Raw genomic sequence first — 230,686 nt, 5'->3', positions numbered from 1 at the left:
AGAGAACGCCCGGACCAGGTAGGTGGCGTTGACGTGCAGGGCACGCGACGCCTCGTGCAGGCTGACCCCCTCGACGACCCGCTCGTCGAGCAGGGTCCGGAGGCGGCGCGCGACCCGGGGGTCGTGCGGGGTGGCGGGTGCCGGTGATGTCCGCCGCTCCAGGTGCATCCGCAGCCGCTCCGCCACGAGGGCGAGGTGGGTCTCGGCCGCCAGGTCGTCGCCGGGCTCCGCGAGCAGGTCGTGCAGCAGGTCGATCCGCCGCCACAGGACCGGGTCGACCAGCCGGGGACGCGACACGGCCGGACCGACCAACCGGTCGTCGAGGTACGAGGAGTCGAGGTAGAGCACCCGCTTGCGGAACCCCTCCGGGGTCACCGGAGCGCCGTTGTGCGGCACGTGTGGCGGAAGCAGGGTCACGACCTGCCGGAAGGCGTCGTGTTCCCGGCCGTCGAGGTCGTATCGGACGGCCCCGTCGTCGACGACGAGCAACGCCCACGTGTCGTGCAGGTGCATCGGGTAGGCGTGACGGGTGAAGCGGGCGTGCAGCACCTCCGTGATCCCACCGATGGAGGGCGACCACACGTGCACATCCGGACGCTCGGGCACTCAGCCGACTGTAATCGGCGACGGCACTCCCCCGTCGAGCGGGACGAAGCGGGGCGGGCACCAACACGCAGGGTGTCCGCCCCACCCCGACGGGCTATGCCGCCTCGACGGGCTCCACCGCCGGAGGGGGCATCTCCCGTAGCCGGCCGACCGGAGACAGCAGAATCGGCACCAGCATGACGATGGCAGCGGCCGACATCGCGAACAGCGCCTCCCGTACCCCGATCGCGCCGCCGAGCACACCGCCGACCGGAGCGCCGATCGCGCCGAAGCCGACCATGAGCATCCGCATGGCGGCGTTCATCCGGCCGAGCAGCGCGCGGGGCGTGATCGTCTGCCGGAGGCTGAGCACCACGATGTTGCCGGTCGTGACGCCGCCGAACATGAGGAAGTACAGCGCGGTGTAGAGCGCCACCCGGACCGGCGGCGTCCCGCCGACCACGGGGATCAGGGCGCAGGCGGCGAAGGCGACCGCCAGCGAGCCCACGTAGACCCGGCCGAGCCGGAACCGGCCCAGCAGCCGGCTCGTGACGAGCGCACCGACGATGCCGCCCACCGCGCCGACCGAGAAGACGAGTCCCAGCAGCGCAGGGTCCAGGCCCTGGTCACTGACCACGTAGATGAGGAAGAGCGACTGCACGCCGGCGGTGACGAAGTTGCAGGCGGCCCCGACCAGGGCGATGGCCCGCAGGTACCCGTCGCCGACCACCCAGCGCAGCCCCTCGCCGAGTTCGGCCGACAGTCTGCGCCGGCGGGCCGGTGCCGTGGGGACGGGCTCCCGGGTCCGGATCAGCGCCAGCGCGATCATCGAGACGAGGTAGGAGAGTGCGTCGAGGGCCAGGGTGACCGGGGCGGTCAGCGCCCCGACCAGCGCACCGCCCAGGGAGGGTCCGGCCGCGTCGGCGGCCGACGACGTCGCGCCCAGCTTGCCGTTGGCCATGACCAGCTGCTCCGGGTCACGCACCAGGACCGGTACGTAGGACATCCAGCACACGTCGAACAGGACGGTGGCGACGCCGACGCCGAAGGTGACCGCGAAGAGCACCCAGAGGTGCAGTTGGTCGACGGCGGCGAGCAACGGGACGGCCCCGATCAGGACCAGCCGGGCGAGGTTCGACCCGATCAGGACCGGCCGGCGGCGACTGCGGTCCACCCACACCCCGAAGGGCAGGGCGAAGACCAGGAACGGGACCAGTTGCAGGAACCGGAGCACGCCGAGTTCCTCCGGCCCCGCGCCGAGGGTGAGGACCGCGGTCAGGGGCAGCGCCAGCGCGGTGACCTGACTGCCGAAGAGCGAGACCCCCTCGCCGAACCAGAACCTGCGGAAGTCGGCGTTGTGCCGTAACCGCCGGGCCGCCGAGCCGGCAGCGTCCGGAGCCGGTTCGGACGGCCCGGGGACGGCCGTCGACACCGGACCGGTCCGGGCGGCGACGGTCGGCGCGGGAGCCGGATCGGCGCGTGGAGCGGCAACTGCCGGCCCGGGCGGGGGCGCGTCGGTGGTGGACACGGCGGTACCTCCAGGTTCAGCGAGACGACGGCGTGGGGCCGCCGGTCCGAGGTGACCGGCGGCCCCAGCCGAGGGATCGGTCCGACGTGACCGACGGCCCGCCCGCAGCGGCGGCCCGGGGCCGGCGGCCCGGTTGACGCGTCACACCGCGGCCGGCTCCGGCCCGTCGGGGCCGACCGCGTCGGCCTTGGCGAGGACCTCGGCGACGGTCGCGGCCAGCCGGGTGAGCGACTCGCCGGCCCAGATCGACATGTGGTCCCCGGGCAGGACGTGCGTGGTGACCTCCTCGGCCCAGTCGGTCCACCGCATGCGGTCCGCCGGTGACCGGTCCGCCCGGACGAGCTGCACCGCCCCGGGGTACCGCCCGGTGAGCCGGTGGCCGATCAGCGCCTCGGTGTTGGCCCGGAACACGGCGTAGCGGGACCGCAGCACGGCCAGTTCCAGGGCGTCGTCGTCATCCCCGGCCGGGGCCGGGGCGGCCAGGGTCCGGCTCAGCTCGGTGACCTGCTCGTCGGAGACCGCGTCACCCCCGGTGGTCTCCATCAGGAAACGCCGGAGGATGTCCGCCTCCGGTGGGCGCTGGAACGCCCTCGGCACCGGACTGTCCACCATGATCAGTGCGTTGACCCGGGCACCGGCGGCACGGAGGCGGTGGGCCAGCTCGAAGGCGACCACTCCCCCCAGCGACCAGCCCAGCAGGTTCACCGGCGTGGCTGCGGCGGTGGGGGGCAACGCGGCGAGGTGCGCCTCGACCAGTTCGGCGACGGAGCCCACCGGCGGACGGTCCCCCTCCAGGCCCGGTGCCTCCAGGCCGAAGACCGGCTGCCGGGACCCCACCAGGCCGGCCAGCCCCGAGTAGCAGTACACGGATCCGCTCGCCGGGTGCACGCAGTACAGCGGCGGCCGGTCGCCGGACGGTTGCAGGGGAACCAGGGTGGTCTGCTCAGTGGGCACCGGCGGTGCCTCCCTCCGGGTGGGTGGTCCCGGCGGCGGCGTCCCGCGCGGCGACCATGTCGTCGATGGCGGCGGCGATGGTGCGTACGGTCGCCGAGCCGTACAGCATCCGGACCCGGACGGTCACGCCGAACTCACGGTTGAGTCGGCTGACCACCCGGGTGGCCTGGAGCGAACTGCCGCCGAGCTGGAACAGGTTCGCGTCCGCGCCGACCCGGGGCAGCGAGAGCACCCCGGCGAGGATCGCGGCGACCCGGGCCTCGGTGGGCGTGGCCGGTTCCTCGAACGTCGGTCCGTCGTCGGGGTCCGTCAGCGGCGGCTGGGGCAGCGCGTCCCGGTCGACCTTCCCGCTGGTCGTGGTGGGCAGCGTGTCGAGCACCATGACGGTCGCCGGCACCATGTACGCGGGTAGGTGCTCGCCGGCGTACCGGCGCAGCTCGGCGGTGGACGGTGCGGACGGATCGGCGGGCACCACGTAGCCGACGATCTGGTTCTCGCCCCGGGCGTCGGGGCGCAGGGCGGTGACCGCCATGCCGACCGAGGGGTGGCTCGCCAGCACCGCCTCGATCTCACCGAGTTCGATCCGCAGGCCGCGCAGCTTGACCTGGTGGTCGAGTCGACCGATGAACTCCAGCAGCCCGTCGGCCGTCCAGCGGACCAGGTCGCCGCTGCGGTAGACCCGGGCTCCGGGGTGGAACGGGTCCGGCCGGAAGCGCGCGGCGTCGAGGTCGGGCAGGTTCACGTAGCCCCGGCTGAGTCCCTCGCCGCCGATGAGCAGCTCGCCCGGGACGCCGACCGGGGCCAGGTCGCCGGTGGCGTCGACCACGTACACCCGCCGGTCCAGCATCGGCGCGCCGATCGGCGGGCTGGACCGCCAGGTCCGGTGCGCGCACTCGTAGCTGGTGCAGCCGACGGTGGCCTCGGTCGGCCCGTACACGTTGAGCATCCGCCGGCCGGGCAGGTTCCACCGGTTGACCAGGTCACCCGGGGCCGCCTCACCGCCCACCATGATCTTGCGGAGGGCCGGGTAGGGCGCGGACTCCATCAGCGCCATCATGGCCGGCGGGATGCAGACGTAGCTGACCCGTTCGGCGCGCATCAGCTCGGCGACCTGCTCGGGGCTGCCGACCACGTCCGGCGGCACCAGCACCAGCGTCGCGCCCACCGTGAGGCCGGTGAAGGTCTCCCCCTGGCACATGTCGAACGCCAGGGCGTTGAACTGGAGCATCCGGTCGTCCGGCGTCAGATCGAAGATCCGCTGGTAGCCGGTGGCGAACGCGTTGAGTGCCCGGTGCTCGATCTGCACCCCCTTCGGCCGGCCGGTCGAGCCGGAGGTGTAGAGCACGTAGGCCAGGCTGTCCGGTCCGGCCCGCTCGGGCAACGGGCCCTCGGCGGCCTCGATCGCCGGCCACTCGGTGTCCACCGCGACGGCCGTCCAGCCGTCGGCGGTCGGCAGGCGGTCGAGGAGGTCCGACCGGGTGAGCACCAGCCGCGCGCCGGTGTCCCGGATGACGTAGTCGAGTCGACCGGTCGGGTGGTCGGGGTCCAGCACGGCGAAGGCGGCACCGGCCTTGAGCACACCGAGCAGGGTGACCAGGGTGTCCAGGTCACGACGGATCACCAGGGGCACGATCTCCTGGTGGGTGACGCCCCGCGCGCGCAGGTAGCGGGCGAGCTGGTCGGCCCGGCGGTCCAGTTCGGCGTAGGTCAGGCTCCGGCCTTCGAAGACCACCGCCGGGTGGTCCGGCATCGCGGCGGCGGTCCGGGCGATCCGCACGTGGACCGGATCGAGGTACGGCTCGGTACGCTCCGCCGTGCCCCAGGCCAGCAGCCGGGCGCGTTCGGCGGCGCCGACCACCGGCACCCGGGAGAGCGGCCCGGACGGGTCCCGCAGCACCGCGGTGAGAACCGTCTCGAGGTGCCCGGCGAGCGCCTCCACCCGCCAGCGGTCGAAGAGGTCGGTGGCGTACTCGATCGTGGTCCGTACCCCGTCGGCGGACTCGACGAAGGTGACCGCCAGGTCGAAGCGGGCGCGGCCGGTCGACTGGGCGACCGGTTCGACCTCCAGCCCGGCCAGTTCCAGGTTCGCGCCGGAGTTGGCGTCGCCGAGCATCTGCACGGAGATCTGGAACAGCGGGTTACGGCCGGGGTCCCGGGTGGGGCGGACCCGTTCGACGACGCGTTCGAAGGGCACGGCGGCGTGGTCGAGGGCGTCGAGCGCCCGGTCGGTCAGCCGGTCGAGCAGCTCGGCGAAGGACGGGTCGCCGGAGAGGTCGGCACGGAGCACGACCATGTTGGCGAAGAGCCCGACGAGCCGTTCCACCTCAGGGGTGTCCCGCCCCGTCATGGTCATGCCGAGCGGGATGTCCGGCTGGCCGGTGTAGCGGTTGACCACGATGGTCAGGGCGGCGGTCAGCACGGTGAACAGGGTGGTCCCGCGCTCGTACGCCACCGCGCGGGCCTGCCGGACGAGCGGCTCGGGAAGGCGGACGTCGACCAGGTCGCCGTGGAAGGTCTGCGTCGCCGGTCGGGCGCGGTCGGCCGGCAGGTCGACCACGGGCAGCCCGGCGAGATGCTCCTGCCAGTACCGCAGGCTGTCCTCGGCCCCCTGTTCGGTGAGGTCCTTGCGCTGCCGGACGATGTGGTCGACGTACGTCTCGTCGCCGCCGTCGAGCTGGTCCGCCGGGTCGGCGGGCGGAAGGACGTCGGCGGGCTCCCGACCGGCCCGGTAGGCGGCGTACGCGGCGGACAGTTCCCGGTTGACCAGTCCGGTCGACCAGCCGTCGGTGACGATGTGGTGGATCGTGATGCAGAGCAGGTGCTCACGGTCGTCGAAGCGGACGAGCCGGAAGCGGTGGAGCGGACCGGTGGTCAGGTCGAACGGGGTGCTCGCCTCCTCCCGGGCGATCCGGGCCACCTGTCGGTCACGGTCGTCGGCGTCGGTGGTGGTGACGTCGTCGAGGGTGATGGCGACCTCGGGTCCGGGCGGGGCGATCCGCTGGTAGGGCACGCCGTCGACCGGGGCGACGGTGGCCCGCAGGGCGTCGTGCCGGGCCACCACCCAGGCCAGCGCCCGGCGCAGGGCGGCGGTGTCGAGGTCGCCGCGCAGCCGGTAGGTCAGCGGGACGTTGTAGATCGGCTCGCCGGGTGACATCTGCTCGACGAACCAGAGCTGTTCCTGTGCGACGGCGAGGGGCAGGCGGTCGCGTCCCTCGCCCAGGGCGGACCGGACCGAGACGGTGTCCTCCATATCGGGCGACTCCTTGGATTGCGGAAAGAAATGGTGCGGAACGACAGGGATCGGCCACCTCGGATCCAGGATCCGCGTCGACGGCCGGACCAGCGTGCGCACACGGGTCCCACCACACGTCGACACGATCAGGAATTCCGACCTGGTTGGTCGAAACGGTCGGCGGTCGTGGGTTACGGTTCCGCTGCCGCCGGCCGGTTGCGAGCCACTGTAGAGATAAGGGACCGCAACGGGCAAGTCATGATCGGGTCGCTGTACCGACAGTTGTCCCGGACATCCCCGAATTGCCGGCGGGCAGGTGAGCGGCCATCCGGCACGACGGAGCGACAGACCGACAATATCTCTGGATTGATCAATGCGTTGTGTCGGAATACCGCCGAACGTATTCTGCTGCCAGCACCGTGGGATACCGTCCGACGACGTCAGGGGTAGACATGACGGCAACACCGCTGGCCGCCCGGCTCCGCGCCTTCTCCGGCCCGACCATCTTCACCGAGATGACCCTGCTGGCCCAGCGCACCGGCGCGGCCAACCTCGGCCAGGGGTTCCCGGACGGCGACGGACCACCGGCCATGCTGGCGGCCGCCCGGGCCGCGATCGACGGCGGGATGAACCAGTACCCGCCGGCGAACGGGTTGGCGGTGCTGCGGGCGGCGATCGCCGGGCGGCGCCGCGCCGACCACGGGATCGACTACGACCCCGACCGGGAGATGGTGGTCACCGCGGGCGCCACGGAGGCCATCGCGGCGGCGCTGATCGGGCTCTGCGAGCCGGGTGACGAGGTGATCGTCTTCGACCCGCTCTACGACTCGTACGCCGCCTGCCTGGCGATGGCCGGTGCCACCGCCGTTCCGGTGCCACTGGAGTTCGACGGAACCCGGTTCACGTTCGACCCGGACCGGCTGCGCGCGGCGGTCCGGCCCCGCACCCGGCTGGTGCTGCTCAACACCCCGCACAACCCGACCGGCACGGTGTTCGACCGGGCCGAGCTGGCGCACGTCGCCGAGGTCTGCCGGGAACACGACCTGATCGCGGTCACCGACGAGGTGTACGAGTACCTGACGTACGACGGGGTGGCGCACGTGCCGCTGGCCGGCCTGCCCGGCATGTGGGAGCGGACCCTGACCATCTCCTCGGCCGGCAAGACGTTCAGCGCGACCGGGTGGAAGGTGGGCTGGGCCTGCGGCCCGGCACCGCTGGTCGAGGCGGTACGGACGGTCAAGCAGTTCCTGACCTTCGGCACCGGAACGCCGTTGCAGGCGGGGGTCGCCCACGCGCTGACGCACTGCATGGACTGGGTCGGCGAGCTGCGCGAGAGTCTCCAGCGGCGGCGGGACCTGCTGGTCAAGGGGCTGAACGCGGCCGGCGCCCGGACCTATCCCGCGCAGGGGACGTACTTCGTGCAGCTGGACGCGCGGTCGTTCGGCTTCACCGACGGGGCACGGTTCTGCCGCACGCTGCCGCACGATGCCGGCGTGGTGGCGATCCCGAGCATGGCCCTCTACGCCGACAAGGAGGCGGGGCGGCACCTCGTCCGGCTCGCCTTCTGCAAGAGCGAGGAGCTGCTGACCACCGCCGTGGAACGGTTGGGCCGGTACGCCGCCACCCGCGCGTCGGCCGGGTGACCGGGACGCCGCGGCAAGATTCTTCAAGACCGCCGGTCCGGGGACTGTCAGAATTCCGCCAGGGACGGTCGCATTCGCAGCTGCGCGGATTCGGGCCGGACGAGCAACACGAGGGGAATTCAGGGTTGGACGAGAAGGACGAGCGCTCACCCGTCGTCTGGGACACCAAGATCGCAGTCGTCCTGCGGGACGATCTCGAGGGATGGCAGCGGCTCAACATCACCGCCTTCACGGTCAGCGGTATCGCCGCGACCGTCGACAATGTCGTCGGGGAACCGTACGTGGACGGTTCGGACAACACCTATCTGCCGATGTTCCGGCAGCCGGTGCTGGTGTTCGCCGCGAATGCCGAGAAACTGCGGCAGATCCACGAGCGGGGGCTGCGACGAGAGGTCCCCATGGCGGTTTACACGGAGGAACTCTTCGTCACGAACAACGACGAGGACAATCGCGCCGCGGTACGCGCCGTGGCCGCGGACAAACTGCGTCTGGTCGGACTCGCGCTGCGGGCCGACCGCAAGACCGTGGACAAGATCGTCAAGGGGGCCTCGCTGCACCCCTGACCCCCAGGACAGCACCGCCACCGCCACGGCCCTCGTCGGCCGTGGCGGTGGCACCCCACGCCGCGCACCGGCGCGCGACGCGGACCGGCACGTACGGGACACCCGAACGACACGTTGACACGGCACCACAGTCACACCTGATCTGACGCACAGCCCACCCCCGCCGCCGCCCCGGCGGTGTGCCGGGGCGTCTACCGGAGGACTGGATGTCAAAGCTGGACTGCATCATCGTCGGTTTCAACGAGATCGACTTCGCCGACTTCGCGCGTGCCCAACAGGTCTTCGCCGACACCTCCGGTGCGTACCGGGAGCTGCTGACCAACTCGGTCCTGCTCGGCGACCGACGGATGACCTACATGGACCTGCTCAACGTCGTCCGGGAGCGGCAGACCGGACAGCCCTCGCGGCTGAGTGCGTTCGAGATGCCCAGCCTCGGGGTGGCCTACCTGGCCAGCTTCCTGTTCCGCCGGGGCTTCGACATCGGGGTCATCAACTTCTTCAACAAGGGCCGCGACGAGTTCGCCGCCATGCTCGCCGAGGGCCCCCGCGCGGTGGCCATCACCACCACCTACTACGTCGACGACGAGCCGATCCGGCAGATCGTACGGTTCATCCGCGAGCACGACGAGACCGTGCCGATCATCGTCGGCGGTCCCCGGGTCTACAACCTCTGCGCCGGTCAGCAGCCGGTCGTGCAGGACGTGCTGCTCGGCGCGGTCGGAGCGGACATCTACATCAACGACCCGCAGGGCGAGAGCACCCTGGCCGGGGTGCTGGCCACCCTGCGCGACGGCGGCGAGCTCTCCACCGTCCCGAACCTGATCTACCGGTCCGGCGAGAGCCGGTCGGGAATGGCCCGCACGGCCCGCGTGCCGGAGTCGAACAACCTGGACGAGAACGCCGTCGACTGGTCCTACTTCGACCCGAGCTACTACACGCCGACCACCTACATGCGGACCTCGCGGAGCTGTTCGTTCGGCTGCGCCTTCTGCAACTACCCGTCGATGGCCGGCCCCCTGACGCTCAGCGGGCTGTCCACCACCGAGCACGAGCTGACCCACCTGCGGGACAACGGCGTGCAAAACATGATCTTCGTGGACGACACGTTCAACGTGCCGCTCCCCCGGTTCAAGAAGATCCTGCGGATGATGATCGACCGGAAGCTCGACCTGCGCTGGGTCTCCTTCTTCCGCTGCTCGAACGCCGACGACGAGGCGTTCGACCTGATGGCCGAGGCCGGCTGTCTCGGGGTCTTCCTCGGCATCGAGTCCGGCGACCAGCAGATCCTGAAGAACATGACCAAGTTCGCCAAGACCGACCGGTACGAGTACGGCATCGAGCAGCTCACCAAGCGGGGCATGGTCACCCTCGCGTCGATCGTGCTGGGCTTCCCCGGTGAGACCGAGAAGACCGTGCGGAACACCCTCGACTTCGTCAACCGGACCCAGCCGACGTTCTTCAACGTCCAGCTCTACTACCACGACGTGCTGGCCCCGATCGAGAAGCAGCGCGAGCTGTACGGCATCGAGGGCAGCGGCTACTCCTGGAAGCACTACACGATGAGCTGGCAGGAGGCCGCCGGCTGGAAGGACGACTTCGTCCGCAACGCCACCGGGTCGTCCCTGATGCCGCTGTACGGGCTGAGCATCTGGGCCATCCCGTACCTCCTCTCCAACGGGCTGACCATGGACCAGATCGTCCGGTTCACCCGGGCCGCGACGGACCTGGTGGTGCAGGGGCTGGACACCGACCACGTCGACCCGGACCCGGCCGTGGCCCACGTGTCGCGGGCACTGACCGGCGTCACGGCCGGCTGAGCCCCGATGCTCCTGCAACGCTGGCTGCCCCGCCCCTCGGCCCGGCTGCGGCTGCTCTGCCTCCCCCCGGCGGGCGGGTCGGCGTCCCTCTACCGGTCCTGGGCCACCCGGCTCCCCGCCGACGTGGAGCTGTACGCCGTCGAGCCCCCCGGGCACGGCAGCCGGTACGGCGAGCCGCACGCCACCTCCATGGCGGAGCTGGCCGGCCAGGTCGCCACGGCAGCGGCCCCGCTGGCCCGGCGTCCGCTGGCGCTGTTCGGGCACAGCATGGGTGCCCTGCTGGCGTTGGAGGTGGGCCGCCTGCTGCGGGACGCCACCGGGCAGCCGCCGTCCGCGCTGCTGGTCGCGTCGATCGACGCGCCGGAGCCGTCCGACGCCGACCCGCCCGACCTGACCAGCCTGCCGGACAGCCACTGGCGGCCCCGCATGATCGAGCTGGGCGCGCTCGATCCCCGCACCACCGACGACCCGGCGCTGATGGAGATGGCGATGGCCATGTTCCGCGCCGACCTGGTGGTGATGAGCGGGTACCGCCCCACCCGGGCGGAGCCGCTGCGCTGCCCGGTGCGGGTCTACGCCGGCACCACCGACCCCACCGTCAGCGAACGGGGGCTGGCCCGGTGGCGCCGCGAGTGCCCCACCGACTTCCAGCTCAGCCGGCTGCCCGGTGGGCACATGTTCTTCCGGGACGACCCGACCCTTCTCCTGGCCCGGCTCGGGTCCGACCTGGACGCCGGACGGCTCCCGGTGGAACTCGGCGCGGGCCGGCCGGTGCCGTACTGACCGGGTGCCCGCCCCACGGGGCGGCGCGCGGCAACCAACCGAACGGGAGCGAACAATGACGAGCCAGCTCTTCGGTCAGTCCGCACCGGTGTCGCGGGCCGCGACGGACGGACCGGACGGGGCCGCCGACCCGGCCGTCCCGCTGGACCTCGCCGGGCAGCGGATCTGGCGGGCCGAGCAGCTGCGCCCCGGGACGGCCGCGAACCTCGTGGCGCTGGCGGCCAGCGTCCCCGCCCGGGTGGACGCCGTCGCGCTGCGGGCCGCGCTGAGCGCGGCCATCGCCCCGGACGACCCGCTGCGCGCCGTCCACGCCGACCACGCGGGCCGGGCGGTCCGCCGTCGGCCGGACGGGGACGCGACGGCCCGCGTGGTCGTCACCGATCTGACCGCCCTGCCCGACGACGAGCGCGACGCCGCCCTCGGTGAGGTCCTCACCGAGGAGGCGCTGACCGGGTTCGCCCTCGCCGACGAGACCCCGCTGCGCTGCCGGGTGCTCCTGCTTCCCGGGCGGACGGTGCTGGTGTTCGTGGCGCACCGGGTCGCGGCCGACGAACGTACCCTCGGCGCGCTGCTGCACCGGACCGCGCGGTGCTACGCCGTGGCGACCGGCGCCGCCGGGCCGGGTGTGTCCGCCGGGGCACCGCCGGAGCCGCCGGCCGGCCCGGAGCCGGGCACGGACGGCCAGCTGGACCTCTGGCGTGGGCTGCTGGCCGATCCACCGTCGGCGGCACTCCCCACCGACTGGCCACGCCCGGCGGTGTTGGACGGCACAGGTGGCACCGCCGAGCTGGCCGTCCCGGCCGACACCCGCCAACGGCTACGGAACCGGTTCCCCAACGTCGACGAGGCGACGATCCTGGTCGCGGGCCTGCACGCCCTGCTGGTCCGGCACGGGGCCGGCACCGACGTCGCGGTCACCGCCACCGCCCCGGGCACCGGCGACACCGAACTCGTGGTCCGCACCGACCTGGCCGGCGACCCCGACTTCGACACCGTGGTGGCCCGCACCCGAACGGCGGTGACCGCCGCCACCCGGGCCGCGGTGCCCTTCGCGTGGCTCGCCGAGGAGCTGGGCGGGACGACGGCGGGCGTCCGCCACGACCCGTTCGCCCGGGTGGCGCTGGCCGTCCGGGACAGACCCCTGCTGCCACCGGCCCTGGGTGACCTGCCCCTGACCCCGCTGCCGCTGCCCCGACTCGGCGTCCGGTACGAGCTGCGCCTGGTGCTCGAACCGACCCCGGACGGCGACCTGACCGGCCGGTTGGAGTACGCCCGGGACCTGTTCGACCCGCCGACGGCCGAGCGGATCGCCGCCCGGTTCCCGCTGCTGCTCGCGGCGGCGGCGACCGACCCGGACACGCCGGTCTCCCGACTCGGGCTGGTCACCCCGGCCGAGCGCACGCTGGTCCTCGACACGTGGAACGACGTCCGCGCGCCGACGCCCCGGGACCGCTGCCTGCACGATCTGATCCTCGAACGGGCCCGGGCGTTCCCCGAGCAGCCGGCGGTGGTCTGCGCCGGCCGGACGCTGACGTACCGGGAGCTGGACGAGCGGTCCGGCCGGCTCGCCGGCGTGCTGCGCGGCCACGGCGTCCGCGACCGGTTGGTCGCACTCTGCGTGGACAAGTCCGTCGAGATGGTCGTGGGGGTGCTGGCGATCCTGCGCGCCGGGGCGGCCTGGGTGCCGATGGACCCGGCGTACCCGGTGGCCCGGCTCGGGTTCATGCTGGAGGATTCGCAGGCACCGGTGGTCCTGGCCGACCCCGCCTCCGCCGAGAGGCTGCCCCGCCACGACGCCACGGTGGTCCTGCTCGGTGGCGAGCCGGACGGACCGGTACCGGCCAACGGCACCCGGCCCGGTCCGGACCGGGAGCCGACCGGCGATCCGGGGAGCCTCTGCTACGTGATCTACACCTCGGGCTCCACCGGCACGCCGAAGGGCGCGGCGAACACCCACCGGGGCGTGCTGAACACGATGACCGCCCTGGTCAGCCGGGGTCGGCTGGACAGCCGCACCCGCCTGTTGCAGTGCTCGTCGCTGAGCTTCGACATGTCGGCGTTCGACATCCTGAGCACCCTGCTCGCCGGGGGCGCCCTGGTGGTGCCGACCCGGTCCGACCTCACCGACCCGCAACGGCTGCTCGACCTGGCCCACGAATCCCGGATCACCGTGTGGAGTTCCACCCCGGCGCTGTTCCGGGGGGTGGTCGACGTGGCCCTGGACACCGGGGTCGGCCTGCCCGAGGGGCTCCGGACCGTGGTGCTCGGCGGGGACCGCTTCCCCGGTGGGGTGATCGGCCCGCTGCGGTCGCTGGCACCCCGGGCCCGGGCCCTGAACGTCGCCGGCATGACCGAGGTCTCGTTCACCACCACCGGCCACCCGGTCGCCGCGACCGACGCGCGGCGGGCCAGCGTCCCCTGGGGACGGCCCCTGCCCAACCAGCGGATGTACGTCCTGGACGAACAGGGCGACCCGGTGCCGGCGGGGGTTCCCGGCGAGCTGTACATCGGCGGTGCCGGGGTCGGGCCGGGTTACTGGCGACGACCCGAGCTGACCGCGCAGCGGTTCCTGCCGGATCCGTTCGTCGCCGACCCGGACGCCCGGATGTACCGCACGGGTGATCTGGTCCGCCACCTCAGCGACGGGCAGATCGAGTTCCTCGGCCGGCTGGACCATCAGATCAAGGTCCGGGGGTACCGGATCGAGCTGGGCGAGGTCGAGACGGCGCTGGGCGGGCACCCCCGGGTCCGGGACTGCGTGGTGGATCTGCGGGTCGGCGCGGACGAGCAGTCCCGACTCACCGCCTACCTGGTGCCGGCCGACCCGGAGCAGCCACCGTCGGTGGAGAGCCTCCGGGAGTTCCTCGGCGCGCGGCTGCCCGAGCACATGGTCCCGGCGGTGTTCGTCGCGGTACCCCGGATCCCCGTCACCCCGGGCGGGAAGATCGACCGGGCGGCGCTGGCGAACCTGCCGCTGCCCACCGGCCGCCCGGATCTGGGCAGTGCCTACAGCCCGCCCCGGGACGGGCTCGAACGGACCGTCGTCGCCGAGTGGGAGCGGGTGCTCGGGGTGTCCGGGATCGGGGTGGACGACGAGTTCGTCGCCCTGGGCGGCCATTCGCTGCTGGCCACCGCCGCGATGACGCTGATCTCCGACGTGCTGAGAGTGCCGGTGTCGGCGCGGGACCTCTACGAGGCGTCCACCCCGGCCCGGCTGGCCCGCCGGATTCGTCGCCTCGCGCCGGACCGGGTCTGGGACTGACACCCGGGCCGGGTGGGCGACCACGGGCCGGGCGACGGCGTCGGGTGCCGGGCGGGCCGGCACCCGACGCCCCGCACTACCGCTCCGGGGGTGCCTCGGGCTGCCGGGCGACGAAGAGCGACTGGGCGGAGCGGGCGACCGGCCCGTGCCGGTCGGAGAGCGTGCCGGTGGTCAGTCCGGTCCACCCCGGGGCCACCTCGGTGACCGCGTCCAGGTGCAGCCACTGGCCCACCGGCGGCCGGAGGATGTGGACGGACAACTCGGGCGGGATGAACATCCACTTCTCGATGTCCAGCACCGCGCTCATGCCGTTGGCCGAGTCGACGGTCAGCACCGTCCGCTGCACCGGTGACAGCGGCTCGTCCGGCAGAAGCGGATGCCGGGCCCGGACCCAGGCCGTGCCCGGACCGGGGCGGTCGTAGCCACCGTCGACGAAGCGCCACTCGGTGGCGGCGAGAAAGCCGCAGTCCCACGGCGTGCCGGGGGGCGGCACCATCGGCCGACCCGTCTCCGGACCGGGCGCCGGCCCGGATGCCGTGGCCGGCCCGACCGGCAGCGCCTCCGGGGCCGGACGCACCGCCCACGCGGAGGCGGCCATCAGCAGCCGGCCCTCGTGGCGCAGCTCGGCCCGGACGAGTTGGACCCGCCGTCCGGGCCGCTCGACACGGGCCCGGACCTGGACGGGCTGACACGGCACCGGCCCGAGGATCTCCACGGTGATCCGGGCGACCACCAGGTCGGTGCCGGTGAGGCACTCCTCGACCGCCCGGGCCAGGAGCGCCCCGGGCGGCCCGCCGTGCTGGTAGCGGGGGTCCCAGGGCCCCTCGGTGTGTGCGGTGGGCAGGTAGGTGTCCGCGCCGTCGGGCCGGTAGAACGCCTCGGATCCGCTCATGCGGGCAGCCTACGGCCGCCCACCGGTCCGGGCGGCGACCGCCGGCAGCGGCACGACCGTGCCGCCCGGGTCCAGGGCGAACAGCCGCTCGTGCGGGGCGAAGGGCGGCCGGGGCGCCGGGGTCGACGTCGGACCGGGCGTGCCGACGTAGAGCCAGCCCAGCAGCAGCTCGTCCGGGGTCAGCCCGAGCAGGTGGCGGACGGTCGGGGCGCTGGTGACACTGCCGGTACGCCAGATCGTGCCGTAGCCCGCGTCGTACAGCAGCAGCCCCAGGTTGCTCACCATCGCCGAGGTCGCCGCGAGCTGCTCCCACTCCGGGACCTTGGGGTTGTCCCGGCGGGCGAGCACGATCGAGAGCAGCAGCGGTGCCCGCAGCGGCTTGCCCGCCGCCCGTCGGCGCCCCACCTCGTCGTCGACCGGGCACCCGGCGGCCAGCGCCGCACCCAGGGCGTCCCGGGCGGCGTCCCGAACGACGATCAGCCGCCAGGGGCGCAGCAGGCCGTGGTCCGGCGCGGACGCGGCGTCGGTGACCAGGGCGACGATCTCCTCGTCGGACGGGGCCGGGTCGACCAGTCGGCCGACGCTGCGGCGGCTGCGGACCGCGTCCACCAGCGACATCATCACGCCTCTCCCTTCACCGGGCCGGCTGGCCCGCCGGCACGGCGGGGAACACGGCGTCCGGGTCCATCGGCCACAGGCCGGCGGTGGCCGGTCCGCGCGGCAGGCTGTCGATCTCCCGGGTGAGCGGACCGGGTGCGTCCGCGACCAGCAGGTGGTCGCTGACCTCGGCGAATCCGGCGCGGAAGTGGTTGACCGACTTCACGGCCAGCACGTCGTACCGGTCGGGCACCACGCCGTGCAGCAGCAGGATCTCCGGGTCGAGGACCTGCCGGCGTTGGCTGGCCACGATGACGTCGACGTCGCCGAGGGCCAGCCGCACGCTGGTGCCGAAGTCCAGGGTCTTGCCGGCCCGCATGCTGCGTTGCACGACCCGGCCGTCGGTGATCGCGCGGACCGTGCCGGCGGCCCGGACCGGGGGGCCGCTCGCCCAGCCGTGCCGGCCGCCGAGCGTCACCTCCACCCGGGCGCCGACGCCGGCGGTGACGCAGGCCCGCACCGTGTCGGGGTCGTGGATGGTGGCCAGACAGGCACGCAGGCCGCTGTCGAGCAGCGCGGTCAGCAGGTAGGTGCTGTCCCCGGCCGCCCCGCAGCCGGGGTTGTCGGTGCCGTCGCCGATCACCACGGGCCGACGGGCGGCGGCCCGCGCGGTCGCCACCGCCCGCCCCGGCGGGACCGGGTCGATCCGGAAGCGGTCCCGGTTCTCCCAGAGCGCCCGGGCCACCGTACGGTTGGCCGCCTCGACGGCGGCGGGGCTGCCGACGGTCACCACGGCGGCGCGGGCCTGCGGGGTGTCGGCGTACGGATAGCCGTGCAGCACCGTGCAGGCCCGCACGTCCGGCTCCGACTCGACGTCGCGGACCAGGTCACGCAGCCACGCGCCGGGGCCGGACCAGGTCGTCGACGGGGGCAGCAGCATCGGCAGGGTCTGCATCCGCAGCACCGGTCGGTGCGCGCCGGTGAGCTGCCCGACGGCCAGCGAGGCGGCCAGTTCGGCGCGGACCGCCATGTCCGTGTGCGGGTACTCCTGGAAGCCGACCAGCACGTCGACGAGGGTCACCAGTTCCGCGGGGAGGTTCGCGTGCAGGTCGACCGTGACGGCGACCGGCACCCGGGGGCCCACCACCGCACGGACCGCGCGCACCACCGTCAGGTCGAGGCTCTCCCCCGTCTCCAGCGCACCTGCGCCGTGCAGGTCGAGCAGGACCAGGTCGACCGGGGCGGCCGTCCGCAACGTCTCGACCAGCCGGTCCCGCAGCCGTGCGGCGGCGTCCGGCGCGACCGCCGCGCCCGGCTCCGCCCGGGCGTGCAGGCCGGGCACCGGGTCGACGCCGAGTCGCCGGCAGGCGGTCAGGTAGCCCCCCACGATGGTGTTGGTGCCGACGAACTCGTCGACCAGGTCCGTTCCGGAGTGGACGTCGAAGTCGGACAGCCCGGTCGGACCGCTGACCTCCACCATGTACGTGCTGGACTCGTGTACCAGGCCGCCGACGAAGGCCCGGGGTCGGGTCACGACCGGTCCGCCGACGGCACCGGGACGGCGACCCCGTCACGGGGTGCCAGGTTGTAGCCGTGCCGGCGGCGGCTGTCGCGCAGCGGTACGCCCGCGGCGACGTCGGCCCGGATCGCCGCCTCGATCGTGACGATCCGGCGGACCTGGGTGCCGACCTCGGACGCGAGGGCGGCCGGTACGACCACCGCGCCGCTGTCGTCGGCGCAGACCAGGTCCCCCGGTTCGACGACCGTCCCGCACATCTCCACGGGCTGTCCCACGGCGGCCAGCCGTACCCGGTTCTTGCCGGACTTCATGTAGCCCGCCCGGCTCCACACCGAGTAGCCGACGGCGCGGGTCTCGGCCACGTCCCGGCAGCAGCCGTCGATCACCGTCCCGGCGACCCCGGTACGGATGGCCACCTCGCTGAGGATGTCGCCCCAGACCGTGCAGTAGAGCCGCCCACCGTTGGCGATCACCACGACCGCGCCGGGCGGCACGTCGTCGATGAACTCGCCGGCCGGCGCGGGGACTCCGGCGGCCACCGGCTCGAACCGGAGGGTGTAGGCGGGGCCCACCACCGTGCCGGTGCCGGACCGACGGCTGAGCCCGGAGAGTCCGCCGTTTCGCCCGAGCAGGTCGAGCGCGTCGCTGACCGCGCCGGTGCCGTGCTCCCGGAACAACTCGACCAGGTCATCGGTCGTCATACCAGCACTCCCTTCGTGATTTCCTGGATCCGGGTGACCTCGACGGTGTCGGTGAGGTCGGCGCCGAGGCCCGGCCGGTCCGTCGGTTCCGCCCAGCCGGGTTCGACCACGTCGAGCTTGGGCTCGACGCCGTCGTCGAGGTAGTAGTTCCGGCTCGGTCCGACGTCACTGGGCAGGGTCATCCCGGGCAGGGTCGCCAGCGCCAGCGCGCACCAGCGGTCGAGCCCCTGTTCCCACTTGCCGCCGACGAAGAGGTCGATGCCCTCGGCTCGGCAGAAGTCGTGGATCCGGACGGCTTCCGTCAGACCACCCACCCGACCGATCTTGATGTTGGCCTGGCGGCCCGCCTTGAGCCGATGGGCCTGGACCATCTCCCGCAGGGAGTGCACCTGTTCGTCGAGGCAGATCGGGGTGACCAGGCGGGACTGGAGGGCGGCGCTGGTCTCCAGCAGGTGACGCGCGAACGGCTGTTCCAGGGCCATCAGCTCGAACTGGTCGATGCCGGAGAGCGCGTCGAGGTGCTCCTCGTCGTACGCGGCGTTGGCGTCGGCCACCACCGGGAAACCGGGGAACGCGGCCTGGATCGCGCGCAGCGGTTCCACGTCCCAGCCGGGGCGGATCTTGATCCGTACCCGCTGGAAGCCGCTGTCCCGGATCCGGCCGATGTTGGCCAGCAGTTCGTCGATGGTCGGCTCGATGCCGGCGGTGGCGCCGACCGGCACCCGCCGGACCTCGCCGCCGAGCTCCACGCAGAGCGGACGGCCGGCGAGTCGGGCCCGCAGGTCCCACAGGGCGGCCTCGACCCCGCCCTTGGCCTCCTCGTGGCCGTTGACGTCGGCCCAGGCTCGCTGCGCCTGCTCCGGATCGGTGGTACCCGCCCGCAGCAGGGCGGGCACCAGGTAACGCTCGGAGACGTACCACGCCGTCTCGATGGTCTCGTAGTTGTAGAACGGGGTCTCCATCGCCGCGCACTCGGCGAACCCGGACACGCCCCCGGCGTCGACCTCGACCACCAGCTTGGTCCAGGTGTGGTACCGCTGCCAGCGGTTCTCGAAGGGACGGGTCAGGGTGCACCGCACCAGGCGGAGGACGACCCGGTCGATCGTCACCACGTGAACTCCTCACTCGCGGAAGCTGGCCACGCCGTCCGGCGCGGCCGTCGCGGGGGCCCGGCGGTCCTTCGCCGGTCCCGCCCCGGTGGCGCGGTCGGTGACGTGGACGGCGAGCTTCTGCCCGCCTTGGAAGACGTTGAGCCGGGGATTCAGGCTGGCCTTGGAACCGAAGCCGTGCACCCGGCCGCCGAGGACGAAGCTGTCGAAGCTGACCGGCATCGTCACCACCGGTGGTTCCCGGTCGGGTCGCAGCACCGGGTAGCCGGTCGGCGCGACGTACCGCTGGGCCACCAGCCCGTGGACCATCGCCCGGTCCACCGCCTCCCGCCAGGCCGTCCGGCCCGTCGCCCGACCCACCGTGACGCCGTCGCCCCGGATGTCGTACGGCTCCTTCAGGACGTACCGGTTGGGGTGTTCGACCAGGTCGGCGTCGAGCGGGGTCACCCCGTCGGGTGCGGTGGCCCCCGGTCCGAGCCGCCGCGCCCACGGCAGCAGCTCGGCGACGAGAGCCCGTTCGGCGGCGGTGAACAGGTCGGCGAAGCGGAGGTCCCACGGCAACGCGAGGGTGAACTTGCTTTCGGCGACGTAGCGGGCCCCGAACGGGTTCACGTGGACGAAGTCCGCGGTGGCCAGGGCCCGGGTCCAGCGGCCGACCAGGTCGGCGTCGGCCTCCACCAGGGTCCGCCAGGCCACCGTGTTGACCTTGTTCCAGCACACGTCGACCGGGTGCGGCCCGAACCAGACGACCCGGCCGGCCTGTCGCAGCTCGCGCGGGTCGGCCAGGACCGCCGCGACCCCGCACCGGCGGAAGGCGGCCACCATCTCGACGCTCTCCAGGTTGGACCGGCCGGCGGGTTGCAGCACCGCGACCCGGGGCGCGCCGGTGTCCAGTCCGCGCCGGCGCAGCGCGTCGACGAGCACGTCGAGCAGGGCGTGTTCGGAGGAGAGCGTGTACGTGCCGTCGACGGTCGCCGCCGCGCCAGCCCGGTCGAGGACCGTGCTCACCAGTCGGTTGATCCGGGCGCTGAACAGGGTGCCGGCGGGCGCGTCGGCGTTGTTCTCCAGTAGGCGGAGGCGTTCGGTGCCCTGTTCGAGGTATCCGTCGAGGCGGCAGACCGTCACCTCGTCGGGCGCCTGCCGGTCCGCGTCGATCAGCGCCTCGGCGGCGGGACCGAGCGCGTACCAGCGCCGCAGCGCGGGCACCTCCCGGTAGAGCGTGGTGATCCGGCCGAGCAGCGCGACGTACCGTTCGACGGCCGGCACCGTCGCGGTGACCGTGCGCTGCCGGACCACCAGTGGCAGCGGGGACAGCGGGTAGTCGGTGTTGCGGAACGGTGGTGCGGCCCCGACCACCTCGTCGAGCAGGGGCCGCAGGGGTCCCGGCCGGTCCTGCAACGCCGCGAGCAGGGTGCCCGCCGCCGGCCAGTCGATCATCCCGGGCCGGTCGGCCGTCCCGTCTCCCGCCCCGGTCACGGCCGGACCTCGTCGACCAGCGCCGACAGGTCGGCCGGCCCGTCGTGGGCGCTGCCCCGGGCGTGCAGGAAGTACCGCATGATCAGCCGCCGGGTGATCGGTGCCTGCGGCCAGTGCCGCAGCCGGTGACCGTCGAAGGCGCGCACCGGGGCGATCTCGATGCCCGTTCCGCAGAGGAACGCCTCGTCGGCCCGGTAGGCGTCCTCGCGGGTCAGGGTGGTCTCCCGCGCCGGGACGCCGGCCTCGCGCAGCAACCAGGCCCGGGTGATGCTGGGCAGCACGTCCTCGTCGAGCGCCGGGGTCAGCAGTTCCCCGTCCCGGACGAGGAACAGCGCGGCGGTGGGCGCCTCGCTCAGCCGGCCCGCCCGGTTGGTCAGCACACACCCGTCGAAGCCCGCGTCCCGGGCGGCCAGCCAGGCCAGGCGCGGTCCGGCGTAGCTGGAGATGTTCTTGGCCGCCGGCGGGAACGAGGCGGGCCCGGCCCGCTCCCAGTCGCTGACCGTCAGCGCCATGCCGACTCCCTTGGCCAGCCAACGCTTGCGGCCCATCGGGGCCGCCGTCACCGCCAGGACGGGTTCGGCGTCGTCGGAGAGGTCCCCGGGGTTGGTCGGGGTGACCGACACCCGGACGTAGGTGTCGGTGTCGATCCGGTTGCGGGCGATCAGCTCGTCGACGATGTCGGGCAGCCGGTCGATGCCCGGATCGGGCAGCCGCATCAGCCGCAGGGACGCGGCGAGCCGGGCGACGTGCTCGTCGAGCAGCAGCGGCCGGGGCGGCAGCGCGGGATCGAGCGCGGTGTAGAGCCGGATGCCCTCGAAGACGGATACCGCGTAGCGCATGGCCAGGCTGCCGACCGGGACCACCGCGTCGGCTCGGCTGCCCCAACGACCGGCGAAGTAGACGTGTGGGTAGACGGACACGGTGGCCCCCTGTCGGCAGTGGTGGGTCAGACGGAGTCGCCGCGGTAGCGGAAGACCGGCTCGCTCGGGTCGTACGCCCGCTCGAGGATGGCGTCGAAGTGGGCGTGCCGCAGCTCGATCGCCCGCTCCAGGGAGGCGCGGGCCCGGTCCTGGAGTTCCGGCGTGTCGCAGTAGCGGGTGAGGATCGCCCGCAGCGGCTCGGTGTGCTCGTCCTCGAGTTCGCTGACGCCGTCCTGGTCGCCGTCGTTGGAGGCGTGGTGCTTGAAGAACTCGTAGCCCCACTCCGGCAGGCCGTAGGCGTCCCGCATCACCGCCATCATGCTGTTGCCGGACTTGTCGGTGATCGGCGGCTGGCCCTCCATCAGCAGCAGCACCGACGTGGTGCCCTCGGTGAAGTGCACGTTGGTGTTGTTGCAGGCGTTCTTGTTGTGCTCGATCACGGCGATCGTCTCCGGGAACAGCTCCAGGGTCGGCAGGCTCGCCGGGTCGACCCCGACGGCCCGTCCGAAGTCCTCGAAGGTCTCGACGTGCCGCTTGGAGTTCGACAGCGCGCCGAACTCCTCCTCGTACGCGTTCTCGATCAGCGAACGCCGGATGTCCAGGTCGTCCATCCGGCAGGCGATGCCGGTCAGGTTCCGGGTCCACCAGCTCTTGATCGGCCACCGCTGCTCGACGAAGGTCCGCAGCAGCCGCTCGGTGGCCTTGCCGGCGAGGATGGTCTGGTAGAGCGGGCTGGTGGTCTTCCTCCGGGCGTGGATGCGCTCCTCGAGTTCGGCGACGAACTGCTCGGACATGTGTTGCTCCTTCTCAGGCGGATCCGGTGCGGGACCGGACGGGTTGCCGGCTGTCGGCGGTGCCGAGCCGGTGGACGGGTGGGGCGGGGAACGGGTGGGGCGGTGGACGGGTGGCGGGACGCGAGCCGGTCCACGTCGACCGGGGGCATCCCGCGCGGCGGTGGGTGACGACGGGCCGGCCGGCGGCGCGGGTCACCCGCCGCCGTGGCCCGGAGATCACCCGCTGATCGCGTCGACCAGGGTGAACAGCTCCCGCTGGTCCTGGTCGTGGCGGTCCCTGATGGTGTCGGTGTTCAGGTCAAGCAGCCCGCCGGCGATCGACTCGCACCGGGCCAGCACCCCGTCGCGCCAGGGCTTGAGCACCTCGGCGGCGGTGTGCGCGAGCGGGGTCATCGCGTGCGGTGCCTGGGAGCGGGCCCGCAGGTAGCCGGCGATCAGCTCGAGCGCGAGGTTGCCGCCGCCCTTGCCCATGCCGCCGAGGGAGGCGTCCAGATAGCGACAGCCGGCCTCGACGGCGGAGAGCGAGTTGATGAAGGCGAGACTGAGGCCGTCGTGCGCGTGGAAGCCCAGCGGCACGGAGGTCTCCACGCCGGCCACCCCGACGAGCCGGTCGACCTGTTCCGGGAAGAGGCTGCCGTTGGAGTCGGCCAGGTAGAAGGCGTTCACCTGCCACTGCTCGGCGAGGCGGGCCGCCGCGGCGACCTCCCGGGCGGACAGCTCGCTGACCCGGATGAGGTTGACCGCGACCATCAGGCCGGCCGCGCGGGCCGCCTCCACGTGCGGGGTCAGGTCCGCCAGGATGGCGTGCAGCGCCGGCAGCCGCACCATTCCGACGCCGAGGTCGGCCAGACGCCGGTAGTCGGTCGGATGGACGTCGCGGGCGTGCGCCATGACGGTGACGGTCACCGTGGGATTCGCCGCGCAGAGCGTACGCAGGTGGTCGTCGGGGCAGCAGGACGTCGGACGGTCCGCTCCGTCGGCGGCATGGCGACGGGGTCGGTAGTACCCCACCTCGCAGAACGGAATGTGGGCGGTCGCGCAGGCGGAGACCACGGTGGAGGCCTGTTGGCGCGACCAGGTGTGGCCATTGACGTATCCACCGTCGCGCAACGTCACGTCAAGAAGGGCGACATTTCTCATCAGTGCGTCCCCTAGACATTCCTCGGACTCACTCGACCGTCCACGCACAACGCTGGGGGGACAACGAGCGATGGCAAACGGGTGCCGGAAAGTGGTGACCGGAGCGGTGGTGCCGTGATCGGTGATCGACGCACGATGGATCTTTCACGGGCGGCATCCGCATCGCAATACCCGGCTGCGGAGATTTCGTATTGAGCAAGAACGTTCAACGGACGAACGAAGCTGATCCGATCTTCGAATAGCCGTTCGAGCTGCTGGGGAAGCTTGCAATCAGGACTCCGGAGCCCACCACGGCGACATAGACGAACCGATTGGCACCCGAGACGGAGAGAATTGATCTCATTCCGTGTTGTATCGTCCCAGCTCGATATGGCGGACATCTTCGAGGATCACGTCACCGCCCACCTCGGCCTGCCCGAGGCCGGCCGGTCGCGCCCGGACCAGGGAGCCCCGGCCGTGCCGGACGACGATCGGGCGACCCAGCCGGGCGGCGAGCAGCATCGTCGCCGAGCCGCACGCCTCGTCCTCCACCACCCCGAAGGCGGAGGCGAACACCCTTGCCCTGACCAGCCCGGCGGGCTCGTCGAGCCACGCCCACACCTGGTGCTTCGGCCACCGGTCGCCCTGCGGCGCCGCGCGGTCGACCGCCGCCGCGTCCGGAAGCCGCACGTGCCCCCAGTCCGGGGCGTCGGCGAGCGCACCCCGCACCCACGTCCGCCCCTCCTCCACGAAGGCCGACACCGGGTCGGCGACCCGGACCGGCCGTAACACGCGGGGGGTGACACCGGCCCGCCGACCAAGCAACCATGCCGTTCCGACCAGTGCGTGTCCGGCGAACGGAAGCTCGGCCCGAGAGGTGAACAACTGCACCCGCGCCTCGTTCTCATGGTCGACGAAGACCGTCTCACTGAAGTTGAGGACAGTGGCGACCCGCTGCCGTTCCCGCATCGTGAGCCCGGTCGCGTCGAGCACCACCCCCAACGGGTTCCCGGCGTTTCCGTGCTCGTCGACAAAGACCCTCAGGACGTGAACGGCAATCACTCGCGTCTCCCTCCGGAGCGAATCGACCAGTCATCGGTGATCGTATTGCCCACCGATCCTCTCGGCTTCGAAGAACGATGCCTAAACACGGTCGTCAACCGCAGCGAACCCCGGCGACGAACTGGGCAGGAGTGACACCGGTGTACTTTTTGAACATTCTTATCAGGTGTGGCTGGTCGCAGAAGCCGACCAGGGTCGCCACATTCGCCGCCGGGATGCCGAGGGCGAGCAGGCGACGCGCGCGCCGGATCCGTACCTGGTTCTGGTAGGCGTGCGGCGGCATGCCCACCGTGCCGCTGAAGATGCGCACCAGCCGGTACGCACTGACCCCGGTCAGGGTGGCGAGGTCCTGCAGGAGCACCTTGTCCGTGGCGTGTGCCTCCAGGTAGTCGCGTACCAGGGCGACCGCCCGGTGGTGGTGGTCCACCTCCCGCCCGACGTCGTCGACGGCAACGCGGCCGGCGCGGGCCCGGCCCCGGAAACGCTCCCGCAGCGCGTGGCAGACCTCCAGGAGCGCCTGCTGCTGCCGCAGTGGCTCCGTCCCGGTCGCGGTGAGCACCCGGTGGGCCCGGTCGAGCAGACCCGCCACCCGGCCGTCCCGGACGATCGTCTCGTCGAAGGCGAGGGGGCCGTCCAGGCCGGGCTCACCGGCCAGCAACGGCGTGAGGGCCGCCTGGTCCAGGTAGAGGACCCGGTAGCGGTAGCCCTGGTCGGTGAGGGCGCGGCCGGTGTGCACCGCACCCGCGTTGATGACGAAGGTGCTGCCGGCCGGCGCGACGACGTGTTCGCCCCGGTAGACGAAGGAGGCGGCGCCGCTGTCCACGAGGGCCACCGTCGTCGACTCGTGGGCGTGCCGCGTGTACTCGTGCACCCGGAAGTGTGCGTGGAGGACCTCCACACCCTCCACCGCGGGCCGCCACAGAGCGGCGGTGTCCCGGATCCGGCCTCTTGACACGCGGTCGAGTCTACGTGCGACAGCAGGGCGTCCGGGTGCTGACGGGGTACACACCGGACGTCGGCGGCGGTGGCGGCGACGGCCCCGCCGCGGCGCGCGCCGGTCGCCGACCGGCCCGGTCAGGACGTCCGGTGGTCGAACGGGCGGCCCCGGCCGAGCGCGTCGGCGAAACCCCAGCGGCCCCGGACGTCCAGCAGCTCGATCTGGCCGAGGTCCTCGGGCACGGCGGCGTCGACGGCGAGGTGGTGCTCGTAGGGTTCCAGGCCGAGCAGCACCCGCAGCAGCAGCAGCGTCGCCCCGGCCGAGGGGGCGTACGGGCTGTCGACGAACCGGTGCGGCACCGGGACCCGGGTGCGGGCGCGGTCGTAACCGGCGAAGAGCGCGGGCAGCCGGCCGTCGAAGTACCGGGCCGCCTCCAGCAGGTCGCGGGCGATACGGGCGGCCTCCTGCTTGAAACCGTAGCGGCGCAGGCCCCAGGCGATCAACGAGTTGTCCGCCGGCCACACCGAGCCGGTGTGGTAGCCGAGGGGGTTGAACTCCGTCTCGGTGGTGGCCAGGGTGCGCACCCCCCAACCCGAGTAGAGCGCGGGACCGAGCAGGTGCCGTACCACCTGTCCGGCCCGCTCCGGCGGGACGATGCCGCTGAACAGCAGGTGCCCGATGTTCGACGCGAGCGCGTCGACCTGCGTGCCGTCGGCCTGGAGAGCGAGCGCGTAGTACCCACGGTCGGGGATCCAGAAGTCCCGGTCGAACCGTTCCCGCAGCTCGGCGGCTTCCCGGTCCAGCCGGTCGGCCCAGTGCGGGTCGCCCCAGACCTCGCGGGCCAGCCGGGCCGCCCGCCGCTTGGCGTCGTAGGCGTACCCCTGGAACTCGCAGATCGCCTGGGGGAAGGTGGCGGGCCGGCCGTCCCGGAAGCAGATGCCCTGGACGGAGCTGCGCCAGCTCTCGTTGGCCTCCCCGACCCGGGTCCGCCGGAGCGCGGACCAGACGTAGCCCCCGCCGGCCGGGTCGGCGTGCCGGTCCAGCCAGGAGATGGCCGCGCGGGCCTGGAACTCGTACCTGCGGACCAGCTCCACGTCGCCGGTCCAGCGTTCGTACTCGTCGAGCAGGATCACGAAGAGCGGGGTGGTGTCGGCGGCGGTGAAGGCCGCGGCGTCGGGGGCGTCGTTGAAGGCGGCGGACTCCCCGTACCGGCTCTCCTGGAGGATCTTGCCGGGCTGCTCGCCGCGGAAGGGGTCGTGCCGCACTCCCTGGCTCAGCGCCAGGATGCGCAGGGTGGTGATCGCCCGGTGCGGCAGGAAGGGCAGCACCTGGAAGGCGCTGATCAGGCTCTCCCGGCCCAGCAGGGCCATCGACCAGGGCAGGCCGGTCGCGGGCAGCCGGTCCCGGAAGTTGAGCCCCTGGTAGTACAGGGCGGCGAGGTCACGGACGCTCCGCCGGTAGGCCTCGACGAGGGGCTGGTGGTTGGCGCGCAGCCGGGGCGCGGCGGCGATGACCTCGTCGAGGTCACGGGCCTCCTCGGCCCGCGAGTGGCCGGTCGCGCTCGTCAGCCGCTCCCGCAGGTCACGGCGGTGCAGGTCCCTCACGAGCGTCAGGACGCGCAGTCGGGTGGACCAGGTGCCGTGCGGCGCGACGGTGATCGTGAAGGTCAGGCCGTGCTCGTCCAGGACAGCCGGCTGGCTGGCGCAGATCACCGTCTCCCGGTGCAGCATCTGCCGCACGTAGTGCAGCCGTAGCGAGTCCCGGTCGATGGTGACGGACACCGGACGGTCCCGGCGGAGGCTGTCCCGGATCTCCTGCACCTCGGCGAAGTCCGCGCCGACGTCGAGCCGGACGGTGTACCGCAACGGCTCCGGCGCGTAGTTGATGAGGGTGATCTCCTCCTCGAAGTCCTGGCCGACCCAGCGGTGCCGCAGGATCGACGTGGTCGCGTTGACGTAGTGCGTCGGCTCGCCGGGCACCAGCGCGAACTTCGTCTCGAACGAGTTGATCTCGTCGAGGGAGAGCGCGGAGAGTCGTTCCCCGTCGACCGTCAACCGCCAGGTCGACAGGAACCGGGTGTCGAAGAAGAAGAGGCCGAGCGGGGTGCCGGGGCTCGGGTCCACGTCCCCGTACCGGTCACTGATCATGAACAGGCTGCCGTAGAAGACGCTGGTGGACTCGGGCAGCCCACCACCGGCCACGGTGGTGCCGTCCGGTGTCCCCCGCTGCGGCTCGGCGTTGCCGCTGTCGGCCTGGCGGAACGGCAGGAGCCGCCGGAAGACCAGGAACAGCGACAGGTCGCCCTCGACCGACAGGACACCGCGCAGCAGCATGGCCACCCCGTGGTCCGTGCCGTTGAGCAGGCGGACGAACATCTCGGGCCGCATCTCCACCACGCAGTCCGCGTGGTCGCCGGTACGGACGACCCTTACCCGCCCCACCCCCAGGTGCACGAACCAGGTCGTGGCCGCACCGTCTTCACCGACGAAGTCGAACCGGATGACCCCGGCGGGCGGAGCGGGCAGCCGCCCCGGGGCGGACTCCGGCAGACCGGCGAAGAACCGGTCGATCCGGTCGATCGCCGGGGATCCTGTCGACACGCGCCACTCCCCTTCCGCTATACATCGCAAAAAGGGAGTATCGGCACATCAGCGAGCGTAATCTACGGTGCGCCGGAGCGAGCGCGCTTCAGTGGAACGAGGACGCCGGCCGCCGCGCCCGGCCCGGTGGACGCGTCGGGCGCTGGCGACGACCCGGGGAGGGCCCATGTCGGACCGGCACACCGCCGCGGGAATGCGCTACCGGACCTACGGGCACGGCCGCGGCGACACCTTCCTGCTCGTCCACGGCTGGTGCGGCAACCACGAGTTCATGGAGCCGGTCGCCCGGTACCTCGCCGGCCGGCGCGCGCGGGTGATCGCCGTCGACATGCCGGGACACGGCGAGAGCCCGCCGCCCCCCGACGGGTACGGCGTGGAGCAGCTGGCCGCACGACTCCGGGCCTTCGCCGCCGACCTCGACCTGCGCGACGTCGTGGTGGTCGGACACAGCCTCGGTGGGGTCTGGTCGCTGACCGCCGCCGCCGGGGACCGGGACCGCTTCACCGGCCTGGTCCTGCTCGACTCGGCCGTGGCCGGCCCGCCCGGCGCCGTCGACGGGGTCGAGCAGGTCGCCCGCACACTGCGCCACGACACCTCCGGGGAGGTCCGGGAGTCGATCGTCCGGTCGTACTTCCTGCCCCGGTCGGATCCCCGGCTGGTCGAACGGGTGGTCGCCGGGATGGCCCGGCCCGACACCGAGGTCGCCTACGAACCCATCGCCGGACTGGCCGCGTACCTGCGGGCGGAGGGCGACGTCGCGGCGCTGACCCGCTGGGACCGGCCGCTGCTCCTCGTCGGCAGCAACGCCCCGTTCGCCGACTACGCCCGACTGGCCGACCTGGCCCCCCGGGCCGACATCGGGCAGACCGTCGGCTCCGGGCACTTCGTGCAGCTCGAGGTGCCGGTGCAGACCAACGCCATGATCAGCCGACACCTCCGACTCACCCGCTGACCCCTCCCCCGGCCCGGCCGTCCGTCGCGCCACCCCCGGGCGGGTCCTCCCGGACCACCGCCACCTCACCGGCCGGCACCACCAGCTCACCGGCGCAGCGGGTCCCGCCGAGCAGCTCGGTGCCGGTGACGGGAAGCCGGGCCTCGAGGTCGGTGTGGTTGACGACGAACAGCCAGCTCCGGGTGGCGGCACGCCGCCGGACCACCTCCACCCCGGTCGGGGCCGGTACCGGCGGCCGGACGTCCGCGTCGGCGAGCAGGCGGGCCACCAGGCGGTCGGTGGCCATGTCGTCCAGGCGGGTACCGACGTACCAGGCGGCACCGGTGCCGACGGTGTGCCGGGTCAGCGCGGGCACCCCGGGCAGCGGACCGTCCACGTACGCCGCGACCACCTGCGCCCCGGTCGGATGCACCCACTCGGTCCACACGTCGGCGGTGGCGCCGTCGTCGAGGCGTACCCGCTCCCCCGCCCGCAGTGGGAAGAACTCCTCGGTACGGATGCCCAGCAGCTCCCGGAACGCGCCGGGGTAGCCACCGAGCCGCACGTGGTCGTGCTCGTCGACGATGCCACTGAAGTAGGTGACCAGCACGGTGCCGCCGCCCGCCGCGTACCGGTGCAGGGCCTCGGCGTCGGCGTCCCGGACCAGGTAGAGGGTGGGCACCAGAACCAGTCGGTACCGGGACAGGTCGGCCGACGGGTGCACCACGTCGGCGGTGACCCCGGCCCGCCAGAGGGCGGCGTACAGGGCGGTGACCCGGTCGAGGTAGGTGACGTCGACGCTGGGGTGGGCGTCCAGCTCCGTACCCCACCACGCCTCCCAGTCGAACAGCACCGCCACCCCGGCGTCGACCCGGCTGCCCCGCACCTCGGCGATCGCCCGCAGGTCGGCGCCGAGCCGGCACGCCTCGCGGAACACCTTGGTCTCCGGGCCGGCGTGCGGGACCAGGGCGGAGTGGTACTTCTCCGCACCGGACCGCGAGGCCCGCCACTGGAAGAAGAGCACCCCGTCCGCGCCCCGGGCGACGTGGGCGAGGCTGTTGCGGCGGAGCTGACCGGGCAGCTTGGCCACGTTGCGCGGCTGCCAGTTCACCGCGCTGGTCGAGTGCTCCATCAACAGCCACGGCTGGCCGCCGGCGACGCCCCGGGTGTGGTCGGCGGCGAACGCCAGGCCGACGTGCGCCTGCGGGTCGGCGGCGGTGAGGTAGTGGTCGTTGGCCACCACGTCCACGTCGGCGGCCCAGGAGTGGTAGTCGAGGGCCTTCACCTCGCCACCGATCATGAAGTTGGTGGTGACGGGCTGGTCGACCAGCCGCCGCAACACGTCCCGCTCGGCGCGCAGCTGGGCGCGCTGCTCGTCGGAGGAGAACCGCAGGAAGTCCAGCTGCTGGGTGGGGTTGGTGAAGGTGGGGGCGGTCCGGGGCGGGTTGACCTCGGCCCAGTCGTGGTAGCGCTGGCTCCAGAAGGCGGTACCCCATGCCTCGTTGAGCGCGCTCAGGTCGCCGTACCGCCGGCGCAGCCAGCAGCGGAACGCCTCGGCGCTGACGTCGCAGTGGCAGTGCGCGTTGTGGCAGCCCAGTTCGTTGGAGACGTGCCACATGACCACCGCCGGGTGGTGGGCGTACCGGGTGGCGACCGCCTCCACCAGGGCGAGGGACCGCTGGCGGAACACCGGCGAGCTGGGGCAGTACGCCTGCCGGCCGCCCGGCCAGAGGAGCGTCCCGTCGGCGCGGCGGGGCAGGGTCTCCGGGTGCTGGCGGGCCAGCCAGGGCGGTGGACTGGCCGTGGCGGTGGCCAGGTCGACGCGGATCCCCCCGTCGTGCAGCACGTCGAGGGCCCGGTCGAGCCAGCCGAACTCGTACCGGCCGGGGGACGGCTCCAGCAACGCCCAGGAGAAGATGCCGACCGAGACCAGGTTGACCCCGGCCCGGCGCATCAGCTCGACGTCCTCGGCCCAGGTGTGTTCCGGCCACTGTTCGGGGTTGTAGTCCGCCCCGTACCAGATGCCGTCGCCCTGCCAGCTACGCATGGAAGCAGAGCGTGCCGGCCGGCCGCGCCGGAGTCAACCGACGGCGCGGCGCACCCCGACCGCCCGGATCACCGGATCGGCGACGAACGGGAGCCGCCCGGGGTCACCGGGCTTCCGCCGTCCCCTCGGCCGGTCCGAAGACCACGAGGACGGTGAGGTCCTCGGTGACCTCCTCGAACCGGTGCTCCTCCCCCGCCGGGACGAACACCACGCTGCCGGGGCCGACGTCGACCGCCTCGTCCGGTGTACGGAGCCGGCCGCGTCCCCGCACCACGACGTAGATCTCGTCCTCGGTGTGCGGGCGCTGCGGGTCCGCCGCGCCGGCGGGGATCGCGTACGTGCCGAGACTGAGGTGGGGCACCCGCAGGTGCTCCACGTACGTGGCACCGGCGTCGACGTGGTGCCGACCGGCCTCGGCGATCACCCTCATCCTGTCCCGCCCTCCCTGGATCGTTTCCCCTGCCTCCGTCACCGGTCTCTCCTCCCGGTCACCGGAGTTCCGGCGCAGCCGGGCGGAGGACGGTGAACACCGCGCCGCCCGGGTCGGCGAGCGTGGCGACCCGCCCGGTCGGGACGTCGCGGGGTGGCACCAGGAGTCGCCCGCCGAGTCGGGGCGCCCGTTCGGCGACGGCGTCCGGATCGGACACCGCGAAGTAGACCATCCAGCCGGTGGGCAGCACGGTGGCCAGCGGCGCGGGCAACGCCAGCCGACCGGCGACCGGACGGCCGTCGCCGGTGAGCAGCACGTACGAGTCGTCGGGCGCGCCGGGCGGTACGGTGGCGCGCAGCCCCAGACCGTCGGCGTGGAACCGGTCGGCGTCGCCGGGGGCGACCGTCATGTACTCGTACCAGCAGGGTCGGCCCGGCCCGGGGGCCACGGCGGTCGCACCGGAGCCCAGCCGGAAGCAGCCACCGAGGGGGTCGTGCACGTCGTCGCCGTGCAGGCGGGCTCCGGCGCTGGTCGCCGCAGCCCGGACCGTTGCGGGGTCGTCGGCGGCGAAGACGGTCCACCAGCGCGCCGGCGCGGGGCCGGCGCGCAGTTCGGCGGCGGGTAGGCCGTCGGCGAGCGCGGTGGCTCCGCCGGTGGCGTCGGCGTACGTCCAACCGAGCAGGTCGGTGTAGAAGGGACGGACGGCGTCGACGTCGGTGGTGACGAGTTCGACACGGTCCGGTACCGCCGGGGTGGTGGATGTGCTCACCTGGGACTCCCGATCAGACGGTGTGGTCAGTGGTCGGGATGTCGTACCACGACGTCCACGGTCGTGGGGGTATGCCGCTCGTCACGGACCCGGTCGAGCAGGAGGTCCAGCGGGACCGGACGGCCCAGGTGGAAGCCCTGCCCGGAGTCGACCCCGAGCTGGCGCAGCGCGGGCACCAGTCCGGCGTGCTCCACCGACTCGGCCACCGTCCGCATGCCCAGCCCGTGCGCGGCCCGCACCACGGCGTCGATGAGCACCGGGTCGGCACCGCCCCGGTCGGCGTGGCGGACGAAGTCACCGGCGATCTTCACGGTGCTGAACGGCAGGTGCTTGAGGTACGCGAAGGAACCGAACCCGGCCCCGAAGTCGTCCAGGCTCAGCCGGCAGCCGGCGTCGCGCAGGGTGCCGGCGAGGTTGCGGACCGCTGCCACGTTGGTGATCGCGGCGGTCTCGGTCACCTCCAGGCCCAGGCGGTCGGCGTCGACACCGACCGCGCGCAGCCGCTCCACCACCCAGTCGCCGAACCCGGGCGACTCCATCGACCGGGCGGAGATGTTCACGTCGAAGCGCATGCCGGCGGCCGAGACGGCGGGGTCGGCCAACGCCGAGGTGGCCGTGGTGACCACCCACCGGTCGAGGTCACCGATGAGGTCGTCGCGTTCCACGGTGGGCAGGAAGTCGCCGGGGGTCAGCGGTGGCTGCCGTCCGTCGCGGAGCCGGATGAGCAGTTCGTGGCTGACCACCTCGCCGGTGAGCAGGTCGATGATCGGCTGGGCGTCGAGCTGCATCCGCTGCTGGTCGAGGGCGCTGCGCACCCGCGTCACCACGTTGACCCGCTGCACCGCGTGCCGGTAGTGCTCGGGCAGGTAGAGCCGGGCCCGGTTGCGCCCGGCGTTCTTCGCCTCGTACAGCGCGAGGTCGGCGTGGGCGAGCGCCGCGTCCCGGGTGTCACCGGGCTCCAGCGAGGCGGCCCCGACGCTGAGGGTGACCCGCAGCCCCGCCCCGGCCAGCGGTACGGGCGTCCGCGCGGCGACGTCGCAGAGGGTCTCGGCGACGGTGAGGGCGTCACCGGCCGCCGTGTCGGGCAGGACGACGGCGAACTCGTCGCCGCCCAGGCGGCCCAGCACCGTGCCGGCGGGCAGGTGCCGCACGAGCAGCCGGGCGAGCACCCGCAGCACGTCGTCGCCGACACCGTGCCCGTGGACGTCGTTGATGTCCTTGAAGTTGTCGATGTCGATCAGCAGCAGGGCGCCCGGCGGGCCGCCGCCCTGGGCGAGCAGATTGTCGAGGCGGGCCAGCAGCGCCCGCCGGTTGGGCAGGTCGGTCAACGGGTCGCGCTCGGCCAGGCGGGTCAGCTCGTCCTGGACCCGTCGCATGTCGGTGATGTCGTGGGCGGTGCCGAGGACGCGGAGCGGGGCCCCGGAGGCGTCGGGGAAGACCTCGCCGTAGCACTCGAAGACGCGCAGGGTGGTGTGGTCGGCGAGGTACATGCGGTGGGTGTAGGAGAAGGGTCCGCCGTCGCGCAGCGCCGTCGCCAGGGTCTGCTCGATCAGACCGACGTCCTCGGGGTGCAGCAACTGCCGGTACGACGGGTAGTCCAGTTCGGTGCCGGGCGGGTAGCCGAACATCTGCAGCAGCACGTCGGACCAGACGACCGAGTCGGAGGCGATGTCCCACTCCCAGGTGCCCACCTTGGCGAGCTGCTCGATGTGGGCCAGGCGCCACCGGTAGTTGCGGCCCACCTCGCGCTCCCGGCGTTCGGCGCTGACGTCGCGCAACTCGTAGAGGCTCACGGGCTGTCCGTCGTGGTCGACGCGGTGGCAGCGCACCTCCAGCCAGCGGGTGGCCCCGTCCGGCTGCGGCCAGGGCACCTCGACCGGTGGGCCGTCCGCCCCGACCTCGGCCAGCGGCAGGTCGTGGACCCGTACCCCCAGACGGCGGGCGGCCGGGTTGGACCAGAGGCAGCGGCCGTCAGCGGTGAGCATCGTCATGGCGGTGGAGGCGACGTCGGCCGCGACCGCCGGCAGATTGCTCACCTGGTGGCCACCCCATTCCCTCGCCGGCACGGCATGCCCCGTGACACCGACGCACCGTCGTCCTGTCGCGACGCGGAGTCTACCCACGGGCGCGGCGGTCGTGTGTCACGATGCCCGCCGTCCGGGACGACGCCGCGATGGCCGGCGACCGGTTCCCGCCGGAGAGCTGGTCCGCGTCGTCCCACTCCCCGCAGCGGTGGCCGCCACTGATGTGGCGGCCACCGCTGCGGGGGGGGAATGTCGATCAGATGATCTCGACGCCGTAGACGCTGAGCGCCTCGGTGACCGGCTGGAAGTAGGTGGTGCCGCCGGAGGAGCAGTTCCCGCTGCCACCCGAGGTCAGGCCGAGCGCCGTGGAGCCGCTGACCAGCGCGCCGCCGCTGTCCCCCGGCTCGGCGCAGACGGTGGTGCGGATCAGGCCGGAGACCGAGCCCTCGGCGTAGTTCACCGTGGCGTTGACCGCCTCGACCGTTCCGTTGTGCAGGCCGGTGGTGCTGCCGGAACGCTCCACGGACTGCCCGACGTAGGCGTCCGCAGCGCCGGTGACGTCCCGGGTGCTGCCGTCGTAGAGGTAGACGCTGCCGTCGGCGGCGGACGCGTCGCTGTGCCGCACGATGCCGTAGTCGTCGCCGGGGAAGCTGCCGGTCCCACCGGTACCGAGCAGGGCGCTCTGCCCGGAGTCGGCGTACCAGGTGCCGGTGATGTCGGTGCAGTGCCCGGCGGTGAGGAAGTAGTGGGTGTCACCACTGCGGACATTGAAGCCGAGCGAGCAGCGTCCGCCGCCCTCGGCGTAGATGGCCTCACCACCGGCGGCCCGGGTGCTCAACACCCCGGACTCGCGCTCGACGCGGACCGTGCCACCGAGCCGTTCGGCGACCGCCTCGACGCGCTTGAGCTTCGCGCCGGTGACCGTGCTGTCGACGGAGACGACCACCTGGTTGGTCGCCGGGTCGGTCCACCACGCGGTGCCGGGGATCCGCGCCGAGCGGTCCAGTTCGGTGGTGGCCCGCTTCAGTTCGTCGGCGCCCCGGGTGACCAGCTTGGGGGTCGCGCCGGCCGCGCGGACCTTCCGGGCGGCGGCGTCGTCGGTCACGGTGACGACCATCGCGCCGCCGGCGTCGGCGTACACCCCGGCCGACCGGTCGCCGAGTGCGGCGGCGAGCGCGGTGGCCTGGTCGGGGGAGGCGGCTGTCGCGGGTGCGGCCTGGGCGGGTGCGCTGGTCAGGGAGCCGATGACCAGCACGCCAGCCACCGCGGTGGCGGTGACGTGGCGCATCGGGGACCCGGAGACTCGCATGTAGTTACCTCCATGAACGAGGGTGGGCCACCCGAACAGGCAGCCCCGGACGACCTTTCGGCTGGTGGAGCTCAGCCGATCGGGGTGCGTCGAAGTATTCACACGTCTGACATCCGTCGCAAGAGTGGCGGTTGTCCGGACTAGCGGCTGTTCGTGGCTTCGGCGTCGACAGTGGCCTGTCAGATGTTTAGTGGCGATTGAGGACATCTGCGCAGGTCAACACGGTTGCAGCGGAACCCGTCGGTAACATCGGCGGGCCGCCTGTCGGAGCGCTCCCAAAGAAGTCGAACTTTCTTCCGCGCCCCACCCTCGGCGGGGCGCGTCGTCACCGCCCGAGCCGGGCCAGGTAGTCGTCGAAGGACCGGCGGGGCCGGTACCCCCGGGCGCGGGCCCGCCCGATGTCGAGGACCACGCCCCGGGCCAGCTGGTCGACGGCGTACCGGGTCAGTACCGGCGGGCGACGGGTCAACCGGGCCACGCCGGTCGCCACGGACGCGGTGGCGGTCGCCACGGACGCCGGCAGGTGCGCCAACCGCGCCGGGCTGCCGATCGCGGCGAGCACCCCGCGCAGGACCGCGTCGCGCGAGTACGGCCGGTCGTCGGCGACGTTGTACGCCCCCGCCGGCCAGGCGGACGCGGCCAGGCAGGCGTCCGCGAGGTTCTCCACGGCGGTGAGACTCAGCAACACGTCCGGGCCGGGCACCGGCAGCCACCGCCCGCGACGGGCGGCGAGGAGCCGGGGCAGCAGGTGCGGGTCGCCCGGCCCGTAGACCGCCCGGGGACGCAGCACCACCGCCCCGGCCGCCAGGGCGAGCCGTTCCCCGGCGGCCTTGGTGCGCCCGTACGCGGTGAGCTGCCCGTCGACCGGATGGTCCTCGCGGACCGGCCCCGCTGGACCGGGCCGGTACACGCTGGCGCTGCTCACCCAGACCAGCGGGCGGTCACCGGCGGCGTCGATCAGCCGGGCGGTGCCGTCCACGTTGACCGCCCGGTATCCGCGCTCGGCCGCCCGGCCCGGCACCGGATCGCCCACCGCCGCGGCGAGGTGCACCACCAGGTCGACCCCGGCCAGGTCGGGGGTCTCGTGGGCGGCGTCCCACGGCACGTGCCGGCCCACCGGCCCCGGACGCCGGCCGAGGCACCGCACCCGGGCTCCGGCCGCCTCGGCGGCCCGGGCCACCGCGGAGCCGCAGAATCCACTCGCCCCGGTGACCGCCACCCGCATGCCGGAGAGGCTCACCGGCCTGCCCTGACCACCAGACGGGCCCAGCCGGGCAACGCCGCCCGCCCGTCGGCGCGGGCCTCCACCACCACCGGCCGGTACGGCGCCAGGGCGGCGAGCACGTCGGCGAGCTGTGCCCGGGCCAGCCGGGCACCGGGGCAGGAGTGCGCCCCCGCACCGAAGACCAGCCGCGCGGTCCGCGTCGGCGCGGGCGCGGCAGCGTCCGGCCCGGACCGGTGTGCCCCGGCTGCGTGCCGGGCGACCAGCAGCAGCCGGTCGCCGGGTCGGACCGGACACCCGGCCACCGTGCCGGCACCGGCGGCCACCCGGGGCAGCAGCGGACTCGGCGCGGTGACCCGCAACAGCTCGTCGACGAGGGTGTCGCGGGTGGCGGCGTCCCCGGCGGCGTCCCACAGCCGGTCGTCGGCGCACCAGGCCACCGCCCGGGGGATGCCGGCCACGGTGGTGTTGACCGCCGCGACGGCCAGCATGCCGGCCAGCGCGGCCCGCTGCGGGGGCAGGCCGAGCAGGTCGGCCAGGTCGGTGACGGCGCGGTGGGCGACGCGGGCGCGTCCGGGCCGGCGTGGGCCGGGTAGCTGCTCGGCGGCGGCCGTGGCGGCGGCGTGCCGGGCGGCGTCGGCCAGGGCGACCGGATCGGCGTCCACCCCGAGCAGCGCCGCCGTGGTCGCCCCGGCCAGCTCGGCCACCACCGGCACCAGGTCCACCGCCGCGCCGTCGCGCAGCGGGGCCAGGCGCTGCCGCAGCACCGCCGTCCAGACCGGACGCAGCTCGGCGACACCGGCCGGACCGAGCCGGTCGGCGAGCGAGCGGCGGGTCTGCCGGTGCCCGAGGCCCTCCTGGTCGAAGAGGAGACCGTCGGTGCCGAGCCGGCGGGCGGTCCCGCCGACGGTGCCGGTGGCGAGCCGGTCCAGCGGAACCCGGGTCAACGCCTCGACGTAGCCGTCCGGGTCGTGCACCAGCACGGTCCGCCCGAGCCGCGACGCCGGCCAGCGGCGGGTCGCGGCGAGCAGGGTGAACAGCACCGGGTAGCGGCGCAGGTAGACGCGGCGGTCCCGGCGACGTCCCCGGCCCGGCGTGCGGTGGCGCCGGTCAGCCACGACGGTACCGTCCGGTCGGGACGGGTCCGGCCAGACGCGCGGCGGCCAACGCGGCGGCGGCGACCCGGTCCGGTTTGCGGGACCGGCCGGAGGTCGGCACCGGCGCGACGACCAGGGTGTCGGGGCGGGCCGCGCCCATCCGGGCCAGCACCGGGTCGAGCAGGCGGCGCAGCCGGTCCGGGTCGACGCCCGGCTCCGGTTCGACCACGGCCACCAGTCGTTCGTCACCGTCCCCGGCCGGTACGCCGACCAGCACCGCCAGGTCGACCCCGGGCACGTGCAGCGCCGGCTCGTACAGCCCGGGGTAGATGTTGACCGCGCGGCGCAGGATCATGTCCTTGCTCCGGCCGGCCAGGACGATCCGCTCCCCGTCCAGCCGGGCGACGTCGCCGGTGTCCACCCAGTCGGCCGGCGGCTCGCCGAGGTACCGGTGTGCCTGCCCCGGACCGGCGAGCAGCAGCCGTCCGTCCGTTCCGATCCGGGTCCGTACGCCCGGCAGCGGTGCCCCGACGAGGTCGCCGGCACCGGTGAAGGCGGCCTTCTCGCCCGCCTCGACCGCGGCGGCCGGGAAGAGCTCGGTCAGCGCGTACACCCCCCAGGCCTGGTCCGCGCCGGCCCGCCGGACCCGGTCGAGCAGGGTGGCGCTCACCGGCGCGGAGCCGCTGTAGAACCGGCCGGTGAGCCGGGGTCCCTGGGCCAGCAGGGCCCGCAACTGCGGCGGGGTGAGGTAGCTGGCCTGCGGACGCAGCCGGGCCAACTGGCGGGCGAGCCGCCGGGGTGACCGGGCCGGCAGGGCGACCGGAGCGCCGCCGGCCAGGGCGGGCACCAGGACGAAGAAGGTGCCGCCGAGCACCGGCTGCTCCGGCCGGGGCGCGACCAGGTCGGCGACGGCACGCATGCCGGCGTCCAGACCGGAACGGCGGTGCACCACAGCCCGGGGACGGCTGGTCGTGCCGGAGGTGAAGATGACCACCGCGTCACCGTCGTCGCCCCCGCGCTCGGGAGCCGGCCCCGGGCGGGGGCGCAGCGACGGGGCGCAGCCGGGCAGCCGCCGACCGACCGTGCGGACCGGGCCGAAGTCGGTCAGCCGGGGCAGTGCCAGCCGGGCGCGGTCGGCCAGCGGTCGGGCCCAGCCGGCGACCGCCTGGGCGGCGGCGTCGGCGACCACCAGGGCGGGACGGGCCAGGGCCAGCCGCGCGGTGAGCACCTCCGGCCCGGCGGTGGGATCGAGCACCGCCACCCGCAGTCCGAGCCGGTGCGCGGCGAGCAGGACCGCCAGCGACCGGGGGCCGGGGCGGACCGCCACCCCGAGGGTGTCCCCGACGGTCAACCCGTGGTGGTGCAGCGCGGCGGCGTACCCGTCGGCGAGGTCGGCCAGGTCGCCCCGGGTGACGTGGACGCGGGGCCGGCCGGACGCCCCGGCGGTGAGCACCGCCGGCCGGTCCGGGTGGTGGCGGAGCGCGGCGGCCAGTTCGTCGAGCACGGGTTCTCCCGGTGGGCAGGGGTGACGGGGGTCAGCGGGGGTCCGGGGAGAGCCGGCCGCTGCCCCGGTCCAGATACCAGGCCGCGCTCCGGAGCAGCCCGTACGCACGCAGCCGCCGGGTGGAGTTCTCCACCACCATCGTCCGGTCGTGGACGATGGCGTCGGTGACCCGGCGCACCCGGTTGAGGAACTCCCGGTCGGTCGGGGACGGCCGGCGGGGCATCCCGCCGGCGGCGAGGTAGGTCGTCGCCGTGATGGCCATGTTGTTGCCGGCGTGCATCCGGTACGGGGCCCGGTAGGCGGAGCCCCGGTGGGCGGGCCGCAACCGTCCGAAGGTGGCGGCGACGGCGACCACGCAACGGAACCCGGCCCGGCCGAGCGGGCCGTGCTCGTCGCGGCGGGCCTCGATCCGACCGCAGACCATGTCCGCGCCGCCGGTCAGGGTCCGCCGGGCGGCGGCCACCCAGCCCGGGTGCGGAAGGCAGTCGGCGTCGGTCCGGGCGAGCAGGGTGGCCCCGTGGGCGATGGCGTGCCGGAAGCCGGTGTCCACGGCCGCGCCGACACCCTTCTGCCGCTCCTCGACGAGCAGAGTCGACACCGGGGACCGGGCCGCGAACCGGCGGACCACGTCGGCGGTGCCGTCGGTGGAGGCGTTGTCCACCACGAGCAGGGTGAAGTCCCGGTCGGTCTGCCCGGCCAGCGCGTCCAGGGTGGCACCGATCCGGGTGACCTCGTCGTAGGCGGGCACCACCACCCAGAGCGCGGTCACGACTTCTCCCACACCATGGTCATCAGGCTGACCCCGCCGCCGAGGCCGATGAACAGCACCCGCTCCCCCGGGCGCAGTCCGGCCTCGACCCGGGCCAGTTGGACACCGAGCGTGGCGCTGGCCAGGTTGCCCAGCTCGGCGACGGTGACCTCCAGCTTGTCCTTCGGCACGCCGGTCACCTCGACGAACCGGTCGAGGTAGGGCAGGGTCACCTGGTGGACCAGCACCCGGGCGTAGTCGGCCCAGTCGAGGCCGGTGCGGTGCCGGACCCGGTGCAGGATGTCCGGGCCGATCTTCTCGAAGACGTCCCGCAGGGTCCGCCCGTCGCCGGTGAAGTAGGTGTGCTCGTCACCACGCGGGTGCCGGGAGCCGCCGCCGGGGATGCCGCCCACCGTCCAGTGCTCGGACCAGGTCTCGGTGTCGACGTCGAGGATCCCGCCCCGGTCCACCGGCTCCACCAGCACGGCGGCGCCCGCGTCGCCGAAGGTGTAGCCGGCGAAGGCGCGGCGGGCCTCGTCGAGGTCGGTGATCCGGGTCCGCATCGCCCGGGTCGGCGTCTCCCCGGTCACCACCAGGGCCCGGCGGGCACGGCCGGCGAGGATGCTGGAGCGCGCCAGGTCGATGCCGTTGAGGAAGCTGTTGCAGGCGTTGGTGACGTCCAGGGCGTGGGCGTGGCCGCCCAGTTCGGCCTGCACGATGTGGGCGGTGGCCGGTTCGACCATGTCCCGGCTGGCGGAGGCGAACAGCAGCAGGTCCACCTCCTCCGGCTCCCGGCCGGCGGCGGCGAGTGCCTGCCGGGCGGCGCGGACGGCGAGCGTGGAGGCGTACTCGTCGTCGGCGGCGATCCGGCGGGATCCGATCCCGGTCATCCGGGACAGCAGCCCGGCCGGCAGGGGCAGGCCGCTCGCCCCGGCGATCCGGCGCTGGAGTTCGGCGGTGGGCACGACCTGGTCCGGCAGGCTGGCACCGACCGCGGTGATGCCCACCCGCCCCCGGGGCCGGTCGAGGGGTGACGTGGGGTCGGTCATGCGTCGAGCTTGCCGAACGCCGCTGACGGGCGGATGAGTAGGGGTGCTCATGTCCGCCCGCCAGCGGACGCCGGATCACCTCAAACCGGGCGGCCGGGCAGGAGTCACCGCCGTCCCGGGCCGCCGGTGGTCACGCGGGGCCGGTCGGTGACGCCGCGTGACCACCCGACATGCCCGCCGGTGGCGTCAGCACCAGCCGTTGATCGGGCCGTTCAGGCCGCTCCACACGAAGGCGTCGCTGACCCAGGTGCCGTCGCTGAGCCGGTTCCACAGCGCGGAGGTGCCCCAGCGGCCGGTGTGCGACGTGCCGTTGGCCGAGCAGGAGACGGTCACCGTCGCCCCGTCGCCGACGGAACCGGCGACCGCGTAACCGGTGCCGGGGCCGGTGCGCTTGTTCACCGCGCCGCCGCCGTTGGCGTCGACGATGGCCTGGTTGAAGCCGAGCACGCCGTAGTTGTACAGCCCGCCACCGACGTTGACCCGCGCCGAGCCGTGCAGGGCGTACCCCTGGTAGGTGGAGCTGCCGCGCATGAGCACCCACTTGCCGAGGGCGTGGTCGTGGATCGGCACGTACGCGCTGTTCTGCCGCAGACCGAAGTGCACGTGCCGGCCGGAGGCCGAGCCGCCGCAGGTGACGTCGGTGCCGGTGTCACCCAGGTAGGCACCCTCGCCGACGCCCGCGCCGTTGACGTTGATGCTGTTCCAGAGGTGGTAGTAGTCGGTGGAGTAGCCCCGGTCGTGGATGACCCGGATCCAGCCCCGGCACATCGTGTAGGCGGTGCCGCCGCGCGCGGCGAGCACCCGCTGGTCGCCGCCGGCCAGGTCGATGGAGCTCCACGGCGACTCGCTGCCACCCCAGCCGTGCGGCCCGCCGGTGTACGACCAGGTCTGGCCGACGCCGTACGGCAGGCGCATGCCGGTGCGCATGTCGCCACCGGCGTACATCGGTGCCGGTGCCGGCGCGGCGAACACCTCCTTCTCCCGGGCCGACACGACGGTGGCCGGGGCGTCCTCGGCGAGTTCGGCGAAGGCGGCCTCGCCGTCGAAGGCGACCTGCCAGCCGGAGCGGTCCCGGTGGGCGACGAAGACCGAGCCCTTCGGGTAGGCGTCCTCCACCTGCGGGGCGACGACGACGGCGGTGCCGAAGGCCCAGTTCCGGCCGTCACGCCGGGTGACGGTGACCCGGGTGTCGTCCGCTCCGGCGGTGCGCAGGAACGGGTCGGCGGTGACGGCCGACTGGCCGAGGAGCCGGGCGGTCACCGCGGCGGTGACGTCGCCGGACGCGGGGGTGGCCGCTGGCGGGGCCGCTGCGGCGGCCGGGGCGGCGGTGAGGAGGACGACGGCGGACAGTATGGCCGCCCGGACCGGACCTCTGGTGTTTCTCCAGGACACAGGAACCCCCATCAGTTCGACGGTGACAAACTCGATCAGGATGAGGGGACGGTACCGATCGCATTGAGGGTTGTCCATATTGAGGGGTGGGGTCGGTTGCACGGCCCCGACCGGCAACGCCCGGGCCGGCAGGCCGCGCTCCTCGGTCGCCGCCCCGCGTGTCGCCGCCACCAGGGCGGCACCGTTGGCCGCCCCCTCGCCGCGGACCCGTCGAGCCGCGCCCGCCGGGAGCATGGCCGCGGGAGCCGCTCCGCGGCGAGGAAGTCGGTGGCGCGGCGGGGCCGGGTGTGTCACCGTCCACGCCATGCTCGACTACCGCAGCGTCAACCGGGCCAACTGGGACGAGCGCGCCGCCGCCCACGCCGCCTCTCCGGACTACGCGCTCGACCGGTTCGCCGCCGACCCGGACTTCCTCAGTTCGGTGGTCCGGTTCGACCTGCCCCGCCTCGGCGACGTCACCGGGCTGCGGGGCGTGCACCTCCAGTGCCACATCGGCACCGACACCGTCTCGCTGGCCCGGCGCGGGGCGACCATGACCGGGCTCGACTTCTCCGGTCCCGCGCTCGCCGAGGCCCGCCGGCTCGCCCACCGCGCGGGCGCCGACGTCGACTTCGTCGAGGCCGACGTCTACGACGCGGCGGACGTGCTCGACGCGAACGGCTACGACCTGGTCTTCACCGGGGTCGGCGCGTTGTGCTGGCTGCCCAGCGTCACCCGCTGGGCCGAGGTGGTCGCCCGGCTGCTCAAGCCGGGCGGGCGGCTCTTCATCCGGGAGGGACACCCGATGCTGTGGGCCGTCGACGACCGGCGCACGGACGGGGTGCTCGCCCTGGAGTACCCGTACTTCGAGACGGTCGAGCCGATCGTCTGGGACGAGGGTGGCACCTACGTGGCCACCGACGCCGTCTTCACCCAGAACCTGAGCCACGAGTGGAACCACGGCATCGGCGAGCTGGTCAGCGCGGTGATCGCCGCCGGCCTTCAGGTCACCATGTTCACCGAACACGACAGCGCGCCCTGGGAGGCCCTGCCGGGACGGATGACGCTCGGCGACGACGGCGAGTGGCGGCTCACCGAACGGCCGGAGCGCCTGCCCCTCACGTACACCCTCCAGGCCGTCAAGACCGGCTGAGCGACCCGGCCGCAGGTCCCGCCCGGCGAACCCGGGCGGGACCTGCGACGCGGACGCACCCCGACCGGGGGCGACACCGAACACCATAGACCGACCTCGATCACCGGGTGTACGGTGTTGCCCCGATGGCCAGCTACGGGATTCTCGGACCGCTCGAGGCCACGGCGGCCGGACGGCGGGTCACCCCGCGCAGCCCGAAGCAGCGCGCCGTCCTCGCGGCGCTGCTCGTCCACGCCAACCGGGTCACCCCGATCGACCTGCTGCTCGCCGCCCTCTGGCACGACGACCCGCCCGACACGGCGGTCGGGCAGGTGCAGACCCTCGTCTGGCGGCTGCGCGGGGTGCTGGGCGAGGCGATCACCACCCGGCCCGGCGGCTACCAGCTCTCCGTCAACCCCGGGGAACTGGACGCGGACGTCTTCGCCACCACCGCCGCCGAGAGCGCCGAACTGGCCCGCGCGGGCCGGTTGGTCGAGGCGTCCGACCGCTACGACGACGCGCTGGCCCTGTGGCGCGGACCGGTCCTGGCCGACGTCCGGTTCCCCGGCGACCCGGGTGCGGTGGGCTTCCACGCCGCCGTGGCCGAGCTGACCGAACAGCGGCTCGCCGTGGAACGGGACCGGGTCGACGTCGCGCTCGCCCTCGGCCGGCACGTGGGGTCCATCCCGAGGCTGCACCGGATGGTGCGCGACGAGCCGCTGCGCGAGGAGCTACGGGAACGGCTGATGCTCGCACTGCACCGGGCCGGACGACGCGCCGAGGCGCTCGCGGTCTACCGGCAGGGACGCCAGACGATGGTCGGTGAACTCGGCCTCGAGCCGGGCGAGAACCTCCGGCGGCTGCACCGGCGGATCCTGGACGACGATCCGGGCCTGCACGTCCCCGGTCCGGCACCGGCCCGACCGGTGGCCGCCCCGGTGGCGCAGCTGCCGATGGACGTCGCCGACTTCGTCGGCCGGGACGACCTCGCCGCCGCGCTCGCCCGACGACTCGCCACGACGGGCACCCCGCCGTCCGACCCGGACGCCCGGGTGGCGCGACCGCCGGCCGCACCGCCCATCGTCGTCGTCTCCGGGGTCGCCGGCAGCGGCAAGACCACCCTGGCCGTACGCGTCGGGCACCTGGCCCGGACCCACTTCCCGGACGGGCAGCTCTTCCTGGACCTGCGCGGTGGTGGGGGCGAACCCCTGGACCCGGCCGCCGCCCTGGGCCGGGTCCTCGCGTCACTCGGCGAGGAGCCCCGGGCGGTGCCGGTCGGCCTGGACGACCGGGCGGCGCTGTTCCGGGCGCGAACCGCCGGTCGCCGACTGCTGATCGTGCTCGACAACGCCGCCGGTGAGACCCAGCTCCGGCCGTTGCTGCCCGCCGAGCCCGGCTGCGCGGTGCTGGTCACCGCCCGGCGGCGACTCACCGCCCTGCCCGGGGCGTACCACGTCGACGTCGGGGTGTTCAGCGGAGAGCAGGCGCTCGACCTGCTCCGGCACGCCATCGGCGACCAGCGGGTGGCCGCGGAGCACGTCGACTGCGTACGGGTCGCCGAACGCTGCGGCCACCTGCCCCTGGCGATCCGGATCGCCGGCGCGCGCCTGGCCGCCCGCCCGCACTGGCCGGCGGGCCGCCTCGCCGACCAGCTCGCCGACGAGCGTGCCCGGCTCGACGTGCTGCGCACCGGTGACCTCGCGGTCCGTTCCAGCCTCGCGCTGAGCCACCAGGAGCTGGATCCGGTCGAGCGGCGGCTGCTGCGGCTGCTGGGCGCGCTCGACCTGCCCCGGGTGCCCGAGTGGACCGCGGCGGCGCTGCTGGATCTGCCCCTGCCGCAGGCGCAGGAACTGATGGAACGGCTGGCCGAGGCGCGCCTGGTCGACGCCGAGCCGAACGCGTACCGACTGCACGACCTGATTCGGGCGTACGCCCGGGAGCTGAGCGCCGGTGACCCGGCCGACGAGGTCGACGCCGCGCTGGGACGGTTCGTCGGCGGCTGGCTCACCCTGGCCGACGAGGCGTACCGGCGTACCGGTGGCGGTTTCCGGCGCGGCACACCCGGCACCGGGCCGCGCTGGTCACGGTGGACCACCGCCGGGCGGGACGCGCTGCTCGCCGACCCGGTGGCCTGGTTCGAGTCCTGCCGGGGGATGCTGGCCGGCACGGTCCGCCGGGCCGCGGCGGCCGGGCTGCACGAGCCGGCGTGGAACCTGGCGAACACCCTGGGCCGTCTCTTCGAGCTCCGCGAGCACCTCGACGACTGGCGTGGCACGACCGACGCCGCGCTGGCCGCCTGCGTCGCCGCCGGGAACGACACCGGCCTCGCCTGGCTGCGGCGGTCGTTGGGTGAGCTGCATCTGAACCTGGACCGTCTCGACGACGCGCTGGCCTGCTTCGACGCCGCGCTGGCCGGGTTCGACCGGCTCGGTGAGCGGCGGGGGCAGGCGCTGGTGCTGCGGGCCGCCGGCACCGCCCACCGGTTGGGGCACCGCGACGCCGAGGCGATGACGGCGCTCGGCCGGGCCGAGGCCATCACCATCGAGCTGGGTGACCGCCGGGGCCGCGCCCAGGTGCTGTTCGGTCTCGGTGCGGCGCACCGGACGGCCGGGCGGCCCGGTCCGGCGGAGGCGGCGTTCCGGCAGGCGCTGGGGATCTTCCGGCAGCTCGACGACCGCTTCGGCGAGGCGTACGCCTCGACCAGCCTGGCCCTGGTCCTGGCCGGGCACGGGGCGGACGCCGACGCGCTGCGGCTGCTGCGCCGGGCCCTGGCGCTCTGCCGGGAACTCGGCTACCGGCGCGGCGCGGCCATCTGCCGGGGCCATCTCGGCGACCTGTACCTGCGCCGGGGCGAGTACGAGCGCGCGGTGGTCGAGCTGACCCGCGCGGTGGACGGCAGCCGGCGGGTCGGTGACCGCATCGGCGAGCTGATCGCCCTGCGCCGGCTGGGTGAGGCGTACCTGGCCCTGGGCCGGTGGGAGGCCGCCCGGTCCGCGCTGGTGTCCTGTCTGGCGTTGGGATCCGAGCATGGCGACGGCCGGGAGTGGAAGCGGGCGTTGAGCCTGCTGGGCGAGGCCCGCGCCGGCAGCGCTGCCGGTCGGTCCGGGCCGGCGGGAGCCGACGACGCCGTTGCGGCGGCGGTGACCGTGAGCGAGATGAGAGCCGGCTGAGAGGTGTTCGGGCCGGGCGACCGCGATGGTGGTGGCCCGAGTCCGACGTCTTCCGGGAGGCCCACCATGTCCGATCGCCCCGTCACCCCGTCCGCACCGGAGCAGCCCGAACTGTCCCGGCGGCGGTTCCTCGGCGGGGTCGGCGCGTCCGCCGCCGCGCTGACCGTCGGTTCCGTGCTCGGCGGTGCCGGGCCGGCCTCCGCCGCCTACCCGATGAAGTGGGGGGCGGTCGTCTCGCCCGGCACCCCCACCAACAACATCGACTTCAGCCGCAAGGTCGACCTGCTCCGTCGGATCCGTCCGCAGACCGCCCGGATCTCGATGTTCTGGGGGGATCCGTGGAACCGGCGGTTCACCGACACCCAGTTGGAACAGCTGCGCGGCACCGGACTCACCGAGATGATCATCCAGTCGTCGGAGGACCCGGACCCGAACCTGGCCCGCCACCAGCTCAACCTGATGCTGCCCTACATCGACGCGCACCCGAACACGCTCTTCGTCTGGGAGGTGGGCAACGAGCCGGACTGGCACCAGCCGAACAACCCCTGGCTGGCCCGGTGGAACCGGCTGGCGACGATCCGGGACAACAAGCCCGCCCAGGACCGGGGCAACCTGCTCTGGGCGGTGAACATGCCGGCCGGCCGGTGGAACGGCGACGGCTCGGGCTTCACCTTCGGCACCTCCGGCCAGTACTTCGACGCCTTCGTCCGGGACACCGGTGACGGGCTCGGCGGCATGCTGGGCGGGCCGTACCAGCCGGACGTCGTGACGGTCCACTGCTACAGCTCCAGCTACCTGGTGCGGGGCGCGGACGGCGGCGGCGAGCGCAACCCCTACAAGATGATCGACTACGTCCGGGGCTGGAACCGGTCGATCAGCATGAAGATCACCGAGGCCGGAATCGACGGCTACAAGTCCGACCGGGGCTACCGCTACGTCAACTTCGGCACGTCGGTGGCCGGGGAGACCAGCGGTCAGGTCGACAGTGTCTGCTTCTACGGCCTGCCCCCGGCCGAGCGGGAGTACGGCATCTGGGAGGGGGAGGCGAACCAGATGGGCACCCACCCGTGACGCTCCACCCCACGCCCACGGCGACCGGCTGAGCCGTCCCGCGCCCCTGGACGTGCTCGTCAGGTGCCCGCCGGCTCGGGCCGCGTGCCCTCCGGCGCGCGGACCAGCCGCAGGAAGGCGTCGTTCTCGGCCGGCGTCCCGACGCTGACCCGCACCCCCGCCCCCGGGAAGGCGCGGACCAGCACCCCGTGCCGCCGGCAGTGCGCGGCCAGCGCCTCGGCCCGGTCGCCGACCGGCAGCCACAGGAAGTTGGCCTGGCTCGGCGGGACGGCGAACCCGGCCCGGCGCAGTTCCGTCCGCATGCGGTCCCGTTCCCGCCCGATCCGTCCACACCGGTCACGCAACTCGGCCCCGGCGTCGAGCGAGGCGACGGCGGCGGTCTGGGCGAGCGCGTTCACCGCGTACGGCAGCGCGAGCCGGCGGACCGCGTCGGCGACGAGCACCGGGAACACCCCGTAGCCCACCCGGAGCCCGGCCAGGCCGTAGCCCTTGGAGAACGTGCGCAGGACCGCGACGTTGTCCCGCGAGCGGGCCGTGACGACACCGTCGGGCACCCGGGGGTCGTCGACGAAGTCGCGGTACGCCTCGTCGAGCACCACGAGGACTCGGCCGGGCACCCGGTCGAGGAAGCGGTCCAGGCGGGCCCGGTCGACGGCGGTGCCGGTCGGGTTGTTCGGATTGCACAGGAAGAGCACCTGGGTGGCCGGGGTGACGGCGGCGGCCATCGCGTCGAGGTCGAGGGCGTGCTCCCGGGTCACCGCGACCGGCCTCGGCACGGCACCGACAGCCCGGCTCAGCACCGGGTACAGCTCGAACGACGGCGCGCCGACCACGACCTCGTCGCCCGGTCCGCAGAGCGCCTGGAGGACCTGCTGGCAGACGCTTACCGATCCGTCGCCGACGACGACCCGCTCGGGGTCGACCGCGAGGTGCTCGGCGATCCGGTCGGCCAGCCCGGCGGCGGCCGGGTCCGGGTAGCGGTTGACGCCCGTGGCCGCCGCCGCGAGGGCGCGTACCGCGCTGGGCAACGGCCCGTCGGGCACCTCGTTGTTGGCCAGTTGGACCAGCCCCGGCTCGACGAGGGTGGGCCGGTAGCCCGCTTCCGTGCTGACGGAGGCCCGGGACGGAACGGTCATCGTGGCTCCTCGTCGTCGCGGGTGGTTCGGCCCCCGACGGACCGGGCCGCCGGGAACGGGAACGGGATCGGGAGTGGACGGTCAGGCCTCCCCCGGGTCCTTCCCGACGTGCTCGTGGACGGCGGTCTGACTGCCCAGGCCGGACCGGAACGTCACGGCGACCACCGCCACCAGGGCCGCACCGGCGGCCAGCATCGGCCGGATGCCGATCAGGGTGGCGGTCACCCCCGCCGCCAGCGCGCCGAGCGGGTTGGCGCCGAACCCGATCATCCGGTAGGTGCTGGTGACCCGACCGAGCAGGGCGTCGGGGACCAGTTCCTGGCGGACGGTCACGGTGACCACCATCCAGGTCATCGCCGCGGCACCGAAGAGCAGCAGGGACAGTCCGGCGACGACCGGCACGGGCAGCACGGCCAGCGAGGTGAGGGTGAGGATCACCACCAGGACCGCGGCGGTCAGCGCGGACCGGTCACCCCACCGGGCGCGGAGCCGGGGCACCAGCGGAGCGACGGCCACGTTGCCGAGGGCGAAGCACGCCATCAGCAGGCCGTACCCGAGGCTGCCCAGACCGAGGTGGTCGTTGACGTAGAGGACGAAGATGCCGAGCAGCGCTCCGCTGACCAGGGCCATCGCCGCGAAGATGACCGACTGGTCGCGCAGCACCCGGTGCCGGTTGAGCCACCGCAGGCCCTCGATCACGTCCCGGCCGACCCCGGTGCCGTCGGCCCCGGGCTCGCGGCGGGGCACCCGGATGGAGAGCACGAGCACCGCGGCGAGCACGAAGGTGAACGCGTCCACGGCGAACAGCCACGCGACGCTGAAGGCGAACACCACCCCGGCGATCGGCGGGCCGATGAACTGGGAGGTGAGCACCTGCGCGGACATCAGGCGGCCGTTGGCCACGCCGAGTTGCGCCGGGCCGACGACGGCGGGCAGGAACGCCCCGGCGGCGGTGTCGAAGACCACCTGCGCGCTGCCCACGGCGAAGGCGAAGGCGACGATGAGCGGGATGGACGGCTCACCGACGGCGAGCAGCACCGCGAAGGCCGCCACCAGGACGCCGCGCACCAGGTCGGTGGTCCACATCAGGGTGCGTCGGTCGACCCGGTCGGCCAGCACCCCCACCAGCAGGCCGAAGAGCAGCCAGGGCAGCATGCCCGCGACGGTCACCGCCGCGACGTCGCCGGGGGCCCGCGACACGCTCGCGGCCAGCAGCGGCAGGGCGGTGTAGCGCAGGCCGTCCCCCAGGCCGCTGACGACGGCCGCGGTCCACAGGCGATGGAACGCCGCCGGCAGGCGGGTGGGGGTGCGGTCGCCGCCCGGAACGGTCGGATCCGGCGGTACGGCACCAGCGGCGGGACGTTCCTGGACCGTGCCTGCGGATCCCCCGTCGGTCGCGGAATCGCCGGGGGTCGTCGAATGCTCCACGCGCAGAACCCTTCGCGTCTGGGGAGGTCAACCGGCCCGCGTCGGGCGGGCCACCGAGTCGCCGGACAATCCACCGGACCGACTCGTACGTTTACCGATCACGACCGACCGTAGTCGACATTGCCGGAGACGGTCAACCTCGGTCATACGCCGAGAGCGAAATCTTATTCGAGTCGACCCAGGGACGGATAATTTATCGAAGACTGTCTACGGATTATTGTTGTTCTTCAGCAGTTGTCGCCGATGCCGGCTGGCCGGATCCGGCGGTTCCAGTCCGCAACACCCACCCCGGCGGCGGTCCTCCGGTCCGGAGCGCAACGCCCACGTGTCACCCCTTCTCCGGACCGCGACCGCCGGCGACCCGCTGCCCACCCATCAGGTGCGCCAGCACCTGGGTCCGGTTCTTGAGGTTCAGCTTTCCGAGAATGTTCGACACGTGGAACTTGACGGTCTTCTCGCTGAGCGACAACTCGGCGGCGATCTCCGCGTTGGACACTCCGGTGAGCATCAGGTCGAGGATCTCCGCCTGCCGGAGGGTGAGCGGGTCGCCCCGGCCCACCTGCCGTCCGGCCGGCCCGCCGGTGCCCCCCGGGCGGACCAGGGGCCGCACGATCACCCCGGCCAGGCGGGGCGTGAGGTGGACACCGCCCGCGGCCACCGACCGCACCGCGAAACCCAGCTCGTCGGCGTCGCCGTCGCGGAAGAGCAGTCCCCGGGCCCCGGCCCGCAGGTGCTCCCGCCAGGAGTCCCCGGCGTCGAGGCCGAGCAGCACGACCGCCCGCGCGGACCGCTGCCCGGTGAGCTGCGCGACGAAGGCCAGCACCGCCGGGGACCCCAGGCTGTCCTCGTCGTAGACGACGACGTCCGCCGCCCGCTGCCGGGCCGTGTCGGCCACCGCTGCGGCCTCGGCCACCTCGCCCACGATCGTGAACGCCGGGGACAGTTCCCCGAGCATGAGCCCGAGGCCGGAGCGGAATATCGGATGGTTGCCGCCGATCAGGATGCGAATCTGGTCCGACGCGCCACCGACCGGCGCCACGGATTCTGCGAGACCAGTGCCCACCAGACCCTCCGTTCCGGCAAACTGCGGCGTATCTGTGGACACCGATGAGCCTACACAGCTCCCGGGAATCCATCCAACGGCGGAAATTAAGACTTGCCACCGTCCGGCATCAGCTTTTCTGAATTCCTGCACCGACCCCGCACCACCGGGACGACCCCGACCATGGTCCGGTCACCGGTGGTCGGGCCGGACCGGGGACCGGGGCGGAAACCGGACCTGGGCCGGAAGACAGGACTCCACCGGAGCGCGCAGACTACGGGGACCGGCGTCGATCACCTGATCGCTTCCCGGCCTCCCGGCGCCCTTCCCTTTCCGGCGCCCCGCGATCGCGATTCCGCCATTTCCCGTCCGGTCCCCCCTGCAAGGAGCACCCGATGAACCGATCCATGCCGAGCGCCGACCTGGTGCTCGACGGCCGTTCGCTGACCATCGAGGAGGTGGTGTCCGTCGCCCGGCCGGCCGAGCAGGTCGCCCTGCGCCTGAGCGACGGGGCGGCCGACGCCATGAAGTCCTCCCTCGACCTCAAGCACGAACTGCTGGCACAGCGGATTCCGATCTACGGGGTCACCACCGGGTTCGGGGACAGCTGCGTACGGCAGATCGCGCCGGAGAAGGCCTGGGACCTGCAACGCAACCTGGTCCTGTACCACCTGAACGGGGTGGGGCCGACGGCCGCGCCGGAGGTCGCCCGGGCCTCGATGCTGATCCGGGCGAACTCCCTGGCCCGCGGGGTTTCGGCGATCCGCCCCGGCACCGTGGAGCTGCTGCTGCGCCTGGTCGAGCGCGACGTCCTGCCGTTGATCCCGGAACGCGGCTCGCTCGGCGCCAGCGGGGACCTGGTCCCGCTCTGCTACGTCGCCGCCGCACTGCTCGGCGAGGGGGACGTCGCGCACCGGGGCACCGTCCGCCCGGTCGCCGACGCGCTCGCCGAGGAGGGGCTGGAACCGGTACGGCTGGAACCGAAGGAGGGCCTGTCCCTGATCAACGGCACCTCGTTCACCGCGGCGTTCGCCGCCCTCGCCACCGCCGACGCCGAGGAGCTGGCCTTCGTGGCCGACCTGGCGACCGCGATGTCGTGCGAGGCGCTGCTCGGCAACGCGTCGCACTTCCACCCCTTCGTCCACGACAGCAAGCCGCACCCCGGGCAGGGCACCAGCGCCGGCCTGATCCGGGCGTTGCTCGCCGGTTCCGCGCTGACCACCTCGTACGAGGAGATCCTGCTGCGCCGAGAACCGCTGCGGGAACGCGGCTACGTCCGGCTCGAACACCGGATCCAGGACAAGTACTCGATCCGGTGCGCGCCGCACGTCACCGGCGTGCTGCGGGACACGCTGTCCTGGGTCCGTCCCTGGGTGACCACCGAGATCAACTCCGCGACCGACAACCCGCTCTTCGACGGCGAACTCGGCGAGCTGCACCACGGCGGGAACTTCTACGCCGGGCATCTCGGGCAGGCCATGGACAGCCTGAAGGTGGCCGTGGCCAACATCGCCGACCTGCTGGACCGGCAGTTGGAGCTGATCGTCGACGAGAAGTTCAACAACGGGCTGACCCCGAACCTGGTCAGCCCGACCGCGCCGGACGACGCCCGGGCCGGTCTGAACCACGGGTTCAAGGGCATGCAGATCGCCTGCTCGGCCGTCACCGCCGAGGCGTTGAAGATGGCCGCCCCGGCGACCGTCTTCTCCCGCTCGACGGAGGCGCACAACCAGGACAAGGTCAGCATGGGCACCATCGCCGCCCGGGACGCGCGCACGGTGGTCGAGCTGACCCGCAGCGTCGCCGCCATCCACCTGATCGCGCTGGCCCAGGCGATCGACCTGCGGGGCGTGGCGAACGCCTCCCCCGCCGTCCGCCGGGTGCACGCGGCGATCCGCGAGGTGTCCCCGTTCGTCGACGGGGACCGGCGGTTGGACCTCGACGTCGAGGCGGTCGCCGGGCTGATCCGTACCGGGGCGCTGCGCCGGGCCGCCGGGGTGAGGGCGCCGGCCGACCCGGACCCGGTCGCGTGAGCGCGCCGACGCCGCCCCGGCGCGCGCTGACCGGGGCGGAGTACGTGGAGAGCCTGCGCGACGGCCGGGAGGTCTGGCTCGACGGGGAACGGGTTCGCGACGTCACCACCCACCCGGCCTTCCGCAACCCGGTGCGGATGACCGCCCGCCTCTACGACGCGCTGCACGACCCGGACACCGCCGACCGGCTCACCGTGCCCACGGACACCGGCAGCGGCGGCCGGACGCACTCCTTCTTCCGGGCCCCGCGCAGCGCCGACGACCTGCTGGCCGACCGGGCCGCGATCACCGAGTGGGCCCGGATGACGTACGGCTGGATGGGGCGCAGCCCGGACTACAAGGCCAGCTTCCTGGGCACCCTGGGCGCCAACGCCGACTTCTACCAGCCGTTCCGGGACAACGCGCTGCGCTGGTACCGGGAGTCGCAGGAACGGGTCCTCTACTGGAACCACGCGATCATCCACCCCCCGGTCGACCGCGACCTGCCGCCGGACGAGGTCGCGGACACGTTCGTCCACGTCGAACGGGAGACCGACGCCGGAGTGGTGGTGAGCGGGGCGAAGGTGGTGGCGACCGGCTCGGCGATCACCCACTACAACTTCGTGGCGCACCACGGCCTGCCGATCCGGCGCAAGGAGTTCGCGCTGGTGTGCACCATCCCGGTGGGCACGCCCGGCGTGAAGCTGATCTGCCGGCCGTCGTACACCGCCGCCGCGGCGGCGCGGAGCCCGTTCGACTACCCGCTCTCCAGCCGGCTGGACGAGAACGACACCATCTTCGTGCTGGACAAGGTGCTGGTGCCCTGGGAGAACGTCTTCGTCTACCACGACGTCGAACGGGCGAACGCCTTCTTCCCGGGTTCCGGCTTCGTACCCCGGTTCACCTTCCACGGCTGCATCCGACTGACCGTGAAGCTGGAGTTCCTGGCCGGGCTGCTGACCAAGGCGTTGGAGATCACCGGCACGGCCGACTACCGGGGCGTGCGCAGCCGGTTCGGCGAGGTGCTGGCCTGGCGCAACCTGTTCGCCGGCATCAGCGACGCGATGGCCCGTAACCCGCTGCCCTGGGAAGGGGGCTCGGTCCTGCCGAACCCCGAGTACGGGATGGCGTACCGGTGGTTCATGACCGTCGGCTACCCGAGGGTCAAGGAGATCATCGAGCAGGACGTCGGCAGTGGCCTGATCTACGTCAACTCCAGCACCCGGGACTTCGCCAACCCCGAGGTCCGCCCCTACCTGGACCGCTATCTCAGGGGCAGCAACGGCTATGAGGCGCAGGACCGGGTCAAGGTGATGAAGCTGCTCTGGGACTGCGTGGGCACCGAGTTCGCCGGCCGGCACGAACTCTACGAACGCAACTACGCCGGCAACCACGAGGGCGTCCGGCTGGACCTGGTCCGTCAGGCGGAGACCAGCGGCCGGCTCGACGAGTTCCGCGCCCTGGTCGACCGTTGTCTCGACGAGTACGACCTCGACGGCTGGACCGCGCCCGACCTGATCGCCTGAGCCGGCTCCGCCACCGGCCCCCACCTTCGAGGAGGACACGATGCCCGTGGACCGGGTCGCCGCCTTCGCCGGCGAACTCGTCGCGCACGTCCGGAAGTCCCTGGTCCGACACGAGATCAGCTACGCGGACTACCAGACGATCAAGCGCTTCCTGATCGATGTCGGCGAGGCGGACGAATGGCCGCTGCTGCTGGACATCCTCTTCGAGCAGACGGTCGAGACCTTCAACGCGGTCGACGGGGCCGGTGTCGGCGCCGTCGAAGGGCCGTTCCACGTCCCGGACGCGCCGGTCCGGCACTCGCCCTGCGCGCTACCGCAGCGTCCCGACGAGCCCGGCCAGGCGCTCCGGCTGACCGGCGCGGTCCGCGCGCCGGACGGCACACCGCTGCCCGGCGCGGTACTGGACACCTGGCAGGCCGACGCGACCGGCGGCTACTCGCACTTCGCGCCGGAACTGCCGGCGTACCTGCTGCGGGCCCGGGTGGTGACCGACACGGCCGGGCGGTACGACATCCGGACCGTCCTGCCCGGCGCGTACCAGGTCCCGGCGGCCGGCCCGTCCGGCCGGTTGTTCGCCCTGCTCGGCAAGCACCCGTGGCGGCCGGCGCACGTGCACTTCACGATCTCCGCGCCCGGCCACCGGCCACTGACCACCCAGCTCTACTTCGCCGACGACCCCTGGCTGGACAGCGACGTGGCCGAGGCGGTCAAGGACGAACTGGTCCTCAAGCCCCGTCCGGAGGACCGGGACCTGGTGGCCGAGTACGACTTCGTACTGGCCACCGAGGAGCCCGGCTGACCGTGGGAGGTGTCCACATGGCCGTCGCGCCCCGTGACCTCAGACGGATGCTCGGGTCGTTCGCCAGCGGCGTCACCGTCGTCACCTATCCCCTGCCCGACGGTGGGGCCGGCGGCATCACGGTGAACGCCTTCACCTCGGTGTCCCTGGACCCGCCCCTGGTGCTGGTCTCGGTGCACCGGGCCAGCCGGGCGAACCGCCACCTGGGGTCGGTGCCGTTCACCGTGAACATCCTCGCCGCCGGGCAGCGCGACCTGGCCCTGCACTTCTCCGGTCAGCTCCGCCGTCCGTTGGTCGACTGGTGCCGGGAACGTCCCTCCCCCCGGCTGGCCGACTGCCTCGGCTATGTCGACTGCCTGCCCTGGGCCCGCAGCGACGGCGGTGACCACGTCCTGCACCTCGGTCGGGTGGTCGACGTCGGGCCGGGCAGTGGCGAACCGCTGGTGTTCTACCGGGGCGGTTTCACCGGCCTCGCCCCGTCGACGGACCGGCCGGCCGTCCGTACCCCGCAGGGGGTGCCCGCCCGCGACGGCCCGTCGCGGCGGTACCCCGGACCGAACGGAGGTGTCCCGTGACCGAACTCCCCGACCTGCGCGACCATCTGGCCGCGCTGGACCGGCTCGGTGAGCTGCGCACCGTGACCGAGGAGGTCGACCCGGATCTGGAGGTCGCCGCGTTCGCCCGGCACAGCTACGAGACCCGGTCACCCGCCCTGCTGTTCACCCGGCCCCGGGGCGGGCACGGCATCCGGCTGCTCGCCGGTCAGGCCGCCCTCAGCGGCGACCGGGACCGGCCGCTGGCCCGGGTGGCCCTCTCGCTCGGCATGCCGCCGGACAGTTCGGCGGCCGACCTGGTGCGGCGGCTGGCCCAGGTCCGCGAGCGGCCACCGGTGCCCCCTCGGCTGGTGGCGGCCGGGCCGTGCCAGGAGGTGGTACGCCTCGGCGCCGACGCGGGCCTGGACCGGCTGCCGGTGCCGACGCTGCACCTGGGCGACGGCGGCCCGTACGTCAACACCTGGGGCACGATCGTGGCCCGCACGCCGGACGGATCGTGGACCAACTGGTCGATCTCCCGGGTGCAGCAGCTCGACGACCGGCGGATGACCGGCCTGTTCGTGCCGGGGCAGCACCTGACCATGATCTGGCAGATGTGGGCCGAGCGGGGTGAGCCGATGCCGTTCGCGTTGTTCCAGGGCGGCGCCCCGGCCATCCCGTTCGTGTCCAGCATGCCGTTGCCCGATCACGTCGACGAGGTCGGCTACCTCGGAGCCCACTACGGCCGGCCGCTGGACCTCGTCCGGTGTGTCAGCGTCGACCTGGCGGTGCCCGCCGACGCGGAACTGGTGATCGAGGGGACCGTCTCGACGGACCGGGACGCCGACGAGGGCCCGTTCGGCGAGTACCCCGGCTACCTGGTCACCGGGACCAGCCGGCAGCCGGTCTACACGGTCGGCGCGGTGACCCACCGGCACGACGCGGTGTGGCCGCTGGTCGCCGAGGGCCGCCCGGTGGACGAATACCACACCGCCGCCGGGCTCTGCTTCTCGGCCGAGGCGTTGGGGTTGCTGCACGCGGCGGGCCTGCCGGTGACCACCGTCTGGTCGCCGCTCGAGACCGCCAACCACTGGCTGGTGGTGACGGTGGCAGCCGACTGGCGCGAGCGGCTGCCGCACACCGGCACCGCCGAACTGTGCGACCGGATCGGCGAGGTCGTCTGGGCGAGCAAGTTCGGCTTCACCGTGCCGAAGCTGTTCGTGCTCGACGACGACGTGGACCCGGCCGACACCGGGGAGTTGCTCTGGGCGCTGGGCACCCGGCAGCACCCGGTGGACCGGGCCACGGTGAGCGTCGGCGAGATCCTGCCGATCCTGGCCTGCTACTCCGAGGCTGAACGGGAGGCGCGCACCGGCCCCCGGGTGGTGCACGACTGCCTGCTACCGGCGGTCGACGCGGGTCGCCTCGCGCAGAGTTCCCTACGCGAGGCCTATCCCGCCGCCGTCCAGGAACGGGTGCGACGTCACCCGGCGACGATGGGGAACGGCACGGTTGCCGTCGCCGACGGCTGAGGTGGTTGCAGGGGACCCCTCCTACCGCTTTTTGGCGAGCAGGGGACCCCTGCAACCACCCACCCCAACACCCAACCACCCACCCCAACCAACCACCCCAACCACCCACCCCAACCATCCAGCCAACCCGGGGTGAGCCCGGGAGCGACGGGAAGGGAGAGCGGTCAGGGGTGGGCGGGCAGCGGCACCCGGGGCGGGACGTCCGGGCGGATCACCGAACGGGCCGCCTCGACCAGCAGTTCCCGCATGATGTTCGCCGAGCGCAGCCGGGTCAGTCCCAGCGGCTGGGCGATGTGGATCCGCCCGGTCAGGCCGGGCTCCGCGACCGGGCGGGCCACCAGGTCCGCGCGGAGCACCGGCACCGCCAGCGAGGAGACCAGACCGACTCCGACGCCGGCCGCGACCAGTCCCTGCACCGACATCTGGTCGTCGGTGCGCAGGACGACGCGCGGCAGGAAGCCGGCCTGCGCGCAGACCTCGGGCAGGATCTCGTCGGCGGGGTTCTGTCGGGTGCCGTGGATCCAGTTCTCCTCGGCCAGGTCGGCCAGGGAGATCGGGCCGGCCCCGGCCAGCCGGTGGCCCACCGGGAGGATGACGTGCAGCGGGTCGTCGAGCAGATGGCCCAGTTCCAGGCCGGTGAGCTTCTTGTGGTCCCGTCCGTCGAAGACGTACACGAGGGAGATGTCGAGTTCACCGGTGACCAGTCGGTGGGCGGCCTCCTCCAGGTCCACCCGGTGCAGGGTGAGGTCGACCGCGGGGAAGCTGCGGCGGAACCGGGCCACCGCACGGGCGACCAGGGTCGCGTCGGCGGTGGGGAAGGAACCCAGCCGGAGCCGCCCGCCGCTGGCCGCGGCGATCGCCTCCAGGGTGCCCTTGGCGGCGTGGTACTCGTCCAGGATCCGCTCGACGTGGTCGAGCAGCGCCCGGCCGGGTTCGGTGAGGCGGACGCCCCGGGGCAACCGTTCCAGCAGCACCGCCCCCAGTTCCCGTTCCAGGGCGGAGATGTGCTGGGACACCGCCGATGTGGTGTAGGTCAGGTGCTTGGCCGCCCGGGTGAGCGAGCCCTGCCGTACGACCTCCTTGAACACAGTGAGCCGCACGAAGTTCATTGCTTGGTCTCCGATCGCCGGGGCAGAGGGACGGGGTGGTCAGGACCGGTCGGTGGACGTACCGACCGGTGCTCCCGGTCCGGTGGTGGTGATCTCCAGCAGGGCGCTGGTCCAGCTGAAGCCGAGCCCGACGCCCACCAGCAACACCCGGTCCCCGGCCGACAGCTGACCGGTCCGGCGCAGGTGGGCGAGGTTGGCGAACTGGTCACCCGCGCCGAGATGACCGATCCGCCGGGCGTTGTCCCAGGACGTCCGCTCGACGGGGATGTCGAGCGGCTCGAGGAACTCCCACTGCATGAGGTCACGGCCCAGGTTCGGCAGGACGAAACGGTCCACCGAGGACAGGTCGCTGCCGGCGGCGGTGAGGGTCGCGGTCACGTTCTCCCGCAGACCGGTGGTCAGCCGGCGGGACAGCTCCGCGAAGCCGACCCGTTTCAGGTACCGACGCTTGAACGCGCGCAGGTCCAGCGGACGCCCTCCGGGGACCGGCGCGTCGTGGAAGCGCTCCACGTCCCGGCCCAGCTCCTCCAGCTCGGGGTCGGTGTGCGACGTGACGGCGCGGAGCCGGGCGAATCCGCCCCGGGCGGAGAGCACCGCGGCGGCGGCGCCGTCGGAGTAGACCACCCCGGCGTCGGTGGCCCACCGGTCGAATCCGGGCAGGGCGAACCGGTCGGCGACGGTGATCAGGGCCGCCGCCCGGGCCGGGTCGGCCCGCAGGTAGGCCGCGGCCAGCTCCAGGGCGGCCATGGCGCTGTTGGAGGCGGCCCGCACCTCGTACGCCGGCACCCGGCTGCCGACCAGTTCCCGCAGGATGTAGGTGGCCGGGGTCCAGAAGTCCTGGCCCTGGTAGTAGCTGGCGCCGTGCAGCAGCAGGGCGATCTCGTCGGGGCGGCCGGCGTCGGCCAGCGCCTGACGTCCGGCGTGGACCGCCATCTCGGCCGGCGAGGCCGAGGTCTCGACCAGGACGAGGTCCAGCTCGTCGTCGTCGTGGTCGGCGGCGGCGTAGCGGCCCTCCCGGACCGCGTCCGCCGCCCGCACCGGGGCCGGCAGATAGCTGCCGACCCCGCTGATGTACAGCTCGCTGTTCCACACCTCGGTGTCTCCCCCCGTGTGCTCCGACCGGGCCGGACCTGCTCCGTCCGCCCGCGACTCAGCGGGCCGATTTCGGGCGGATGTCGGTCCACACCCGGTCGATGTGGTCGAGGCACTCCTGTTCGGTGCCCCGGTGGCCGGTGGGCTGCCAGCCGGCCGGCGGCTCGGCGTCGGCCGCCCAGATCGAGTACTGCTCCTCGTCGTTGACCACGACCAGAAACTCCTGCATGGCCTCGTTCTCCCCTCGCTGGTGGTGGGTGGACGGATCGTGGCGGCGGTCACCGACGCGACCGCGCCGGTGACCGCCGTCAGGTGCGGTGGTCACCCCGGGCGGCTGCCCGCGGCGGCCCGGTAGGTGTGGAAGCCCCGGCCGGACTTGCGTCCGTGGTGGCCGGCGTAGACGAGCTGCGCCAGCAGCGGGCAGGGCCGGAACTTCGGATCGCGGTAGTGCTCGTAGAGCACGTCGAGGGAGTCCAGGATGACGTCGAGACCGATCAGGTCGGCGGTCTCCAGCGGTCCCATCGGGTGACCGAAGCAGCGGCGGAAGACCTCGTCGACCTCGCGGGCCGGCGCGGTGCGCTCGTGCACCAGGAACGCGGCCTCGTTGACGGTGAGCATCAGCACCCGGTTGGAGACGAACCCGGCGGCGTCGGCGACCAGTACGGCGTGCTTGCCCATGGCGGCCAGCAGCTCCCGGGCCGCGGCGATGGTCTCGTCGCTGGTGTGCAGGGCCCGGATCACCTCGACGGTGTCCTTCAGGGGTGCCGGGTTCATGAAGTGCATGCCGAGCACCCGTTCCGGATGCCGGATCCAGCCGGCGATGCGGGTGATCGGGATGGCCGAGGTGTTCGAGGCGATCACCGTGGTGGCCGCGCAGGTCGCGTCGAGCATGGTCAGGATGTCCCGCTTCACCCCGACCCGCTCCGGGCCGCACTCGATCACGAACTCCGCCTCGGCCAGCGGCTCGGGCGTCGCGGTCCAGCACATCCGCTCGGCGACCTGCGCCGGCTCGGTGCGCGGACCGGGTCGCAGCAGCGCGCGGGTACGCAGCCCGGCCGCCAGCCGCGAGCGGCCGTCGTCGAGGGCTCCGGGCACCGGGTCGTACACCACCACCCGGTAACCCGCCTCGACGAGACACTGGGCGACGCCGGTTCCCATGGTGCCGGCGCCCACGATCCCGGCGGTCCTCCGCACGGTTGTCGGTGGGGTCACGACCGTTCCTGCCTTCCGGTGTCGGGGCCGGACAAGCGTCCGGCCAGCGCGGCGGCCACCGCCTCCGGGTGGCCGGTGAGCACGGTGTGGTGGTCGCCGGGCACGTCGGCGACGCTGGTCCGGCCGTCCACCAGGGCGGTCAGCGCCGCCACGCCGGTCCGGTCCAGCCGTCCCTGCCGGGCCCGCAGCAGCAGCACGTCGCCGCGGACCGGTTGTGGCCGCCACCGCCGGACGGCTTCGGCGTTGACCCGCAGGAGGCGCAGGAACCGGCTCAACTCCGCCGGTCCCATCCCGGCCGGCAGCAGGCCCACCCGGGCGGCGATCCGCAGGGACTCGGCGACGGGCGGGCGGACCGGGTCGGCGAGGGCGGCCAGTTCGTCCTCCGTGGCGAACGGGCGCACCCCGAGGAAGAGCAGCTCGGCGTCGTCGTCCGGGGCGGCCGGGGCCTCCTCGGTGAGGTCGACGTCGATGAGTGCCAGCAGCTCGACCCGTTCCCCCTGCCGGGTGAGCTGCGCCGCCATCTCGAAGGCGACCAGTCCTCCGAACGACCACCCGCCGATCCGGTACGGGCCGTGCGGCACCAGGGCGCGCAGCTGCGCCAGGTACCGGGCGGCCATCTCGGGGACGGTCCGGTCCGGCTCGTGCCCCGGCCCGAGTCCGTGGGACTGGAACCCGTACAGCGGTTGGTCGGCGTCGAGGTGCCGGGTCAGCGGCTGGTAGCAGAGCACGTTGCCGCCGGAGGGGTGCACCAGGAACAGCGGGGGCCGGCCGCCGTCGGGCCGGATCGGCACCAGGCTGCGGTGCACGTACCGGTCGACGTGGCGCAGCGCGTCGGCGAGTCCCGCCGGCGTGGCCCGCTCGAAGAGCACCGCCAGGGGCAGCCGGCTGCCGGTGACCGCCTCCAGCCGGCTGGCCAGGTGCGCGGCGAGCAGCGAGTGGCCGCCCCGGTCGAAGAAGTTGTCGTCGACACCGACGTCGGCGAGGCCGAGCACCTCCGCGAAGAGGTCGACCACCGTCGCCGTCAGGTCGTCGTGGTCGGCGACGGGAGCGGCCGGGCGGGGCGGGGCCGGCAGCGCCCGCCGGTCGACCTTGCCGCTGGCCAGCAGGGGCAACCGGGGAATCGGCACGGCGGTGGCCGGCACCAGGTGGCCGGGGAGCCGCTCGGCCAGCCAGGCCCGGATCTCCGACCAGTCCGCACCGGGGTCGACCAGGTAGGCGACGAGTCGTCCGCCGGTGTCGTCGTGGTGCAGGGCGACGGCGGCCTCCGGCACGGCGGGGTGTTCCCGCAGGGCCGCCTCGATCTCCCCCAGCTCGATCCGGTATCCCCGGTGCTTGACCTGGTCGTCGGTGCGGCCGAGGAAGTCCAGCCGGCCGTCGGGCAGCAGCCGGACCCGGTCGCCGGTGCGGTACATCCGGTCACCGTGGCCGGTCGGGTCGACGACGAACCGCTGCGCGGTCAGCGCGGCCCGGCCGAGGTAGCCGTGGGCCACGTTCGCCCCGCAGACGTACAGCTCGCCGGGAACGCCCGGGGGCACCGGCCGGCCGGCCTCGTCGAGCACCCGCAGCCGGGTCCCGGGCAGCGGCCGGCCGATGGTGGGCCGGCGACCGTCGGCGACGCACTCGGCGAGGGTGACCGACACCGAGCCCTCGGTGGGGCCGTACGCGTTGACCATGCGTCGTCCCGGTGCGAACCGGGCCACCAGGTCGGCGCTGAGCGGCTCGGCTCCCGCGACGAGCAGCCGCAGGTCGGGCAGCGGGCTGTCGGGCAGGGACGCCAGCACGGACGGCGGCAGCAGGGCGGCGCCGATCCGGTGGGTGACCAGGAAGTCGGCCAGGTCCCGGCCGACCAGCAGGCGGCCGGGCGGGGCGAGCACGACCGTCCCGCCGGCGGCCAGGGTGGTGAACAGTTCGTAGACGGCGGCGTCGAAGGTGCTGGAGGCGAACTGGAGCATCCGGGTGTCCCGGCCCAGGTCGAGCGCCTCGACGGCGCCCCGGACGAAGGTCACCGCGCCCGTGTGCGCCACCAGGACGGCCTTGGGGCGACCGGTCGAGCCCGAGGTGTAGATCGCATACGCGGCGTCGGCCGGACCGACGGAGCGGTCGTCGTCGTGCCCGTCTGGTCCGTCTGGTCCGTCGGGTCCCGCCGGCACGGGGGGCTGTCCGCCCGCGACCGCTGGCACGGTCGCGTGGCCGTCCGCGACCGCCGGTGCGGCGAGGTCCTCCGGGGCTACCCGGATCCCCCGCCAGGCCGGCGGTACCGGCACCGGGTCGGCGGCGACCAGGGCGGCGGCACCGGAGTCGGTGAGCTGGAAGGCGAGCCGGTCGGTGGGGTGGTCCGGGTCCAGGGGCAGGAACACCGCACCGGCGGCCAGCACCCCGAGCATCGTGGTGACCAGGGCAGCCGAGCGGGGCAGCGCGACGGCGACCAGGTCACCGCGCCGCACGCCGCGTCGGCGCAGCTCGGCGGCGGTCGCGGTGAACCGCTCGTGCAGCTCCCGGTAGGTCAGCGTGCCCTCGGCCGACTCCAGGGCGGGGTCGTCCGGTGCCGTCCGGGTCCGTCGGGCGACCAGCCCGTGCAGGGTCGGCGCCGGGTCGGTGACCTCGGGCAGGGCGGGTCCGCGCAGGTCGTCGGCGCCGAGCCGGTCGACCAGCGCCGCCCGGACCGGCGCCTGCGGGTCGCGGGTCAGCTCGTCGAGGATCCGCAGCAGGTGCCGGGCCATCTGCTCGACGCTGGCCCGGTCGAACAGTTCGGCGCTGAACTCGATGCCGGCGGGCAGGTCGGTGAAGCCCTCCCGGTCCCAGACGAAGAAGGTCAGGTCGAACTTGGCCATCCCCGGGGCGAGACCGTTGGTGGCGGTGGTGCCGGGCACGTCGTCGTACATCCGCATCCGCAGGTCGGGCAGGCGGGTGCCGAGGGCGGGCAGGGTCTGGTGGACGTACATCACGTCGAACAGCGGGTTGCGCCCGCCGTCGCGGGCCGGCGCGAGGGCCTCCACGACCTTCTCGAACGGCACGTCGTCGTGTTCGAGGGCCTCCACCACCACCTGCCGGTTGCGGTGCAGCAGCTCGACGAAGGTCGGGTCACCGGAGAGATCGCCGCGCAGCGCCACCGAGTTGTTGAAGAACCCGACGATGCCCCGGGTCTCCGGCCGGGACCGGCCCGCGGTGGGCGTGCCGACGACGATGTCCCGCTGACCGCTGTACCGGGCGAGCAGCGCCTGGATCGCGCTGAGCACCACGGTGAAGGTGGTGGTGGAGGTGCGCTGGCCCACCGCGCGCAGCCGGTCGGCCAGGTCGGCGGGGATGGTGAACCGGATCAGGTCGCCGGTGAAGCTCCGGTTGGCCGGCCGGGGCCGGTCGGTGGGCAGGTCCAGCACCGGCGGGTCGGCCAGCCGCCGTCGCCAGTGGTCGAGTTCGGCGGCCAGCACCGCCCCGGTCATCCGGCGGCGCTGCCAGGCCGCGTAGTCGCGGTAGCGGATCGGCAGCGGCTCCAGCCGGGCGGCCCGGCCCTGCCGGCGGGCGGTGTACATGGCGGAGAGTTCGGTGTCGAGAATGGCCGGGCTCCACCCGTCGTCCACCGCGTGGTGCACGTTCAGGAAGAGCAGGTGCTCCTCGGGGGCGACGCGGACCAGCAGGGCGCGGAACAGCGGCCCGGCCGCCAGGTCGAACGGCACCAGGGCCTCGTCGGCCACCAGCGCCGCCGCGGCGGCGTGCGGGTCCGGACGGTCGGTGAGGTCGACCTCGCGGAGCAGGTCGGGGATCCGCTCGTCGACGACCAGGTACGGCCGGCCGTCCCGGGTGGGGATCCGGGACCGCAGGGTCTCGTGCCGGTCGGCGAAGTCGTCCAGGGCGGCGCGGAGCGCGGGTACGTCGAGCGGGCCGAGCAGTTCGAAGGTGGTCGGGATGTTGTAGAGCGGGCTGTCCGGGGCGAGCTGGTGGTGGAACCAGAGCCGCTCCTGCCCGTACGACAGCACCAGCTCCCCGGTCCGGGTGATCACCTCGCCGGACTCCACCGCCGGCCGCGACCGCCGGCTGATTAGTTCGGCGAGGTCCTCGGGACGGGGGCACTCGTAGAGGTCGAGCAGCTTCAGCCGGACGCCGGTGCGCCGTTCGATCCCGTCGATGATCTCCAGTGCGGTGATGGAGTTGCCGCCCAGGCCGAAGTAGTTGGCGTCGGCGGGCACCTCGGTGCGCAGCACCTCCGCCCAGACCTCCCGGACGGCGGTCGCGACGCCGTCCGGCCGGGTGGGTGCTGGCTCCTCGCCGGCCGTCGCACCGCCCGCCGCCGCGCCGCCAGCCACCGCACCGCCGGCCACCGCGCCCGGCGTCGGGTCGGTACGGCGCAGCCGGGCGGCGGGCAACCAGCAGGGCTCCTCGTCGAACGGGTAGCCGGGCAGGCTGAGCCGCCGGAACGACGTGTCCGGGCCGCAGGTGCGGTGGTGGACGGCCCAGTCCACGGTGACGCCGTGCTGGTAGAGGTCGGCCACCGCGCGCAGCGCCCCGCCGGGGCCGGGTGGCACCGACACGGTGACCACGTCGTCGCGGCCCCGGGTCAGCGCCCGGACCGCGCCGAGCAGCTGCTCGCCGCAGCCGACGTCGACGAAGACCACCGGTCCCTCGGCGGTCAGCTCCTCGACCAGGCGGGCCAGCCCGACCCCGGTGGCGACCTCGTCGCCGGAGTCCACCGTCCGGTCCGGGCGTACGCCCAGCGCCGTCAGCTCCGCCGTCGGCGGACCGTCGTGGACGCCGACGACGGTGGGGGCGACCAGGGCCGGCGCGGGCGGCAGGGTGCGCAGCACCGACGCCCGCTCGGTCAGTTGGGCGGCCAGGCCGGCGCGGTCGGTGGCGAGGAACGCGGTGCGGTAGGTCAGGTCGACCCGGCCCTCGTTGAGCACGCGGGCCACGTCGGGCAGGGGCGCGTCGGCCTCGGCGACGGCGACGCCGAGGCGCTGGCAGTAGGCGGCGAGCGCGGCCGGGCTGGCGGCGCTGACCGTCACCAGTCGTGGGGCGTCGTCGTCGGCAGGTGGCGACGGGTCCGACGGCGGCGCCTCGGCGAGCACACAGTGCGCGTTGACGCCGACCAGGCTGACCGAGCTGACCCCGCCGGCGCGGGAACCGTGCGCCGGGGCGGGCCACGGGCGGGCGGTGGTCACCACCTCGACCCGGGCGGCGGCGTGGTCCACTCCGGGGGGTGGGGCGGTGAAGTGCAGAGAGGGGTACAGCTCGCGGTGGTGCAGGCCGAGCATCACCTTGACCAGTCCGGCGATGCCGGCGGCGTGGTCGACGTGGCCGATGTTGGTCTTCACCGAACCGATGGGCACCGGGGCGGTGGCGTCCGGCCGGGCCAGGCGGATCCCCTCGATCTCCACCGCGTCGCCGAGGCGGGTGCCGGAGCCGTGCGCCTCCAGGTATCCCGCGTCGGCCGGGTCGAGACCGGCCCCCCGCCAGGCGGCGCGGATGGTCTCGGCCTGGGCGCGGGCGCTCGGGGCGGTCAGCGTGGCCGACCGGGTGCCGTTGTGCCGTACCGCGCTGCCCCGGATCACCGCGTACACGTGGTCGCCGGCGGCAAGGGCACGGGACAGGGTGGTCAGCAGCAGGACCGCGCCCCCCTCGCCGTCGCCGGTGCCGTCGGCGTCCCGGTCGAAGGCCCGGGACCGGGCGCCCGGCGACATGATCTCCGGGTAGCGCTCCAGGAACCCGTCGGTCGGGTGGGCGGTCTTCACGCTGAGGCCGCCGGCCAGCGCGTACCGGGCCGCACCGGTACGCAGTTCCTGGCACGCCTGGTGCACCGCGACGAGCGAGCCGTTGCAGCCGGAGTTCACCGTCACCGAGGTGCCGGTCAGGCCGAGCAGGTAGGAGATCCGGCCGGCGACCGCCGCCGGGTTGCCGCCGAGCAGGTCGAGGGTGTCCGGTTCGGCCACCAGGTGGGCCCAGTCGGTGCTCGGGGCGCTGAGGAAGACCGCGGTGGGCACCTCCCGCAGCGGCTCCGGCCGGTATCCGGCGTCCTCGACGGCGTGCCAGGCCAGTTGCAGGGTCAGCCGGTGGTGCGGGTCCATCGCCTCGGCCTCCCGGCGGGAGAGGCCGAAGAACCGGTGGTCGAACAGGTCGATCCGGTCCAGGTACGCCGCCTGCGGATACCCGGCGGCGGGGTCGAGCCCGCAGGCGGCGATCCGCGCTGGCGGCAACGGTCGGACGCAGTCGCGCCCCTTGGCCAGGACCGACCGGAAACCGGCCAGGTCCGGCGCGTCGGGGAACCGCACGGCGGCTCCGATGATCGCGATGTCCTCCCCGGTCACGAGCCGTCCCCTCTCACGTCCGACGCCGCGACCGCCGTGGCGGCGGCCGGGCCGATCCGGTCCCGCAGCACCCGTGCCTGACGTCGCACGGTGCCCAGTTCGAGCAGTTCGGCCAGCCGGAGCCGGCCGGGCCAGGTCGCCTCGATCAGGTCGAAGAGCCTGGTGATGCGGAGCGAGTTGCCGCCGATGTCGAAGAAGTCCGCGCCGGTGGGCACGTCGGGCACCTCCAGCGCCTCGGCCCACAGCCGGGCGAGCTGCCGTTCCACCGGTGTGCGGGCGGACCGGTCCACCGGTTCGACGGTCAGCTCGACCGGCGGCAGCGCCGCCCGGTCGACCTTTCCGTTGCCGGTCAGCGGCAGCCGGGGCAGCACCACGAAACCGGCCGGCACCATGTGGCCGGGCAGGATCGCGCGGAGGTGGTCGCGGAGCGTGTCGGGGTCCGGGGGCGCGGCCGGGTCGGCCGGCACCAGGTAGCCGGCGAGCCCTCGACCGCCGGGCAGGTCGTCGCGGACGGTGACGACCGCCTCGGCGACCGCCGGGTGGCCGGCCAGCGCCGCCTCGACCTCGCCGGTCTCGATCCGGAACCCCCGGATCTTGACCTGCCGGTCGATCCGGCCGAGGAACTCGATCCGACCGTCGGGCAGGAACCGGCCCAGGTCCCCGGTGCGGTACATCCGGCTGCCCGGCGGGCCGAACGGGTCCGGCCGGAACCGCCGGGCGGTGGCGGCCGGCCGGCCCAGGTAGCCCCGGGCCAGGCCGGCACCGGCGATGACCACCTCGCCGGGCACCCCGACCGGCACCGGGACCAAATCGGGTGAGAGCACGTACACCCGGGTGTTGGGCAGCGGCCGGCCGACCGGCACCGAGGGCGCGTCCGGGTCGACCTGGGTGACCCGCTCGCACGTCGCCATCAGGGTGCACTCGGTCGGGCCGTAGAGGTGGATGAAGGTGAACCGGCGCGGATCGTGCCGGGCCAGCAGCGCGGCGGCGTGCCGGGGCGACATCAGGTCGCCGCCGACGAGGACCCGCTCGACGCCGTCGAGCAGTTCCGGTGCCGCGTCGAGGACCAGGGGCAGCTGCGGCGAGACCAGTTGCACCACGGTCACCGGGTTGCGGGTGATCCCCTCCCGTACCTGGTCGAGGAAGGGTTGGTCGGGGGCCGGGACGGCGAGCGCCCCACCGTTGAGCAACGGCGCCCACACCTCGGTGACGGAGGCGTCGAACGCCAGCGAGGCGAGGTGCAGCACCGTCTGGCCGGGGCCGAACTGGCCGTAGGTCACCTCGCGGACCCGGGCGACCAGGGCACGCTGGGCGACGGCGACCCCGTTGGGGGTGCCGGTGGAGCCGGAGGTGTGGATGACGTACGCCAGGTTCTCCGGGCCGCCACGTCGGGGCGGGTCGTCGGCCGGGTACCGGTCGAGTCCGGTGGCCGGGTCGTCGAGCCGGAGCAGCCGTACGCCGGCACCGGCGACCCGGTCGGCGTACGTGCGGTTGGTGAGCACCACCGCGGCGGCGACGTCGTCGACGAGCGCGGCCAGTCGCCGGGGTGGGTGGCCGGGGTCCAGCGGCAGGTAGCCGCCCCCGGCCTTGAGCACGCCGAGCAGCGCGGCGACCGCGTCGACCGAGCGGGGCAGGCAGACGCCGACCACCACCTCCGGGCCGACGCCGAGGTCGGTCAGGGCGGCGGCGATCCGGTTGGCCCGCCGGTTCAACTCCCGGTAGCTGATCACCACGCCGTTGCTGTGGATGGCCGGGGCGTCGGGGGCGCGGCGTACCTGCTCGGCGAAGAGCTCGGCCACGGTGGCCGAGTCGGGGAACGGCACGGCGGTGTCGTTCCAGCGTTCCAGGACCAGCGCGCGTTCCCCGGCGGTCAGCAGCGGCAGGGCGGCGACCGGCCGGTCCGGTTCCCGGGCGGCGGCGTCGAGCAGGGTGGTGTAGTGGCCGGCGAGCCGGGCCATCCGCGCGGCGTCGAAAATGTCCGCGCGGTACTCCAACCGGGCGTCCAGCCGGGTGTCGGACTCCTCGACCGCGACGACCAGGTCGGTACGGGCGAACGGGTAGGCCAGGATCTCGGCGGTGGCGGTCAGGTCGCCGAACCGCCAGCGGCGGGTGCCGACCCGCTCGTGGGAGAACATCACCTGGAACAGCGGGGTGACCCCGGGTACGCCCGGCAGGTCCAGGGCGTCGACCACGTGCTCGAACGGGACGGCGCCGTGGGCCATCGCCTCGCGGACCGCGCGCCCGGTGGCGGTGAGCAGTTCCCGGGTGGTGGTGGACGGCGTGGCGGTCAGCCGTACGGCGACGGTGTTGAGCAGCGGCCCCAGCGTACGGTGCAGGTCCGGGGCATCGCGCAGGGTGACGGGCACACCGACGCAGAGGTCCGGCTGCCGGGTGTAGCGGTGCAGCAGCGCCGCCAGCCCGCCGAGCAGGGCACCGAACAGGCTCACCCCGCAGTCCCGGCTCAGCTCACGCAGCCGGGGCAGCAGCGGGGGCCCGACGGTGAACCGGTGCACCCCCGACCGGCCCGGCGCGGTGCGCGGTCGGGGCCGGTCGGTGGGCAGTTCCAGCACCGGCGGTACCCCGGCCAGGCGGCGTCGCCAGTGGTCCAGGTCGACGCGCGCGGCGGGCGAGGCGGCCAGGGCGAGCCGACGTTCGGTCCACTCGGCCAGCCCGACCGGAGGTTCCGGCACCGGGGTGGGGGTGCCGGCGACGGCCGAGGCGTACTCGGTGAGCAGTTCGTCGACGAGCTGCTCGACGGAGGCGCCGTCACAGACGGTGTGGTGCACGGTGAGGCAGAGTTCGTGGTGTCGGGTGTCGAGCGTCAGCAGGCGGGCCCGCAGCAGGGGCAGTTCGGTGGGCGTGAAGGGCCGGCGGTGCTGCGCGTCGGCCAACTCCCGGGCCCGCTCCGCCCGCTGCCGCGGTGGCAGGTGGCGCAGGTCGGTGACGGGGACGGGGACCGGCGGGCCGGGCGGGTCGACGATCACCTGGTGCGGTCGACCGTCGGCGGTGTCGAATCCGGTGCGCAGCGCCTCGTGCCGGGCCACGCAGCGGGCGAGGGCGGCCCGCAGGGCGGACACGTCCAGCGGGCCGCGCAGGTCGACCCGCACCGGCACCGGGTAGACGGCGTGGTCGTCGGCGAACCGCTCGGCCAGCCAGAGCCGCTCCTGCGCGGCGGTCGCCGGGAGCAGGCTGGCGTCCAGCTCGGTGAGCCGGTCAGCTTCGGACATCGGTACCACCTCGTCGTACTCGCAGGGTGGAGTCGGCGCCGACGGCGGCCCGGACGCGGACCCGTCGGGCGGTCGGGGCGTCAACGCGGCCCGGCTCGCCGCGTGCCGGGCCGGCGTCGACCAGGGCGGCGATCGTGGCGACCGTCGGGTCGAGCAGCACCTCCCGGACCGGCAGGTCGACGGCGAACCGGTCGCGGACCAGGCCGACGAGCCGGGCCAGCAGCAGCGAGTGGCCGCCCAGCTCGAAAAAGTCGACGCGGGTGCCGACCTCGTCGACGCCGAGGACCTCCGCGCAGAGGGCGGCGACCTGTCGCTCGGTGGCCGTCGTCGGACGGTCGACGGGTCGGTCCCGGCCGACCGGCCCGGTGGGGACGGTCGCCAACGCGGCAAAGTCGATCTTGCCGTTAGCGGTGAGCGGGGGTCGGTCCAGGACCGCGTACCGCACCGGGCAGACCGCCTGCGGCAGGGTCCGGGCGGCGTGGGTGGCGACGGCCCGCAGGTCCGGGGTGGTTCCGGGCTCCCGGACCAGGTAGGCGGTGAGACCCGCACCCGGGCCGTCGGCGGCCACGGTGACCACGGCCCGGCGCACCCCGGGGGCGGCGCCGAGCACCGCCTCGACCTCCTCCGGATCCACCCGGATGCCGCGTACCTTGACCTGCCGGTCCACCCGGCCGAGCAGCACGAGCTGACCGTCGGGCGACATCCGGCCCCGGTCCCCGGTGCGGTACATCCGGCTGCCCGGCACGGCGGCGTACGGGTCGGGTCGGAACCGGTCGGCGGTGTGGCCGGGCCGGCCCCGGTAACCCTGGGCGACTCCCGCCCCGCCGATCCACACCTCGCCGGGCTGGCCGACCGGGACCGGCCGCAGCCGGTGGTCGAGCACGTAGACCGACGTGTTGGGCATCGGCGGACCGACCGGCCACCGGTACGCCGACGCGGTGCCGGTCAGCTCGGGACCGCTGGTCGGCAGCGCGCCGATGGTGGAGTCGACGGTCGCCTCGGTGACGCCGTAGGTGTTGACCACCTCGGTCCCGGGCGGCAGCAGACGCAGCAGCAGGTGGTGGTCGGCTGCCGTCCACGGCTCCACCCCGAGGGCGAGCAGCCGCATGCTGGGCAGGGGCGCGCCGTGGTCGAGCAGCGGGCGCAGCACCGACGGGACGAACTCGGCGGTGGTCACCCGTTCCCGGCACAGCAGCTCGTGCAGGCGCACCGGGTCGACGACGTCCTCGTCGGGGACGATCACCAGCCGGCCGCCGGAGCAGAGCGCGCGGACCAGTTCCCCGCTGAACACGTCGAAGGCGGGGCCGGCGAGCTGGGCGACCGCCGTGTCCGGCCCGAGCCGGTAGCGGCGCTGCCAGCCGAGGTGGGCGTTGACCAGTGCCCGGTGGCTGACCGCGGCGCCCTTCGGGGTGCCGGTGGAGCCGGAGGTGAACAGCAGGTAGGCGGTGTTGTCCGGTCCCGCCGGGCCGGACCGCACCGGGGACGGTCCAGGGTTCGCGCGGAGCAGCCGGCGGTCGGTGTCCGGGGCGTCGAGGACGCGTTCGACGGTGTCGGGGTGCCACGGGCCGGTGAGGCGGGCCGCCAGGTGGGACCGGGTCAGCAGCAGCCGCGCGTCACCGTCGCGCAGCATGGTCCGCCACCGCCGCTGCGGGTGCCGGGGTTCGAGGAGCAGGTAGGCGCCGCCCGCCTTGAGCACGGCCAGCAGGTCGACGACCAGGTCGGTGGAACGTTCGGCGAGCACCCCCACGATGCTCTCCGGGCCGACCCCGGCGGCGCGCAGCCGCGCGGCCAGCCCGTCGGCCGCCCGGTCCAGCGCGGCGTAGGTCGTCCGGCGGCCCCGGTCGACCACCGCGACCGCGTCCGGTCGGGTCCGGGCGTGTTCGGCGACGAGGTCGGGCACGGTGACCGCCGGCACGGTCAGCGCCGGCCCGTGGGCGACCGAGTCCCCGGCGCGGGCGGCGGCGAGGTCGCGGACCGGTCGGTCGGGGTCGGCCACCACCTGGGCGAGCAGGGTGGTCAGGTCGTCGGCGAAGCGCCGCGCCCAGTCCGCCGAGTACCGGTCGGTGCGGTACTCCAGCGCGCCCAGCAGCACCTCGCCGCCGTCCTCGGCGGTGAGGGTGAGGTCGAACTTCGCCTCCCGGCCGGGCGTCTCGAACCGGTGCAGACCCACCGGGCCGCCGTCGAGGGCGCGGACCTCGACCCCGGGCAGCGACAGCTCGTCCGGGGGGAACGAGTGCAGGTCGAACATCACCTGGACCAGCGGGTTGCGGTCCGGGTCGCGGACCGCGCCGGCCGCCTCGATGATCGCGTTGAGCGGGACGTCCTGGTGCTCCAGGGCACCGAGCACCCGGCTGCGGGACTGCGCGAGCAGGTCCCGGAAGGTGGTGTCCGGCGCGAACCGGGCGCGCAGCACGACGGTGTTGACGAACATCCCGACCAGGTGGTGGAACGCCGGGCGGGGACGGTGGGTCAGCGGGGTGCCGAGCAGCAGGTCGTCCTGGCCGGTGCGGTGGTGCAGGACGGTCGCGTAGGCGGTGGCCAGGGCGACGAACAGGGTGACCCCGCTGGTGCGGCAGAGTTCGCGTACCCCGACGGTCAGGTCGGGTGCCACGGTGAACCGCAGGACCTCCCCCGGTCCGTCCGGCCCGGAGCCGCCGGGCAGGTCGCCCGGCACGTCGAGCACCGTCCGGGCGTCGGCGAGCTGGCCGCGCCACCAGTCCAGGCGGGCCCGGTGGTCCCGTCGCCAGGTGGCCGCCTGGAACTCGACGTAGTCCCAGTAGCCGGGCGCTCCGGCGACAGCGTCGGATGCGGGGGCGGGGACGGGCACGCCGGTCGCCGCCCGGTAACCGGTGCCGAGCGCGCGGAAGAGCAGACCGAGCGACCAGCCGTCGAAGGCGATGTGGTGGGCGGCCAGCAGCAGCACGTGTTCGTCGGCGGCGGTGCGCAGCAGTCGGGCCCGCAGCAGCCGGCCACTGGTGAGGTCGAACGGGGTGTCCCGTTCGTCGCGTACCGCCGCCTCGACCTCGGCGGCCGGGTCGGCGACGGTGCGCAGGTCGGTCACCGGCAGCGGGAAGCGCCACGGTGCGACCGGCACGGCGCGGGGCATCCCGTCGGCGTCGATCCGGTAGCTGGTCCGCAGTGGTTCGTGGCGCTCGACGACGGCCTGGAAAGCAGCGCGCAGGGCGTCGACGCGGAGATCGCCGCAGAGCCGTAGCCCGCCGGAGAAGACGTACCGCGTGGAGTGCGGCTGTGACCAGGCCAGGTACCACTGGGTCTGCTCGGCGTGCGACAGCGGGCGGGCCGGGGGCCCCGACGACGACCCGGCGGGGACGGGCGGCGTTGCCGGGCCCGCTTCCGCGGCGGGGGCGGCGGTGCCGGCCGGGGCGGTGTCGGAAGGGGCGACGGTGCCGGCCGGGGCGGTGCCGTCGGTTCCGCTGGCCAGTTCGGCGGCGAGGGCGGCGACCAGGGTGTCGATCCGGTCGTGTTCGAGCAGCAGCCAGGGGCGCACCGGGACACCGAGGCCGGTCTCCAGCCGCGCCGCCACCCGCATCGCGCGCATGGAGTTCACGCCGAGGTCGCGCAGCGAGCGGTCGGCGGCGATCTGGCCGGCGTCCGTCCGCAGCACCGCCGCCACGGCCGCCCGCACCCGGCTGGCCAGCTCGGTCGGGTCGAGGGGGCTCATCGGCGACCCGCCGGTGGCGTCGGGTCGGCGACGGCGGTGGGTGCCGACTCCGCGAGGTCGCCGTCGACGATGCGGACGTGGGCCGGGGCCGGGGCGGGCGCGGCGGCGGGGTCGACGGCGAGCAGCAGGACGCCGTCGCGTTCGCCGGCCGGGGCGAACCCGGCGAAGCGCAGGTTCACCAGCATGATCCGGTTGACGCTGGACGGGATGAACTCGGCGCACGGTCGACGCCCGGCCGCCCGGGCCCGGGCGACGACGTGGTGCAGCAGGGCGCTGCCGGCGCCCCGGGAGACCACCCGGCAGGACATCAGCAGCAGGGTGAGGACGTGGTCGTCGCCGGTCAGCTCGCTGACCGCCAGGCCGATCGTGCCGTACGAGCCGTACCGGTCGGTCAGCGAGGCCACCAGGATCTCGTGCCGGGGGTCGGCGCACAGCGCCCGCAGCTCCTCCAGGGAATAGGTGCGCCCGGTGGTGTTGAGCTGGTGGGTGCGGACGGTCAGCTCCCGGGCCCGGTCCAGGTCCTCCTCGCCGGCCCGGCGTACGGTCATCACCAGGTCGAGTCCGGCCAGGAACTCCGCCCGGTGCGCACCGGCGCGCTCCTCGTCACCGCGACGGCGCTGTTCGGCCTGGTACATCACGCGGCGCCGCCGGGACTCCTCGGTGAGCCGCTCCGGCACGAACTCCGGCCGGTTGGGCAGGTCGGCCGCGGCGCTGTCCGGGTAGCAGCGGACCATGGGCAGGGCGTCGGCCACCTCGTCGCGTTCGGACGGGTCGTTGTCGACGAAGGCGAACGAGTCCGGGTTCAGGTTGAGCGCGGCGGCGGTCCGGGTCACCGCGACGGACTTCGCGTCCCAGCCGACCTCGACGTGGACGAAGTAGTCGAGCAGCCCCAGGTCACGCAGGTGCGCGACGGCCCGGTCGTGGTCGCCGCGGCTGGCGACGGCGTGCAGGATGCCCCGTCCGTCCAGTGTGCGCAGTGTGTCGACGACCTCCGCCCGGGGCCGGGGGACGTCCCCTTCGAGCAGCACGCCGTCCCAGACTGTGTCGTCGAGGTCCCAGATGACGCACTTGACTCCGACGGGCTCGGTGGCTCGGCTCACCGTGGTGTTCCTTCCTTGCGTTCGTCGTCGGGCAGGTACTCGAACAGGGCGGAGCTCCAGGCGGCCACCGGGCTGCTGTTCATCACCAGCACCTTCTCCCCGGCGCGCAGCGCCGGTGCCGCCCCGGCCAGGTTGAGCAGCACGTCGGCGGAGCCGAGGTGGCCGTACTCGCGCAGGTTGCGGACGCAGACCGGGAGCAGTTCGACGTCCAGGGCCTCCTGCCAGAAGGCGAACGCGCCGGTCGAGAGGTTCTGCATCACGTAGCGCACCTGGTCGGCCCGCAGTCCGTTGCGGGCCAGCAGCTCGGCGTTGAGGTCGGCCAGCCGGCGACGGCTCTCCAGGGCCAGCCGGAAGGAGTAGGTGTGCGGGTCGGTGCACTCCTCCTGCCAGCGGGACGCGGGACGGTCGCGGTAGCGGATCCGGAACAGGTCGGCGTACTCGCCGTTGCTGGTCAGGATCTGGTCGACCAGCCGGAAACCACCGCCCGGGTACGACGTGACCAGCGCGGCCAGTCCGCCGTCGCCGAGTACGGTCATCGGGGGCCGGTACCGGGCTGCCGTGGCCACCCGGGCGCCCATCGTGACCAGCCCGGTGCGCCAGCCGGGGTTGGCGGCGAAGAGGCCGGAGCAGACGGCGAGGGCGGCCGAGGAGGAGACGCAGCCCAGTTCGCCGACGCCGAGGGTGACGGCGTTGGTGGCGCCGACCAGCCGCTGCACGCGGGTGGCCTCGCTGGAGAGCAGGTGTTCGGGGGCGCGTCCCTGCACCAGCAGCAGCACGTCGACCTGCGCCGGGTCGGTGCCGGTCGCGGCGAGCGCGGCGGTGGCTGCCCCGGCGGCGAGCGGAACCTCGCCGAGGTCACCGGCATCGCGCACCCGCTCGACGCCGAGGCGGAGCACGGCGGTCCGCTGCGCGTCACCGGCGGCGGCGAGTTCGGGGAGATCGGCGACGGGGCACACGCGTTCCGGCAGGAAGGTGGCGATCCGGCGGATGTGCAGCGGCATCACCCGGCCCCCCGCCCGGCCGTCGCGGCGCGCGCCCAGCGGCGGAACTCGGCGTCGCAGACGTGGTCCTGGCAGATCTCGTCGGAGCCCTCGATGATCTGCATGATCTTGGCGTCCCGGAAGAACCGCTCGGCGGGGTGGCCCGGCGCGCAGCCACGGGCACCGAGCACCTGCACCGCGTCCCGGGTGACCCGGGCCGCCGCGCCGGCCGCGACGTACTTGGCCAGCATGGTCCGGTCCGGGCGGGGGCGGGTCTGCCGCCACCGCGCGACGTCCTCGCAGACCAGCCGGGCGGAGGTGACCGCGGCGACCATGTCGGTGACCAGCCGGCGGACCAGTTGCCGGTCGGCGAGCACGCCGGCGCGCGTACGTCGGGAGACCGCGTGCCGGGCGGTGAGTTCCAGGCATGCCTCGGCCATGCCCACGCAGCCCCAGGCGACGCTGAACCGACCGTGGTCCAGCGCGGCGGCCACCACGTGGGTCAGCCCGGTCCCGGCCCCCGCCAGCTGGTTGCCGGCCGGCACCACGACCCCGTCCAGCGCGACGTCGGCCAGCATCGCGGCGCGCAGGCCGAGTTGTCCCCGGACGGGGTGGACGGTCAGGCCCGGGGTGTCCCGGGGCACGAGCACGGCGGTGGGGCCGGCGTCGGAGACGCCCAGCACGAGGAAGACGTGCGCCAGCTCGCCGAAGGTCACCCAGAGCTTCCGGCCGGTGATCCGCAGGCCGGCCGGGGTGTGGTCGATCCGGGTGCAGACACCCGCCAGGTCGCTGCCCGAGGTCTCCTCGGTGGCGGCGAGCGCGGCGAGGACCGTGCCGTCGGCGAGCCGGGGCAGCCAGGTGTCCCGGTGGGACGCGTCGCCGCGCCGGGCGATCACGTCGGCCACCATGGACTGCACGGTGACGAGGCTGCGCACCGAGCTGCACACCGCGCCGATCCCGGCGCAGAGCCGGCCGAAGGTCGGCGCGTCCAGTTCCGTGCCGCCGTGGGCGGCCGGGACGGCGGCACCGAGCCACCCGTACCGGCGCACCGCGTCGAGGACCTCGGTGGGCAGCCGGCCGTCCCGGTCCCACTCCCCCGCCTCCGTCCGGTACCGCCGGGTGAACTCCGCCAGTCCCGGTACGGGTTCCGTCCGGGCGGGGCCGGGATCGACGCGGACGCCGCCGGTCACCGGCGTGGCTCCGGGATGTCGGTGCGGCCCACCCGCTTGGCGTTGACCAGGTCGGTCATGCTGGCGATGCTGCGGAAGTTGGCCAGGTCCAGGTCCTCGATCTCGAGGACGACAGCGAAGGTACGTTCAATGAACGTCACCAGTTCGAGGGCGAACAGGGAGTTCACGTACCCCAGGGTGAAGATGTCGTCCGTGCGACCGAGGCTCCGGTCGCCGAATTCCGTTTCGAGGTAATCACGGATGATCGGCTCCGGGTCGTGCTGACCGGCGACTTGCTCGTCCAATTCGAGTGACAAGGTAGTCCCCAAACACGCGAGGCGACAATTAAGGCTGACCCCCTCCATTGGTACACGCAGATTCAGCACGAAAACAGCATTGACTTTCACCTAAGCCACTGGTACGATTCCGGAAACATTGATATTCACCTTTACTGAATGCAAAGTTGAAATTTCGTTAAGCCCCTTCGCCGGCCGCCGTCAATCCGGCGCCGCGAGTGCGCCCAGATCACCCCCACTCCCCCGCTTCCAGCCCCGACGACCAGCAGAGAACCCCCACCGCAGCCCACTGCGGAGGGGGTTCGCGCCGTATCGGTCGGCCTTGCGGGACCAGTGGCCGGAATGCGTTCCCGCCACCGCGCACGGGCTCCACCAGCGCCCCGGTCCATGCCCACACGACTCCGGTCGGGTTTACCGGTACACGACGCCCGTTTCAGTGGTCGGAGATTGTCGCTCAATTTATGACGGTGATAGCTTTGGGCCTTGGCTACAACGGGCAACGGCCACGCCCTGCCCACCGGTCGCAACCGATTTTCCGGAGGCCGATAATGGTCCTTGGCAACCTGACACCTGCCGCGACGCAGCACGACCGTCCCGCGTTCGACGTGTTCCAGGGTTTCGCCCTGTGCGCCGTCCTGTCGTCGCTGGAGACCACCGGCGCGCTGGACGTTCTCGTCCGCGACGGCGGCTGGGACGGTCTGGCCGCCGACGGCGAGGAACCACTCGCCGCCGAACTGCTGCGCTATCTCACCGAACGGGGCATGGTGTGCCACCGCGACGGCCGGTACGAGCTGACCCCGCTGGCCGAGGCGGTCCGCGCCGACATCGGCTACCTGGTCTGGCTCTGCGGAGGCTACGGCGTCCCGCTCCGCTCCATCGGGGAGTTCCTCACCGGCGCGCTCAGCTACGGCGGCGACATCGGCCGCGACGGACGCGGGGTCGCCGTCGGCTCGGCGCTCGTCGGCGCGCGGGACCTCGTCCCGCCGGCCCGGGAACTGCTGGACGGCGTCGGCATCGACCACGTGGTCGACCTCGGCTGCGGCAACGCGCGGTTCCTGCTGTCGGTCTGCCGGGCGGCGGATGCCGGTGGACTCGGCCTCGACGTGAACGCCGACGCCTGCGCCGAGGCCCGGCGTGAGATCGACGCCGCCGGTGCCGGCGACCGGATCGCGGTCCGGTGCGCCGACGCCGGGGCGCTCGACGGCATCCCCGAGCTGGCGCGCACCGACCTGGTCATCGCGTTCTTCCTGCTGCACGAGATCCTCGCCGACGGGCGTCCGGCACTGGTCGGCTACCTGCGGAACCTGGCCGGGCGGCTGCCCGACGGCGCGCACCTGCTGGTCGCCGAGGTCTCCCCCGACCCGGCCCGGCCCGCCGGCGGCCACCTGTTCAACCCCGAGTTCACGCTGGTGCACGCCATGATGCGGCAACGGCTGATGGACGAGTCCGGCTGGCGGGAGACCTTCGCCGACGGCGGGTTCGAACTGGTGCGCGCGGTCCACCCCCGGATGCCCGGCAGCCTGCTCATGCTGGCCCGGAAGGGAGCCTGAGGTGACCGACGCCGCCGTACGGGCCCTGCGTGACACGGTCCGCTCCGCCCGCGCCGACCACCGGCCGACGGGCGGCAACCGGTTCGGCACGGTGCCACTGGCCGACGCCTACCGGATCCAGGCCGACCTGTTCGGCGCACCCGCGGCCTGGAAGCTCGGCCTGCTCAGCCCCGCCAAGCAACGCCAGATGGGGTTGACCGAACCCATCTACGGACGGGTGCCCGCACCCCAGCTGCGGACCGGCCCGATCCGGCTGGCCGAGTTCATCCAGCCCCGGTTCGAGCCGGAGCTGGCGGCCGTGCTCGGCGCGGACATCCCCGTGGGAGCGTCGCCGGCCCAGGCCGAGGACGCGGTCAGCCACCTGGTGCTGGCCCTCGACATCCTGGACAGTGCCTGGCGGGACTACCGGTTCTGTGCCGCCGAGGTGATCGCGGACAACTCCTCCGGTGGTGCCGTGGTACTGGCCGACGAACCGGTCGACAGCCGTACCGGAGCCCTGCGGCTCACCCTCGACGGCACCCCGCTGGCCGAGGGCGACCTGGCCGGACTGGCGCCGCCCGCGCCCCGGCTCGCCTGGCTGGCCGGGCAGGTCGGCGGCCTGCCCGCCGGCACCCGGGTGCTGCTCGGCTCCCCCGCCGCCTCGGTGCCGGCCCGCGCCGGCGCGCTGGAGGTGCACGGCGGCGGTCGCACCCTCACCATCGCGATCGAACCCTGACCGGAGGTCACCGATGCCGTTCATCCAGGTCACCATGGCCGCCGGCCGGACCGCCCAGCAGAAGCGCGACCTGCTCAACGCCCTGGCCGACGCGGTCACCGCCAGCATCGGCGCCCCCCGGGAGGCGGTACGCGCGTGGATCGTCGAGGTCGACCCGGGCGAGGTCATCGCCGGCGGCGTCATCCTCGCCGACCGGGCGTCATGACCGGCGACCGCTGGTGGCAGATCCCCGTGCCCCGGCCCGACGCCGGGGTCCGGCTGATCTGCCTGCCGCACGCCGGGGGCGGACCGGCCGGCTACGCGCACTGGGCGGGACGGCTCATCGGGATGGAGGTGGTGCTGGTCCGGCCACCGGGCCGGGAGTCCCGCTACGCCGAGCCGCCGTACACGCGCATCGGGCCGCTCGTGAGCGACCTCGCCACGGCGCTGCGCCCCCTGCTCGACGGCCGGTGGGTGCTCTACGGGCACAGCCTCGGCGCGCTGGTCGGGTACGAACTGCTCCAGCACCTCCACGGGTCGGGCGGGCGGCTGCCCGAGCGTCTGGTCGTCTCCGGTGCCGAGGCGCCGGACGTCGGACGCCGGGCCGGTCACCTCCTGCACCAGCTGCCCGACGACGCGCTGATCGACCGGGCCGCCGAGCTCGGCGGCACCCCGCCGGCCCTGTTGGCCAACCGGGATCTCCTGCGGCTGCTGCTGCCCACCCTCCGGGCCGACCTGGAGGTCGCCGAGACCTACCGGTGGGCCGCCCGACCCGCCCTGCCGGTGCCGATCCACGCCTTCCACGGCCGACGCGACCCGCTGGTGACGCCGGAGGCGGCAGCCCGGTGGCACGCGCACACCGACTCGGCATTCGACCTGACGACCCTGCCCGGCGGCCACTTCCTCCGCCCGGAGGAGGAGTCCGTGCTCCTCGCGGCGTTGGACCGGGACGGTGGCCGGCACCCGCACCGGGACGGGGTGGGCGCGGGCAGCGGTCCCCGACCGGGCCGGCCGGCACCGACCATCGACGACCACCGCGTACACCGACGTTAGGAGACCACCGTGGCAGTCGGGTTCGTCCCGCACGTCATCGACGGGGAACTGGTCGAGTCCGTCCGCCGCGACCGCTTCGAGTCGGTGGACCCGTGGACCCGTGCCCCCTGGACCGAGGTCGCCCTCGGCGGTCACGCCGACGTCGACCGGGCCGTACGGGCGGCCCGCGCCGCCGCCGACCGGGGCCCCTGGCCCCGGATGGGGTACGCCGAACGCGGCCGGCTGCTGCACCGCCTGGCCGACCTGATCGTCGCCAACGGCGACCTGCTCGCGCGTACCGACACCACCGACATGGGCCGACCGGTCAGCCAGGCCACCGCGCGGGACGTCCCCCGGGCGGCGGCGAACTTCCGGTTCTTCGCCGACCACGCCCGCCTGACCCCGACCGAGGCGCTCCCCTCCGACCACGGCCACCACGCCTACACCCGGTACGAGCCGGCCGGCGTGGTCGCCGCGATCGCCCCCTGGAACCTCCCGCTGATGCTCACCTCCTGGAAGGTCGCGCCCGCCCTCGCCTGGGGCAACACGGTGGTGGTCAAGCCGGCCGAGCAGAGCCCGGCGTCGGCGACGATCCTCGCCCGGCTGGCCCTGGAGGCCGGGATACCGGACGGGGTCCTCAACGTCGTGCACGGCTACGGGGCCGACGGTGCCGGTCAGGCCCTCACCGAGCACCCGGGCATCGACCGGATCACCTTCACCGGCGAGTCGGCCACCGGACGGGCGATCTCCGCCGTGGCCGCCCGTGGTCTCGTCCCGGTCAGCCTGGAACTCGGGGGCAAGAACGCCGCGCTGGTCTTCGCCGACGCCGACCTGGACCTGGCCGTGACACGGGCCGCCGAAGCGGCCTTCGGCAACGCCGGACAGATGTGCCTCTCCGGCAGCCGGATCTTCGTCGAACGCGCGGTGCACGGGGAGTTCGTGGAGCGGTTGCACGCCGCCGGACAGGCGATGACCGCCGGCGACCCCGGCGACCCGGCCACCGAGATCGGGCCGCTCGCCTCCGCCGCGCACCACCGTAAGGTCAGCGACCACCTGGCCCGGGCCCGCGCAGGCGGATGCCGGGTGCACGGCGGGGACGGTGCCGGCTGGCTGGTCCGACCCGCCGTCCTCACCGACGTGCCCCGGTCCGCCGCGGTGCAGACCGAGGAGGTCTTCGGTCCGGTGGCCACCGTGACGCCGTTCGACACCGAGCAGGACGCCGTCGGTCTCGCCAACGACACGCCGTTCGGCCTCAGCGCCACGGTGTACACCACCGACCTGTCCCGGGCCCACCGGGTCGCCGCGCGGCTGCGCGCCGGCACGGTCTGGGTCAACTGCTTCTTCGTCCGGGACCTGCGGGCACCCTTCGGCGGTGTCGGCGCCTCCGGGGTGGGCCGGGAGGGCGGCCTGTTCAGCCGGGACTTCTTCACCGAACCCAAGGCCGTGGTGATCGACATCGCCGGTCGCTGACCCACGTCCGCGAGCCGAGGTGTGAGCGGCCTCCTTCCGGGAAGACCGGGGCTCGCGGCAGGCGGGTCGAACGGGGGTGGCAGATGGCCAGGAACCGCGCCAACACCATGGGCGTACGGTCGGTGACCGATGCGCTGGGCATCGCGCAGGCCCGGCGGGGCCGTGGCGCCGAGGGCACCGCCCGGGCCCTCGGGTGGCTGAGTCTCGGCCTCGGGGCGGCGGCCCTGCGTGCCCCGGCCGACATGAGCCGCCTCTGCGGCGTCGACGACTCCGCCAGCGCGCCGACCGTGCTGCGGATCGTGGGACTGCGCGAGCTGGGCCACGCGGCGGGCCTGCTGATCCCGAGGAGGACCGGCTGGGCGATGTGGACCAGGGTCGCCGGTGACCTGGTGGACCTCGCCGTCTGCGGCAGCGCCCTGCGGCGACGCCGGGGCCAGCGACGTCGCCGGGTGGCGGCCACGACCTGGGCGGTCGCCGCGATCACCGCGGTGGACCTCGCCACAGCGGTGCGGACGGCCCGGGGCCGGCGGCTGCCCGGCGGCACGCGGGTGGAGGCGTCGGTGACGGTCAACCGCACCCCGGAGGAGGCGTACCGGTTCTGGCACGACTTCGAGAACCTGCCCCGGTTCATGTACCACCTGCGGTCGGTCCGGGTCACCGGCCCCCGGCGGTCCCGTTGGGAGGCGAAGGCGCCCGCCGGGCGGACCGTCGGATGGGACGCGGAGATCATGTCCGACCTGCCCAACGAGCTGATCACCTGGCACTCGGTCGGGCGGACCCGGGTGCCCAACGCCGGCTCCGTGCGCTTCGTCCCGGCCGGCGACGGGCGCGGCACGGAGGTGTGGGTCGAGTTCGAGTACGCCTCACCCGGCGGGCGGCTCGGCCGGCTGGCCGCCCGGGTGTTCGGCGAGAACCCGCAGCAGCAGACCAGCGACGACCTACGCCGGTTCAAGCAGGTGATCGAGACGGGCGAGATCGCACGCTCGGACGCCGTACCGCAGGGAACCAGCCTCCAGCAGCAGGTGAAGCAGCGCGCGGCACAGCCGATGCGACTGCGCTGACCCGGAGCCGAGAGACAGGACAACCGATGAGAGCGAACTGCTGGATCGCCCCCAACCGGGTGGCGGTCAAGGACGTCCCGGACCCGCAGATCCTGAACCCGCGTGACGCCGTCGTGCGGGTCACCTCGTCGGCGATCTGCGGCTCGGACCTGCACCTGCTGGACGGCTACGTACCGGCGATGAAGAAGGGCGACGTCCTGGGACACGAGTTCATGGGCGAGGTCGTCGAGCTGGGGCCGGGCGTGCGCGACGGCCTACGGGTCGGCGACCGGGTCGTGGTGGCGTTCCCCATCTCCTGCGGGGACTGTTTCTCCTGCCGGCGCGGCCTCTACTCGGTGTGCGAGAACTCCAATCCCAACGCGCCCGTCGCCGAGATGGCGATGGGCCACTCCCCCGCCGGGATCTTCGGCTACTCGCACCTGCTCGGTGGCTACGCCGGCGGGCAGGCCGAATACGTCCGCGTCCCGTTCGCCGACGTCGGCGCCCTCAAGGTCGACGACGACCTGCCCGACGAGAAGCTGCTCTTCCTGTCCGACGTGCTCCCCACCGGCTACCAGGCCGCCGAGTGGTGCGACATCACCCCCGGCGACACCGTCGCCGTGTGGGGTGCCGGCCCGGTCGGACAGTTCGCCGCGCTCAGCGCGTTCCTGCTCGGCGCGGAACGGGTGGTCGTCATCGACCGGTTCCCCAGCCGACTGCGGATGGCCGAGGAGCACACCGGCGCGGAGACCATCAACTACGAGGAGACCGACGTCCTGGACGCCCTGCGGGACATGACGGCGGGACGCGGACCGGACGCCTGCATCGAGGCGGTCGGCATGGAGGGACACCACGCCTCGGCGGCGCTGCACGCCTACGACCGGGCCAAGCAGGCCGTGAAGCTGGAGACGGACCGACCGCCCGCCCTACGGGAGGCGGTGCTCAGCTGCCGCAACGGTGGCACCGTCTCGGTGGTCGGGGCCTACGGCGGGTTCGTCGACAAGTTCCCGATGGGCTCGTTCATGAACCGGTCCCTGACCATGCGGTCCGGCCAGGCCCACGTACAGCGGCACATGCGGCCCCTGCTGGAACGGATCCGCCGGGGCGAGATCGATCCGAGCTTCGTCATCACCCACACCATGCGCCTCGACGACACCCCGCACGGCTACGACATCTTCAAGAACAAGCAGGAGGACTGCGTCAAGGTGGTGCTCAAGCCGTAGGCGTGGGGTCCTTTGGGTGGCCCGGGCGCAGGGTGCGGCGCAGCAGCAGCGGGGCCGCCGCCGCCCAGGCCTGGATCGAGCAGGAGTGCGGGTACGGCACCGGCACGGGATGCTCGTCGCGGCCGAACCCGGCGAACACCTCGGGCAACCGGTACCGGTGGTGCGCGGCGGCGGCGAGCAGGCCCCGGGCGATCGTCTCCGCCTCGGCGTGGAGGCCGTGGCGGGCCAGTCCGGCGACCGCGATCGCGGTGTCGTGCGGCCAGACACCACCGGTGTGGTACGAGACCGGATGGTAGGCGGGCTGGCCGGCCGCGACGGTCCGGATGCCCCAGCCGCTGAAGAAGTCCGGCCCGGCCAGCCGGCGGCCGACCCGGGTCGCGCGGTCGTCGTCGAGCAGCCCGGTCCAGAGCACGTGGCCGGCGTTGGAGGCGAGCGCGTCGACCTGCCGGCCGTCCTCGGTGAGGGCGAGCGCCACGAAGTCGTCCCGGTCGAGCCAGAAGTCCCGGACGAAGCGGGCCCGCAGGTCGGTGGCCGTCCGGTCGAGACGGTCGCCGTAGGCGTGGTCGCCCCAGACCCGGCGGGCGATCCCGGCCGTGCCGCGCAGGGCGGCGTACGCGTACGCCTGCACCTCGGCCACGGCCAGCCGGCCTCCGGCGGGCTCCCCGGAGCGGAAGCAGATGCCCCGGGCGGAGTCCTTCCAGCACTGGTGGACCAGGCCGGTGCCGTCCGTGCGGTACACCAGCCAGCCCAGCCGGTCCAGCCCACCGTGGTCGAACATCCAGGTGACCGCCGCGCGGGCCGGGGCCTCCAGTTCGGCGGCGAGCGCGTCGTCGCCGGTCTCGGCCAGCAGCACGAGGAACAGCGGGGTGGCGTCCACCGTGCCGTAGTAACGGCCGTAGGGGACGTGCCCGAAGTGGCTCAGCTCGCCCCGACGGCGTTCGTGCAGGATCTTGCCCGGCTCCTCGACCCGGGACGGGTCCACCGTCCGGCCCTGCGTCGCGGCGAGGGCCCGCAGGGTGCCGGCGGCGAGCCACGGCGCGGCGGCGAGCGCGAAGAGGGAGGTGATCAGGCTGTCGCGGCCGAAGAGGGTGAGGAACCACGGGCTGCCGGCGGCGACGGTGTGCCCGCCGGTGCCGTCCGGGACGAGCAGCGCCGACAGGTCCGCGCTGCCCCGCGCGACGGCCTCGTCCAGCGCGACCTCACCGGTCGGCTCGACGACGATCGTCGGCGCGGGCGGCGGGACGGCGGTGGCCGCGCACACCTCCACCGTCACGGTGACGTCGCCGTGCGGCGGCACCGCCAGCGTCCAGGAGACGTCGGCGTCGTGCAGGTCGGCCGGCGGGGCGGAGACCACCCGGAGCGTCGTCGCGCGGTGGAAGTCCGCGCGCCGGTGGGTCAGGCGTACGCCGTCGTCGGTGCGCTCGGTGCCACGGACCCCGGGCGGCCTCGGGTAGTCCCGGTCGGTGCGCAGCTCGAACTGGTCGGCGAAGTCGGCGGCGAAGCGGTACGCCAGCGACAGCTCCGCCGGGGCGGCTCCGTGGTTGACGATCCTGACCCGTTCGGTCAGCCGGCCGTACCGGACGGTCTGGCGGCGGAAGACCGTGCAGGACGGGTCGGCGCCCCGCCGGGTCCACGGCGTGAGCACCAGTTCGTCGCCGTCGCCGGCGAGCAGGCGGGGCCGGGTGCCGTCGACGGTGAGTTCCCAGTGGGACAGGTGCCGGGTGTCGTCGAGGAAGAGCCCGTACGTGCCGGTGTCGGGAACGTCCCCGGCGGGGTCGGTCCGCAGCAGGGTGCCCTCACCGAGCAGTTCCCGGGGCGTCACGGCGCCGTCCGCAGCAGGTCCAGGACGACGGCCGCGGTCCAACTGAAGTCGGTCACCCCCCGTCCCTCGCCACTGAAGGGGTGGACGTACTCCCGGAAGCCCGCCTGCCGGGCGGCGGTGAGCGTGGCGTCGCGCAGCCGGTCCGCGTGGCCGAGTTCGCCGTGCAGGGTCAGGCCGTGCCAGATCAGCCAGGTGGTGTTGAACCAGCCGGGGCCGCGCCAGTAGCGGTCCGGGTCGAAGGCCGGGCCGGTCAGGTCGTAGCTGGGCGGCAGGGCGGTCCGCCCGAGCCGGAAGTGCTCGCCCAGCGCGGACTTCACCAGCGCCGGAGCGACCGGCAGGTCCGCCACGACCAGCGGGGTGAGGCCGGCGACGGTGCGCTGCCGGTCCAGCCGGCGCTCGTGCACGTCCCAGGCGTGACAGAACTCGTCGGCGAAGAGCCGGGTGACGAGGGCCGCGCCGGTGCGGGCCGCGGCCTCGCAGTGCGGCCGGGGGTCCGCGCCGATCTCGGCGGCGATGTCCGCGAGCGCGGACTCCGACGCGGCGTACAGGGCGTTGACCATGGGATCGAGGAGCACGAACTGCGCGTCGGCGAGGTGGTCGGCGTAGCCGGAGTCCCGGTAGTCGGCGGCCAGCCGGACGTAGCGACCGTAGTCCGTGTCGGTCGGGCGTTGCGCGGCCTGCACGTGGTGCAGGTCGCGGCGGCGGAACGCGCCGGCCGGGGTCGGCTCCACCCGGCCCAACGCGTCGTCCCAGGCCGGACTGTTGTCCATGCCCGACTCCCAGGGGTGGACGATCGCGACGAGGTCGTCCACGCCCCGACGGGTCGCAAGGTAGCGGTGCCAGGCCACCAGCTTCGGGTACAGCCGGGGCAGGAAGCCGCGCCGCCGGGCCTGCCCCGGGTCGGCGCGGAAGGTCAGCCAGACGGCGAGCGCGTGCACCGGCGGTTGGACGAGTCCGGAGGTGGCCACCGCCGGGCTCGCCGGGTGGGCGGCGGAGCGCCAGAACTCCGGCCCGGGGAAGTAGCCCTCCGGCGGAGCGGCCCGGTCGAAGACGATGTGCGGCACCCGCCCGTCGGCCCACTGGGCCCCGAAGAGACTCTCCAGTTCGCGTTGGGCGCGGCGCACCGAGAGGTGCCGCAGCCCGATCGCGACGAACGCCGAGTCCCAGCTCCACTGGTGCGGGTAGAGGGCCCGCGAGGGGACCGTGTAGGCACCCGTCCAGTTGGCCAGGAGCACGTTCACCGCGGCGCGGTCGAGGGCGGCGTTCACCGTTGCCTGCGCAGGAAGGACGGGACGGAGGCGACCGCCGCCTCCGGCTCCCCGCGGAGGCGGCACTCGACCGCCAGGTAGCCCTGGTAACCGACGGCGTCGAGGGCGCCCAGCACGGCGGGCCAGTCGAGGTGGCCGGCGCCGGGCTGGAACCGGTTGGAGTCGCTGACCTGCACGTGCCCGAGGTAGGGGCCGGCGGCCCGCACCGCGGCGGCGGGGTCGTCCTCCTCGATGTTCATGTGGTACGTGTCGGCGACCACCCGGACCGCGTCGATGCCGGCCGCCTTGACCAGGTCGACCGCCTGGTCGAGGCGGTTGACCATGTGGTCCTCGTACCGGTTGAGCGGTTCGAGGTACAGCTCGACGCCCTCGGTCGCGGCGTGCGTGCCGAGTTCGACCAGTCCCTCGACGAGCACCTCCCGGTCGGCGGCCTCGCTGCGGGGCGGCTCGAACGGGGGCAGCCGCCGGGAGAACATCCCGTACGACGCGGGGGTCATCGCCCCCCGCCCGCCGATCTCGGCGATCACGGACAGCTGGGACTTGAGCTGGTCGATGGCGTCACGGCGCAGGTCGGGGTCGAAGGCGCCGAAGAAGTGCAGCATGTCGACGCAGACGGTCGGCATCACGACACCGTTGGCGAGGGCCCGGCGCAGCTCCGGCAGCCGCTCGCGGAACGCGAACGCGGCCTTGCCGCGCAGTTCGATCGCGTCGTAGCCGGCGGCGAGGGCGAACTCCCACTTCTGTTCGAGGGTGTCGCCGGGGAGCAGCTGTTCCTGGCAGGCGATGCGGAGCGCGGGCGCGCCGGGCGCCGCCGGGTCGGGACGGGACGGGGACGTGGTGGGGTGGGACATCAGAACTCCAACATGACTTGCAGCGCCTCGGCTGGACGCTGGTCGAGCAGGTCGTAGGCTTCGGCGGCACGGTCCGCCGGGATGACGTGGCTGACCAGCGTGCCCACGTCGACGGTCTTGGCGGCGAGCTGGCTCAGGAAGACGTGTTGCAGGCGGTCCTGGCTCCAGCGGGGGGCGAGGTGCGGGGGCACGCCGCCGATCTGCGAGCAGACGAGCTGCACGCGGTTGTGGTGGAACTCCTCGCCGAGGCGCAGCCCGAGGCCGTCGCCCTGGTAGAAGCCGGAGGCGACGACGCGTCCGCCGACGGTGACGGACCTGGTCGCCTCGTGCAGGGCCCGGTAGGAGCCGCTGATGTCGACCGCCGCGTCGGCACCGAGGCCACCGGTGCGGGTGCGGATCTCCTCCGCGGCCCCCTCGGGGGCCAGGGCGACGTCCGCGCCGAAGGCCAGCGCGAACTCCCGGCGGGCCGGCAGCGCGTCGACGGCGACGACGGTAGCGCCGTTGAGGACCGCGAGCCGGGTGGTGAGCAGGCCGAGCACGCCCTGCCCGAAGACGGCGACGGTCTCGCCGAGGTGGATGTCGGCGGCGAGCACGGCGTTGAGGGCGATGGCGCCGACCCGGGCGAACGAGGCCGCGATCGGATCCACGCCGGCCGGCACCTCGTGCCCGACGATCCGCTCGGCGGGCAGGACGGCCTCGCTGCGGTGGCCCCAGATGCCCCAGACGTACGTCCCGATCTCGGGCGTCCCGGTGGGCGCGTCGTCGCCGATCTCGACGACCTGGCCGACCTCGGAGTAGCCCCAGCCGGCGACCGGGTACTCCAGACCCCCGGTGCCCTCGGTGAACAGCCGTCGCTGCGGGTCCCAGATGCGGGTCAGGTAGGGGTTGGTGCCGCGGTAGGCGGTCAGCTCGGTGCCGGCCGAGATGCCGGAGTAACGGGTACGGACCCGCACGTGCCCGGGCGGCAGTGGCGTCGCCTCACGGGACACCACCTCGACCCGTCGCGGCGCGGAGAACTGCACGACGACTTCCACTGACGCCTCCATGTTTGCGGTGGTGCGGAGACGATAGTGGAACTTTGGTCCAAAGTGTATAAGGGTTTTGTCTTGTGTTTCGTCAAAAGTCTTGCTGTGATGCCATCGACCGCCCTCGCTCGTGCATAGGAGCAACGATGCGAAGAAGTACCCCACCGTCCGTACGGCGTTCCCCCGTCACCAGCGCGCTGCTGGCGACGATCATGATGGGCACGTTCGCCCTGACCGCCTGCGCCTCGGACGACCCGGCCGACGACGGCACGCTGACCGTGTGGAGCCTGGAGAACCAGACCGACCGCGTCCAGGCCGCCCAGGCCGTGGCCGACCGGTTCACCGCCAAGAGCGGTGTCAAGGTCAAGATCGTGGCGACGGACGAGAACCAGTTCACCCAGCTCATCACGTCCGCCGCCGCCGCGGGCGACCTGCCCGACGTGGTCGGCGCGCTGCCGCTGTCGGCCGTGTGGCAGCTGTCGGCCAACGACATCCTGGACACCGCGGCCGCCGAGAGCGTGGTCAAGGACCTCGGGGCGGACACGTTCTCCGACCGGGCTCTCGACCTGACCCGCAACGACGGCAAGCAGCTCGCCGTCCCGTCCGACGCGTGGGCGCAGCTGCTGGTCTACCGCAAGGACCTCTTCGCCGCCGCCGGCCTGCCGGCACCGGACTCGTACGAGGCCATCGCGCGGGCCGCGCAGAAGCTCAACACCGGCGGTACGGCGGGCATCACCCTGGCCACCGTCGCCAACGACGCGTTCACCGCCCAGTCGGTGGAGTTCCTCGGCCTCGGCAACGGCTGCGAGCTGGTGGACGACAAGGGCACCGTGACCCTGAACTCGAAGCCCTGCGTCGAGACCTTCGGGCTCTACGGTGACCTGGCGCGCAAGTACTCCGTGCAGGGTGCGCAGGACGTCGACTCCACCCGGGCCACGTACTTCGCCGGCAAGGCGGCGATGGTCGTCTGGTCGTCGTTCATCCTCGACGAGATGGCCGGCCTGCGCAACGACGCCAAGCCCAACTGCCCGCAGTGCCAGGCGGACCCGGCCTTCCTCGCCAAGAACAGCGGGTTCGTCACCGCCGTCAAGGGCCCCAGCGGCTCCGAACCGGCCGGCTTCGGGGAGATCACCTCCTGGTCGATCATGGACGGTGCGGCGGGGTCCGCCAAGGACTTCGTCACGTTCATGATGGACGAGGGCTACGCCGACTGGCTGGGCGTCGCCCCCGAGGGCAAGATGCCGGCGCGGACCGGCACGAAGGACAGCCCGCAGAAGTTCACCGAGGCGTGGAACGGCCTCACCGCCGGGGTGGACACCAAGAAGCCGCTCGGCGAGATCTACCCCGCCGACGTCATGGAGGCGCTGCGGACCAGCCCGGACACCATCCGCCGGTGGGGCATCACCCAGGGGCAGGGCAAGTTGGTCGGCGCGACCCTCGGTGAGCTGCCCGTGCCGAAGGCGATCAACGCCCTCGCCACCGGCCAGGTCGACGCCGCCGGGGCCTGCAAGCAGGCGGCCGACGCGGTGGAATCGATCAAGACGTCGCTGAAGTAACGATGACGACCCTCAAGTCCGCCGGGCCGGCGACGCCGCGCGAGCAGCGCCGTCGGCCCGGTCCGACCCTGAAACAGCGGGAGAACCGCACCGGGCTCGCGTTCCTGACCCCCACCCTGGTCGTGGTCCTGGTCGTCGTCGTGGTGCCGATCCTCTGGACCGTCATGCTGGCGTTCCAGGAGATCCGCCTGATCAACATCCGGCGGGCGGGCATCTTCGGTGAGTACAGCCTGCGCAACTTCGCCACCGTGCTGGACTCGCCGGGGTTCTGGCGCTCGCTGGGCACCACGCTGGCGTTCACCATCGGCGCGACCGGTCTCTCCATCCTGCTGGGACTGGTCGCGGCGCTCGCCCTGCGCCGGCCGTCGCGGGGGCGCACGGTGGCCCGGGCCGCGATGTTGCTGCCCTACGTCGCGCCGGTCGTCGCGGTGACCTTCGTCTGGGAGGTCATGCTCAGCCCGCAGTTCGGCATCGTCAACGAGTGGGGCACCCGTTTCCTCGGCTGGGACCAGCCGGTGGCCTTCCTCAGCCAGCGGGAGTCGGAGCTGTTCGGCGTCGGCGTCCCGACCGCGCTGCTGACCGTGATCGTCTTCGAGGGTTGGCGCTACTTCCCGTTCGCCTTCCTCTTCCTGCTCGCCCGGTTGCAGGCGGTGCCGCCCGAGCTGGAGGAGGCCGCGCGGATCGACGGCGCGACGCCCAGCCAGCGCTTCCGGTACGTGCTGCTGCCGCAGCTCGGCCCGGTCATCGCGCTGCTCTGTGTGCTGCGTTTCATCATGACGTTCACCAAGTTCGACGACGTCTACCTGCTCACCGGAGGCGGGGCCGGCACCGACGTGGTCAGCGTGCGGGTCTACGAGTTCCTGACCGCCCGCTTCGACATCGGCGCCGCGGCGGCCCAGGCCCTGGTCATCGCCGCCGTCCTGGTCGTACTGCTCGCGGTGTACCTGAAGTTCTTCGCGCCGCGCATCGAGGAGGGGGAACGGTGAACCGCGACGTCCTGGAGACCCGGATCTTCGGGTTCCTGCGCCGGGTGGTCATCGTGGGCCTGGTCCTGGTGACCGTCTTTCCCTTCTACTACATGGTCCTGCTCTCCCTGCGCCCGATCGACCGGGTCATCCTCGACCCCGGCAAGCTGTGGGTGTCGGGGCAGGAGCTGACCGTCGACACCTACCGCGCCGTGCTGCGGTCGGTCTCCGACGGCGGGCAGGGCTTCCTCGCCCTGCTCGGCAACTCCGCGCTGGTCTCCCTGGCCACGGTCGCGGTGACGCTGCTGGTGGCCATCCCCGGCTCCTACGCGGTGAGCCGGCTGCGCTTCATCGGCCGGCGGCAGGTCAGCGCGCTGTTCCTGTCGGTGTACCTGTTCCCCAGCATCCTGCTGGCGATCCCGCTCTTCGTGCTCTTCACCCGGCTCGGGTTGCGGGGCTCGCTCGGCGGGCTGGTGCTGGTGTACATCGCGCAGACGATCCCGGTCTCGATCTACATGCTGCGCAGCTACTTCAGCACCATCCCGGACAGCCTGGAGGAGGCCGCCGCGATGGACGGCGCGAGCCGCTTCCAGACCATCCGGCGGGTGGTGCTGCCGTTGGCGGCACCGGCCATCATGGCCAACGCCCTGTACATCTTCATGATCGCCTGGAACGAGTTCCTCTTCGCCCTGCTGTTCCTCGCCGAGAAGCGGGAGAACTGGACGGTCTCGCTGGGCCTCGCCCAGCTCTCCGGCGGCATCGAGGTGTCCAAGACCGTCCTGATGGCCGGGTCCGTGGTCCTGACCCTGCCGATCGTGGCACTCTTCTTCGCGGCCGAGCGCATGCTCACCGAGGGGCTCACCAGCGGGGCGGACAAGGGTTAGGGGGCACGGTCGGAGATGCCAGGCACGTCCGCCGGTGACCTGCTGGCACTGATCAGGTCCGGACGGGCCCGCACCCGTGGCGAGCTGCAACGGGTGACCGGCCTGTCGCGGTCGACCGTGGGTCAACGGCTCGACCGGCTCATCCAGGGCGGATACCTGCGGGAGACCGGGGTCGACGAGTCCAGCGGCGGCCGGCCGTCGATCCTGCTGGAGTTCAACGACCAGCACGGCGTGGTCCTGGTGGCCGACCTCGGGGCCACCTACGCCCACCTCGCCGTGCTCGACCTCGCCGGACGGTCCCTGGCCGAGGAGCGGGTCAACCCGCGCATCGCCGACGGTCCGCAGGCCGTCCTGGAGTGGATCGGCGACCGGCACGACAAGCTGCTGACGATCGCCGGGCGCCGCCCCGACGAGGTGCGCGGCATCGGTCTCGGCGTTCCCGGCCCGGTGGACTTCTCCACCGGCCGGGTACGCCAGCCGCCGATCATGCCCGGCTGGGACGACTACCCGATCGTCGAGCACCAGCGCCGCCGCTGGGCGGTGCCGGTGCTGGTGGACAACGACGCCAACCTGATGGCGCTCGGCGAGCAGGTGGCGGTCCACCCGGACTGCCCGGCGATGGTGCTGGTCAAGGTGGCGACCGGGATCGGCGCCGGTGTGGTGGTCAACGGCGCGGTGTACCGGGGCATCGACGGCGGGGCGGGCGACCTCGGCCACATCCGGCTGCACGGGTACGACACGTTCCGGTGCATGTGCGGCTCGTACGGCTGCCTCGCCGCCGTCGCCAGCGGCGGCGCGCTGGCCCAGCAGCTCAGCGCGGCGGGCACGCCCACCGCGTCCAGCCGGGAGTTCCTCGCCCGGGTCACCGCCGGCGACCCGGAGGCCCGGCGGCTGGCCCGTACCGCCGGCCAGCGGGTGGGCGAGGTGCTGGCGACCGTGGTGTGCCTGCTGAACCCGGGGGTGCTGGTGATCGCCGGGGACCTCGCCGAGACGCACTTCGTCACCGGCGTGCGCGAACTGCTGTACCAGCGCGCGCTGCCCCGCGCCACGCAGCGCCTCACGGTGACCACCAGCCGGCTCGGCGAGCGGGCCGGGATCGTCGGCGCGCACGCCATGGTGGTCGACAGCGTGTACGCCCCGGAGGCCGTGAACCGACACCTGAGCGACGCTCCCGACGCGAGGAACAGCCGATGACCACAGCTCCGGTCCGGGTCGGACTCGTCGGCGCCGGGACGTGGGCGGCGCGGATGCACGCGCCGATGCTCGCGGCCGGCCCGGAGACCGTCCTCAGCGGCGTCTGGTCCCGGCGCGGCGACGCCGCCGGGGCGCTGGCCGCCGCGCACGGCGTGCCCGCCGCGCCGACCTTCGCCGACCTGCTCCGGGAGTGCGAGGCGGTGGCCTTCGCCGTGCCGCCGGACATCCAGGCGGCCCTCGCCGTGCAGGCGGCCCGAGCGGGCCGGGCGGTGCTGCTGGAGAAGCCGATCGCCCTCGACCTGGACGCGGCCCGGCGACTGGCCGACGTGGTCGGCGAGTCCGGCGTGGTCTCCCAGGTGGTCTTCACCAAGCGCTACCACGCCCGCACGCGCGCGTTCCTCGCCGCGGCCGGCGGTTTCGACGCCGACGGCGGGCGGGCCTGCTACCTGCACGGCGGCTTCCTCGGCGGGGAGTTCGCCACCGGCTGGCGGCTCACCCACGGGGGCCTGTTCGACCTCGGTCCGCACCTGCTCGACCTGCTCGACGCCACGCTCGGACCGATCGTCGACGTGCGCGCCGCCGGGCGCCGGTCCCGGTGGACGGAACTGACCTGCACGCACCGCGGTGGCGCGGTGAGCCAGGCGTCGCTCTCCGGCAGCGTCGCCCTGCCCCGGGTGACGACCACGGTCGAGCTCTTCGGGCCGGCGGGCCGGCTGGCGTACGACACCGCCGGCATGGACCACGACGAGTGCTGGCCGGTCGTCCGCGCCGAGTTCGCCGCCGCCGTCCGGGCCGGCCGGCCGCACCCGCTGGACGTGCACCGGGGGCTGATGATCCAGGAGCTCCTGGCGCGGGCGGCGGCGGACCCCGCCCTGCGGGACTGAGCCGCCCCTCCGACGGTCCGTCCCGGGCGTCGTGCTCACCGCCATCTGCACGAAGCTTCCCTTCAGCACCCGACCGGCCTACGGTATTTATCTACATCGATAGATACGGGAGGGTGGGCCGATGACCGGGACCGGAGCCGTCGACCGACGGCGGCTGCTACAGGGAGCGGGCGCGCTGACCGCCGGCGCGCTCCTCGGAGGGCTCGCACTGCCGACCACGGGCCGCGCCGCGCTGGTCGAACCCCGGGTGTACACCCGGGCGGAGTGGGCGGCCCTGCCCCCCACCACGTCGATCCGCTACCTGGACCGCCAGCCCGACCACATCGTGGTGCACCACACCGCCGGCGACAACACCACCGACTACTCCCTGGCCGCCGCGTTCCGCCACTCCCGCTGGATCCAGGACCTGCACATGGCGAACGGCTGGGGCGACTCGGGCCAGCAGCTCACCATCAGCCGGGGCGGATACGTCATGGAGGGGCGGCGGCACAGCCTGCGCGCCATCTACGAGCGGCAGCACGTCAGCGGCGTCCAGACCGCCAACCACAACGACCACACCATCGGCATCGAGAACGAGGGCCTCTACATGAGCGTGGACACCCCCGCCGCGCTCTTCGACGCGTTGGTCCGCACCTGCGCCTGGCTGTGCCAGACCTACCAGCTCGACCCGTACCAGGCGATCGTGGGGCACCGCGACTACGTCAGCACCACCGTGTGCCCCGGCGACCGCCTCTACGCCCGGCTGCCCGAGCTGCGCCAACGCACCGCCGCGCTGATCGGCGCCTGACCACGGGTTCCGTCGCCACCACCGACGTCGTGAGGAGACACCATGCCGCGCCCTGCCGTCCACCGACTCGCCCGCCGTCTGCTCGCCACGACCCTCGCCGTCGCCGCCACGGCCACCGCCCTGGTCGCGGCCACCGGCGCCCCGGCCCAGGCCGCCACCACCGCCGGCATCGACGTCTCCCACCACCAGGGGTCGATCAACTGGACCAGCGTCCGCGACGCCGGCGTCGAGTTCGCCTTCATCAAGGCCACCGAGGGCACCAGCTACAAGGACCCCGCCTTCAACACCAACTACGTGGCGGCCTACCACGCCGGTGTCGTACGCGGCGCCTACCACTTCGCCCTGCCCGACCGGTCCAGCGGGGCGACCCAGGCCAACTACCTCGCCAGCAGCGGCGGGGCCTGGTCGGCCGACAGTCGTACGCTGCCCGCCGCCCTCGACATCGAGTACAACCCCTACGGCCCCGCGTGCTACGGGCTCAGCCAGTCCGCGATGCGCACCTGGATCGCGGACTTCCTCGACACCTACCGGGCGCGCACGGGCCGGTACGCGGTCGTCTACACCACGACCAACTGGTGGACCACCTGCACCGGCAACTGGAGCGGCCCGTGGGCCAACCATCCGCTCTGGATCGCCCGCTGGTCGACCAGCCCCGGCACGCTCCCCGCCGGCGCGCCCTTCTGGAGCTTCTGGCAGTACACCTCCACCGGCCGGGTCTCCGGCATCAGCGGCGACGTCGACCGGAACTACTTCAACGGTGACCGCAGCCGGCTGATCGCCCTGGCCAACAACACCTGATCACGGGACGGGACCGGCGTGCCGGCCGCCCCCACGGTCCGCGGCGGTGGGGTCCGGCCGGTGACCGGGGCCGTACACCCGGCACAGTGTTTCGGCGATCTCGGCGAGCACGGGGGCGGGCACCCGCTCGCCCCTGGTCGGGTCGAACAGCCGACCCAGCAGATCGGCGCTCGCCTGCTGCAACTCCCGGCCGAGCAGACGCCGTTCCCGTCGGAGGCGGTAGCGGCGGCTGCCCATCGCGAGCAGCGCGGCCCCGGGGATCCCGGCCAGCACGGCGACGAGCCCCACCAGGCCCTCCGTCGTGGGCCCGCCCACGGCCCGCCAGGCGATCAGGCCCAGGGTGAGGACCGGGGCCCCGACCACCACGGTGACCAGCACGGCGAGCCACCGGCGCTCACGCCGCCACGCCTCGCGCCAGCCGCCGTCGTCGCTGGCGGCGAGGCGCCCACCGAGCCGGTTGACCCGCAGCAGGGCGACCCGCAGCGCCTCGCGGGAACGCAGGTCCGGCGGCGGGCGTCGGGCGAGCGTCGCGGCGGCGTCGGCGATCAGCCCCCGGTTGCGGGCCTTAGGGGTGGGACGCTGGAAGGCGCCAGCGGCCTGGCGGGTGTAGTACCAGGCGGTGAAGCCGAGCCCGAGGAGCACCCAGAAGAAGCCGGGCAGGTCCCGTCCACCGTCGGCGTCGCTGAGCAGGTTGACCCCGTAGGAGAGCAGGACCCCGCCGAGCACGGTGGCCAGGGGAATCGACGCCAGGGTGATCCACCGCTCCTGCGGGATGGCGTGCCAGTGGCGTTCCAGCCGGCGCAGCGACGGCAGTTGGACCAGCCAGCCGACCAGTTCCGCCACCCACATCAGCAGGGCCAGCAGGGCCGCCACGACGTCGAACACCGCCAGGAGCCGGAAAGGGCCCAACACTCACCGTCCTTCCCGAGAGCACGGCGGGACGATCCAGGCGGCCACCGGCGGGACGCTTCGGCACGGACGACGACCGGCGCCCCGGACGCCGTCCACAGTAGCGGGTGGCTCCTACCCGGTCAGCGCTCCGGACCGGCCGTCGCCCGGTCACCGTCCGAGGCCGGCAGGTCGACCACGCGGGTGGCCCAGCGGGCCATCAGGGCCGGATCGTGGGTGATGACCAGGACGCCGGTGCCGTGCTGCCGTTGGTGTGCGGTGACCACCCCGGCGAGATGGGCCTGGGTGGAGGCGTCCAGCATCGCGGTGGCCTCGTCGCAGAGCAGGTAATCCGGCTGGTGCACCAGCGCCCGGGCGAGGCAGGCGCGTTGCAGCTGTCCGTCGCTGACCGCGTGCGGGCGGCGGGTGAGCAGGTCCGGCGTGAGCCCCACCAGGTCGGCCAGTTCCACCGCCCGGTCCCGCGCCCGCTCCGGCGGGGTGCCGGTGGCGCGCAGTGGTTCGGCGACGATGTCGGTGAGACTCAGCCGGGGGTCCGTCGCGGCGCGGGGGCTCTGGAAGAGGACCGCGACCCGGGTGCGGACGGCGGCCGACAACCGGTGCCGGGCCCCGGCGACGGGCTGCCCGTCGAGGCTGACGTGCCCGGCGTCGGGGGCGTGCAGCAGGGCGAGGACCCGGGCGAGGGTGGACTTGCCACTTCCGGACGGGCCGCGCAGCCCGACCGTCTCCCCGGGGGCGACGTGCAGGTCGACCCGGTCGAGGACGCGCTGGCGACCGTAGGAGACGGTGACCTGGCAGGCGGCGAGCCCGGCGGGGGTCATGCGACCGCTCCCGTCGGCAGCGGGTGGTGACAGGCGAGCCGACCGGAGTCGCCCACCGTCACGGCGGCGGGCGGCGTGCCGCAGAGGTCGGTGGCGCGCCCGCAACGCGGGGCGAACGCACAGCCGGCGGGGAGGTCGGTGAGCATGGGCGGATGGCCGGGGACGGGGCGGAACGCGCGGTCGGGCAGGGCGTCGAGGAGACCGGCGGTGTACGGGTGGGCCGGGGCGGCGAAGAGCGCCTCGGTGGGCCGGTGCTCGACGATCCGGCTGGCGTACATGACGGCGACGGTGTCGGCGACACGGCGGGCGGCGGCGAGGTCGTGGGTGATGAGCAGCACCGCCGCGCCGCTGTCGCAGCGTCGGCGCAGCAGGTCGAGGGTGTGGTCGACCAGCGGACGGTCCAGGCCGGTGGTGGGCTCGTCGGCCAGCAGCAGCGGCGGGTCGGGGGCGAGCGCGAGCGCGGTGGCCAGGCGTTGGGCCATGCCTCCGGAGAGTTCGTGCGGATAGCGGTCGAGGTCGTCGGGGAGCAGCCCGACGTCGACGGCGACCCGGTCGGCGGCAGCCGGCGCGTCGCGCCGGGTGTGACCGTGGGCGCGCAGGGTCTCCACCAGCAGGTGCCGGCCGGTGCGTACCGGGGTGAGCGCGGTCGCGGGGCTCTGCGGCACGAGGCCGACGGCCCGCCCCCGTACGGTCCGGGCGAGGTGGCGCTCGCCGCAGCCGACCAGATCGACCGCGTCCCCGCCGGCCGGGCGGAGCCGGGCCCGCCCGGTGACCGTGGCGTTGCCGGGGAGCAGGCCCAGCAGGGCGTGGGCCAGCACGGACTTGCCGCAGCCGGACTCCCCCACCACGGCGAGCAGTTCCCCCGGGTGGACGGTCAGGCGCAGGTCGGTGACGGCCTGCACCACGGCGTCCCGGAGCCGGAAGCGGACGGTCAGCCCGTCGACCTCCAGCAGGGCCGGACGGCCGGCGTGGGCGCCGGTCGTGGCGGGGGCAGCGCGGGTGGCGGTCACAGGTTCAGCTCCGCTCGTACGCGGGGGTCGAGGCGGTCGCGCCACCGGCCGGTGAGGGTGGCCAGGGCCAGGGTGACGACGACCAGCAGCAGTCCGGGGACCAGGCTGGCCCACCATGCGCCGGTGAGCAGGGACCGTTGCCCGTCGTTGATCATGTTGCCGAGGGAGGCCAGGTGCGGAGGCAGGCCGAGCCCGAGGAAGGACAGGGCGGTCTCGTGCCAGACGGCGTGCGGCACCATCAGCGTGGTGGCCAACGCCAGGCGGGGCAGCACGTGCGGCAGCAGGTGCCGGGTGAGCACCCGGGTCCGGCTGGCACCACCGGCGACGGCGGCGTCGACGAACGGGCGGTTCCGCAGGCTGAGCAGTTCGGAGCGGACGATACGGGCGGTGGAGAGCCAGTGCGTCAGCCCGATGGACAGGATCACCGCGCCGAGGCTGGGACGCAGCATCGCCACGATGAAGATCCCCAGCAGCAGGTGCGGCAGCGCGGCGATGGTGTCGACGGTCCGCATCAGCACCCGGTCGACCCAGCCGCCGAGGCTACCGGCGACCGCGCCGACGAAACCGCCGATGACGGCGGCGACCAGCGCGGCCACCGCTCCGACGAGCAGTGACACGCGCAGGCCGTAGAGACTGCGGTGGAGCACGTCGCGGCCCAGGTCGTCGGTGCCGGCCGGGTGCGCGGGTGAGGGGGCGAGCCGGGTGCGGGACAGGTCCACCGCGCTCTCGTCCAGCGGCCAGAGGACGGGAGCGAGCAGGCAGGCGACGACCGCGACGGCCAGGATGGCGGCGGCGACGAGCACGCCACCGCGTCCGGGGTGTCCCGGTCGCCGGACGCGGACGGCGCGGATCCGCAGCGCGAGGTCAGTCATCGAGGCGCACCCGGGGGTCGGCGGCGGCGTAGGCGAGGTCGGTGGCCAGGTTCGCGGTCAGCACCACGACGGTGGTGGCCAGGGTGATCGCGGCCAGCAGCGGGAAGTCGCTGCCCAGCGCGCCGTGCACGGTGACCGCGCCCAGACCGGGCAGGGAGAACACCGTCTCCACCAGGACGGCACCGCCGACGATCTCCGGCAGGTGGGTGCCGACCAGCGTCAGGAACGGCAGCAACGCGGTACGCAGCGCGTGGCCGAAGAGCACCGTCCGGCCGGGCAGGCCCCGGGCCCGGGCGGCCAGCACGTGGTCGTCGCGGAGGCTGTCGGCGACCGCGTCACGGATGAACAGGACGAACCAGGGGGCCTGCGACAGCGCCAGCACCGTCACCGGCAGGACCAGGTGGTGGGCCACGTCGGCGGGATCGGTGCCGGTGGCCGCGACGTCGGTGAGGCCACCGGCGGGCAGCCAGCCGAGGGTGAGGGCGAACACGGCGATCGCGGCCAGTCCGATCCAGAACACCGGCATCGACTGCACGGCGTACGCGGTTGCCCGCAGGGCACGGTCGAACCACCCACCGCGCCGGTAGGCGGCGAGGGTGCCCAGCACCAGGCTCGCCACGAGGACCAGGGCGAGGGCGAGGGCGACCAGCAGCAGGGTCCATCCGGCGCGGGCGGCGAGCACCGACGCGACCGGCTCGTGCCGGCTGGTCGACCAGCCCAGGTCGCCCTGGAGCAGGTTGCCCACCCAGCGGGCGTACTGCACCGGCAGCGGGTCGTCGACGCCCCAGTTGGCCCGGATCTGGGCGAGGTTCTCCTCGCTCGCGGTGAAGGCGGCGGCACCGGCGTACTGCTGCGCGGGGTCGATCGGCGAGGCCGCGCCGAGCGCGAACATGCCGACGCTGGTGGCGGCGAGGATCGGCACGGCCACCAGCAACCGGCGGCGGACGACCGCACCGGCCCCCGCCAGCCGGCGGGTACGCCGAGCGGTGGGGGCCTTCGCCGGAGCGGGCGCGGTCACGATGTCCTCGTCCAGGTGTGGATGTTCCACCAGAGGCTGTTGGCCACGTCGTGCTCGTGCGGCTCCACCCGGGGGGTCACCCCGCTGACACCGTCGCGCACCACGTAGGTGTGCTGGAGGTAGGTCAGGAACACCCAGGGCAGATCGGTGGCGAGTTGCTTCTGGAACGTCGCGTACGCGGCCCGGCGGGCGGCCGGTTCGGCGTTGGCGCGGGCGTCGCGCAGCGCCTGGTCGACCACCGGGGAACGGTAGGAACCGGGGTTGAAGAAGCCCTGGCCGGCGAAGGTCGACGTGAACAGCTTGAAGGAGACGAAGTCCGAGTCGTACGGGGTGCCGAACCCCATGACCAACGCGTCGGTCCCCAATCGGGGGGTGATCGCGTCCCAGGTCAGCCCCTCGGGAGTGATCCTGATGCCGACCTTCCGCGCGTCGGCGGTGACCGCCAGGGCGAGTTCCTTGCGCAGGCTGTCGGTGGCCGGGTACATCAGGGAGAACGCCGCCTGGCGGCCGTCCCTGACGCGGACGCCGTCCGGGCCGGGCTTCCAGCCGGCCGCGTCGAGGGCGGCGGTGGCGGCGGCAGGGTCGGCGGCCGGTGTGCCGACGATGGACGGCTCGGCGAACTCCGACGTCGGCGGGATCGGCCCGAACGCCGGTTCCCCTGCCCCGCCGAGCACGCCGGCCACCATCGCCGACCGGTCCACCGCCGCGTTCAGCGCCGTCCGCACGGCCGGGTCTCCGGTGACCGGCCCGCCCATCGGCAGCATGACGCCCCGGTAGTCGGCGGTGGGGACGCGCCGCACCTGGTAGCCGGCCCGCCCGTCGAACCCGGACACCAGTTTCGGGGCCAGCTCGGCGACGTCGAACTCCCCCGCCCGCGTCCGCTGGGCGCGGACGTTGTCGTCGGGAACGAACGCCACCACCACCCCGGAGTTGGCCGGCCGGCCGCCCCAGTACCGCTCGTTGGCGGCGAGCACCAGCCGGTCGCCGGGGGTCCAGGAGGTGACCCGGTACGGCCCGGTGCCCACCGGCCTGCGGTTGAACGCCGCCTTGTTGACGTCCTGCCCGGCCAGGGCCTTCGCCGGCACGATGCCGAGCGCGAGACGCTGGAGGAACGGCGCGTAGGCGTACCGGAGGGTGAAGATGACGGTCGACGGGTCGGGTGCGGTGACGGAGGCGAGCATGTCCAGGTCGGACCGGAGCGTCGAGTCGACCTTCGGGTCCAGCACCGCCCGGTAGGTGAAGACGACGTCCTGCGCGGTCAGCGGGCTGCCGTCGTGGAAGACCACGCCGTCGCGCAGCTTCGCCGTGACCGTCCTCCCGTCGGCGGACACGGTCGGCAGCTCGCGGGCCAGGGCCGGCACGAGCTGGTTGCGGGCGTCCCGGGCGACGAGGCCGTCGAAGATGAGCGAACCGCCGTCGACGCCGTAGTTCAGCACCGGGTTCAGCGTGTCCGGCTCGCCCGCCGTCGCCACCACGAGGGTGTCGGCACCAGCAGCCGTGGAGGTGGCTGTCGGGGTCGAACAGGCGGACAGGGCGAGAAGACCGGTGGCGACCATCGCCACCATTCGCGCAGACCCCAAGGGGCTCCTCTTTCCTGGTCGACGACGTGCCGCGGTGGCCGACGCACCGCAGAGGCCATCCTGACGCAGTTGCCAATGATGTGCAATAGCGGCCACGGAGGGACGGGCCGCTTGCCCCGCCGGGTGGCGGGTCGATAGCCTCTCGCCGTCAAGGTGCACGGGAAGCCGGTGGAAGACCGGCGCGGCCCTCGCCACTGTGACCGGGGAGTGACCTCCGACTTGCGCCACTAGGCCGACGGCCTGGGAAGGCCGGGGGAAGCATCGATCCGGGAGCCAGGAGACCGGCCTTGATGCACGGATCTCGTCCACGAGGTGCTGGAGAGGAAGGTCTTCGATGCACATCGCCGAGGGGTACCTACCCCCGGTGCAGGCAGCGGCATGGTTCGCGGCGTCCGCACCCTTCGTCGTCCACGGCAGCCGGGCTCTGGTCCGGCAGGTCCGGCAGGACCCCGAATCCAAGTTGTTGCTGGGAGCGGCGGGTGCCTTCACCTTCGCACTGTCGGCCCTGAAGATCCCGTCGGTGACCGGATCCTCGTCCCACCCCACCGGCACCGGCCTCGGCACGGTGCTGTTCCGGCCCCCGGTGATGAGCGTCCTCGGTGGCCTCGTGCTGCTGTTCCAGGCGGTCCTGCTGGCCCACGGCGGGCTGAGCACCCTCGGTGCCAACGTCTTCTCGATGGCCGTCGTCGGCCCCTGGGTGGCCTACGGCGTCTACCTGCTGACCCGCCGCCTCGGCGGCGGGCTCGACGTGGCGGTCTTCCTGGCCGCCGCGCTGGGCGGCCTGGCGACCTACTGCGTCACGAGCATGCAGCTCGCGTGGGCGTTCCCCGACCCGACGTCCGGTTTCCTCGGCGCGTTGGCGAAGTTCGCCGGGATCTTCGCCGTCACCCAGATACCCCTCGCGATCAGCGAGGGACTGCTGTCGGTGCTGGTGGTACGGCTGCTCACCCGGGTCAGCGGAGACGATCTGCGGCGCCTCGGCGTGCTGCGCAAGCCCCAGGAGGTACCGGCGTGAAGCGCTTCGGACGGGTCAACCTGCTCCTGCTACTGGCGGTGGTCGCGCTGGCCGCGGCCCCGCTGCTGCTCGGGCTCGGCGGATCGGCCGAGGAGCCGTTCGCCGGCGCCGACGCCCAGGCGGAGGAGGCGATCGTCACCGACCACCCGGACTACGAGCCGTGGTTCTCCGCCATCTACGAGCCGCCCTCCGCCGAGATCGAGTCGGGCCTGTTCGCCCTCCAGGCGGCGGTGGGCGCCGGCTTCCTCGGCTACTACTTCGGGGTCGCCCGCACCCGGCAGCGGCTGCGCGACACCAACGCCTCCGCCGACTAGTGTTCGCCCTCGACGTCGCCGCGCACACCGGTCCCTGGCGGCTACGGCACCCGGGCGAGAAGGCACTGCTGGCGCTGGGCCTGCTGGGCTGCGCGGTGATCCTGCCCACCTGGCCGGGAGCCGCGTTGGCGGGCACCGCCGCCGCGCTGCTGCTCGTCGGTCCGGCCCGGGTGCCCGTGCCGGTGCTGTTGCGGGCGGCCCGGGTGCCGGCGCTGTTCATCGCCACCTCCGCGCTGCCCCTGCTGGTCTCCGTGCACTCCCCGACCCGGATCGGCTGGAACCCGGCCGGGGCCGGGTTGGCGGCGACGACCACCGGCCGGGCGGCGGCGGCCCTGCTGTGCCTGCTGCTGTTCAGTGCCACCACTCCCCTCTCCGACGTCCTGCCGAGGCTGGTCCGGCTCGGCGTGCCGCCGGCGGTGACCGAGGTCGCCGCGCTGACGTACCGGATGCTGTTCCTGCTGGTCGACAGCGTGCGTGCGGTACGGGAGGCGCAGGCGGCGCGGTTGGGCTACCGGACCTGGCGCACGACGTACCGGTCTCTGGCCGGGCAGGCCGGGGCGATCTTCGTCCGGGCCTTCACCCGGGCCCGCCGGCTCGAGGAGGGCCTGGCGGTACGGGGCTACACCGGCTCGCTGGCGGTGCAGGTGGAGGTCCGACGACTCTCCCCGCCCTTCGTGGTCGCGACCGTCGCACTGCTGACCGCGATCGTCATGCTGACGGTCCTCTCGGGTGGACGGTGGCGGTGACCGAACCGCTGCTGCGGATGTCCGGGGTGGACTTCGCCTACCAGCCCCGCCAGCCCGTGTTCACCGGCGTCGACCTGGCCGTCCTGCCCGGTCAGCGGCTGGCCGTCGTGGGTCCCAACGGCGGTGGGAAGACCACCCTGTTCCGGCTGGCGGTCGGCGCGCTGGCCCCGGACACCGGCCGCATCGAGGTGGCCGGAAAGCCGGTCCGGCGTAACCGGGCGGGCCTGCTGGACCTGCGACAGCGCGTGCAACTGGTGCTTCAGGACCCCGACGACCAGTTGTTCTCCGCCAGCGTCCGGCAGGACGTCTCCTTCGGACCGGTGAACCTCGGGCTTAGCCCCGAGCAGGTACGGCAGCGCTGCGACGAGGCGTTGGCCGCCCTGCAGATCACCGCGCTGGCGGACCGCCCCACCCACCTGCTCTCCTACGGCCAGCGCAAGCGGGTGGCCATCGCCGGGGCGGTGGCGCTCCGCCCGGAGCTGCTGATCCTCGACGAGCCGACCGCCGGACTCGACCCCGCGGGCGTGGAGACGCTGCTGCGCACCCTCGACGACCTGCACGCCGCCGGGACCACCATCATGGTCTCCACCCACGACGTCGACCTGGCGTTCCGGTGGGCGGACGAGGTGGTGGTCGTGGCCGACGGCGGCGTACGCCGGGTGCCCACCACCGAGGCGCTGGCCGACCCGGACCTGCTCGCGGCGGCCCGGCTGACGCCCGCCTGGGCTCCTCTGGTGCACCGGCTGATCGACCGGTTGCCCCACCTGTCCGGAGCCCGGCCCCGCTCCGCCGCCGAACTGGCGGCCCTGCTGACGACCACCGAGGAGGAACCCGCATGACCGTCACGACGGCGAGGTGGCGGCTGCTGATCCTCGGCGGCACGGCCGAGGCCCGCGCCCTCGCGGCGGCGGTCACCACCCGCTCCGACGTCTCGGTCGTCTCGTCGCTGGCCGGTCGGGTGGCCGATCCCCGGCTGCCGGTCGGTGAGGTGCGCATCGGCGGGTTCGGCGGCGCGACCGGCCTGGCCCGGTGGCTGACCGAACACCGGATCGACGCGGTGGTGGACGCCACCCACCCCTACGCGGCCCGGATGCGGGTCTCGGGCATCGACGCTGCCGCCACGGCCGGTGTGCCGCACCTGCGGTTGGAGCGGCCGGGCTGGACGGCACAGCCGGCCGACCGCTGGCACCGGGTCGCCGACCTGGCCGCCGCCGTCGCGGCGCTGCCGACGCTGGGTCGGCGGGTGCTGCTGACCACCGGCCGGCAGAGCCTGGCGACGTTCACGCCCCTGACCGACCTGTGGTTCCTCGCCCGGGTGGTCGACGCCCCGGACGGCCCGCTGCCGGCGCACGTGCGCCTGCTGCGCAGCCGAGGCCCGTACACGGTGGACGGGGAGACCGCGCTGATCCGCGAACACGACATCGACGTGGTCGTCACCAAGGACAGCGGCGGCGCGCTCACCGAGGCGAAGCTGACCGCCGCCCGTCACCTGGGCCTGCCGGTGCTGATGGTCGACCGGCCGGCACCGGCCCACCCGCCCGCGACGGTGACCACGGTCGACGACGCGGTGCGCTGGCTGGACCTACACCTGCCGGCTGGGTGACCCCCACCAATCCGAGGCTTCGTGGCTGGCCGAGGTGTGATCCGCTCGGCGTGTCGTACATCTGAGCTGCCACAGCCCCGTGCGGTAACCGACAACCCGGTCGACGTTCAAAGACGAGGCACCAGAAACTGCCGCGTACGTCCGGCGCGGCCCGGGTGGTCGCTGAGCTGCGTCCACCCGGGCCGTGCCGCCGTGTCAGGCCGGGTAGGTGCGCGGCGTCCAGACCACCACCGAGTCGTCCCCCCGGGTGCTGACCTGGGTGGTGGACGATCCGATGATCAGCAGACACTTCATGTCGACCGTCTCCGGGTCGAGGTCGCCCAGCGACACCACGGTGAGCTTCTCCCCCGGGCGGCCCACGTCCCGCGCGACGACCACCGGGGTCTTCGGGTCGCGGTGGCGCAGCAGGACGTCCTTGGCCGCGCCCACCTGCCAGCGGCGGCTGGCCGAGGCCGGGTTGTAGAGGGCGAGCACCAGGTCCGCCGCCGAGGCGGCGGCGAGGCGGGACTCGATGACCGGCCACGGCTTGAGCCGGTCGGAGAGGGACATCACCGCGAAGTCGTGCCCGAGCGGCGCGCCGATGCGGCTCGCGGCGGCCTGGGCGGCGGTCAGGCCGGGCAGGACCCGCACCGGCACCCCGGCGAACCGGGGCTGGCCGGTGGCCACCTCGTAGACGGCGCTGGCCATCGCGAACACGCCCGGGTCGCCGGAGGAGACGACCACCACCCGGGCTCCGTCGAGCGCCAGTTCGAGGGCGTGCGCGGCCCGTTCGGTCTCCACCTGGTTGCCGGAGGTGTGCCGCTGCTGTCCGGGGCGGACCGGCACCCGGTCGACGTACGGGCCGTAGCCGACGAGGTGTTCGGCCTCGCGCAGCGCCCGGGCCACCTCCGGGGTGAGCCAGCGGGGTCCGGCCGGGCCGAGGCCGACCACGGTGACCTCACCCCGGCCGGTGGCCGGGGCCGGGGCGGGCAGGTCGTCGCGGGCCGCCGCGCTGGTGGGGCTGGGCAGCATCGCCAGCGAGAAGTACGGCACCTCGTCGGCGGGGACCTCGGCCAGCGGGGCGTGCCGGCTCCGCGACGAGGTGGCCCGCTCGACGTACCAGGCCTCCGGCAGGCGTCCGGCGTCGTCGAGGGCGGCACGGACGTTGTCGAAGGTGCGGCCGAGCTTGAGCACGGCGGCGGCGTCGGTGTCGGCGAGGCGGCGGGACAGTTCCTCCGCCGGCAGGGTGCCGGGCAGGATGGTCAGCACCTCGTCCCGTTCCACGAGGGGGCGACCGAGGACGGCCGACGCGGCGCTGACCGAGGTCACGCCCGGCACCACCTCGGCCGGGAACCGGTGGGCGAGGCGCTCGTGCAGGTACATGTAGGAGCCGTAGAACATCGGGTCACCGGCGCAGAGGACCACGACGGTGCGCCCGGCGGCGAGGTGGACGGCGAGCCGTTCGGCGCTGTCGTCGTAGAACTGCCGGATGACGCCCTCGTACCCGCCCGGGTCGTCGGTGTCCTCCGTGGTCACCGGGTAGACCAGCGGTTCCTCCACGTGGTGCTCGCGCAGCAGGCCCTCGGCGATCGAGCGGGCGATGCTGCGCCCGTGCCGGGCGGAGTAGTAGGCGACCACGTCGGCCTCGGCGATCAGCCGGGCCGCCTTGACGGTCAGCAGCTCGGGATCACCGGGGCCGACACCGACGCCGTAGAGCCTGCCGGTTGGGGACACGTTCACTCCACCTCGTTAGCGATGCCGTTGACAGCCGCGGCGGTGACCGCGCTGCCGCCCCTGCGACCGTGCACGACCAGGTACGGGATCCCCGCCGGGTGTGCCGCGAGGGCCTGTTTGGACTCGACGGCCCCGATGAAGCCGACCGGCACCCCGACGATCGCGGCGGGCCGGCCCGCGCCCTCGTCGATCATCTCCAGCAGCCGGAACAGGGCGGTCGGGGCGTTGCCGATGGCGACGACCGCGCCGTCGAGCCGGTCCCGCCACAGCTCCATGGCGGCGGCGCTGCGGGTGGTGCCGAGCTTCCGGGCCAGGTCCGGCACCGCCGGGTCGCGCAGGGTGCAGACCACCTCGTTGTCGACCGGCAGCCGGGCCCGGGTGACCCCGGCGGCGACCATGGCCGCGTCGCAGAGGATCGGCGCGCCGGCCGCCAGGGCGGCCCGGCCGGCGGAGACCACGTCCGGATGGGCCGCCACGTCGTCGACGAGATCGACCATTCCGCAGGCGTGGATCATCCGGACGACGACCTGGGCGACGTCACCGGGCAGCCGGGACAGGTCGGCCTCGGCCCGGATGGTGGCGAAGGACCGCCGGTAGATCTCGGCGCCCTCGCGGACGTAGTCGTAGCTCACTGTGCTCCCCGTGCCTGTGCCAGTCGGACGCCGATCGGCCCGTGGTGTTCCCCTGCCGGGCCCGCGACACGGTATCCCGAGCCGGTGGCCACCGCCAGAGCCGCCGGGCCCGCCGGCCGTCCGCAGCACCGGTCACAGCCGGCCCAGTGCAGCGGCAACGCCTCCGGGGTACGCGGGCCGGCGGCGGCCAGGGCGGCGGTGGCGTCGGCGCGGACGTCGGCGAGGGACTTCTCACAGCCCGGCCGGCCGGTGCAGGAGGTCACGCCGACCCACGGTGAGGCGGGATCGACGACCAGTCCGGCGGTGGCCAGCGTGGACACCGCCGTGGGCTCGGCGGACGTGACGACCACGGTGCGCCAGGGGGTCACCACCAGCGTGGACGCGACGGCGGCGAGCGTGTCGGCCTGGTCGGCGGTGAGCCGGCCGAGCGGCGCGGCGACGACCGTGAAGCCCGCGGGGTGGACGCCGACCGTGGGCGGGAGGCCACGGGGTGGCTCCACCGGCGTGGCCTGCGGGCCGTCCAGCGCGGCGGCGATCGCGGCCGGGGCGTCCGGCAGGTCGGCGATCCGCCACAGCCCGGTACGTCCGGCGCAGAGCCGCAGGAACACCCGGGCGGCGGTGACGATCGCGGCGGGCACGTCGGTGGTCACCCGGATGCCGACGTCAGTGCCGCTGACCAGGAGCGCGCCGGTTCCGGCCGTCCAGCAGAGATCCGCGCCGAGGCCGGTGAGGTCGCCCCGGCCGTCGTCGAGGGCGATCAGGAACCGGCCACTGAGTCCGGCGAGGTCTCCGGCGGCGCAGAGCGCGGCGTCCACCGCGCCCACCAGCGGGCGTACGTCGACGCGGCCGGTGGCGTCCAGGCCACTCAACGGCGAGGCGACGATGTTGCGGACCCGCTCGTGGGTGGCGCTGGGCAGCAGGCCCACCCCGACCAGGGCGGACGCGATGCGGTCGACGCCGGCCGGGTCGGTGATGCCCCGCACCTGCACGTTGCCCCGGGAGGTCAGCTCCAGCGTGCCGTCGCCGTCGCGGCGCGCCGCCGTGGCCAGACACCGCACCTGCGCGGGGTCGAGCCGACCTCCGGGGATCCGGACGCGGACCAGTGCCCCGTCGGCGGCCTGGTGGGCGCGGAGCGCTCCCGGGCAGCGGTCGTCGGCGGGACGACGGGACGGGGAGGAGACATCGGGCACCTCGTCATCGTAGAGTCGTGGTTCTGGGCGCGGATCCGCGCCGAGATCAGCATCACGCGGTCGGCGCGGAGGAACCCGGTGCGAGTCCGGGGCGGTCCCGCCACTGTCACCGGATCGGCGTCCCCGCCGGACCGGGAGCCAGACACTTCGGCTGGCCGCGAGCGACGACCACGGGCGCGGACCCGGGGAGGAGTCAGCCATGCCTGGCCGAGTTACGTCATGATCCTGCTCTTGTCCACCTCGGACACCGACCTGCTGAGCGCGCGGGCCAGTTCGGCGGACTACCGCCTGGCCAACCCGGCCCGGCTCGGCGACGATCCGGCCGAGCTGACCACCCTGCTCGACGGTGTCGACCTGGTGGTCGTCCGGATCCTCGGCGGTTACCGGATGTGGCAGCAGGGCCTGGACACCCTGCTCGCCGGGAACGTCCCGGTCGTGGCGCTCGGCGGCGAGGCGCTGCCCGACGCGGACCTGATGGCGCGCTCCACCGTGCCCCGGGGCATCGCCACCGAGGCGCACGCCTACCTGGCCCAGGGCGGGCCGGACAATCTCCGCGAGCTGCACGCCTTCCTCAGCGACACGGTGCTGCTCACCGGGCAGGGCTTCGCGCCACCGGCCGAGCAGCCCACGTGGGGGCTGCTGGAGCGGACGGGCCGGCAGGTCGACGGGCCGACCGTGGCCGTCCTCTTCTACCGGGCACACCAGCTCAGCGGGAACACCGCCTTCGTCGAGGGGCTCTGCGCGGCGATCGAGGACGCCGGCGGGGTGCCGTTGCCGGTGTACTGCGCGAGCCTGCGTACCGCCGATGCCGAGCTGCTGCGCACCCTCGGCCGGGCGGACGCGCTGCTGGTCACCGTGCTCGCCGCCGGTGGCACCCGGCCGGCGGAGGCGTCCGCCGGTGGCGACGACGACGCCTGGGACGTCGGCGCGCTGGCCGCGCTGGACGTGCCGATCATCCAGGCGCTCGCGCTGACCAGCGACCGCCGGACGTGGGCGGACAGCGACGACGGGCTGAGCCCGCTGGACGCCGCCACCCAGGTCGCGGTGCCGGAGTTCGACGGACGCCTGATCACCGTCCCGTTCTCGTTCAAGGAGACCGACGCCGACGGGCTGCCGCACTACGTGGCCGACCCGGAGCGGGCCCGGCGGGTGGCCGGCATCGCCGTGCGCCACGCCCGGCTGCGGCACGTTCCCCCGGCGCAGCGGCGGATCGCGGTCGTGCTCTCGGCGTACCCGACCAAGCACGCGCGGGTCGGCAACGCGGTCGGCCTGGACACCCCGGCCAGTGCGGTCCGTCTGCTGCGCGAGCTGCGGGACGCCGGCTACGACGTCGGCCCGATCGACGGTCCGGAGGCCCTGCCCGGCCTGGTGCCCGGCGGGGACGGCGACGACGCCGACGGCGACCGCTTCATCCACGCCCTGATCGCCGCCGGTGGGCAGGATCCGGAGTGGCTCACCGAGGAGAAGCTGGCCGGCAACCCGGTGCGGGTGCCGGCGGCCACCTACCGCCGCTGGTTCGACGCGCTCCCCGACGACCTGCGGGAGGCGATGACCGAGCACTGGGGGCCGGCCCCGGGCGAGCTGTTCGTCGACCGGTCGTCCAACGCCGACGGGGACATCGTGCTGGCCGGCCTGCGCGCCGGGAACGTGCTGCTGATGATCCAGCCGCCGCGTGGGTTCGGCGAGAACCCGGTGGCGATCTACCACGACCCGGACCTGCCGCCCACGCACCACTATCTCGCCGCCTACCGTTGGCTGGACGAGGAGTTCGGCGCGCACGCCGTGGTGCACCTGGGCAAGCACGGCTCGCTGGAGTGGCTGCCCGGCAAGAACGTCGGCCTCTCCGCCTCCTGCGGCCCGGACGCGGTCCTCGGCGAACTGCCGCTGATCTACCCGTTCCTGGTCAACGACCCGGGCGAGGGCGCGCAGGCGAAGCGCCGGGCGCACGCCACCATCGTCGACCACCTCGTCCCGCCGATGGCCCGGGCGGAGAGCTACGGCGACATCGCCCGACTGGAGCAGCTGCTCGACGAGTACGCGAACATCTCCACCATGGACCCGGCGAAGCTGCCGGCGATCCGCCAGCAGATCTGGACGCTCATCCAGGCCGCCCGCCTCGACCACGACCTCGGGCTGGAGCAGCGCCCGCACGACGCCGAGTTCGACGAGTTCCTGCTGCACGTCGACGGCTGGCTCTGCGAGATCAAGGACGCCCAGATCCGCGACGGCCTGCACGTGCTCGGGCAGGCGCCGACCGGTGAGGCGCGGGTCAACCTGATCCTGGCGATCCTGCGTGCCCGGCAGGTTTTCGGCGGGCAGGTCGGCGCGGTGCCGGGCCTGCGGACCGCGCTCGGGCTGGACGAGACGGCTGCGGAGCAGACCGCCGAGGTGGACCGGGTCGAAGCGGTCGCGCGGCGGCTCGCCGAGGCGATGGAGCGGCACGGCTGGGCGGCGGAGGCCGTGGCCGGTGTCTGCACCGAGGTGCTCGGCGACGACGCTCCGCACGCCGACGCCGTCCGGACGGTGCTGACGTTCGCCGCGACCGAGGTCGCGCCCCGGCTGGCGGGCACCACCGGCGAGATCGACGCGGTGCTGCACGCCCTCGACGGCGGGTACGTCCCGGCCGGGCCGAGCGGCTCCCCGCTGCGTGGCCTGGTCAACGTGCTGCCGACCGGCCGCAACTTCTACACCGTCGACCCGAAGGCGATCCCGAGCCGGCTGGCCTGGGAGACCGGGCAGGCGATGGCCACCTCGCTGGCCGAGCGGTACCGCCGGGACACCGGCGAGTGGCCCCGGTCGGTGGGGCTGTCGGTGTGGGGCACCTCCGCGATGCGCACCGCCGGTGACGACATCGCCGAGGTGCTGGCGCTGATCGGCGTGCAGCCGACCTGGGACGAGATGTCCCGGCGGGTCACCGGCTTCGAGGTCGTCCCGCTGGCTGACCTGGGCCGGCCACGCATCGACGTGACCGTGCGCATCAGCGGCTTCTTCCGGGACGCCTTCCCGCACGTGGTGCTGCTGCTCGACGACGCGATCCGGGCGGTCGCCGCGCTCGACGAGTCGGAGGAGGAGAACTACCTCGCCGCGCACGCCCGCGCCGACCTCGGGGAGCACGGCGACGAGCGGCGGGCCACCACCCGCATCTTCGGCTCCCAGCCCGGGGCGTACGGGGCGGGGCTGCTGCCGCTGATCGACAGCGGCAACTGGCGCGACGACGCCGACCTGGCCGAGGTGTACACCGTCTGGGGTGGCTTCGCCTACGGTCGCGGCCTGGAGGGCCGACCGGCCCGGCAGGACATGGAGTCGGCGTACCGGCGGATCGCGGTGGCGGCGAAGAACACCGACACCCGCGAGCACGACATCGCCGACTCCGACGACTACTTCCAGTACCACGGCGGCATGATCGCCACGGTACGCGCGCTGACCGGCCAGGCGCCGCGCGCGTACATCGGCGACAGCACCACGCCGGACGCGGTGCGGACCCGGTCGCTGACCGAGGAGACCGCGCGGGTGTTCCGGGCCCGGGTGGTCAACCCGCGCTGGATGGCGGCGATGCGCCGGCACGGGTACAAGGGCGCGTTCGAGATGGCCGCGACGGTGGACTACCTGTTCGGCTACGACGCGACCGCCGGAGTGGTCACCGACTGGATGTACGAGCAGCTCGCCCAGAGCTACGTCCTGGACCCGGAGAACCAGCGCTTCCTGCGCCGGTCGAACCCGTGGGCGCTGCGCGGCATCGTCGAGCGGCTCACCGAGGCCGCCGACCGGGGGCTGTGGGCCAAGCCGGACCCGGAGCTGATGGACGCGCTGCGCCAGGCGTACCTGGAGGTCGAGGGCGACCTGGAGGACGGGAACTGACCTGGGTCGTCGTCCCGCCCGGGGCGGGACGGTGGCCCAGCGCCGCAGGTGACGACGGGTGCCGGGGACGACCGCAGAGGACTGCGGTCGTCCCCGGCATCACTCAGCAGGTGGTGTTGCGCCGTGGAACCCAGCCGTCGATGTCCGGGTACTCGGCACCGTGGCCATAGATCCAGACGTCGTCGTCCTCGGCCCAGCCGTGCCAGTGGTACCGGAACCCGCGCCCGGCGGTCAGGGTCCGCAGCACCGTGCCGTGCGGCGCGGTACGCAGCCAGGTGTTCTCCGTCAACGTGCAGACGGCACCGGGCGCGTCGCTCGCCGAGGCCGGTGCGGCCACCACGGCCGAGCCGGCGAGAACGACGGTCACGGCCGTCGTGATGTGCAGAAGTGAACGCTTCACTCGTGTCCCTTTCCTCAGCAGGTGGTGTTGCCGGCCGGAACCCAGCCGTCGATGTCCGGGTACTCGGCACCATGGCCGTAGATCCAGTCGGTGCCGTCGGACCAGCCCTGGCCGTGGTAGCGGAACCCGCGCCCGGCCGTCAGGGTGAGCAGCACCGTGCCGTGCGGCGCGGTACGCAACCAGGTGTTCTCCTTCAGGGTGCAGACGGTGCCGGGCGCGTCGCTCGCCGAGGCCGGTGCGGTCGCCACGGCCGAGCCGGCGAGAACGACGGTCAAGGCCGTCATGGTGTGCAGGAGTCGGCGCTTCACTCGTGTCCTTCCATCGTGGTCGTACGCGACTCCGATTGTGATCAACCTGCGCGCCGGCCGGTATGGGAAGCCCTCCCCGGCCACCGCGCGGCCCGGACGAGCGGCATCCCGCACCGCGGCACCTCCTCCTGTGCCGGCCGGTCGAAGGACGGAGCCAAATTCCCTGGCCGGCAGACCCGCGGGTCGCCGATGATTGCTGCCATGGCCACGATCCGCCGAGCCGACACCTCCGTCGGACGGCACACCGTCGGGCGGCGCCCCCGCGTGAGCTACCCCGACGTCAGTGGGCCCGACGTCAGTGGGCCCGATGCCACGCTCCTGGCGACGGCCCGCGCCCTGGCGAAGGTCGACGACGCCGTGGCCGTGGTGCTCGTCGAGGGCATCAGCGACCAGATCGCCCTGGAGACCGCCGCCGTGGGCCGGGGCCGGGATCTCGGGGCGGAGCGGATCGTGATCGTGCCGATCGGCGGGGCGCACGCGATCGGCCGCTTCCTGACCATGCTGGGGCCTTTGCAGGTGCGACTCGCCGGCCTGTGCGACCTGCGTGAGGAGGAGCTGTTCCGGCGCGGCCTCGCCGCCCGGACCGGTTCGACCCCCACCCGCACCGACCTGGAAGCCCTCGGGTTCCACGTCTGCGTCGACGATCTGGAGGACGAGCTGATCCGCGCCGTGGGCACCGTGGAGGTCGAAGCGCTCTTCGAGTCGCAGGGCGACCTCGGGTCGTTCCGCTCGATGCGGAACCAGCCGGCCTGGCGTGGCCGACGGCCGGAAGCGCAGATGCGGCGGTTCCTGGGCAGTGGCTCGCGCCGCAAGCTGCGTTACGCACGGTTGCTCGTCGAGGCGGCAGTCGTCCGGGATACCCTGCCTCGGCCGCTCGACGCGCTGCTCACCGCCCTCTGACTCGCCGAAGGTCAGACCCTCGGCCGTCGTCGTGGCTCGGTCGTCTCCCCGGGTCCGGGGCCCGATCCGGTCGCCGCTGCGTCGAGTGCCGGTGCGAGCGGCAGCAACGCGGTCCGCACAAGGTCCGGCAGCGACCCGGACGGCACGACGAAACCAGGCATCGACGGCGTCACGTTCGCGGACTGCAACCACTGCCGAAGCGCGACCCTGGCGGCCGCGCCGACGCTGCCGGACAGCACCTGGGCGGTCAGGCGGTCCATGGCCGGGCAGCGTCCGGTGATGGCTTCGGCGAGCGGTCCCTCGATCGCGGTGACGGTGTCGACGTAGCAGGCGCGCAGAGCGGAACTGCTCGTGATCATCAGCAGCGCGTCACGCGCATGGTCCCCCGGGTCGGTGTACTGCCCGACGACGGCGTCGACGACGGCGTCGGCGAGGCTGACACCGGCGGGACGGCCGAGCACGGCTGCCGCGACGTGTGACGCGCGCTCCGCGGTGACCGCCGCGATGATCGCCTGCTCGCGGCTGGAGAAGTAGTTGTTGTACGTCCTCGGCGACACGCCTGCGGCCTCGGCGATGTCGTCGACACGGACGTTCTCCGGCCCGCGCTCCAGCGCGAGGCGCAGCGCCGCCGCCTGGAGCGCCTCCCTGGTGGCCTGCTTCTTCCGTTCCCGCAACGTGGGCCGACCCGCTGTCACGCCCTCACCATCGCACACTCCATGCGGAGACGCAAACTTGCGCGCACGCAAGAATTCGGTAGCGTTGCCGCCTACCTGACCCCGACCGGAAGGACCACGACATGCGCGTCAAGGGGATGACCTACGACACCGGCTTCGTCCGTGACGGCCGCAACTCGGTGGAGCGCTTCGACCCCGAACGGGTTCGGCGGGAGCTGACCATCATCCGCGACGACCTGCACTGCGATGGCGTCCAGATCATCGGTGGGGACCCGCAGCGCCTGGAGATCGCCGCCCGTGTCGCCGCCGACCTCGGACTGGAGATCTGGTTCTCGCCGTACCCGCTGGACCTGTCGACCGACCAGGTCCTCGCCCTGTTCCTCGACTGCGCCGAGCGTGCCGAGCGACTACGTACGGCGGGGGCCGAGGTCGTGTTCGTCACCGGCGTCGAGCTGAGCATCATGAACCGGGGATTCGTCGACGGCGACCGTATCGACGAACGCCTCAGCCGCCTGTTGGGCGACCCGGACGGCCGCATCGAGCGGATCGCCGAGGTCCGCTCCCGTCTCGACGAGTTCCTCCGCACCGCCGTGGCAGCCGTCCGCGAACGATTCCGCGGAAAGGTCACCTACGCCGCCATACCGTTCGAGGGTGTCGACTGGGACCTGTTCGACTTCGTGACCCTCGAACTCATCCGGTCGGCGGAGGTCGCCGACCGGTTCCGCGACGGGGTGCGCGGTCTCGTCGCCCAACCCCGACCGGTCGCCGTCACCGGTTTCGGCACCGCGACCTGGCGCGGGGCGGGCGACGTCGCACCACGCAGCATGGAGATCCTCGAGTACGACGAGGCCACCGGCGATCCACTGCGACTGGACGGGCACTACGAGCGGGACGAGGCCGGCCAGGCGGCGTACCTCGGCGAACTGCTCGACATCTTCGACAGCGAGGGCGTCGACAGCGCCTTCGTGTTCCTCTTCGCGCTCGAAAGCCTGCCCCACCGCCCCGACGGCGATCCCCGCGACGACCTCGACCTTGCCAGCCTCGGAATCGTCAAGGTGCTCGACGGCGGCAGCGGCGACACCTACCCCGACCTGCCCTGGGAACCCAAGGCCGCCTTCGCCACGGTCGCCGAACGCTACGCCGGCTGACCCGCGCCGACGGCGCCCGGCCCAGCGCCGGCGCCCACCGGCTCACCGGCGGCCGACGCCAGGGCGGGTGCCGCCGCTGCTCAGCAGGTGGACGACCGGAAGCGTCGCGGCACCGAGGGACACCGCGTCCGGGCCCAACCGGCACAGTTCGATGGTGGTCTGCGCGTACGGGTGACGCAGCGCGTGGGCGGCCGCCACGGCGCGGATCTCCGGCAGCAGCCGGTTACCCAGGGCCAGTCCCGCCCAGCCGCCGAGCACGATCCGCTCGGGATTGAACAGGTTGATCAGATTCGCGATGCCGGCACCCAGGTAACCGGCGGTCTCGTGGAGCACGTCCGCCGCGACCGCCGAGGTGTCGGCCGCCGTGAGCAGGGCTGCGATCTCCGACTCCTCGTCGACGGCGGAGGTACCGGGTCCGCCCCGGGCCCGGTACCAGCGGTCCAGCACTCCCCCGGCCCCCACGTACGCCTCCAGGCAGCCCCGGGCACCGCACCGGCAGGCCCGGCCACCGTAGACGATGGTGGTGTGCCCCCACTCGCCGGCGCTGCTGCTGGCTCCCCGGTAGCTGACGCCGTTGGTCATGACGGCGGCGCCCACACCGGACCCGATCAACGCGACCACCGCGTGCCGGACGGTGCGGTCGGTGCCGAACCACAACTCGGCCTGACCCAGCGTCTTGGCGCCGTTGTCGATGTGGATCCGGGCCCCGACGCCGTCGCGCAGCATGGCCTCCAGCGGTACGACCGTCCAGCCGAAGGTCTGCGCGTGCACGACCGCCTCGCGGCCCTGCTCCACCACCCCCGGCACACCGATGCCGACGCCGAACAGCGACCGTCGGCTCACCCCGGTGGCCTCGACCACCTGATCCAGCCCGGCGAGGATGTGCCGCACGATCGGTTCGGGGTCGCGACCACGCGGGTCCTGCGGATCGAGCGGGAAGTCCGCCTTGGCCAGCGGCCCCATGGACAGGTCGAAGAGTTCGACCCGCACCCGGGTCTCCCCGACGTCCACCCCCACCAGGTAGCCGTACGTCGGCCGTACCCGGAGCAGGGTACGCGGGCGGCCACCGTCGGAGCCGACGGAACCCGCCTCCTCGATCAGGCCCTCCTCGCCCATCTGGCCGACGAGGCTGCTGACCGTGGCCCCGCTGAGCCCCGTACCGCCGACGAGATCCTGTTGGCTCAGCGGTCCGTCGAAGTAGAGCCGGGACAGCAGTACCGCGCGGTTGCGCCGTCGGATGTCTCGTACGGTCGCTCGCTTCGCGTCCACCTGTCGTGCTCTCCCTGCTGGGCGGCGGTGTCGCCCGGACTCCGGCCGGGGTGCCGGCCAGTGGATGCCCGCCGTCGCTGCTCCGGTCGCCACTCGGCGATGGTCGCCGGGGAGCCGGCCGGGCAGTGCCGGCTCCCCGGAGGGCGGACCGGGTCGCGCGCACCGGCCCGCCCGGGGTCCCGCCGCCGAGGAAGCGGCGGCACCCCCGCTGCTGCCACGCCGCTACGCGGGCACGGTCCACTTCTGGTTGGTGTCGCCCTGGCAGGTCCAGATCTGGAGGCGGGTGCCGTCGGCGGTGTTGCGGTCGGTCACGTCGAGGCACTTGTTCGCGTACGCGTTGACCAGCTCCCGGTTGGCGGTGTAGGTCCACTTCTGGGAGGAGCCGCCGTGGCAGTCCCACAGATGCGTCTGCGCGCCGTCGGCCGTGCTTGGCCCGGCCACGTCCAGACACTTGCCCAGGGCGCGGAGGGTGCCGTCGGTCGCTCGGGTCCACTGCTGGGCGGTGGTGCCGTTGCACGTGTACAGCTGCACCGCCGTGCCGTTCGCCGTCCCGGCGCCCGCGACGTCGACGCACTTGCCGGCCAGGCCGGTGATCTGGCCGGTGCCACCGGTCGGCGGCGGCGTCGTCGGACCGGACTGGCTGCCCGACCAGGTGAACGTCGCCGAGGTACGCGCCGGCAGGGTGTAGATGAACGACTGCCCGCCCCAGACCACGCGAACCGACTGGGCGGCGGTGCCACCGTTGTGGGCGATCAGGGCCTTGGAGCCGTCGGGGTTGACGTACGCGACGTTCTGCACCGTGCCGTTGTCGGTGGAGTCGATGCGGTGCGCGCCGGGCTTCACGAACTTGGTCAGGTGCCCCATCGTGTAGTACTCGACCGTGTAGTCCACCTGGCCGGCGCGGCTACCGCCCTCCTGCACGGTGACCAGGCCGGTGCAGGTGCCGCAGCCACCGTTGTGCGGTCCCATGTTCTGGTTGAGGGCCAGACTCCACTTCACCTCGGCGCTCGCCCAGTTCCGCGCGTGCTCGATGATGTCGCCCATGTCCTCGTTGTGCTGGTTGCCGATCCAGGTACCGCCGGAGTGCTCGGTGGCGAACTGCATCATCGACGGGTACTGCTGGCGCACCTGCGAGCCCACCGACGGGCTGCCGAAGTAGTCGTGCCAGGCGATCCCGGCCGACAGGGGGTCGTTACGCAGGGCGCTGTCGGCCACGATCTGGGAGCCGAAGCTGGCGTAGTCGCCGTAGTTCCAGTCGAAGTGCATCACCTTGGTGGTGATGCCGGCGGCCCGGAACGCCGGGTACAGGTGGTTCTTGGTGAACTCCACCAGGCCCGAGGGGTTCCACGACATGCCGGGGTAGTTCATCTCCTGCGGGTTGTCCGCCCGGCAGCAGTTCGGTTCGTTCTGCACCGACAGGTAGTCCACTCCGACGCCCGCCGCCTGGTACGACTGGATGTACCTGACCAGGTACTGGGCGTACAGCGGGTAGTACTCCCACTTGAGCCAGCCCATCTGGTCCATCCGGCCGTTGTCCTTCATCCACCCCGGCGCACTCCACGGCACGCCCTTGACCCGCAGCTGCGGGTTGAGCTGTTTCGCCTGCTGGGTCAGGATCCGCACGTCGGTGTCGTAGCCGTTGGCACCGAAGTCGTTGAGGTCGCAGCAGGTGTCGTCCAGCGACACGTGGCCCGGCCGGGACAGGTCCGAGGCCCCGATCGGGTTGCGCACGAACGACAGGCCGATGCCGTCGACCGGGTGGAACAGCTTGCGCATGACCGCGTCGCGGGTGGCGGCGCTGATCGGCCCGCCCCGGAACAGGTACGCCGTCGTGTCGGTGATCGACGCGCCGGCACCGACGAACTGCTGGTGCCGGACGTTGTCGTTGACCGTGATGGTGTGCGTGGCCGGAGCACTGCTCGGCGCGAAGGTGACGGAGGGCTGCTGCTGGAGACCGCGGGTCACCGTGCGGCCGCCGGAATCGGACGTGGTGGTCAGGTGGACACTGACCGACTCTCCGGCGGCCAGCGCCGACGACGCGCTGGTGATGGTGACCAGTGCCGCGGCCAAGGCGACCGTCAGGCCACCGGCCGTCAGCGCGGTACGACGGGCGCGGGACCGACGACCACCGGGCAGGCGGACGGATCGGAGCATCGGGTCCGCGCCGGACCGTGTGGGTGGTGGGCTCGCCGCTCTGGGCATGGGGGTGCTCCCTCGCTCGTGGGGTGGTCACGCCGGCCGGCTGCGCGGTGTCGGCCGTCGACGCGCGGCGTCAGACCCCGGTCGCACCCGGAGGGCCACCGTCCTCGGCTCGGGTCCGCCACACGCGGGGAGGCCCGCATGCCTGCCGATGTTGCGGTCCGCTGTCGGGACGCTGCCCGGTCGTCACGACTGCGGTACCAGGAAGAAAACACCGGACAGAGACATGTGTCAATGGAATCGGAGGGCTTTCTTCGGAGCTTGATGCAATCTCCGATCGAAGCGGCGACACCGACCACCAGGCCGGAGCCCTCCGGTCACACCGGCGACGGGCACCGACCCGCCCGATCGACCGGCGGTGGCGGCACCCCCGAGCCCGGACGGCCTCCGGGGCCGAAATCGATTGAAGATTGGCGATATCGATACGGCCGACAGATCGTTACGCTGTGGCGCAGGATCTTGAATAAGGAGACCCAGCATGATCAATGTCCTCGGGCGGATCGCGGTGGCGGCCGCGGTCGCCCTCGCGTTGCCGGTGAGCGTCACGCCGACACCCGCCGCCGCAGCGGTGCCGCCCGGCACGGTGTCCGGCATCGACGTGTCCACCTGGCAGGCCGGTATCGACTTCACCGACGTCCGTGCGGACGGCCACGAGTTCGCGATCGTGAAGGCCGGCGGCTCCCAACTCTCGGACGGCCCGTACCTCGGCTCGCAGTACGCGGTCCAGGTGGACGGCGCGCGGGCGGCGGGGCTCAGGGTCGGCCACTACTGGGTGACCGGTGACTTCCAGACCCCCGTGCAGGCCGCCGACTACTTCGCCGACCACCTGCACGACTATCGGCCCGGTGACGTGATCGCGCTGGACAACGAGGTGCTCGACGACTCGACGAGGCTGTGGAACGACACCGCCGTCGCGACCTTCTTCCAGCGGATGCGTGACCGGATCGGCGACCATGTGCCCTGGGTGTACCTGGGTGCGGCCGACCTGCGCTCCGGAACGTGGCCACTGACGATCGCCGCTGGCGTGAAGCTCTGGGTGGCGATGTGGGGCACCAACAACGGCGGCTACCCCGGCGAGCCGAACCTCGGCGGCGCCTACCCGACCTGGAGTGCGCACCAGTACACCTCGACGGGATCGACCGGCGGTGTCGCATCGGTCGACCTGAACGTCGCCAAGCCGGAGGCGTTCGCGATCGTCGACGGCACGCCGACCAACCCGCCACCGGACGACCCGCTGCCCAAGAGCACGACCGAGCAGGACGGTGTCCCCGGACCGGTCCTGTGGATGCGCGCGCAGAACTGGCTGTCGATGGAGTTCGGCTACACCGGACCGATCGACGGCGTGCCCGGGGTCAACACGTACGCCGCCCTGCAACGGGCCATGCGCGGCTACGGCTACACCGGGCCGATCGACGGCGTGCCGGGGACGAACACCTGGAAGGCGGTGCAGCGGCTCGCCTCCGGCTGGGGCTACACCGGCCCGGTCGACGGGGTGATGGGGCCGAACTCGTGGCGGGGCTTCGCCCGGTTCCTCAACCAGGACCGGTGGGACTGACCTGCCCGGGAACTCCAGGTGTGGCGGCCCTGAGCGTGGTCGGCGACACGACGGCCGGTCAGTGACGGTGGTCGAGCAGCGCGTCGGCGAGCTTCTCCGGGTCGATGCCGTTGACCGCCCGGAGCTGCGCGAACAGGTCCCCGGGGATGGCCGCCAGCCCGCTGACCGCGCCGGCCATCCCGGTCGCGATCGCGCCGATCGTGTCGGTGTCCCCGCCCAGGTTCGCGGCCAGCACGGCACAGCGCACCGGATCGGCGCCCGAGCGGACCAGCAGACCGATCGCGGCGGGCACCGACTCGGCGGTCGCCACGCCGCCGCCGACCAGGTCGTAGAGGTCGGCGAGGAAGTCGACGTCGTCCCCGGACTGCCGCGCCAGGTCGGCGGCCCACCGGGCGCGGCGGACCACGGAGGGGCTGACCACCTGCTCGCCCCGGGTCGCGCCGAGCCGGCCCGCCTCGTACCCGACCTCCAGCGCCTCGGCCAGCCGGGTGCGCCGGTCGGCCGACCCGGCCGCGTCGACCGCGCCGCTGACGGTGCCCGCCACGAGGCTGGCGCCGCTGATCGCCACGCTGGTGTGGTGGGACATCAGCGAGGCCGCCACCACCCCGTCGACCAGCGCGTCGAGCCGGTCACTGCGGTGCAGCAGGCCGACCGGGGCGATCCGCATGGCGGCACCGTTGGTCTCCCCACCCCGGCCGGTCTCCGCCGGGTCGGCACCCTCCCGCAGCAGCCGGATCGCCCGGGCCGAACTGGGACCGAGGAAGTTGCCCTCGCTCGCCCCCACCCGGTCGGCCCACGCGACGAGGTGCCGGGCGACCACAGTGGTGTCCACGGTGCCGCCCGCGTCGAGGATCGCCTCGGCGAGCATGTACGTCTGCTGGGTGTCGTCGGTGACCTGGCCGGCGACGAAGCCGTCCACCACGAAGTGGCCGTCCGGGCCGGGGAGGAAGCGGTCGATCCACCCGAAGGTCGACACGACCCGCTGGCGTGGCCACAGCTCGCCGGGCATGCCCATGGCGTCGCCGAGCGCGACCCCGGCCAGGCAGCCGCGGGCCCGGTCCGCCGTGGTCACGGTGTCCAGCGTCGCGCGGTCGGTCATGTCGGGTACTCCGTTCGTCGGTTCTACGGTGGTCACAACGATCCCCACCCGGCCTGCCGGGCCCAGACGACCGCACCGGCGACCGCGACGGTCACCACGGCCACGGCGGGGTCACGCCAGGTGGGGCGCAGGATGGTCAGCGCGGTGGGTTGCCGGGTGATGCCGTAGCCGCGGTTGAGCATCGCGGCGGCCAGTTCCTCGGACATCCGGATGCCGGTGGAGAAGAGCGGCACCATGATCGTGGTGTAGGCGCGGATCGCGCCGATCACCCCACCGTCGTCGATCTTCGCGCCCCGGGCCCGCTGGGCGTCCAGCACCTGGTTGGCCCGGTGCTGCATGGTCGGGACGAACCGCAGGGCGGTCATCACGATGAACACCACCGGGAACGGCAGCCGGGCCATCCGCATGACGGCGACGACGTGCTCCACCGGCGTACTGACGATGAGAGCGGCGGTCAGGCAGACCATGGTGAGGATCCGCAGGCCCAGGTTCGCACCGTGGGCCAGTCCACCGAGGGTCAGCGGCAGGCCGTCGTCGAACCAGAGATGCACCAGCACCCGGGCGGCGGCGGGCGAGCGGAAGTCACCGGGCGCCCGGCTGAGCGCCGCGAAGACCACGATCAGGACGACGACCGGGGCCAGCGGGGCGAGCAGCCGGCCCACCTGCCGCCAGGCCACCCCGAGGGCCGGCAGGAGCAGCAGCGAGCCGACGGCCAGCGCGGCGTTCGGCAGCGAGTGGGCGAACTGGAAGGTCAGCACCACCGCGACCACGAAGACCAGGAGCTTGGTACGGACGTCCATCCGGTGGGCGAAGCTCGTGCCGTGCTGGTATTCGAGGAACATCAGGCGTCCTCCCAGAGGTCGACGAACGCGTCCACGGTGGTGACCGGGGGCAGTCCGAGCCCCCGCGCCAGGTGGGTCACCTGGGGTGCGACGAGTTGGGCCCCGGCGAGCAGGTCGTCGTCGGCGAAGAGGTCGGCCACCGGAAGGTCGGCACGGAGCCGGCCGGCGTCGAACACCAGCGCCCGGTGCGCGTACTCGGCGACCAGGGGCATGTCGTGGGTGACCATGAGGATGGTCCGGCCCGCCCGGTTCAGCTCGCGGACCAGGTCCATGATCGCCCGCGCGCCGCGCCAGTCCTGGCCGGTGGTCGGCTCGTCCACGATCAGGATCCGGGGTTCCAGGGCCAGGACGCCGGCCACCGCCAGGCGCTGCCGCTGCCCCTTGCCGAGCCGGAACGGGTGGTGGTCGAGGTGGGCGCGCATGCCCACCAGGTCGAGCACCTCGCGCACCCGCTCCTCGACCCGGTCGTCCGTCCAGCCCGCGTTGCGCAGCCCGAACGCGACCTCGTCGCGGACGGTCGGGGCGAAGATCTGGTGGTCCGGGTTCTGGAAGACGTACCCGACGTCGGTGGCCAGGTCGCTGACCGAGCGGTCGGCGGTCGGGCGGCCGTCCACCCGCAGCTGACCGGCGGTGGGGCGGAGCAGGCCGTTGAGGTGCCGGGCGAAGGTGGTCTTCCCGGCGCCGTTTCGGCCGAGCAGGGCGACGAACTCGCCCTCCCGGATCCGGACGTCCAACCCGGACAGGGCCTGCACCCCGGAGGGATAGCGGTGCCCGAGGTCGGTCGCCTCGATCACGACCGCGGCATCCGCCGGGACGGCCGGCTCCGGGGTACGCGCACCGACGTGCGCCCTGGGCGTGGCCGGCCGCCGGTCGGCCAGCAGGGCGACCGCCTCGTCCAGGGTCACCGCCGTCCGGTCGGCGGGCAGCCGGCCCGCCCGGTGGAGCGCGTGGCAGACGCTGGTCACCTGCGGTGGCCGCAGCCCCACCGCCTCGGCCCGCCCCGGGACGGCGAAGAACTCCGCCGGTGGGCCGTCGTGCACGAGGGCACCCTCGTGCAGGACGAGCAGCCGGTCGGCCCACTGCGCCACGAGTTCCGGCTCGTGCTCGACCAGGACCACGGTCCGCTCCCGGTCGGCGGCGGCCTGCTCGACCACCACGAACACCTGGGCCGTGCCGGCCGGGTCCAGCTCGCTGGTCGGCTCGTCGAGCACCAGGACCTCCGGCGTCATGGCCAGGATGCCGGCGATGGCCAGCCGCTGCTGCTGCCCACCGGACATCTGCCCGGTGTCCCGGTCGGCCAGGTCAGCGAGGCCAACCGCGTCGAGGGCCCGGCGGGCGCGGTCGAGCACCTCGGCGCGGGGCAGCCCGAGGTTCGCCGGGCCGACCGCCGCGTCGTCCAACGCGAGCCGGCCGGTGATCTGCGACTCCGGGTCCTGCATGACCAGACCGACGTGCCGGACCAGGTCGACCACGTCGTGCTCGACGGTGTCCAGGCCGACCGCGGTCAGGTAGCCGTGCATCTCACCGTCGTGGTGGTGCGGGACGAGCCCGTTGAACATCATCGCCAGGGTGGTCTTCCCGGCCCCGGTGGCACCCATCACGGCGACCCGCTCGCCGCGCCGGATCCGGAAGGAGACGTCGGTGAGCTGGCGGTCGGTGGCCGACCGGTACCGGAAGCTGACGCCGTCGGCGCGCAGCACCACGTCCGGGTCGCCGTCGGGGACGGCGTCGGGGGCTCGGGTCAGGGGTCGGGCGGTCACGGCGCCTCCGGGGTCAGGTCGGCGACCGCGTGCACCGGCAGCGACCCGGGGAGCGCGGCGCGGACCGTGGCCAGGTCGGCCGGGCGGCAGCTCACCAGGACGCAGGCCGACGGGCCGGCGGAGCGGTCGACCGGTACCGGGTGGTCGGTCCGCCAGTCGACGGCGAGCCCGGCACTGGCCGCGAGCTGTGGCACCTCCCAGGCCAGGCCCTTGGAGCCCACCGGGAGCGCGTCGTGGACGACGCCACTGTCGAGCACGGCCCGCAGGTCGGCGAGGGCGACCAGGTCGGGGTGGCCGGGGACGACCCGGTCCCGGGGTGCCGAGCGGGGCAGCCCCAGGCAGACCACCACGTCCCCCGGGCGGGAGGTCCCGGGGCGCAGCGCTCCGGGAGCCGCCTCGCCGAGGACGGTCACCCCGATGCCGGTGGCGACGGTGGGGACGTTGTCCTCGGTCGTACCGGTGACCCGGTCGGCGTCGAGGCCGACCTCGGCGGCGAGCGCGACGACCGCGGCGATCATCTCCCGGCCCTGCGGATCGGCCTCCACGCAGAGCGTGTTGACCACCAGGGTGGGGGTGGCACCGGCGCAGAGCACCTCCAGCAGCGGCACGCGGGTGGCGAAGTGCGCGGTGGTCGACGCCGGCACGGCCACCGTGTCGTGCGCTTTCGGGCCGATGCCGCCGACGGAGTCGCAGGCGACGACCAGGCAGCCGTCGGTGAGGTCGAGGACGGTGAGGTCCCGGATCCGCCGGACGCCCCGTACGGTCATCGGGTCTCTTCCTCGGCGAGGCCGGCGGAGCGCAGCGCCCGGGTCGCGGCGGCGGCCACCAGGATGTTGATCGCCGAGCCGATGGTAAGCGGAAGCACCAGCGCGGCGAAGAGGCCGACGCCACCGATCGGGATCATGATGGCGGCGCCGCCGACCCCGTTGAGCAGGATGCCGACGACGATCGCGAGCCAGATGTTCACCCGGCGGGCCAGCACGCCGAAGATCGCCACGAAGACGGCCATCTCGGCCGCGACCAGCAGGTGGACCGGGAGGCCGAGGGGGAAACCCGTGGTCAGCGCGGAGAGCAGGTGCCCCAGCGCACCGACGATGGACCCTTCGACGGGGCTGAACGCCGCGGCGGCGAGGAAGGCGGGCGCGGAGTCGAGCGCCACGGTGCCGGTCGGGCTGGGCAGCTTGATGAACGCGCCGACGGCGCTGAGGGCGACGAGGATGGCGATACGGGCGACGCGGCGGGGGGTGAAGAACCGCGCGGCACCGCGACGGCGTTCGACCTTTCGGGCTTCGGCGCTGCTCATGGGGGAACCTCCGGTCAGCTTGCGGGGGTGGGGGGTGTGTGGGGGGTGCGAGCCGCCTCGAGGTCGAGGTCGGTGCGGATGGTGAACCGGTCGGCGCGCAGGACGCTCTTGACGTACTCGACGGCACGGTCGGCGTCGTCGTAGGTGACCCGCTCGACCAGGAAGGCGGGGGCGCCGACGCGCTGGTCGAGGCAGGTCGCCTCGAAGTCGTCGAGGACGGTGGCGGTGAGCTGCTCGTGCCCGCGTACCGGCTGGATGCCGAAGGTGCGCAGCGAGTCGTAGAGCGACCGGTCGTTGAGGTCGACGCCGAGCAGGGGGGCACACCGGTCGGCGGGGAGCCAGACCGTCTCCAGCGACACCGGGCTGCCGTCGAGCAGACGGACCCGGCGCAGCTCGATCACCGTGTCGGGGGCGTCGGCGACCCGGAGGACCTCGCAGAGCCGGGCGGAGGGACGGACGGCGCCCATCGTGAGGACCTTCGCGCGGACCCGGTGGCCGCGCCGGGCCAGCTCGGCGGAGAAGCCGTGCAGGAAGCGCATGTCGTGCTCGACCCGGGGCTCGGCCACGTACGTGCCGTCGCCCTGCCGCCGGTGGACGAGCCCGTCGCGTTCGAGCCGGGTCAGCGCCTCGCGCACGGTGGCCCGGCTGACGCCCAACTGCTCGGCCATCGCCCGCTCGGTGGGCAACCGGCTGCCCGGGGGGAGGTCGGATCCGCCGAGCCGCTGCCGCAACGCCTCGTAGACCTGGTAGTACGCGGGCACCGGCCGGGTCTCGTCGACGACGACGTCGCTGATGTCGGCCGGCTCGTACATGATCACCTCGAACATTGGGCGGCTATTGGTCACGAACCGTAGACCAATAGCCGCCCAATGACAATGGCCTGGTCAGGGGCGTATCAGCCCCGGGACCAGCAGCCGTACCGGTTCACCGCGCCCCGACCGACCGGTGGGCCGCCGCGCGGAAGAACCGGGCGGTGTCCGGTCAGCCGCCGACGTAGGCCGCGAGGTGCTCGCCGGTGAGGGTGGAGCGGGCGGCGACGAGGTCGGCGGGCGGACCCTCGAAGACGATCCGGCCACCGTCGTGGCCCGCGCCGGGGCCGAGGTCGATGATCCAGTCGGCGTGCGCCATGACCGCCTGGTGGTGCTCGATGACGATGACCGACTTGCCGGCGTCGACGAGGCGGTCGAGCAGGCCGAGCAGATGCTCGACGTCGGCGAGGTGGAGGCCGGTGGTCGGCTCGTCCAGGACGTAGACGCCGCCCTTCTCGCCCAGGTGGGTGGCGAGCTTGAGCCGCTGCCGCTCGCCGCCGGAGAGGGTGGTGAGCGGCTGGCCGAGGCTGAGATAGCCGAGCCCGACGTCGGCGAGCCGGGCGAGGATGGCGTGGGCGGCCGGCGTACGCGCCTCGCCGGCACCGAAGAACTCCTCGGCCTCGGTCACCGACATCGCGAGCACCTCGCTGATGTCACGGCCGCCGAGGTGGAACTCCAGCACCGCCGCCTGGAACCGCTTCCCCTCGCACTCCTCGCAGGTGGTGGCGACACCGGCCATCATCGCCAGGTCCATGTAGATGACACCGGCACCGTTGCAGGTGGGGCAGGCGCCCTCGGAGTTGGCGCTGAACAGCGCCGGCTTCACGCCGTTGGCCTTCGCGAACGCCTTGCGGATCGGGTCGAGCAGTCCGGTGTACGTCGCCGGGTTGCTCCGGCGGGAGCCGCGGATCGCGCCCTGGTCGATGGACACCACCCCCGCGCCGGCCGGGATCGAGCCCTGCACGAGCGAACTCTTGCCGGAACCGGCGACACCGGTGACGACGACGAGCACCCCGAGCGGAATGTCGACGTCGACGTCGCGCAGGTTGTGCGCGTTCGCGCCGCGGATCTCCAGCACGCCGGTGGGCGTCCGGACCGTCTTCTTGAGGGCGGCCCGGTCGTCGAGATGGCGGCCGGTGAGGGTGCCGCTGGCCCGCAGCCCCTCGACGGTGCCCTCGAAGCAGACCGCGCCGCCCGCCGTACCGGCGCCGGGGCCGAGGTCGACGACGTGGTCGGCGATCGCGATCGTCTCCGGCTTGTGCTCCACGACGAGCACCGTGTTGCCCTTGTCCCGCAGCCGCAGCAGCAACTCGTTCATCCGCTGGATGTCGTGGGGGTGCAGACCGATGGTGGGCTCGTCGAAGACGTAGGTGACGTCGGTGAGCGCGGAGCCGAGGTGGCGGATGAGCTTCACGCGCTGCGCCTCGCCGCCCGACAGCGTGCCCGACGACCGGTCGAGCGAGAGGTAGCCCAGCCCGATCTCCACGAACGAGTCGAGGGTCCGCCGCAGCGTGACGAGCAGCGGCGCCACCGACGGCTCGTCGAGGCCCCGCACCCATCCGGCGAGGTCGCTGATCTGCATCGCGCAGACGTCGGCGATATTGACGCCGTTGATCCGCGACGACCGGGCCGCCTCGCTGAGGCGGGTGCCGTCGCACTCGGGACAGGTGGTGAAGGTGACCGCCCGGTCCACGAACGCCCGGATGTGCGGCTGCATCGCCTCCCGGTCCTTGGCGAGGAACGACTTCTGGATCTTCGGGATCAGGCCCTCGTACGTCAGGTTGATGTTGTCGACCTTGATCTTGGTCGGCTCCTTGTGGAGGAGGTCGTGCAGCTCGGTCTTGGTGAATTTGCGGATCGGCTTGTCCGGGTCGAAGAAGCCGCAGCCGCTGAAGATGCGGCCGTACCAGCCGTCGACGCTGTAGCCGGGGACAGTGATCGCACCCTCGTTGAGCGACTTGCTGTCGTCGTAGAGCGCGGACAGGTCGAAGTCGGTCACCCGGCCCATGCCCTCGCAGCGCGGACACATGCCGCCGATCTGGGTGAAGGTCTGCTTCACCGTCTTGGTGGCACCGCGTTCGATCGTGATCGCACCGCTCGCCCGCACCGAGGGGACGTTGAAGGAGTACGCCTGGGGCGAGCCGATGTGCGGCTGCCCGAGCCGGCTGAAGAGGATGCGCAGCATCGCGTTGGCGTCGGTCACCGTGCCGACCGTGGAGCGCGGGTTCGCGCCCAGCCGCTCCTGGTCGACGATGATCGCCGTGGTCAGCCCCTCCAGCAGGTCGACCTCCGGCCGTGCCAGCGTCGGCATGAAGCCCTGCACGAAGGCGCTGTAGGTCTCGTTGATCATCCGCTGCGACTCGGCGGCGATCGTGCCGAACACCAGCGAGCTCTTGCCCGAGCCGGAGACGCCGGTGAACACCGTCAGCCGGCGCTTCGGGATCTCGACGCTGACGTCCTTGAGATTGTTCACGCGCGCGCCCTGCACGCGGATGAGATCGTGACTGTCGGCAGCGTGCGGCGTGGACAACTGCGTGTCCGTCCTGGTGGCGGTGCTCATCGTGTCTCCAACTGTTGCGGTCTTCCGTCGGCGTCGCCTGGCTCGATCTCACCAGTTCGCGTGAATCGTCAGGTCGTTCACGGTCACGCTACGTGCGGCTCGGGGGCCGGCGCTTCTCGACTCCTGATCAGTTGTGGGGGCGTCCGCGCCCGAGGGGTTCGGGATCCGGGCCAGCCCCCCACCCACCGGACCACCCCGGCCGACGTGTGTGGTCAGGGCACTAGCTGACGTACCTCTACGGCATGATCGCTTCCCGTGACGGACTACACCGACCTTCTGGCGCGCATCGCTCGGCGGGCCCGGGAGGATGAGCCCATGACGCCGCTTGCCTCCGGCCTGCCGGCGCCGCTTCCCCAGAGCACGATCGACAGCGCCGAACAGCGACTGGGGTTCGGGCTGCACCCTCTGCTGGCGGCGATCTACCGGGACCTCGCGAACGGTGGCTTCGGTCCCGACTACCAGCTCCTCAGCCTGACGGACGGACCGACCTCCGAGCAGGCGGTCGAGTGCTACCTCGACGTTCGAGCCGGGCGCGCCGGCACGGAGTGGGCGTGGCCGGAAGGCGTTCTACCGATCCTGACCTGGGGTTGCGGCATGTACGCGTGCGTCGACTGCCGAAGCGACCAGGGGACGGTCCTGCTCTTCGAACCCAACCCCGGGGATCCCGATGCCGCCTGGTGGATCGACTCACCCAGTCTGGCGGCGTGGTTCGAGCACTACGTCGACGACACCGGCTGGTGGGTCAAGGCCGAGAAGGGCGAGGACCTCGATGACATGCCACCCTGGCGGGAAGCCAGGAACCGCGCGGTCATGCTCGGGCCACCCCGAGGGTGACGACGAACTGCGAGAAAGGAACCAATGGCCAGCGTCACCACGCTCCAGTCGGACGACCGCCCCGCGTGGGAGGAGTTGTTCTGCGGTTACAACGCCTTCTACGGCCGCACCTGGCCCGCAGACCGGTACGACCGGGCCTGGGAGGAGTTCCAGCGTGGCGACAGGGTGCGTGCGCTCGGGGCGCGGTTGGACGGTCGGCTGGTCGGCATCGCCCACTTCCTGGTCCACGCCAGCACGACCTCGCCCGATGTCTGTTATCTGCAGGACCTGTTCACCGCTCCCGAGGCGCGCGGCAGGGGTGTGGCTCGTGCGCTGATCAGGGCCGTCGGAGCGTGGGCGAGCGACCAGGGCTGTGATCGGCTGTACTGGCTCACGCGGGAGGACAACCACACAGCCCGGCGGCTCTACGACCAGGTCGCCGAGAACCGCGGCTTCATCCAGTACGTGGTTCCCCTCTAGCCTCAGGTGGCGCCGCTTCCGCTCGTCCCGAAGCTGACCAGGGCATCGGGCGGCAGTTCGCCTCGGTGTGGGCGCCCAAGCGGCACGTCGGCGGCGGGACCGACCCGGCCCGGCGACCCGTCCGTTGACAACATCGCTCCCACCTCAATACGCTTAACATGGTGGTTAAGTGAAGGGAGCTTCCGATGGCGGGCACCGATCAGCTCAGCGCGGTGTTCTCGGCGCTCGCCGACCCGACCCGACGGGCGATCATCGCTGAGCTGGCCGAACGCGACGCCACGGTCACCGAACTCACCGCTCCTCTGTCCATCTCGATGCCGGCGGTGTCACGGCACCTGAAAGTGCTCGAGCGCGCCGCGCTCATCTCGCGGTCGCGGTCGGGCAAGTGGCGCGCGAGCCACCTCGAATCTGCCCCGTTGCGCGAGGCGGCCGACTGGATCGAGCGCTACCGGCGGCTCTGGGACTCGTCCCTCACCCGCCTCGATGCCCACCTCGCCGCGGTGCAGGCCGCCGGACGGGCAACGGACCGGATGGCCGACGACCCCAGGGATGTCGAATGAACGCCGAAACTCCGCAGCTCGTCATTTCCCGCATGTTCGATGCGCCGCGGGACCTCGTCTACCGGGCCTTCACCGATCCCGACCACCTGGCGGCGTGGTGGGGCCCGACCGGCAACTCACTGCCGCGCGACGAGATCGAGTTCGACGTGCGCCCCGGCGGCTTTCAACGGTGGACGGAGGTCAATGCAGCCGAACCCGAGCTTCGCGTGCACATCCACGTCGACCTCATAGACGTCGCCGACGGCGAACGACTCGAAGGCGTCATGCACGTGAGCGGCCGGCTGCAGGAGGGCATCGAGCCGTTCGAGACGAGACTGCGGGTCGAGTTCTACGACGAGGCTGACGGACGGACGCGACTGGAGATCCGCCAGTGGCTCCCCGAACATCTGGCGCACCCCAGCGAGGAGGGTTGGCGCCAAGCGTTCACGAAGCTGGACGCCACGCTGATGAACGCCCAGGCTGTTGCAGCTGATCATCGAAGGTAGAGGCATGGCAAAGCTGATTTACATAACCAACGTGTCGCTTGACGGCTTCATCGAGGACGAACGCGGCGCGTTCGACTGGTTGCCCCTCGACGACGAGGTATTCGCGTTCACCACCGACCTCCTGCGGTCCGTGGGCACATTTCTCTACGGGCGGCGCCTGTACGAGGCGATGGCCGTCTGGGAGACCGACGCCGCTCTGGCCGCGCAGTCCGACCTCATGGCCGACTTCGCGAGCGCCTGGCAGGCGGCGAGCAAAGTCGTGTATTCCACGACCCTCGCCGCGGTGTCAACTGCCGATACCCGACTCGAACGCCGTTTCGACCCCGCCGCAGTACACGAACTGAAGGCCACGGCCAGCAGCGATCTCACCGTAGGAGGTGCCAACCTCGCGACGCAGGCTTTCAAGGCCGGGCTGGTCGACGAGTGCCAGCTGTTCGTCCTGCCCATTGTCGTCGGCGGGGGTAAGCCAGGGCTGCCGACCGGCATGCGCACCGACCTCGAGCTCCTCGACGAGCGCCGATTCCGAAACGGCGTCGTACACCTCCGCTACCGCCCTCGGGCAGTGAACGACGGCCCTGTCCGTTCGCCGGCCGCGCTTGCATGACAGGCGGAGCGCTGACGACTGATTCGGCCGGATGAGGCCGCCGGAGCCGACAGCCTGGAAATCAGCTTCGTCTTCGCGATCGTGTTTCCGACGAAGGTGAAAGTGCCGCGTGGAAGCGGGCCGCGACCGTGGCCACGGCGGCGCGTAGTTCGGCGCCCTCCTCCACAACGAAATCGAACGGGACGGTGGCAAGCCACTCCTGCGCGTACATCGCGGGATTGCGGGTGCTGCCGACCAGCACACACCGGTCACCGTCCGGCCTGAGGCGGCCCATCGGCGGGCGGATCCACGGGGCCACTCTCTCCTGCGGCGCGTCGAACACCACGCGGGTGGGGTACTTCCAGCCGGCGCCCAGGTTCTCCTCGAGCGCGGCGACCGGATCCAGATCGCCGGGCGGTGTGAAGCCGTGCGGGGTAGGCCGCGTGGCCCGGATCCGGTCGACCCGGTAGGTGCGGATCGCTTCCGCGCGGTGCGAATGGCACAGCAGGTACCAGCGCCCGTACCTGACCACGACCGCCCACGGGTCGACCTCGGCGTCCCGCTCCTCGCCGCTTTCACTCCGGTAGGTGACCACCACGCGACGCCGGTCGGCGACGGCGGCGACCAGCGCGCTCATGATGGCGGAGTCGGGGCGGGCCGACTGCCGGTCCGGGGCGGCCGAGGCGTGGGCCCGCAGCGCCGCCGCCTGCCGACCGATGCTCTCGGGGAGGGCCCGGATGACCTTGCTGAGCGCCGAGCCGACCAGGTCGTCGGCGTCGATCGCGGCCGGTTGCCCGTCGAGCACGGCCATGACCAGGCCGAGGGCCTGCTCCTCGGTGAAGACGACCGGCGGCAGCCGGGTGCCACGGCCCAGCCGGTAGCCCCCGTACGGGCCGCGAGCCGACTCGACCGGGATGCCGGCCTCGCGGAGGATGCCGACGTAGCGCCGCGCGGCCCGCTCCGTCACGCCCAGAGACGAGGCGAGCTGGTCGGCGGTCGCGCCGGGACGGGCCTGCAGGATCTCGAGCGTGCGCAGGGCCCGGGCGGTCGGGCTCGAACCAGTCGGCACAAGGAACAGGGTACCGGAAGCAGATCGTCCGGAATCGGTTCTAGGTTGATCGCATGACCGGAGAACAGATCGTGCTCGTGGGTGGCCTGTGGCTGGACGGGTCGGCGTGGACCGACGTCGCGTCCGAGCTGACGAAACGGGGCCGTCACGCGGTACCGGTGACCTTGCCGGGCCAGGGCGACGGGCACACCTCGGCGACACTCGCCGACCAGGTGGCCGCAGTGCTCGCCGCCGTGGACGCGGAGCCCGGCGGGTCGGTGGTGGTGGGGCACTCCGCCGCCTGCACCCTGGCCTGGCTGGCAGCCGACGCGCGGCCCGGACGGGTGGCCAAGGTGGTGCTGATCGGCGGGTTCCCGTCGGGCAACGGGCAGCCGTACGCGGACTTCTTACCGATCGTCGACGGCGTCATGCCGTTCCCCGGCTGGGAGCCGTTCGACGGAGCGGACGCGGCGGACCTGGACGAGCCGGCGCGGCAGGCGTTCGCGGCGGCGGCGATCCCGGTCCCCGAGGGCGTGGCCAGGGGCGTCGTACAGCTGACGGACGAGCGGCGGTTCGACGTACCCGTCGTGGTGGTCTGCCCCGAGTTCACGCCGACCCAGGCGCGCGAGTGGATCGCATCGGGAGAGGTGCCCGAGCTGACCCGGGCGAAGCACGTCGAGCTGGTCGACATCGACTCCGGCCACTGGCCGATGATCACGCGTCCAGCGGAGCTGGCGATGATCCTGGCGGCGGTCTAGCGACGTCCTCGACGATCAGACCGGTGGCGACCCGGTGTCCCGCTGCCCCGAATGGCCATGGGGAAGGGTCAGGCGGTGGCCGCCGGCGTGGGATGCGTGGTGCGGGCGAACGCGGCGACGTCACCGATCACCGTGATGGCCGGCGGGCGCAGCCCGTGCGCGGCGGCGACGTCGGCGATGTCGTCCAGCCGGCCGGTGAGCACCCGTTGCGCCTCGGTGCCGCCGTTCTCGATGCTGGCCGCCGGGGTCGCCGGGTCCATGCCGTGACCGATCAGCGCGGCGGTCACGTCGGGCAGGGTCTGCACCGCCATCAGCAGCACGATCGTGGTGTTGGCGCGGGCCACCCCGGCCCAGTCGACGGTGCTGCCCGGATCGCCCGGGGGCAGGTGGGCCGAGACGACGGTGAAGCCCTGGGTCAGCCCCCGGTGGGTGACCGGCACCCCCGCCAGCTCCGGTACGGAGATCGAGCTGGAGATGCCGGGCACCACCTCGACCGGGACGCCCGCCGCCTGGCAGGCCTGGACCTCCTCCATGCCCCGGCCGAAGACGAAGGAGTCGCCGCCCTTGAGCCGGACCACCCGGTGGCCGGCGCGCGCCTCCTCGACGAGGATCTCGTTGATCCGCTCCTGGGGGACGAACGCCCCCCGGGGCACCTTGGACACGTCGATCACCCGCACGCCGGGCCGCAGGTCGCGCAGCAGCGCGTGCGGCACCAGCCGGTCGGCGACCACGACGTCGGCCTCGGCGAGCCGGTCGAGTCCGCGCCGGGTCATCAGGTCCGGGTCGCCGGGGCCGGCCCCCACCAGGGTCACCCGACCGGTGACCGGGCCGTCCGGATGGGACGGCGGCACCGCCGACGTGGGCGTCGGGTCCACGGTGTCCTCCTGGGAGCGGCGCGGGGCGGAGATCGCCGTGCCGGTGCGGTGCCGGTGTGCGGCGGCGGCGAAGTGGGCGGCCAGGCGGGGGTGCCCGGCCCAGTGCACGTGCAGGTAGGAGGCGTGCACGGTGGCGTCGGGTCCGGCGACGAAGCCGTCCACGGCGTGGCTGGTGGTGCCGTGCGCCACGGACGGCCGGGGCCGGAACCGCCAGGCGTGGGTCGGCTCGCCGACCGGGTCGACCCGGGTGCGGTGGAACTCGTGCCCGGTGACCAGGTCGTCGGCGTCGGTCAGCACGCTGGTGGTGACCGCGCGGGCCTCCCGGTAGCCGAGGACGAGCCGGTCGGTCATCCGGGCGGTGGCGTCGAGCACCCCGGCCATGGGCGCGCCGTCGAGTTCCCGGGCGAGGTAGAGCAGGCCGGCGCACTCGGCCACCACGGGCAGGCCGGCGGCGGCGCCGGCCGCCACCGCCTCGCGCATCGGCCGGTTGGCGGAGAGGTCTGCGGCGTACACCTCGGGGAAGCCGCCGCCCAGGTAGAGCCCGGCGCAGTCGGCGGGCAGCGCCTCGTCGCGCAGCGGGTCGACGGTGGCCAGGCGCAGGCCGGCGGCGGAGAGCAGTTCGTCGGTCTCGGCGTACCGGAAGGTGAACGCCGCCCCGGACGCGACCGCGACGGTCGCGTCGGCGGTGAACCCGCCGAGTTCGGCGACCGGGTCCCAGGCCGGGCCGGTGAGGGCGGGCGCGCGGCGGGCGAGGGCGAGCACCGCGTCGAGGTCGACACCGGCGGCGACGTGGGCGGCGAGCGCGTCGACGGTACGGCGGGCGGCGGCGGCCCGTTCGGCGACCGGGACCAGCCCGAGGTGCCGGCTGGGGGTGTCCAGTGACGCGTCCCGGCGCAGCGCGCCGAGCACCGGCACGCCGGTGGAGACGAGCGCCTCCCGGATCTCCGCCTCGTGGGTGGCGGAGCCGACCTTATTCAGGATGACCCCGGCGACGGTGAGCTGCGGGTCGAAGGTGGCGAAGCCGTGCACCAGCGCGGCGATGCTGCGGGACGTGCCGGACACGTCGACCACCAGCAGCACCGGGGTGCGGGTGAGCCGGGCGACGTGAGCGGTGCTGGCGAAGCCGGCGCGACCGACGGCCCCGTCGAGCAGGCCCATCACGCCCTCGATCACCGCGACGTCGGCGCGCGTGCCCACGGTGGCCCCGTGCAGCAGGAGCGGCACGACGCGCTGCTCGCCCTGGAGGAAGGGGTCGAGGTTGCGGCCCCGGCGACCGGTCGCCAGTTCATGGTAACTGGGGTCGATGTAGTCGGGGCCCACCTTGTGGCCGCTGACGGTCAGGCCACGCTGCCGCAGGGCCGCCATCAGGCCGGTGGCGACGGTGGTCTTGCCCTGCCCGGAGGCCGGCGCGGCGACCAGGATCCGGGGCGGCGCGGTCACCATTCGATCCCCCGCTGGCCCTTCTGGCCGGTGTCCATCGGGTGCTTGATCTTGGTCATCTCGGTCACCAGGTCGGCGGCGTCGACGAGGCGCGGGTCCGCGTCGCGCCCGGTGATCACGACGTGCTGCCGACCGGGGCGGTCCCGGAGGGTGGCCACCACGTCGTCGACGTCGACCCAGCCCCACTTCATCGGGTAGGTGAACTCGTCGAGCACGTACAGGTCGTGCTCGTCGGCGGCGATCCGGCGCTTGATCTCCGCCCAGCCCTCGGCGGCCTGGGCGGCGTGGTCGGCCTCCGTGCCCTGGGTGCGGCTCCAGCTCCAGCCGGCGCCCATCTTGTACCAGCTGACCGGGCCGCCCTGGCCGGTCTCCTCGTGCACCCGGCCGAGCGTGGTGAGGGCGTTCTCCTCCCCCACCGTCCACTTGGCGCTCTTGACGAACTGGAAGACGGCGATGGACCAGCCCTGGTTCCAGCCGCGCAGGGCCAGGCCGAACGCGGCGGTGGACTTGCCCTTCATCTCACCGGTGTGGACGATCAGCAGCGGCCGGTTGCGCCGCTGCCGGGTGGTGAGGCCGTCGTCGGGGACGGCGACCGGTTGACCCTGTGGCATCAGGCTACCCCGCTTCCGTGTCGGACGGCGGTGCGGGAGCGCACCGCCTGGGTGAGGGTGGGCGCGGCGACGTCGGCCAGCGGCAGGTGTTCGGCGGCCAGGCTCGCGGCGAGTTCGGCGGCCAGGCGCATCCGGATCCGCCCCTGCTCGCAGTCGACCACCACGGCGGGTACGCCGTCGGCGGCCAGCAGCCGGGCGCTGCGCAGGGCACGTGGCAGTGCCTCCGGCCCGGCGGTGGCCCGCCCGTCGGTGACCACGACGAGCAGCGGACGGCGACGCGGGTCCCGGATCGCCTCGACGCGCAGCACCTCGCGGGCGCGCAGCAGCCCCTCGGCCAGCGGGGTCCGCCCGCCGGTCGGCAGGGCCTCCAGCCGGGCGGCGGCCACGTCCACGCTGGACGTCGGCGGCAGGGTCAGTTCCGCGTCGGCGGCCCGGAAGGTGACCAGACCCACCTTGTCCCGCCGCTGGTAGGCGTCGAGCAGCAGGGACAGCACCGCCGCCTTGACCGCGCCGATGCGCTGCCGCGCCCCCATCGAGCCGGAGGCGTCCACGCAGAACAGGATCAGGTTGCTCTCCCGCCCCTGGCGTACCGGCAGGCGGACGTCCCCCGGACGGACCAGGATGCCGGGGCCACGCCGGCCCCGGATCCGCTGGTGGGGCGCGGCGGCCCGCAGCGTGGCCACCAGGTGGGGACGGCCGGAGGCGGGGCCGGTGGGCCGCGCGGTGCCCACGGTCCGGCCGACGGAGGTGACGGCGGCGGAGCGCCGGCCGGCGGTGCCGGCACCGGTGCCGGCCACGGTCAGCAGCCGGGCGCGGAAGGGTGCGCCGGCCGGCACCGGCGTCGGGGTGGCCGGCCCGGAGCCGGACGGTCCCGACGGTTCCCCGGCGGGGCGCTGCCCGTCCGGAGGCGACTCGTCCCCGCTGGCCGGGCCCTCGGGTCCACCTGCTCCCCCGGGGCCGCCCGGGTCGTCTGGTCCGTCGGGACCGTCCGGCCCCTGGGGACCGTCCGGTCCGTCCGGGCCCTGGGGGCCGTCGGGACCATCCGGGCCCTGCGGCGGTTCCGGGTCCTCCGGCGGCGGGGGTGGCTCGTCGAGACCGGCCTCGCTGAGCGCCCGCTCGAGTTCGGCCTGGTCCTGTTGCGGCGGGTCGAAGGGGTTGCGGCGGCGGCGGTGCGGCAGCGCCAGCCGCGCCGCGACCCGCACGTCGCCCACCTGCACGTCGGTGCGCCCGCACCACGCCGCGTGGGCCATGGCGGTACGGGCGATGACCAGGTCGGCGCGCATCCCGTCGACCTCGGCGGCGGCGCAGAGCGCGGCGATACGCAGCACCGTGTCGTCGTCGAGGCGGATCTTCGGCAGCAGGGCGCGCGCCTGGGCGACCCGCTCACCGAGGGCGGCGTCGGCGTCGGCGTAGCGGGCGGCGAACCCTTCCGGGTCGGCCTCGTAGTCCAGCCGTCGGCGCATCACCTCGGCCCGCACCTGCGGGTCCCGGCTGGCGGCGACCTCGACGGTCAGGCCGAACCGGTCCAGCAGCTGCGGCCGCAGTTCCCCCTCCTCGGGGTTCATCGTGCCGACCAGGACGAACCGGGCGGCGTGCGTCACCGAGACGCCCTCCCGCTCCACGGTGGCCCGACCCATCGCCGCCGCGTCGAGCAGCACGTCGACCAGGTGGTCGTGCAGCAGGTTGACCTCGTCGACGTAGAGCAGGCCCCGGTGCGCGCCGGCCAGCAGGCCCGGGTCGTAGGCGGTGACGCCCTCGCTGAGGGCGCGCTCCAGGTGCAGCGCGCCGAGGACCCGGTCCTCGCTGGCCCCCACCGGCAGCTCCACCAGGCGGGCGGGACGCACCCGGGAGGCCACCGGCTCGGAGTGCGGGCCGTCCGGGCAGCGCGGGTCGACCGCCGTCGGGTCGCAGGAGAACCGGCAACCCTCCACGACCTCGACCGGGGGCAGCAGCGCGGTCAACGCCCGGACCGCGGTGGACTTGGCGGTGCCCTTCTCGCCACGCACCAGCACCCCGCCGATCCCGGGTGAGACGGCACAGAGACTGAGGGCCAACGCCATGTCGTCCATCCCGACGACGGCGGAGAACGGGTACGACCGCACGGTCACACCTTTCACCTCGCACGGGTCTCCTCGCCCGCGACCGGTCAACGACCGCGCCGCCGCAAGGAGTGTCCGCCGGCAGCACGAGACGGCGAGACGAGTGTCTGGCTCTCCGCCCGACGACACCGCCGGACGGATCACAGTGGCGGGACCGCCCCGGATTCGCCGACCCTCCGGGCCGGCCCACCGGTGTTCCTCACCGCGCCGTCGCCGCAGATGATGTCACATCCACCCCCGCCACGACAGGTGCCGATCATCCTCGTCTACCGTTCGACCACGTGAGCCTCTCGACAACCCTGGACCCGGTCACCGTGGTCGGCGTCGGCGCCGACGGCTGGGTCGGCCTCGGCGCGACCGGCCGGCGGGCGGTGACGGACGCCCAGGTCGTCGTCGGCGGCCGACGCCACCTCGACCTGCTGCCCGAATCGGTCCGGGCCGAGCGGGTGCCCTGGCCGACGCCCCTGCTGCCCGCCCTGCCCGGCCTGCTCGCCGCCCACGCCGACCGGCGGATCTGCGTCCTGGCCAGCGGTGACCCGATGTGGTACGGCATCGGCACCCACCTGGTGGGGTTGCTCGGGCCGGACCGGGTGCACACCGTGCCGCACCCGTCGGCGATCTCGCTGGCCTGCGCCCGGATGGGCTGGCCGGTGGAGCGGGTCACCGTGCACAGCGCCGTCGCCCGGGACCTGGACCGGGTCCGGCGCGACCTCGTCCCCGGCCGGCTGCTGCTGGTGCTCAGCACCGACGCGCACACCCCCGCCGCACTGGCCGCAACGCTGGCCGACGCAGGTTACGGGCCCAGCGAACTGACCGTCCTGGCCGCGCTGGGCGCCGACCGGGAGGAGCGGGTCACCGGTACGGCCGGGGAGTGGACGGCACCGCCCGGCGACCCGCTCAACGTGGTCGCCGTCCGGGTGGTCGCCGCCGACGGGACCCGGCCACTGTCGACGGTGCCGGGGCTGCCCGACGACGCCTTCGACCACGACGGAGCGCTGACCAAGCGGGAGGCCCGCGCGCTGGCCCTGTCCCGTCTCGCCCCCACCGGCGGTGAGCTGCTGTGGGACGTCGGGGCCGGGTGCGGCAGCATCGGCGTCGAATGGCTGCGCGCCGACCCGGCCTCGGCCGCGATCGCGGTGGAGAGCCGCCCGGAGCGGGCCGCACGGATCGCCGGGAACGCCCGCACGCTCGGGGTGCCGCACCTGCGGATCGTGCAGGGACGGGCACCGGAGGCGCTGGCCGACCTGCCCACCCCGGACGCGGTCTTCGTCGGCGGTGGGCTCAGCGTTCCCGGGCTCTTCGACGTCGTGTGGGACGCGCTGCGTCCCGGCGGCCGGCTGGTCGCCCACGCGGTCACCTTGGAGGGTGAGCGCGAACTCGGCGAACGGGCCGCCCGCCTCGGTGGCGACCTGACCCGTCTGGCGGTGGACCGGGCCGCGCCGCTGGGTGGCTTCACCGGCTGGAAACCGGCCCGGCCGTTGGTGCAGTGGGCGGTGGTACGACCGTGACCGTGTACTTCATCGGCGCCGGACCGGGCGCCGCCGACCTGATCACCGTCCGGGGGCAGCGGATCCTGGCCCGCGCCCGGGTCTGCCTCTACGCGGGCAGCCTGGTCCCGGACGACCTGCTCGCCGTCTGCCCGCCCGGGGCGCGGCTGGTCGACACCGCCGACCTGAACCTGGACGAGATCGTCGCGCAGATGACCTCGGCGCACGCCGCCGGGGAGGACGTCGCCCGCCTCTGCTCCGGCGATCCGGCGGTGTTCAGCGCCGTCGCCGAACAGGTCCGCCGGCTCGACGCGGCCGGCGTGCCCTATGAGATCGTGCCGGGTGTCCCGTCGTACGCGGCCGCGGCGGCGTCGCTGGGCCGCGAGCTGACCGTGCCGACGGTCGGGCAGACGGTGATCCTCACCCGCACCCAGGCCCGCTCCACGCCGATGCCGGCCGGGGAGGATCTCGCCGAACTCGGTCGCAGCCGGGCCACCCTGGTGCTGCACCTGGCGGTCGCCCGGACCCGGGAGCTGGCCGCCCAGCTCGCCGTGCACTACGGCAAGGACTGCCCGGTCGCGGTGGTGGCCAACGCCAGCCGCCCGAACGAGGTGATCCTGCGCGGCACCCTGGCCGACATCGCCGACGCCGTCGAGCAGGCCGGGGTACGCCGGACCGCCGTGATCATCGTCGGTCAGGTGCTGGCCGCGGACGCCTTCCCGGACAGCTACCTCTACTCCCCCGACCGGGACCGGGCGGCGAAGCGTCGTCGCCCTGGGGCACACTGAGCGCCGTGCGGACAATCCTGATCATCGGTATCGGCGCGGGCGACCCGGGCCAGCTCACCCTGGCGGCGGCGGAGGCCCTCGGCCGGACGGATGTCTTCTTCGTTCTCGACAAGGGCGTGGAGAAGCAGGACCTCATCGCCCTGCGGCAGGAGCTGATGCGCCGCTTCGCCCGGGACGACCACCGGGTGGTGGAGGTCCGCGACCCGGATCGGGACCGCACCGCCGAGGGGTACGTCCGGGCGGTGGACGACTGGCGGCGGGACCGGGCCGACCTGCTGGAGGCCGCGATGGCCGAGCACCTCGCCGACGGCGGCACCGGGGCGTTCCTGGTCTGGGGCGACCCGGCCCTCTACGACAGCACCCTCGCGGTGGTCGAGGAGATCGAGGCCCGGGGGAAGCTCGACGTCGACCACGTGGTGTTCCCGGGGGTGAGCAGCGTGTCGACGTTGGCCGCCCGGCACCGGATCGGGCTGAACCGGGTCGGCCGCCCGTTCCTGGTGACCACCGGCCGGCGGATCGCCGATCGCCTGCCGCCGGACGTCGACGACATCGTGGTGATGCTCGACGCGCACTGCACGTTCACCCGCCACGTCGACGAGGACCTCGACATCTACTGGGGGGCGTACCTCGGCACCGCCGACGAGATCCTGGTCGCCGGGCCGCTGGCCGAGGTGGCGCAGGAGATCGTCGAGACGCGGCGGGCGGCACGCGAGCGCAAGGGCTGGATCATGGACACCTACCTGCTGCGCCGCCGCGACGCGGTCACCGGCGGCTGACCGAGCGGGACCGCGTTCGGCGGCGCTCCACGCTGACCGGATCGCGCCCGGACCCGCCGGGGGACTACCCCAACGGGTCCGGGCACCCGTGTCTCAGTCGGTCAGACGAGCGGCCTCCCGGTCGCGCCACGCCGTCACGAACCGGGTACGGCCGCTGGTCCTGAGCAGCGACCCCTCGTAGATCCGGGCGCCGACGAACACCATCGCCACCGCGGTGACCGCGAGGGCGGCCAGGGACAGGAACGGCTCCCAGCCGGCCGCGTCGCCGGTGAACAGCCGCACCGGCATCGCGGTCGGCGACGACACGGGCAGGTACGACAGCAGCGTCATGGCCGTCGGGTTGTCCTGGAGGAACACCACCGCGAAGAACGGCAGCATCACGATCATCTGTACCGGCGTCGACGCGCCGCCGATGTCCTCCTGCCGACTGACCAGCGCGCCGACGGCGGCCCACAGCGCGGCCAGCATCACGAACCCGACCACGAAGAACGGCAGGAACCAGCCGATCGCCGGGCCGAGCAGCGCGAGCAGGTTACCCGGTGCGTCGGCCGCCGCCGTTCCGGCGTACGCGACGACCGCGATCAGCGCGATCTGTCCGAAGGCCAGGACCGCTCCGCCGACCACCTTGCCGGCCAGCAGCGCCCGGACCGGCACCGCCGCCACCAGGATCTCCACGATCCGGGTCTGCTTCTCCTCGGTGACGCTCTGGGCGATCTGGAGTCCGAACGTCAGCGACGTGACGAAGAAGACGAACGCGAACGCGTACGGGACGAGGAACGCGAGCACCGGGTCCATCGCGTTCGGGTCGAGCAGCTCGACGGCCGGGCGCGCGCTGAGAGCGTCGACCACCTCCGACGGCTCCTCGTCCATCGCCAGCACCCGCGGGCCGGCGACCACCGCCGCGTCGACGTCGCCCGCGCGGACCAGTCGCTCGGCCTCCGCGTCGTCGTCGACCGTGCGTACCTTCAGCCCGGCGTCGGCCAACGCCGTGGCGGACGTACCCGGCGCCACGGCCACCGACGTCGAGCCGCCGTCGAACAGGCTCGGCAGGACAGTGGCGGCGGCCGCGATCGCCAGGAAGATGATCGTGCTCCAGATGAACGCCTTGTCGCGCAGCTTGACCCGGATCTCCCGGGCCGCGACGAGGCGGACGGCGTCGTACGTGGTCAACGGATGACCTCCCGGAAGATCTCGGCCAGGGACGGGGTGACGGGACGGAACGCGCGCACCGGCCCACGGTCGAGCGCCGCGCGCAGCACCGACTGGTCGTCGACGCCGGGGGCGAGGTCGAAGACGGCGTGCGGGCCGTCCAGGTCGACCACGGTCACACCCGGCTGGTCGCGCAGCCAACCGGCGTCGCCGTCGACCCGGATCTCGTACCGGGGCAGCGTGTGCGCCTGCCGCAGGCGCTCGCGGCTGCCGGCGGCCCGGATCACGCCGTCGCCGATGATGACCAGGTCGTCGCAGAGCCGCTCGACCACCTCGAGCTGGTGGCTGGAGAACAGCACCGCGACGCCGCGTACGGTGTGCTCGCGCAGCACCGCCAGCACCGTGTCGACGGCGAGCGGGTCGAGCCCGGAGAACGGCTCGTCCAGCACCAGCAGGTCCGGCTCGTGCACGAGCGCGGCGGCGATCTGCGCGCGCTGTTGGTTGCCCAGCGACAGCTTCTCCAGCTTGTCGTCGGCCCGCTCGCCCAGACCGAGGCGGTCGAGGAGGGCGTCGGTGTTGCGGGCGACGGCGATCGCGCCGACGCCGTGCAGCCGCCCCAGGTAGACCAACTGCTCGCGGACCGACATCTTCGAGTAGAGCCCGCGCTCCTCGGGCAGGTAGCCGAAGCGACGCCGGTCGTCGCGGGTCAGCGGGGCGCCGCCCCAGGTCACCGTGCCGGAGTCGGCCGCGAGGGCGCCCAGGATGATGCGCATCGTGGTCGTCTTTCCCGCGCCGTTGGCGCCCACGAAGCCGGTCAGCCGGCCCGGCGCCACGTCGAACGTGACGTCCCGGAGCACCCTTCGGTCCCCGAAGTCACGGTTCACCGCCTCGAGATGCAGAAGCGAAGTCATGTCCACGACGCTAGGGACGATCGGTGCCGGCGACGTCCGTCGCACGATCGATCGTCGGGGTCCGTCGCGCGACGGAGGTCATCCCCCGGGCGTGACCACCCGGTGCTCGTACGCGTACACGACCGCCTGGGTCCGGTCACGCAATCCCAGCTTGGCCAGGACCCGGCTCACGTGGGTCTTCACGGTCGCCTCGCCGAGGAAGAGGGTGGCCGCGATCTCGGCGTTGGTGGCCCCGCCGGCCAGCAGCACCAGCACCTCGTGCTCGCGCGGGGTCAGCTCGTCCAGCCGGGCACGGTCGGTACGGCTGCCGCCGGTTGTCCCGCCCGGCCGGGCGAACGTGGCGATGACCCGGCGGGTGATCTCGGGCGCGAGCAGCGCGTCGCCGCGGGCCACCACCCGTACCGCGTCGATCAGCGCCTCTGGCGTGCCGTTCTTCAACAGGAACCCGCTGGCGCCCGCCTGGAGGGCGGCGAACAGGTAGTCGTCGCGGTCGAACGTGGTGAGGATGAGCACCGCGGGCCCGGCGTCGGCCGCGACGATCCGCCGGGTCGCCTCCAGCCCGTCGCCGCCGGGCATCTCGACGTCCATCAGCACCACGTCGGGCCGTTCCCGGGCGGCCAGGTCGACCGCCTGCCGCCCGTCGGACGCCTCGCCGACCACCTCGATGTCGTCCTCCGTCTCGAGGATGACCCGGAACCCGGTCCGTACCAGGTGGTGGTCGTCGGCGAGCAGGACCCGGATGGCGCTCACGCCGGCACCCGCACCAGGGGGAAGCGGGCCCGGACCCGGAAGCCGCCGCCCGGCCGCGACTCGGCGGCGAGCGTGCCGTCGTGGGCGGTGACCCGCTCCCGCATGCCGATCAGGCCGAGCCCGACACCGGCGGTGGCACCCGGCGGCGCGCCGCGCCCGTTGTCGGCCACGTCGACCTCCAGTTCGTTGGCGTGGTACCGGACCCGCACGTCGACCTCCGTCGCGCCCGCGTGTTTGAGCGTGTTGGTGATGGCCTCCTGGATGATCCGGTACACCGCCTGCGAGAGCGACTCCGGGAGGGGCAGCGGCTCGCCGTACACGCCGAACCGGGCGTCGAGACCGGCGTCCCGGGCGTTGGCGACGAGTTCGGCGACCCGGTCGACGCCCACGCCGCCCGGCCGCTCGTCCGGGCCGCTGGCGCGCAGCAGGTTGAGCATCCGGCGCAGCTCGTCGACGGCCGTCCGGGCACTCTGCTCGACCGCCGCCAGCGCGGTGCGCGCCTTGCCCGGGTCCTTGTCCATCACCCGCCGGGTCGCCGCGGCCTGCACGCCCATCACCGACACGTGATGGGCCACGACGTCGTGCAGCTCACGCGCGATGCGTACCCGCTCGCCCATGACCGCGACCTGCGCGGCGTCGGCCTGCGACCGGCGCAGCTGGTCGGCCTGCACCTCCAGCTGGTGTTGCCGGCGGGCCGACGTCCACGCGGTGTCGCCGAAGAGGTACGCGAAGCCGAAGAACACCACGTTGACGAGAACAGTGTTGACCATGACCGCGAGCAGCGGCTCCAGTGGGCCACTCGCGTCGGAGAACGCGTCCGGCGGGATGTCGGCGACCGCCAGCGCGGCGGAGACGGCGAGCCAGCCGAACATCGCGGCGATGATGCCGATCCGGACCCGGCGGGCCAGTTTCCGGTCGGCGCTCCAGGCGCCGGCCGTGTACACGGCCGCGTAGAGCGCGCCGAGGGAGACCTGCTGCTCGGGCGACTGGCGGTACTGGGCGGCGATGAAGGCCACGGAGATCACGATCGCCACGGCGGCCGGCCGGCGTCGACGCACGGCCAGCGGCAACGTGCAGGCCACCGTCCAGAACACCTGCTCGGGCCAGGACGGCGGCCGGCCGAGGACGAACTGACCCGCGCTGTTGGCCAGCGTGAGGTTGAGCAGCGCCACCGTCGTCACGGCCACGCCGACCAGGACGTCGGTGCGCCGCTGCTCGGGCAGCGGCCCGGGTCGCCGCCACGGGGCCGGGTCAACGTTCATGCCGCGACGATGGCACACCGGGCCGGCCGGCGGCGAACGGCCATGGCACCGGACGTCGCGGTGAAGCGACAACCCGTACACGGGGTGGGAAAGCTCCCGCCCGGCCAGGACCGAGGAGCGTCGGGTCGGGTTCCCGTCGCGGCGTGTTCCGCCTCACGTTCGGGTGGCCATCCTGCCGACATCCCGAGGCCACGGCCTAACCTACTTACCAGGTAGGGAAGATCGCCTATCCCGTCCGGGCCCGCCGGGCGACGACGACCCGATCTCTCCACCCGCCCGGCGACCCCGGCAGCACCCCTGACCCCGTTGGATTGACGAGGACACCACCGTGATTCGCATCGAAGGTCTGCGGAAGACCTTCCACACCCGGGGCGGCCCGGTCGCCGCCGTGGACGGCGTCGACCTCACCGTTGCCGAAGGCGAGGTGTTCGGCGTGGTCGGACGCAGCGGCGCCGGCAAGAGTACCCTGCTGCGCTGCGTCAACCTGCTGGAACGCCCCGACGAGGGCCGGGTGACCGTCGCCGGGGTGGAGCTCACCGGGCTGCGGGAGAACCGCCTCCGGCGCGTCCGGCAGGACATCGGCATGATCCACCAGCACTTCGCCCTGCTGCACTCCCGTACGGCTGCCGGCAACGTGAGCTTCGCGCTGGAGGTGATGGGCGTGCCACGCCGGGAACGGGCCGGCCGTGTCGAGGAACTGCTCGACCTGGTCGATCTCGCCGACCGCGCGAACGCGTACCCCGCGCAACTCTCCGGCGGGCAGAAGCAGCGGGTGGGTATCGCCCGGGCCCTGGCCAGCCGCCCCCGACTGCTGCTGTCCGACGAGGCGACCTCGGCGCTCGACCCGGACACCACGGGAGCCATCCTCGCCCTGCTGCGCGGTCTCACCAAGCGGCTCGGCCTGACCATCCTGTTGATCACCCACGAGATGGACGTGGTCAAACGGCTCTGCGACGCGGTGGCGGTCATGCAGGAGGGCCGGTTCGTCGAGTCCGGGCCGGTGGCCGAGCTGGTCGGCCGTCCCGACTCCCCACTGGCCCGGGACCTCTTTCCGCTGGGCCCGGTGCCCACCATGCCCGACCACGTCCTGTTCGACGTGACGCTGACCGGGCAGGCCGGCGACGAGTCCGTGGTGTCCACCCTGGCCCGCCGGCACGACCTGGACGTCCGGATCGTCGCCGGCGCGGTCGAGCAGCTCGCCGCCACCCGGGCGGGCCGGCTGCGCATCGCGCTTCCCCAGGCAGCGCCGACGCTGGCGGACGCGCTGCACGACCTGCGCGGGGCCGGGCTGAGCGTGGAGGCCGCGCGGTGATCGCCCCGGATCTGGTCGACCTGCTCCGGCAGGGCCTCGCCGAGACCGCCTACATGGTCGGCGTCGCCACCCTGCTCTCAGGAATCGGCGGGCTGCTGGTCGGCGTCCTGCTGGTCCTCACCGAGCGGGGCAACCTGCTCTCGGCCCCGGCGGTGAACGCGCTGCTCGGCCTGGTCGTCAACGTCGGACGCTCCCTGCCCTTCATCATCCTGCTGGTGGCGATCATCCCGTTCACCCGGGCCGTCACCGGCACCACCATCGGCACCAGCGCCGCCATCGTCCCACTGACCGTCAGCGCCATCCCGTTCTACGCCCGGATCGTCGAGGCCTCGATCCGCGAGGTGGGCCGGGACGTGGTGAACGCGGCCCGGGCGATGGGCGCCTCCCGCTGGCAAATCATCGTCAAGGTCCTGCTCCGCGAGGCCAGACCCGGCCTGGTGGCCGGACTGACCATCACGGTCGTCGCGCTCATCGGATACTCCGCGATGGCCGGCGTGGTCGGCGGCGGGGGCCTCGGCGACCTCGCCCTGCGCTACGGCTACCAGCGATTCGAGGACGACGTGATGGTCGGCACCGTCGTGCTGCTGATCGTGGTCGTGCAGGCCGTCCAGATGCTCGGTGACCGGATCGCCCGGCACCTGTCCCACCGATAGGACATCCACGTCGACAGCCGTGGACGACAAGGAGAAAGGCACCACCGTGCGACGCAGACTCCCCTCGCTGATCATCGCCGCCCTCGTCCTGGCCCTCACCGCCTGCGGCTCCGGCACAGACGACACCGGCACCTCGACACCCACCGACGCCGCGCTCAAGGTCGGCGTCAGCCCGGTGCCGCACGGCGAGATCCTCACCTACGTCAAGGACAACCTGGCGGAGAAGGCCGGGCTGAAACTGGAGATCGTGGAGTTCACCGACTACGTGCAGCCGAACCGGGCGCTCGCGGACGGCCAACTCGACGCGAACTACTTCCAGCACATTCCGTACCTGGACGAGGAGAAGGCTGCCAAGGGTTACCGCTTCACCGCGCTCAAGCCGGTGCACATCGAACCGCTCGGCCTGTACTCGAAGAAGGTCCGCGCCCTCGCCGACCTGCCGGCCAAGGGTGTGGTCGCCATCCCGAACGACCCGTCCAACTCGGGCCGGGCGCTCAACCTGCTCGCGAACAACGGTGTGATCAAACTCCGGGAGGGTGCCGGCGTGAAGGCCACCACCCGCGACATCGTCGACAACCCGAAGCAGTTGCAGTTCCGGGAACTAGAGGCGGCGCAACTGCCCCGCAGCCTCGATGACACCGTCGCGTCGGTGATCAACGGCAACTACGCCATCGACGCCGGCCTCACTCCGGCCACCGACGCTCTCGCCCTGGAGAAGGCGGAGGGCAACCCGTACGCGAACCTGCTGGTGGTCCGCGACGGCGGCGACAGCGACCCCCGGGTCCGGAAGCTGGAGGAGCTGCTGCACTCCCCCGAGGTAAAGACGTACATCGACGGCAGGTACAAGGGCTCGGTGACGGCCGCCTTCTGAGCGCCACGCGCAGCCCACTCGGGTGACGACCCGGTGGGCTGCGCCGGCCCGACGGCGGTCCGGGCGGTGCCCGCCCCTTCCGACCCGACCACCCTGACCTCGGGCGAACGCGCGATCGACGCCCGCCGCAGGAAGGGCTCCGACGGCGACGCCGAGGGGGTCACGGCTCGATCGGACGGACCCGCTCGCGGTACCGCTCCTGGAGGGCCGCGTTGTGCGCGTCGCCCTGAGCGAGGTTCGCCGAGATGTAGACCGGCAGGTCGAGGCCCCGGTCGAGGAGCCGACGACAGACCAGCTCGGTGAGCATCTGGGCGATGAACACCCCGGTGAACGACGACACCGCTCCGATCCGAACTCCCGGGCTGATCTCCAGTGCCGCGTCCCCGGCGGGGGCGAGATTGTCGATCACCACGTCCGCCAGGTCGGCCAGGTGCTGGCCCCGGGTCGTACGTGCCCCGGCGGAGCGGGTGTGGGTGAGCGAGGTGACGGCGATGATCGGGTGCGCCCGGTCACGAGCCAGCGTCGCCATCTCGACCACGGCGGCGTTGATGCCGGAGTTGGACACGATCAGGAAAGGGTCCTGCGCAGCGGGCGCGGCGAGCGCGTAGATCCGCTCGGCCAGACCGGACTCACGCTCGTACGTCGGGTCGAGGATCGGCCCCGGGTCGGCGCCGCCGAACATCACGAGGTCCTTGACCGCCAGCATGCTGACGGGGGCGAGACCGCCGGCCCGCGCCGCGAGTTCGAGGGTCACGATCCGCGAGTGGCCGGTCCCGAATGCCTGGAGCACACCACCGGCGGCGATCGAGTCGGCGACGAGCGTGGCCGCCGACTCGATCGCCGCGAGCTGGGTGGCGAGGATCTGGTCGAGCGCGGTCCGGGCGATGGCGGCGTATGCGGGTTCAGGCATAGTTCCTCCTGGAACGGTCACGATCGCGGGCGGCCTCGATGGCTGCCTCGACGGCGGTTTCGACGACGATCTCGCCGCTGCCGGCGCTGACCGGGCTGGCGAAGGTCTCGTAGCAGGGCGGGGTGTCGCGGGCGGGCAGGTAACCGAGGTAGCCGTTCGTGTAGCCGAGGACCACGACGTCGCCCGCCCGGTCCGCCGCGCGGGAACGGATCGCCTCGCCCAGTTCCAGGAACAGCTCGCCGGGCACACCGACGACCGTGACACCGTCGAGGTCGACCGCCGCGACCTCGATCTCGTACGGTTCGCTGCGCTGGCGGGCGGCCTGTTCCCGCGCGATCCGCAGCCCCTGTTGCAGGACCTGGCGGATGCGCCCGTCCCGGATCTGCGGGACCGGGCGTGCGGACGCGTCGAGCTCCGCCGGCTGTTTGGGCCGCAGGCGCACGCTGCGCGAGACCGGCGGCCGCACCGGGGCCACCGGGCCGCCGTCGACCGGGGCCGGCGGTACGAACCGGTCGGCCACCAGGGCACCGAGCCGGTCCACCTCGGGTGGTCCGTGCCCCTGGCGGGTGTGCCGGGTGCTGATGTCGCCTGCGGCACCGGTGGCGACGACCACCCACCTGTCGGGCCCGGAGAGCGCTCGACGGATCCCCCCGGCCAGATCCGCGCTCACGTGGTTGTTGGCGGCGGGGAGGATGGTCGGGTGGACCGGGGAGACCACGATCAGGCCGACCACGTCGGCGCCCACGGTGACCCCGATCGTGTCGACGGGGATGTCCATCGGTGGCGAGTCCACGACGTTGCGCCGGCTCGCGAGCCCGGAGACCAGGGTGCGGGTGGCGGTGAGCCGGGCTTCACGCTCGGTCGCCACGGCCCGGCGCGTGGCCGTGAGCGAGACGGCCACCAGCCGGTCGCCGACGTCCCGTGGGGTGATCCCGCCGCCGGGGGCGCAACCCGCCTCGGGACTGGCGTGGGTGTGCGTGGCCGCGACCCAGCAGGACGGCACCCCGACGTCCCGCAGGGCGGTCCGGATCCGCTCGACGACGTCGGCGTTCACACAGATCAGGTCCACGACCACCAGCGCGAACCGGTGCCCGTCGTCGGCGACGGTCACCACGTGCACCTCGAGCGGGTCGAGCACGTCCTGGACGCCCTCGGACCGGTCGACGTAGCCACCCATCGGTTCGCCGGGCACGACCGCGAGGCATGCCGTCCCGTGTCCGACCCTCACGCGGCACCGCCCGGATCCTGGTCCGCCAGCAGGCGGGCGTAGGGACCGGAGCCGTCCAGCAGCGTGGGCCCGCCGTCGAGCGGCTCCGCCCGGGGAACGACCAGCGGCAGCCCCCGGGCGGCGAGTTCCGCCGACAGCGCCCGGTGCAGGACGTTCCCCGGTGCCAGGAGCCGTCCGCTGTACGACACCCGGCGCTCCGCCCCGTCGAGGCGGAGTCGGGCGCTCGCCGCCTGCGCCGCGTCCGCGAGATCGGTCGCCGCCCCGGCGCAGATCCGGCTGGCCACCGGGTCACCCCCGGCGGCGGCGTCGAGGACGTCGAGGGCGAAGGTCGCGGTCCGGGGGACCAGGTCCGGGTCCCGGTAGTAGCGCTGGAGCGCCGCCAGGTCGCTGCCACCGAGCGCCGCGACGAGACGGTCGACCAGCGCGGTACCCGGCCCGACCCGGTCGTACGCCGCGGTGGCGGCACGCATCCCGGCCAGCCCGATGGCGTACGCGCTGCCCCGGTCACCGAGGTGCGGACCCCACCCGTCGAGCCGGGCGTGGGTGCCGTCGGCGGCCACCGCCAGGACCGTCGTCCCGGTGCCGACGCACAGGACCACACCGGCGCCGCCGAGGGCGCCGGCGTGGGCGAGGACGCTGTCCTCCACGACCACGGCCGGACCGCCGAGGAGCCCGGTGAGGGCGCGGGCGAGGCGTCGACGCTCCGCACCCTCGCCCGGTACGCCGGTCAGACCGGCGACCACTCCCGTCACCCGCGCGGGGAGGGAGATGGTGGTGGAGGCGTCGCGGACAGCGGCCAGGATCCGGTCGACGCCGTCCTCGTGGGGTTGGTAGGAGAAGCCGGGCCCGACCCCGAGCTGACGGTCCGCAGGCGTGCGCAGCAGCATTCTGAGCTGCGACTTCCCGCCGTCGATGGTGATCGTCACGGTCATCGCGACATCCCGGCGGTCAGGCCCGCGACGATCTGCCGGGTGGCCAGCGCGAACACCACGGCCAGCGGGACCAGCGCGATCACGAGCCCGGCGAACAGGGTGCCGCGGTCGGCGGCGAACTCGCCGAAGAACCGGGTCAGCCCGACGGGGATGGTGTACTTCTCGCCGCTGCGCAGCAGCACCAGCGGATAGAAGAAGTCGTTCCAGGTCGGCGCGAACTGGAAGACGGTGACCACCGCGAGCGCCGGGCGCATCAGGGGCAGCACGATCGACACGAACAGGCGCCCCTCGTGCGCGCCGTCGATCCGCGCCGCCTCCTCCAGCTCCCCGGGGAGTCCCCGCATGAAGCCCATGATCACGAAGACGGAGAACGGGACCCCGCTCGCCGCGTAGAGCAGCACCAGCCCGATCCGGCTGTCGATCAGGTTCATCGACTGGAACATGTAGAACACCGGCAGCAGGCCGAGCTTCGCCGGGATCATCAGGCCGGACAGGAAGAACGCCGCCAGCAGGGCACGTCCCCGGAACCGCCACCGGGCCAGGGCGTAGGCGGCCAGCGCCGACACGCCGACGCACAGCACCACCGAGGCGGCCGTGACGGCCAGGGAGTTGAGGAAGTACGTCGAGATCGACGCGGTCTCCCAGGCGCGGGTGTAGTTGCTGACGTCGAACGAGCTGGGCAGGCCGACCGGCGCGCGGAGGATCTCCGCGTTGGACCGGAACGAACCGATCAGCACCAGCAGCAGCGGGCCGAAGGCGACTGCCGCGTACGCCCAGAGGACGACCTGGACGCCGACGCCGCGGGCCAGCGACCGGGAGCGGTCGGCACCCGGGCGCGGGGAGCCGCCGGGGGCTGCCGACGTGGGACGAGGGGTGGTCAGCAGGGCGTTCACGTGACCTCCCGGCGGCGCAGCACCCGCTCCAGGGCGACGGAGACCCCGAAGATGAGTACGAAGATGAGCATGGCCAACGCCGAGGACTCTCCGATCGCGTTGCTGCCGCCCTGGAAGGCGGTCCGGTAGTAGAGCAGGCCGAGGACGTCCATGGCGCCGCCGGGCCCGCCGTCGGATCCGCCCAGCGCGTAGACGAGGTCGAAGATGTTGAAGCAGCCGATGAAGGTCAGCACGGTGATCACCCCGACCGCCGGCATCAGCAGGGGGAACCGGACGCTCCAGAAGGTCCGGGTGGCCGACGCGCCGTCCATGGCCGCCGCCTCCTCCAGCTCGCGCGGTACACCGGCCAGGGCGGCGCCGAAGATGAGCATCGGCCCGCCGACCCACTGCCAGGCGTTGACCAGGATCAGCACCGGCAGTGCGGTGTCCGGCTCGCCGAGCCACGGACGCGCCCACGAGTCCAGACCGACCCCCCTGAGCACGACGTTGACCGGGCCGAAGGTGGGGCTGAGCAGGAGCGACCAGATGTAGCCGACGATCAGCGGGCTGATCAGGTAGGGCAGCGAGAAGAGCGTCTGGAACAACCGCTTGCCCCGGGGGCTGCGGTGCAGGAGCACGGCCAGGCCGAGCCCGACGGTGTTCTGGATGGCCATGGTGCCGACGAAGAAGAGCACGTTGTGCCCGAACGCGCTGGCGATCTCGTCACTGAGCGGATAGCGGGTGAGGATCTCCTGGTAGTTGCCGATCCCGACGAACTCCGCCTGGCGGGTGCCCTCCCAGCGGAAGAAACCGTAGTAGAAGGCGGTGAGCAGGGGCACCACGAGGAAGAGGCCGTAGAGGGCGAAGGCCGGCAGGCAGAAGGCCGCGATCCACCCCGGTGCGGTCCGTCCCGCCTGGCGGCGACGCCGCCAGGCGGGACGGACGGTCACTTCCTGGGCCGGAACCACTGGTCGACCCCTCGCTGGATGTGCCCGGCCGCGTCAGCGGCGGTGCGTCGCCCGAGCAGGTAGTCGGAGAACGCCGCCGAGGCGAGGTCCCACGCCGTGGGTGTTCCACCGGAGAAGTACGCGTAGGTGACGTACGGGCTCGGGTTCGCCTGGTAGTCCCGCAGCGCCTGGGCCAGGAGCTCGTCCTGGGGCTGGACGCCGGGTACCGCCGAGATCTGCCGCAGTTCGGTGGAGTACGCCCGGCCGAACTCCTCCGACGCCATCCACCGCACCAGCTTGAGCGCCGCCTCACGCTTGGTGGACTTCGCCGAGACCCCGAACGACCCGTCGACGTAGCCGGGAACGAGGGTCTTGTCGACCGACGCGCCGGGGGCGGGCGGCACGTTGAAGATGCCCATCTTCAGATCGGGGTTGGCCTTCTGGAACACGGCCAGCTCCCAGATGCCGCCGGGGAACATCGCGGCCCGGCCGGCGGTGAAGAGCGCCTGCGCGTCGGCGTAGCTCATCCCGGACGACTGCGGCGCCCAGTACCGGTCGGTGCTCTTCCAGGTTTCGAGCGACTTCACCCAGGGCGCGTCGGTGAACTTCGCCCCGCCGGTGAGCATCTTGTCGAGGTAGGCGGGGCCGCCGTACGTGGTGGCCCCGAAGATCTCCTGCTGGATCGGCAGCATCCAGGTGTCGGTGACCGTGCTCGCCAACGGGATGACCTTGGCGCCCTTGAGCTTGTCGAACGCCGCGAGCATGTCCGCCCAGGTGGTGGGGGCGGTGATGCCGTTGTCGTCGAAGAGCTTCTTGTTGTAGATCACGTGCAGGGTCTGGAGTGCGAACGGGACGCCGTAGACCTTCTCGTCGCTTTCGCCCCGGGCGCCGTCGAGGACCGGTGCCGGGAAGCCGTCCAGCTCCTTGACGCCGTCGAGGGGCACCAGGCCGCCGGCCGCGACCAGCGGCTGGAGCAGGCCGTAGGAGCGCAGCTGTGCCACGTCGGGGCCGTTGGCGTCGGTCAGCCCTGTCTTGAGGATCGTGTCGTACTCGGTGTTCTTGTAGGGGACGTACTCGACGGTCACGCCGGGGTTGGCGTCCTCGTAGATCTGGAAGATCTTGTTGTACGCGGCGACGTCCTCCTGCCGCCATCCCCAGACCTTCAGGTTGACGGCGTCGTCGCCGTCCCCACTGCCGGGTGCGCATGCGGCGAGGGTTACGGTGAGCATCGCCACCGCTCCCCACACACCATACTTCCTGGTCATCACGTCTCCGATCGTCGTTGCGACCACCCGTCGGACCGGCGGGAGCTCGACTGTAATACTGGTATAGACCGGCGGTCAACGGGTGACTCGGCCTCCCCCAAGGTGCGACGAACTGCCCGTACGATGGCGTCAACAGCGGGAAGGGAGAACGGTTCGTGCCAAGGACGCGTCACGAGCCGAGCGGCGGAGCGCTCGAATCGTTGCTGGCGGAGCAGAACCGCGGCAAGGGCAAGCACATCACCGACGTGCTCACCACCCTGGTCCTGGAGTCGCGGGACGGTGCGCTGCTCCCCTCCGAACGGGTCCTCGCCGAGCGGTTCGCGGTGGCCCGGATGACCGTCCGGGGCGCCATCGACGCGCTGGAGAGCAAGGGAATGGTGCGACGGGTGCCCGGACGCGGCACCTTCGTGCAGCACCCGACACTGACCCACTCGGAGATCTTCCGCTCCTTCAGCGAGGACATGCGGATGCGCGGCATGACTCCGGGCGCGAAGAGCTACCGCGGCCGCACCCGCCCGGCCACCCGCACCGTCGCCGCCAACCTCGACATCGCTCCCGGCGAGCCGACGCACTACATCGAGCGCATCCGTACCGCCGACGGGATCCCGATGGCCCTGGAACGGACCAACCTCGCCGCGGCACGCTTCCCCACCCTGCTCGACGTGCTGGGACGCGACGACTCGCTCTACGACGTCCTGGGCCGCGCCTTCGGTGTGCGGCTCGAGTCCGCCCGGCAGATCGTCACCATCGCGCGGTTGACCGCCACCGAGGCGAAGCGACTCGAGGTCGCCGAGGACACCCCGGCGTTCCTGATCGAGCGCATCTCCGTCGACAACATGGGCAAGGTCGTGGAGTACGGGCGGTCGCTCTACCGCGGGGATCGCTACGCCATCCAGATGCACGTCAGCCCCCCGCCGCAGGGTGGCTGACGCGCATCCGGTGGGTGCGGCTACCGCAATCCGGCGAAGTAGTGCTTCTGGATCTCGGCCGCCGTCAGCGCGCGGTCGTAGATCGCCGCCTCGTCGAGGTCGCCCTGGAGCCGCTGGAAGGTGTCGTCTCCGCGGCCACCGAGCTTGATGCTCGCCGTCCCGCCGCCCGGGGCGACCGTCGTCGCGACGCTGTTGTCCGCGACGCCGTCGAGGTACACGGTCAGTCGCGATCCGTCGAACACGGCAGCGACATGGTGCCACCGGTCCGGCGTCAACCGGGTGTGACCGGTGACGACGCCGTGTCCCTGGCCGGGAGCGCCGAGCGTCCACGCCTGTAGGACACCGTTGTCCGCCCGCAGGACGTACCCGTTGGTCGCCGGGGTCTGGTAGCTCTCGATGATCGCCTGCCCCGGCGTGGGCACGAGCAGGTCGAGCTTGACCCACGCCTCCAACGTGAACGGCCCGTCGAGGTTGGTCCGCGGGCCCCGGGGCACGTCGACGTAGCCGCTCGCGAGGTCGGCCGCGCCGTCGCCGGCGAGCACCCCCTCGACACCGGGCTCGGCGCCCAGGTAGGTGCCGTCGCGCCCACTGGTGGAACTGTCGACGGCGGTCCGGGAACTCGCCGCGTCGCCCAGCCTCCAGTAGCCGGCCGGGTCGGCCCCGGCCACGAACTCCGGGTAGCTGCCGTCGCCCACGACGATCGGCAGCGACACGGTCACCGGCGCCGCGCCGTCCTTGTGGAACGTCACCGTCACCTGGTGACGGTTCTCGGCGGCGCCGGCCGGAACGGTGACGGCGACCGGCACGCTCGTGACGATGGTCCGACCGTCCGGCCGAGCGCGGAGCACCTGCGTCGCCGGGGTGACGGTCCAGCCGTCCGGGCCGCTGGCGGTGACCCGTCCACTCACCCCCTCCTCGGCGAACACCTCGAGCGCGACCTGGAACCGCTTGGTCGCCCCCGGTGCGATGAGCGCCCCCGACGGCTCGACCGAGAGTCGGCCAGGGAGCACGTCGGAGTAGTGCGGGACGATCTCGTACACACGCGGCGCGACACTGCCGGGCGTCCACTGGATCCGTACCGCGCTCGCGGCCAGGTCCTTGGCGGGCACCTTGGTGAACCCCTCGGCGAGCGGCCCGAGATCCACCCAGGTGTCGTCGACGAGCGCCTGGATCACGCCGTCCGCCGGGGCGGTCGCGTCCTGCACCACCGTCACCGCCGACAGCCGGTGCGGCTTGGTGATCGGGACCGTGATCGCGTCCCCGGCCTGTGGTGCGCCAGCGGCGACGTACGCCGTGTCGTCGCGCCGGTCGGTCAGCAGACCCAGCCCGGACCCGGCAGCGGCGGCCGGTGCACCGGTGGGGGCACCGAGGTCGCCGAACCAGCGGTCGCCGATGTAGGCGTCGCTCTGGGCCGCCGCGAAGCTGAGCAGGTCGTCGACCGGCCCGGGACTGATCTGGTGCCACGTGCGGTCGAGGATGCCACGGGCGGCTGCCTGGTCGCGCCGGGCCACCCAGGCGGCTTCGCTGACACCCCTGTCCTGGGCCCGGAGGATGCGGACGGCGGCCCGACCTGCCTGGCCGGTCACGCCGACCCGGTCCAGCCAGGGCGAGATCTGCTTGAGCAGGAGCGGGTTGTCGAGCTTCGCCCGTAGCGCGGCGGGAAGTTCCTCGAGGCGGCGCAGCTCACCGTCGACCCGGTCGAGCTGGGCGTCCACCGGTCGGCCCGCCCGGTAGTCGGCGATGAGACGGTTGACGAGCGCGGCGAACTCCGGCCGCGCGCTCTGGTCGAGGACGCTGGCCCGGTTGTTGTCGGCGAAGAGCCGCAACTCGTCGTACGCGTCGCCGCCGAGAATCTGCAACGTACGCGTCCACGAGCGGTCCGCGTCGTAGGCACCCGGGTTCCAGGCGTAGTCGGCCTGGGTGCCGAGGGGAATCTGCGAGGCCTCCTGGAAGGTGACGAGCCCGTTGAAGGAGATGCCGATGACCTTGTCCGCCATGCCGGCGTCGCGGTTCTTGAGGGGGCCCACCAGCAGCCGGTTGGGGCTGTAGTCGTTGACCGGGTAGTTGTCCCAGAGCATGATCCGGTGCCGCGACCACACGTCCTGAGCAGCCCGGAGGTCCGCCTCGGTGATGCTCGCCGGGACCACGGCGGGACCCGTCCAGTAGAGGTCCACGTCGGTGCTCAGCAGCTCGTCGAAGCGGTTGGTGTACGCCGTCTTCGTCATGCCCCAGTACTCCGTCGGCACGGCCACCATGCGGCTGGCCCCGGGGTGCTTCTCGATGAACTCCTTCTGCACGAAGTTGGTGACCTCGGCCTGGGCCACCGCGAGCGGCGACGCGTCGCCACCGTAGGCGTCCCGGTCCTCCTGGCAGGCGAAGTTGCCCGACACGTCGTCCCAGGCGATGACGTAGCTCCGGACGCCGATCTCCCACATCTGCTCGAAGCGGGCCAGCAGCTTGGCCCGGTCGGTCTCGCGCACGTGACAGATCCCGTTGCTGGGTGCCAACGGCGCCTCCGGTGAGATCCGGTACACGAAGTCGACGTGGCGCGACTTCGCCAGGTCGAGGATCTCCTTCAACCGGGCCAGCTCCGCCGCCTCGTACAACGAGGCCCAGTTCGACCCGGTGCGCAGGTCGTCCGCCGGCCCGTAGAAGAACTGGTTCATCTTGTGCCGGGCCAGGAACTCGATCTGCGAGCGCCGGTCCTCCTGCGACCACACCGGGCCGTAGAAGGACTCCATGCCACCACGGATCTTGTAACCCGGCCAGTCCCGGATCTGCACGCCGTCGACGGCTACCCCGGAACCCTTCTTTTCGAGCAGTTGCCGGAGCGACTGCACGGCGTAGAACGTGCCGGCGCCGTCCTTCCCGGACAGCACGATCCGCTCCCGGCCGTGCCCGTCGCGACCGGCGGCCAGCACGTACCCCTCGGCGGGCAGCGCCTCCGGGCCGGTGACACCGAGGGCACGCAGCGCGCCCGCGCTCGCCGGCGTCTCCCCCGGTCCGCCGAGAACGATCATCGGGCCGCGCGCCGACAGGTCGCTGTCGGGGACGACCCGGGCGGTGACGCCGCGCTCGGAGAGCAGGTCCACCAGCGCCGTCCGCGCTGCCGGGTCGGCGGCCCCGCCCGCCACGACGTCGACAGCACCGGACAGCACCACGCTTCCCGGACGGGGGGTGATCTGCTGCGGCACCGGGAGGATCCGCGCCGCGCCAGCGGGAGCCGGTTGCTCGGCGGCGGCCGGCAGCGGGCTCAGCACCCCTGCGACGAGCGTGGCCGAAACGGCGAATGTGACAGCGCGGTGACGGCGACCGCGAAAAGAGCGTGCCAGTAACACGCGACCTCCATTTTTGGTCCGGATCAGTGCCTTCTGCCGGTGGCGTGCCGGCACGGAGCGCGGTGGGGTGACCACCGCAGACGGCCGACCGGCACGAGATCCACCGATCCGGTCAGGTCAGCGGAAGCGCGGATCGGACATCGGGGCCCGGGGGCCTGAGGGTTTCTGAGCATTGGTCTATGCCAGTAAGGAGGATCCCCTCCGTACCTGGTTACGTCAAGACCGCACGGGCGGATCTGAGGTCTCCGGAGCTGCCTGCCACACCCCCACGAGCCCGGTCCGCTACTCGATTTTCCCTGGTCATGGGCGTCACAGGGAACCAGCCACCCAGCTCGAAATACTGGTCTAGCCCTGTTGTCGTGCCCGGCGCTCAGATGGCCGGTCGACGGCGGGGGCCGCACGGGGCAGGGGCGTGTCGCGGTTGGTGGTGGACGGGCGCCGGGAGCGAGTCCCGCCCGGGGCGACCCCGGACGGTCCCCGCCCCCCCCATCACCCCCGGTGGTGACGGACACGTGTCCCGACGGCCGGGCGGGGCCGCCGGGGCACGTGCCGGTCAGGTCAGTCCAGCGGCCGCATGTCGTGGGTGACGGTGCCGGCGGCAGCCAGCGAGTGGTAGAGGCCCAGTTCTGCGGTGGCCCCCTCGGCGAGCACGAGGGCCGTGCAGCCCCGCTGGTCGGCGAGGTGGACGATGCGGTCCCCGATTCGGGCGGTCGGATAGAACTCGGGGTCGCCCGGGAAGAGTCCGAGCCGTTCGGGCCCACGCCAACCGGCGAGACGGCCCGGTGCCGAAGGGTGCAGGAAGGTCATCCCGTAGCCCGGGCCGGGCGACAGCGGCTCGTCCAGCAGCCGGGGCCGCCGGCCGAGTGCGGCGTCGATCACGGCACGGTACACGTTGGTCCGCAGGGAGCGGCACATCATCTCCCCGATGACGGCTCCGGCGATGCGTCCGTTGACCTCCACCACCTCCGGCCCGTCCGGGGTGCGGGCGAACTCGGTGTGCGCGATCCCGGACGAGAAACCGACCACGTCGAGGACCTTGCCGATCCAGGTCTCCAGGTGCGCCAACTCCTCGGCGGGAAAGACGACCGGGAAGGCGACGGCCTCCTCGCGCCGGACCGGTTCCGGGGTGTGGATGTGCACCGCGATCCCGAGCAGTCTGGTGCGGCCCTCCCCGGTCACCGTCTCGGCGCTGTAGACCGGCCCGGGGAAGTACGGCTCGGCGACCAGGTGCCCGCCCATCAGGTTGGCGTCCGCGACCTGCCGGACGGCCCGGTCGCGTTCGGCGTCGTCCCGGATCAACCAGACCGATCGGGAGGAGGTTCCCGCCGAGTCCTTCACGATCACGGGGTAACCGATCGCCGCGACGGCCTCGGTGACCGCCTCGGCCGTCGGTTCCACCCGGATCGCGCCGGCCCGACTCAGTCCGGCCTGGTGCAGCAGGTTGCGGACCGCGGCCTTGTCCCGCAGGGTACGTGCGGTGTCCAGACCGAGGGTGGCCAGGCCGAACCGTTCGGCCAGTTCCGCCCCGGGCAGCATCCAGGTGTCGGTGGAGTTGACCAGCCCGGCCAGGTCGGGGATCCGGTCGAGCACCGCGGCGCAGGCCGCGACGTCGGTGGTGTCGACGTCGATGACCTCCAGGTCGTCCGGCCCCAGGCGGTCGAGCTCGTACGAGTAGACCGACCGGTTCCCGGTGAGCAGACACAGCTGGTGTCCGGCCTCGGCGGCGGCGTCCCGCAGGTGGGCGAGTCCGAAGGTGAGTGCCTCGATGAGCGCGATGGTCATAATCAGCTCCCCTCGACGTCCAGCGGGCGGGTCGCCTGCACGACCAGTCGTGCCGCGTGGTTGTCGTACGGCTCTCCCGCGAAGCCACCGAAGCAGCGGATCCCGGAGAACCCGGCGGCGGTCAGCATGGCGCGGATCTCGGCGGCGCTGTAGACGAACTGCTCGAAGAAGCCGTGCCGCGCGGTGTCTCCCCGCACCAGGGTCCAGTCGCTGCGGAACCGGGTCCAGTCGTCCAGGATGGTGTCCCGCATGAACAGGGAGCCGCCCTCGACGTCGACCACCTTCGGGACGCCGGCCCAGCGGGCGAATATCTCCTTGCTGAACAGGTCCAGCAGCAGGCGCCCCCCGGGCACGAGGCTGCGGAGGGCGTTACGCAGCACCAGCTGGTTCTGTTCCGGGTCGGGGAAGTAGCCGAACGAGGTGTACATGCTGATGACCACGTCGTAGGTGTCCGGCTCGACGAACTCCCGCATGTCCGCGCGGACCAGGCGGACCTTCAGGCCCGCCGCCTCGGTCTCCTCCCGCGCGCGGTCCAGCATCGCCTGGCTCAGGTCCACGCCGGTGACCCGCGCACCGCGCTCGGCGAGGGGTACGGCGTAGGTTCCGGGGCCGCAGCCGAGATCGAGCACCTCGGCACCGGCCGGCAGGTCCAGCAGCGGTGAGGTCGCCACCCAGTTCGCCGCCTCCCGGCGGCGGGTGGGAGCGAACAGGGCGCCCGCGAAGTCCACCCAGAACGTGTCGTCTTCAAACCACTCCATCGGCAGCTCCGATTCGTACGGCAGTGGACGCACAACAGCTCGCGCGACGGCGCGGAAAGCCCCGGCCGGAGGCCTGCATTCCGCAGCGGGCACCAATCTGAAGATCCATTTCATGGATCGGCAGGCCATCCATATAAATCTTAGCCTAACTGGGCCCGAATCCCCGTCGACTCGAAACCATACCACCTTTACCAACGAGTCCTCCAACCGAGAACCCATTCACGTGGTTGACCCCGCGATATGCACACCTGACGTACCGCGTAAGCGAAAAAGCAGCCCGCACCTCTCCCATTATGTATCGGCTTGTGTCAATATAAGTCTGCGCTGGCCTGACCCAGGCACGATCGCGCCATCCACTGCCGCGGCCGCCCACCATCGCGGCCCGTCACGACCGAGCACAGAGGAGTGGTCCGCCATGCCCTCGAGCGGTACTTCGACAAGTACCCCGTTGCTGCACTCCCATGTCACCGACGCGGTCAAGGCACCGAGCTTCATCCGCCTGTCCGAGAACGTGGTCCTCGCCCGCTTCGAGACCCTGAAGATCTACGCCGCGCTGGGAGCGGTGCGCGCGCTGCTGAAGGCCGGAACCATCCGCCCCGGAGACACTCTTGTCGACAGTTCCAGCGGCATCTACGCCATTGCCCTGGCCATGGTCTGCCACCGCTACGGGCTGCGCTGCCACATCGTGGCCTCAACCACGGTGACCCCGACCATCCGGGCGCAGCTGGAAATCCTCGGCGCCACGGTGGACCAGATGCCCCCCGCTCGGGACCTGCGGCTCGACCAGCACCGACGGGTGGAAAGGGTGCAGGAGCTGCTGCGGGCCAACCCCGGCATGCACTGGATGCGTCAGTACCACGACCCGGTGCACTACCGGGGCTACCGGGAGATGGCGGAGCTGGTGCGCGAGGCCCTGCCCGACACGCCCCTGACCGTGGTCACCAGCGTCGGCACGGGCTCGTCGAGCGCCGGTCTGATCCAGCCGCTGCGCGAGGACGACCCCTCGACCCGGCTCGTCGGGATCCAGCCGTTCGGCAGCGTGAGCTTCGGCAGCGAGGGGTTCCAGGACCCGGAGGCCATCATCGCCGGCATCGGCAGCGCCATCCCCTTCGACAACGTCCGCCACGAGCTCTTCGACCGGGTGCACTGGATGTCCTTCCGTCACGCCATGGCCGGCACCGTCGCACTGATGCGCGCGCACGCGGTCTTCGCCGGCCTCTCCACCGGCGCGGCGTACCTCGCCGCCAGGTGGGAGGCGCAGCGCCACCCGGAGCGGATGCACCTGCTGGTCGGCCCCGACACCGGGCACCGCTACGTCGAGCAGGTCTTCGCCCGGCACCGGGAGGCGACGGACCCCGCCACCCTCGAACCCGTCGAGATAGCCTCCCTCGACGAGCTGACCCCACCTTGGTCGACCATGGCGTGGGCACGGCGTGGCTATCCGACGCGGCACTCCGCCACGTCCGGGATGGTCGTGGGGGCCCGCCGCTCCGGCCGGCCGGCCGGGAGGGGGTGAGGGCCGACCGACGGGTCAGGACGAGTCCGCCGGGTTGGGTGCGCGTCGGCGCAGCCGGTGCACACCCAGCACGAGCGGGGGAAGCAGAACGCACTGGGCGGCCACGACCAGCCAGAATCCCGGAAGGCGGCCGCCGCCCTCGAACAGCCCGTACAGGTTGCCGCCGACCACGCCGCTGAGGGAGGAGCCGACACCGACGGCCAGCCGTTGCTGGCCGAAGACCACGGTCGCGGATCGCCGCGACCTCGCCAGCGCCTCAAGGTCGTTCTTGAGGAGCAGCACCGCGCTGCCGGCGCTGATCGCGGCGACGCCGACCGCTATGGCGAGTTCGTTTCCGCCGGTGAAGGAGACCATCCCCACCGCCAGGCAGCCGAACCCGATCGCCATCGCCGCCGGGTAGGCCATCCGCTCGACCCGCTGCGCCACCAGGGGTTGCAGGAGGACCAGGCCGAGCGAGTACCCCATCATGGTCGCGCCGAAGAACACGGTGGACACCCGACCCTGGGCGTAGCTCGAGAGGTACTGGAAGAACTGCATGTGCACGTAGTAGGAGACGGCGGTGACCGCGAAGGGCAGTACCGCCAGGCCGGACAGCATGCGCCGGAACGGCTCGATCGGCGGAGCGTCCTCGGTCCGTTGCTCCCGGCGAAGGAAGAGATGGGCGACCGCCAGGCTGGTGTAGACCGCCGTGACGACGGCGAACATCAGGTCCGGAAACTGGATGAGCAGGGCCCCCACCACCGGCCCGAGGGCAATGCCGAGGTTCCCGGCGGCGTTGCCGGCGGAGACCAGTCTGGGCCGCAACTCGGGGCTCGCCCCATGCACCAGGTAGCTCCGGTACGACGGTGAGTAGAGCGACCCGCCACCTGAGATGAGGAACAGTCCCGCCACGGTCAACGCCGGGTTGTCCTCTCCCACGAGGAAGGCGGTACCGCCGAGGCTGTACATGACCAGGGCGCAGACCAGGGACCGTTGCAGGCCGAGCCGCTCGGCCAGCGCGGCGGTGGCCGGGGCGCTGGCGAACTGCACCAGGGTCCCCACCCCGAGGACGACGCCGATCTGCGCCATGTCCGCGCCCATCCGCTCCCGCAGCAGTACGGCGAGGTACGGATAGATCGAGAACGAACCGACGTTGACCAGGAGACTGCCCGCCAGCAACGCGATCCGGGTACCGGTGAAGGGGTGACCTCGGGGCACCGGTGGCTGCTGTGGAGGACCGGGCCATGCGGTGGCCCCGGTCCGGTACCCACCCACCGTCAGGATCCCGCGTTCGATCCGGGCCCGGCCTCGACAGCCGGGCGCTCTTCCTGCGCGGCCACGACCCCCAGACCAGGAGCGTCTCCGAGGACGATCCGCCCCTGGTCGAGGCCGAGACCCCGGAAGGGCGGGTCGCGAAGGAGGAACTGGCTGTCGATGTCGATCCGGTCGGCGAGGGGAGCCAGCAGGGCGGCCTGGCTGAGCGCCAGCTCCGACTCGCAGTTGCAGCTGAGCATCACCGACAGGCCGAGCTGCCGCGCAGCCTCCATCACGCGTCGGGTGGCCCGGACACCGCCCGACTTGGCCAGCTTGACCACGACGCCGTCGGCGAGGCCCTGCGCCGCGTGGACGCTCGCCACGTCGGTACAGCTCTCGTCGAGGAACACCGGCAGCCGGTCGGGCAGTTCGCGGTAGCGGCGGTAGTTGCCGACCGCACCGGCGAGAAACGGCTGCTCGATGAGTTGGATGTCAAGATCACGCAGACGTGGGGTCAGGTCCCGGGCCGTCTCGAAGCTCCACGCCTCGTTGGCGTCGATCCGGATCGGACGGCTGGTCACCGCACGGACGGCGACGAGCCGATCGAGATCCTCGGCGCTGCGCACCTTCATCTTGAAGGCGCCCACGTCCGGGGCGTTCGCCACCACCTCCAGGGTCTCCTCGACACTGGCGATACCGATCGTGTAGCCCGTCGGCTGCGCCAGGGTGCGGGGCACGCCGAACAACCGCCAGGTCGGCTGCCCGGCGTTCCGGCCGAGCCAGTCGTGCACGGCGCCGTCGAGGGCCATCCGGGCACCCACGGGTGCCTTCCACTCCGCCACTCGGTCGAGGACCTCGTCGGGGTCGGACAGATCGGGGCCGAGGATCTCCGCACCCTCCCCCGCGACGGCCTCGATGACCTCTTCGACCGTCTCGCCGTGTGCCCAGGCTGGCGTTCCCTCCCCCCGGCCCTCGACGCCACCGTGCACGATCGTCACGATGCAGGTGTCGGTCGAGTCGTAGGCAAGACGTGAACTCCGAAACGTCGCGAGCAGACGCAGCGTTGTACGACGGACACTTACTTCCATGAGGGCCACAATGCCACGAGCCGTTCCGTTAATCCATGCTCGACAATGTAATATTGTGACTTGTTCACGCAGCTGGCGAGTGGTTGAAAACATGGTCGAGCACCACGCTCGACGGCCGTTCTCGCCGATGAACAGCAGGAATGCCCGGCACGACGAAGGCGGCCACCGGAGTGGCGAATGTCTCCCGCCGTCGCCGAAATGTGTCCGCCGTGTTTCGGCGCGAAGCCCCTTCCCTACCGGCGACGGCGGGAAGGGGCACCTCCTCGCGCCTCAGAAGTCGTCGGTGGTGCGGATCCGGTCGCGGATCCAGGCACCGGCCGGCTTGAGGCGGCTGGTACCGCCGAACTGGCCGGTGCCGCAGGTGCCGGTGGTGAAGACGGCCCCGGAGCGGAAGTCGTCGGAGAAGTTCCAGTTCGCCCAGCTGATCTTCTTGCTGGCCATCAGGTCGAGATACCGCTGGGCCATGGTGAAGTTGTTCGCGCCGTCACCGGAGTAGTCCTGCGTGCCGAACTCGGTCACGAACAGCGGCAGCCGGTCGGCGGCCTGGGCGAAGGTGTCGTAGTACGCGTCGCCGTGCGAGGCGGCGTAGAAGTGGAAGACGTACATCAGGTTCCCGCCGGTGACCGGATTCGCCACGATCGCGTCGACCCCGCCGCCGCTGCCGGAGACGCCGAGCGAGGACCAGTCCGGCGTGCCGACCAGGACCACGGCCTCCGGGTCACGGCTGCGGATCACCGGGATGACCTGGTCGGCGTAGCTCTTGATGGCGCTCCAGGCCACCCCGTTCGGCTCGTTGGCGATCTCGTAGAGCACGTTGACCTTGTCCTTGTGCCGGTCGGCGATCTCGGCGAAGAAGGTACGGGCCCGGGTCAGGTTGTGGTTCGGGTCGCCGGGGCTGAGCATGTGCCAGTCGACGATGGCGTACATGCCCCGGGCGGTGGCCAGCTCGATGTAGTTGTGCACCATGTCGGTGAAGCGGCGCGGGTCGGTCTCGTAACCGCCCTCCTGGATGTACATCGAGATACGCAGCACGTCGGCGTTCCACTCCCCCGCCAGCACGTCCAGCGAGGCCGGGGTGGCGCAGTTCGCGTACCACTGGATGCCGTGCGTGCTCATGCCGCGCAACTGGACCGCCTTGCCGTTGCGGTTGCAGAGCTGGCGACTGCAGACCCGGAGCTGGCCGTTCGCCGCGACCGGAGTGCCGGCGGTCGGCGGCGGCGTCGTGGGTGGGGCGGTGGTGGACGGCGGCGGAGTGGTCGGCGTGGTGCCGCCGCCACAGGGCTGACCGTTCAGGGTGCAGCCGGCCGGAGTGCCGGAGCCGTTGCCGACGAAACCGAAGGTCACCGAGGCGCCCGGGGCAACCGTGCCGTTCCAGGAACGGTTGGTGAAGGCGTGGTGCTGCCCGCTGCTGGTCAGCAGCGCGTCCCAGTAGGTGCCGACGGTGGTGCCGACGGGCAGGTCGAACTCCAGACGCCAGGAGGTGATCGTGGTGGCACCGGAGTTGGTGATCGTGTAGCGCCCCTCCCACCCGGAGCCCCAGTCGTTGACCTTGGTGAAGCTCGCGGTCGGTGTCGCCGCCGCACCCGCGGTGTTGGTCAGGGCGAGCGGCACCAGTGCCACCGCCGCGATGAGGCCGGCCATCAGGATCGGTCTGCCGCGCAGTCGCACAGGTACCTCCGCAAACGACGATGGAATCTACCGTCATCGAACTATAAAGAAGGTTAAGTATTGACGCAACGGAGTGCCCCGCACGCGGGCGCCGGACCGGCACCGTCTCGGTCGACCTCAGCGTCAACGACGAGCAGTACGGCTACTACCGGTGTGACGCGCTGATCGTCGCCACGCCCAGCGGTTCCACCGCGTACAACTACGCCGCCGGAGGGCCGGTCGTCTCGCCGTCGGCGCGAACGATGGTGATCACGCCGGTGGCGCCGATGGCGGGCATCGGCCGGTCCGTCGTGCTCGGCACCGGTGACCGGGGGTCGTTGCGGATCGCACCGGACAGCCCGCCGGTCGACGTCGACGTCGACGGCACCCCGTCGGCCGAGCTGGGCCCCGGCAGGGTGCTGACCGTCTGCCTACGCGAGGACGCCGGCCAGGTCGTCCGGTTCTCGGCCGGCCGGCACGCCCGGCGGAGCCAGATCAAGCTCAGCCTGCTCGACCTGCCGATGCGTCGTGACCAACTTCTCGGCCTGTTCCCCGAACACCTCCGCCCGCCCACGACCGGCCCGGCCCTGGAGCGGGAGGACCCCTGGTGACGGTGGTGTCCTAGGCTCGACACCGGCCCGCGAGGCGGTGGGAGTCGACGGTCGACCTCCCGTAGACCCCCGCGGGGTCCACCGGTCGTCAGGGAGGACACGAGTGAGACACCGACTTCCGCACGTGTCGTACGGCCACGGCGCCGAGGACCCGGCACCGGACGGTCGAGGCCCGGCCCGCGACACCACCGGCTGACCACATGTCGCAGATCTCGGCCGGTCCCGCCGGTCCCGCCACGTCACCGTCGCCCTCACGGGCGGACCCGAGATGGTCCGCCTGGCGGGTCGTGGTCGGTTTCGGGATGGTCAGCCTGGCCGCCGACATGGTCTACGAGGGCGCCCGGTCGATCACCGGCCCACTGCTCGGCGCCCTGGGCGCGTCGGCTCTGGTCGTCGGCCTGGTCTCCGGCGCGGGGGAGGCGATGTCGCTGCTGCTGCGGCTGGCCTCCGGCCCCCTGGCCGACCGGACCGGCCGGTACTGGTCCCTCACGCTGCTCGGGTACGCGTTGACCGCCGCCTGCGTTCCCCTGCTGGCCGTGGCGCCCTTCCTCGGTGGGGCGGGTCTGACGGTCGCCGCCGTGCTGATCCTCGCCGAACGCGCCGGCAAGGCCGTCCGCAGCCCGGCCAAATCGGCGTTGCTCGCGCAGGCCGCCGGCGCCGTCGGTCGTGGTCGTGGCTTCGCCGTGCACAAGGCCCTGGACCAGGTTGGCGCCTTCGCCGGGCCCCTGGTGGTCGCGGCCGTCCTGGCGGGCACCGGCGTGATCTGGCCGGCGCTGGCCGTTCTCGCCCTGCCCGGGGCGCTGGCCATCGGTCTGCTGCTGTGGATCCGCCTGCGCGTGCCCGACCCGGCCGTCTTCGACACCGAACCCGCCGCGCCCGCCGTCTCCCGGCCACGCGCCGGCAGCACTCCGCCGACCCGCCTGAGCCGCTGGCTCGGTACCGACCTGCCTCGCCGCTTCCTCCTGTTCGCCGCGGCGGCCGGGGCCGCCACCGCCGGGCTGGTGACCTACGGGGTCATCTCGTTCCACGCCAGCCGGACCGGCCTGATCCCCGTCGCGGGGATTCCCCTGCTGTACGCCGCCGCGATGGCCGCCGCCGCCCTCGCCGCCCTGGTCAGCGGTCAGCTGTACGACAGGTGGTCCGCGCGGGTCCTGTTCGCGCTGCCCGTGCTCGGTGCCGCCGTGCCGGCGCTGGCCCTGTCCGACAGCCTCGTCGCCGTCGTGACGGGAACCCTGCTGTGGGGCGCCGCCGTGGGCGTGCAGGATTCCACCGTCAAGGCCCTCGTGGCCGACCTCGTCCCCGCCGCCCGCCGCGCCACCGCCTACGGCGTCTTCGCCGCCGTCCAGGGCGGCGCGGCGTTGGCAGGTGGCGTGCTGGTCGGAGCCCTGTACGCCCGCTCGCTTCCCGCGCTGATCACCGCCCTCGGCATGACCCAGCTTCTCGCGCTGGGCCTGCTCGCCGCCAGCCTCGCCGACCGCCGGCCGCCCTCATCGCCGTAGTCGGCGTCGGCGTCGTCCGGGCCTGATCTCGGCGACGAAACGGCGACCCACCGTCGGTCCGGGGCAGCGGACGGTCCGCGCCGGGGTGGATTCCGGCGCGGACCGTGGGTGCGGCTCGTGTCCGCCGCCGGGCGGCCGGGACACGACGGGTTCCGGCCGCAGCGGCTAGCAGACGGGCACGCCCGGCAACTGCGCGGCGGGGTGGTCGATGTAGATGTTGGTCATGTAGCCGTTCTGGTCGCGCAGCCGGGCCCACCAGTTGTTGGTGTAGCCGTCGGCGGTGACGGTGTCGCCCTGCTTCTGGCAGAGCACGTACACCAGCGTGGGACCGGCCAGGGTGGCCACCACCGGCGCGGCGAGTCGCACGTCGCTGCGGACCCGGATGCCGGAACCCCAGGTCCAGAAGGCGGTGCCGCCCCCGCAGCCGTTGTCGCTGGTCAGGTAGCGCTGGTGGTACGAGCCGGGATACGGCGCGAGCGAGGCACCGTTGATCACGATGTTCTGGCCGACGCCGTTGTAGAGCTGCTCGTAGTGGATGTGCGCGCCGGAGGAGTTGCCGGTGCTGCCGGTGGTGCCGATCTGCTGGCCCTGGTTGACCCACGCGCCGCTGGCGACGGAGAACGCGGCGAGGTGGAAGTAGTACGTCTTCCAGCCCCCACCGTGGTCGATGACGATGTAGTTGCCGGCGCCACTGGCCTGGTAGTAGCGGGTGGCGGTGCCGGCGGCGGAGGCGAGGACCGGGGTGCCGGCGGTGCTGCCGCCGTCGGCGCGGACGAAGTCGAGCGCCAGGCGCACCTCGGCGCTGTGGTGACTGTAGGTCCACCGCTGGCCGCAGGGGTACGGCGCCTTGAACAGCGGTGCGGCCTGGGCGGGGGTGGCGACGAAGAGCGTGGCGGTCAGGGCGGTGGCGAGGGCGGCCAGGAGCGTGACGAGGTACCTGATTGGTCGCACGGTTCATCCTTGCGGCTAGGGATAGAACTCTGTCGATGCGCACGCAGTACCGCGATCGTAGGCACGATATCGATAGGTGTAAATAAGCATCTGCTGACGGCCGCTTCCCGTAGGTTTTCTGCGACCGCCCCCCGGCCGTCGGGTCCCATCCCTGGCGCGGACGGGACCTGGTCGACCGGGGGCCGCCCCGATCACCGGCGAGGGCCGCCTAGCCCATCAGTACGGATCGCGGCTCCGGTCGACGGACCGGCATGTCGTGGTGGAAGCCGGCCGACTCCAGGCGCGTCAACGCGGTCCGGATCAGTTCCGTCTCCGGGCCGATGAACATGCGCAGATACGGAAGGGGCGTGTCGACCGACGCCGGGTAGGGCCACGGCCAGGCGGGTGCCAGCAGCACCCCGGTGGCCGCGAAACAGTCCCACCGGAACCGCTCCACCCCGTCCGGGAGCGGGGCGTACTCCCGGGGCACCGACAGCATCAGGTAGGAACTGCACTCGCCGAGGTGGACCGCCTCGGTCGGATAGCCCAGCCGGCCGGTGAGGAACTCCCCGATCACCATCCGCCGCTGTCGGTACGTCACCCGCTGCCGAGCCAGGAACTCCCCACTCGCCGGATCCGCCAGCCAACGCGCCATGGCCTGCTGGTAGCCGCCCCCGTACATCAGACAGTTGTGGAGGCGGTACCGGTTCACCAGCAGGTCCAGCGTCTGCGGGTCGGCGACCATGGCACCGATCCCCCAGCCGTTGCAGTGGAACTGCTTGCCGAGCGAGCGGACCATGAGCCACCGCCGTCGCGCCGCCGCCGGCAGGTCGGCCAGTTGTTCCAGCAGCACCGCCAGCGCCGAGGTCGGGACGACGTCGTCGTCGTGCACCGCGTAGTAGGCATCGTCGACGAGGATCCCGGCGCCCCGACCGGTCGCCTTGCGGATCGAGGACGCCACGAACTCCGGGTCCCAGTTGACCGCCGTCGGGTTGTGCTGGGCGTTGACGACCACCAGGGCGAGGCGCTCGTCGGGTCGCGCGTCGATCTCGGCCAGCAGCGCGTCCAGGTCGTCGTCGGACGGGGCGAACCCACGTTCTGGCCGCAGCTGGTGGTACCGGACGCGGTAGCCGAGCGCCTCGTACACCCCCTGGTAGTCCCAGCTCGGACCGGCCGCCACCACCACCGGCGTACGACGGTCACCCTCGTCCTGGTCCCGCAGCAGCCGTCCGAAGTCGAACATGGCGGAGCGGGTCCCGGTCCAGGTGACGGCGACCTCGAAGTCCCGGCCCGGGGCGCTGCCGGCCGGGAGCCGGTGCTCACACTGGATCGTCTCCCGGACCTGCCGCCGCAGGACGGGCAGTCCGTAGAGGGAGAGCTGGTAACCGTGCGTGTGCAACGGCTCGGCCTCCAGGTGCCCGACCAGGCCCGGCGCCACCTGGCTCCAGGTCTCGCCGAAGCTCAGGCAGATCGGGTCGCCGTGCCGGCGTCCCGATCTCAGGTAGTCGACCAGCAGGCCCACGTCCGGCATCCGGCTGGGTAGGAGGTCGTCGTCGAGCAGGGTACGGAGAGTCTCGGCTGTCAGCATCGTTGCTCCAGTCCACGGCGGGCCCGACCCCGACCGCCCGTCGTGACGGTGGGTGCCGGGCAAGGCGACACACGGTAGCCACGACCCTCTCGAGGCTGACTCGTTCCCCGCTCGACCCCTGAGCGACGGGTGATCGGTCGCCGGCCGTGTCTCAGTCCACCGACGGACGCGCCATCTCCTCCCGCAGTTCCCGCTTACGGACCTTCAGGCTCGGGCCGAGCGGCAGGCGGTCGACGTAGCGGACCTGGCGGGGGTACTTGTGCCGGCCCAGGTGCTCGCGGGACCAGTCGATCAGCTCCTGCTCGCCGGGCGGCGACTCGACGGCCTGGTCCGGCACCACCACCGCGCAGACCTCCTCACCGTGCACCGGGTCGGGCAGGCCGATCACCGCCACCTGACCGACCGCCGGATGCCGGGCCAGTGCCTCCTCCACCTCGCGCGGGTAGACGTTGAAGCCACCCCGGATGATGACGTCCTTCTTGCGGTCGACGATGGTGACGAACCCGTCGGCGTCCTTGCGGCCCAGGTCACCGCTGCGGAACCAGCCGTCGACCAGGGCCTGTGCGGTCGCCTCGGGCTGGCCGAGGTAACCGGCGAAGACGTTGTGGCCCCGGATGACGATCTCGCCGAGTTCACCCGTGGGCAGCAGCTCGATCCGGTCGTCGACCTCGGCCCGGGCGATCTCCACCTCCACGCCCCAGACCGGGTGCCCGACGGTCCCGGCCCGGGTGCCGAAGGCCGGCTGGTTCGTGGTGGCCGTCGGCGAGGTCTCGGAGAGCCCGTACCCCTCGAAGATGGTCGTGTCGAACGCGGCGTTGAACCGCTCCAGCACGGCCACCGGCAGGGACGCGCCCCCGGAGATGCACAGGCGCAGCCGGGGCAGGGTGTCCCGGTCCCGGGCCGCGTCGAGCAGTGCCACGTACATGGTGGGCACGCCGTGGAAGACGTTCACCCCCTCGCGCACCATCAGGTCGATCGCCGCCGGGCCGGTGAACCGGCTGAGCAGCACCAGGGTCGCGCCGACCCGGAAGGTGCCGTTCATCGCCACGGTCTGCCCGAAGCTGTGGAACAGCGGCAGGCAGCCGAGCACCACGTCGGTGCGGCGGGCGTCGTTGGCGTCGACGACGTTGACCGTGGCGTTCATGACCAGGTTGAGGTGGGTGAGCAGGGCACCCTTGGGGGCGCCGGTCGTGCCGCTGGTGTAGAGAACCACCGCGGTGTCCTCGGCCGAGCGGGTCAGGTACGACGGCAGCGGCGTCGACGACCCGCCGAGGTCCTCCAGCCGTGGCGTGTCGGCCCCGGTGGCCACCGGACCGACCGTCACCACCGGGATGCCGGCGACGGCCGCCGCCGTCCGCCCCGTCGCGAGCTGGGAGGTGTGGCAGACGAGCAGCCGCGCGCCGCTGTCCCGCAGCACGTACCCGATCTCGTCGACGGTCATCAGCAGATGCACCGGCACGAGCACCGCCCCGGCGGCGAGGACCCCGTAGTACACCCGGGGGAAGTCCACGACGTTGGGGGCGAGCAGGGCCACCGTGTCGCCGGATGCGACGCCCAGCTCGCGCAGCCCGGCCGCGTAGGCGCGGGCCTCCAGCCACAGCTCGGCGTACGTCACCCGGACGTCGCCGTCGACCACGGCGACGGTGTCGAAGTGCCGGCGGGCGGCCTCGGCCAGCACCATGGCCAATGACAGGGCGGTCACCTGGCCTCCCCGGGGTAGAGACGGCTGACCGTCTCGGCGACGCAGACCGGCTTGCCACCGGCGTCGCTGTGGACGGTCACCGAGGCGACGAGCTGCACCCCGCCCTCGACCGGGGACACCTCGGCGATGGTGACGCTGGCCCGCACCGCGCTGCCCACCCGCAGCGGGGCCGGGAAGCGCACCCGGTTGAGCCCGTAGTTGACGCCCATCCGCAGCCCCTCCACCCGGTAGAGCCGGCCGGCGAGCGCCGGCAGCAGGGACAGGGTGAGGTAGCCGTGGGCGATCGTGCCGCCGAACGGGCCGGCGGCGGCACGTTCGGCGTCCACGTGGATCCACTGGTGGTCGTCGGTGGCGTCGGCGAACAGGTCGACGCGCTGCTGGTCGACCGGCGTCCAGGGGCCCGGACCGATGGTCTCCCCCACGGCGGCGGCCAGGTCGTCGGTGCCGGTGAAGATCCTCATGCCAGGTGCCCGCCGATCCTCGTGTAGCCGCGCAGCAGATCACGGGAGATGATCAGTCGTTGCATCTCGTCGGTCCCCTCGAAGATCCGGTAGAGCCGTACCTGCCGGTACCAGCGTTCGATCGGTAGTTCCCGGGTGTAGCCCATGCCGCCGTGGATCTGGAGGGCCCGGTCCACCACCCGGTTGACCATGCCGGCGCCGTAGAGCTTGCCCATCGAGGAGGCGTGCCGGGGGTCCATCCCCTGGTCCACGGTCCAGGCGGCGCGCAGCACCAGCCAGCGGGCCGCCTCCAGCTCGGTCTCCGAGTCGGCGATCATCCACTGGATGGCCTGGTTGGTGCCGATCTTCGCGCCGAACGTCTCCCGGGTGTTGGCGTGGTCGATCGCCATCTGGAGCACCCGCTCGGCGATGCCGATCGCGTGCGACGGGATGGTGTAACGACCCTTGCCGATCCACTGCATGCCGAGGTCGAAGCCCTGCCCGACCTCGCCGAGGATGTTGCGGTGCGGCACCCGTACGCCGTCGAAGATCAGCGACGCCGGCCCGCCCTCCCCCATGGTCTGGATGAACTCCGAGCGCCAGCCCGTCGCCCGGTCGACGAGGAAGGCGGTCGCACCGCCGTGGCGGGCCCCCTTCTCGGGGTCGGTGACCGCGACGACGATGGCGAAGTCGGCGTCGTTGCCGTTGGTGATGAAGGTCTTCTCGCCGTCGAGGATCCAGTCGTCGCCGTCGCGGCGGGCCCGGAACCGGATGTTCGCCGCGTCCGAGCCGGCGCCCGGCTCGGTGATGGCGAAGCAGGAGACCCGCTCCCCCTCGATGGTGGGCAGGAGGAACTCCCGCTTCTGCTCCTCGGTGGCGTGGAACAGGATGTTGTCGGCCTCGCCGCCGAAGCGGAACGGCACGAAGGTACGGCCCAGCTCGGTCCAGATCAGCGACTGCGTGACGGCCGGCAGGTCCATGCCGCCGTACTCCTCCGGGGTGGCCAGACCCCAGAAGCCGAACGCACGCGCCTTGAGCTGCAACTCGCGCAGCTCGGCGCGGTCCAGTCCGGGGCGGTGCGCCCGTTCCCGGCGCAGCACCTCCTGCTCCAGCGGCATGACCTCCCGGGTGATGAAGTCACGGGCCGTGTCGCGGATGGCCCGCTCCTCGTCGGAAAGCGCGAAGTCCATGTCCCCTCCGGGGTCCTCGGTGAACGGGGTGCGGGTCAGCGGGCCCCGCCGTTGACGTACAGGGTCTGGCCGCTGACGTACGAGGCGTCGTCGCTGGCCAGGAACGCGATCACCGAGGCGATCTCCTCCGGCTGGGCGACCCGCCGCAGTGGCGTGTGCTCGGCGACCATCCGCTGGTGCTCCGCCGGGGTGCTGCCGACCCGTTCGGCGGTGGCGGCGGTCATGGCGGTGGCCACGTAGCCGGGGGCGACGGCGTTGACGGTCACCCCGAACGGGCCCAGCTCGACCGCCAGGGTGGCGGTGAGGCCCTGCACCCCGGCCTTGGCCGCCGCGTAGTTGACCTGGCCCCGGTTGCCGAGCGCGGAGCGGCTGCTGAGGTTGACGATCCGGCCGTAGCGGGCCGCGACCATGTGCTCCTGTGCCGCCTGGCAGCAGAGGAACATGCTGGTCAGGTTGGTGGTCAGCACCGATTCCCACTCGGGCAGCAACATCTTGAACAGCAGGTTGTCGCGGGTGATCCCGGCGTTGTTGACCAGCACGTGCAGCGCCCCGTAGGTCTCCACGACCCGGGCGGTCGTCGCGGTCACCGCGTCGGCGTCGGTGACGTCGCAGCCGAGGCCGACGGCCCGGCCGCCGCTGGCGACGATCTCGTCGGCGACGGTGCCGGCGCGGCCGGCGTCGAGGTCCACCACCGCGACGGTGGCGCCCTCGGCGGCGAGCCGGCGGGCGGTGGCCGCGCCGATGCCCTGCGCCCCGCCGGTGACGACGGCGATCCGGTCGGCGAATCTGGTCACGGTTCCCCCTGGGGGTCTAGAAGGCGTTGACGCCGGTGAGCGCGCGTCCGATGAGGAGTTGCTGGATCTGGCTGGTGCCCTCGTAGAGGGTGGCGACGCGGGCGTCGCGCAGGTACTTGCCGACCGGGTACTCGTCGACGTAGCCGTACCCGCCGAAGACCTGGACCGCGTCGTTGGCCGCGCGGACGGCGGCCTCACTGGCGAAGAGCTTGGCCATCGACGCCTCGGTGGCGAACGGCTCGCCCCGGTCGACGAGGTCGGCCACCCGCCAGACCAGCAGCCGGGCGGCGGCGGTGTCCACCGCGATCCGGGCGAGCAGTTGCTGCACGAGTTGGTGGCCGGCGATGGGTTTGCCGAACTGGGTGCGCTGGCCGGCGTAGTCGACGGCGGCGTCCAGGCAGCCCTGGGCGATCCCGACGCAGCCGGCGGCGACCGACATGCGCCCCTTGGCCAGGGTGGCCAGCGCCAGTCGGAAGCCGCCGCCCTGCTCGCCGAGGCGGGCGGAGTCGGGCACCCGGACGTCGTCGAGGACGAGTTCCGCGGTGGCCTGCCCGCGCAGGCCGAGCTTGCCGTGGATCTCCCGGCGGGTGAACCCGGGGGCGTCGGTGGGCACCAGGAAGGCGGTGATGCCCCGGTGCCCGTCGCCGCCGGTCCGGGCGAAGACCAGCGCGACGTCGGCGATGGTGCCGTTGGTGATGAACACCTTCCGGCCGCTGATCAGCCAGTCGGTGCCGTCGCGGGTGGCCCGGGTGGTCAGCGCGGCGGCGTCCGAGCCACTGCCCGGTTCGGTCAGCGCGAAGCAGCCGAGCGCGGTGCCGGCGCAGAGCCGGGGCAGCCACTCGGCCCGCTGGTCCGGGGTGCCGTGGGCGGCGATGGACTTCGCGACCAGGCCGAGCGACACCGAGACGATCCCGCGCACCGACGAGTCGCCGCGTCCGAGTTCCTCCAGGACCAGGCAGTACGAGAGGTGGTCGCCGCCGGAGCCGCCGTGCTCCTCGGCGATCGTGAGGCCGAGGAAGCCGACCTCGCCGAGCCGGCGGGCGAGGTCGGGGTCGACGGACTCACGCCGGTCCCAGGTCGCGGCGTGGGGCGTCACCTCGCGCGCCACGAAGTCGGCGGCGAGCTGGCGGACCGCCGCCTGCTCGGCGGAGAGGTGAAGGTCCATGGGCACTCAAACTAGCGGTGCAAGTTTTATTCGTCCAGACCCGGTTGTGGCAGAGTTCTGCACGGATCACGGATCACGGAGCAGAGGAGGGACCGGATGCCCCGGCCACGACAGCCGCTGCTCAGCCGGCAGCGGATCGTCGAGGCCGCCGCCGCGCTGATCGACACCGAGGGCCTGACCGGGTTCTCCACCCGCCGGCTCGCCGCCGACCTCGGCGTCCGCGGCCCGTCGCTCTACAACCACTTCGCCACCAAGGACGAGATCCTCGACGCGGTCGCCGACAGCATCACCGCGCAGGTGGACGTCTCGTTCTTCGGCACCCTCGACTGGCGGGAGGCGCTGCGCCGGTGGGGGCACTCGTACCGGGCGGCGCTGGCCGCCCACCCGCACATCGTGCCGTACCTCGCGCAGGGCCCGGGACGCCGTCCGGCCGCCCTCGCCATGGCCGACGCGGTCTACGGCGGACTCGTCGACGCCGGCTGGCCACCGGCCCGCGCCACCCACATCGGCGCGCTCATGCGGTACTTCGTCGCCGGGTCGGCGCTGGGGTCGTTCGCCCGGGGCTTCGTCGAGGACCCGGGCCTCTACGCCGAGCAGTATCCGCACCTCACCCAGGCGCACCGGCTCGCCGAACACCAGCAACGGGTGGACGAGGGGGCCTTCGCCCTGGGCCTCGACGCGCTCATCGACGGCCTGGCCCGCACCTACGAGCGGACCATCGGCCCGCTGCCACCCCTCCCGCCGGCCGCCGACGGGCACTAGAGTCCAAACTTGCACTGCTAGTTTGACGACGTACGTGAGGGGCTCCATGGATCTCGCACGGACCGACTTCTACCTCGACGGCCACTGGGTCACCCCCTCCCCGGGGGAGACGATCCCGGTGCACAACCCGGCGACCGAGGAGGTCGTCGCGACCGTACCGGCCGGCACGGCGACCGACGTCGACCGGGCCGTGGGCGCCGCGCGGGCGGCGTTCGACGGCTGGGCCGCCGCCGCTCCGGCCGACCGGGCGGGCTGCCTGGACCGGCTGCACGCCGCCCTGACCACCCGCGTCGAGGACATCGCCCGGACCGTCGCCCTGGAACTGGGCACGCCGCTGAAGGTGGCCACCCGGGTGCAGGCCGGGCTTCCCCTCACCGTGCTGCACGGCTACGTCGAGCTGGCCGCGCACCCGCCGGCCGAGCAGAGTGTCGGCAACTCACTGGTCGTGCGGGAACCGGTCGGCGTGGTCGGGGCGATCACCCCGTGGAACTACCCCCTGCACCAGGTCATGGCCAAGCTCGCCCCGGCACTCGCCGCCGGCTGCACGGTGGTCCTCAAGCCGAGCGAGCTGACCCCGCTGACGGCGTACCTGCTCTTCGACGCGATCGACGAGGCCGGCTTCCCGCCCGGGGTGGTCAACCTGGTCACCGGCACCGGTCCGGTGGTCGGCGAGGCCATCGCCACCCACCCGGACATCGACATGGTCTCCTTCACCGGTTCCACCGCCACCGGTCGGCGGATCTCCCACCTGGCCGCCGACCGGATCGCCCGGGTCGCGCTGGAACTCGGGGGCAAGTCCGCCAACGTGATCCTCGACGACGCCGACCTGGCCACCGCCGTGAAGGTGGGCGTCGCCAACGCCTTCCTCAACTCCGGGCAGACCTGCACCGCCTGGACGCGGATGCTGGTGCACCGGGCCCGCTACGACGAGGCGGTCGACCTCACCGCGAAAGCCGCCGGGGGTTACCGGCTGGGCGATCCGTTCGACCCGGCCACCCGACTCGGTCCGCTCGTCTCGGCGGCCCAGCGGCAGCGGGTGCGCGACCACGTCGAGAAGGGGCTGGCCGACGGCGGCCGGCTGGTCGCGGGCGGACCGGACGCCCCGGTGCCCGACCGCGGCTGGTTCGTCGCGCCGACGGTGATCGTCGACGTCGACCCGGACAGCGCGCTGGCCCAGGAGGAGGTCTTCGGGCCGGTGCTCGCGGTGATCCCGGTCGACGACGACGACCACGCCGTCGCGGTCGCCAACAACTCCCGGTACGGGCTCGCCGGTGCAGTCTGGTCCGGCGACGAGAGGCGGGCGCTGCGGGTCGCCCGGCGGCTGCGCACCGGCGCGGTCGACATCAACGGCGCACCGTTCAACCCGCTCGCCCCGTTCGGCGGCTACAAGCAGTCCGGCCTCGGCCGGGAACTGGGCCGCCACGGGCTGGAGGAGTTCTACGAGACGAAGGCGATCCAGCGGTGAGGGCGCTGGTCGCCCGGGCCGTCGGGGAACCGCTGCGGGTGGAGGAGATCGACCTGCCGTCGTGCGGGCCCGGTGAGGTGCGGGTGGAGATCCGGGCCGCCGGTGTCTGCCACTCCGACCTGTCGATGGTCGACGGCACGCTCGCCCCGCCGTACCCGTTGGTGCTCGGGCACGAGGCGGCGGGGCTGGTCACCGAGGTCGGCGACGGCGTCGACCGGGTCGCGCCCGGGGACCACGTGGTGCTCAACTGGGCACCGCCGTGCCGGCAGTGCTGGTACTGCGGGCACGGGGAACCGTGGCTGTGCGAGCGGGCCGGGGCGCCCGCCACGCCCCGGGGACGTACCCCCGCCGGTGAGCCGCTGCACGTGACCCTCGGCCTGGGCGCCCTCGCCGAGCAGGTGGTGGTGCCCCAGCGGGCGGTGATCGGAGTCCCGGCGGAGCTGCCGCTGGAGGCCGCCGCGCTGCTCGGCTGTGCCGTGCTCACCGGCGTCGGCGCGGTCCGGCGTACCGCCCGAGTCTCCCCCGGCGACGCGGTGGCCGTCATCGGCCTCGGCGGAGTGGGGCTGTCGGTGGTCTCCGCCGCCCGGGCCGCCGGGGCCGGGCAGGTGCTCGCCGTCGACGTGTCCCCGGCCAAGGCCGCTCTCGCCGCCGCCACGGGCGCCACCGACTTCCTCCTCGGCGACGACACCCTCAACCGGGAGATCCGGACACGCACCGACGGGCGGGGCGTCGACCACGCCTTCGAGTGTGTCGGGCGCAGCGCCACCATCCGCACCGCCTGGCGGGCCACCCGCCGGGGCGGCCAGGTGACCGTGGTGGGCATGGGCGCCAAGGACGACGTGGTGGGCCTGAGCGCCCTGGACATCTTCCACTCGGCACGGACGCTGCGCTCCTCGGTCTACGGGTCGTCCGACCCGGACCGGGACGTGCCCGAACTCGCCCGGGCCGTGCTCGACGGCACCCTGGACCTCACCCCGCTGATCACCGACCGGACCACCCTGGACGGCGCACCAGAGGCGTTCGCCCGGATGGCCCGGGGCGAGGGCGCCCGCACCGTCGTCCTGCCGTAGCCCCGGCGGGTCGTCCCCGCGCGGGTCGGCTGGCACGCCGGCCCCGCCGCTACCCTGACCCGATGGCCCGCCTGATCGTGCTCAACGGACCGCCCGGCTGCGGCAAGTCGACGCTGGCGCGCCGGTATGCCGACGATCGTCCGCTGACGCTCGATCTCGACATCGACCGGGTGCGTGACCTCATCAGCGGGTGGCGGGAGCACGCCGGGCCGGCCGGCCTGCTCGCCCGCGCCGTCGCGCTCGCCGGAGCCCGGGTCCACCTGGGTGGGGGCCATGACGTGATCGTCCCGCAGTTCCTCGGCCGGACGGAGTTCATCGAGCAGGCCGAGCGGCTGGCCCACGAGGTCGACGCCGACTTCCACGAGGTCGTCCTCCTGGACACCCGGGACGAGGCGCTACGGCGGTTCGCCGAGCGCGGCCGGATCAGCGGCGACCCGGCGCACCTCGACGCCGAGCGGATGCTGGACCGGCACGGAGGCGCGGCCGAGTTGGCGGCGATGTACGACCGGCTGCTGAAGGTGATCGCCGCCCGACCCGCGACCCGGATCGTCCGTAGCGTGGCCGGCGAGGTGGAGCGGACCTACCGCGACCTCCTCACCTGCCTCGACCAGGCTCCGCCTCGCGGTGCCGGCGACGGCGACGGCGACGCCGGGGGCGGCGAGGGCGGGGGCGGCGGCGACCGGGGCGGCAGCGCCGACCACGGCAGCAGTATCTCACCGTGAGTGACCTCGGGCCCGGCTTCGGTACACCTTGGCGCATCCTTTGCTTTGCACCCACCCACGCACCAGACACACTGAGTCATCGGCAACAGATCCATCGATGAACGTCGAAGATAGGGAAACCACTGCTCGCCGCCAGTGTCGCGTATTCAGGTGCAGAGCAAAGGAAGAACCCGGGGAAGGAGCGGCCCGACGATTGGTCACCCTGCGTGAGAAATCGCCACCACCCCACTGGCAGACACGCAGCGTAACCACGGAGAGCTGGCCCCTCGGTGCACTCGGCGCGGCTGAGGTTCTCCGGCGGTGGTTTCTTGACCCTCACACCGTGTCAGGCGGTCAACTCGGAGACATCATGTTCATGGCCGTGGCAGCCGCCCGGCTGGTCCAGGTCGAGGCGAGGCTCCGAGCGATCGAGAGCGAGGGGCAGATGCCCACCAACGACATCGTCATCAGGAACGTCCCGGCGGTCCGGGTAGCGGAACTGACCGCGATCGCCGCCAGCTACCAACCGGAAGACATCAGCCCGGTCATCGGCCCCCTCTACGACGAGCTCTTCCGACGCCTCGACGCGGCCGGCATCACCTGCACCGGACCCGGGATCGCCTACTACGCCGACGAGCCGCAGGGAGCCGGCCGGATCATCGTGCACGCCGCCGTCGAGGTCTCCGCTCCCTGCCAGGACGGTGACCTCCGGGTACGGGACCTTCCACCCATCGACCAGGCGGCGACGATCGTGCACCGGGGCTCGATGGAGACGGTCGTCCCGACCGCCCAGACCCTGACCCGCTGGATCGACGGCAACGGGTACCGGGCGACCGGATACCCGCGGGAGGTCACCCTGGAGTGCCCGGCGAACCGCGACGACTGGGTGACCGAGCTACAGGCACCGGTGAGTCGCCGCTGACGCCTTCACCGGTGCCTCGTCAGAGCACCCGGGCCAGCTGGGTGCGCGAGCGGATGCCGAGCCGGTGGAAGATGTTGCGCAGGTGGTGGTCGACGGTGCGGGTGGAGAGGAACATCCGGTCGGCGACCTCCCGGTTGGTGGCCCCCTCCGCGACCAGCTGCGCGACCCGCAGCTGCTGACCGGTCAGCAGCCGGGCCGCCGTCCGGTCCGGGCCGCCGACCGACTCCCCGGCGGCCCGCAGTTCGGCGGCGGCCTGATCCGCCCAGGCCGTCGCGCCGAGGCGGGTGAAGGTCTCCCGGGCGTCGTGCAGGTGCCGGCGGGCGTCACGGGGACGGCGGCTGCGGCGCAGCTCCCGACCGAGGAGGAACTCGGTACGGGCCCGCTCGAACGCGCCGGCACCGGGCGGGTGCCGGCGTAGCGCGGTCCGGAAGCCCTCTTCCGCCGCCGCGCTGCCCCGGGGGGCGAGCAACGCGTGGCACCGCGCGGAGAGGGCCCGGCGGGACGGGCTGGCCGTGCTGTCGGCCCACCGGTCGAAGACGGCGAGCGCGGCGACGGCCGCCGGCCGGTGGGCCGAGGCGGCGGCGGCCTCCACCAGGTACGGCGTGGCCATCACCTGGACGGTGACCTGCCCGCGTCCGGTGCCGGGACGGGCCAGGGCCGCCAGCCGCTCGGCGGCGTCCTCGGGCCGCCCGTCGAGCAGGTCGAGCACCGCCAGGGCCCAGCGCGCCAGGGCGTCGGGGCGGCTGCCCGGGGCCGGTTCCTCGCCGATCTCCCGGATCAGCCGCAGGCTGGTCTCCCGGTCGGCACGGACGGCGGCCAGCACCGCCAGCATGCCCCGGTGCACCCCGGCCCAGGTGTCCTGCCCGGCGCTGCGGGCGATCCGCAGCCCTTCCCGGGAGGTCTCCGCCGCCGCCTCGTGCCGGCCCAGCCAGTACTCGGCGACGGCCCGCAGCTCCAGTGCCCGGGGCAGGGCGGCGACCTCTCCGCGCACCCGGGCCAGCTCCACCGCGCGGTCGGCGAGCCGGTGCGCCGCACCGTCCTCGGCCACCAGCAGGGCGGCCACCGCCGCGCCGGTCAGGGCGGTCGGCGTACGGTCCCGCCCGGCCAGCCGGTCGCCGAGGACGACGGCCCGGCGCAGCGTGGGCCCGGCCACCTCGTGGTCGCCCCGCAGGGTCGCCGCCACACCGGCGAGGTGGGCGGTTGGCAGTTCCGTCCCGGGCGACGCCCCGGTGGGGCGCAGCGCCCGGGCCCGCCGCGCCACGTCGGCGTACCGGTACTGGTCGCCGGCGAAGCAGATCGCCTCACCGGCCCGCAGCAGTGCCTGGAGAGCCAGGTCCGGTGCGGTGCCGGCCGCCGCGTCGGCGGCGGCGAGCAGGGCCGTCAGCGCGGCCGGGGTCCGGCCGCACCGCAGTTCCATCTCACCGTGCAGCAGCTCCGCCCGGGCGGTCACGGTCGGTTCGGTCGGGCCGGTGGGTAGGTGCTGGGTCAGCAGCCGGGCCCGGTACGGGCGGCCGGCCGCCCAGGCGTGGTGGGCGGCGGCCACCAGCCGGGCGGTGGCGCTGGCCGGGTCGACGCTGAGTTCGGCGGCGCGTTGCAGTGCCGCCGACCGGGCGTCCGGGCTGCCCTCGTCCCGGGCCGCCTCCGTCAACTCGCTCGCCAGGACCGGATCCGGGCCCTCGGCGGCGGCGGCGCGGTGCAGGGCCCGGCGTAGCCGGTGACCGGTGCCGTCGAGCAGGGCGGCGAGCAGCAGGTGCGCCGTGCGCCGCTCGGCGAGGGGCGCCGTGGCCACGACCATCGCCCGGGCCGGCGGTTGCGGGAACGTCACGCCCCGCGCCTCGACGCGGACCAGGCCGGCGACCTCGGCCGGGGCGAGCGCCTCGATCACCGTCCCGGCGACACGCGCGGCCCGGACGAGGGTGGCCGCGTCCATCCCGTCGTCGAGGGCGGCGAGCAGCAGCAGGCGTCGGGTGTCGTCGGGCAGCCGGTTCAGGCGGGCCCGGTAGCCACGGCCCAGGACGCCGTCGGGTGGTGGCGTGGTGGGAAGGGGTTCCTCCCCCCGACACTGGGCGGGACTCAGGGCCTCGGCCAGGTCCACGAGGGCCTGCGGGTTGCCGGCGGCGACCGTACCGAGGGCGACGGCGACCGGCTCGGAGGCGGGCACGGGCAGCCGGTCGGAGAGAACGGCACGGCTGTCGCGCTCGTCGAGCGGGCGGAGCCGGCAGGTGGGGATCCCGCCGGGTGCGGTGTCGACGGCTCCGGTGAGGACGACGACGACCGGCAGGTGGCCCAGGCGGCGGGCCACGAACGCCAGTACCTCGGCGGTCCGCCCGTCACCGAGGTCGACGTCGTCCATGGTGCACAGCAGCGGACGTTCCCGGGCGACGGCGGCGAGCAGTCCGAGCACGGCCATCGACAGCGTCAGCCGCTGGCCGGCGGGGCAGCCCTCGCCGGCCAGCGCACGCCGCAGCACACGTCGCTGCGGCGCGGGAAGTGCCCCGAGCCGGTCACGCACCGGGTCGAGGAGGCGTTGCAGCCCGGCGTAGGGCAGTGCCGCCTCGTCGGCGAGTCCGGTTCCGGCGAGGACGGTGCGGTCACCGGCGTGCCGGTGGGCGTAGGCGAGCAGGGCGGTCCGGCCCGATCCCGGCTCGCCCTGGACCAGCAGCGCGCCCCCGCCGTCGGCACCGTCGAGCAGGTCACGAATCGCCCCGCACTCCTCGTCCCGTCCCCGCAGGTCGGTTATTTGCACTCTTGATGCACTAACCATGCATTGAGTGTTACCTATCGGTAACCGGATGGAAAGAGGCGGCGGTCAGCGGGCGGCCGGATCGGCCAGCAGGGCGGACACCGTGCGGGCCATCACCGCGCGGGCCTGGTCCACGCCCAGCCCGAGACCGTCGCGCAGCATCGACCAGGCCGGCCACATGCTCGCCGTCAGCAGGGCGTGCACCAACTGCTCCCGTCCCGCGCCGGCCTGGGTCAGCTCGGCGGCGAAGAGCTGCTCGACCTCGTCGCGGAGGCGGTCGACGTGCTTGAGCCGGTTGCGGTGCAACTGCTCGGAGACCGGCTCACGCATCTGCGCCGCCCGGGCGGACGGCGCGATGAGCTGGAGCAGCCGGGCCCGCTGCCGGCAGAACGCGTCGACCCGCTTGGCCAGCGGCAGCGTCGGCGGGATCGGCCGGTAGGCGGCGTCCTGCTGCCGGAGCACCTCCTCGCCGCTGGCCTCGAAGAGCGTCTCCATGTCCTTGAAGTTCGTCCAGAGGGTCCGCAGCGAGATGCCGGCCCGCTCGGCGATGCGCTCCCCGGTCGGCCGCAGGTCGCCCTCGGAGATGAGGGCCAGGTGCGCCTCGACGATGGCCGCCCGGGTCCGTTCGGCCCGGGCGGTGCGCCCGTCGACCCGCCCCGGTGCCTCGGCCCTGCCCATCCCGCTGCTCTCCTCCCGCACCGCCGATCATCCGCGCCGAGTCTAGACGTGCGTCCCCGCGGCGACTTCGGGCTGGTGACGGCGCAGTTCCCGGCGGGCCAGCGACTGCCGGTGCACCTCGTCCGGCCCGTCGGCCAGCCGCAGGGCGCGGGCCCGGGTCCAGAGGCGCGCGAGCGGGGTGTCCTGGCTGACCCCGGCCGCGCCGTGGGCCTGGATGGCCCGGTCGATGATCCACTCGACGGTCTCCGGAACGACGATCTTGATCGCCTGGATCTCGGTGTGCGCCTGCCGGTTGCCGACCGTGTCCATCAGCCAGGCGGTCTTGAGCACGAGCAGCCGGGCCTGTTCGAGGCGGACCCGGGACTCGGCGATCCAGTCCCGGACGACGCCCTGCGCGGCCAGCGGCCCGCCGAACGCGTGCCGGTCGACGACCCGTCGGCACATCAGTTCGAGGGCCCGTTCGGCCATGCCGACCAGGCGCATGCAGTGGTGGATCCGGCCGGGGCCGAGCCGGGCCTGCGAGATGGCGAACCCGGAACCCTCCGCCCCGATCAGGTTGCCGACCGGAACCCGGACGTCGACGAAGTCGATCTCGGCATGCCCGCCGTGGTCGCTGTCGTCGTAGCCGAAGGTGTGCATGCCGCGCCGGACGCTGACCCCGGGGGTGTCCCGCGGGACGATGACCTGGCTGTGCTGCCGGTGCCGGGGCGCGGTCGGATCCGTCCGGCCCATCACCACGAACAGTTCGCAGCGCGGGTCCATCGCCCCGGTGACGAACCACTTGCGGCCGTTGACCACGTACTCGTCGCCGACCCGTTCGATCCGGGTGGCGATGTTGGTGGCGTCGGACGAGGCCACCGCCGGCTCGGTCATCGCGAACGCCGACCGGATCCGGGCCTCCAGCAGCGGGGCCAGCCAGCGCTCCCGCTGCTCCGCCGAGCCGAACTCGGCCAGCAGCTCCATGTTGCCGGTGTCCGGTGCCGCGCAGTTGAGCGCCACCGGCGCCAGGCTCGGGGACCGGCCGGTGATCTCGGCGAGCGGGGCGTACCGGAGGTTGGTCAGGCCCGCGCCGTGCGCGCCGGGGAGGAAGAGGTTCCACAGGCCCCGTCGGCGGGCCTCGGCCTGGAGCTCGGCGACGACCGGCGGGACGGTCCACGGGTCGGTACGGTCGCGGGCCTGCCGCTCGAAGACCGGTTCGGCCGGATACACCCGCTCGGTCATGAAGTCGAGCAGGCGTTCCCGCAGCCGTTCGGTCGTCTCGTCGTAGCCGAAGTCCATCAGAGCCTCCGTATCCTCGTCAGGCCCTGGGCCACCAACGGTGGCACCCGTGCGCCCACACCGTCGAAGCCGCTGCCCACGGTCTGCCCGTGCACCCAGCGGTAGTGCACCCCCTCGAGGATCACCGCGAGCTTGAACGCGGCGAAGGCGAGGTACCAGTCCAGGCCGTCGACCCGCCGGCCGCTGCGGGCTACGTACCGGGCGGCGAGTTCGTCGTCCCCGGGTCGTCCGGGCAGGTCGGCGCGACCGGCGTAGACCAGGAAGAGCGCCAGGTCGGTCAGCGGGTCGCCCAGGGTCGACATCTCCCAGTCGAGGACCGCCCGCACCGTACGGTCGCCACCGACGAGGACGTTGTCGAGCCGGAAGTCGCCGTGCAGGATCACCCCGGACCGGGTCTCCGGTACGGCCGCCGCGAGCCGGTCGTGCAGCTCCTCGATGCCGGGCAGGTCCCGGCTGCGGGACGCGTCGAGCTGGCGCTTCCAGCGCCGTACCTGCCGGCCGGTGAAGCCCTCGGGGCGGCCGAAGTCGGCCAGGCCCACCCCGGCCGGGTCGACCGCGTGCAGCTCGGCGAGGACGTCCACCAGGGCCAGGAACAGGGCACGGACACCCCCCGACCCCACGCCGGCCAGCTCCGCCGGCTCCCGGTAGGCCCGCCCCGGCATGTGCGCCATGAGGTAGAAGGGTGCGCCGAGGACCGCCGGGTCCGGGCAGAGGTGCACCATCTCCGGCACCGGCACGGTGGTCGGGGCGAGGGCCCGCATCACCCGGTACTCGCGCCCCATGTCGTGGGCGGTCGCCAGCACGTGACCCAGGGGCGGGCGGCGCACCACCCACCGGGACCGGCCGTCGGTCACCGCGTAGGTCAGGTTGGATCGCCCGCCGGGCAGCAGTTCCCCGCACAGCGGTCCGGCGCGCAGCCCCGGCACGACCCGGTCCAGGTGGTCGGCGAGGCGGGACAGGTCGAGGCCGGGCAGCTCAGCCATGCCGTCCCCGCTCCGCGTCCCGCTGGGTCCGGTTCATCGCCCGCAGCCAGCGGTCCGGGTCGGCGGCGCGGCGGGCGTACCAGGCGGCGACCTGCGGGTGCGGCAGCACCAGGAAGCGGTCGTCGGCCAGTGCCGCGACGACGCACTCGGCCACCTGATCGGGGGTGACCGCGGTGTCGTCGAGCAGGGCGGCGCTCAGCCCGTCGGCGTCGGCCAGCATCGGCGTGCGCACCCCCTGCGGGCAGAGGGCCTGGACGGTGACGCCGCGATGGGCGTAGCTGGCCCGCAGCCACTCGGCGAACCCGACGGCGGCGTGCTTGGTCACCGAGTAGGGCGCGTTGCCGAGCAGGGTGAGCAGGCCGGCCGCCGAGGCGGTGACCAGCAGCCGGCCGCGCCCGACGGCGAGCCAGTGCGGCAGCAGTGCGCGGGCGGCGTACACGTGGGACATCACGTTCACCCGCCAGGCGCGGGCCCAGGCCTCGTCGGAGGCGTCGGCACCGCCGCCGGACGCCACCCCGGCGTTGGTGCAGAACAGGTCGATCTCGCCGAACCGATCCCGGGCGGAGGCCACCAGGGCGGCCACCCCGGCGGGATCGGCCGCGTCGGCGGGGCAGGCATGCCCGTCGATCCGCGTCGCGACCGCCCGGGCCGCCGGGGCGTCGACGTCGTTGACCACCACTCTCGCACCGTCGGCGGCGAACCGGGTGGCCAGCGCCGCGCCGATGCCGGACCCCGCGCCGGTCACCACCACGGTCGCCCCGGCGAGCGTCAGACCGGTCATCCGGTCGTCCGGCCGGTGAGGGTGAGGCCGCCGTCGCAGACGAGCGTCTGCCCGGTGATCCAGGCCGCCTCGTCGGAGGCGAGGAAGGCGACCGCCGCCGCCACGTCGCCGGGTTCCCCGAGCCGCCCCAGCGGGTACGCCGCGGCGACCTCGTCCTCGCGGTCGGCGTAGAGGGCCGCCGCGAACCGGGTCTTCACCACGGCGGGGGCGACCGCGTTGACGCGTACCGCCGGGGCGAGTTCGACGGCCAGGCAGGCGGTGAGGTGGTTGACGGCGGCCTTGCTGACGCCGTAGAAGGCGATGCCGGACGACGGGGCCAGCCCGGCGATCGAGGAGACGTTGACGACGCAGCCGCCCCGCTCGGTCATCCCGGCGACGCAGACCTCCTGCACCCAGCCGAGGGTGCCGAGCAGGTTGACGTCGAGGATCTTGCGGACGGCGGCCAGGTCGACCGTGGCCAGGGGCCCGTGGACGGGGTTGACGCCGACGTTGTTGACCAGGATGTCGACCGACCCGAACGCCTCGGTGACCCGACCGACGGCCTCGGCGCGGTGGGCGGCGTCGTCGGCGCGGCCGGAGACGCCCACCGCGTGCGCCGGCCCGCCCAGGGCGGCGACCGCCTCGGCCAGCGCCTCCGGATGCCGGCCGGTGACGCCGACCCGGGCCCCGTCGGCGACCAGCCGCCGGCCGACGGCCAGCCCGATGCCGCGACTGGCCCCCGTGACGACGGCGACCCGACCCGCCAGTCGACCTGAACTTGCATTCATAGTGCAAATACTATGGACGGGGCGGGTCGCACGTCAACGTCGGTCAGGCGGTCGGCACACCGTTGGCCGGGGGCGTCACCGGCGGGGCGGTGTACTCCTTGACCGGCCCGTCACCCTCGTCGGTCTCGTACGTCGGGCCGAAGTAGCTCTGCACTCCCTCGCTCACCCGGTTCAGCCGCTGGCCGCCGTAGCCGGAGTGGTCGGTGTCGGAGTAACGCAGCGGGGCCAGCCCGGGGCCCTGGAACCCGCCCTTGCGGACGGCGGCGAGCAGCGAGTCGCGGGTGAGGTCCTTGCCGGCGGCGAGGAGCACCTGCACGAAGAGGTAGCCGACCGCCATGCCGTAGACGGTGTTGCCGTCGAACGGCGCGTCCGCGTTGTGCTCCTTGTTCACCTTGCGGAAGAGCTGGATCCACGGGTCCGCGGTGTCGTGCTGCATCGGCAGGTAGTTGGCCCCGATCATGCCCTCCAGCAGCGGCGCGGCGGCACCGAGCTGCTTGGCCAGGGTCGGGTGGTCGGCACCGACGTTGGAGACCAGCCACTGCGGGGTGTAGTTCAGCCGCTTGGCGGTGCCGACCGCCAGCGCGGTGAACCCGGGCACGGTGGCGAGGATGACGACCTGGCAGCCGGCCGCCTTGAACGCGCCGATCTGGGGTGCCACGTTGGGGTTGCTGGTGACGTACGTCTGCCGGGAGACGACCGCGTCGGCGCCGAGCACCTTCTCCACGCCGACCAGGCTGTCCCGGCCGAAGTCGTCGTCCTGGCCGAGGAAGCAGACCTTCCGGCCGGGCAGTTCGGTCTTCACGTGGTGCGCCAGGATCTTGCCCTCCACCGTGTAGTCGGTGTTGAACCCGAAGGTGCCCGGGTACTTGTCGGGCTGGTCCCAGCTGCGGCTGCCGGAGGCGACGAAGAGGTCGGGCACCCGGTTGCTCTTGAGGAAGTCGAGCACGCCGCTGTGGGTGGGCGTGCCGAGCCCGTTGAGGACGGCGAAGACCCGGTCCTGGAGGACCAGCTGCCGCACCACCTGCTGGGTGTTCGCCGGGTTGTAGCCGTCGTCCATCACCTTGTACGTGATCTTCCGGCCGTGTACGCCGCCGTTGGCGTTGACGTAGTCGAAGTACGCCTTGGTGGCCGGGGCGATCTTGGAGTAGCCGGCCGCGGCGGGACCGGTCAGCGGCATGTGGGTGCCGACCACGATCTCGGTGTCGGTGACGCCCGGCACCGAGGCGCGCCCGGAGTCGGAGCCACCGTCACCGCAGGCGGTGGCGGAGACGAGCAGGCTCATGGAGGTGGCGATCGCGAGACCGCATCGGGTGATGCGTCGCATCAGGACACCGACCTTTCCTTGGTCCGGTTCGGGTGAACGGGTGGTGGGGTGGCGGGGTCGGCCGCCCACGAGCGGCGACCGACGGAACGGGAACGGTTCAGGAGCGCCGGAGCGGCCACCGGGCGAGCAGCGGCCGGACGAGGCGGGAGAGCAGACCCTGGACGCCGCCGGGCGCGGCGATCATGACGACGACCAGCGTGCTTCCGAAGATCGCCAGCGGAAGGTTGCCCTCCATCCGCTGGGCCAGGGCCGGCGAGAGGGCGAGCTGCTCGGTCAGCGTGTGCGTCAGGTCCGGCAGGGCGACCAGCAGGACCGCGCCCCAGAACGCGCCGGCGAGGCTGCCCAGGCCGCCGACGACCACGGCCATCAGCAGGAACAGCGAGAGCGTCAGGGAGAACGCACCGGGCGACGCGCTCTGCGCGAGCACCGCGAGCAGTGCGCCGCCGAGTCCGGCGCAGGCCGCGCTCACCACGAAGGCGAGGACCTGGGTACGGGCGACGTGGATCCCGGCGAGCCGGGCGGCCACCTCGTCGTCGCGGACCGCCCGGAACGTCCGGCCGAACCGGCTGCGGACCAGGTTGCCGAGCAGCAGCAGGGTGAGCAGGGTGGCCGCCGCGGCGACCCAGAGCTGCCACCGCTCGTAGGGGAAGTCGAGGCCGAGCGCCGCCGGGGGCGGGTCGACCGGGACCGACAGCCCCTGCTCGCCGTTGAACACGCCGTCGAAGGTGACGGTCAGCGCCGGCACCACCACCGCGACGGCCAGGGTGACCCCGGCCAGGTACGGGCCCCGCAGCCGGGCGGCGGCCACGCCGACGACCGCGCCGACGGCGACCGTGGTCAGGATCGCCGCACCCAGCGAGGCCGGCAGCACCCAGGCTCCGGTGATCCCCCGGTCTCCGAAGGCGGTCTGGCAGAGGGCGACGGTGTAGGCGCCGGTGGCCATCAGCGCGCCGTGCCCGAGCGAGAGCTGCCCGTTGAGTCCGGTGAGCACGGTCAGGCCGGCGGTCGCGCAGAGGTAGGCGGCCACGGTGGCGAGCTGGAAGTTGCGGAACGGCTCCAGCTGCTGGCTGACGGCCAGCACGGCCAACGCGGCGACGACGGTCCAGGTGAAGTGCCGCAGCAGGGTCGAACCGCGCGGCGTCCGGACCGGGCGGGCGTCGGCCGGCGGACGGGCCGGTGGGGCCGCCGCCCGGGTGGCGCTCACACCCGCCTCGTGGTGACCGGGGCGAACAGTCCGCCGGGACGGACCAGCAGCACCGCGAGCAGCAGCACGAGCACCGCCGGCGAGGTGAGGTCACCACCGGCGTAGCCACTGACGTAGGAGAGCAGCAGGCCGACGGCGAGACCACCGATGACGGCCCCGGGCGGGCTGTCCAGCCCACCGACCACGGCGGCGGTGAACGCCGACACGAAGACCAGATCCATCGCGTGCGGGTGCAGGCCCAGCTCGGTGGGGATGACCAGCATGCCGGCCAGGGCCCCGACACCGGAGGCGAGCGCCCAGCCGAGGGTGAGCATGCCGCCGACGTTCACCCCGAGCAGGCGGGACACCTCGGGGGCGAAGGCCGCGGCGCGCATCCGGAGGCCGACCGCGGTGCGGGTGAAGGTCCAGGCGAGTGCGACGACCACCACCGCGACCGCCGCGAAGACGAACAGGTCGTACGGCGAGAGCACGGCGACTCCGCCCAGGGTCAGCGCGTCCCGGCGCAACGGCGTCCCGACCGGACGGAACTCGTTGCCGTAGACCATCCCGAGGACGGCCTGGATCAGCAGGACCAGGCCGAGCGCGACGATCACCGGGTTCAGCGGGGACCGGTGGTCGACGAAGCGCATGACCGCCACGTCGACCAGCGCGCCGAGGAGCACCCCCGCGACAAGCGCGCCGAGGAGGCCGAGCCAGTAGGAGCCGGTGGCCGTGGAGATCGCGTAGGCCACGTAGGCGGCGGCGACGGCCATCGCCCCCTGGGCGAAGTTGACGATCCGGGCGGCCCGCCAGATCAGCACCAGGGCCAGCGCGAACGCGGCGTAGACCGCGCCCCTCGACAGGCCGTCGAGGATGAGGAACAGGAAGCGGTCCAACGGTCCTCCCTCCGGGGGACGACGGGGGTGGTCAGAATCCGAGGTACGCGTGGCGCAGATCGGCGTCGTCGCGCAGCCGGGCGGCGGGCGCGGTGGTGACGACCCGGCCGAGGGCCATCACCACCCCCTGGTCGGCGACGGAGAGCGCGCTGCGCACGTTCTGCTCGACCAGCAGCACGGTCAGCCCGGTGTCGTCGCGCAACCGGCGCAGCAGAGCCATGATCTGGGCCACCACCCGGGGTGCCAGGCCGAGGGACGGCTCGTCGAGCAGGAGCAGCCGGGGGCGGCCGACGAGGGCCCGGCCGAGGGCGAGCATCTGCCGTTCACCGCCGGAGAGCTGGTGACCGAGGTGGCGTCGCCGATCGGCCAGCGGCGGGAAGAGCTGGTAGACCTCGTCGAGCGCACGGGCGGCGTCGGCCCGGTCCCGTCGCCACAGCCCGCCGAGGCGCAGGTTCTCGTCCACGGTCAGCTCGCCGACCACGCCCCGCCCCTCGGGCACGTGCGCCATGCCGCGCCGGACGAGCTGTTCCACCGGGACGCCCCGCAGGTCCTCCCCGGCGAGGGTGACCCGGCCCTGGGTGGGGCGGAGCATGCCGGAGAGGGTGCGCAGCAGGGTGGTCTTGCCGGCGCCGTTGGCCCCGACCACGGCGGCGATGGTGCCGGGCGCCACGGTGAGGTCGACCGCGTGCAGCACCGGCGCGGCTCCGTAGCCGGCGACCAGGCCACGGACGGCGAGCAGGCCGTCGGTGGTCACGTCGTGGCTCCGTCGACGGCCGCGCCGAGGTAGGCGTCGGTGACCGCCGGGTCGTCACGGATCTCGTCGGGGGTGCCGCTGGCGATCACCCGGCCGAAGTCCAGCACGGTGACCTCGTCGCAGACCGACATCACCAGGTCCATGTGGTGCTCCACCAGCAGCACCGCGCACGGGTCGGGGTCGCGGCGGGGCAGCCGGCGGATCAGCTCCGCCAGGTCGGCGATGTCCTCCGCGCCCAGTCCTCCGGCCGGTTCGTCGAGCAGGAGCAGCCGGGGTCGGGCCGCGAGCGCGCGGGCCAGCGCGACCCGCTGGCGTACGGCGAAGGGCAGGGTGGCCGGTGCGGCGTCGGCGTGCCCGGCGATGCCCAACCCGTCGAGGACGTCGAGGGCGTGCCGCCGCAGCCGGCGCTCGTCGCGGTCGCTGCGGGGCAGGCCGAGCAGGGCCGACAGGAACCCGGCGCGGGCGGTGTGCGTGGCACCGGTCATCACGTTCTCCAGCACGGTGAGCCCGGCGAAGAGGCCGGTCCCCTGGAGGGTTCGGGCGATGCCGAGCCGGGTCAGCCGGTGCGGGCGCGGTCGCAGCGGCCGGCCGTCGAGGGTCAGCGAGCCGGACTCCGGGGCCACGAACCCGCAGATGACGTTGAACAGGGTGGTCTTGCCCGCGCCGTTGGGGCCGATCACGCCCAGCACGCCGGCGGCGGGCACCCGTAGCGAGACGTCGTCGAGGGCGGTGAGGCCGCCGAAGCGCACCCTGACCTGGTGCAGTGCGAGCCCTTGCTCCATCACCCATCCCTCGCCGTCGGCGGGCGCTATTTACACGGTGAGTGTACTTTTCTGGCGTGGCTCGTCAACACCTTCGATACGTCGTTTTTACCTGCCGGAAACGGTTGGCGGAATCCGCGACCCACCGGTCCGCCGCCGTTGTTTTCTGCACTATCCGAGCAGCTCACGGCTGGTGCGCGCCGGTCTCCGGCGGGGCGGGCAGGTCGGCCAGCCGGGCGAGGGCCGCCCGGTGCCGGTCGGCGGTGCCGAATGCGACGGCGCTGCTGCGCGCCCGCTTCAGGTAGAGGTGCGCCGGGTGCTCCCAGGTGAACCCGATGCCGCCGTGCAGCTGCACGCAGACCTCCGCGGCGGTCACCGCGACCGTCGCGCAGTACGCCTGGGCCAGCGACGCCGCCAGGGCGGTGTCCGGGTCACCGACGGCGAGGCAGTCGGCGGCGTGACGGGCCACCGCCCGGGCCTGGGTGACCTCCACCCAGACGTCGGCCAGGCGGTGCTTGACCGCCTGGAACGACCCGACCGGACGACCGAACTGGTGCCGGGTCCGCACGTGTCCGACCGCCAGGTCGAGACAGCCCTGGGCCACACCGACCTGCTCCGAGGCGAGCAGCGCCGCGCCCGCGGTGAGCGCGTCGGTCACCGCGCCGGTGGCCGCCGCGCCGACGGCGATCCGGCGCGCCGGGGCGGCGGCGAGGACGATGTCGGCCAGCGGACGGGTGGCGTCCAGCGAGATCACCGGCGTCATCCGCACCCCGGGCCCCCGGGCGTCGACGGCGTAGAGTCCGTCGCCGTCCGGGACCAGCAGCAGGTCGGCCGGGAGGGCGTCGGCGACGCCGGCCACCGCGCCGGAGAGCACCGGACCGTCGGCCGCCGTGACCGTCGCCGGGCAGGCACCGGGTGGCGTGGCGAACGGGACCGCCAGCGTCGCGCCGCGCCGCCCGGTGGCGAGTTGCCCGAGCAGCCCGACCTCCCCGCAGGAGAGCAGTGCCCGGGTGGCCAGCACGGCGCTGCCCAGGAACGGCACCGGCGCGACCGCCCGACCCAGTTCCTCCAGCACCACGGCGACCTCGCGGTAGCCGGCGCCGGCACCGCCGTGTTCCTCGGGTACCGGAAGGCCGGCGACGCCGAGCTGACCGACCAGCCGCTCCCACAGCGCCGGGTCGTACGGCTCGCCGCCGTCGACCCCGGCCAGGGTCCGCTGCCACGGGGCGTGCGCGGCCAGCAGGGCCCGCACGCTGTCCCGCAGTGCCTCCTCGACGTCGTCGTAGAGCAGGTCGGTCATCGGTCCACCCGGGGCTCGGCCGGCAGGCCGAGCACCCGCTCGGCGATGATGGTGCGCAGGATCTCCGACGTCCCGCCCTCGATGGAGTTCCCCCGGGCCCGCAGGTAGCGGTAGGCCGCCGTGCGGCCGAGCAGGTCCGGTTCCTCCGGGCGGCGCATCGTCCAGTCGTCGTACCGCAGTCCCTCCTGGCCCAGCAGGTCCAGCTCCAACGCGCTGATCCGCTGGGCCAGCTCGGCGAAGGACAGCTTCACCGCCGACCCCTCGGGGCCCGGTTCACCGGCGGCGAGCTGCTGGCGCAGCCGCAGGGCGGTCAACCGGGCGGCCTCGGCCCGGACCCACGCGCCCAGGACCTCCGCGTGCAGGCCGCCGGTACGCAGCTCGGGTCGCTCGCGCCAGCTGCGCGCCAGCAGCCCGATCATGCCGCCCTCGCGGGGCAGCGGACGACCACCGATCGCGACCCGCTCGTTCATCAGGGTGGTGCGGGCCACCCGCCAGCCGTCACCGACGGCCCCCAGGCGCAGCGTGTCCGGCAGGCGGACGCCGGTGAGGAAGACCTCGTTGAACTCCGCCTCACCGGTGAGCTGCCGCAACGGCCGCACCTGCACGCCCGGTGCGGTCATGTCGCAGACGAAGTAGGTGATCCCCCGGTGTTTCGGGACGTCGGGGTCGGTCCGCGCGAGCAGGAGACCCCAGCGCGCCCGGTGGGCCATCGAGGTCCACACCTTCTGGCCGTCGACCACCCAGTCGTCACCGTCGCGGACCGCACGGGTGGTCAGGGCGGCGAGGTCGGAGCCGGCGTCCGGTTCGCTGAACAGCTGGCACCAGATCTCCGCGCCGGTCCACAGCGGTCGCAGCCACCGGCGGCACTGGTCCCCGGTGGCGTGCCGCACCAGGGTCGGCGCGGCCATGCCGAGGCCGATGCTGTTGCGCCGGGGCCGGTCGTCCGGCGCTCCGGCGCGGGCCAGGGCCTCCTCCACCACCGCCTGGTGGTGCCGGGGCAGGTCCAGCCCGCCGAGCCCGACCGGGTGGTGGACCCAGGCCAGCCCGGCGTCGAACCGGGCACCGAGGAACGCGGTCCGCCCACCGGCCGGGTCGTGCCGCCGGAGCAGCTCGGCGACCAGGCCACGCAGCCGGGCGGCGGTGTCGTCGGGCATGGAGATCCTTCCGGTCCGATAGTTGCACTGTCGGTGCAATATAGGCCGCGGCCGGGCCGGACGGAAGCCCGCCGGAGGCGACACCCGGCGGAACGCCCCGACCGGCCGTGCCGGTCGGGGCGCCCCGATCAGGGTCAGGAACTGGGGCAGGTGTGGCGGTACTCCTCGATGTCCAGGCCACTCGGACCCGGGCAGAGGAACTGCTCGTAGCGGGTGTCGTTGTCGACGAACCGCTTCAGCCAGGCCACCGTCTGCTTGGCGGTGGGGGTGTCGACCGACTGCGGGAAGAAGTGGCTCTCCCCGTTGAGTTCCAGGTACGCCTTCTCGGACGTGGCCGGGATGCTGGTGTAGAAGGGCTCCGAGTGCGACGAGACCGGGGCGACCGTGTCGTACTCGCCGCCGATGATCAGCGTCGGGACCCGTACGTCCGACCAGCTCTTGTCGGTGTTCCACGGTGCGAGCGGCACCGCGGCCTGCAACGACGGACGGGAGACGGCGGCCTCCAGGCTTCCGCCGCCGCCCATCGAGTGCCCGGCCACGGCGAGCCGGGTGCCGTCGATCCGGCTGCGGACGGAACTCTGCTGGACCAGGTAGTCCAGGGCGGCCAGCAACTGACGACCCCGGCTGTCCGGCTGGTCGAAGATGCTGTTGGTCTCGATGCCGATCACCACGAAGCCGTGCGAGGCGATCCGCGGCCCGAGCCAGCTGATGCTGGACCAGGAGGCGGTGTAGCCCGGCGAGATGGCGATGGCGCCGAAGGTGCCCTCGCTGGTGCTGGTCGGGTAGTAGATGACCCCGCCGCCGAACCCGCTGACGCTCAACGAGGAGACGGTCTGCGAGGCGGTGGCGAAGGGGCCGCGGCTGGCCTCCAGGATGGCGCTGGTCGGGGCGGGGCCACGCTCGTACGGGTTGTCGGCGGCCTGCGCGCCGGACGCCGCCGCCAGGACGCCTCCGGCGGCCAGGACGACGGCCGCGGTCAACCTCGCCACGGCACGGACGACGGAACGGGGACGGGTGGTGGGTGGTAGCACGTCGGGTTCTCCCTGCTGGTGGGGTTAAATCGACACGTGTCAGTGTTCGGCAGGAGCCCCGGCTCCGCATCGGTGAAATCACCGGTCAGCACCACCGGTCGGTGGCCCGGCCGCGTGACACCCGGCGGCCCGGTGTGTCCCCGCAGCCGTCCGCGCCGCGTTGCCCCGTCGCGCGGCGACGTCCCGCCCGCAGCGCTCCGGACGATCTGGAGCCGATGGTCCCGGACGGCTTGACGTGGCGTCCGAACAGGACGGTCGTTCGGTGGAACCCGCGCAGGTGACCGGCGACGGGACGGCCGGGACGGCGGCGCAGGGGTGGCCCTGGTGGTCCACCGAGGACGGGGCCCTGTCAACGTGAAGACAGAAGTTGGAACTTCCTCGGTGTTACGTTCCCGCGCATGCCGAACGAGCCCTTCCCCCGCTCCGCCGCCTACGACCGGGACTGGGCGGAGGAGCACTCCGTCGGTGAGAACGTGCTGCACTTCGTGGAGTCGCTGAGCCAGGTGATGGAGCTGCGCCCGGGCATGCGGATCCTGGACCTCGGCTGCGGCCACGCCCTCAGCTCGATCTTCCTGGCGCGCGAGTTCGGGGTCCGGGTCTGGGCGGTCGACTTCGGCGTCGACCCCTCCGCCAACCAGCGTCGGATCGAGGAGTTCGGCTGCGCCGACCTGGTCCAGCCACTACGCGCGGACGTCCGCGCGCTGCCGCTGCCGCACGATTTCTTCGACGCGGCGGTCGCCTTCGACTCCTACCGGTACTTCGGAACCGACCAGCGTTTCCTCACCGGGCTGCTGCGGCACCTGCGCCCGGACGGCCGGCTCGGCATCGTCGACGCCTGCACCAGCCGGGAGATCTCCACCGCCGAGGACCTCGGACCGGGCCTGCGCCGCCAGTGGCTCGACGGCGGCTGGTACCTGGTGCACTCGATCGAGTGGTGGCGCCGGCACCTGACCCGGACCGGCCTGCTCGACATCACGCTGGCCGAACCGTTGCCGGGCAGCGACGCCATCCGCACCCGGTACCTCGACCGGTTCCGGCACGATCCGGAGGAGACCGAGATGGTGACGTTCATGGAGGCCGAGGAGGGCGGGTTCACCGGGTCGTTCCGGCTGGTCGCCCACCGGACCGCCCGTCAGCCCCTGCTGGAGGACGACGGGGAGACGCCGTACTGACCGATCCCCCGCTGGTCGCCCCCGCCGTCAGGCCGCCCTGGCCCCGATCGCCCCGTCGACGGTGCGCAGGATCAGGCGCAGCACCTCGTGCCGGGAGGCGCCGGTCTCGGCGAGGTAGGACCACCCGGCGTACAACTGGGACCAGAGGATGCTCTGCACCCAGGCGGCCGGCAGTTCCGGGTCGATGCTGCCGTCGCGGTGGCCGCGCTCGACCAGCGCGGTGAACTCCGGGTCGCAACCGGCGGGCCCGCCGACGGCCGGGTCGGCGCAGAGTTCCGGCTCGCTGAAGATCAGCGAGAGCAGGTCGCCGAGGTCGAAGTACTCCTGACAGAGCCGGCGTACGGCCGAGGCGCCGGTCCCCTCGGTCGTACGCGCCTGGGCGGTCGCGCGGGCCAGCCGGGCGACCGCCTCGGCACCGACCGCGGTCAGCAGGTCGGCCCGCTCGGCGAAGTAACGGTGCAGGGTCGTCCGCCCCACGTCGGCCGCGGCGGCGATGTCGCCCAGGGACGCGGCGGGATTGCGCCCCAGCACCTCGATCGCCGCGTCGACGATGGCCTGGCGGGTCCGGGCCCGGCTGCCGGACACCTGCGCTTCTGTCACGGGGGCAAGGATAGCAACATGCCTTTCCGGAATACAGGTTGACTGATCTGGAACACCAATGTTCCATTCAGGGGATGGAATCATCCGCCCGGGCTCCCCGATTGCGCACGCTCACCTCCTTCCTCCTCCCGCACCGGCGAACACTGCTGCTCGGGCTGCTGCTCGGCCTCGCCGCGAACGCCGCCGGCCTGGCCACGCCGATGGTCACCAAGTGGGTGCTGGACACCCTCGGGACCGGCGCGTCCATGGTCGGTCCGATCGGCGTCCTGTTCGGGCTCGTCGTGGTCGGGGCCGCGATCGGGCTCTGGCAGTGGCGGCTGCTCGGGGCCCTCGCCGAACACGTCGTGCTCGACGCGCGGGCCTCGGTCGTCCGGCACTACTTCCGGGCCCGGGTGGGCGAGCTGCACCGTCGGCCCACCGGCGAGCTGGTCACCCGGGCGACCTCCGACACCCAACTGCTCCGGGAGGCGTCCGGCAGCGTCGTCGGGCTGGTGAACGCCGGCATCGCCCTGGTCGGCACGCTGGTGCTGATGGGGGTGCTCGACCTGTTCCTGCTGGGCTGCACCATCGTGGCGGTGCTGGTGGTCGCGGCGGTGATGGGCGTGCTGATGCCCCGGATCGCCGCGGCGCAGGCCGCCGCGCAGGAGTCCATGGGCCGGCTCGGCGGCGCGCTGGAGGGGGCGCTGCGCGCGGTCCGCACGGTCAAGGCCAGCCGGGCCGAGGCACGGGTGACCGAACGACTCGTCGCGGACGCCCAGCAGGTCGCACGGCACAGTGTCCGGTCGGCGGTGGTCACCGCCTCGGTCTGGACGGTCTCCTGGACCGGCATCCAACTCGCGGTGATCCTGATCCTCGGCGTCGGCGCCTGGCGGGCCCAGCGCGACCTGCTGGAGATCTCCAGCCTGATCGCCTTCCTGCTGTACGTGTTCCAGTTGATGGGCCCGATCACCGAGCTGACCCAGAACACCACGGCGTTGCAGGCCGGTATCGCCGCGGCCGGGCGGATCCGCGAGGTCGAGACCATCCCCACCGAGCCGACCGGTCCGGCCGACGCCCCGCCGACCCAGCCGCCGGCCATCGGCCCCGACCAGCCGGTGCTGGTGTTCCGGGGGGTCACCGCCCGCTACGGGCCGGACGCGCCCCCGGCGGTGCGGGACGTCGACCTGGTCGTCCCGCGTCGTGGGCACACCGCCATCGTGGGCCCGTCCGGAGCCGGCAAGACCACCCTCTTCTCACTGGTCCTGCGCTTCCTCGAACCCGAGCGGGGCGAGATCCTCCTGGACGGCCGGCCGTACGCCAGCTACCGCCACGACGAGGTCCGGGCGCGACTCGCCTACGTCGAGCAGGAGACCCCGGTGGTGCCGGGAACCATCGGGGACAACATCCGGTTCACCCACCCGGACGCGACGGACGACGAGATCAGGGCGGTGCTGCGGGCCGTCCGGCTGGACGGGAAGATCGACTCCCTGCCCGACGGCCTGGACACCGAACTCTCCTCGACCGAGGTCTCCGGCGGGCAGCGGCAACGCATCGCGCTCGCCCGCGCCATCCTGCGTACCCCGGACGTGCTGTTGCTCGACGAGGCGACCGCGCAGGTCGACGGCCTGACCGAGGCGGCGTTGCAGGAGTGCGTCCGGCAACGCGCGGCCGACGGCGCGGTGGTGACCATCGCGCACCGGCTCTCCACGGTGCTCGACGCCGACCGGATCGTGGTGCTGGAGGACGGCCGGGTCCGCGCCCAGGGCACCCACGCCGAGCTGCTCGCCGGCGACGACCTCTACCGCCGGCTGGTCGAGGCGCTGCGCATCGCGGCCGAGGAACCCGTGGCCATGGTGCGGTAGCGGCGACCCGGTGGGCCGGCGTGCCCGGCCCACCGGTGGTCACCGGGAAGAACGGCGCTTGGTCGCGGGAGGCCCTGGCTGCCGCGCCCTCCGCCGATCGGCCGTATCACACGGCACCCCGCCACCGTCGGCCGAAGAGGCTCCTGCCGGGTGCGGCGGTCATGACCAGGGTGCCCAACTCCTGCTCGCCGCCCGGTGCACCCCTGGCCCGACCACGCGGGCTGCGGGGTCAGCGCCGCGCGGACCCGGTGGAGACGGGGTGGGCGGCGGTGAGCGCCGGTGCGAGCGTCTCGTCGTGGTGGAGGATCGCGGCCTCGATCCGCCGCAGGGCCGGCCCCGGATCCGCACCGAGCTGCTCGGCCAGCGTGCGGCGGGCCCGCCGGAGTACGGCCAGCGCGTCCCCCTGCCGGCCGGCCCGGTAGAGCGCGGTCGCCAGCAGCTCCCACCCCCGCTCCCGCAGGGGCTCCTCGACGACCAGCGCCTCCAGCTCACCGACCAGGGTGTCGTGCCGTCCCGCCTGGAGCAGGGCCGCGATCCGCAGCTCCACGGCGGTGGCGCGGGCCGCCTCCAGCCGGGCCACCGCCGGCAGGACGAAGGGCGCGTCGCCGAGGTCGGCGAAGGCCGGGCCCCGCCAGAGGGCCAGCCCGGCGTCGAGGGTGGCCGCCGCCTCGACCGGCCGCCCCTGGTCGAGCAGCGCCGCACCCCGGTCGACCAGCGCGGTGAACCGATCCGCGTCGACCCGCCCCGGCGGCAGGCGGAGCGTGTAGCCGGTCCCCTCGTGGACGAGCACGTCGCCCCGGCGGGCCGGGTGCTCCGGCTCCAGCGCCCGGCGCAGGCCGGCGACGTACCCGTAGAGCGTGGCGCGGCTGGCGACCCGGTCGTGGTCCCCCCAGACCAGCTCCCGCAGCCGGTCCACGGGCAGCATCCGGCCCCGGGCGACGAGCAGGGCCGTCAGCACCATCCGCTGCCGCCGACCGCCGAGCGCGACCGGCCGGCCGGCCCGCTCGGCCCCGACCGGACCGAGTACACACAGGTCGACGTCGGTCTCGTCGGTATCCCCCACCGGTGTCCTTCCCTCCCTCCGCCGTCATCCCCACCCCGCACGGGGCCGGTCGATCACGACGGTCTGCTGTCGACCAGAGGAGACGCCGTCGGTGATCGGGAAGGTTGGGGCACCGGACGGCGAAGTCGGGTAGCCGACTGTCGGCGTCGGTTTCCCAGACGGATCCCAGACGGTGCGGGTTCGCTGCCGGACATGAGACGTTTCCTCGCCGTCGTCGCCGGTGCGGTGCTGGCCGCCACGGTCGCCGTCGCGACTCCCGCCGCCGCCGAACCTGTCTGCGACGTCCCCTCGCCACCGCCGATCTGCAACCCGGTCGAGGACCCGCCGCCGCCGGAGGGCAGCGACAAGTCGCCCACCGGCCGGGTCGAGTCGTACGGCTTCGCCAACGGCAGCTTCCGCGTCCAGGGTTGGGCCCGGGACGTCAACGGTGGACCGGTCACCATCTGGGTGAACGTGGACGGGCCGTTCGTCGGCGGGTACCCCGCCAACCTGTGGCACGCCGGGCAGGGCGCCAGCGTCGGCTTCGACATCACCGTGCCCGCGCCCTCGACCGTCGGCACCCACCAGATGATGATCACCCTGGTCAACGTGCCCGACGGAACGGAGCCGGCGGCGCCGTACTCGAGCATCCTGAACTACCTGACGTACACGGTGGAGCCCACCCCGCCGGCCAACCTCAGCCTGACGCCCGTCATGGTCGACGGCCAGGACGCGATCGTGGTCGGCTTCACGGACCTCTCCACCGCCGAGGAGGGCTACTCGATCACCTACGACTGGATGGCCCGGCGGATGAACGACGAGGGGCACTGGGTGCTCACCCCGGAGTCCCGCACCGTGCACGTCGGCCCCGGCCCGGGCACCGGCTGGTACACCCACACCGTCACCGGCCTCGTGTCGAACACCTTCTACCGGTTCTACGTCCGCACGAAGGAGAACGGCCGCATCTCCACCCCGACCACCGGCGGCGTCTCCACCCTCGACTGACGCCTCACCCGTCCCGACGACGAACGCCGGGGGCCGGCCCGGGTGACGACGTGCTCTCCACGCCGTCGCCCGGGCCACCCGCCGGTGCATCCCCGCCCACCCGTATGCACACAGGTCATTGCCGTGACCTCGATGATCACCTAGGTTGACACACGATCGCGCCGAGCCGCCCGAGCTCTCCCCGGCCCCGAGCGGGCAGCGACCCATCGATCGATCGCGCCGCACGGTGACAGAGGAGTTCACGGTGGCACTGCCTGGCTGTCGAAGAAGATCATCCCCGAGGACGACCCCCTCCCGCCTGATGACGGTGGTGGCCGCGAGCGCGCTGCTGCTCGCCGGCCTCGCCGTCCCCGCCGCCGCGGTTCCCACCCGGGCCCCGCTGCCGGGCGGTCAGGACACACCGGACCAGCCGAAACCCGCCCTGCCGCAGCCGGTGAGCGGGCTCTGGCTGGTACGGCTGGAACAGCCGTCGCTGGTGGCGGCCCGCGCCGCCGCCGCACCCGCCGGCCGGCTCGACACCCGGTCGGCGGCCAGCACCTCGTACGCCCAGGGCCTGGCCCGGCAGCAGGACACGCTCGTCGACGAGATCGAGACCACGCTCGGGCGGTCGATCCGGGTCGCGCACCGCTACCGGAACGTGGTGAACGGCCTGGCGGTCGCGGTCAGCGCGGAGGAGGCCCGGGCGCTGGGCGGCCTGCCCGGGGTGGCCGAGGTCGTCCCCGACGCGACCCTGACCCTGGAGACGGACACCAGCAACGCGCTGGTCCAGTCGGCCGCCGTCTGGGAGGGCCGGACGCCGGAGCAGGTCGCGACCCGGGGCGAGGGTGTCGTCGTCGGGGTCCTGGACTCGGGCGTGAACCCCGGGCATCCGTCGTTCGCGGCGGTGGACGGCGACGGTTTCCGGCACACCAACCCGCGCGGCGCGGGCCGGTACGTCGGCGTCTGCGACCCGGCCAGCCCGCGCCACGACCCGATCTGCAACGACAAGCTGATCGGCGCCTGGGCGATGACCGGCACCAGTGCCCGGGACGACAACGGTCACGGCAGCCACACCGCCTCGACCGCCGCCGGCAACCGGCACCGGGCGAGCGTCACCGTCGGGGCGGACACCCACGAGCTGACCGTCTCCGGGGTCGCGCCCCGCGCCAACCTCATCTCCTACAAGGTGTGCCTGACCACGTCCTGCTTCTCCTCGGCGACCATCGCGGCGGTGGACCAGGCGATCAGCGACGGCGTGGACGTGCTGAACTACTCGATCTCCGGCCGGGACGACCCGTGGAACGATCTGGTCGACCAGGCGTTCCTCGAGGCGTACCAGGCCGGGATCTTCGTCTCCGCCTCCGCCGGCAACAACGGACCGGCCGAGCGGACCGTGGCGAAGACCGCGCCGTGGAACGTCTCGGTCGCCGCGGTCAGTCACGAGCGGATCGTCGCCCACCGGCTGGACGTGACCGGTCCGACGCCGGTCCCGCCCGCGCTCACCGGCATCGCCGCGGTGCTCGGCGACGGATCGCCGAGTCCGCCCATCGAGGGTGAGATCCGGTACGCCGGCACCGTCGACCCGGACAACGGGCAGGGTTGCCAGATGTTCCCGCCGGACGTGTTCCGGGGCCGGGTCGCGCTGATCCCCCGGGGTGGCTGCGACTTCTCCGTCAAGATCCGCAACGCGGCCGCCGCCGGTGCCACCGGCGTGGTGGTGCACACCCAGTACGGCGGGCCGCCGATCACCATGGGCGCGCTCACCGGCAGCGCCCTGCCCGCCGTGATGGTCAGCCTCGCCGACGGCAAGCGGCTGCGCGACCACCTGGCTGCCGCCTCCGGGCCGGTCACCGTGCGCGTGGGCGCCGGTAGCGAGGTGCTGCGCGACGGGGCGTGGACCGACGTGGTGACCGACTTCAGCTCCCGGGGGCCGAGCCAGTTCGACATGCTCGCGCCCACCGTGGCCGCCCCGGGCCGCAACATCCTCGCCGCCACCGTCGGCACCGCCGGCGACCCGGCCCGGTACGCGTTCATGCAGGGCACCTCGATGGCGTCCCCGCACGTGGCCGGTGCCGGCGCGCTGCTGGCGGCGCTGCACCCGGACTGGTCGCCGACCCGAATCCGCTCCGCGCTCGCCGTCACCGCCGACCGGGACGGGGTGGTCAAGGAGGACGGCGTCACCCCGGCCGACCCGTTCGACATGGGCTCCGGGCGGATCAACCTGGGCCAGGCCGCCCGGACGGGTCTCGTGCTCGACGAGACCGCCGAGAACTTCGCCGCGGCCGACCCCGGGGCGGGCGGCGAGCCGCAGACGCTGAACCTGCCGGCCGTCGTCGAGCACCACTGCCTGACGGTGTGCACCTTCACCCGTACCGTGTCCAGCGTGGCCGGCGTATCCGCCACCTGGCAGGCGACGGCGCAGGCCGCTCCGGGTGCCACGGTCACGGTCACCCCGTCCCGGTTCACCCTGGCCGCCGGTGCCCGTCAGGAGCTGACCGTCACCGTGGACGTCACCGGGACGCCGCGTGGCGGGTGGCTCTTCGGCGCGATCGAGCTGACTACCGACGCCACGCACGGCGCGGGCGGGCCGGAGATCGCCGACGCGCACCTCCCGGTCGCCGTCCGGCCCGCCGCGCCGGAGCTGACCGTCAACCCGACCACGCTGCGCAGCAGCATGGACGTGGCGCGGACGGAGCGGCACACCGTCACGGTGGGCAACGCCGGCGGTGCCACGCTCACCTGGCGCGCCACCGGCGACGGTGCCGGCTGCGCCTGGCCGTCCTGGGCGAAGGTGACCCCGGCCCAGGGGACGCTGGCCGCGTTCGGCAGCCAGCAGATCGAGATCACGCTCGACTCGACAGGGCTGGACGACGGCGGTGACTTCCGGGCCGACCTCTGCCTGGCCAGCAACGACCCGAAACGGCCATCCGTGCCGATCGCCCTGGAACTGTCGGTCGTGCCGGTGCCGGAGATCGAGGTGGCACCCCGCTCGCTGGCCTCCCGGCAGCCCGCCGGGCTGGTCACCACGCGGTCGTTCACGGTGCGCAACGCCGGCCACGGCGTACTCGACTGGCGGCTCGACGACCCGGACGCCGGTCCGGACGAGCAGCGGGTCAAGCTCCTGCGCGACGGGGTCCTGCTGATCCCGAACTCGGGTAGCGCGACCCGTGGGGTGATGGCCTTCGACCCGCACTCCGGGAAACTGATCGACCCGCAGTTCGTGCCACACGTGTCCTACGACCCGTCGAGCAGCCTGTACACGCCGTTCCAGATCGTCGCCAAGCCGGACGGCACCGGGTTCCTCATGTCCGACCAGGTGCGCTCGGTGGTCACCGAGCACGGCCTGGACGGCACCTTCCACCGGGTCTTCGCCCCGGCCGGCGGGGTGGGCGACCCGACGGTGATGGGCAACACCCGGGGGATGACCATCTCCCCGCGCGGCACCGTCCTGGTGACGGTCGCCAGCCAGGGCAACGCCCACTCGGTGGTCGAGTTCGACGCCGACGGCCGGTACCTCGGCACGTTCATCGCGCCCGGGGCGGACGGGCTGAAGGGTCCGTGGGGGGTCACGTTCCGCGGCGACGACGTGCTGGTCTCGGCCAGTGACAGCGACGCCATCCACAGCTTCAGCAAGGACGGAAAGAGCGCCAACCCGCGCTTCTTCGAGGGGCTGAGCTGGCCCGGCCAGATGGTCGAGCAGGCAGACGGCAACGTGCTCGTGGCGAGCTGGGGCAGCGGCTCCACCCCCGGGGTGTGGGAGATGGACCGCGACGGCAAGCTGATCGGCGTCTACACGCCGCCCGGCGGCACCGGCTACCAGGGCGTCCACCCGCTCGGCAACGGCAACATCCTGGTCACCAGCTCGCGCGGGGTGCACGAGATCGACCGGAGCGGCCGGCTGGTCGAGGTCGAGAACGACAAGGGCGCGGCCCGCTTCGTCAGCCACGTCCGGCTGCCGGACCTGCAACCGTGCGTGACCCCGGACGAGGTGCCGTGGCTGTCGGTCGACCGTTCCTCGGCGGGCACCGGCGCCGGCCGCGGCAGCGAGGTGACGGTCTCGCTGGACAGCACCGGGCTGGCCGCCGGCACGTACCGGGCCCAGCTCTGCGTCACCAGCGACGACGCGACCACGCCCCTGGTGACGCTCCCGGTGACGATGGAGGTCACCGACCAGACCTGCGACCGGGTGATCAAGGGCGAGTACCGGGGGTCGGTGCAGGCCGGCACGGTGACCTGCCTCGCGCCGGGTGCCACGGTGTTCGGCCCGGTGAGCGTCGGCGGGGGTGCCGGGCTGATCGCGCTCGAGGCCACCGTCTCGGGTCCGGTGACCGCAACCGGAGCCGGCGTGGTGGAGCTGGTCGGCAGCAGGATCGACGGCCCGGTCTCGGTCACCGCCGGCACCGGCCGCGTCGCGATCAGCGGGACGCGGGTGACCGGCCCGGTCAGCCTGGTCGACAACCGCACCGGAGACACCCCGATCGTGGTCTCCGGCAACCGGATCGAGGGACCGCTGCGCTGCGTGGGCAACGAACCCGCACCGGTGAACGACGGAGTGGCCAACACGGTCAGCGGACCCCGCTCCGGCCAGTGCGCCGGGCTGTGACCGAGGAACGGAGCTGAACCGGCCCGCCGGTGTGGTCGCGAGTCGCGACCGCACCGGCGGGCCGCCGTCGTCGTGGGGTTCCCGGCGACGTCCGCACGACGATGCCGGTCGATGACGGGACTATCCTCGGACGCGGGCGCGCCGGGTGGCGCGCACTCCCGGTCGTGCGGCGGCGGAAGGCGGCGACGATGCCCGAGATCCCTGGGACGCGCGAGGAGTTGGAGAACGCCGCCCGCTTCCTCCGCGAACGCATGCTGTCCCTGGCCAGGGCCATCGAACCGGGCCAGCGCCCGGACATCACCATGCTGCCGGAACCGGCCATCCTCGACTGGCGGGAGCCGCTGCGGCACGCCTACAAGGCCACTCTGAGCCTGGTCGCGAGGGAGCAGCCGTCCGCCGCGCACGCCGTCCAGTACGGCGGTGGCCTGCTCGCCGCGCTCGGCTGGAGCGTCGAGAACGACACCAGCCCGGCCGAGACCCGTGCCGTCGCCCGCCGCGACGGATTCGTGATCACCCTGTACGCCATCCACCGGGAGCAGGGAGTCAGCCCTCACGGGGACGGCTTCGGCATCGGTGGCGAGACTCCGCACGTCCTGCTCCACGAGCCGGTCGGGTTCGTCCCGCCCGAGCCGGTCGTCACCGCCGGGACCCTGCCCGCCGGGGCGCTGCTCTGCTACGAGTGCGACGGCCTCGGCTGGTGCCCCGGCTGCCTGGGACGCGGCTTCACGCTGGAGGACGGCCGACGCCAACGGCGGTGCAACCTCTGCTTCACCAGGCGGATCTGCCCGATCTGCGAGGGGCTGGGTCTCAAGAGGATCCACGCGATGAACACGTGGGAGCGCAGGCAGTACCCCGAGCTGCGGCCGGACTGACCACAGCGGATTTCCATAGGCGGCCGGGCCCGTCCCTTCGGCACAATGGCCGGCGTGACCGATCTCGAGGTACGCCCGAACGAGACCACCGTGCCACTGCTGCCCTGCGTGTCCGCCGAGGAGACACTCGCCTTCTACCAGGCGCTCGGCTTCCGGACCACCTACGAGCAGACCCGCCCCTACCTCTACCTCGCCTTCGCCTGGAGCGGGTTCGAGCTGCACTACGGGGCCGCGCCCGCCCACCTGGAGCCGAGCCGGGAGAACGGCGGCGGATGCCTGGTGATGGTCGACGCCGTCGCGCCGTACCACGCAACGTTCACCGAGGCGATGCGCGCGACGTACGGCAAGGTACTGGCCCGGGGCCTCCCCCGCATCACCCGCTACCGACCCGGCGCGAGCCGGTTCACGCTCGTCGACCCCTCGGGCAACTCGATCATCTTCATCCAGCGGGACGAGGAGAAGGAGCTGGAGTACGGCGGGTCGAAGAAGCTGAAGGGCATCGCCCGGGCGCTCGACAACGCGCGCATCCTCCGGGAGTTCAAGAACGACGACCGGGCGGCGGTACGGACGCTCACCCTGGCGCTGCGCCGGCACGGCGACACGGCTCCGCCGGTCGAGCGCGCCCTGGCCCTGGTTGCCCTGGCCGAACTGGCGGTCGCCCTCGACGAGCCCGACCGGGCCGAGGAGTGGGTCGCCCAGCTACGGGCGATCGAGCTGACCGACGCCGACCGGCAACGGATGGAGAGCGAGGGAGCCGACATCGCCCGGCTGCGCGAGTGGCTGACGTAGGTACTCATCCTCCTCAGCGGCGACCGACCGCCGCGCGGCCGAACGGTGGGGACGTGCTCCTCCTGCCACCACCAGGTGCCTGAGAAGGGCACGGGCCACACCCCGGCCGGCATCCCCGACATCCCGTCCGCTCGACGGCGCGGACCGGCCGGACCGCTCGTGCACGGTCCGGCCGGTCCGGGGTCGCCAGGTGGCGGGCCCAGCGAGGGTCAGCCGGTGCGCCACTTCTGGTTGGCCGTGCCGGCGCACTCCCAGAGCTGCAACCGCGCGCCGTCGCCGCTGTTCCAGTCCTTGATGTCCACGCACTTGTTGGCCTGCGGGTTCACCAGGTCACCGGCGGCGGAGAGGACGAACTGCTGGGCCGGATTGCCGCTGCAGTTGGCGATCTGGATGACCGCGCCGTTCTCCCGGGAGCCCCAGGCGACGTCCATGCACTTGTTGTTCTGGGTGCGCAACGTGCCACCGGTGAAGGTCCAGCTCTGCGCCAGCGTGCCGTTGCAGTTCCAGGTCTGGAGCGGTACGCCGTCGGAGAAGTTCGAGTTGGGCACGTCGATGCACTTGTTGTTCCAGTTGCTGATGATCCGGGTGCCCGGTCCCCCGCCACCGGTCGTGACCAGCGACAGGCCGTAGACGCCGAGGATCTCGTTGACCGGCTGGAACCACGTCGTCCCGCCGGTCGTGCAGTTGCCCGACCCGCCGGACGTGACGCCCTGCGCCTGGTCACCGGCGAGCCATGCGCCGCCGGAGTCGCCGCCCTCGGCGCAGGCGTTGCTGCGGTGCAGCCCCGACACCGCGCCCTGCGGATAGTTGACCGTCTCGTTGCGGCCGAGCAGCGTGCCGCAGCGCCAGCCGGTCGTCCGGCCGGAACGGCACACCCCGCTGCCGATCACGGCCTCCGCGGAGCCGGCAACCGACACGCTGCCACCGGCGTAGTTGTTGACCCACGGACGGGGCGTCCAGCTGCCGTTGGTGCGGACCCAGCCGTAGTCGTTGCCCGGGAACGACGAGCCGGCGAAGGTGCCCTGGGACACGTTGTTGTAACCGAGGGTGGGGCTTCCGGTGCCACCGCAGTGGCCGGCGGTCACGAAGCCGCCCGCGACGGCGAAGCCCACCGAACAGAGCGTGTTCCCGTTGATCACGTACTGGTCGCCGCCCCGGATGTCGTACAGCGGGCGGGGTGCCTCCGGTGCGACGACGTAACGGACGAGGTCGGCGGCCACCCCGCTGCGCGCCACGAAGGCACGGGCCGACGCGGTGGCGCCGGGGGCGACCGTCACCACGAGGCTGTTGTCGGTGACATCGGTGTACCAGCCCCGTACCGCGCTGGCCGGGCGGTGGCCGGCGGCGTACCGGTCGAGGGTGGTCTGGGCGGCGGTGAGCGCGGCCAGGCTTCGGGGAACGAGTCGGGGTTCGGCCCCTTCGGCCCGGACAGTGTCCATGACGGAGTCGTCGGTGACCCCCACCGTGAGCCGGTTCCCGGCGGCCAGCCAGGAGCCGGCGTACCGCCCGCCCAACGCGGTGCGCAGCCGCTGGTCGATCCGGGCGGCGGCGGCCTCGACCCGCAACCGGTCGGCGAGCTGCCGGTCGGTCAGGCCGAGGTCCCGGCGCATCGCCTCGGCCATGCCGGGCGGCAGGTCGGCCGCGTCGGCCTGGGAGGCCCCGGCCCGACCGGTCCGGTCCGGATCGGCGGGGGACGCGGCGGCGGGCCCGACCAGCCCGACGGCGGCCAGGCCGGCCGCGAGCAGGGCGACGAATGGTTTCATCGATGTCCTTTCGAGCAGGGGTTCGGAGGTGTCCGGCGGCGGGTGGGAACCCGCCGCCGGCAGGAGCGGATCGGGGTGTCGGGCACGGACGGTGGATCAGCCGGTGCGCCACTTCTGGTTGGCGGTGCCGGCGCAGTCCCAGAGCTGCAACCGCGCGCCGTCGCCGCTGTTCCAGTCCTTGATGTCCACGCACCTGTTGGCCTGAAGGTTGACCAGGTCACCGGTGGCGGTGAGGGTGAACTGCTGCGCCCCGGTGCCGTTGCAGGTGTAGAGCTGGATGACCGCGCCGTTGCCGGTCGCGCCGCCGTCGACGTCGATGCACTTGTTGTTCTGGCTCCGCACCGCCCCGCCGCTGAGCGTCCACTTCTGGGCGTTGGTGCCGTTGCAGGTCCACATCTGTAGCGGCGCGCGGTCGACGAAGTTCGAGCTGGGCACGTCGATGCACTTGTTGTTCCAGTTGCTCACCAGCGGCACGCCGGTGGGCGGCGTGCCACCGCCCCCGCCGAACGGGCTGAGGACCAGGCCGGCGGCGCGCGGGTCGCCGTCGTGCACCAGGGACTCGAAGCCGCCGACGTCGTCGAAGGCGAACGCGTACGCCTTGCCGTCGACCATGTTGGCGTGGATCAGCCGGGCGTACTGGTTGGTGGGGTTGCTGCGGTAGAACTCGGCCGGGTTGAGACTGGGCTGGGTGTCGATGGTGCCGAGGGTCCCCCGGTTGAGGGCCGCGCAGAGCGTCCGGGCGATCGGGCCGACGACCTGGTCGTTGGGGGCGTGCAGCTGGCCGTCGCAGCCCCAGACGCTGGCCGACGAGGGCCGCTGGAAGGAGGCCACCACCTGGCCGGCGCCGTTGGTGAAGGTCATCGTGGTGCCCGAGGTCCGGCCGAAGTAGCGGACGGTCGGCTGGTCGCCGAAGGGCACCACGGTCAACGTCTTCGTGGTGTAGGCGTTCCACGCCGCCGCGATGTACGAGTCCAGGTAGGTGGGGCTGAACAGGCCGGCACCCGCGGCCTTGCCCGGGGCCAGGACCCGCAGCACGGTGCCGTCCGACCGGGTGTACACGGAGTTCCCCCAGCCGGCCTGCGCCCGGATCCCGTCGATGACGGCGGCGCGGCCACCCGCGACGACGTCACCGGTCCGCTTGGTGACGCCACTGGCGCCGGTGACGGTGACCGCGTGCGGCACGGCGAACATGTCCACCTGGGAGCTGTTCAACCAGAGCCCGGCGTCGTTGTAGGTGAACTCGCTCCAGTCGAACAGGATGTCCCGGTTCGCGTCGCCGGCCGCCCAGGGGGCGGGTTGCACCAGGCCGTCCGGGGTGAGGAAGAACTTCAGCTTCTCGCCGAAGGAGAAGTAGACCCGTCCGGAGAAGCCGCGCGGGAACTGGATGGTGGTGCGGCCCCCGTTGCCGGGGCCCGGGATCGAGGCGTCCGGCGCCGGGGACGGGGGGATCTGGCCGCCGGTCCACGGTACGAACGTGCCGCCCGCGGTGACGTAGCCGAGCCGGCCGCTGGAGAGCTGGGTGCCGATGACGTACAGGTGCACCGCCTCGCCCCGGCCGGTGCTGTTGGTGACCGTGACGGGCAGCAGCGCTGGCCCGACCGCCTGCGCGGGCGTCGCGTAGATGGTCGCCGCCACGGTGACGAGGAGGGCGGAGACGATGGCGAACAGGTGTCGTCGAACGCTCATAGGACCACCTCAGACGTGGGGGAAACGATTGAGAGAGCGCTCTCACAGGCTGCAACTGGAAACAAACTTTGTCAATACTTAACGTCGGGTCAGCAAGCCTCCGACAGGGTCCCGTCCTCCTCGACGCAGCCGAGCGCCTCCCGCGCCTGGCGGGCCAGCAGGTGGTGCTGGGCGTCCCGGGCGAGCTGCGCGGCGAGGTCGCAGTGCCGGTGCGACCGTACGGTCCGGTCCGCCGCCTGGTAGGCCACCGCCAGGCCGGTGTGGGCACAGATCTCGCCCCGGCGGTACCGGATCTCCTGGCTGAGTCGCAGGGCCTCCTGGTGACGGGCGATCGCCGCCGCCGGACCGCGCATCCCGAGCTCGACAGTGCCGAGGGTGGTCAGGGCCTCCGCCTCGACCCGGCGGCGCCCGATCCGTCGGGCGATGGCCAGGCACTCCTCGACCAGGCGGAGGGCCTTGGCGTGGTAGCCGAGGTCGACGTAGGCGCCGGCGAGCTGGTCGAGGTCGTTCGCCATCCCGTACGGGTTGTCGAGCTGCCGCCGGATCGCCACCGCCCGCGTCAGGTGGACCACCGCCAGGCTCGGACGGCCCAGGGCACGGAGCCCGACGGCGAGGTTGTGCAGCACGTTGGCCACGTCGTTGGTCGGCCGGCCGGCGCTGATCGCCTGGAAGCCGACCAACGCGGTCTGCTGGGACCGGATCGCCGCGGACACCTGGTCCAGTTCCAGCTGGACCACCCCGAGATTGCTGAGGGTGCTCAGCTCGGCGTGGCGGTTGCCCAGGTCGTGGTAGATCCGCAACGCGTCGGCGTAGCAGTCGCCGGCCCCGGCGAGGTCGCCCTCCTCCCGGTGCACGATGCCCAGGTTGTTGAGGATGGCGGCCTGTCCCGCCCGGTTGCCCCGCCGCACCTGGACGGCCAGCGCGGTCGAGTAGCGGCGGCGCGCGTCGGCGTAGTCGGCACGGCTGGCGCTCAGCGTCGCCAAGCTCGACTCCATGGCCGCGATGCCCTCGTCGTCGCCCTCCTGGCGGGCCTGGGCCAGGCCCGCTTCGGCGCTCACCCGCCACTCGCCGTGCGCCCCGTTCTCCTGGAGGTAGCCGCGCATCCGGTCGGCCAGGTGCCAGGCGAAGCGGGGCGGGCCGTACCGGGCGGCGTGCCGGATCGCGGCCAGGATGTTGGCGTACTCGAAACAGAACCACTGCGGCGACTCGGGAGCGTCCGGGACCTCGGCGACCGGTGGTAGCCCCTCCGGCCAGGGCAGGAAGGCCATCCGGGGGTGGTGCCGGCGGGCCAACCGGTCGGCGGTGACCAGGTAGCGGGTGAACAGCCGGGTCAGGGCGGCGGCGCGCTGGTCGGCCGGGTCCTCGCGGTCGGACAGCTCCGCCGCGTACAGGCGGATCAGGTCGTGGATGACGAACCGGTCGGGGTGGCTGGGACGCACCAGGTGCGACGCGGTCAGCGTCCGCAGCACCGCGTCCGCCTCGGTCGGGGACACGTCCAGCAGGGCAGTCAGGTCGGCCAGGGTGAAGCAGTCGGCCGGAGAGATCGCCAGGAGCCGCAACGCGAGCCGTTCCCGCTCGCCGAGACGGCGGTAGGACGGTGTGATCGCCGCCCGCAGCGCGACCCGGGGGTCGCCGGGCACCGACAGGCCGTCGAGCCGGTCCCCGTCACGCAGCCGGCGGACGTAGTCGGCCGCGTCGGCCGGGCTGCCGGTGGCCAGGTTGGCCCCGGCGATACGCAGCGCGAGGGGCACATGACCGCAGAGGCGGGCGAGTTCCTCGACGGTCTCCCGGGCGACGTCGATCCGGTGCTCCCGGAAGATCGCCAGCAGCAGGTCGACGGCGTCGGTCGGGGTGAGCGGGTCGAGGTTGACCGCCCGACCACCGTGCAGGGCCACCAGCCCGTCGAGGGTGTTGCGACTGGTCACGATCACCGCGCAGCTCGCCGTGCCGGGCAGGAGCGGCTCGACCTGCTCCGCAGACGCGGCGTCGTCCAGGACGACGAGCACCCGCCGTCCGGCGAGCGCGGCACGCAGGGCGGCGGCGCGGGCATCCGGGGCACCGGGGACGGCAGCACCCCGGACACCGGTGTAGGTGAGCATCTCGGCCAGCACCTCCGCCGGCCGAGCCGGGTCGGGCTGCTGTCCGCGCAGCCGGACGTACCACTGGCCGTCCGGGAACAGGTCGCGCATCCGGTGTCCGACGTGGATCGCCAGCGCGGTCTTGCCGACCCCGGGCGCGCCGGAGACGGCCAGCAGCGGCAGTCGGCCCGTCGCCGCCGCGTCCGCGACGAACTGGCGCATGCGGTCCACCGTGCCGCCGCGGCCGTACAGCTCACCGGGGTCGGCCGGTAGCTGGAACATCGGCGCCGTGGGGGTCACGGGGGCGGGAGGCACGGAAGCGGGGGCGACGGAGGCCGGAGCGGTCACCGGGGCCGGGCCGCCGGACGGTGGTCGCCAGCGCAGCGCCGGGTCGGCCCGCAGGATGCGGGTGCGCAGGTCCACAAGGGCCGGACCCGGATCGAGGCCGAGTTCCTCGGCGAGGGTCGCCGCCAGCGCCCGGTAGGAGTCGAGCGCCTCCGCCTGCCGGTCGCTGCGGTACAGGGCGAGCATGAGCTGCGCCCACAGGCGCTCGCGCAACGGGCTGCGCCGGGTCGCCCGGCGCAGCTCCGGGATGATCTCGGTGTGGTTGCCCCGGGCCAGCTCGGCGTCGAAGTACTCCTCCGTCGCCTGGGCCCACCGCTCGGTCAGGGCCGGCACGTCCTGCCGGTGCAGCACCTCCGAGTCGACGTCGGCCAGCGGCTCGCCGCGCCACAGGGCCAGCGCCGCGCGTAGCAACTCAGCCCGGCGCCCGGGATCGTCGCTGCTGGACGCGGCGGCCCGGAGCGCGTCGAACCGCCCGAGGTCGATCCGCTCCGGTGGCACGGTGACGACGTAGCCGTTGGCCCTGGTCTCGATCAGCTCGTCGCGGCCGGCGCCGACGGTGAGGGTCCGGCGCAGTCGACGGACCAGGGAGTGCAGCGAGGCCTTGGCGTTCTCCGGCACCCGCTCGCCCCAGATCCGGTCCACCAGCGCCGGCACGCTGACCGTCTCGCCGCGGTTGAGCAGCAGCGTGGCCAGCAACGCCCGCTGCCGGTTGGCCGGGACGGGAACCGTCCGGTCGAGGTGGCTGACGCGCAACGTGCCCAGCACCGCGAAGTCCCAGTCCACTGACCGCTCCCGTCCGAGGTGTCTCCGCTTCCGGCTGCCCGGCTCGTCCGTGACGTGTCCGCCTGCGCCCCGCCCCCTGGTCCTGGTGCCGTCCGGCCGGGACGGGGCCGCCGCGCTGCCCGAAACGCCCCATCTCATCGACCGAACGTGACCGTAGCACGACCCTCCGACAGGCCCGTGACATCACGGCGACACCGGACCGACAGCGGCCGTCCATAGCGTCCCTGGCGTCGGGCAGCCGCCCGCAACCGAAGGAGGAAGCATGTTCAGACCGCTCAGGACGGCGTTCGCGGGCCTCGTCGCCGCACTCGCGCTCGCCCTCGTCGCCGCCCCGGCCGGTGCCGCTCCGAGGACCGACGCCGGGTCGGACAACCCGGCCCAGGTGCTCGACAACGGCTGCGTACGGACCACGGTGGGCCGCAGCGGCCAGACGGTGTACTGGGTCATGGTCCAGAACATCTGCGGCCACACCCTGTACAACGTGGACGCACACGTCTTCAACGGACCGGCCGGGGTCGACTACCGCAGTCAGCGGGGCACGGTCAACCCGAACGGGTTCATCATGTTCGACTGGCGGCCCGGCTCCTGGTACGCACCGCCGGGCTCGCTGACCTGCGGCGAGCTGTGGACCCCCGGGCCGACCCTGCAGGGCCGGGACTGCATCACCATGTGACGGCCGACCGCCGGACACCGGCCTCCACCCCGATCGGGGTGGAGGCCGGTGGCGTCGACGCCCGCCGGCAGGCGCGGCTCGGTCCGGCGCCCCGCCCCGCTGGTAGCAGGGGACCCCTGTTACCGCTTTTTGAGGAGGAGGGGGCCCCTGCAGGCACCTCAGGCGGGAGCGGGCGACTCCGGACGCGGGAGCGGGCGACTCCGGTCAGCAGTGCCGGGACGCCAGGTGACGCAGGATCGCCCGGGCGGCCGCGTCGTTCTGCCGGAAGGTCGGGGCGTTCACCCGGGGCGGGGCGAACGCCATGGCGTGCCCCGCGTCGGTGTACGGGCCGAGGGCGAACCGGCACGGGTGCGGGTCACCGGTGTGGTCGATGATCCGGGCGTCCGCTGCTCGTACCCGCAGCCGCCCGGTCGGGACCGGTTCCCCGCCGCAGTCCCGGACCTCGGCCACCAGGTCCCCGGCGGCGTACAGGGAACGCAGCAGCGGGTCGGTGAGCCGGTCCGGCGTCGGTGTCGGCAGCCGCGCCTCGACCAGGGCCCGCGCGGTGACCGTCTCGGCCAGGCTGGCGCTGCCGGCCCGGAAGGCCCGACCGGCCCGGTCCGGACGCACCCAGGTGTCTTCGCCGAGGAACGAGACCACCCGGGCGGCGGCCAGGGCCCGGAGCTGGTCGAGCCGGTACCCCGGTGGCCCACCGGCGAGATGGCTGAAGAAGCCGGGCAGCCAGCCGTGCACGTCGGCACGGACCGACCCGGCGGTGAGCCGGCCCGCCGAGGCGAGCGCGTCCACCTGCCCCCAGGCGGACACCACGGCGGCCAGCGCGCCGAGGTCGGCGCTGTGCCGGGGGTCGGCGCGACGGCGGGCCGCGTGGCCGAGCCGGTGCCGCACGTACGGCTGGAGGTCGGCCAGCGTCCGGCACCGCACCCCGCGCAGCGGCCGGTCGAGCCGGTCGGTGTCCAGCGCGTCGCGGCGGTCCGGCACAGCCCGGCGGAGCAGTGCCACCCGCTGCGGGGAGTACCAGTCGAGGGTGGCGTACCGCTTGGCGAACTCGGGTAGGCCCAGGGCGGTACGGTCCGGGTGGTCGGTGAAGAGCCGGTGGTAGTAGCCCCAGCCGATCTCCTTGGCCAGCAACGGCCACACCGCCTGCCGGAAGTGCAGCGGTCTGGTTCCGACCGCCAGCGCGGCGGCGTCGAGGAACCGGGGCAGCGGGGGCGGCGTGCCGGCCGGCGGATAGCCGAACTTCGCCAGGTGGGGCATGCCGCGCCGGGAGCCCACCAGCAGGCGCGGCTCGCGGCCGGTCGCCTGGTAGCGCAGCCTGCCGGACCGGTCGGTGCGGAACTCGCCACCACGCCCCTCGGTGACCAGCAGCATCAGGTCGAGGAAGGTGAGTCCGAGGCCCCGGACCAGGACCGGCTCGCCGGGCCGCAGCACGGAGAGGTCGGCCTCGGCGGGACTGCCCGGCGGCAGGTAGGTCAGGTCGTGCCGGGCGGCGACGTCGCCCAGCACGACCTGCTCGGCGTCGGGTACGGCGTCGAGGTGCCCGAGGGCGAGGACCACCACGTCGGCGGGCAGGGGCTCGGCCCGTCCGTCCAGGTACAGCCGCTGCCGGCCGATCCGGTCGCCGTGCAGCGCGCGGGCGCGGGTGCGGTGCGACCGCACCCGGGCGTCCGGGCCGAGCCGGTCGACCGCCTGCCGGTAGCACCACTCCAGGTAGCGGCCCTGGGTGTCCCGGCTGGGGAAGCTCGTGGCCAGCACCCGCGCCCACTCGGCCAGGGTCGGCCCGGGGTGGGGCGGGCCGTCGCAGGTCACGCTCCCGTCGGTGAACAGGGTGACGTTCCCGGCCGCGGTGTTCAGGGTGAGCAGTGGGGACTGGCCGGTCCGCCAGATCCGTCCCGGGCCGGGCGGGTAGGGGTCGACCAGGTGGACGTCGAGCGGGCGGGTGCCGAGCAGTTCCGCCCGGTTGGCGGCGAGGCGTTCCAGCAGCCCGACCGCGCGCGGCCCGGCGCCGACGACCGCCACCGTCACGGGTTCCCGGGGCGGTGGCGTCACCGGCCGTCCCGGGCACCGGGTGCGGCGACCTGGAGGGCACGGAAGCCCACCAGCAGCTCCAGCAGGTCGCGGACGTCCTTCCGGGGCGCGTCGACGTCGTCGACGAGGTCACCGACGCGGGCCGGCGGGCCGTCCGCCAGGGCGACCAGCAGCCGCCGTACACCGGCTGGTCGGAGGGCGGTCCGCGTGGTGTGACCGTTCGCGCCGATCATCGTTCCGGCCCTGGCGGGCGCCCAGCGCGGCGGGGACTCGGGGCGTACCCGCAGCCGCGTGTCGTCGTCGAGCGGGGTCGTCGGGGCCGGCGGCGGGGCCGGTCGGAACCCGCCGGCGGTCCACAGCCGCAGGGACAGCTCGGTGCCCCGGTCGCGCAGCCGGCCGTCCCGGGCGGAGGCGCGCAACCCGTCGGTCGCCTGGCGCAGGGCGGCCGGCAGCCCGGCGGGCAGCCGCCCGTCCGGTCCCGGACCGGGGGCGAACACCCCGGCGACGACCGGGTCGAGCTGGTCGACGGCGGCGGTCGGGTCACCGACCCGCAGGGGGTCGAGGTCGCCGAACAGGTCCGGCACCGCGACCGCGCCGGAAACCTCCCGGGGTACGCCGACGTTGACGCTGGTGGCCGGCTCGACACCGGCACTCTCCCCGACGTGGTAGTAGCTGGCCGGCCAGTACAGCAGGTCGCCGGGGCCCACCTCGACGGCGAACGAGTCCGCCAGGTACGGCTGGTAGTCCAGGACCGTCGTCACCGGGTCGTGCCACGGCCGTCGGGCCCAGAACCGCATCCGCTTCCGACCGCGCAGTACGTACATGAACGTCGCGTAGCGGTCCCGGTGCACGCCCACCGGGCTGTGTTCGTACGTGCCGTGGAACAGGGTGGTGATCGCGCTGACGTAGGGCACCCCGACCCGTCGCCACAGTTCGGCGAAGAAGACCCGTTGCCGGTCCCACAGCGGGAAGTCGAAGGCGTGGAAGCAGTTCATGATCAGGGCGTACCGGCGGCCGTCAAGCAGGTCGGCGACGCGCCGCTGGTAGCCGTCGAACGACCCGTCGTCCCCGGTCGGCAACCGGTCGGCCGGCTCGGTCTGCTGCAACCGCTCGACGGTGAACTGGAGGTTCGCGGTGAACAGCCGCCCACCCCGGGCCGGCCCCGCTGCCCGGACGGCGGCGTGGAACGTGTCGGCCGGCGTGAACGGTGGCTCCGGCAGCGCCCGGTACAGCACCGGCCGCCGGTCCCAGTAGGTCGACACGAACGTCGACCAGTCCAACCCGGCCTGCTCGACGGCGAGTTCGGACATCGTCATCCCTCCTTTCCGGCCGGCGGTTCCGGCCCGTCGGTCACCTCGACGGCCCGGAGCCGGTGCAGGGTGGTCAGCAACCCGAGCGCCCCGGCGTCGGGCCGGCCGTCCTCGTCCGTCCCGCACAGGTCGTCGACCCGGACCGGGACGTCGGGACGCAGCCGGCGCAGCAGCCGTCCGGCCGCCCCCTGCACGGTGAACGCGTGGCCGTTGGCCGCCCAGATCCACCGGGACCGCCCGTCGGGCATCCGGACGACCTCGGCGGTGCGGCACACCCACTGCCCGGCGGCCAGCCGCGCCGGGTCCCGGGGAGCCGGCACCGGTTCGAGGCCACCGGCGCTGACCCGCGCCGCCCAGCGGACCCGCAGGGTGCGGGTCAGGTCCGTGGCGGTGCTGAGCTGACGTACGGCGGTGGTGGCGCGGGCCAGCGGGTCGGCCACCGCGACCGGGCCGGCGGGATCCGGCAGCGGCAGGTACGGCACCGTGTCCTCGGCCGCCGGGCTCTCGGCGGCCAGCTCGACCACGGTGCGGTGCACCGCGTCGACCGGCAGCCGGGCGTCGCCCGGGACCCGTAGCAGCAGGGCGAGGCAGTCGTCGGCGACCGTCTCGGTCCAGCGGAGACCGGCCGGCCAGTACCCCGCCTCCCCCGGCCCCACCCGCAGGGTCGGCCCGCCGTGCGCGTCGACCCGCAGCCGACCGCGCAGCACCCAGGCCAGCACCGCGTGGTGCGAGTCCCGGGCCAGGGCGTCGGCGCGGGTCACGCCGTCACCGAAGACCAGCTCCGCCCCGACGGGCACGACCGGGAAGCCGACCCGCCGCCAGAGCGCGGTGACGCGGTCCCGCACCCGCGCCCACGACGCGAAGTCCGCGAACAGCGGCTGGTCCACGGCGAGCAGCCAGCCCTGCCCGGCGAGTTCGGCACCGAGCCGCTCCCGATAGGCGTCCGGATCCGCGTCGGCGGTGCCGGGCAGCAGGTGCCCGGGGGCACGGATCCGGCCCGCGGCGGTGTCGAAGTGGACGTCGGGCAGGACGTGGAACCGGGTGCCGGCGCGGAACGGGACGCTCGCCTTGGCGATCAGCCGGTACGCCTCCCCGACGGTGAGCGGCGGCGGGGCCGGCACCACCGCCGGGGCGACGGTCCAGTGCCGGTCGACCAGGACGGCCCAGGGGTCGCCGGTCACGGCTGCTCCGCCCCGGTCAGCGGGAAGCGTCGGCGCAGCCGGTGCGCGTACCGGCTCAGCGGTTCCAGCCGGGCCTCTCTGCGCCGCTGGTCGACCGATCCCGGGGACTCGATCGGATATGGCATGAGCACACCACCCTCGTTGACGAACTTGGTGCCGAACACCTGCGGGCGCCCCTGGCGGACCCGCAACGCGTCGGTGAGGTACGCGACCTGCCGCCGGGGCACCTCACCCCGGTCGGCGGCGGCGCGGACCAGCCGGAGGTAGGCCCGGTGCCGGGTGACCGGGAGCCGGGCGTGCTGGACGAGCCGGCTGGCCGCCTCGGACGCGGTCGGGCCGACCCGGGTGCGGGTCGGCCAGCCGTGTGCCCGCACCACCTCGTCCAGCCAGTCCACGGCGGCGTCGGTGAGCGTCTCCAGCCGCCGCGTGTCCACCGGGTCGGCGGGCCCGGACACCAGCCGGGACCGGAGCGCCGCGTCGAGCCGGTGGATGCGCAGCAGCTGCCGCCGCACCCCGGCCCAGTCCGGTCCGTCCGGGTCCGGGTCGTCGACCGGAGGGGACGGCAGGGGGTCGAGGCGGAGCCGTACCACCTCGTCGGTCCACACGTAGGTGACCCGGTGGCCCAGTTCGGGCCAGTCGAAGCTGGCCTCGCCGCGCTGGGCGTCGGTGAGTCGCACGCTGACGCCGCGCTCGCGGTCGTCGAGGACGGTCGCCGGCAGGTCCGGGTGGACGTACTCGACCGCGTCCCGGATGGCCACGCCGAGGCCGACCAGGTCGAGTCCGGCACCGGCGCGCACCTCGGCGGACGGGGACGGGCGGCGGTCCGGTCCGAGCCGGGTCCCGGCCGGCAGGGTCCGCAGCCGCGACGACGGTGGCCCGAGCCGCCGGAGCGGACCACCGGCGGCCGGCCGGACGAAGTAGGGCACGTCCAGCTCGCGTAGCTGGGCCAGCTCCCCCGTGCCGTACCGGATGGTCGGGTCGCCGGGGCGGGGGTCGGCACCGCCGCCGGAGTAGCGGCGGTGGCGGACCGCGTCCAGGTAGTCCACGGTCGGGCGGGCCAGGACCCGGACGAGGTTGTCCCGGCAGCGGCGCTGGACGAACCGGCTGATCCGGGCCCGCTCGGTGCACAGCAGCGTCCAGACGTCGAACATGCCGCGCAGGAAGGCGGTCAGGTGGGCGCCGTACCCGACCCGGCCCCGGGTGTCGGTCACCACCGAGCGGGCGTCGCGCCGGGTCCAGGACCGGTCCGCCCGACACAGCCGGAACCCCTCCCCCGGGCCGGCGCGCAGGTACTCCAACGGGCCGGCGATGGTGCACCACCGGGCCTGGCGTTCGATGCCGACGTGGTGGTGCCCGCCGTTGACCGGATCCATCACCAGCCCGGTCTCGGACAGCCGGCGGACCGGGAAGAAGTAGACCTCCAGGTCCACCGGATACAGCATGGGCGTGGGATCCTCCGGTCGGCTGCCGGTGAGCAGGTTGCCCTCGAACAGGTCGGTGATCCCGAACGCGAAACAGGCCGCGGTGAGCGAGCCGGCACGGTGCCAGAAGTCCCCGGCGTGCCGGTGCGGGAGCCGGGCACCGTGCAGGCGACGCTGCCCGGACCGGCGGATCACGCCCCACTCGGCGGGCGGGCCGATCCACTCCTGCCAGCTGTACGCCTGACGGTCCCGGCCCCGGCCGCGCCAGCACCGCAGCAGCGGCAGCCGGACCGGACCGGAGGTGTCCGGCAGGCGGTTGAGCAGGTCGAACACCGATCCGTACCGGCCGGGCCGGCCCGGTGCCAGGAACAGCACCTCACCGTTGGCCGGACGGGGCTTGTACGCCACCGCGCCGCCGCCGGCCAGGTCCAGGCGCAGGACCCGCTGCCGGCCGTTGTGCGTCTCCTCGCCGTGGGCGTGCACCGCGACCACCGGTCCGGCGAACCGTTTCTCCTCCGGCCAGCCGGACCCCAGGTCGCGGCGGAGCCGGCGCAGGAAGATGTCCAGGAACCGGAGGCACCGGTCGGCCTCCCGGCCCGCCAGTCGCCGGGTGTAGCGCGCCTGGCCAGCGGCGCAGGACACGAAGAACTCGGCGCTGACCGGGCCGAACAGGGCCGCGTTGGTCACCGTGAACAGCTCCGGCGCGAGCACGTCGCGGTGCTCCGCGACGGCCCGACGGCACCACCGGTCGAGCAGTTCCCACAGGTGCAGCAGGGGCGCGAAGCGGGGCTGGGACAGGGCGCCGGCCAACCAGCGCGCGTCGTCGACGCCGGCGAGGTGGCGGGTCACGGTCAACGACCGGCGGTCCGGGCTGGCCGTGGCCACCGGTGGGAACAGGGCCCCTGCGGTGCCGGCGCGGACCGCGTCCAGCACCCGGCGCGCGACGGGCGGCAGGGGTGTCTCCTCGGCTCCTTCGGCCGCCGTCCGGGGTGTCCCTGCCGGAGTCGGGCCGACCCCGGCCGCCGCAGTCGGGCCGCCGGTGGGCGCCCACTCCCACAACACGTCGCTCACCCGGTTCCCCCTTCGTCTCCGCCCGGTGGCGGCCGTGGCCGCTCCGCCGCCGCCCGGTTGCCCGGTACAGACGGCGGTGCGGCCACGGCCCGTTCCTGCTCGGCGATCCGGGGAGCCTCGGTCACCACGACCGGGCCCTCTGGCGGATCGGCGGTACGGGTCAGACGCAGTACATCGCGCCCGGCGCGCAGGACGTCGGGTCGGCCTTGGTCCGGGCCGGCACCGACTTCTCCAGCTCGCTGACGACGAGGCCGATCCGGGCCGAACGGGTCGATCGGGCGGTCTTACGGGCCGCACTGTTCATGACGTGCCTCCTGGGTTGGGGGTCCGCCGGGGTTCCGGACGGGCCCGGTGACTGGAGGAGATGCTGCCCACCGGCGCTGTCACCGCGCTGTCGTCCCGCTGCCGTCCGGCGGTACACCGGCCCCGACGTGCGGAAACGACGTCCGCCGTTTTCCGGCGCGACGACGGACCCGCGTCGGAGACTGGGAGGGTCCGGCGGCCCCGCCGAGGGCGACGGGCGGTAGCGGCCCGTGGCCGCGGCGGGGCACGGCGGGCGAGGGGACGACGTGGACGGTCTCGTACTGATCGGGGTGCTCGGCGCCACCGTGCTGGTCGGGACCACCCTCGGTGGGCGGTACCGGGTCGCGCCGCCGGTGCTGCTCATCGGCATGGGCGCGCTGCTGGCCCTCGCCCCACCCCTGTCCGACGTGGTGCTCGAACCGGACGTGGTGCTGCTGCTCTTCCTCCCCGCGATCCTCTACCGGGAGAGCCTCACCACCAGCCTGCGCGAGATCCGGACGAACCTGCCCGCCATCGCGCTCCTCGCGATCGTGCTGGTGGGGGTCACCATGGTCACGGTGTCGCTGGTCGCGCAGGCGCTCGGCGTCGACCCGGCGGCGGCCTGGGTGCTCGGGGCGGTGCTGGCGCCCACCGACGCCGCAGCCGTCGCCGGCCTGGCCAAGCGGATGCCCCGCCGTTTCCTCACCGTCCTGCGCGCGGAGAGCCTGATCAACGACGGCACCGCGCTGGTGCTGTTCTCCGTCGCGCTCGGCCTGCTCGGCGGAGGTGCCGTACCCGGCGCGTGGGAACTCGTCGGCCGGATCGGCGGGTCGTTCCTCGGCGGTGTCGCGGCGGGCCTGGCGGTCGGCGGCGTGGTCGTCCTGATCCGGCGACGCCTCGACGACCCGCTCCGGGAGGGCGCGCTCAGCGTGCTCACCCCGTTCGTCGCGTTCCTGCTGGCGGAGAAGGTGCACGCCAGTGGGGTGCTGGCCGTGGTCGTCGCGGGCCTGCTGCTCTCCTACGCCGGCCCCCGGATCGTCCGGGCCCCCTCGCGGGTGATGGCCTACGCGTTCTGGGACCTCACCACGTTCCTGATCAACGGAGGGCTGTTCGTCCTGCTCGGGATGCAGATCCCCCGCGCCCTGCGGGACGAGAGCAGCACGTCGGTCGGGCAGGCCCTGATCATCGCGCTGGTGGTGGCCGTCACGGTGGCCGTGACCAGGATGGCCTGGGTGCACCTGGCCACGGGCGTCCTCCGGGTCGTGGACCGCCGCCGTTCCCAGCGGGAACTGGAGGTGGGCTGGCGAGTCCGCACGGCGGCCGGGTGGGCCGGTTTCCGGGGCGCGGTCTCCCTGGCCGCGGCGCTCGCGGTGCCGCTGACCGCCGCCACCGGCGAACCGGTCCAGCAACGCGACCTGGTCATCTTCTGCACGGTGGTGGTGATCGTCCTGATCATGCTGGTGCAGGGCACCACCCTGCCGCTGGTGGTCCGCTGGGCCGGCCTCGTCGGCGACCAGCCCCGCGCCGACGAGGTGCACCACGCCCGGCTCCGCGCCACCCGGGTCGGGCTCGCCGCGCTGCCCGAGGTGGCGCGGCGGCTCGACGCGGCGCCGGACGTCGTCGACCGGGTGCGCGCCGACTACCAGGCCCACCTCGACGACATCCAGGCCGAACGGGAGGGCCACGTCTCCGCGCGGACGCGGGAGGTCGAGCGTCGGCTCCGGCTGGAGGTGCTCGACCGCAAGCGGCGCGAGATCACCCGACTGCGCGACACCAACACGATCGACGACACCGTGCTCCGGGAACTCCAGGCGGCGCTGGACATCGAGGAGATCCGCCTGCTGGGCCCGGAGGTCCCGGACTAGGACGGCACCGCCGCCGGTCTGTCTGCCGACGTCAGGAGAACTGCGCGAAGAACCGCCAGATCTCACCCTTGGTCCAGGTCGTGACGCCACTCTCGGCGTACGTCCCGTCGACCGGGCCGGGCAGGTGCCCGTTGTCGAACGCGGCCCACTGCACCGGGTACCCGGCCCGGCAGCCGGAGTAGGCGGTGGTGACGTGCGTCCGGCTGCCTGCCGCCGGCTCGGGCGGGTTCTGCGGGGCACAACCGTTGTTGCGGACGAACGTGTCGCGCAGCGCCCGTCCCTGGGCGATAGTGAGCACGTTGTCCGAGATGCCGTGCAGGCCGAAGTACGCGACCGGCTGGGTGCCGCCGCTGCATCCGCTGATCTGCCCACCGGCGATGACCGCGACGGCCCGGAAGACGGTCGGCCGGGCGCAGGCGAGGGCGTAGCTCATGCCGCCGCCCCAACTGAAGCCGGTGGCGAAGCGCTGCGCCGGGTTGACGCAGAGGTCGCCCTCGATCCGCCGGAGCATGTCGTCGACGAAGGTGACGTCCTCGCCACCGGAGTTGGCCCAGCCGTTGCCGAGGCCCTGCGGCGCGACCAGGATCGCGTTGTTGCCCGACTGCTCCCACTGACCGTAGTAGGACCAGGCCTGCCCACTCGTACCGCCGGAGTCGATCTCGTTGGCGGTCCCGCCCCGCCAGTGAAACGCGAAGATCAGCCGGTACCGGTGGTTGTTGTCGTAGTTGGCGGGCATCCGCAGGATGAACGACCGACTCTTGCCGTTGCTCTGGATCTGGTGCGTGCCGTTGCGCAGCGTCGGGGCCCTGCCACATCCGTCGCCGCCCGGAGGTGGGGTGGTGGGGGGTGGGGTGCCACCGTCGACGCGGACGAGTTGCCACTGCTGGTTGGCACCGTTCCAGTCGTCGTACTGCACGACGTTCGCGCCGTCGGCGGTCGAGGCGCCCTGCACCTCCAGCGCCTTGTTGCTGTTCCGGTTGATCAACCGGACGTGCCCGCCGTCGGAGTCGGCCAACCGCCACTGCTGGTTCGCTCCGTTGTGGTCGGTCCACTGCTGAACCGTCCCTCCGTTGGCCGTCGACCAGTTCGCCACGTCCAGGACCTTGCCCGAATGCCGCGCCGCGATCCGGTAGTAGCCGCCCCCGGAGTCCACGAACTTCCACTGCTGATGGGCACCGTCGTTCCGGGACCACTGCGTGATCCGCGCGCCGTCGCTGGTCGCCTGGTCGTACACGTCCAGCGCCTTGCCGCTGTTGCGGTTCACCACCACGTACCAGGCGCCGGTGTCCACCGACGCCGCGTCGGCGGGGACGGCGTTCACCGCGATCAGCGTGCCGGTCGCGACGACCGCCGCGACGACGGCCGGTCCGGACCGCCAGCGGCGTCCCGGGGCGGAGGCGGGGCGAGCCTCGTCCATCGTTCTCATGATCTGCTCCTTCGGGCCTCGTCCGATATCAGGCGATCGCGCAGGGTGTGCCGTTCAGCGTGAAGGCGCTCGGCTCGGCCGAGTGGGGATCGGCCGCGCGCCCTGGCACGGGTACACCCGGTTCCCCGCACTGACACGTCCTGGCCGACGACATCGGGGTTGCCCTGCCCGGCCCCGCGCACGTCGTGTGACAAATAGTCTCCCCCTCGGTCAAACAAGTGTCAATTGAGATGCCTCGATGATGTGCAGGCGTGGGCCGACCGGTGCCGGTGCCGCCGTCTACAGTCGATGCACCGTTCCCGACCCGGCCCCGGAGCGCCCCTGTGAGCAGCCCTTTCGACATCGAGGAGATGTTCCCCGACGACGGTGACCACCCGGTGCGACTCCCCCGCCGGCAGGCCGGGAACTCGCCGCAGGGGCTCGCGGTGACGCTGCTGGCCGACTACACGCTGCGGGACCTGGCCTGGCTGCCGTCCGCGGCCATCGCCGCGTTGCTCGCCGAAGCCCAGGTGAGCCAGACCGGTGCCCGCGCCGCGATCAGCCGACTGGTCCGCCGGGGCGTGCTGGAGGGCAGCCGACAGGGCCGGCACACCTTCTACCGGCTCAGCCGGTCCGCCGCCGCCGACCTGGCCAGCGGTGGCAGGTGGATCCTCACCGCCACCGCCGTGCCGAAGCCGTGGGACGGGTGCTGGACCCTCATCGCCTTCTCGCTGCCCCAGGAGCGAGGTACCCAACGGCGGGCCCTACGTGGACAGCTCCGGTGGCTGGGCTTCGCGCCGCTGTACGACGGACTGTGGATCTCGCCGCACGAACTGACCCCGCCGGACCAGGCCCGACTCGGCCAGGTCACCGGCACCGTCACGGTGTTCCGGGGACGGCAGGCCGACCTCGACACCGTCACCAACCGGGATCCCCTCGACGCCTGGGACATCGCGGCGATCGCCGGGCACTACGAGACCTT

Annotated in this window: 183 protein-coding genes, 3 pseudogenes and 2 riboswitches (2 of these 188 cut by a window edge); of the genes and pseudogenes, 67 read left to right on the top strand and 119 right to left on the bottom strand. The window is 73.4% G+C overall.

What is annotated here, in order from left to right; all coding sequences use genetic code 11:
* The 4 genes from IGA62_RS30360 to IGA62_RS26455 all read right to left on the bottom strand — a co-directional run.
* A protein-coding gene (locus IGA62_RS30360) for a helix-turn-helix transcriptional regulator (protein WP_190289218.1) crosses the window boundary here: on the bottom strand, positions 1-606 show its 5' portion. The gene continues 294 nt to the left of window position 1, outside the view; only the first 606 of its 900 coding nucleotides appear in the window; its start codon is at positions 604-606; the stop codon falls past the left edge of the window.
* A 94-nt stretch (positions 607-700) separates the two neighbouring features.
* Positions 701-2,113, bottom strand: coding sequence for an MFS transporter (locus IGA62_RS26465; RefSeq protein ID WP_198501122.1), 1,413 nt, complete (start codon positions 2,111-2,113; stop codon positions 701-703).
* A gap of 141 nt (positions 2,114-2,254) precedes the next feature.
* Positions 2,255-3,067: a thioesterase domain-containing protein gene (locus IGA62_RS26460; protein WP_145818335.1), complete on the bottom strand. Its 813-nt coding sequence runs from the start codon at positions 3,065-3,067 to the stop codon at positions 2,255-2,257.
* The gene (locus tag IGA62_RS26455) at positions 3,057-6,317 is read right to left on the bottom strand and encodes a non-ribosomal peptide synthetase (protein WP_145818336.1); all 3,261 of its coding nucleotides are present in this window, start codon (positions 6,315-6,317) and stop codon (positions 3,057-3,059) included. The genes IGA62_RS26460 and IGA62_RS26455 overlap by 11 nt, the downstream gene beginning before the upstream one ends.
* 434 nt (positions 6,318-6,751) lie before the next feature.
* Between IGA62_RS26455 and IGA62_RS26450 the strand changes: the two genes are divergently transcribed.
* From IGA62_RS26450 to IGA62_RS26430, 5 genes are all read left to right on the top strand, one after another.
* Positions 6,752-7,942 (top strand): pyridoxal phosphate-dependent aminotransferase, encoded by a 1,191-nt coding sequence (locus IGA62_RS26450; RefSeq protein ID WP_145818337.1) that lies wholly within the window; start codon positions 6,752-6,754, stop codon positions 7,940-7,942.
* Positions 7,943-8,067: 125 nt separating this feature from the next.
* Positions 8,068-8,505, top strand: coding sequence for a DUF2000 family protein (locus IGA62_RS26445; RefSeq protein WP_145818338.1), 438 nt, complete (start codon positions 8,068-8,070; stop codon positions 8,503-8,505).
* 206 nt (positions 8,506-8,711) lie between these two features.
* Positions 8,712-10,322 carry a B12-binding domain-containing radical SAM protein gene (locus tag IGA62_RS26440; protein WP_145818339.1) on the top strand — a complete coding sequence of 537 codons (1,611 nt, stop codon included), beginning with the start codon at positions 8,712-8,714 and terminating at the stop codon, positions 10,320-10,322.
* A gap of 6 nt (positions 10,323-10,328) precedes the next feature.
* Positions 10,329-11,105, top strand: coding sequence for a thioesterase II family protein (locus IGA62_RS26435; RefSeq protein WP_145818340.1), 777 nt, complete (start codon positions 10,329-10,331; stop codon positions 11,103-11,105).
* Between the two features lie 55 nt (positions 11,106-11,160).
* Complete coding sequence (locus IGA62_RS26430) at positions 11,161-14,367, top strand: non-ribosomal peptide synthetase (protein WP_145818341.1); 3,207 nt, start codon at positions 11,161-11,163, stop codon at positions 14,365-14,367.
* Between the two features lie 76 nt (positions 14,368-14,443).
* Here the strand turns inward: IGA62_RS26430 and IGA62_RS26425 are convergent, their stop codons facing one another.
* The 12 genes from IGA62_RS26425 to IGA62_RS26370 all read right to left on the bottom strand — a co-directional run bounded on the left by IGA62_RS26425 (position 14,444) and on the right by IGA62_RS26370 (position 28,093).
* On the bottom strand, positions 14,444-15,259 hold the full coding sequence (locus IGA62_RS26425) for a thioesterase family protein (protein ID WP_190289217.1): 816 nt from the start codon (positions 15,257-15,259) through the stop codon (positions 14,444-14,446).
* 9 nt (positions 15,260-15,268) lie between these two features.
* Complete coding sequence (locus tag IGA62_RS26420) at positions 15,269-15,880, bottom strand: nitroreductase family protein (protein WP_145818344.1); 612 nt, start codon at positions 15,878-15,880, stop codon at positions 15,269-15,271.
* A gap of 13 nt (positions 15,881-15,893) precedes the next feature.
* Complete coding sequence (locus IGA62_RS26415; RefSeq protein ID WP_145818345.1) at positions 15,894-17,390, bottom strand: M81 family metallopeptidase; 1,497 nt, start codon at positions 17,388-17,390, stop codon at positions 15,894-15,896.
* Complete coding sequence (locus IGA62_RS26410; protein ID WP_145818346.1) at positions 17,387-18,076, bottom strand: RraA family protein; 690 nt, start codon at positions 18,074-18,076, stop codon at positions 17,387-17,389. Before IGA62_RS26410 ends, IGA62_RS26415 begins: the two co-directional genes overlap by 4 nt.
* Entirely contained in the window at positions 18,073-19,188 is a 1,116-nt protein-coding gene (gene menC, locus IGA62_RS26405) for an o-succinylbenzoate synthase (protein ID WP_145818347.1), read from the bottom strand. The genes IGA62_RS26410 and menC overlap by 4 nt, the downstream gene beginning before the upstream one ends.
* A 9-nt stretch (positions 19,189-19,197) precedes the next feature.
* Positions 19,198-20,661, bottom strand: a complete 1,464-nt coding sequence (locus IGA62_RS26400; RefSeq protein ID WP_145818348.1) for a hypothetical protein — start codon at positions 20,659-20,661, stop codon at positions 19,198-19,200.
* Positions 20,658-21,581 (bottom strand): aminotransferase class IV, encoded by a 924-nt coding sequence (locus tag IGA62_RS26395; RefSeq protein WP_145818349.1) that lies wholly within the window; start codon positions 21,579-21,581, stop codon positions 20,658-20,660. The genes IGA62_RS26400 and IGA62_RS26395 overlap by 4 nt, the downstream gene beginning before the upstream one ends.
* A 26-nt stretch (positions 21,582-21,607) precedes the next feature.
* Complete coding sequence (locus IGA62_RS26390; protein ID WP_145818350.1) at positions 21,608-22,375, bottom strand: TenA family transcriptional regulator; 768 nt, start codon at positions 22,373-22,375, stop codon at positions 21,608-21,610.
* A 216-nt stretch (positions 22,376-22,591) separates the two neighbouring features.
* On the bottom strand, positions 22,592-23,515 hold the full coding sequence (locus IGA62_RS26385; protein WP_145818351.1) for a beta/alpha barrel domain-containing protein: 924 nt from the start codon (positions 23,513-23,515) through the stop codon (positions 22,592-22,594).
* 339 nt (positions 23,516-23,854) lie between these two features.
* Positions 23,855-24,556 (bottom strand): PhzF family phenazine biosynthesis protein, encoded by a 702-nt coding sequence (locus IGA62_RS26380; protein ID WP_145818352.1) that lies wholly within the window; start codon positions 24,554-24,556, stop codon positions 23,855-23,857.
* Positions 24,557-24,650: 94 nt separating this feature from the next.
* Complete coding sequence (locus IGA62_RS26375) at positions 24,651-25,511, bottom strand: AraC family transcriptional regulator (protein WP_186499856.1); 861 nt, start codon at positions 25,509-25,511, stop codon at positions 24,651-24,653.
* A gap of 119 nt (positions 25,512-25,630) precedes the next feature.
* Positions 25,631-28,093, bottom strand: coding sequence for a glycogen debranching N-terminal domain-containing protein (locus IGA62_RS26370; protein ID WP_186499857.1), 2,463 nt, complete (start codon positions 28,091-28,093; stop codon positions 25,631-25,633).
* Positions 28,094-28,259: 166 nt separating this feature from the next.
* Here IGA62_RS26370 and IGA62_RS26365 point away from each other — a divergent pair, with 166 nt between their 5' ends.
* The gene (locus IGA62_RS26365; RefSeq protein WP_145818355.1) at positions 28,260-29,045 is read left to right on the top strand and encodes an alpha/beta fold hydrolase; all 786 of its coding nucleotides are present in this window, start codon (positions 28,260-28,262) and stop codon (positions 29,043-29,045) included.
* Here IGA62_RS26365 and IGA62_RS26360 read toward each other — a convergent pair.
* From IGA62_RS26360 to IGA62_RS26310, 11 genes are all read right to left on the bottom strand, one after another.
* Positions 29,035-31,071: a beta-galactosidase gene (locus IGA62_RS26360; RefSeq protein ID WP_145818356.1), complete on the bottom strand. Its 2,037-nt coding sequence runs from the start codon at positions 31,069-31,071 to the stop codon at positions 29,035-29,037. The genes IGA62_RS26365 and IGA62_RS26360 overlap by 11 nt on opposite strands.
* Positions 31,072-31,174: 103 nt before the next feature.
* A complete protein-coding gene (locus tag IGA62_RS26355; RefSeq protein ID WP_145818357.1) occupies positions 31,175-31,501 on the bottom strand; it encodes a cupin domain-containing protein in 327 nt (108 codons plus the stop codon).
* Between the two features lie 58 nt (positions 31,502-31,559).
* Positions 31,560-32,270 (bottom strand): VOC family protein, encoded by a 711-nt coding sequence (locus IGA62_RS26350; protein WP_186499858.1) that lies wholly within the window; start codon positions 32,268-32,270, stop codon positions 31,560-31,562.
* Positions 32,271-32,296: 26 nt separating this feature from the next.
* Complete coding sequence (locus IGA62_RS26345) at positions 32,297-34,306, bottom strand: putative bifunctional diguanylate cyclase/phosphodiesterase (protein ID WP_145818359.1); 2,010 nt, start codon at positions 34,304-34,306, stop codon at positions 32,297-32,299.
* Positions 34,307-34,550: 244 nt separating this feature from the next.
* A complete protein-coding gene (locus IGA62_RS26340) occupies positions 34,551-35,603 on the bottom strand; it encodes a S1 family peptidase (protein ID WP_145818360.1) in 1,053 nt (350 codons plus the stop codon).
* Positions 35,604-35,928: 325 nt separating this feature from the next.
* Positions 35,929-36,843: an NAD-dependent epimerase/dehydratase family protein gene (locus IGA62_RS26335; RefSeq protein ID WP_232624783.1), complete on the bottom strand. Its 915-nt coding sequence runs from the start codon at positions 36,841-36,843 to the stop codon at positions 35,929-35,931.
* Positions 36,840-37,943 (bottom strand): cytochrome P450 family protein, encoded by a 1,104-nt coding sequence (locus IGA62_RS26330; RefSeq protein WP_145818361.1) that lies wholly within the window; start codon positions 37,941-37,943, stop codon positions 36,840-36,842. The genes IGA62_RS26335 and IGA62_RS26330 overlap by 4 nt, the downstream gene beginning before the upstream one ends.
* Positions 37,936-39,426: a class I adenylate-forming enzyme family protein gene (locus IGA62_RS26325; protein ID WP_145818362.1), complete on the bottom strand. Its 1,491-nt coding sequence runs from the start codon at positions 39,424-39,426 to the stop codon at positions 37,936-37,938. Before IGA62_RS26325 ends, IGA62_RS26330 begins: the two co-directional genes overlap by 8 nt.
* A 31-nt stretch (positions 39,427-39,457) precedes the next feature.
* Positions 39,458-40,195, bottom strand: a complete 738-nt coding sequence (locus tag IGA62_RS26320; protein WP_145818363.1) for a glycosyltransferase family 2 protein — start codon at positions 40,193-40,195, stop codon at positions 39,458-39,460.
* Complete coding sequence (locus IGA62_RS26315; protein ID WP_145818364.1) at positions 40,192-41,223, bottom strand: 3-oxoacyl-ACP synthase III family protein; 1,032 nt, start codon at positions 41,221-41,223, stop codon at positions 40,192-40,194. The genes IGA62_RS26320 and IGA62_RS26315 overlap by 4 nt, the downstream gene beginning before the upstream one ends.
* 186 nt (positions 41,224-41,409) lie before the next feature.
* Entirely contained in the window at positions 41,410-42,615 is a 1,206-nt protein-coding gene (locus IGA62_RS26310; protein WP_232624782.1) for a peptidase M23, read from the bottom strand.
* Positions 42,616-42,919: 304 nt separating this feature from the next.
* On the opposite strand from IGA62_RS26310, the gene IGA62_RS26305 reads away from it, so the two are divergent.
* The 3 genes from IGA62_RS26305 (at position 42,920) to IGA62_RS26295 (ending at position 47,967) form a co-directional block, all read left to right on the top strand.
* Entirely contained in the window at positions 42,920-43,747 is an 828-nt protein-coding gene (locus IGA62_RS26305) for a class I SAM-dependent methyltransferase (RefSeq protein ID WP_145818366.1), read from the top strand.
* Between the two features lie 125 nt (positions 43,748-43,872).
* Positions 43,873-46,896, top strand: coding sequence for an AfsR/SARP family transcriptional regulator (locus IGA62_RS26300; RefSeq protein ID WP_145818367.1), 3,024 nt, complete (start codon positions 43,873-43,875; stop codon positions 46,894-46,896).
* A gap of 66 nt (positions 46,897-46,962) precedes the next feature.
* A complete protein-coding gene (locus IGA62_RS26295; protein ID WP_145818368.1) occupies positions 46,963-47,967 on the top strand; it encodes a twin-arginine translocation signal domain-containing protein in 1,005 nt (334 codons plus the stop codon).
* Positions 47,968-48,026: 59 nt separating this feature from the next.
* On the opposite strand, the gene hisC is transcribed toward IGA62_RS26295, so the two are convergent.
* From hisC to IGA62_RS26280, 3 genes are all read right to left on the bottom strand, one after another.
* Entirely contained in the window at positions 48,027-49,103 is a 1,077-nt protein-coding gene (gene hisC / locus IGA62_RS26290; RefSeq protein ID WP_145818369.1) for a histidinol-phosphate transaminase, read from the bottom strand.
* Between the two features lie 81 nt (positions 49,104-49,184).
* Positions 49,185-50,531, bottom strand: a complete 1,347-nt coding sequence (locus IGA62_RS26285; RefSeq protein WP_186499859.1) for an MFS transporter — start codon at positions 50,529-50,531, stop codon at positions 49,185-49,187.
* A 328-nt stretch (positions 50,532-50,859) separates the two neighbouring features.
* The gene (locus IGA62_RS26280; RefSeq protein ID WP_145818371.1) at positions 50,860-51,594 is read right to left on the bottom strand and encodes a LuxR C-terminal-related transcriptional regulator; all 735 of its coding nucleotides are present in this window, start codon (positions 51,592-51,594) and stop codon (positions 50,860-50,862) included.
* A gap of 374 nt (positions 51,595-51,968) precedes the next feature.
* On the opposite strand from IGA62_RS26280, the gene IGA62_RS26275 reads away from it, so the two are divergent.
* Genes IGA62_RS26275 through IGA62_RS26255 form a run of 5 tightly spaced genes read left to right on the top strand, consistent with a single transcriptional unit; the run spans position 51,969 to position 57,975 of the window.
* Positions 51,969-53,606 (top strand): HAL/PAL/TAL family ammonia-lyase, encoded by a 1,638-nt coding sequence (locus tag IGA62_RS26275; RefSeq protein WP_145818372.1) that lies wholly within the window; start codon positions 51,969-51,971, stop codon positions 53,604-53,606.
* Positions 53,603-55,111 (top strand): 4-hydroxyphenylacetate 3-hydroxylase family protein, encoded by a 1,509-nt coding sequence (locus tag IGA62_RS26270; protein ID WP_186499860.1) that lies wholly within the window; start codon positions 53,603-53,605, stop codon positions 55,109-55,111. The genes IGA62_RS26275 and IGA62_RS26270 overlap by 4 nt, the downstream gene beginning before the upstream one ends.
* Before the next feature lie 40 nt (positions 55,112-55,151).
* Positions 55,152-55,910 (top strand): dioxygenase family protein, encoded by a 759-nt coding sequence (locus IGA62_RS26265; protein ID WP_145818373.1) that lies wholly within the window; start codon positions 55,152-55,154, stop codon positions 55,908-55,910.
* A 17-nt stretch (positions 55,911-55,927) separates the two neighbouring features.
* Positions 55,928-56,485 carry a flavin reductase family protein gene (locus IGA62_RS26260; RefSeq protein WP_145818374.1) on the top strand — a complete coding sequence of 186 codons (558 nt, stop codon included), beginning with the start codon at positions 55,928-55,930 and terminating at the stop codon, positions 56,483-56,485.
* Positions 56,482-57,975, top strand: a complete 1,494-nt coding sequence (locus IGA62_RS26255) for a UbiD family decarboxylase (protein WP_190289216.1) — start codon at positions 56,482-56,484, stop codon at positions 57,973-57,975. Before IGA62_RS26260 ends, IGA62_RS26255 begins: the two co-directional genes overlap by 4 nt.
* A 164-nt stretch (positions 57,976-58,139) precedes the next feature.
* On the opposite strand, the gene IGA62_RS26250 is transcribed toward IGA62_RS26255, so the two are convergent.
* From IGA62_RS26250 to IGA62_RS26200, 11 genes are all read right to left on the bottom strand, one after another.
* Positions 58,140-59,084, bottom strand: a complete 945-nt coding sequence (locus tag IGA62_RS26250) for a LysR family transcriptional regulator (RefSeq protein ID WP_145818375.1) — start codon at positions 59,082-59,084, stop codon at positions 58,140-58,142.
* Positions 59,085-59,123: 39 nt separating this feature from the next.
* Complete coding sequence (locus IGA62_RS26245) at positions 59,124-60,176, bottom strand: ketoacyl-ACP synthase III family protein (RefSeq protein ID WP_145818376.1); 1,053 nt, start codon at positions 60,174-60,176, stop codon at positions 59,124-59,126.
* 58 nt (positions 60,177-60,234) lie between these two features.
* Positions 60,235-60,405 carry an MbtH family protein gene (locus IGA62_RS26240; RefSeq protein ID WP_145818377.1) on the bottom strand — a complete coding sequence of 57 codons (171 nt, stop codon included), beginning with the start codon at positions 60,403-60,405 and terminating at the stop codon, positions 60,235-60,237.
* A gap of 92 nt (positions 60,406-60,497) precedes the next feature.
* A complete protein-coding gene (locus tag IGA62_RS26235) occupies positions 60,498-61,388 on the bottom strand; it encodes a 3-hydroxyacyl-CoA dehydrogenase family protein (RefSeq protein ID WP_198501121.1) in 891 nt (296 codons plus the stop codon).
* Positions 61,385-67,684 carry a non-ribosomal peptide synthetase gene (locus tag IGA62_RS26230; RefSeq protein WP_186499861.1) on the bottom strand — a complete coding sequence of 2,100 codons (6,300 nt, stop codon included), beginning with the start codon at positions 67,682-67,684 and terminating at the stop codon, positions 61,385-61,387. Before IGA62_RS26230 ends, IGA62_RS26235 begins: the two co-directional genes overlap by 4 nt.
* Entirely contained in the window at positions 67,681-70,911 is a 3,231-nt protein-coding gene (locus IGA62_RS26225; RefSeq protein WP_145818379.1) for a non-ribosomal peptide synthetase, read from the bottom strand. The genes IGA62_RS26230 and IGA62_RS26225 overlap by 4 nt, the downstream gene beginning before the upstream one ends.
* Complete coding sequence (locus IGA62_RS26220) at positions 70,898-74,593, bottom strand: non-ribosomal peptide synthetase (protein ID WP_190289215.1); 3,696 nt, start codon at positions 74,591-74,593, stop codon at positions 70,898-70,900. The genes IGA62_RS26225 and IGA62_RS26220 overlap by 14 nt, the downstream gene beginning before the upstream one ends.
* A complete protein-coding gene (locus IGA62_RS26215; protein WP_145818382.1) occupies positions 74,590-75,693 on the bottom strand; it encodes an HAD-IIIC family phosphatase in 1,104 nt (367 codons plus the stop codon). Before IGA62_RS26215 ends, IGA62_RS26220 begins: the two co-directional genes overlap by 4 nt.
* Positions 75,690-76,694 carry a 3-oxoacyl-ACP synthase gene (locus tag IGA62_RS26210; protein WP_145818383.1) on the bottom strand — a complete coding sequence of 335 codons (1,005 nt, stop codon included), beginning with the start codon at positions 76,692-76,694 and terminating at the stop codon, positions 75,690-75,692. The genes IGA62_RS26215 and IGA62_RS26210 overlap by 4 nt, the downstream gene beginning before the upstream one ends.
* Complete coding sequence (locus tag IGA62_RS26205) at positions 76,694-77,863, bottom strand: acyl-CoA dehydrogenase family protein (RefSeq protein WP_198501120.1); 1,170 nt, start codon at positions 77,861-77,863, stop codon at positions 76,694-76,696. The genes IGA62_RS26210 and IGA62_RS26205 overlap by 1 nt, the downstream gene beginning before the upstream one ends.
* A complete protein-coding gene (locus IGA62_RS26200) occupies positions 77,860-78,147 on the bottom strand; it encodes an acyl carrier protein (protein WP_222433318.1) in 288 nt (95 codons plus the stop codon). The genes IGA62_RS26205 and IGA62_RS26200 overlap by 4 nt, the downstream gene beginning before the upstream one ends.
* A gap of 539 nt (positions 78,148-78,686) precedes the next feature.
* Here IGA62_RS26200 and IGA62_RS26195 point away from each other — a divergent pair.
* The 7 genes and pseudogenes from IGA62_RS26195 (at position 78,687) to IGA62_RS26165 (ending at position 85,147) form a co-directional block, all read left to right on the top strand.
* Positions 78,687-79,688 (top strand): class I SAM-dependent methyltransferase, encoded by a 1,002-nt coding sequence (locus IGA62_RS26195; RefSeq protein WP_145818384.1) that lies wholly within the window; start codon positions 78,687-78,689, stop codon positions 79,686-79,688.
* Between the two features lies 1 nt (position 79,689).
* Positions 79,690-80,403 carry a 2-keto-4-pentenoate hydratase gene (locus tag IGA62_RS26190; RefSeq protein ID WP_145818385.1) on the top strand — a complete coding sequence of 238 codons (714 nt, stop codon included), beginning with the start codon at positions 79,690-79,692 and terminating at the stop codon, positions 80,401-80,403.
* Positions 80,404-80,413: 10 nt separating this feature from the next.
* Positions 80,414-80,608 (top strand): annotated as a pseudogene (locus IGA62_RS26185) (tautomerase family protein); the annotation flags it as partial.
* Positions 80,605-81,435, top strand: coding sequence for a thioesterase II family protein (locus IGA62_RS26180; protein WP_145818387.1), 831 nt, complete (start codon positions 80,605-80,607; stop codon positions 81,433-81,435). The pseudogene IGA62_RS26185 and the gene IGA62_RS26180, both read left to right, overlap by 4 nt.
* Positions 81,436-81,444: 9 nt before the next feature.
* Positions 81,445-82,884 carry an aldehyde dehydrogenase gene (locus tag IGA62_RS26175; protein WP_145818388.1) on the top strand — a complete coding sequence of 480 codons (1,440 nt, stop codon included), beginning with the start codon at positions 81,445-81,447 and terminating at the stop codon, positions 82,882-82,884.
* An 83-nt stretch (positions 82,885-82,967) separates the two neighbouring features.
* Positions 82,968-83,945: an SRPBCC family protein gene (locus IGA62_RS26170; RefSeq protein ID WP_232624781.1), complete on the top strand. Its 978-nt coding sequence runs from the start codon at positions 82,968-82,970 to the stop codon at positions 83,943-83,945.
* A gap of 26 nt (positions 83,946-83,971) precedes the next feature.
* Positions 83,972-85,147, top strand: a complete 1,176-nt coding sequence (locus IGA62_RS26165) for a zinc-dependent alcohol dehydrogenase (RefSeq protein ID WP_145818389.1) — start codon at positions 83,972-83,974, stop codon at positions 85,145-85,147.
* Here the strand turns inward: IGA62_RS26165 and IGA62_RS26160 are convergent.
* From IGA62_RS26160 to IGA62_RS26145, 4 genes are read right to left on the bottom strand one after another with little or no spacing between them, the layout of a single operon-like run.
* Complete coding sequence (locus IGA62_RS26160) at positions 85,137-86,969, bottom strand: amylo-alpha-1,6-glucosidase (protein WP_145818390.1); 1,833 nt, start codon at positions 86,967-86,969, stop codon at positions 85,137-85,139. The genes IGA62_RS26165 and IGA62_RS26160 overlap by 11 nt on opposite strands.
* Positions 86,966-88,237 (bottom strand): MGH1-like glycoside hydrolase domain-containing protein, encoded by a 1,272-nt coding sequence (locus IGA62_RS26155; RefSeq protein ID WP_145818391.1) that lies wholly within the window; start codon positions 88,235-88,237, stop codon positions 86,966-86,968. Before IGA62_RS26155 ends, IGA62_RS26160 begins: the two co-directional genes overlap by 4 nt.
* Complete coding sequence (locus IGA62_RS26150; protein ID WP_145818392.1) at positions 88,234-89,088, bottom strand: sugar phosphate isomerase/epimerase family protein; 855 nt, start codon at positions 89,086-89,088, stop codon at positions 88,234-88,236. Before IGA62_RS26150 ends, IGA62_RS26155 begins: the two co-directional genes overlap by 4 nt.
* Positions 89,088-90,122: a zinc-dependent alcohol dehydrogenase gene (locus tag IGA62_RS26145; RefSeq protein ID WP_145818393.1), complete on the bottom strand. Its 1,035-nt coding sequence runs from the start codon at positions 90,120-90,122 to the stop codon at positions 89,088-89,090. Before IGA62_RS26145 ends, IGA62_RS26150 begins: the two co-directional genes overlap by 1 nt.
* 137 nt (positions 90,123-90,259) lie before the next feature.
* Between IGA62_RS26145 and IGA62_RS26140 the strand changes: the two genes are divergently transcribed.
* From IGA62_RS26140 to IGA62_RS26110, 7 genes are all read left to right on the top strand, one after another.
* Positions 90,260-91,669 carry an ABC transporter substrate-binding protein gene (locus IGA62_RS26140; protein WP_145818394.1) on the top strand — a complete coding sequence of 470 codons (1,410 nt, stop codon included), beginning with the start codon at positions 90,260-90,262 and terminating at the stop codon, positions 91,667-91,669.
* A gap of 2 nt (positions 91,670-91,671) precedes the next feature.
* Positions 91,672-92,655, top strand: a complete 984-nt coding sequence (locus IGA62_RS26135) for a carbohydrate ABC transporter permease (protein ID WP_145818395.1) — start codon at positions 91,672-91,674, stop codon at positions 92,653-92,655.
* A complete protein-coding gene (locus tag IGA62_RS26130; protein WP_145818396.1) occupies positions 92,652-93,518 on the top strand; it encodes a carbohydrate ABC transporter permease in 867 nt (288 codons plus the stop codon). Before IGA62_RS26135 ends, IGA62_RS26130 begins: the two co-directional genes overlap by 4 nt.
* Before the next feature lie 15 nt (positions 93,519-93,533).
* Complete coding sequence (locus IGA62_RS26125) at positions 93,534-94,712, top strand: ROK family transcriptional regulator (RefSeq protein WP_145818397.1); 1,179 nt, start codon at positions 93,534-93,536, stop codon at positions 94,710-94,712.
* The gene (locus tag IGA62_RS26120) at positions 94,709-95,596 is read left to right on the top strand and encodes a Gfo/Idh/MocA family protein (protein WP_145818398.1); all 888 of its coding nucleotides are present in this window, start codon (positions 94,709-94,711) and stop codon (positions 95,594-95,596) included. Before IGA62_RS26125 ends, IGA62_RS26120 begins: the two co-directional genes overlap by 4 nt.
* A gap of 121 nt (positions 95,597-95,717) precedes the next feature.
* The gene (locus tag IGA62_RS26115; protein WP_145818399.1) at positions 95,718-96,383 is read left to right on the top strand and encodes a peptidoglycan recognition protein family protein; all 666 of its coding nucleotides are present in this window, start codon (positions 95,718-95,720) and stop codon (positions 96,381-96,383) included.
* Between the two features lie 42 nt (positions 96,384-96,425).
* The gene (locus IGA62_RS26110) at positions 96,426-97,181 is read left to right on the top strand and encodes a GH25 family lysozyme (protein WP_145818400.1); all 756 of its coding nucleotides are present in this window, start codon (positions 96,426-96,428) and stop codon (positions 97,179-97,181) included.
* Here IGA62_RS26110 and IGA62_RS26105 read toward each other — a convergent pair whose 3' ends face one another.
* The 6 genes from IGA62_RS26105 to IGA62_RS26085 all read right to left on the bottom strand — a co-directional run bounded on the left by IGA62_RS26105 (position 97,182) and on the right by IGA62_RS26085 (position 103,388).
* Positions 97,182-98,093, bottom strand: a complete 912-nt coding sequence (locus IGA62_RS26105) for a hypothetical protein (RefSeq protein WP_145818401.1) — start codon at positions 98,091-98,093, stop codon at positions 97,182-97,184. It abuts the gene before it with no gap.
* Between the two features lie 119 nt (positions 98,094-98,212).
* Complete coding sequence (locus tag IGA62_RS26100) at positions 98,213-98,908, bottom strand: ABC transporter ATP-binding protein (protein WP_145818402.1); 696 nt, start codon at positions 98,906-98,908, stop codon at positions 98,213-98,215.
* Positions 98,905-99,918 carry an ABC transporter ATP-binding protein gene (locus tag IGA62_RS26095; protein ID WP_198501302.1) on the bottom strand — a complete coding sequence of 338 codons (1,014 nt, stop codon included), beginning with the start codon at positions 99,916-99,918 and terminating at the stop codon, positions 98,905-98,907. The genes IGA62_RS26100 and IGA62_RS26095 overlap by 4 nt, the downstream gene beginning before the upstream one ends.
* Positions 99,915-100,790, bottom strand: coding sequence for an ABC transporter permease (locus IGA62_RS29740; protein WP_145818404.1), 876 nt, complete (start codon positions 100,788-100,790; stop codon positions 99,915-99,917). The genes IGA62_RS26095 and IGA62_RS29740 overlap by 4 nt, the downstream gene beginning before the upstream one ends.
* Positions 100,783-101,838: an ABC transporter permease gene (locus IGA62_RS26090; RefSeq protein ID WP_232624780.1), complete on the bottom strand. Its 1,056-nt coding sequence runs from the start codon at positions 101,836-101,838 to the stop codon at positions 100,783-100,785. Before IGA62_RS26090 ends, IGA62_RS29740 begins: the two co-directional genes overlap by 8 nt.
* A complete protein-coding gene (locus IGA62_RS26085; protein WP_232624779.1) occupies positions 101,805-103,388 on the bottom strand; it encodes an ABC transporter substrate-binding protein in 1,584 nt (527 codons plus the stop codon). Before IGA62_RS26085 ends, IGA62_RS26090 begins: the two co-directional genes overlap by 34 nt.
* Before the next feature lie 134 nt (positions 103,389-103,522).
* A riboswitch (cobalamin riboswitch) is annotated at positions 103,523-103,692 on the top strand.
* 30 nt (positions 103,693-103,722) lie between these two features.
* On the opposite strand from IGA62_RS26085, the gene IGA62_RS26080 reads away from it, so the two are divergent.
* Genes IGA62_RS26080 through IGA62_RS26060 form a run of 5 tightly spaced genes read left to right on the top strand, consistent with a single transcriptional unit; the run spans position 103,723 to position 107,066 of the window.
* Entirely contained in the window at positions 103,723-104,403 is a 681-nt protein-coding gene (locus tag IGA62_RS26080; protein WP_145818405.1) for an energy-coupling factor ABC transporter permease, read from the top strand.
* Positions 104,400-104,717 (top strand): energy-coupling factor ABC transporter substrate-binding protein, encoded by a 318-nt coding sequence (locus IGA62_RS26075; protein WP_145818406.1) that lies wholly within the window; start codon positions 104,400-104,402, stop codon positions 104,715-104,717. Before IGA62_RS26080 ends, IGA62_RS26075 begins: the two co-directional genes overlap by 4 nt.
* Positions 104,717-105,463, top strand: coding sequence for a cobalt ECF transporter T component CbiQ (gene cbiQ, locus IGA62_RS26070; RefSeq protein WP_145818407.1), 747 nt, complete (start codon positions 104,717-104,719; stop codon positions 105,461-105,463). The genes IGA62_RS26075 and cbiQ overlap by 1 nt, the downstream gene beginning before the upstream one ends.
* 17 nt (positions 105,464-105,480) lie before the next feature.
* Positions 105,481-106,302, top strand: a complete 822-nt coding sequence (locus IGA62_RS26065) for an energy-coupling factor ABC transporter ATP-binding protein (RefSeq protein ID WP_145822001.1) — start codon at positions 105,481-105,483, stop codon at positions 106,300-106,302.
* Entirely contained in the window at positions 106,299-107,066 is a 768-nt protein-coding gene (locus tag IGA62_RS26060; protein WP_145818408.1) for a cobalt-precorrin-6A reductase, read from the top strand. The genes IGA62_RS26065 and IGA62_RS26060 overlap by 4 nt, the downstream gene beginning before the upstream one ends.
* Before the next feature lie 195 nt (positions 107,067-107,261).
* Here the strand turns inward: IGA62_RS26060 and IGA62_RS26055 are convergent, their stop codons facing one another.
* The 3 genes from IGA62_RS26055 to IGA62_RS26045 are packed head-to-tail and all read right to left on the bottom strand — an operon-like array spanning position 107,262 to position 110,601.
* The gene (locus tag IGA62_RS26055; protein WP_232624778.1) at positions 107,262-108,785 is read right to left on the bottom strand and encodes a precorrin-2 C(20)-methyltransferase; all 1,524 of its coding nucleotides are present in this window, start codon (positions 108,783-108,785) and stop codon (positions 107,262-107,264) included.
* Positions 108,782-109,411, bottom strand: a complete 630-nt coding sequence (locus IGA62_RS26050; protein WP_145818409.1) for a precorrin-8X methylmutase — start codon at positions 109,409-109,411, stop codon at positions 108,782-108,784. Before IGA62_RS26050 ends, IGA62_RS26055 begins: the two co-directional genes overlap by 4 nt.
* On the bottom strand, positions 109,408-110,601 hold the full coding sequence (locus tag IGA62_RS26045; RefSeq protein WP_145818410.1) for a precorrin-3B synthase: 1,194 nt from the start codon (positions 110,599-110,601) through the stop codon (positions 109,408-109,410). The genes IGA62_RS26050 and IGA62_RS26045 overlap by 4 nt, the downstream gene beginning before the upstream one ends.
* A 69-nt stretch (positions 110,602-110,670) precedes the next feature.
* Positions 110,671-110,748, top strand: a riboswitch (cobalamin riboswitch).
* 72 nt (positions 110,749-110,820) lie between these two features.
* On the opposite strand from IGA62_RS26045, the gene cobN reads away from it, so the two are divergent.
* Positions 110,821-114,459, top strand: a complete 3,639-nt coding sequence (gene cobN, locus IGA62_RS26040) for a cobaltochelatase subunit CobN (RefSeq protein WP_145818411.1) — start codon at positions 110,821-110,823, stop codon at positions 114,457-114,459.
* A gap of 103 nt (positions 114,460-114,562) precedes the next feature.
* Here the strand turns inward: cobN and IGA62_RS26035 are convergent, their stop codons facing one another.
* Together IGA62_RS26035 and IGA62_RS26030 are read right to left on the bottom strand one after the other, a co-directional pair.
* A complete protein-coding gene (locus IGA62_RS26035; protein WP_145818412.1) occupies positions 114,563-114,859 on the bottom strand; it encodes a hypothetical protein in 297 nt (98 codons plus the stop codon).
* Between the two features lie 14 nt (positions 114,860-114,873).
* Positions 114,874-115,134, bottom strand: coding sequence for a hypothetical protein (locus IGA62_RS26030; RefSeq protein ID WP_145818413.1), 261 nt, complete (start codon positions 115,132-115,134; stop codon positions 114,874-114,876).
* A 234-nt stretch (positions 115,135-115,368) separates the two neighbouring features.
* Between IGA62_RS26030 and IGA62_RS26025 the strand changes: the two genes are divergently transcribed.
* Positions 115,369-116,067, top strand: a complete 699-nt coding sequence (locus tag IGA62_RS26025) for a TOPRIM nucleotidyl transferase/hydrolase domain-containing protein (protein WP_232624777.1) — start codon at positions 115,369-115,371, stop codon at positions 116,065-116,067.
* A gap of 11 nt (positions 116,068-116,078) precedes the next feature.
* Here IGA62_RS26025 and IGA62_RS26020 read toward each other — a convergent pair whose 3' ends face one another.
* Positions 116,079-116,762, bottom strand: coding sequence for a TetR/AcrR family transcriptional regulator (locus IGA62_RS26020; RefSeq protein ID WP_232624776.1), 684 nt, complete (start codon positions 116,760-116,762; stop codon positions 116,079-116,081).
* A 101-nt stretch (positions 116,763-116,863) separates the two neighbouring features.
* On the opposite strand from IGA62_RS26020, the gene IGA62_RS26015 reads away from it, so the two are divergent.
* Positions 116,864-117,889, top strand: a complete 1,026-nt coding sequence (locus tag IGA62_RS26015) for a hypothetical protein (protein ID WP_145818414.1) — start codon at positions 116,864-116,866, stop codon at positions 117,887-117,889.
* 42 nt (positions 117,890-117,931) lie between these two features.
* Here IGA62_RS26015 and IGA62_RS26010 read toward each other — a convergent pair whose 3' ends face one another.
* Together IGA62_RS26010 and IGA62_RS26005 are read right to left on the bottom strand one after the other, a co-directional pair.
* Complete coding sequence (locus tag IGA62_RS26010; protein WP_145818415.1) at positions 117,932-119,158, bottom strand: ROK family transcriptional regulator; 1,227 nt, start codon at positions 119,156-119,158, stop codon at positions 117,932-117,934.
* Positions 119,159-119,380: 222 nt separating this feature from the next.
* On the bottom strand, positions 119,381-121,312 hold the full coding sequence (locus tag IGA62_RS26005) for a ricin-type beta-trefoil lectin domain protein (protein WP_145818416.1): 1,932 nt from the start codon (positions 121,310-121,312) through the stop codon (positions 119,381-119,383).
* Positions 121,313-121,835: 523 nt separating this feature from the next.
* Here IGA62_RS26005 and IGA62_RS26000 point away from each other — a divergent pair.
* Positions 121,836-122,912: a GH25 family lysozyme gene (locus IGA62_RS26000; RefSeq protein WP_145818417.1), complete on the top strand. Its 1,077-nt coding sequence runs from the start codon at positions 121,836-121,838 to the stop codon at positions 122,910-122,912.
* A gap of 58 nt (positions 122,913-122,970) precedes the next feature.
* Here the strand turns inward: IGA62_RS26000 and IGA62_RS25995 are convergent, their stop codons facing one another.
* From IGA62_RS25995 to IGA62_RS25965, 7 genes are all read right to left on the bottom strand, one after another.
* Positions 122,971-124,011 (bottom strand): ADP-ribosylglycohydrolase family protein, encoded by a 1,041-nt coding sequence (locus IGA62_RS25995; RefSeq protein WP_145818418.1) that lies wholly within the window; start codon positions 124,009-124,011, stop codon positions 122,971-122,973.
* Between the two features lie 32 nt (positions 124,012-124,043).
* The gene (locus tag IGA62_RS25990; RefSeq protein WP_145818419.1) at positions 124,044-124,853 is read right to left on the bottom strand and encodes an energy-coupling factor transporter transmembrane component T family protein; all 810 of its coding nucleotides are present in this window, start codon (positions 124,851-124,853) and stop codon (positions 124,044-124,046) included.
* Positions 124,853-126,613 (bottom strand): ABC transporter ATP-binding protein, encoded by a 1,761-nt coding sequence (locus IGA62_RS25985; protein ID WP_186499862.1) that lies wholly within the window; start codon positions 126,611-126,613, stop codon positions 124,853-124,855. Before IGA62_RS25985 ends, IGA62_RS25990 begins: the two co-directional genes overlap by 1 nt.
* Positions 126,610-127,380 (bottom strand): transcriptional regulator, encoded by a 771-nt coding sequence (locus IGA62_RS25980; RefSeq protein ID WP_186499863.1) that lies wholly within the window; start codon positions 127,378-127,380, stop codon positions 126,610-126,612. Before IGA62_RS25980 ends, IGA62_RS25985 begins: the two co-directional genes overlap by 4 nt.
* Entirely contained in the window at positions 127,377-127,916 is a 540-nt protein-coding gene (locus IGA62_RS25975) for an ECF transporter S component (protein WP_145818421.1), read from the bottom strand. Before IGA62_RS25975 ends, IGA62_RS25980 begins: the two co-directional genes overlap by 4 nt.
* A gap of 14 nt (positions 127,917-127,930) precedes the next feature.
* A complete protein-coding gene (locus IGA62_RS25970; protein ID WP_145818422.1) occupies positions 127,931-128,743 on the bottom strand; it encodes a GntR family transcriptional regulator in 813 nt (270 codons plus the stop codon).
* A 154-nt stretch (positions 128,744-128,897) separates the two neighbouring features.
* Positions 128,898-131,285: an ATP-binding cassette domain-containing protein gene (locus IGA62_RS25965; protein WP_145818423.1), complete on the bottom strand. Its 2,388-nt coding sequence runs from the start codon at positions 131,283-131,285 to the stop codon at positions 128,898-128,900.
* A 255-nt stretch (positions 131,286-131,540) separates the two neighbouring features.
* Between IGA62_RS25965 and IGA62_RS25960 the strand changes: the two genes are divergently transcribed.
* The 5 genes from IGA62_RS25960 (at position 131,541) to IGA62_RS25940 (ending at position 134,227) form a co-directional block, all read left to right on the top strand.
* On the top strand, positions 131,541-132,119 hold the full coding sequence (locus tag IGA62_RS25960) for an SMI1/KNR4 family protein (protein ID WP_145818424.1): 579 nt from the start codon (positions 131,541-131,543) through the stop codon (positions 132,117-132,119).
* A gap of 24 nt (positions 132,120-132,143) precedes the next feature.
* The gene (locus tag IGA62_RS25955; RefSeq protein WP_145818425.1) at positions 132,144-132,578 is read left to right on the top strand and encodes a GNAT family N-acetyltransferase; all 435 of its coding nucleotides are present in this window, start codon (positions 132,144-132,146) and stop codon (positions 132,576-132,578) included.
* A gap of 185 nt (positions 132,579-132,763) precedes the next feature.
* Entirely contained in the window at positions 132,764-133,138 is a 375-nt protein-coding gene (locus tag IGA62_RS25950) for an ArsR/SmtB family transcription factor (protein ID WP_145818426.1), read from the top strand.
* Positions 133,135-133,623 carry an SRPBCC family protein gene (locus tag IGA62_RS25945; protein WP_145818427.1) on the top strand — a complete coding sequence of 163 codons (489 nt, stop codon included), beginning with the start codon at positions 133,135-133,137 and terminating at the stop codon, positions 133,621-133,623. Before IGA62_RS25950 ends, IGA62_RS25945 begins: the two co-directional genes overlap by 4 nt.
* A gap of 4 nt (positions 133,624-133,627) precedes the next feature.
* Complete coding sequence (locus IGA62_RS25940) at positions 133,628-134,227, top strand: dihydrofolate reductase family protein (RefSeq protein ID WP_145818428.1); 600 nt, start codon at positions 133,628-133,630, stop codon at positions 134,225-134,227.
* Positions 134,228-134,288: 61 nt separating this feature from the next.
* Here IGA62_RS25940 and IGA62_RS25935 read toward each other — a convergent pair whose 3' ends face one another.
* A complete protein-coding gene (locus IGA62_RS25935; RefSeq protein WP_145818429.1) occupies positions 134,289-135,275 on the bottom strand; it encodes a helix-turn-helix transcriptional regulator in 987 nt (328 codons plus the stop codon).
* Positions 135,276-135,328: 53 nt separating this feature from the next.
* Between IGA62_RS25935 and IGA62_RS25930 the strand changes: the two genes are divergently transcribed.
* A complete protein-coding gene (locus tag IGA62_RS25930; protein WP_145818430.1) occupies positions 135,329-136,012 on the top strand; it encodes an alpha/beta fold hydrolase in 684 nt (227 codons plus the stop codon).
* A gap of 68 nt (positions 136,013-136,080) precedes the next feature.
* Here the strand turns inward: IGA62_RS25930 and cobA are convergent, their stop codons facing one another.
* From cobA to IGA62_RS25915, 4 genes and pseudogenes are all read right to left on the bottom strand, one after another.
* Positions 136,081-136,824 carry a uroporphyrinogen-III C-methyltransferase gene (cobA, locus tag IGA62_RS30355; protein ID WP_377464307.1) on the bottom strand — a complete coding sequence of 248 codons (744 nt, stop codon included), beginning with the start codon at positions 136,822-136,824 and terminating at the stop codon, positions 136,081-136,083.
* Positions 136,825-136,938: 114 nt separating this feature from the next.
* A pseudogene (locus IGA62_RS29735) lies at positions 136,939-138,330 on the bottom strand (cobyrinate a,c-diamide synthase); the annotation flags it as partial.
* Complete coding sequence (gene cobO / locus IGA62_RS25920) at positions 138,324-138,938, bottom strand: cob(I)yrinic acid a,c-diamide adenosyltransferase (protein WP_145818432.1); 615 nt, start codon at positions 138,936-138,938, stop codon at positions 138,324-138,326. The gene cobO and the pseudogene IGA62_RS29735, both read right to left, overlap by 7 nt.
* Entirely contained in the window at positions 138,938-141,007 is a 2,070-nt protein-coding gene (locus tag IGA62_RS25915; protein WP_145822005.1) for a magnesium chelatase subunit D family protein, read from the bottom strand. The genes cobO and IGA62_RS25915 overlap by 1 nt, the downstream gene beginning before the upstream one ends.
* A 311-nt stretch (positions 141,008-141,318) precedes the next feature.
* On the opposite strand from IGA62_RS25915, the gene cbiE reads away from it, so the two are divergent.
* Genes cbiE through cobF form a run of 3 tightly spaced genes read left to right on the top strand, consistent with a single transcriptional unit; the run spans position 141,319 to position 144,088 of the window.
* Positions 141,319-142,545 (top strand): precorrin-6y C5,15-methyltransferase (decarboxylating) subunit CbiE, encoded by a 1,227-nt coding sequence (cbiE, locus tag IGA62_RS25910; RefSeq protein WP_145818433.1) that lies wholly within the window; start codon positions 141,319-141,321, stop codon positions 142,543-142,545.
* The gene (gene cobM, locus IGA62_RS25905) at positions 142,542-143,312 is read left to right on the top strand and encodes a precorrin-4 C(11)-methyltransferase (protein ID WP_145818434.1); all 771 of its coding nucleotides are present in this window, start codon (positions 142,542-142,544) and stop codon (positions 143,310-143,312) included. The genes cbiE and cobM overlap by 4 nt, the downstream gene beginning before the upstream one ends.
* 5 nt (positions 143,313-143,317) lie before the next feature.
* Positions 143,318-144,088, top strand: coding sequence for a precorrin-6A synthase (deacetylating) (cobF, locus tag IGA62_RS25900; protein WP_145818435.1), 771 nt, complete (start codon positions 143,318-143,320; stop codon positions 144,086-144,088).
* A 93-nt stretch (positions 144,089-144,181) separates the two neighbouring features.
* Here cobF and IGA62_RS25895 read toward each other — a convergent pair whose 3' ends face one another.
* From IGA62_RS25895 to IGA62_RS25880, 4 genes are all read right to left on the bottom strand, one after another.
* Positions 144,182-145,258 carry an ABC transporter permease gene (locus IGA62_RS25895; RefSeq protein WP_145818436.1) on the bottom strand — a complete coding sequence of 359 codons (1,077 nt, stop codon included), beginning with the start codon at positions 145,256-145,258 and terminating at the stop codon, positions 144,182-144,184.
* Positions 145,255-146,148, bottom strand: coding sequence for an ABC transporter ATP-binding protein (locus IGA62_RS25890; protein WP_145818437.1), 894 nt, complete (start codon positions 146,146-146,148; stop codon positions 145,255-145,257). Before IGA62_RS25890 ends, IGA62_RS25895 begins: the two co-directional genes overlap by 4 nt.
* A gap of 78 nt (positions 146,149-146,226) precedes the next feature.
* Positions 146,227-146,898, bottom strand: coding sequence for a response regulator (locus IGA62_RS25885; protein ID WP_145818438.1), 672 nt, complete (start codon positions 146,896-146,898; stop codon positions 146,227-146,229).
* Positions 146,895-148,160: a sensor histidine kinase gene (locus tag IGA62_RS25880; protein WP_145818439.1), complete on the bottom strand. Its 1,266-nt coding sequence runs from the start codon at positions 148,158-148,160 to the stop codon at positions 146,895-146,897. Before IGA62_RS25880 ends, IGA62_RS25885 begins: the two co-directional genes overlap by 4 nt.
* A 328-nt stretch (positions 148,161-148,488) precedes the next feature.
* On the opposite strand from IGA62_RS25880, the gene IGA62_RS25875 reads away from it, so the two are divergent.
* The 3 genes from IGA62_RS25875 to IGA62_RS25865 are packed head-to-tail and all read left to right on the top strand — an operon-like array spanning position 148,489 to position 150,996.
* Positions 148,489-149,472: a methionine ABC transporter ATP-binding protein gene (locus tag IGA62_RS25875; protein ID WP_145818440.1), complete on the top strand. Its 984-nt coding sequence runs from the start codon at positions 148,489-148,491 to the stop codon at positions 149,470-149,472.
* The gene (locus IGA62_RS25870) at positions 149,469-150,125 is read left to right on the top strand and encodes a methionine ABC transporter permease (RefSeq protein WP_232624775.1); all 657 of its coding nucleotides are present in this window, start codon (positions 149,469-149,471) and stop codon (positions 150,123-150,125) included. The genes IGA62_RS25875 and IGA62_RS25870 overlap by 4 nt, the downstream gene beginning before the upstream one ends.
* 46 nt (positions 150,126-150,171) lie before the next feature.
* Positions 150,172-150,996, top strand: coding sequence for a MetQ/NlpA family ABC transporter substrate-binding protein (locus IGA62_RS25865; RefSeq protein ID WP_145818441.1), 825 nt, complete (start codon positions 150,172-150,174; stop codon positions 150,994-150,996).
* Between the two features lie 160 nt (positions 150,997-151,156).
* On the opposite strand, the gene IGA62_RS25860 is transcribed toward IGA62_RS25865, so the two are convergent.
* Genes IGA62_RS25860 through IGA62_RS25835 form a run of 6 tightly spaced genes read right to left on the bottom strand, consistent with a single transcriptional unit; the run spans position 151,157 to position 157,114 of the window.
* The gene (locus IGA62_RS25860; protein WP_145818442.1) at positions 151,157-151,906 is read right to left on the bottom strand and encodes a sugar isomerase domain-containing protein; all 750 of its coding nucleotides are present in this window, start codon (positions 151,904-151,906) and stop codon (positions 151,157-151,159) included.
* Entirely contained in the window at positions 151,899-153,098 is a 1,200-nt protein-coding gene (locus tag IGA62_RS25855; protein ID WP_186499864.1) for a hypothetical protein, read from the bottom strand. Before IGA62_RS25855 ends, IGA62_RS25860 begins: the two co-directional genes overlap by 8 nt.
* 32 nt (positions 153,099-153,130) lie before the next feature.
* Positions 153,131-154,066 (bottom strand): N-acetylglucosamine kinase, encoded by a 936-nt coding sequence (locus IGA62_RS25850; protein ID WP_145818444.1) that lies wholly within the window; start codon positions 154,064-154,066, stop codon positions 153,131-153,133.
* On the bottom strand, positions 154,063-154,959 hold the full coding sequence (locus tag IGA62_RS25845) for a carbohydrate ABC transporter permease (RefSeq protein WP_232624774.1): 897 nt from the start codon (positions 154,957-154,959) through the stop codon (positions 154,063-154,065). The genes IGA62_RS25850 and IGA62_RS25845 overlap by 4 nt, the downstream gene beginning before the upstream one ends.
* Entirely contained in the window at positions 154,956-155,888 is a 933-nt protein-coding gene (locus tag IGA62_RS25840) for a carbohydrate ABC transporter permease (protein WP_232624773.1), read from the bottom strand. The genes IGA62_RS25845 and IGA62_RS25840 overlap by 4 nt, the downstream gene beginning before the upstream one ends.
* Positions 155,885-157,114, bottom strand: coding sequence for an ABC transporter substrate-binding protein (locus tag IGA62_RS25835; RefSeq protein ID WP_232624772.1), 1,230 nt, complete (start codon positions 157,112-157,114; stop codon positions 155,885-155,887). Before IGA62_RS25835 ends, IGA62_RS25840 begins: the two co-directional genes overlap by 4 nt.
* Before the next feature lie 191 nt (positions 157,115-157,305).
* Here IGA62_RS25835 and IGA62_RS25830 point away from each other — a divergent pair, with 191 nt between their 5' ends.
* A complete protein-coding gene (locus tag IGA62_RS25830; RefSeq protein ID WP_145818446.1) occupies positions 157,306-158,079 on the top strand; it encodes a GntR family transcriptional regulator in 774 nt (257 codons plus the stop codon).
* Positions 158,080-158,099: 20 nt separating this feature from the next.
* Here the strand turns inward: IGA62_RS25830 and IGA62_RS25825 are convergent, their stop codons facing one another.
* The 3 genes from IGA62_RS25825 to IGA62_RS25815 all read right to left on the bottom strand — a co-directional run bounded on the left by IGA62_RS25825 (position 158,100) and on the right by IGA62_RS25815 (position 163,957).
* Positions 158,100-161,339 (bottom strand): beta-N-acetylglucosaminidase domain-containing protein, encoded by a 3,240-nt coding sequence (locus IGA62_RS25825; RefSeq protein WP_145818447.1) that lies wholly within the window; start codon positions 161,337-161,339, stop codon positions 158,100-158,102.
* A 636-nt stretch (positions 161,340-161,975) separates the two neighbouring features.
* The gene (locus tag IGA62_RS25820) at positions 161,976-163,199 is read right to left on the bottom strand and encodes an ATP-grasp domain-containing protein (protein ID WP_145818448.1); all 1,224 of its coding nucleotides are present in this window, start codon (positions 163,197-163,199) and stop codon (positions 161,976-161,978) included.
* Positions 163,200-163,201: 2 nt separating this feature from the next.
* Complete coding sequence (locus IGA62_RS25815) at positions 163,202-163,957, bottom strand: class I SAM-dependent methyltransferase (protein ID WP_145818449.1); 756 nt, start codon at positions 163,955-163,957, stop codon at positions 163,202-163,204.
* A 448-nt stretch (positions 163,958-164,405) separates the two neighbouring features.
* Between IGA62_RS25815 and IGA62_RS25810 the strand changes: the two genes are divergently transcribed.
* Complete coding sequence (locus tag IGA62_RS25810) at positions 164,406-165,473, top strand: cysteine synthase family protein (RefSeq protein WP_232624771.1); 1,068 nt, start codon at positions 164,406-164,408, stop codon at positions 165,471-165,473.
* A 15-nt stretch (positions 165,474-165,488) separates the two neighbouring features.
* Here IGA62_RS25810 and IGA62_RS25805 read toward each other — a convergent pair whose 3' ends face one another.
* The 3 genes from IGA62_RS25805 to IGA62_RS25795 all read right to left on the bottom strand — a co-directional run bounded on the left by IGA62_RS25805 (position 165,489) and on the right by IGA62_RS25795 (position 169,435).
* Positions 165,489-166,670: an MFS transporter gene (locus IGA62_RS25805; RefSeq protein ID WP_145818451.1), complete on the bottom strand. Its 1,182-nt coding sequence runs from the start codon at positions 166,668-166,670 to the stop codon at positions 165,489-165,491.
* A 59-nt stretch (positions 166,671-166,729) separates the two neighbouring features.
* Positions 166,730-167,794 carry an enolase C-terminal domain-like protein gene (locus IGA62_RS25800; RefSeq protein ID WP_190289214.1) on the bottom strand — a complete coding sequence of 355 codons (1,065 nt, stop codon included), beginning with the start codon at positions 167,792-167,794 and terminating at the stop codon, positions 166,730-166,732.
* 270 nt (positions 167,795-168,064) lie between these two features.
* Positions 168,065-169,435, bottom strand: a complete 1,371-nt coding sequence (locus tag IGA62_RS25795; RefSeq protein WP_145818453.1) for a cellulase family glycosylhydrolase — start codon at positions 169,433-169,435, stop codon at positions 168,065-168,067.
* A gap of 86 nt (positions 169,436-169,521) precedes the next feature.
* Between IGA62_RS25795 and IGA62_RS25790 the strand changes: the two genes are divergently transcribed.
* Both IGA62_RS25790 and IGA62_RS25785 read left to right on the top strand, forming a co-directional pair.
* The gene (locus IGA62_RS25790; RefSeq protein ID WP_145818454.1) at positions 169,522-170,052 is read left to right on the top strand and encodes an NAD(+)/NADH kinase; all 531 of its coding nucleotides are present in this window, start codon (positions 169,522-169,524) and stop codon (positions 170,050-170,052) included.
* A gap of 200 nt (positions 170,053-170,252) precedes the next feature.
* Positions 170,253-171,551 carry an MFS transporter gene (locus tag IGA62_RS25785; RefSeq protein ID WP_145818455.1) on the top strand — a complete coding sequence of 433 codons (1,299 nt, stop codon included), beginning with the start codon at positions 170,253-170,255 and terminating at the stop codon, positions 171,549-171,551.
* Between the two features lie 384 nt (positions 171,552-171,935).
* On the opposite strand, the pseudogene IGA62_RS25780 reads toward IGA62_RS25785, so the two are convergent.
* From IGA62_RS25780 to IGA62_RS25750, 7 genes and pseudogenes are all read right to left on the bottom strand, one after another.
* A pseudogene (locus IGA62_RS25780) lies at positions 171,936-172,451 on the bottom strand (M23 family metallopeptidase); the annotation flags it as partial.
* Between the two features lie 259 nt (positions 172,452-172,710).
* Entirely contained in the window at positions 172,711-174,069 is a 1,359-nt protein-coding gene (locus IGA62_RS25775; RefSeq protein WP_145818456.1) for a pyridoxal phosphate-dependent aminotransferase, read from the bottom strand.
* A 151-nt stretch (positions 174,070-174,220) separates the two neighbouring features.
* The gene (locus IGA62_RS25770) at positions 174,221-175,771 is read right to left on the bottom strand and encodes a long-chain-fatty-acid--CoA ligase (protein WP_145818457.1); all 1,551 of its coding nucleotides are present in this window, start codon (positions 175,769-175,771) and stop codon (positions 174,221-174,223) included.
* Entirely contained in the window at positions 175,768-176,232 is a 465-nt protein-coding gene (locus tag IGA62_RS25765; protein ID WP_145818458.1) for a MaoC family dehydratase, read from the bottom strand. Before IGA62_RS25765 ends, IGA62_RS25770 begins: the two co-directional genes overlap by 4 nt.
* Positions 176,229-177,401 carry an acyl-CoA dehydrogenase family protein gene (locus tag IGA62_RS25760; RefSeq protein ID WP_145818459.1) on the bottom strand — a complete coding sequence of 391 codons (1,173 nt, stop codon included), beginning with the start codon at positions 177,399-177,401 and terminating at the stop codon, positions 176,229-176,231. Before IGA62_RS25760 ends, IGA62_RS25765 begins: the two co-directional genes overlap by 4 nt.
* A gap of 35 nt (positions 177,402-177,436) precedes the next feature.
* Positions 177,437-178,195, bottom strand: a complete 759-nt coding sequence (gene fabG, locus IGA62_RS25755; protein ID WP_145818460.1) for a 3-oxoacyl-ACP reductase FabG — start codon at positions 178,193-178,195, stop codon at positions 177,437-177,439.
* Positions 178,196-178,211: 16 nt separating this feature from the next.
* The gene (locus IGA62_RS25750) at positions 178,212-179,360 is read right to left on the bottom strand and encodes an acyl-CoA dehydrogenase family protein (RefSeq protein ID WP_145818461.1); all 1,149 of its coding nucleotides are present in this window, start codon (positions 179,358-179,360) and stop codon (positions 178,212-178,214) included.
* Between the two features lie 96 nt (positions 179,361-179,456).
* On the opposite strand from IGA62_RS25750, the gene IGA62_RS25745 reads away from it, so the two are divergent.
* The 5 genes from IGA62_RS25745 (at position 179,457) to IGA62_RS25725 (ending at position 184,280) form a co-directional block, all read left to right on the top strand.
* A complete protein-coding gene (locus tag IGA62_RS25745; protein WP_145818462.1) occupies positions 179,457-180,122 on the top strand; it encodes a TetR/AcrR family transcriptional regulator in 666 nt (221 codons plus the stop codon).
* Between the two features lie 46 nt (positions 180,123-180,168).
* The gene (locus IGA62_RS25740; protein WP_145818463.1) at positions 180,169-181,587 is read left to right on the top strand and encodes an aldehyde dehydrogenase family protein; all 1,419 of its coding nucleotides are present in this window, start codon (positions 180,169-180,171) and stop codon (positions 181,585-181,587) included.
* A complete protein-coding gene (locus IGA62_RS25735; RefSeq protein ID WP_145818464.1) occupies positions 181,584-182,657 on the top strand; it encodes a Zn-dependent alcohol dehydrogenase in 1,074 nt (357 codons plus the stop codon). Before IGA62_RS25740 ends, IGA62_RS25735 begins: the two co-directional genes overlap by 4 nt.
* Positions 182,658-182,719: 62 nt before the next feature.
* Entirely contained in the window at positions 182,720-183,379 is a 660-nt protein-coding gene (locus IGA62_RS25730; RefSeq protein ID WP_190289213.1) for an AAA family ATPase, read from the top strand.
* 349 nt (positions 183,380-183,728) lie between these two features.
* Positions 183,729-184,280, top strand: a complete 552-nt coding sequence (locus IGA62_RS25725) for a GyrI-like domain-containing protein (protein ID WP_198501118.1) — start codon at positions 183,729-183,731, stop codon at positions 184,278-184,280.
* Between the two features lie 19 nt (positions 184,281-184,299).
* Here the strand turns inward: IGA62_RS25725 and IGA62_RS25720 are convergent, their stop codons facing one another.
* From IGA62_RS25720 to IGA62_RS25655, 14 genes are all read right to left on the bottom strand, one after another.
* A complete protein-coding gene (locus IGA62_RS25720; RefSeq protein ID WP_232624770.1) occupies positions 184,300-187,026 on the bottom strand; it encodes a helix-turn-helix transcriptional regulator in 2,727 nt (908 codons plus the stop codon).
* Positions 187,027-187,089: 63 nt separating this feature from the next.
* Positions 187,090-187,701 (bottom strand): TetR/AcrR family transcriptional regulator, encoded by a 612-nt coding sequence (locus tag IGA62_RS25715; protein ID WP_145818468.1) that lies wholly within the window; start codon positions 187,699-187,701, stop codon positions 187,090-187,092.
* Between the two features lie 42 nt (positions 187,702-187,743).
* Positions 187,744-188,979: an acyl-CoA dehydrogenase family protein gene (locus tag IGA62_RS25710; RefSeq protein WP_145818469.1), complete on the bottom strand. Its 1,236-nt coding sequence runs from the start codon at positions 188,977-188,979 to the stop codon at positions 187,744-187,746.
* A complete protein-coding gene (locus tag IGA62_RS25705) occupies positions 188,979-189,962 on the bottom strand; it encodes a phosphotransferase family protein (protein WP_145818470.1) in 984 nt (327 codons plus the stop codon). Before IGA62_RS25705 ends, IGA62_RS25710 begins: the two co-directional genes overlap by 1 nt.
* The gene (locus IGA62_RS25700; RefSeq protein ID WP_377464306.1) at positions 189,955-190,734 is read right to left on the bottom strand and encodes an SDR family NAD(P)-dependent oxidoreductase; all 780 of its coding nucleotides are present in this window, start codon (positions 190,732-190,734) and stop codon (positions 189,955-189,957) included. The genes IGA62_RS25705 and IGA62_RS25700 overlap by 8 nt, the downstream gene beginning before the upstream one ends.
* Before the next feature lie 5 nt (positions 190,735-190,739).
* On the bottom strand, positions 190,740-191,510 hold the full coding sequence (locus IGA62_RS25695) for an SDR family oxidoreductase (protein ID WP_145818472.1): 771 nt from the start codon (positions 191,508-191,510) through the stop codon (positions 190,740-190,742).
* Positions 191,511-191,553: 43 nt separating this feature from the next.
* A complete protein-coding gene (locus IGA62_RS25690) occupies positions 191,554-192,834 on the bottom strand; it encodes an ABC transporter substrate-binding protein (RefSeq protein WP_145818473.1) in 1,281 nt (426 codons plus the stop codon).
* Between the two features lie 97 nt (positions 192,835-192,931).
* Positions 192,932-194,038, bottom strand: a complete 1,107-nt coding sequence (locus tag IGA62_RS25685) for a branched-chain amino acid ABC transporter permease (protein ID WP_145818474.1) — start codon at positions 194,036-194,038, stop codon at positions 192,932-192,934.
* Entirely contained in the window at positions 194,035-194,913 is an 879-nt protein-coding gene (locus IGA62_RS25680) for a branched-chain amino acid ABC transporter permease (RefSeq protein ID WP_145818475.1), read from the bottom strand. The genes IGA62_RS25685 and IGA62_RS25680 overlap by 4 nt, the downstream gene beginning before the upstream one ends.
* Before the next feature lie 31 nt (positions 194,914-194,944).
* Positions 194,945-195,667 (bottom strand): ABC transporter ATP-binding protein, encoded by a 723-nt coding sequence (locus IGA62_RS25675; RefSeq protein ID WP_145818476.1) that lies wholly within the window; start codon positions 195,665-195,667, stop codon positions 194,945-194,947.
* Complete coding sequence (locus IGA62_RS25670; protein WP_145818477.1) at positions 195,664-196,449, bottom strand: ABC transporter ATP-binding protein; 786 nt, start codon at positions 196,447-196,449, stop codon at positions 195,664-195,666. Before IGA62_RS25670 ends, IGA62_RS25675 begins: the two co-directional genes overlap by 4 nt.
* Before the next feature lie 163 nt (positions 196,450-196,612).
* A complete protein-coding gene (locus IGA62_RS25665) occupies positions 196,613-197,728 on the bottom strand; it encodes an acyl-CoA dehydrogenase family protein (RefSeq protein WP_145818478.1) in 1,116 nt (371 codons plus the stop codon).
* Complete coding sequence (locus IGA62_RS25660; protein WP_145818479.1) at positions 197,725-198,882, bottom strand: acyl-CoA dehydrogenase family protein; 1,158 nt, start codon at positions 198,880-198,882, stop codon at positions 197,725-197,727. Before IGA62_RS25660 ends, IGA62_RS25665 begins: the two co-directional genes overlap by 4 nt.
* Before the next feature lie 134 nt (positions 198,883-199,016).
* Positions 199,017-199,871, bottom strand: a complete 855-nt coding sequence (locus IGA62_RS25655) for an alpha/beta hydrolase family protein (protein ID WP_377464281.1) — start codon at positions 199,869-199,871, stop codon at positions 199,017-199,019.
* A gap of 440 nt (positions 199,872-200,311) precedes the next feature.
* Here IGA62_RS25655 and IGA62_RS25650 point away from each other — a divergent pair, with 440 nt between their 5' ends.
* Positions 200,312-201,085 carry an SAM-dependent methyltransferase gene (locus IGA62_RS25650; RefSeq protein ID WP_145818481.1) on the top strand — a complete coding sequence of 258 codons (774 nt, stop codon included), beginning with the start codon at positions 200,312-200,314 and terminating at the stop codon, positions 201,083-201,085.
* Between the two features lie 27 nt (positions 201,086-201,112).
* Here the strand turns inward: IGA62_RS25650 and IGA62_RS25645 are convergent, their stop codons facing one another.
* Positions 201,113-201,685, bottom strand: coding sequence for a TetR/AcrR family transcriptional regulator (locus IGA62_RS25645; RefSeq protein ID WP_145818482.1), 573 nt, complete (start codon positions 201,683-201,685; stop codon positions 201,113-201,115).
* Between the two features lie 74 nt (positions 201,686-201,759).
* On the opposite strand from IGA62_RS25645, the gene IGA62_RS25640 reads away from it, so the two are divergent.
* Positions 201,760-203,526 carry an ABC transporter ATP-binding protein gene (locus IGA62_RS25640; protein ID WP_186499866.1) on the top strand — a complete coding sequence of 589 codons (1,767 nt, stop codon included), beginning with the start codon at positions 201,760-201,762 and terminating at the stop codon, positions 203,524-203,526.
* Positions 203,527-203,755: 229 nt separating this feature from the next.
* On the opposite strand, the gene IGA62_RS25635 is transcribed toward IGA62_RS25640, so the two are convergent.
* A complete protein-coding gene (locus tag IGA62_RS25635; RefSeq protein WP_145818483.1) occupies positions 203,756-204,589 on the bottom strand; it encodes an AfsR/SARP family transcriptional regulator in 834 nt (277 codons plus the stop codon).
* A gap of 192 nt (positions 204,590-204,781) precedes the next feature.
* Here IGA62_RS25635 and IGA62_RS25630 point away from each other — a divergent pair, with 192 nt between their 5' ends.
* From IGA62_RS25630 to IGA62_RS25615, 4 genes are all read left to right on the top strand, one after another.
* Entirely contained in the window at positions 204,782-205,573 is a 792-nt protein-coding gene (locus tag IGA62_RS25630) for a hypothetical protein (RefSeq protein WP_145818484.1), read from the top strand.
* A 301-nt stretch (positions 205,574-205,874) separates the two neighbouring features.
* A complete protein-coding gene (locus IGA62_RS30690) occupies positions 205,875-210,155 on the top strand; it encodes a S8 family serine peptidase (RefSeq protein WP_145818485.1) in 4,281 nt (1,426 codons plus the stop codon).
* Between the two features lie 188 nt (positions 210,156-210,343).
* Entirely contained in the window at positions 210,344-211,027 is a 684-nt protein-coding gene (locus tag IGA62_RS25620) for a DnaJ-like cysteine-rich domain-containing protein (RefSeq protein WP_145818486.1), read from the top strand.
* A 54-nt stretch (positions 211,028-211,081) separates the two neighbouring features.
* Positions 211,082-211,816, top strand: a complete 735-nt coding sequence (locus IGA62_RS25615) for a VOC family protein (RefSeq protein ID WP_145818487.1) — start codon at positions 211,082-211,084, stop codon at positions 211,814-211,816.
* Positions 211,817-212,025: 209 nt separating this feature from the next.
* Here the strand turns inward: IGA62_RS25615 and IGA62_RS25610 are convergent, their stop codons facing one another.
* The 3 genes from IGA62_RS25610 to IGA62_RS25600 all read right to left on the bottom strand — a co-directional run bounded on the left by IGA62_RS25610 (position 212,026) and on the right by IGA62_RS25600 (position 218,471).
* Positions 212,026-213,579 carry a ricin-type beta-trefoil lectin domain protein gene (locus IGA62_RS25610; protein ID WP_145818488.1) on the bottom strand — a complete coding sequence of 518 codons (1,554 nt, stop codon included), beginning with the start codon at positions 213,577-213,579 and terminating at the stop codon, positions 212,026-212,028.
* Positions 213,580-213,675: 96 nt separating this feature from the next.
* Positions 213,676-215,265, bottom strand: a complete 1,590-nt coding sequence (locus tag IGA62_RS25605; protein WP_145818489.1) for a glycoside hydrolase family 64 protein — start codon at positions 215,263-215,265, stop codon at positions 213,676-213,678.
* An 89-nt stretch (positions 215,266-215,354) separates the two neighbouring features.
* Positions 215,355-218,471 carry an AfsR/SARP family transcriptional regulator gene (locus IGA62_RS25600; RefSeq protein WP_186499867.1) on the bottom strand — a complete coding sequence of 1,039 codons (3,117 nt, stop codon included), beginning with the start codon at positions 218,469-218,471 and terminating at the stop codon, positions 215,355-215,357.
* Between the two features lie 262 nt (positions 218,472-218,733).
* On the opposite strand from IGA62_RS25600, the gene IGA62_RS25595 reads away from it, so the two are divergent.
* Positions 218,734-219,144: a hypothetical protein gene (locus IGA62_RS25595; protein ID WP_145818491.1), complete on the top strand. Its 411-nt coding sequence runs from the start codon at positions 218,734-218,736 to the stop codon at positions 219,142-219,144.
* Positions 219,145-219,348: 204 nt separating this feature from the next.
* Here IGA62_RS25595 and IGA62_RS25590 read toward each other — a convergent pair whose 3' ends face one another.
* From IGA62_RS25590 to IGA62_RS25570, 5 genes are all read right to left on the bottom strand, one after another.
* The gene (locus tag IGA62_RS25590) at positions 219,349-221,190 is read right to left on the bottom strand and encodes an FAD/NAD(P)-binding protein (protein ID WP_198501117.1); all 1,842 of its coding nucleotides are present in this window, start codon (positions 221,188-221,190) and stop codon (positions 219,349-219,351) included.
* Positions 221,187-222,479 carry a JmjC domain-containing protein gene (locus tag IGA62_RS25585; RefSeq protein WP_145818492.1) on the bottom strand — a complete coding sequence of 431 codons (1,293 nt, stop codon included), beginning with the start codon at positions 222,477-222,479 and terminating at the stop codon, positions 221,187-221,189. Before IGA62_RS25585 ends, IGA62_RS25590 begins: the two co-directional genes overlap by 4 nt.
* Before the next feature lie 2 nt (positions 222,480-222,481).
* Positions 222,482-223,660 (bottom strand): hypothetical protein, encoded by a 1,179-nt coding sequence (locus tag IGA62_RS25580; RefSeq protein WP_145818493.1) that lies wholly within the window; start codon positions 223,658-223,660, stop codon positions 222,482-222,484.
* Complete coding sequence (locus IGA62_RS25575; protein WP_198501116.1) at positions 223,657-226,152, bottom strand: DUF6624 domain-containing protein; 2,496 nt, start codon at positions 226,150-226,152, stop codon at positions 223,657-223,659. Before IGA62_RS25575 ends, IGA62_RS25580 begins: the two co-directional genes overlap by 4 nt.
* A gap of 160 nt (positions 226,153-226,312) precedes the next feature.
* A complete protein-coding gene (locus IGA62_RS25570) occupies positions 226,313-226,456 on the bottom strand; it encodes a hypothetical protein (RefSeq protein WP_186499868.1) in 144 nt (47 codons plus the stop codon).
* Between the two features lie 265 nt (positions 226,457-226,721).
* On the opposite strand from IGA62_RS25570, the gene IGA62_RS25565 reads away from it, so the two are divergent.
* Positions 226,722-228,299 carry a Na+/H+ antiporter gene (locus IGA62_RS25565; RefSeq protein WP_145818494.1) on the top strand — a complete coding sequence of 526 codons (1,578 nt, stop codon included), beginning with the start codon at positions 226,722-226,724 and terminating at the stop codon, positions 228,297-228,299.
* A gap of 31 nt (positions 228,300-228,330) precedes the next feature.
* On the opposite strand, the gene IGA62_RS25560 is transcribed toward IGA62_RS25565, so the two are convergent.
* Positions 228,331-229,725: an RICIN domain-containing protein gene (locus IGA62_RS25560; protein WP_145818495.1), complete on the bottom strand. Its 1,395-nt coding sequence runs from the start codon at positions 229,723-229,725 to the stop codon at positions 228,331-228,333.
* A 323-nt stretch (positions 229,726-230,048) separates the two neighbouring features.
* On the opposite strand from IGA62_RS25560, the gene IGA62_RS25555 reads away from it, so the two are divergent.
* A protein-coding gene (locus IGA62_RS25555) for a PaaX family transcriptional regulator (protein WP_145818496.1) crosses the window boundary here: on the top strand, positions 230,049-230,686 show its 5' portion. 349 nt of this gene lie beyond the right edge of the window; the window shows 638 of its 987 coding nt (coding positions 1-638); its start codon is at positions 230,049-230,051; its stop codon lies off the right edge, out of view.

It is taken from the genome of Micromonospora sagamiensis (assembly GCF_014680085.1).
Taxonomy (GTDB): domain Bacteria; phylum Actinomycetota; class Actinomycetes; order Mycobacteriales; family Micromonosporaceae; genus Micromonospora; species Micromonospora inyonensis.
This window is presented reverse-complemented; position numbering and strand designations above follow the sequence as displayed.

Coding starts and splice junctions, on each gene's coding strand:
- IGA62_RS26385 (WP_145818351.1), bottom strand. CDS start 23,515: ATGAGAAATGTCGCCCTTCTTGACGTGACGTTGCGCGACGGTGGATAC.
- IGA62_RS26220 (WP_190289215.1), bottom strand. CDS start 74,593: ATGAGCCCCCTCGACCCGACCGAGCTGGCCAGCCGGGTGCGGGCGGCC.
- IGA62_RS25715 (WP_145818468.1), bottom strand. CDS start 187,701: ATGGGCAGGGCCGAGGCACCGGGGCGGGTCGACGGGCGCACCGCCCGG.
- IGA62_RS26305 (WP_145818366.1), top strand. CDS start 42,920: ATGCTCGACTACCGCAGCGTCAACCGGGCCAACTGGGACGAGCGCGCC.
- IGA62_RS25930 (WP_145818430.1), top strand. CDS start 135,329: ATGACCGGAGAACAGATCGTGCTCGTGGGTGGCCTGTGGCTGGACGGG.
- IGA62_RS25915 (WP_145822005.1), bottom strand. CDS start 141,007: ATGGACGACATGGCGTTGGCCCTCAGTCTCTGTGCCGTCTCACCCGGG.
- IGA62_RS26390 (WP_145818350.1), bottom strand. CDS start 22,375: ATGTCCGAGCAGTTCGTCGCCGAACTCGAGGAGCGCATCCACGCCCGG.
- IGA62_RS26080 (WP_145818405.1), top strand. CDS start 103,723: ATGCACATCGCCGAGGGGTACCTACCCCCGGTGCAGGCAGCGGCATGG.
- IGA62_RS26240 (WP_145818377.1), bottom strand. CDS start 60,405: ATGCAGGAGTTTCTGGTCGTGGTCAACGACGAGGAGCAGTACTCGATC.
- IGA62_RS26005 (WP_145818416.1), bottom strand. CDS start 121,312: ATGCTCCGATCCGTCCGCCTGCCCGGTGGTCGTCGGTCCCGCGCCCGT.
- IGA62_RS25605 (WP_145818489.1), bottom strand. CDS start 215,265: ATGAGCGTTCGACGACACCTGTTCGCCATCGTCTCCGCCCTCCTCGTC.
- IGA62_RS25750 (WP_145818461.1), bottom strand. CDS start 179,360: ATGGACCTTCACCTCTCCGCCGAGCAGGCGGCGGTCCGCCAGCTCGCC.
- IGA62_RS25710 (WP_145818469.1), bottom strand. CDS start 188,979: ATGGACTTCGGCTACGACGAGACGACCGAACGGCTGCGGGAACGCCTG.
- IGA62_RS25650 (WP_145818481.1), top strand. CDS start 200,312: ATGCCGAACGAGCCCTTCCCCCGCTCCGCCGCCTACGACCGGGACTGG.
- IGA62_RS26025 (WP_232624777.1), top strand. CDS start 115,369: ATGGCCACGATCCGCCGAGCCGACACCTCCGTCGGACGGCACACCGTC.
- IGA62_RS25940 (WP_145818428.1), top strand. CDS start 133,628: ATGGCAAAGCTGATTTACATAACCAACGTGTCGCTTGACGGCTTCATC.
- IGA62_RS25950 (WP_145818426.1), top strand. CDS start 132,764: ATGGCGGGCACCGATCAGCTCAGCGCGGTGTTCTCGGCGCTCGCCGAC.
- IGA62_RS25890 (WP_145818437.1), bottom strand. CDS start 146,148: ATGACTTCGCTTCTGCATCTCGAGGCGGTGAACCGTGACTTCGGGGAC.
- IGA62_RS26355 (WP_145818357.1), bottom strand. CDS start 31,501: ATGAGGGTGATCGCCGAGGCCGGTCGGCACCACGTCGACGCCGGTGCC.
- IGA62_RS26000 (WP_145818417.1), top strand. CDS start 121,836: ATGATCAATGTCCTCGGGCGGATCGCGGTGGCGGCCGCGGTCGCCCTC.
- hisC (WP_145818369.1), bottom strand. CDS start 49,103: ATGACCGTTCCGTCCCGGGCCTCCGTCAGCACGGAAGCGGGCTACCGG.
- IGA62_RS26195 (WP_145818384.1), top strand. CDS start 78,687: ATGGTCCTTGGCAACCTGACACCTGCCGCGACGCAGCACGACCGTCCC.
- IGA62_RS25945 (WP_145818427.1), top strand. CDS start 133,135: ATGAACGCCGAAACTCCGCAGCTCGTCATTTCCCGCATGTTCGATGCG.
- IGA62_RS25820 (WP_145818448.1), bottom strand. CDS start 163,199: ATGACCATCGCGCTCATCGAGGCACTCACCTTCGGACTCGCCCACCTG.
- IGA62_RS26435 (WP_145818340.1), top strand. CDS start 10,329: ATGCTCCTGCAACGCTGGCTGCCCCGCCCCTCGGCCCGGCTGCGGCTG.
- IGA62_RS26060 (WP_145818408.1), top strand. CDS start 106,299: ATGACCGTCACGACGGCGAGGTGGCGGCTGCTGATCCTCGGCGGCACG.
- IGA62_RS25745 (WP_145818462.1), top strand. CDS start 179,457: ATGCCCCGGCCACGACAGCCGCTGCTCAGCCGGCAGCGGATCGTCGAG.
- IGA62_RS26430 (WP_145818341.1), top strand. CDS start 11,161: ATGACGAGCCAGCTCTTCGGTCAGTCCGCACCGGTGTCGCGGGCCGCG.
- IGA62_RS25995 (WP_145818418.1), bottom strand. CDS start 124,011: ATGACCGACCGCGCGACGCTGGACACCGTGACCACGGCGGACCGGGCC.
- IGA62_RS26410 (WP_145818346.1), bottom strand. CDS start 18,076: ATGACGACCGATGACCTGGTCGAGTTGTTCCGGGAGCACGGCACCGGC.
- IGA62_RS25620 (WP_145818486.1), top strand. CDS start 210,344: ATGCCCGAGATCCCTGGGACGCGCGAGGAGTTGGAGAACGCCGCCCGC.
- cobO (WP_145818432.1), bottom strand. CDS start 138,938: ATGCCACAGGGTCAACCGGTCGCCGTCCCCGACGACGGCCTCACCACC.
- IGA62_RS25585 (WP_145818492.1), bottom strand. CDS start 222,479: ATGTCCGAACTCGCCGTCGAGCAGGCCGGGTTGGACTGGTCGACGTTC.
- IGA62_RS25725 (WP_198501118.1), top strand. CDS start 183,729: ATGTTCATGGCCGTGGCAGCCGCCCGGCTGGTCCAGGTCGAGGCGAGG.
- IGA62_RS25955 (WP_145818425.1), top strand. CDS start 132,144: ATGGCCAGCGTCACCACGCTCCAGTCGGACGACCGCCCCGCGTGGGAG.
- IGA62_RS26455 (WP_145818336.1), bottom strand. CDS start 6,317: ATGGAGGACACCGTCTCGGTCCGGTCCGCCCTGGGCGAGGGACGCGAC.
- IGA62_RS25980 (WP_186499863.1), bottom strand. CDS start 127,380: ATGACCGTACGGGGCGTCCGGCGGATCCGGGACCTCACCGTCCTCGAC.
- IGA62_RS26135 (WP_145818395.1), top strand. CDS start 91,672: ATGACGACCCTCAAGTCCGCCGGGCCGGCGACGCCGCGCGAGCAGCGC.
- IGA62_RS25665 (WP_145818478.1), bottom strand. CDS start 197,728: ATGACCGACCTGCTCTACGACGACGTCGAGGAGGCACTGCGGGACAGC.
- IGA62_RS25975 (WP_145818421.1), bottom strand. CDS start 127,916: ATGAGCAGCGCCGAAGCCCGAAAGGTCGAACGCCGTCGCGGTGCCGCG.
- IGA62_RS26125 (WP_145818397.1), top strand. CDS start 93,534: ATGCCAGGCACGTCCGCCGGTGACCTGCTGGCACTGATCAGGTCCGGA.
- IGA62_RS25765 (WP_145818458.1), bottom strand. CDS start 176,232: ATGAGGATCTTCACCGGCACCGACGACCTGGCCGCCGCCGTGGGGGAG.
- IGA62_RS25560 (WP_145818495.1), bottom strand. CDS start 229,725: ATGAGAACGATGGACGAGGCTCGCCCCGCCTCCGCCCCGGGACGCCGC.
- IGA62_RS25695 (WP_145818472.1), bottom strand. CDS start 191,510: ATGAATGCAAGTTCAGGTCGACTGGCGGGTCGGGTCGCCGTCGTCACG.
- IGA62_RS26425 (WP_190289217.1), bottom strand. CDS start 15,259: ATGAGCGGATCCGAGGCGTTCTACCGGCCCGACGGCGCGGACACCTAC.
- IGA62_RS26315 (WP_145818364.1), bottom strand. CDS start 41,223: ATGACCGACCCCACGTCACCCCTCGACCGGCCCCGGGGGCGGGTGGGC.
- IGA62_RS29740 (WP_145818404.1), bottom strand. CDS start 100,790: ATGACTGACCTCGCGCTGCGGATCCGCGCCGTCCGCGTCCGGCGACCG.
- IGA62_RS25730 (WP_190289213.1), top strand. CDS start 182,720: ATGGCCCGCCTGATCGTGCTCAACGGACCGCCCGGCTGCGGCAAGTCG.
- cobN (WP_145818411.1), top strand. CDS start 110,821: ATGATCCTGCTCTTGTCCACCTCGGACACCGACCTGCTGAGCGCGCGG.
- IGA62_RS25965 (WP_145818423.1), bottom strand. CDS start 131,285: ATGAGCACCGCCACCAGGACGGACACGCAGTTGTCCACGCCGCACGCT.
- IGA62_RS25740 (WP_145818463.1), top strand. CDS start 180,169: ATGGATCTCGCACGGACCGACTTCTACCTCGACGGCCACTGGGTCACC.
- IGA62_RS25705 (WP_145818470.1), bottom strand. CDS start 189,962: ATGGCTGAGCTGCCCGGCCTCGACCTGTCCCGCCTCGCCGACCACCTG.
- IGA62_RS26300 (WP_145818367.1), top strand. CDS start 43,873: ATGGCCAGCTACGGGATTCTCGGACCGCTCGAGGCCACGGCGGCCGGA.
- IGA62_RS25670 (WP_145818477.1), bottom strand. CDS start 196,449: ATGGAGCAAGGGCTCGCACTGCACCAGGTCAGGGTGCGCTTCGGCGGC.
- IGA62_RS26140 (WP_145818394.1), top strand. CDS start 90,260: ATGCGAAGAAGTACCCCACCGTCCGTACGGCGTTCCCCCGTCACCAGC.
- IGA62_RS25595 (WP_145818491.1), top strand. CDS start 218,734: ATGTTCAGACCGCTCAGGACGGCGTTCGCGGGCCTCGTCGCCGCACTC.
- IGA62_RS25835 (WP_232624772.1), bottom strand. CDS start 157,114: ATGCTCACCGTAACCCTCGCCGCATGCGCACCCGGCAGTGGGGACGGC.
- IGA62_RS25785 (WP_145818455.1), top strand. CDS start 170,253: ATGTCGCAGATCTCGGCCGGTCCCGCCGGTCCCGCCACGTCACCGTCG.
- IGA62_RS25815 (WP_145818449.1), bottom strand. CDS start 163,957: ATGGAGTGGTTTGAAGACGACACGTTCTGGGTGGACTTCGCGGGCGCC.
- IGA62_RS26120 (WP_145818398.1), top strand. CDS start 94,709: ATGACCACAGCTCCGGTCCGGGTCGGACTCGTCGGCGCCGGGACGTGG.
- IGA62_RS26180 (WP_145818387.1), top strand. CDS start 80,605: ATGACCGGCGACCGCTGGTGGCAGATCCCCGTGCCCCGGCCCGACGCC.
- IGA62_RS26225 (WP_145818379.1), bottom strand. CDS start 70,911: ATGTCCGAAGCTGACCGGCTCACCGAGCTGGACGCCAGCCTGCTCCCG.
- IGA62_RS26260 (WP_145818374.1), top strand. CDS start 55,928: ATGGCCGTCGCGCCCCGTGACCTCAGACGGATGCTCGGGTCGTTCGCC.
- IGA62_RS25970 (WP_145818422.1), bottom strand. CDS start 128,743: ATGTTCGAGGTGATCATGTACGAGCCGGCCGACATCAGCGACGTCGTC.
- IGA62_RS26150 (WP_145818392.1), bottom strand. CDS start 89,088: ATGTCCCACCCCACCACGTCCCCGTCCCGTCCCGACCCGGCGGCGCCC.
- IGA62_RS25775 (WP_145818456.1), bottom strand. CDS start 174,069: ATGCTGACAGCCGAGACTCTCCGTACCCTGCTCGACGACGACCTCCTA.
- IGA62_RS26015 (WP_145818414.1), top strand. CDS start 116,864: ATGCGCGTCAAGGGGATGACCTACGACACCGGCTTCGTCCGTGACGGC.
- IGA62_RS26210 (WP_145818383.1), bottom strand. CDS start 76,694: ATGCCGCTGCACATCCGCCGGATCGCCACCTTCCTGCCGGAACGCGTG.
- IGA62_RS26165 (WP_145818389.1), top strand. CDS start 83,972: ATGAGAGCGAACTGCTGGATCGCCCCCAACCGGGTGGCGGTCAAGGAC.
- IGA62_RS26295 (WP_145818368.1), top strand. CDS start 46,963: ATGTCCGATCGCCCCGTCACCCCGTCCGCACCGGAGCAGCCCGAACTG.
- IGA62_RS25640 (WP_186499866.1), top strand. CDS start 201,760: ATGGAATCATCCGCCCGGGCTCCCCGATTGCGCACGCTCACCTCCTTC.
- IGA62_RS26265 (WP_145818373.1), top strand. CDS start 55,152: ATGCCCGTGGACCGGGTCGCCGCCTTCGCCGGCGAACTCGTCGCGCAC.
- IGA62_RS30690 (WP_145818485.1), top strand. CDS start 205,875: ATGACGGTGGTGGCCGCGAGCGCGCTGCTGCTCGCCGGCCTCGCCGTC.
- IGA62_RS25690 (WP_145818473.1), bottom strand. CDS start 192,834: ATGCGACGCATCACCCGATGCGGTCTCGCGATCGCCACCTCCATGAGC.
- IGA62_RS25860 (WP_145818442.1), bottom strand. CDS start 151,906: ATGCCTGAACCCGCATACGCCGCCATCGCCCGGACCGCGCTCGACCAG.
- IGA62_RS25800 (WP_190289214.1), bottom strand. CDS start 167,794: ATGGAAGTAAGTGTCCGTCGTACAACGCTGCGTCTGCTCGCGACGTTT.
- IGA62_RS25850 (WP_145818444.1), bottom strand. CDS start 154,066: ATGACCGTGACGATCACCATCGACGGCGGGAAGTCGCAGCTCAGAATG.
- IGA62_RS26100 (WP_145818402.1), bottom strand. CDS start 98,908: ATGACCCCCGCCGGGCTCGCCGCCTGCCAGGTCACCGTCTCCTACGGT.
- IGA62_RS25880 (WP_145818439.1), bottom strand. CDS start 148,160: ATGAACGTTGACCCGGCCCCGTGGCGGCGACCCGGGCCGCTGCCCGAG.
- IGA62_RS26360 (WP_145818356.1), bottom strand. CDS start 31,071: ATGCGTAGCTGGCAGGGCGACGGCATCTGGTACGGGGCGGACTACAAC.
- IGA62_RS26170 (WP_232624781.1), top strand. CDS start 82,968: ATGGCCAGGAACCGCGCCAACACCATGGGCGTACGGTCGGTGACCGAT.
- IGA62_RS26450 (WP_145818337.1), top strand. CDS start 6,752: ATGACGGCAACACCGCTGGCCGCCCGGCTCCGCGCCTTCTCCGGCCCG.
- IGA62_RS26065 (WP_145822001.1), top strand. CDS start 105,481: ATGTCCGGGGTGGACTTCGCCTACCAGCCCCGCCAGCCCGTGTTCACC.
- IGA62_RS26365 (WP_145818355.1), top strand. CDS start 28,260: ATGTCGGACCGGCACACCGCCGCGGGAATGCGCTACCGGACCTACGGG.
- IGA62_RS25990 (WP_145818419.1), bottom strand. CDS start 124,853: ATGTTCCTCGAATACCAGCACGGCACGAGCTTCGCCCACCGGATGGAC.
- IGA62_RS26250 (WP_145818375.1), bottom strand. CDS start 59,084: ATGAACTTCGTGCGGCTCACTGTGTTCAAGGAGGTCGTACGGCAGGGC.
- IGA62_RS26110 (WP_145818400.1), top strand. CDS start 96,426: ATGCCGCGCCCTGCCGTCCACCGACTCGCCCGCCGTCTGCTCGCCACG.
- IGA62_RS25795 (WP_145818453.1), bottom strand. CDS start 169,435: ATGGCCGGCCTCATCGCGGCGGTGGCACTGGTGCCGCTCGCCCTGACC.
- IGA62_RS25760 (WP_145818459.1), bottom strand. CDS start 177,401: ATGGACTTCGCGCTTTCCGACGAGGAGCGGGCCATCCGCGACACGGCC.
- IGA62_RS25570 (WP_186499868.1), bottom strand. CDS start 226,456: ATGAACAGTGCGGCCCGTAAGACCGCCCGATCGACCCGTTCGGCCCGG.
- IGA62_RS26340 (WP_145818360.1), bottom strand. CDS start 35,603: ATGCGAGTCTCCGGGTCCCCGATGCGCCACGTCACCGCCACCGCGGTG.
- IGA62_RS26275 (WP_145818372.1), top strand. CDS start 51,969: ATGAACCGATCCATGCCGAGCGCCGACCTGGTGCTCGACGGCCGTTCG.
- IGA62_RS26440 (WP_145818339.1), top strand. CDS start 8,712: ATGTCAAAGCTGGACTGCATCATCGTCGGTTTCAACGAGATCGACTTC.
- IGA62_RS25660 (WP_145818479.1), bottom strand. CDS start 198,882: ATGCCCGACGACACCGCCGCCCGGCTGCGTGGCCTGGTCGCCGAGCTG.
- IGA62_RS26115 (WP_145818399.1), top strand. CDS start 95,718: ATGACCGGGACCGGAGCCGTCGACCGACGGCGGCTGCTACAGGGAGCG.
- IGA62_RS26420 (WP_145818344.1), bottom strand. CDS start 15,880: ATGATGTCGCTGGTGGACGCGGTCCGCAGCCGCCGCAGCGTCGGCCGA.
- IGA62_RS25630 (WP_145818484.1), top strand. CDS start 204,782: ATGAGACGTTTCCTCGCCGTCGTCGCCGGTGCGGTGCTGGCCGCCACG.
- IGA62_RS25610 (WP_145818488.1), bottom strand. CDS start 213,579: ATGAAACCATTCGTCGCCCTGCTCGCGGCCGGCCTGGCCGCCGTCGGG.